General features: G+C 60.3%; 201 protein-coding genes, 3 tRNA genes, 5 pseudogenes, 1 riboswitch and 1 other annotated feature (2 of these 211 running past the window's edge). Of the genes and pseudogenes, 86 read left to right on the top strand and 123 right to left on the bottom strand.

Going from position 1 to position 230,686, the window contains the following annotated elements:
• The 4 genes in view from hflK to HPQ62_RS03455 are tightly spaced (at most 51 nt apart) and all read left to right on the top strand, a layout consistent with a single transcriptional unit that may run on beyond the window.
• Positions 1-371 carry the 3' end of an FtsH protease activity modulator HflK gene (hflK, locus tag HPQ62_RS03470; RefSeq protein WP_174801085.1) on the top strand. 784 nt of this gene lie to the left of the window's left edge, so the window shows 371 of its 1,155 coding nt (coding positions 785-1,155); its start codon lies off the left edge, out of view; the stop codon is at positions 369-371.
• Positions 371-1,321, top strand: a complete 951-nt coding sequence (hflC, locus tag HPQ62_RS03465) for a protease modulator HflC (RefSeq protein ID WP_174801084.1) — start codon at positions 371-373, stop codon at positions 1,319-1,321. Before hflK ends, hflC begins: the two co-directional genes overlap by 1 nt.
• Before the next feature lie 9 nt (positions 1,322-1,330).
• A complete protein-coding gene (locus tag HPQ62_RS03460) occupies positions 1,331-1,516 on the top strand; it encodes a DUF2065 domain-containing protein (RefSeq protein WP_174801083.1) in 186 nt (61 codons plus the stop codon).
• Positions 1,517-1,567: 51 nt separating this feature from the next.
• The gene (locus HPQ62_RS03455) at positions 1,568-3,061 is read left to right on the top strand and encodes a Do family serine endopeptidase (protein ID WP_174801082.1); all 1,494 of its coding nucleotides are present in this window, start codon (positions 1,568-1,570) and stop codon (positions 3,059-3,061) included.
• 3 nt (positions 3,062-3,064) lie between these two features.
• On the opposite strand, the gene HPQ62_RS03450 is transcribed toward HPQ62_RS03455, so the two are convergent.
• Together HPQ62_RS03450 and serB are read right to left on the bottom strand one after the other, a co-directional pair.
• The gene (locus HPQ62_RS03450; protein WP_174801081.1) at positions 3,065-3,619 is read right to left on the bottom strand and encodes a GNAT family N-acetyltransferase; all 555 of its coding nucleotides are present in this window, start codon (positions 3,617-3,619) and stop codon (positions 3,065-3,067) included.
• Positions 3,616-4,503: a phosphoserine phosphatase SerB gene (gene serB, locus HPQ62_RS03445; RefSeq protein WP_174801080.1), complete on the bottom strand. Its 888-nt coding sequence runs from the start codon at positions 4,501-4,503 to the stop codon at positions 3,616-3,618. The genes HPQ62_RS03450 and serB overlap by 4 nt, the downstream gene beginning before the upstream one ends.
• On the opposite strand from serB, the gene miaA reads away from it, so the two are divergent.
• From miaA to ilvN, 3 genes are all read left to right on the top strand, one after another.
• On the top strand, positions 4,502-5,407 hold the full coding sequence (miaA, locus tag HPQ62_RS03440; RefSeq protein WP_174801079.1) for a tRNA (adenosine(37)-N6)-dimethylallyltransferase MiaA: 906 nt from the start codon (positions 4,502-4,504) through the stop codon (positions 5,405-5,407). The genes serB and miaA overlap by 2 nt on opposite strands.
• A 269-nt stretch (positions 5,408-5,676) precedes the next feature.
• Positions 5,677-7,449, top strand: a complete 1,773-nt coding sequence (locus HPQ62_RS03435; RefSeq protein WP_174801078.1) for an acetolactate synthase 3 large subunit — start codon at positions 5,677-5,679, stop codon at positions 7,447-7,449.
• A 17-nt stretch (positions 7,450-7,466) separates the two neighbouring features.
• Positions 7,467-8,039: an acetolactate synthase small subunit gene (ilvN, locus tag HPQ62_RS03430; RefSeq protein ID WP_174801077.1), complete on the top strand. Its 573-nt coding sequence runs from the start codon at positions 7,467-7,469 to the stop codon at positions 8,037-8,039.
• Positions 8,040-8,128: 89 nt separating this feature from the next.
• Here ilvN and HPQ62_RS03425 read toward each other — a convergent pair whose 3' ends face one another.
• The 4 genes from HPQ62_RS03425 to HPQ62_RS03410 all read right to left on the bottom strand — a co-directional run bounded on the left by HPQ62_RS03425 (position 8,129) and on the right by HPQ62_RS03410 (position 11,559).
• Entirely contained in the window at positions 8,129-8,545 is a 417-nt protein-coding gene (locus HPQ62_RS03425) for a GNAT family N-acetyltransferase (RefSeq protein WP_174801076.1), read from the bottom strand.
• Positions 8,546-8,621: 76 nt separating this feature from the next.
• Positions 8,622-8,696 (bottom strand) — tRNA-Asn (locus HPQ62_RS03420).
• A gap of 161 nt (positions 8,697-8,857) precedes the next feature.
• Positions 8,858-9,526 (bottom strand): hypothetical protein, encoded by a 669-nt coding sequence (locus HPQ62_RS03415; protein ID WP_174801075.1) that lies wholly within the window; start codon positions 9,524-9,526, stop codon positions 8,858-8,860.
• A 74-nt stretch (positions 9,527-9,600) separates the two neighbouring features.
• A complete protein-coding gene (locus tag HPQ62_RS03410) occupies positions 9,601-11,559 on the bottom strand; it encodes a mechanosensitive ion channel family protein (RefSeq protein WP_244629534.1) in 1,959 nt (652 codons plus the stop codon).
• A 273-nt stretch (positions 11,560-11,832) separates the two neighbouring features.
• On the opposite strand from HPQ62_RS03410, the gene HPQ62_RS03405 reads away from it, so the two are divergent.
• From HPQ62_RS03405 to HPQ62_RS03385, 5 genes are all read left to right on the top strand, one after another.
• Positions 11,833-11,906, top strand: a tRNA-Cys gene (locus HPQ62_RS03405).
• A 368-nt stretch (positions 11,907-12,274) separates the two neighbouring features.
• Positions 12,275-13,087: a hypothetical protein gene (locus HPQ62_RS03400; protein WP_174801074.1), complete on the top strand. Its 813-nt coding sequence runs from the start codon at positions 12,275-12,277 to the stop codon at positions 13,085-13,087.
• Positions 13,088-13,264: 177 nt separating this feature from the next.
• Positions 13,265-13,933, top strand: coding sequence for a protein-L-isoaspartate O-methyltransferase family protein (locus HPQ62_RS03395; RefSeq protein ID WP_174801429.1), 669 nt, complete (start codon positions 13,265-13,267; stop codon positions 13,931-13,933).
• A 129-nt stretch (positions 13,934-14,062) separates the two neighbouring features.
• On the top strand, positions 14,063-14,764 hold the full coding sequence (locus HPQ62_RS03390; RefSeq protein ID WP_174801073.1) for a PopZ family protein: 702 nt from the start codon (positions 14,063-14,065) through the stop codon (positions 14,762-14,764).
• A gap of 215 nt (positions 14,765-14,979) precedes the next feature.
• Positions 14,980-17,892, top strand: coding sequence for a valine--tRNA ligase (locus HPQ62_RS03385; protein ID WP_174801072.1), 2,913 nt, complete (start codon positions 14,980-14,982; stop codon positions 17,890-17,892).
• A 93-nt stretch (positions 17,893-17,985) separates the two neighbouring features.
• Here the strand turns inward: HPQ62_RS03385 and HPQ62_RS03380 are convergent, their stop codons facing one another.
• The 4 genes from HPQ62_RS03380 to rplM form a co-directional block, all read right to left on the bottom strand.
• Complete coding sequence (locus tag HPQ62_RS03380) at positions 17,986-18,747, bottom strand: SDR family oxidoreductase (RefSeq protein WP_174801071.1); 762 nt, start codon at positions 18,745-18,747, stop codon at positions 17,986-17,988.
• A 97-nt stretch (positions 18,748-18,844) separates the two neighbouring features.
• Entirely contained in the window at positions 18,845-19,585 is a 741-nt protein-coding gene (locus HPQ62_RS03375) for a hypothetical protein (RefSeq protein ID WP_174801070.1), read from the bottom strand.
• Between the two features lie 138 nt (positions 19,586-19,723).
• Positions 19,724-20,203: a 30S ribosomal protein S9 gene (gene rpsI, locus HPQ62_RS03370; RefSeq protein ID WP_174801069.1), complete on the bottom strand. Its 480-nt coding sequence runs from the start codon at positions 20,201-20,203 to the stop codon at positions 19,724-19,726.
• Entirely contained in the window at positions 20,203-20,667 is a 465-nt protein-coding gene (gene rplM, locus HPQ62_RS03365) for a 50S ribosomal protein L13 (RefSeq protein WP_174801068.1), read from the bottom strand. Before rplM ends, rpsI begins: the two co-directional genes overlap by 1 nt.
• Positions 20,668-21,192: 525 nt before the next feature.
• Between rplM and HPQ62_RS03360 the strand changes: the two genes are divergently transcribed.
• Complete coding sequence (locus HPQ62_RS03360) at positions 21,193-21,633, top strand: VOC family protein (RefSeq protein ID WP_174801067.1); 441 nt, start codon at positions 21,193-21,195, stop codon at positions 21,631-21,633.
• A 9-nt stretch (positions 21,634-21,642) separates the two neighbouring features.
• On the opposite strand, the gene recQ is transcribed toward HPQ62_RS03360, so the two are convergent.
• A complete protein-coding gene (gene recQ, locus HPQ62_RS03355; protein WP_174801066.1) occupies positions 21,643-23,454 on the bottom strand; it encodes a DNA helicase RecQ in 1,812 nt (603 codons plus the stop codon).
• Positions 23,455-23,586: 132 nt separating this feature from the next.
• Between recQ and HPQ62_RS03350 the strand changes: the two genes are divergently transcribed.
• From HPQ62_RS03350 to HPQ62_RS03340, 3 genes are all read left to right on the top strand, one after another.
• Positions 23,587-24,384, top strand: coding sequence for an RNA methyltransferase (locus HPQ62_RS03350; RefSeq protein WP_174801065.1), 798 nt, complete (start codon positions 23,587-23,589; stop codon positions 24,382-24,384).
• Entirely contained in the window at positions 24,365-25,189 is an 825-nt protein-coding gene (gene murI / locus HPQ62_RS03345; protein WP_174801064.1) for a glutamate racemase, read from the top strand. The genes HPQ62_RS03350 and murI overlap by 20 nt, the downstream gene beginning before the upstream one ends.
• A gap of 292 nt (positions 25,190-25,481) precedes the next feature.
• Entirely contained in the window at positions 25,482-26,045 is a 564-nt protein-coding gene (locus HPQ62_RS03340) for a TetR/AcrR family transcriptional regulator (RefSeq protein WP_174801063.1), read from the top strand.
• A 71-nt stretch (positions 26,046-26,116) separates the two neighbouring features.
• Here HPQ62_RS03340 and HPQ62_RS03335 read toward each other — a convergent pair whose 3' ends face one another.
• Positions 26,117-27,430, bottom strand: coding sequence for an Nramp family divalent metal transporter (locus HPQ62_RS03335; protein WP_174801062.1), 1,314 nt, complete (start codon positions 27,428-27,430; stop codon positions 26,117-26,119).
• A 183-nt stretch (positions 27,431-27,613) separates the two neighbouring features.
• Here HPQ62_RS03335 and HPQ62_RS03330 point away from each other — a divergent pair, with 183 nt between their 5' ends.
• A complete protein-coding gene (locus HPQ62_RS03330) occupies positions 27,614-29,131 on the top strand; it encodes a helicase HerA domain-containing protein (protein WP_174801061.1) in 1,518 nt (505 codons plus the stop codon).
• Between the two features lie 384 nt (positions 29,132-29,515).
• Here the strand turns inward: HPQ62_RS03330 and recG are convergent, their stop codons facing one another.
• Positions 29,516-31,615: an ATP-dependent DNA helicase RecG gene (gene recG, locus HPQ62_RS03325; RefSeq protein ID WP_174801060.1), complete on the bottom strand. Its 2,100-nt coding sequence runs from the start codon at positions 31,613-31,615 to the stop codon at positions 29,516-29,518.
• A 92-nt stretch (positions 31,616-31,707) separates the two neighbouring features.
• Here recG and HPQ62_RS03320 point away from each other — a divergent pair, with 92 nt between their 5' ends.
• Both HPQ62_RS03320 and mfd read left to right on the top strand, forming a co-directional pair.
• Positions 31,708-32,010, top strand: coding sequence for an FAD assembly factor SdhE (locus HPQ62_RS03320; RefSeq protein ID WP_174801059.1), 303 nt, complete (start codon positions 31,708-31,710; stop codon positions 32,008-32,010).
• 8 nt (positions 32,011-32,018) lie between these two features.
• Entirely contained in the window at positions 32,019-35,510 is a 3,492-nt protein-coding gene (mfd, locus tag HPQ62_RS03315) for a transcription-repair coupling factor (RefSeq protein WP_174801058.1), read from the top strand.
• On the opposite strand, the gene HPQ62_RS03310 is transcribed toward mfd, so the two are convergent.
• From HPQ62_RS03310 to HPQ62_RS03300, 3 genes are all read right to left on the bottom strand, one after another.
• The gene (locus HPQ62_RS03310; RefSeq protein ID WP_174801057.1) at positions 35,476-36,369 is read right to left on the bottom strand and encodes a class I SAM-dependent methyltransferase; all 894 of its coding nucleotides are present in this window, start codon (positions 36,367-36,369) and stop codon (positions 35,476-35,478) included. The genes mfd and HPQ62_RS03310 overlap by 35 nt on opposite strands.
• 6 nt (positions 36,370-36,375) lie before the next feature.
• Positions 36,376-37,020 carry a DsbA family oxidoreductase gene (locus HPQ62_RS03305; protein WP_174801056.1) on the bottom strand — a complete coding sequence of 215 codons (645 nt, stop codon included), beginning with the start codon at positions 37,018-37,020 and terminating at the stop codon, positions 36,376-36,378.
• Positions 37,021-37,192: 172 nt separating this feature from the next.
• The gene (locus HPQ62_RS03300; protein WP_174801055.1) at positions 37,193-39,010 is read right to left on the bottom strand and encodes an extracellular solute-binding protein; all 1,818 of its coding nucleotides are present in this window, start codon (positions 39,008-39,010) and stop codon (positions 37,193-37,195) included.
• Positions 39,011-39,258: 248 nt separating this feature from the next.
• On the opposite strand from HPQ62_RS03300, the gene HPQ62_RS03295 reads away from it, so the two are divergent.
• The gene (locus HPQ62_RS03295; RefSeq protein WP_174801054.1) at positions 39,259-39,918 is read left to right on the top strand and encodes an invasion associated locus B family protein; all 660 of its coding nucleotides are present in this window, start codon (positions 39,259-39,261) and stop codon (positions 39,916-39,918) included.
• A 72-nt stretch (positions 39,919-39,990) separates the two neighbouring features.
• On the opposite strand, the gene hspQ is transcribed toward HPQ62_RS03295, so the two are convergent.
• The 3 genes from hspQ to HPQ62_RS03280 form a co-directional block, all read right to left on the bottom strand.
• Positions 39,991-40,320 carry a heat shock protein HspQ gene (hspQ, locus tag HPQ62_RS03290; RefSeq protein ID WP_174801053.1) on the bottom strand — a complete coding sequence of 110 codons (330 nt, stop codon included), beginning with the start codon at positions 40,318-40,320 and terminating at the stop codon, positions 39,991-39,993.
• Between the two features lie 130 nt (positions 40,321-40,450).
• Complete coding sequence (gene glnA / locus HPQ62_RS03285) at positions 40,451-41,860, bottom strand: type I glutamate--ammonia ligase (protein ID WP_174801052.1); 1,410 nt, start codon at positions 41,858-41,860, stop codon at positions 40,451-40,453.
• Positions 41,861-41,930: 70 nt separating this feature from the next.
• Positions 41,931-42,269: a P-II family nitrogen regulator gene (locus HPQ62_RS03280; protein WP_018063299.1), complete on the bottom strand. Its 339-nt coding sequence runs from the start codon at positions 42,267-42,269 to the stop codon at positions 41,931-41,933.
• Positions 42,270-42,623: 354 nt separating this feature from the next.
• Between HPQ62_RS03280 and HPQ62_RS03275 the strand changes: the two genes are divergently transcribed.
• Positions 42,624-44,093, top strand: coding sequence for an NAD(P)H-hydrate dehydratase (locus HPQ62_RS03275; protein WP_425312587.1), 1,470 nt, complete (start codon positions 42,624-42,626; stop codon positions 44,091-44,093).
• A 246-nt stretch (positions 44,094-44,339) separates the two neighbouring features.
• Here the strand turns inward: HPQ62_RS03275 and HPQ62_RS03270 are convergent, their stop codons facing one another.
• The 3 genes from HPQ62_RS03270 to uvrA are packed head-to-tail and all read right to left on the bottom strand — an operon-like array spanning position 44,340 to position 48,540.
• Positions 44,340-45,140, bottom strand: coding sequence for a DUF72 domain-containing protein (locus HPQ62_RS03270; RefSeq protein ID WP_174801428.1), 801 nt, complete (start codon positions 45,138-45,140; stop codon positions 44,340-44,342).
• Complete coding sequence (locus HPQ62_RS03265) at positions 45,140-45,619, bottom strand: GNAT family N-acetyltransferase (protein WP_174801427.1); 480 nt, start codon at positions 45,617-45,619, stop codon at positions 45,140-45,142. The genes HPQ62_RS03270 and HPQ62_RS03265 overlap by 1 nt, the downstream gene beginning before the upstream one ends.
• Entirely contained in the window at positions 45,619-48,540 is a 2,922-nt protein-coding gene (gene uvrA, locus HPQ62_RS03260; protein ID WP_174801050.1) for an excinuclease ABC subunit UvrA, read from the bottom strand. Before uvrA ends, HPQ62_RS03265 begins: the two co-directional genes overlap by 1 nt.
• A 252-nt stretch (positions 48,541-48,792) precedes the next feature.
• On the opposite strand from uvrA, the gene HPQ62_RS03255 reads away from it, so the two are divergent.
• Positions 48,793-49,311: a single-stranded DNA-binding protein gene (locus HPQ62_RS03255; RefSeq protein WP_174801049.1), complete on the top strand. Its 519-nt coding sequence runs from the start codon at positions 48,793-48,795 to the stop codon at positions 49,309-49,311.
• 619 nt (positions 49,312-49,930) lie between these two features.
• Here HPQ62_RS03255 and HPQ62_RS03250 read toward each other — a convergent pair.
• Positions 49,931-50,572, bottom strand: coding sequence for a MarC family protein (locus HPQ62_RS03250; RefSeq protein ID WP_174801048.1), 642 nt, complete (start codon positions 50,570-50,572; stop codon positions 49,931-49,933).
• A gap of 211 nt (positions 50,573-50,783) precedes the next feature.
• Here HPQ62_RS03250 and gyrA point away from each other — a divergent pair, with 211 nt between their 5' ends.
• The 7 genes from gyrA (at position 50,784) to HPQ62_RS03215 (ending at position 60,465) form a co-directional block, all read left to right on the top strand.
• Positions 50,784-53,606: a DNA gyrase subunit A gene (gyrA, locus tag HPQ62_RS03245; protein WP_174801047.1), complete on the top strand. Its 2,823-nt coding sequence runs from the start codon at positions 50,784-50,786 to the stop codon at positions 53,604-53,606.
• 191 nt (positions 53,607-53,797) lie between these two features.
• Positions 53,798-54,292: a pantetheine-phosphate adenylyltransferase gene (gene coaD, locus HPQ62_RS03240; RefSeq protein ID WP_174801046.1), complete on the top strand. Its 495-nt coding sequence runs from the start codon at positions 53,798-53,800 to the stop codon at positions 54,290-54,292.
• 27 nt (positions 54,293-54,319) lie between these two features.
• Positions 54,320-54,883, top strand: a complete 564-nt coding sequence (locus tag HPQ62_RS03235) for a peptidylprolyl isomerase (protein ID WP_174801045.1) — start codon at positions 54,320-54,322, stop codon at positions 54,881-54,883.
• 60 nt (positions 54,884-54,943) lie between these two features.
• On the top strand, positions 54,944-55,453 hold the full coding sequence (locus HPQ62_RS03230) for a peptidylprolyl isomerase (protein ID WP_174801044.1): 510 nt from the start codon (positions 54,944-54,946) through the stop codon (positions 55,451-55,453).
• A 344-nt stretch (positions 55,454-55,797) separates the two neighbouring features.
• Positions 55,798-56,868 (top strand): tRNA preQ1(34) S-adenosylmethionine ribosyltransferase-isomerase QueA, encoded by a 1,071-nt coding sequence (queA, locus tag HPQ62_RS03225; RefSeq protein WP_174801043.1) that lies wholly within the window; start codon positions 55,798-55,800, stop codon positions 56,866-56,868.
• Positions 56,865-57,998 carry a tRNA guanosine(34) transglycosylase Tgt gene (gene tgt, locus HPQ62_RS03220; protein WP_174801042.1) on the top strand — a complete coding sequence of 378 codons (1,134 nt, stop codon included), beginning with the start codon at positions 56,865-56,867 and terminating at the stop codon, positions 57,996-57,998. Before queA ends, tgt begins: the two co-directional genes overlap by 4 nt.
• Positions 57,999-58,158: 160 nt before the next feature.
• On the top strand, positions 58,159-60,465 hold the full coding sequence (locus HPQ62_RS03215) for an FdhF/YdeP family oxidoreductase (RefSeq protein WP_174801041.1): 2,307 nt from the start codon (positions 58,159-58,161) through the stop codon (positions 60,463-60,465).
• A gap of 37 nt (positions 60,466-60,502) precedes the next feature.
• On the opposite strand, the gene HPQ62_RS03210 is transcribed toward HPQ62_RS03215, so the two are convergent.
• Both HPQ62_RS03210 and HPQ62_RS03205 read right to left on the bottom strand, forming a co-directional pair.
• Positions 60,503-61,006: a P-loop NTPase family protein gene (locus tag HPQ62_RS03210; RefSeq protein WP_174801040.1), complete on the bottom strand. Its 504-nt coding sequence runs from the start codon at positions 61,004-61,006 to the stop codon at positions 60,503-60,505.
• Positions 61,007-61,198: 192 nt separating this feature from the next.
• A complete protein-coding gene (locus HPQ62_RS03205) occupies positions 61,199-61,723 on the bottom strand; it encodes an invasion associated locus B family protein (RefSeq protein WP_174801039.1) in 525 nt (174 codons plus the stop codon).
• Between the two features lie 226 nt (positions 61,724-61,949).
• Here HPQ62_RS03205 and HPQ62_RS03200 point away from each other — a divergent pair, with 226 nt between their 5' ends.
• Genes HPQ62_RS03200 through HPQ62_RS03190 form a run of 3 tightly spaced genes read left to right on the top strand, consistent with a single transcriptional unit; the run spans position 61,950 to position 65,122 of the window.
• Positions 61,950-63,197 (top strand): efflux RND transporter periplasmic adaptor subunit, encoded by a 1,248-nt coding sequence (locus tag HPQ62_RS03200; RefSeq protein ID WP_174801038.1) that lies wholly within the window; start codon positions 61,950-61,952, stop codon positions 63,195-63,197.
• A 1-nt stretch (position 63,198) separates the two neighbouring features.
• Entirely contained in the window at positions 63,199-63,927 is a 729-nt protein-coding gene (locus tag HPQ62_RS03195; RefSeq protein ID WP_174801037.1) for an ABC transporter ATP-binding protein, read from the top strand.
• The gene (locus tag HPQ62_RS03190; protein ID WP_174801036.1) at positions 63,917-65,122 is read left to right on the top strand and encodes an ABC transporter permease; all 1,206 of its coding nucleotides are present in this window, start codon (positions 63,917-63,919) and stop codon (positions 65,120-65,122) included. Before HPQ62_RS03195 ends, HPQ62_RS03190 begins: the two co-directional genes overlap by 11 nt.
• A gap of 158 nt (positions 65,123-65,280) precedes the next feature.
• Here the strand turns inward: HPQ62_RS03190 and HPQ62_RS03185 are convergent, their stop codons facing one another.
• The 5 genes from HPQ62_RS03185 to cysG form a co-directional block, all read right to left on the bottom strand.
• The gene (locus HPQ62_RS03185) at positions 65,281-66,093 is read right to left on the bottom strand and encodes a ferredoxin--NADP reductase (protein ID WP_174801426.1); all 813 of its coding nucleotides are present in this window, start codon (positions 66,091-66,093) and stop codon (positions 65,281-65,283) included.
• A 141-nt stretch (positions 66,094-66,234) separates the two neighbouring features.
• A complete protein-coding gene (locus HPQ62_RS03180) occupies positions 66,235-66,738 on the bottom strand; it encodes a DUF934 domain-containing protein (protein WP_174801035.1) in 504 nt (167 codons plus the stop codon).
• Between the two features lie 11 nt (positions 66,739-66,749).
• Positions 66,750-68,405, bottom strand: a complete 1,656-nt coding sequence (locus HPQ62_RS03175; RefSeq protein ID WP_174801034.1) for a nitrite/sulfite reductase — start codon at positions 68,403-68,405, stop codon at positions 66,750-66,752.
• Positions 68,406-68,411: 6 nt separating this feature from the next.
• Positions 68,412-68,729 carry a DUF2849 domain-containing protein gene (locus tag HPQ62_RS03170; protein ID WP_174801033.1) on the bottom strand — a complete coding sequence of 106 codons (318 nt, stop codon included), beginning with the start codon at positions 68,727-68,729 and terminating at the stop codon, positions 68,412-68,414.
• Positions 68,719-70,170 (bottom strand): siroheme synthase CysG, encoded by a 1,452-nt coding sequence (cysG, locus tag HPQ62_RS03165; protein ID WP_174801032.1) that lies wholly within the window; start codon positions 70,168-70,170, stop codon positions 68,719-68,721. The genes HPQ62_RS03170 and cysG overlap by 11 nt, the downstream gene beginning before the upstream one ends.
• 273 nt (positions 70,171-70,443) lie before the next feature.
• Here cysG and HPQ62_RS03160 point away from each other — a divergent pair, with 273 nt between their 5' ends.
• Positions 70,444-70,971: a nucleoside deaminase gene (locus tag HPQ62_RS03160; protein ID WP_194246278.1), complete on the top strand. Its 528-nt coding sequence runs from the start codon at positions 70,444-70,446 to the stop codon at positions 70,969-70,971.
• Between the two features lie 28 nt (positions 70,972-70,999).
• Complete coding sequence (gene mazG, locus HPQ62_RS03155) at positions 71,000-71,833, top strand: nucleoside triphosphate pyrophosphohydrolase (RefSeq protein WP_174801030.1); 834 nt, start codon at positions 71,000-71,002, stop codon at positions 71,831-71,833.
• 143 nt (positions 71,834-71,976) lie between these two features.
• Here the strand turns inward: mazG and hflX are convergent, their stop codons facing one another.
• The 8 genes from hflX to dusB form a co-directional block, all read right to left on the bottom strand.
• Entirely contained in the window at positions 71,977-73,221 is a 1,245-nt protein-coding gene (hflX, locus tag HPQ62_RS03150) for a GTPase HflX (protein WP_174801425.1), read from the bottom strand.
• A 113-nt stretch (positions 73,222-73,334) separates the two neighbouring features.
• On the bottom strand, positions 73,335-73,577 hold the full coding sequence (gene hfq / locus HPQ62_RS03145) for an RNA chaperone Hfq (RefSeq protein WP_045682886.1): 243 nt from the start codon (positions 73,575-73,577) through the stop codon (positions 73,335-73,337).
• Positions 73,578-73,761: 184 nt separating this feature from the next.
• Positions 73,762-75,138 (bottom strand): Trk system potassium transporter TrkA, encoded by a 1,377-nt coding sequence (gene trkA, locus HPQ62_RS03140; protein WP_174801029.1) that lies wholly within the window; start codon positions 75,136-75,138, stop codon positions 73,762-73,764.
• A gap of 56 nt (positions 75,139-75,194) precedes the next feature.
• Positions 75,195-76,559, bottom strand: coding sequence for a nitrogen assimilation response regulator NtrX (gene ntrX / locus HPQ62_RS03135; RefSeq protein ID WP_174801028.1), 1,365 nt, complete (start codon positions 76,557-76,559; stop codon positions 75,195-75,197).
• Positions 76,549-78,825, bottom strand: coding sequence for a sensor histidine kinase NtrY-like (locus HPQ62_RS03130; RefSeq protein WP_244629533.1), 2,277 nt, complete (start codon positions 78,823-78,825; stop codon positions 76,549-76,551). The genes ntrX and HPQ62_RS03130 overlap by 11 nt, the downstream gene beginning before the upstream one ends.
• Before the next feature lie 185 nt (positions 78,826-79,010).
• Complete coding sequence (ntrC, locus tag HPQ62_RS03125) at positions 79,011-80,462, bottom strand: nitrogen regulation protein NR(I) (protein WP_174801026.1); 1,452 nt, start codon at positions 80,460-80,462, stop codon at positions 79,011-79,013.
• Position 80,463: 1 nt separating this feature from the next.
• Positions 80,464-81,615, bottom strand: coding sequence for a two-component system sensor histidine kinase NtrB (locus tag HPQ62_RS03120; protein WP_174801025.1), 1,152 nt, complete (start codon positions 81,613-81,615; stop codon positions 80,464-80,466).
• Positions 81,612-82,628: a tRNA dihydrouridine synthase DusB gene (gene dusB / locus HPQ62_RS03115; protein WP_174801024.1), complete on the bottom strand. Its 1,017-nt coding sequence runs from the start codon at positions 82,626-82,628 to the stop codon at positions 81,612-81,614. Before dusB ends, HPQ62_RS03120 begins: the two co-directional genes overlap by 4 nt.
• A gap of 145 nt (positions 82,629-82,773) precedes the next feature.
• On the opposite strand from dusB, the gene HPQ62_RS03110 reads away from it, so the two are divergent.
• Together HPQ62_RS03110 and HPQ62_RS03105 are read left to right on the top strand one after the other, a co-directional pair.
• Positions 82,774-83,982, top strand: coding sequence for a bifunctional 2-C-methyl-D-erythritol 4-phosphate cytidylyltransferase/2-C-methyl-D-erythritol 2,4-cyclodiphosphate synthase (locus tag HPQ62_RS03110; protein WP_174801023.1), 1,209 nt, complete (start codon positions 82,774-82,776; stop codon positions 83,980-83,982).
• The gene (locus tag HPQ62_RS03105; protein WP_174801022.1) at positions 83,982-84,476 is read left to right on the top strand and encodes a CinA family protein; all 495 of its coding nucleotides are present in this window, start codon (positions 83,982-83,984) and stop codon (positions 84,474-84,476) included. The genes HPQ62_RS03110 and HPQ62_RS03105 overlap by 1 nt, the downstream gene beginning before the upstream one ends.
• On the opposite strand, the gene HPQ62_RS03100 is transcribed toward HPQ62_RS03105, so the two are convergent.
• On the bottom strand, positions 84,467-84,913 hold the full coding sequence (locus tag HPQ62_RS03100; RefSeq protein WP_174801021.1) for a type II toxin-antitoxin system RatA family toxin: 447 nt from the start codon (positions 84,911-84,913) through the stop codon (positions 84,467-84,469). The two genes, HPQ62_RS03105 and HPQ62_RS03100, sit on opposite strands and share 10 nt — an antisense overlap.
• 318 nt (positions 84,914-85,231) lie before the next feature.
• A riboswitch (glycine riboswitch) is annotated at positions 85,232-85,319 on the top strand.
• A 161-nt stretch (positions 85,320-85,480) separates the two neighbouring features.
• Here HPQ62_RS03100 and gcvT point away from each other — a divergent pair.
• From gcvT to HPQ62_RS03080, 4 genes are all read left to right on the top strand, one after another.
• Positions 85,481-86,623, top strand: coding sequence for a glycine cleavage system aminomethyltransferase GcvT (gcvT, locus tag HPQ62_RS03095; RefSeq protein ID WP_174801020.1), 1,143 nt, complete (start codon positions 85,481-85,483; stop codon positions 86,621-86,623).
• A 17-nt stretch (positions 86,624-86,640) separates the two neighbouring features.
• Complete coding sequence (gene gcvH / locus HPQ62_RS03090; RefSeq protein ID WP_174801019.1) at positions 86,641-87,006, top strand: glycine cleavage system protein GcvH; 366 nt, start codon at positions 86,641-86,643, stop codon at positions 87,004-87,006.
• Positions 87,006-89,870 carry an aminomethyl-transferring glycine dehydrogenase gene (gene gcvP, locus HPQ62_RS03085; RefSeq protein ID WP_174801018.1) on the top strand — a complete coding sequence of 955 codons (2,865 nt, stop codon included), beginning with the start codon at positions 87,006-87,008 and terminating at the stop codon, positions 89,868-89,870. The genes gcvH and gcvP overlap by 1 nt, the downstream gene beginning before the upstream one ends.
• A gap of 441 nt (positions 89,871-90,311) precedes the next feature.
• A complete protein-coding gene (locus HPQ62_RS03080; RefSeq protein ID WP_174801017.1) occupies positions 90,312-91,529 on the top strand; it encodes a PIN-like domain-containing protein in 1,218 nt (405 codons plus the stop codon).
• 232 nt (positions 91,530-91,761) lie between these two features.
• Here HPQ62_RS03080 and HPQ62_RS03075 read toward each other — a convergent pair whose 3' ends face one another.
• The 7 genes from HPQ62_RS03075 to HPQ62_RS03045 form a co-directional block, all read right to left on the bottom strand.
• The gene (locus HPQ62_RS03075) at positions 91,762-92,739 is read right to left on the bottom strand and encodes a linear amide C-N hydrolase (protein WP_174801016.1); all 978 of its coding nucleotides are present in this window, start codon (positions 92,737-92,739) and stop codon (positions 91,762-91,764) included.
• A 97-nt stretch (positions 92,740-92,836) separates the two neighbouring features.
• Entirely contained in the window at positions 92,837-93,925 is a 1,089-nt protein-coding gene (locus tag HPQ62_RS03070) for an AbrB family transcriptional regulator (protein WP_174801015.1), read from the bottom strand.
• A gap of 142 nt (positions 93,926-94,067) precedes the next feature.
• On the bottom strand, positions 94,068-94,403 hold the full coding sequence (locus tag HPQ62_RS03065; RefSeq protein WP_174801014.1) for a hypothetical protein: 336 nt from the start codon (positions 94,401-94,403) through the stop codon (positions 94,068-94,070).
• 42 nt (positions 94,404-94,445) lie between these two features.
• Entirely contained in the window at positions 94,446-95,087 is a 642-nt protein-coding gene (locus tag HPQ62_RS03060; RefSeq protein ID WP_174801013.1) for an IMPACT family protein, read from the bottom strand.
• Between the two features lie 44 nt (positions 95,088-95,131).
• Entirely contained in the window at positions 95,132-95,545 is a 414-nt protein-coding gene (locus tag HPQ62_RS03055; RefSeq protein WP_174801012.1) for a DUF2177 family protein, read from the bottom strand.
• 8 nt (positions 95,546-95,553) lie between these two features.
• Positions 95,554-96,234 carry a ChrR family anti-sigma-E factor gene (locus HPQ62_RS03050; RefSeq protein ID WP_174801011.1) on the bottom strand — a complete coding sequence of 227 codons (681 nt, stop codon included), beginning with the start codon at positions 96,232-96,234 and terminating at the stop codon, positions 95,554-95,556.
• Positions 96,231-96,788, bottom strand: a complete 558-nt coding sequence (locus HPQ62_RS03045; RefSeq protein ID WP_244629532.1) for a sigma-70 family RNA polymerase sigma factor — start codon at positions 96,786-96,788, stop codon at positions 96,231-96,233. Before HPQ62_RS03045 ends, HPQ62_RS03050 begins: the two co-directional genes overlap by 4 nt.
• 234 nt (positions 96,789-97,022) lie before the next feature.
• Between HPQ62_RS03045 and HPQ62_RS03040 the strand changes: the two genes are divergently transcribed.
• From HPQ62_RS03040 to HPQ62_RS03030, 3 genes are read left to right on the top strand one after another with little or no spacing between them, the layout of a single operon-like run.
• The gene (locus HPQ62_RS03040) at positions 97,023-98,378 is read left to right on the top strand and encodes an NAD(P)/FAD-dependent oxidoreductase (protein WP_174801010.1); all 1,356 of its coding nucleotides are present in this window, start codon (positions 97,023-97,025) and stop codon (positions 98,376-98,378) included.
• The gene (locus HPQ62_RS03035) at positions 98,375-99,172 is read left to right on the top strand and encodes a DUF1365 domain-containing protein (protein WP_174801009.1); all 798 of its coding nucleotides are present in this window, start codon (positions 98,375-98,377) and stop codon (positions 99,170-99,172) included. Before HPQ62_RS03040 ends, HPQ62_RS03035 begins: the two co-directional genes overlap by 4 nt.
• Positions 99,156-100,370, top strand: a complete 1,215-nt coding sequence (locus tag HPQ62_RS03030) for an SAM-dependent methyltransferase (protein WP_174801008.1) — start codon at positions 99,156-99,158, stop codon at positions 100,368-100,370. The genes HPQ62_RS03035 and HPQ62_RS03030 overlap by 17 nt, the downstream gene beginning before the upstream one ends.
• 4 nt (positions 100,371-100,374) lie before the next feature.
• Here HPQ62_RS03030 and HPQ62_RS03025 read toward each other — a convergent pair whose 3' ends face one another.
• From HPQ62_RS03025 to HPQ62_RS21165, 12 genes are all read right to left on the bottom strand, one after another.
• Positions 100,375-100,929, bottom strand: coding sequence for a hypothetical protein (locus HPQ62_RS03025; RefSeq protein ID WP_174801007.1), 555 nt, complete (start codon positions 100,927-100,929; stop codon positions 100,375-100,377).
• A complete protein-coding gene (locus HPQ62_RS03020; RefSeq protein WP_244629531.1) occupies positions 100,916-101,722 on the bottom strand; it encodes a DUF1295 domain-containing protein in 807 nt (268 codons plus the stop codon). Before HPQ62_RS03020 ends, HPQ62_RS03025 begins: the two co-directional genes overlap by 14 nt.
• Before the next feature lie 64 nt (positions 101,723-101,786).
• A complete protein-coding gene (locus HPQ62_RS03015; protein WP_174801006.1) occupies positions 101,787-102,638 on the bottom strand; it encodes an ABC transporter permease in 852 nt (283 codons plus the stop codon).
• Between the two features lie 10 nt (positions 102,639-102,648).
• Entirely contained in the window at positions 102,649-103,842 is a 1,194-nt protein-coding gene (locus tag HPQ62_RS03010; protein WP_206678048.1) for an ABC transporter permease, read from the bottom strand.
• Between the two features lie 226 nt (positions 103,843-104,068).
• Positions 104,069-105,169, bottom strand: a complete 1,101-nt coding sequence (locus HPQ62_RS03005; protein WP_174801005.1) for an extracellular solute-binding protein — start codon at positions 105,167-105,169, stop codon at positions 104,069-104,071.
• 78 nt (positions 105,170-105,247) lie between these two features.
• Positions 105,248-106,342: an ABC transporter ATP-binding protein gene (locus HPQ62_RS03000; RefSeq protein WP_174801004.1), complete on the bottom strand. Its 1,095-nt coding sequence runs from the start codon at positions 106,340-106,342 to the stop codon at positions 105,248-105,250.
• 294 nt (positions 106,343-106,636) lie between these two features.
• Entirely contained in the window at positions 106,637-107,452 is an 816-nt protein-coding gene (locus HPQ62_RS02995; protein WP_174801003.1) for an MBL fold metallo-hydrolase, read from the bottom strand.
• A 4-nt stretch (positions 107,453-107,456) separates the two neighbouring features.
• The gene (locus tag HPQ62_RS02990) at positions 107,457-108,236 is read right to left on the bottom strand and encodes a TatD family hydrolase (protein ID WP_174801002.1); all 780 of its coding nucleotides are present in this window, start codon (positions 108,234-108,236) and stop codon (positions 107,457-107,459) included.
• Positions 108,237-108,246: 10 nt separating this feature from the next.
• Positions 108,247-109,794, bottom strand: a complete 1,548-nt coding sequence (gene metG, locus HPQ62_RS02985) for a methionine--tRNA ligase (RefSeq protein WP_174801001.1) — start codon at positions 109,792-109,794, stop codon at positions 108,247-108,249.
• 106 nt (positions 109,795-109,900) lie between these two features.
• Positions 109,901-110,929 carry a DNA polymerase III subunit delta' gene (locus tag HPQ62_RS02980; RefSeq protein WP_174801000.1) on the bottom strand — a complete coding sequence of 343 codons (1,029 nt, stop codon included), beginning with the start codon at positions 110,927-110,929 and terminating at the stop codon, positions 109,901-109,903.
• Positions 110,922-111,581, bottom strand: a complete 660-nt coding sequence (gene tmk / locus HPQ62_RS02975) for a dTMP kinase (RefSeq protein ID WP_174800999.1) — start codon at positions 111,579-111,581, stop codon at positions 110,922-110,924. Before tmk ends, HPQ62_RS02980 begins: the two co-directional genes overlap by 8 nt.
• 74 nt (positions 111,582-111,655) lie before the next feature.
• Positions 111,656-112,573: a septal ring lytic transglycosylase RlpA family protein gene (locus tag HPQ62_RS21165; RefSeq protein WP_194246258.1), complete on the bottom strand. Its 918-nt coding sequence runs from the start codon at positions 112,571-112,573 to the stop codon at positions 111,656-111,658.
• Positions 112,574-113,073: 500 nt separating this feature from the next.
• Here HPQ62_RS21165 and HPQ62_RS02965 point away from each other — a divergent pair, with 500 nt between their 5' ends.
• Both HPQ62_RS02965 and HPQ62_RS02960 read left to right on the top strand, forming a co-directional pair.
• A complete protein-coding gene (locus tag HPQ62_RS02965) occupies positions 113,074-113,307 on the top strand; it encodes a hypothetical protein (protein WP_174800998.1) in 234 nt (77 codons plus the stop codon).
• A gap of 145 nt (positions 113,308-113,452) precedes the next feature.
• Positions 113,453-113,719 (top strand): hypothetical protein, encoded by a 267-nt coding sequence (locus tag HPQ62_RS02960; protein WP_174800997.1) that lies wholly within the window; start codon positions 113,453-113,455, stop codon positions 113,717-113,719.
• On the opposite strand, the gene HPQ62_RS02955 is transcribed toward HPQ62_RS02960, so the two are convergent.
• From HPQ62_RS02955 to HPQ62_RS02820, 28 genes are all read right to left on the bottom strand, one after another.
• Complete coding sequence (locus tag HPQ62_RS02955; protein WP_174800996.1) at positions 113,716-114,798, bottom strand: hypothetical protein; 1,083 nt, start codon at positions 114,796-114,798, stop codon at positions 113,716-113,718. The genes HPQ62_RS02960 and HPQ62_RS02955 overlap by 4 nt on opposite strands.
• 4 nt (positions 114,799-114,802) lie before the next feature.
• Complete coding sequence (locus HPQ62_RS02950; RefSeq protein ID WP_174800995.1) at positions 114,803-115,147, bottom strand: phage tail assembly chaperone; 345 nt, start codon at positions 115,145-115,147, stop codon at positions 114,803-114,805.
• Positions 115,147-115,815: a hypothetical protein gene (locus HPQ62_RS02945; RefSeq protein ID WP_174800994.1), complete on the bottom strand. Its 669-nt coding sequence runs from the start codon at positions 115,813-115,815 to the stop codon at positions 115,147-115,149. Before HPQ62_RS02945 ends, HPQ62_RS02950 begins: the two co-directional genes overlap by 1 nt.
• Positions 115,812-116,009, bottom strand: coding sequence for a hypothetical protein (locus HPQ62_RS02940; protein ID WP_174800993.1), 198 nt, complete (start codon positions 116,007-116,009; stop codon positions 115,812-115,814). Before HPQ62_RS02940 ends, HPQ62_RS02945 begins: the two co-directional genes overlap by 4 nt.
• Positions 116,010-116,026: 17 nt before the next feature.
• On the bottom strand, positions 116,027-117,937 hold the full coding sequence (locus tag HPQ62_RS02935) for a phage tail tape measure protein (RefSeq protein ID WP_174800992.1): 1,911 nt from the start codon (positions 117,935-117,937) through the stop codon (positions 116,027-116,029).
• Entirely contained in the window at positions 117,937-119,547 is a 1,611-nt protein-coding gene (locus tag HPQ62_RS02930) for a terminase large subunit (protein WP_174800991.1), read from the bottom strand. The genes HPQ62_RS02935 and HPQ62_RS02930 overlap by 1 nt, the downstream gene beginning before the upstream one ends.
• Positions 119,525-119,899, bottom strand: a complete 375-nt coding sequence (locus HPQ62_RS02925) for a phage terminase small subunit P27 family (RefSeq protein WP_174800990.1) — start codon at positions 119,897-119,899, stop codon at positions 119,525-119,527. Before HPQ62_RS02925 ends, HPQ62_RS02930 begins: the two co-directional genes overlap by 23 nt.
• A complete protein-coding gene (locus HPQ62_RS02920; RefSeq protein ID WP_174800989.1) occupies positions 119,896-120,213 on the bottom strand; it encodes a phage head closure protein in 318 nt (105 codons plus the stop codon). Before HPQ62_RS02920 ends, HPQ62_RS02925 begins: the two co-directional genes overlap by 4 nt.
• Positions 120,210-120,626, bottom strand: coding sequence for a DUF3168 domain-containing protein (locus tag HPQ62_RS02915; protein ID WP_174800988.1), 417 nt, complete (start codon positions 120,624-120,626; stop codon positions 120,210-120,212). Before HPQ62_RS02915 ends, HPQ62_RS02920 begins: the two co-directional genes overlap by 4 nt.
• The gene (locus tag HPQ62_RS02910; protein WP_174800987.1) at positions 120,626-121,042 is read right to left on the bottom strand and encodes an HK97-gp10 family putative phage morphogenesis protein; all 417 of its coding nucleotides are present in this window, start codon (positions 121,040-121,042) and stop codon (positions 120,626-120,628) included. Before HPQ62_RS02910 ends, HPQ62_RS02915 begins: the two co-directional genes overlap by 1 nt.
• A gap of 1 nt (position 121,043) precedes the next feature.
• The gene (locus tag HPQ62_RS02905) at positions 121,044-121,361 is read right to left on the bottom strand and encodes a head-tail connector protein (RefSeq protein ID WP_174800986.1); all 318 of its coding nucleotides are present in this window, start codon (positions 121,359-121,361) and stop codon (positions 121,044-121,046) included.
• A gap of 86 nt (positions 121,362-121,447) precedes the next feature.
• Positions 121,448-121,939 carry a hypothetical protein gene (locus tag HPQ62_RS02900; RefSeq protein WP_174800985.1) on the bottom strand — a complete coding sequence of 164 codons (492 nt, stop codon included), beginning with the start codon at positions 121,937-121,939 and terminating at the stop codon, positions 121,448-121,450.
• The gene (locus HPQ62_RS02895; protein ID WP_174800984.1) at positions 121,936-122,298 is read right to left on the bottom strand and encodes an HNH endonuclease signature motif containing protein; all 363 of its coding nucleotides are present in this window, start codon (positions 122,296-122,298) and stop codon (positions 121,936-121,938) included. The genes HPQ62_RS02900 and HPQ62_RS02895 overlap by 4 nt, the downstream gene beginning before the upstream one ends.
• A 2-nt stretch (positions 122,299-122,300) precedes the next feature.
• Positions 122,301-122,564: a spike base protein, RCAP_Rcc01079 family gene (locus tag HPQ62_RS02890; protein WP_244629530.1), complete on the bottom strand. Its 264-nt coding sequence runs from the start codon at positions 122,562-122,564 to the stop codon at positions 122,301-122,303.
• 1 nt (position 122,565) lies between these two features.
• Positions 122,566-122,952 (bottom strand): hypothetical protein, encoded by a 387-nt coding sequence (locus tag HPQ62_RS02885; RefSeq protein WP_174800983.1) that lies wholly within the window; start codon positions 122,950-122,952, stop codon positions 122,566-122,568.
• Positions 122,953-122,962: 10 nt separating this feature from the next.
• Positions 122,963-124,117 (bottom strand): phage major capsid protein, encoded by a 1,155-nt coding sequence (locus HPQ62_RS02880; protein WP_174800982.1) that lies wholly within the window; start codon positions 124,115-124,117, stop codon positions 122,963-122,965.
• A gap of 7 nt (positions 124,118-124,124) precedes the next feature.
• Entirely contained in the window at positions 124,125-124,625 is a 501-nt protein-coding gene (locus HPQ62_RS02875) for an HK97 family phage prohead protease (RefSeq protein ID WP_174800981.1), read from the bottom strand.
• A 2-nt stretch (positions 124,626-124,627) separates the two neighbouring features.
• The gene (locus tag HPQ62_RS02870) at positions 124,628-125,017 is read right to left on the bottom strand and encodes a hypothetical protein (protein WP_244629529.1); all 390 of its coding nucleotides are present in this window, start codon (positions 125,015-125,017) and stop codon (positions 124,628-124,630) included.
• Entirely contained in the window at positions 125,004-126,215 is a 1,212-nt protein-coding gene (locus HPQ62_RS02865) for a phage portal protein (protein WP_174800980.1), read from the bottom strand. The genes HPQ62_RS02870 and HPQ62_RS02865 overlap by 14 nt, the downstream gene beginning before the upstream one ends.
• Before the next feature lie 496 nt (positions 126,216-126,711).
• Positions 126,712-127,158, bottom strand: a complete 447-nt coding sequence (locus HPQ62_RS02860; protein WP_174800979.1) for a DUF6950 family protein — start codon at positions 127,156-127,158, stop codon at positions 126,712-126,714.
• Positions 127,125-127,385: a DNA-binding protein gene (locus HPQ62_RS02855; RefSeq protein ID WP_174800978.1), complete on the bottom strand. Its 261-nt coding sequence runs from the start codon at positions 127,383-127,385 to the stop codon at positions 127,125-127,127. The genes HPQ62_RS02860 and HPQ62_RS02855 overlap by 34 nt, the downstream gene beginning before the upstream one ends.
• Entirely contained in the window at positions 127,382-127,663 is a 282-nt protein-coding gene (locus HPQ62_RS02850; RefSeq protein WP_174800977.1) for a hypothetical protein, read from the bottom strand. Before HPQ62_RS02850 ends, HPQ62_RS02855 begins: the two co-directional genes overlap by 4 nt.
• Positions 127,660-127,971, bottom strand: coding sequence for a DUF6074 family protein (locus tag HPQ62_RS02845; RefSeq protein ID WP_174800976.1), 312 nt, complete (start codon positions 127,969-127,971; stop codon positions 127,660-127,662). Before HPQ62_RS02845 ends, HPQ62_RS02850 begins: the two co-directional genes overlap by 4 nt.
• 148 nt (positions 127,972-128,119) lie before the next feature.
• A complete protein-coding gene (locus tag HPQ62_RS02840) occupies positions 128,120-128,578 on the bottom strand; it encodes a helix-turn-helix domain-containing protein (RefSeq protein WP_174800975.1) in 459 nt (152 codons plus the stop codon).
• Positions 128,575-128,970, bottom strand: a complete 396-nt coding sequence (locus HPQ62_RS02835; RefSeq protein WP_174800974.1) for a hypothetical protein — start codon at positions 128,968-128,970, stop codon at positions 128,575-128,577. The genes HPQ62_RS02840 and HPQ62_RS02835 overlap by 4 nt, the downstream gene beginning before the upstream one ends.
• 145 nt (positions 128,971-129,115) lie before the next feature.
• Positions 129,116-129,439, bottom strand: coding sequence for a hypothetical protein (locus HPQ62_RS02830; RefSeq protein WP_174800973.1), 324 nt, complete (start codon positions 129,437-129,439; stop codon positions 129,116-129,118).
• A complete protein-coding gene (locus HPQ62_RS02825) occupies positions 129,436-129,843 on the bottom strand; it encodes a hypothetical protein (RefSeq protein WP_174800972.1) in 408 nt (135 codons plus the stop codon). The genes HPQ62_RS02830 and HPQ62_RS02825 overlap by 4 nt, the downstream gene beginning before the upstream one ends.
• The gene (locus HPQ62_RS02820) at positions 129,840-130,052 is read right to left on the bottom strand and encodes a DNA-binding protein (protein ID WP_174800971.1); all 213 of its coding nucleotides are present in this window, start codon (positions 130,050-130,052) and stop codon (positions 129,840-129,842) included. Before HPQ62_RS02820 ends, HPQ62_RS02825 begins: the two co-directional genes overlap by 4 nt.
• A gap of 112 nt (positions 130,053-130,164) precedes the next feature.
• Here HPQ62_RS02820 and HPQ62_RS02815 point away from each other — a divergent pair, with 112 nt between their 5' ends.
• The 4 genes from HPQ62_RS02815 to HPQ62_RS02800 all read left to right on the top strand — a co-directional run bounded on the left by HPQ62_RS02815 (position 130,165) and on the right by HPQ62_RS02800 (position 133,576).
• A complete protein-coding gene (locus tag HPQ62_RS02815) occupies positions 130,165-130,848 on the top strand; it encodes a hypothetical protein (protein WP_174800970.1) in 684 nt (227 codons plus the stop codon).
• A complete protein-coding gene (locus HPQ62_RS02810) occupies positions 130,845-132,002 on the top strand; it encodes a tyrosine-type recombinase/integrase (RefSeq protein WP_174800969.1) in 1,158 nt (385 codons plus the stop codon). Before HPQ62_RS02815 ends, HPQ62_RS02810 begins: the two co-directional genes overlap by 4 nt.
• A 77-nt stretch (positions 132,003-132,079) precedes the next feature.
• Positions 132,080-132,166, top strand: a tRNA-Ser gene (locus HPQ62_RS02805).
• A gap of 144 nt (positions 132,167-132,310) precedes the next feature.
• A complete protein-coding gene (locus tag HPQ62_RS02800) occupies positions 132,311-133,576 on the top strand; it encodes a DUF6538 domain-containing protein (RefSeq protein ID WP_174800968.1) in 1,266 nt (421 codons plus the stop codon).
• A 22-nt stretch (positions 133,577-133,598) separates the two neighbouring features.
• Here the strand turns inward: HPQ62_RS02800 and HPQ62_RS02795 are convergent, their stop codons facing one another.
• Positions 133,599-133,913 carry a hypothetical protein gene (locus tag HPQ62_RS02795; RefSeq protein ID WP_174800967.1) on the bottom strand — a complete coding sequence of 105 codons (315 nt, stop codon included), beginning with the start codon at positions 133,911-133,913 and terminating at the stop codon, positions 133,599-133,601.
• Positions 133,914-134,090: 177 nt separating this feature from the next.
• Between HPQ62_RS02795 and HPQ62_RS21010 the strand changes: the two are divergent.
• Positions 134,091-134,333 (top strand): annotated as a pseudogene (locus HPQ62_RS21010) (tyrosine-type recombinase/integrase); the annotation flags it as partial.
• Positions 134,334-134,962: 629 nt separating this feature from the next.
• Here the strand turns inward: HPQ62_RS21010 and HPQ62_RS21285 are convergent.
• Positions 134,963-135,388: a serine hydrolase gene (locus HPQ62_RS21285; RefSeq protein ID WP_425312585.1), complete on the bottom strand. Its 426-nt coding sequence runs from the start codon at positions 135,386-135,388 to the stop codon at positions 134,963-134,965.
• Between the two features lie 54 nt (positions 135,389-135,442).
• Positions 135,443-135,712, bottom strand: a complete 270-nt coding sequence (locus HPQ62_RS02785; protein ID WP_174800965.1) for a hypothetical protein — start codon at positions 135,710-135,712, stop codon at positions 135,443-135,445.
• 222 nt (positions 135,713-135,934) lie between these two features.
• On the opposite strand from HPQ62_RS02785, the gene HPQ62_RS02780 reads away from it, so the two are divergent.
• A complete protein-coding gene (locus tag HPQ62_RS02780; protein WP_174800964.1) occupies positions 135,935-137,140 on the top strand; it encodes a serine hydrolase domain-containing protein in 1,206 nt (401 codons plus the stop codon).
• 903 nt (positions 137,141-138,043) lie between these two features.
• Here HPQ62_RS02780 and HPQ62_RS02775 read toward each other — a convergent pair.
• Complete coding sequence (locus HPQ62_RS02775; protein ID WP_174800963.1) at positions 138,044-139,339, bottom strand: AraC family transcriptional regulator; 1,296 nt, start codon at positions 139,337-139,339, stop codon at positions 138,044-138,046.
• On the opposite strand from HPQ62_RS02775, the gene HPQ62_RS02770 reads away from it, so the two are divergent.
• Together HPQ62_RS02770 and HPQ62_RS02765 are read left to right on the top strand one after the other, a co-directional pair.
• Positions 139,307-146,125, top strand: coding sequence for an MBG domain-containing protein (locus HPQ62_RS02770; RefSeq protein ID WP_342343667.1), 6,819 nt, complete (start codon positions 139,307-139,309; stop codon positions 146,123-146,125). The genes HPQ62_RS02775 and HPQ62_RS02770 overlap by 33 nt on opposite strands.
• A 68-nt stretch (positions 146,126-146,193) precedes the next feature.
• Positions 146,194-147,927 (top strand): ShlB/FhaC/HecB family hemolysin secretion/activation protein, encoded by a 1,734-nt coding sequence (locus HPQ62_RS02765; RefSeq protein WP_174800961.1) that lies wholly within the window; start codon positions 146,194-146,196, stop codon positions 147,925-147,927.
• Positions 147,928-148,312: 385 nt separating this feature from the next.
• Here HPQ62_RS02765 and dinB read toward each other — a convergent pair whose 3' ends face one another.
• From dinB to HPQ62_RS02750, 3 genes are read right to left on the bottom strand one after another with little or no spacing between them, the layout of a single operon-like run.
• Positions 148,313-149,449 (bottom strand): DNA polymerase IV, encoded by a 1,137-nt coding sequence (gene dinB, locus HPQ62_RS02760; protein ID WP_174800960.1) that lies wholly within the window; start codon positions 149,447-149,449, stop codon positions 148,313-148,315.
• Positions 149,450-149,480: 31 nt separating this feature from the next.
• A complete protein-coding gene (locus HPQ62_RS02755) occupies positions 149,481-150,143 on the bottom strand; it encodes an SOS response-associated peptidase (RefSeq protein WP_174800959.1) in 663 nt (220 codons plus the stop codon).
• 14 nt (positions 150,144-150,157) lie between these two features.
• A complete protein-coding gene (locus HPQ62_RS02750) occupies positions 150,158-152,227 on the bottom strand; it encodes an ATP-dependent helicase (RefSeq protein ID WP_174800958.1) in 2,070 nt (689 codons plus the stop codon).
• A 182-nt stretch (positions 152,228-152,409) separates the two neighbouring features.
• On the opposite strand from HPQ62_RS02750, the gene HPQ62_RS02745 reads away from it, so the two are divergent.
• Genes HPQ62_RS02745 through HPQ62_RS02735 form a run of 3 tightly spaced genes read left to right on the top strand, consistent with a single transcriptional unit; the run spans position 152,410 to position 157,866 of the window.
• Positions 152,410-153,171, top strand: coding sequence for an ImuA family protein (locus HPQ62_RS02745; RefSeq protein ID WP_174800957.1), 762 nt, complete (start codon positions 152,410-152,412; stop codon positions 153,169-153,171).
• Positions 153,086-154,609: a Y-family DNA polymerase gene (locus HPQ62_RS02740; RefSeq protein ID WP_174800956.1), complete on the top strand. Its 1,524-nt coding sequence runs from the start codon at positions 153,086-153,088 to the stop codon at positions 154,607-154,609. Before HPQ62_RS02745 ends, HPQ62_RS02740 begins: the two co-directional genes overlap by 86 nt.
• A complete protein-coding gene (locus HPQ62_RS02735; RefSeq protein ID WP_174800955.1) occupies positions 154,606-157,866 on the top strand; it encodes an error-prone DNA polymerase in 3,261 nt (1,086 codons plus the stop codon). The genes HPQ62_RS02740 and HPQ62_RS02735 overlap by 4 nt, the downstream gene beginning before the upstream one ends.
• 922 nt (positions 157,867-158,788) lie before the next feature.
• On the opposite strand, the gene HPQ62_RS02730 is transcribed toward HPQ62_RS02735, so the two are convergent.
• The 3 genes from HPQ62_RS02730 to HPQ62_RS21275 form a co-directional block, all read right to left on the bottom strand.
• Positions 158,789-158,989: a helix-turn-helix domain-containing protein gene (locus tag HPQ62_RS02730; protein ID WP_174800954.1), complete on the bottom strand. Its 201-nt coding sequence runs from the start codon at positions 158,987-158,989 to the stop codon at positions 158,789-158,791.
• A 249-nt stretch (positions 158,990-159,238) separates the two neighbouring features.
• Positions 159,239-160,213 (bottom strand): hypothetical protein, encoded by a 975-nt coding sequence (locus tag HPQ62_RS21280; protein ID WP_174800953.1) that lies wholly within the window; start codon positions 160,211-160,213, stop codon positions 159,239-159,241.
• Between the two features lie 50 nt (positions 160,214-160,263).
• Complete coding sequence (locus HPQ62_RS21275; RefSeq protein WP_174800952.1) at positions 160,264-160,416, bottom strand: ribbon-helix-helix protein, CopG family; 153 nt, start codon at positions 160,414-160,416, stop codon at positions 160,264-160,266.
• Between the two features lie 121 nt (positions 160,417-160,537).
• On the opposite strand from HPQ62_RS21275, the gene HPQ62_RS02715 reads away from it, so the two are divergent.
• The 4 genes from HPQ62_RS02715 (at position 160,538) to HPQ62_RS02700 (ending at position 166,378) form a co-directional block, all read left to right on the top strand.
• Complete coding sequence (locus HPQ62_RS02715) at positions 160,538-161,044, top strand: hypothetical protein (RefSeq protein WP_174800951.1); 507 nt, start codon at positions 160,538-160,540, stop codon at positions 161,042-161,044.
• 206 nt (positions 161,045-161,250) lie between these two features.
• On the top strand, positions 161,251-162,234 hold the full coding sequence (locus HPQ62_RS02710) for a GIY-YIG nuclease family protein (protein ID WP_174800950.1): 984 nt from the start codon (positions 161,251-161,253) through the stop codon (positions 162,232-162,234).
• Positions 162,235-162,290: 56 nt separating this feature from the next.
• Positions 162,291-164,408: an AAA family ATPase gene (locus tag HPQ62_RS02705; protein ID WP_174800949.1), complete on the top strand. Its 2,118-nt coding sequence runs from the start codon at positions 162,291-162,293 to the stop codon at positions 164,406-164,408.
• A 593-nt stretch (positions 164,409-165,001) separates the two neighbouring features.
• Positions 165,002-166,378 carry a hypothetical protein gene (locus HPQ62_RS02700; protein ID WP_174800948.1) on the top strand — a complete coding sequence of 459 codons (1,377 nt, stop codon included), beginning with the start codon at positions 165,002-165,004 and terminating at the stop codon, positions 166,376-166,378.
• A gap of 1,108 nt (positions 166,379-167,486) precedes the next feature.
• On the opposite strand, the pseudogene HPQ62_RS02695 reads toward HPQ62_RS02700, so the two are convergent.
• A pseudogene (locus tag HPQ62_RS02695) lies at positions 167,487-168,596 on the bottom strand (IS256 family transposase); the annotation flags it as partial.
• 97 nt (positions 168,597-168,693) lie between these two features.
• Between HPQ62_RS02695 and HPQ62_RS21270 the strand changes: the two are divergent.
• The 3 genes from HPQ62_RS21270 (at position 168,694) to HPQ62_RS02680 (ending at position 169,790) form a co-directional block, all read left to right on the top strand.
• The gene (locus tag HPQ62_RS21270) at positions 168,694-168,876 is read left to right on the top strand and encodes a transposase (RefSeq protein WP_174800947.1); all 183 of its coding nucleotides are present in this window, start codon (positions 168,694-168,696) and stop codon (positions 168,874-168,876) included.
• A 185-nt stretch (positions 168,877-169,061) separates the two neighbouring features.
• Positions 169,062-169,415, top strand: coding sequence for an IS66 family insertion sequence element accessory protein TnpB (gene tnpB / locus HPQ62_RS02685; protein ID WP_174800946.1), 354 nt, complete (start codon positions 169,062-169,064; stop codon positions 169,413-169,415).
• A 198-nt stretch (positions 169,416-169,613) separates the two neighbouring features.
• The gene (locus HPQ62_RS02680; protein WP_174800945.1) at positions 169,614-169,790 is read left to right on the top strand and encodes a hypothetical protein; all 177 of its coding nucleotides are present in this window, start codon (positions 169,614-169,616) and stop codon (positions 169,788-169,790) included.
• 254 nt (positions 169,791-170,044) lie between these two features.
• On the opposite strand, the gene HPQ62_RS02675 is transcribed toward HPQ62_RS02680, so the two are convergent.
• Positions 170,045-170,389, bottom strand: a complete 345-nt coding sequence (locus HPQ62_RS02675) for an EthD domain-containing protein (protein ID WP_174800944.1) — start codon at positions 170,387-170,389, stop codon at positions 170,045-170,047.
• A 113-nt stretch (positions 170,390-170,502) separates the two neighbouring features.
• Between HPQ62_RS02675 and HPQ62_RS02670 the strand changes: the two genes are divergently transcribed.
• Positions 170,503-171,429 carry an AraC family transcriptional regulator gene (locus HPQ62_RS02670; RefSeq protein ID WP_174800943.1) on the top strand — a complete coding sequence of 309 codons (927 nt, stop codon included), beginning with the start codon at positions 170,503-170,505 and terminating at the stop codon, positions 171,427-171,429.
• 247 nt (positions 171,430-171,676) lie between these two features.
• Here HPQ62_RS02670 and HPQ62_RS02665 read toward each other — a convergent pair whose 3' ends face one another.
• The gene (locus HPQ62_RS02665) at positions 171,677-176,197 is read right to left on the bottom strand and encodes a PAS domain S-box protein (protein ID WP_174800942.1); all 4,521 of its coding nucleotides are present in this window, start codon (positions 176,195-176,197) and stop codon (positions 171,677-171,679) included.
• Between the two features lie 415 nt (positions 176,198-176,612).
• Here HPQ62_RS02665 and HPQ62_RS21265 point away from each other — a divergent pair, with 415 nt between their 5' ends.
• Positions 176,613-176,780, top strand: a complete 168-nt coding sequence (locus tag HPQ62_RS21265; protein ID WP_174800941.1) for an FAD-dependent monooxygenase — start codon at positions 176,613-176,615, stop codon at positions 176,778-176,780.
• A gap of 997 nt (positions 176,781-177,777) precedes the next feature.
• On the opposite strand, the gene HPQ62_RS02655 is transcribed toward HPQ62_RS21265, so the two are convergent.
• Positions 177,778-178,533: a hypothetical protein gene (locus HPQ62_RS02655; RefSeq protein ID WP_174800940.1), complete on the bottom strand. Its 756-nt coding sequence runs from the start codon at positions 178,531-178,533 to the stop codon at positions 177,778-177,780.
• Positions 178,534-178,696: 163 nt separating this feature from the next.
• On the opposite strand from HPQ62_RS02655, the gene HPQ62_RS02650 reads away from it, so the two are divergent.
• Both HPQ62_RS02650 and HPQ62_RS02645 read left to right on the top strand, forming a co-directional pair.
• The gene (locus HPQ62_RS02650; protein WP_174800939.1) at positions 178,697-179,980 is read left to right on the top strand and encodes a CBASS cGAMP synthase; all 1,284 of its coding nucleotides are present in this window, start codon (positions 178,697-178,699) and stop codon (positions 179,978-179,980) included.
• The gene (locus HPQ62_RS02645; protein ID WP_174800938.1) at positions 179,964-181,757 is read left to right on the top strand and encodes a ThiF family adenylyltransferase; all 1,794 of its coding nucleotides are present in this window, start codon (positions 179,964-179,966) and stop codon (positions 181,755-181,757) included. The genes HPQ62_RS02650 and HPQ62_RS02645 overlap by 17 nt, the downstream gene beginning before the upstream one ends.
• Before the next feature lie 876 nt (positions 181,758-182,633).
• On the opposite strand, the gene HPQ62_RS21260 is transcribed toward HPQ62_RS02645, so the two are convergent.
• The 3 genes from HPQ62_RS21260 to HPQ62_RS02625 form a co-directional block, all read right to left on the bottom strand.
• Entirely contained in the window at positions 182,634-183,248 is a 615-nt protein-coding gene (locus tag HPQ62_RS21260; protein ID WP_174800936.1) for a Cap15 family cyclic dinucleotide receptor domain-containing protein, read from the bottom strand.
• Positions 183,233-183,622 carry a mCpol domain-containing protein gene (locus tag HPQ62_RS02630; RefSeq protein ID WP_174800935.1) on the bottom strand — a complete coding sequence of 130 codons (390 nt, stop codon included), beginning with the start codon at positions 183,620-183,622 and terminating at the stop codon, positions 183,233-183,235. Before HPQ62_RS02630 ends, HPQ62_RS21260 begins: the two co-directional genes overlap by 16 nt.
• A 143-nt stretch (positions 183,623-183,765) precedes the next feature.
• On the bottom strand, positions 183,766-184,401 hold the full coding sequence (locus HPQ62_RS02625; RefSeq protein ID WP_174800934.1) for a HEPN domain-containing protein: 636 nt from the start codon (positions 184,399-184,401) through the stop codon (positions 183,766-183,768).
• Between the two features lie 225 nt (positions 184,402-184,626).
• On the opposite strand from HPQ62_RS02625, the gene HPQ62_RS02620 reads away from it, so the two are divergent.
• Positions 184,627-185,858, top strand: a protein-coding gene (locus HPQ62_RS02620) for an IS3 family transposase (protein WP_174800933.1) whose coding sequence is annotated in 2 segments (ribosomal slippage) — positions 184,627-184,918 and positions 184,918-185,858 — 1,233 coding nt in all. Because the reading frame shifts where the segments join, the coding sequence is not laid out codon by codon here.
• Positions 184,911-185,027: a sequence feature (AL1L pseudoknot), on the top strand. It overlaps the preceding gene by 117 nt.
• Before the next feature lie 50 nt (positions 185,859-185,908).
• Positions 185,909-185,999, top strand: a pseudogene (locus tag HPQ62_RS02615) (integrase core domain-containing protein); the annotation flags it as partial.
• Between the two features lie 154 nt (positions 186,000-186,153).
• Here the strand turns inward: HPQ62_RS02615 and HPQ62_RS21160 are convergent.
• Positions 186,154-192,924, bottom strand: a complete 6,771-nt coding sequence (locus tag HPQ62_RS21160; RefSeq protein WP_174800932.1) for an autotransporter outer membrane beta-barrel domain-containing protein — start codon at positions 192,922-192,924, stop codon at positions 186,154-186,156.
• Positions 192,925-193,148: 224 nt separating this feature from the next.
• Here HPQ62_RS21160 and HPQ62_RS02605 point away from each other — a divergent pair, with 224 nt between their 5' ends.
• The gene (locus tag HPQ62_RS02605; protein WP_174800931.1) at positions 193,149-194,258 is read left to right on the top strand and encodes a sensor histidine kinase; all 1,110 of its coding nucleotides are present in this window, start codon (positions 193,149-193,151) and stop codon (positions 194,256-194,258) included.
• Positions 194,246-194,998, top strand: a complete 753-nt coding sequence (locus HPQ62_RS02600; RefSeq protein WP_174800930.1) for a LytR/AlgR family response regulator transcription factor — start codon at positions 194,246-194,248, stop codon at positions 194,996-194,998. The genes HPQ62_RS02605 and HPQ62_RS02600 overlap by 13 nt, the downstream gene beginning before the upstream one ends.
• A gap of 396 nt (positions 194,999-195,394) precedes the next feature.
• Here HPQ62_RS02600 and HPQ62_RS02595 read toward each other — a convergent pair whose 3' ends face one another.
• Entirely contained in the window at positions 195,395-195,646 is a 252-nt protein-coding gene (locus HPQ62_RS02595; protein WP_174800929.1) for an Atu4866 domain-containing protein, read from the bottom strand.
• Between the two features lie 97 nt (positions 195,647-195,743).
• Entirely contained in the window at positions 195,744-196,199 is a 456-nt protein-coding gene (locus HPQ62_RS02590; protein WP_244629524.1) for a hypothetical protein, read from the bottom strand.
• 112 nt (positions 196,200-196,311) lie between these two features.
• On the opposite strand from HPQ62_RS02590, the pseudogene HPQ62_RS02585 reads away from it, so the two are divergent.
• Positions 196,312-197,189: pseudogene (locus HPQ62_RS02585) on the top strand (LysR substrate-binding domain-containing protein).
• 888 nt (positions 197,190-198,077) lie between these two features.
• On the opposite strand, the gene HPQ62_RS02580 reads toward HPQ62_RS02585, so the two are convergent.
• Entirely contained in the window at positions 198,078-198,782 is a 705-nt protein-coding gene (locus HPQ62_RS02580) for a creatininase family protein (protein WP_174800928.1), read from the bottom strand.
• A 113-nt stretch (positions 198,783-198,895) separates the two neighbouring features.
• Positions 198,896-199,295, bottom strand: a pseudogene (locus HPQ62_RS02575) (gamma-glutamyltransferase); the annotation flags it as partial.
• Between the two features lie 20 nt (positions 199,296-199,315).
• Between HPQ62_RS02575 and HPQ62_RS02570 the strand changes: the two are divergent.
• Positions 199,316-199,594, top strand: coding sequence for a type 2 periplasmic-binding domain-containing protein (locus HPQ62_RS02570; protein WP_342343666.1), 279 nt, complete (start codon positions 199,316-199,318; stop codon positions 199,592-199,594).
• A 32-nt stretch (positions 199,595-199,626) separates the two neighbouring features.
• Here HPQ62_RS02570 and HPQ62_RS02565 read toward each other — a convergent pair whose 3' ends face one another.
• From HPQ62_RS02565 to HPQ62_RS02520, 10 genes are all read right to left on the bottom strand, one after another.
• Positions 199,627-201,315, bottom strand: coding sequence for an ABC transporter permease subunit (locus tag HPQ62_RS02565; protein ID WP_174800927.1), 1,689 nt, complete (start codon positions 201,313-201,315; stop codon positions 199,627-199,629).
• Positions 201,312-202,364, bottom strand: coding sequence for an ABC transporter substrate-binding protein (locus HPQ62_RS02560; protein ID WP_174800926.1), 1,053 nt, complete (start codon positions 202,362-202,364; stop codon positions 201,312-201,314). Before HPQ62_RS02560 ends, HPQ62_RS02565 begins: the two co-directional genes overlap by 4 nt.
• A 28-nt stretch (positions 202,365-202,392) precedes the next feature.
• Complete coding sequence (locus tag HPQ62_RS02555; protein ID WP_174800925.1) at positions 202,393-203,418, bottom strand: ABC transporter ATP-binding protein; 1,026 nt, start codon at positions 203,416-203,418, stop codon at positions 202,393-202,395.
• Positions 203,408-204,970, bottom strand: coding sequence for a CocE/NonD family hydrolase (locus HPQ62_RS02550; protein ID WP_244629523.1), 1,563 nt, complete (start codon positions 204,968-204,970; stop codon positions 203,408-203,410). The genes HPQ62_RS02555 and HPQ62_RS02550 overlap by 11 nt, the downstream gene beginning before the upstream one ends.
• Positions 204,971-205,028: 58 nt before the next feature.
• Positions 205,029-205,844, bottom strand: a complete 816-nt coding sequence (locus HPQ62_RS02545) for a creatininase family protein (protein ID WP_174800923.1) — start codon at positions 205,842-205,844, stop codon at positions 205,029-205,031.
• A gap of 181 nt (positions 205,845-206,025) precedes the next feature.
• Positions 206,026-207,024 (bottom strand): LysR family transcriptional regulator, encoded by a 999-nt coding sequence (locus HPQ62_RS02540; protein ID WP_174800922.1) that lies wholly within the window; start codon positions 207,022-207,024, stop codon positions 206,026-206,028.
• A gap of 82 nt (positions 207,025-207,106) precedes the next feature.
• Complete coding sequence (locus HPQ62_RS02535) at positions 207,107-208,348, bottom strand: amidohydrolase family protein (RefSeq protein WP_174800921.1); 1,242 nt, start codon at positions 208,346-208,348, stop codon at positions 207,107-207,109.
• 4 nt (positions 208,349-208,352) lie between these two features.
• The gene (locus HPQ62_RS02530) at positions 208,353-209,543 is read right to left on the bottom strand and encodes an amidohydrolase (protein WP_174800920.1); all 1,191 of its coding nucleotides are present in this window, start codon (positions 209,541-209,543) and stop codon (positions 208,353-208,355) included.
• 24 nt (positions 209,544-209,567) lie between these two features.
• Complete coding sequence (locus HPQ62_RS02525) at positions 209,568-210,599, bottom strand: questin oxidase family protein (protein WP_174800919.1); 1,032 nt, start codon at positions 210,597-210,599, stop codon at positions 209,568-209,570.
• A gap of 18 nt (positions 210,600-210,617) precedes the next feature.
• A complete protein-coding gene (locus tag HPQ62_RS02520) occupies positions 210,618-212,072 on the bottom strand; it encodes an NAD(P)-binding domain-containing protein (RefSeq protein WP_174800918.1) in 1,455 nt (484 codons plus the stop codon).
• 263 nt (positions 212,073-212,335) lie between these two features.
• On the opposite strand from HPQ62_RS02520, the gene HPQ62_RS02515 reads away from it, so the two are divergent.
• The 3 genes from HPQ62_RS02515 to HPQ62_RS02505 all read left to right on the top strand — a co-directional run bounded on the left by HPQ62_RS02515 (position 212,336) and on the right by HPQ62_RS02505 (position 215,406).
• Positions 212,336-213,562, top strand: coding sequence for an ABC transporter substrate-binding protein (locus HPQ62_RS02515; RefSeq protein WP_425312595.1), 1,227 nt, complete (start codon positions 212,336-212,338; stop codon positions 213,560-213,562).
• A gap of 135 nt (positions 213,563-213,697) precedes the next feature.
• Positions 213,698-214,591, top strand: a complete 894-nt coding sequence (locus HPQ62_RS02510; RefSeq protein WP_174801419.1) for a carbohydrate ABC transporter permease — start codon at positions 213,698-213,700, stop codon at positions 214,589-214,591.
• Positions 214,588-215,406: a carbohydrate ABC transporter permease gene (locus HPQ62_RS02505; RefSeq protein ID WP_174800916.1), complete on the top strand. Its 819-nt coding sequence runs from the start codon at positions 214,588-214,590 to the stop codon at positions 215,404-215,406. The genes HPQ62_RS02510 and HPQ62_RS02505 overlap by 4 nt, the downstream gene beginning before the upstream one ends.
• A 39-nt stretch (positions 215,407-215,445) precedes the next feature.
• On the opposite strand, the gene HPQ62_RS02500 is transcribed toward HPQ62_RS02505, so the two are convergent.
• Together HPQ62_RS02500 and HPQ62_RS02495 are read right to left on the bottom strand one after the other, a co-directional pair.
• Entirely contained in the window at positions 215,446-216,609 is a 1,164-nt protein-coding gene (locus tag HPQ62_RS02500) for an ABC transporter ATP-binding protein (RefSeq protein WP_174800915.1), read from the bottom strand.
• Between the two features lie 50 nt (positions 216,610-216,659).
• Positions 216,660-217,439, bottom strand: coding sequence for an SDR family NAD(P)-dependent oxidoreductase (locus HPQ62_RS02495; protein ID WP_174800914.1), 780 nt, complete (start codon positions 217,437-217,439; stop codon positions 216,660-216,662).
• A gap of 165 nt (positions 217,440-217,604) precedes the next feature.
• Between HPQ62_RS02495 and HPQ62_RS02490 the strand changes: the two genes are divergently transcribed.
• The 3 genes from HPQ62_RS02490 (at position 217,605) to HPQ62_RS02480 (ending at position 220,843) form a co-directional block, all read left to right on the top strand.
• Positions 217,605-218,459, top strand: a complete 855-nt coding sequence (locus HPQ62_RS02490) for a DeoR/GlpR family DNA-binding transcription regulator (RefSeq protein ID WP_174801418.1) — start codon at positions 217,605-217,607, stop codon at positions 218,457-218,459.
• 71 nt (positions 218,460-218,530) lie between these two features.
• Positions 218,531-219,331 (top strand): BtpA/SgcQ family protein, encoded by an 801-nt coding sequence (locus HPQ62_RS02485; RefSeq protein ID WP_174800913.1) that lies wholly within the window; start codon positions 218,531-218,533, stop codon positions 219,329-219,331.
• Positions 219,332-219,349: 18 nt separating this feature from the next.
• Positions 219,350-220,843 carry an FGGY-family carbohydrate kinase gene (locus HPQ62_RS02480; protein ID WP_174800912.1) on the top strand — a complete coding sequence of 498 codons (1,494 nt, stop codon included), beginning with the start codon at positions 219,350-219,352 and terminating at the stop codon, positions 220,841-220,843.
• A 587-nt stretch (positions 220,844-221,430) separates the two neighbouring features.
• On the opposite strand, the gene HPQ62_RS02475 is transcribed toward HPQ62_RS02480, so the two are convergent.
• Positions 221,431-222,447 carry an AraC family transcriptional regulator gene (locus tag HPQ62_RS02475; protein WP_174800911.1) on the bottom strand — a complete coding sequence of 339 codons (1,017 nt, stop codon included), beginning with the start codon at positions 222,445-222,447 and terminating at the stop codon, positions 221,431-221,433.
• A gap of 141 nt (positions 222,448-222,588) precedes the next feature.
• Between HPQ62_RS02475 and HPQ62_RS02470 the strand changes: the two genes are divergently transcribed.
• Both HPQ62_RS02470 and HPQ62_RS02465 read left to right on the top strand, forming a co-directional pair.
• Entirely contained in the window at positions 222,589-224,031 is a 1,443-nt protein-coding gene (locus HPQ62_RS02470) for a DUF1254 domain-containing protein (protein WP_174800910.1), read from the top strand.
• A 71-nt stretch (positions 224,032-224,102) separates the two neighbouring features.
• Complete coding sequence (locus HPQ62_RS02465) at positions 224,103-224,864, top strand: DUF481 domain-containing protein (RefSeq protein WP_174800909.1); 762 nt, start codon at positions 224,103-224,105, stop codon at positions 224,862-224,864.
• Between the two features lie 40 nt (positions 224,865-224,904).
• Here the strand turns inward: HPQ62_RS02465 and HPQ62_RS02460 are convergent, their stop codons facing one another.
• Positions 224,905-225,345 (bottom strand): DUF2721 domain-containing protein, encoded by a 441-nt coding sequence (locus HPQ62_RS02460; protein ID WP_425312584.1) that lies wholly within the window; start codon positions 225,343-225,345, stop codon positions 224,905-224,907.
• A gap of 244 nt (positions 225,346-225,589) precedes the next feature.
• Positions 225,590-226,540, bottom strand: a complete 951-nt coding sequence (locus tag HPQ62_RS02455; protein ID WP_206678031.1) for a MurR/RpiR family transcriptional regulator — start codon at positions 226,538-226,540, stop codon at positions 225,590-225,592.
• Between the two features lie 200 nt (positions 226,541-226,740).
• Here HPQ62_RS02455 and HPQ62_RS02450 point away from each other — a divergent pair, with 200 nt between their 5' ends.
• The 5 genes in view from HPQ62_RS02450 to HPQ62_RS02430 are tightly spaced (at most 55 nt apart) and all read left to right on the top strand, a layout consistent with a single transcriptional unit that may run on beyond the window.
• Positions 226,741-227,619 (top strand): ABC transporter substrate-binding protein, encoded by an 879-nt coding sequence (locus HPQ62_RS02450; protein ID WP_342343665.1) that lies wholly within the window; start codon positions 226,741-226,743, stop codon positions 227,617-227,619.
• A gap of 55 nt (positions 227,620-227,674) precedes the next feature.
• On the top strand, positions 227,675-228,733 hold the full coding sequence (locus HPQ62_RS02445) for an ABC transporter ATP-binding protein (protein WP_174800907.1): 1,059 nt from the start codon (positions 227,675-227,677) through the stop codon (positions 228,731-228,733).
• Positions 228,730-229,617 (top strand): ABC transporter permease, encoded by an 888-nt coding sequence (locus HPQ62_RS02440; protein WP_174800906.1) that lies wholly within the window; start codon positions 228,730-228,732, stop codon positions 229,615-229,617. The genes HPQ62_RS02445 and HPQ62_RS02440 overlap by 4 nt, the downstream gene beginning before the upstream one ends.
• Positions 229,614-230,429: an ABC transporter permease gene (locus HPQ62_RS02435; protein WP_342343664.1), complete on the top strand. Its 816-nt coding sequence runs from the start codon at positions 229,614-229,616 to the stop codon at positions 230,427-230,429. The genes HPQ62_RS02440 and HPQ62_RS02435 overlap by 4 nt, the downstream gene beginning before the upstream one ends.
• Positions 230,426-230,686: the 5' end (the start) of a DmpA family aminopeptidase gene (locus HPQ62_RS02430; protein ID WP_174800905.1), read on the top strand. 897 nt of this gene lie beyond the right edge of the window; only the first 261 of its 1,158 coding nucleotides appear in the window; it begins with the start codon at positions 230,426-230,428; its stop codon lies beyond the right edge, outside the window. The genes HPQ62_RS02435 and HPQ62_RS02430 overlap by 4 nt, the downstream gene beginning before the upstream one ends.

The following is a 230,686-nucleotide window of genomic DNA, read 5'->3' as shown; positions in this document are numbered from 1 at the left end:
AAGAGGCCAACCAGTACGCCAACAAGGAACTGGGTGCGGCACGCGGCGAAGCGGCTCAGATCCGCGAAGCGGCAGCCGCCTACAAGGACCGCGTGGTCAAGGATGCCGAAGGTGAGGCCGGGCGCTTCAATTCGATTTATGAAACCTATGTCGCTGTTCCTGAGGTCACCCGCAAGCGGCTTTATCTCGAAACCATGCAGCAGGTCTTCGCCCGCTCCAAGAACGTGATCATCGATGACGAGGGGCAGGGCATCGTGCCCTATCTTCCGCTCGACCAGATCGACCGCAACGCCGCGCAGAACCGGCCGCAGCCGACGCTCACGCAGCCCAATTCGTCAACGCAGAATCTCACCCAGGGAGCGAGCCAGTAATGTCATCCAATCGTCTACTCGCCGCTCTGGCAGTCATCGCTGCCATTCTGCTGCTGATCTATGCGTCGATCTTCATCGTCAATCCGCGCGAACAGGCGCTGGTGATCCGGTTTGGCCAGATCAAGGAAGTCAAAAGCGAGCCGGGCCTCTACTTCAAGCTGCCCTTCTCGTTCATCGGCGCCGACAAGGTTCAGTATGTTTCCAACCAGGACATGCGCTTCGATCTGGACGATATCCGCGTTCAGGTATCGGGCGGCAAGTTCTATGAGGTGAACGCCTTCGTCATCTATCGCATCACCGATCCCGAACGCTTCCGTCAGGCTGTGTCCGGTGACCGCGATGTCGCCGTCGCTCGCCTGCGCACCCGCCTCGATTCATCGCTGCGTCGCGTATACGGCCTGCGTGATTTCCAGGCAGCCCTTTCGAGCGAACGTGGATCGATGATGCAGGAAGTGCGCGATCAGTTGCGCCCTGCTGCGGAATCGCTTGGCATCAGCGTGGTGGATGTGCGCATCCGTCGCACGGATCTGACCAAGGAAGTCTCCGACGAGACCTATGCCCGGATGAAATCCGAGCGTCTGGCCGAAGCCGAGGCGACACGCGCCAATGGCCGCGAACGGGCGGAAATCCGCCGCGCCGCAGCCGATCGCGAAGTGATCGAGATCCAGTCCGCCGCCAACCGCGATTCGTCGCTGCTGCGCGGTGAGGGCGATGCCGAACGGAACCGGATTTTGGGCGAAGCCTATGGCAAGGACCCGGAATTCTTCTACTTCTACAGATCCATGAACGCCTACAAGGATGTGCTGGGCGAAAATTCCACCATGGTTATGTCGCCCGATTCGGAGTTCTTCGAATACTTCCAGACCAGCGGTTCCGGCGAACTTCCGCCAAGCCCGGTTCTGAAACAGAACGCCGATCCGCAGGATGTCCCCGCAACGCAGGGCAACTGATCCATGCTGATGCAGGATATTCTGCTCGGCCTGGCGTTTTATCTGATTATCGAGGGGCTGGTGTACGCACTGGCCCCTTCGTTTCTGATCAGCATGGCAAGATTGCTGCCGAGCTTCTCCGAAGGTGCGCTCAGGATTACCGGACTGATCGCAGTAGCGCTCGGCGTCGGTCTGGTCTGGCTGATACGCGGATAGGCTTTCGCGCGCCCTTCCGTTATGATGACGATCATGCTCCACGGAGGCCTGATGCCCTTGACCCTTTCCAAAACCCGCCCGACCGCACTGATCGCAGCCGCAGCCCTCATGGCAGCGACCGCGCTGGTTGCGCCGCAAGCGCCATGGGCGGCCGACCGGCAGACGCTCAACGACGTCTCGGTTGCCGACATGGCCGAAACGCTGCTGCCTTCCGTCGTCAATATTTCGATCTCGCAGGAAGGCGACAGCGAAACGGGCAGGGGACCGATCCCGAAAGTCCCCGAGGGGCAACCCTTCCAGGAATTCTTCGAAGACTTCTTCGACGGCGAGGGCGGAAGCGGCAACCGTCCGGTTTCCTCGCTCGGCTCCGGCTTCATCATCGATCCGTCCGGTATCATCGTGACCAACAACCATGTGATCGAGAATGCCGATACGATCGAGGTGACGCTGTCCGACGGCAAGACCCTCGACGCCACCCTTCTGGGTGTCGACGACAAGACCGATCTCGCGGTTCTGAAGGTCGAGCCCGACGCACCGCTGCCCGCCGTCAGGTTCGGCGATTCGCGGAAGGTGAGGATCGGGGAATGGGTCGTTGCGATCGGCAATCCCTTCGGTCTCGGCGGATCGGTCACGCTCGGCATCGTGTCGGCGCGCGGACGCGAGCTCGACGGTCCCTACGACAATTTCATCCAGACCGATGCGGCGATCAACAAGGGCAATTCAGGCGGTCCGCTGTTCAACATGGATGGCGAGGTCATCGGCATCAATACGGCGATCCTGTCGCCTTCCGGCGGTTCGATCGGTATCGGCTTTTCGGTCCCCAGCGAACTTGCCGAAAACATCGTCGACCAGCTGGTCGAGTTCGGCCAGACCCGCCGTGGCTGGATCGGCGTAAGGGTGCTCGACGTCAGTGACGATGTCGCGGGTTCCCTCGGTGCGGATGATCCCGCAGGCGTCGTCGTCGGCTCGATCATCGAGGGCGGGCCAAGCGACGGCGGCCCCTTTGAGGAAGGCGATATCATCCTGTCCTTTGACGGCCACGCAATCGAGACGCCGCGCGATCTGCCGCGCTTCGTTGCCGAAAGCCGAATCGGCGAGGCAGCCGATGTCGAGATCATCCGCGATGGCGAGCGGATGACGGTTCAGGTCACCCCGCAACTCCTCGACGATCCGGAAGAGGTTGGCACCGATGCGACTGCCGGCGAAGACGAGGTTCCGACGGATGAGGGCGTGCAGCCCGGGCTTCCGGTCACCGTCTACGGCATGACGCTCGGCGAACTCGATGACAATGGCCGCGCGGTCTATGCGATCGAAGGCGATGTCGAGGGTGTGCTGATTACGGATGTGGAAACCGGGAGTGCGGCCGCCGATGAAGGGCTCGAGCCCGGCATGGTGATCGTCGAGGTCGAGCAGGAAGGCGTTTCGAGCCCGCAGGATGTGCGCTCGCGGATCGTGAAAATGATTTCCGAGGGACGGCGCAGCGTTTCGCTGATGGTCGCAGCCCCCGATGGCGCGCTGAGGATCGTCAGCCTCGTTCTGGAATAGCCCTCAGCCTTGCCAGTCGGCCCTGAAAAGCCGGTAGAGCACGTGGCGTTTCAGATGGGCGTGGCTTTCCGGAATCGAGGGATGGTCGAAATCGCCATCAAGGTCCCGCTTCATGCCAACCCGTTCCATCACCGCCGTCGAGCGGTGATTGTCCGCGACGGCGAATGAGACGAGCTGGTCGTGACCGCGCTCCTTGAAGGCGAGCCGGATCATTGCGCGGGCGGCCTCGGTAGCATAGCCCTTGCCCCAGTAGCGGGTTGCCATCCGCCAGCCAATTTCGGGTGTGCCCTCGGGTTTGATATCTGCGCTGTAGTGCGCGTTCAGCCCGGTGAAACCGATCGCTTCGCCGGACTGCTTCAGCTCGACTGCGGGAAATCCATAGCCGGTCTCGACGATCCTTGCGTGGAGAATGTCGAAGAGCGCATCGCTCTCTGCCCGGGTGCGGCGCATCGGAAAGAAGGTCATTACCGTGTCGTCGGAATTGATTTCATGAAACAGGGCGCGATCGCGCTCTTCCCAGTTTCGGATGATGAGGCGCTCTGTCTCCGCGAGTTTCATGCCACGAAGTCCTTCCGATGATAGCCCTGGATATAGAGCAGCGCCGTCAGATCGCCATGGTCGATGCGGATCCGGGCTTCGGCTGCCACCTTCGGCTTGGCATGAAGTGCAACGCCGCTTCCCGCGAGCTGAATCATGCCGAGATCATTGGCGCCGTCGCCGACGGCCATGATGTCTTCTGCCGAAATGCCGCGCTTTGCCGCAACGTCGTTCAGCGCCTCGACCTTGGCTTCGCGGCCGAGAATCGGATCGGCGACGTCGCCGGTGAGCTTGCCGCCATCTTCCATCAGGATATTGGCCCGGTTTTCGTCGAAGCCGAGCATGGCGCCGATGCGGCTGGTGAACACGGTAAAGCCGCCCGAGACCAGCGCGGCATAGCCGCCATTGGCCTGCATGGTGGCGATCAGCTCCCTGCCGCCCGGCGTGAGCGTGATCCGCTTTTCGATGATCTCGTCAACGATATCGATCGACAGGCCCTTCAGAAGCGCGACGCGCTCGCGCACCGCCGGCTCGAATTCGATCTCGCCGTTCATGGCGCGGGCGGTGATGGCTGCGACCTTGTCCTTCAGACCCACCTCGGCGGCAAGTTCATCGATACATTCTTGGCCGATCATGGTCGAATCCATGTCGGCGAGCAGAGCCTTCTTGCGCCGGGTCGCGGCGTTTTGGACCACGACATCGACCGGCGCATCGCCGATCGCTCCACGGAGCGCTTCTTCGACCGCGCCCGCATCCGTGTCTGCAGCAAGCAGGAGATCGCAGGCGATGCCCTCTGCCAGCCACACAGTGTTTTCCACCATGACGGCGCTGGAAGCACTGGAAACGAGCGCTTTGGTGACGACAGGGTTTGACGGATTGGCGATGAGCGTGGCAACGAGAGCCATGACGAATTCCTTGGGTGACACTATGCGTGCCGTTTTGATAACGGGGCCGACGGCGAGCGGCAAGTCCGCTTATGCGATCGCGCGGGCGCGTGAAGCGGGCGGCGTGGTAATCAATGCCGACAGTATGCAGGTCTATGACACGCTGCGCGTGCTGACGGCGAGGCCTTCTTTTTCAGACATGGAGCACGTGCCACACCATCTCTACGGATATGTCGCTGCCGGAAGCGACTATTCGACCGGCGCGTGGCTGCGCGATGTGGCCGTGCTTCTGAAGCGTCTTGAAGGCGAGGGACGTCTGCCCGTCATCGTTGGCGGCACGGGGCTCTATTTCAAGGCGCTCACCGAGGGACTTGCGGAAATGCCGCTGGTCAGCCCCGATATCCGCGGCAAGTGGCGCTCGGCATTGGTAGAGGATGGGGCAACCGCGCTGCATTCCCGATTGATGGCGATCGATCCGGCCATGGGCGAACGCCTTTCGCCTGCCGACGGGCAGCGGATCGTGCGGGCGCTGGAAGTGTTCGAGGCAAGCGGGCGTTCGATCGCTGACTTCCAGAAAGAAAACCCGCCGCCGCTGATCAAGCCGGATGAAGCGGAGAAAATCGTCGTGCTGCCGGAGCGGAGCGTCATTCACGACCGCATCAACCGGCGGTTCGAAACCATGCTGGCTTCCGGCGCGGTCGAGGAAGTGGAAACGCTCCTTGCGCTCGATATCGACCCTGCGGCCCCGCTGATGCGCGCCATCGGCGTCAAGGAAATCGCGGCCATGCTTGCAGGCAAGATGTCGCGGGCCGACGTCGTCGAAAAGGCGAGTGCTGCCACACGCCAATATGCCAAGCGCCAGATGACATGGTTTCGCAACCAGATGGACGAAACCTGGAAAAGAGTAGATCCATCAGAAATTTAACACGATTTCCGAACGTGTTTTCTGCATAATATTATTGCGCGCATAGAGCTTTCAGGGCATTTTTCTTGCAATGGCGCGTTGACTGTCTCCCGAAGTCGGGCTATCAGCCTAGGCATGAATATGAACGCACTTCTTATCGTGGTGGGATCGCGCATGGGCAGGATGGTGTAACCATCCGGCGACAGCCACCCATGCGCGACAAACAGGCTCCTCCAAGGGGCCTTTTTTTATGCCCGAGGAAACCCAGGACCTTCAAACGGAAAAATGAGATGACCGCAGCGGACAACATGATGACAGGCGCCGAAATCGTTTTGCAGGCGTTGAAAGAAAACGGGGTCGAACACGTTTTCGGATATCCCGGTGGCGCCGTGCTGCCGATCTATGACGAGATCTTCCAGCAGGACGAAATCGAGCACATCCTCGTGCGCCACGAGCAGGGCGCCGGCCACGCGGCCGAAGGCTATGCCCGCTCCACCGGCAAGGTTGGCGTCATGCTGGTCACCTCCGGTCCTGGCGCCACCAACGCGGTCACGCCGCTGCAGGATGCGCTGATGGATTCGATCCCGCTGGTCTGCATTACAGGACAGGTTCCGACCGCGCTGATCGGCTCGGACGCCTTCCAGGAGTGCGACACCGTTGGCATCACGCGCCCCTGCACAAAGTACAACTGGCTGGTGAAGGACGTAAACGAGCTGGCCGACGTCATCCATGAGGCGTTCCGCATTGCCAAGACCGGCCGTCCGGGTCCGGTCGTCGTCGATGTTCCGAAGGACATCCAGTTTGCCACCGGCCGCTACACCCCGCTTGCCGAACATATGATTCGCGAAAGCTACAAGCCGCGGGTTGAAGGCAATGCCGATGCAATCCGGGCGGCGGTCGAGCTGATGGCGAAGGCGCGGCGTCCGGTTCTCTATACCGGCGGCGGCGTCATCAATTCCGGCGATGAGGCGTCACGGTTGCTGCGCGAACTGGTCGGGCTGACGAATTTCCCGATCACCTCCACGCTGATGGGTCTCGGGTGCTATCCGGCATCCGGCAAGAACTGGCTGGGAATGCTCGGCATGCATGGATCCTACCAGGCCAATATGGCGATGCATGATTGCGACGTCATGGTCTGCATCGGCGCCCGCTTCGACGACCGCATCACCGGCCGGGTAGACGCGTTTTCGCCGAACTCGAAGAAGATCCACATCGACATCGATCCGTCCTCGATCAACAAGAACATCCGCGTCGATATCCCGATCCTCGGCGATGTCGCCCATGTTCTGGAAGAGATGGTTCGGCTGTGGCGGGCGCTGCCTGCCGAAAAGCCCGCGCTCGACGACTGGTGGAACAATATCGAGCGCTGGCGCAACCGCGACTGCTTCGCCTATGCGCCGAACAAGGACGTCATCATGCCGCAATATGCGCTGGAGCGGCTGAACGCGGCGGTGAAGGACAGGGATGCCTACATCACCACCGAGGTCGGTCAGCACCAGATGTGGGCGGCTCAGTTCATCGATTTCGAGGAGCCGAAGCGCTGGATGACGTCGGGCGGTCTCGGCACGATGGGCTACGGCCTGCCGGCAGCGCTCGGCGTCCAGATCGCGCATCCGGAAGCGCTCGTCATCGATGTTGCCGGTGACGCCTCGATCCAGATGTGCATTCAGGAAATGTCGGCGGCGATCCAGCACAACGCCCCGATCAAGATATTCATCCTGAACAACCAGTATATGGGCATGGTCCGCCAGTGGCAGCAGCTGCTGCACGGCAACCGCCTGTCGCATTCCTATACCGAGGCGATGCCGGACTTCGTGAAGCTTGCCGAAGCCTATGGCGCGGAAGGCATTTATTGCGACAAGCCGGACGAACTCGACGAGGCGATCCAGCGCATGATCGACAGCCCGAAGCCGGTGATCTTCGATTGCCGGGTCGCCAATCTCGCCAACTGCTTCCCGATGATCCCGTCGGGCAGGGCGCATAACGACATGCTGCTGCCGGACGAGGCCAATGACGACGCCGTCGCCAACGCCATCGACGCCAAGGGCCGTCAGCTCGTTTAAGGACAAGAGGTCAGACAATGAACGCGAAACTACAGCCCACCGGTTCGGCCTATTTCATCTCGAACGAGACCGCAGCCCCCGAACGCCACACGCTCTCCGTCGTGGTCGCAAACGAGCCGGGCGTCCTCGCCCGGGTGATCGGCCTGTTCTCCGGCCGTGGCTACAATATCGAAAGCCTCACTGTTTCGGAGACGGAGCACGAGGCCCATATTTCTCGAATCACGATCGTCACCAAGGGCACGCCCGACGTGCTCGAGCAGATCAAGGCGCAGCTTGACCGGATGGTGCCGGTGCACAAGGTCGTCGACCTTTCGGTCCGCGCCCGCGAACTCGGTCAGGCTTCGCCTGTCGAGCGCGAGGTTGCGCTCGTCAAGGTCGTCGGCGATGGCGACCAGCGCCAGGAAGCGCTTCGCCTTGCCGATGCCTTCGAAGCCAAGGTCGTCGACGCCAGCATCGAGCATTTCCTGTTCGAGATCACCGGCAAGGTATCGAAGGTGGACCAGTTCATCACGATCATGAAGCCGCTGGGCCTGGTCGAGATCTGCCGCACCGGCCCTGCCTCGATGAGCCGCGGCCCCGAGGGCATGTAACAAACCGAAACGCCCCGCCTATCTGGCGGGGCGTTTTGATTCTCTGACAGGGTGAGGGCGCTTGCCTCGCTCCAGCGTCGTCGTCGTTTCTAGGCCCAGCGTTTCTGCAGGAATATGCGGTCGCGCCCTGCGACGAACTGTTCCATGCGTCCATATTCGACATAACCCTGGCGCTGATAGGCAGAGAGTGCCGCAGGGTTGAACGTGTCGATATAGGCGCCGATACAGCCGCGGGACCGGGCCTCGTCCTCCGCAGCGCTCAGCATCTTGCCGGCCATCCCCTGACCGCGCAGGCTGTCACCGACCCAAAGCCGCTGCACGTAAAGCCAGCCCCATGCCGTCTGCCCGTTAACGCCCGCACAGATGACGCCGGCGTCGTCGCGTACGATCACGGAGAGGGCAAGACGGTCGGCCGCACCAACGGTCGATTCGTTGTAGTCGGCAAGCGCGGCATCAATAATGCTGGCGTCTGATTCATCCGGCGCGGCTGAGACGATGATGTTCATGAGGTTTCCGAAACCACACACGACAAAACGCGCAAAGTTGTGACGCGGTCGCTGCAGAATGTAGTGAAGAAGGAAATGGCTCCCCGGGTCGGATTCGAACCGACGACCTATCGATTAACAGTCGAGTGCTCTACCGCTGAGCTACCAGGGAACATGCGCGCCGCGTTGGGCGCTACGGTGTGAGCGGGTTAATACAAATGGTGAGGCGATTTGCCAAGCCCTTTTTGATAAAAAAAGCAAAGAAGTTTTCAACGCTAATCTCCGCCAACGGAGACGGGCAGGGCGAACACGCATCGGTCCCAGCGCAAGGCTCTATCCGCGCGCCTCGACTGCCCCATCCGTTTGATGGTCCGGGCTGCGCTCCGAACGGTGAAGGTTAAGCATGGTCCTCTCGATTCGACGACGGTCGCGCTTGCTGCGAAGTTGGTGGGCAGCATAGCTTCGCGGCGAAACCACCAGTTCGTCGCGCGCGCCGATAATGTCGAAGACCCGTTCTGCCGCCACAGGTCTGTCCTCGGATGAGTAGGTTGCGACGATGGTGATGCACAGGCTTTCGATCGTTTCGAAACTGTTGAACCCCGGCGGAGACATTTTTGAGATCAAGCCACGGAAGGTCCCAAGATCGAGATGTTCAGCAGCGTCCAATGGCCCTTGAAACAACTTGGTGCGCGGGTCGGGAGCACTTTGCTCATCAAATGTCAGGTTGCTCAAGGAGTAGCTGAAATCCTGCCGCCCGTTTTCCGTCTTGACGGTAAAATCCAGTAGCACCGCATCAATGAAAATCGCCTTGGCGCTCATATTGCCCACCAGGCAATGGCCATCGAGCGTCGGGCTAGCGCCGCGATTGATCAAAATTTTGGCCCGTCTTCCTTCACGATAGCTGTTGAACAGCATTTGAAGATAGATTGCCCAGATGAACAGGGTCGCGATGCTGGCGAGAGCGCTGATCGCGCCTGAATTGTCGTTGATCCAGCTCCACATAGCAGCCTTTCACGGGGCGAGGCGTCCTTTGCGGTTCGTCTTGCGCATCGCTACCGCCCCTGAACTTGATCCCGTCATTCATCTGTCTGAACGCGTGCCTGAGGCTGCGGTTCCGTCCTGCCGTGCTCAAGATAGATCGTAGAAGAGGGGTAGGCAAAGCTCGAACCGCTGCGTTCCACGATCTCACGGATGGACAGAAGAAGGCCTTCCTGCACCTCAAGGAACACATTCATGTCAGCCGCTGAAATGTTTGCGTAAATTTCGATGATCACCGCCGAATCGGCATATTCAATCAGCCGCACCCTTTGCGGGGTCTCAAGCACGTGTTCATTTGATGCGAGCAGATCGCGGATCTCCGTGAGGATACGGTTCAAGGCGGCGGCGTCGGTCTGGTAGGTGAGGCCGATCCTGTGGCGAAACATGAAGACATCGCGGCGGCTGAAATTGGTGATCTTGCGCTTCACCAGATCGGCATTGGCGACAATGATGAGCGTGCGATCGAGCGCCCGGATACGGGTCGATCGGATGCCGATCTCCTCGATCGTGCCAGAGGTGTCGTCGAACTGGAAGAAGTCGCCGACGCGCACGATCCTGTCGGCATAAAGCAGGAGACCGCTGATGAAATTCTCCAGCGTCGGCTGCGCTGCCAGCGCGATCGCCAGACCGCCAACCCCAAGGCCGGCGACAACGCCGTAGATCGGAATGCCGATTCGCGTGGCGCCGTAACCCAGAACCACGATCGCCACGATGAACGACATGACCTGAAAGCCGGTGCGCAGCAGGCTCGCATCGAGCGTGTTGTTATGGACGGAGGGATTGCGGACCGTCCAGACGTAGATGGTCTGGAGAAACTGATAGGTGAACCACGCCGCGGCAGACCAGATCACCGCACTGAAGGCGGTGGTTGAGGCCTGCAGCAGATCGCCGGAGATATTGATCTGCTCTTCCATCAGGAACTGGATGACGTTTGCCGCGATGATCAGCAGCAGCGGCGGAACGATCCGCCGGGCCTGACGCCGCGCCGGATCAAGCGGAACGGCTCTCCGGGCATTCCAGCGGCTGTAGGCTACGAAGGCCGAAAGGAAGATCACGCCAGTCATAAACAGGCTGATCCACTGCCAATACGCCTGATTGCCAAAACTGCGCTTCAGCCAGTGCGGGCCGTCGAGAATGATCTCGTACCACCGAGGCGCGACGAGATTGCCCGGCGTATAGATATAATATTGATAAAGATCCTCGCCCCGATCTGCGATCAGCGGCAGCGTCTTGATCTCTTCGTAGCTGTCCGCGATTTCGGCGACCGTCCCCTGTGTAAACAGATACTCGCCTTCGTGCGGGCCATCCTTTTGCACCTGAATGGTCATGCTGGTGCCCGGTATGATCCACTTGTTCGGCAACGGCGTTTGGGCATCGCTCGTCAGGCTGAATGACCCGGCAGCCTGACCTGGTATCTCATCCGGCAGGGGCAGGTAGATGCGGTCGAAGATTTCCTGCAGCTGCAGGACGGTCTCAATGCTGAATCGCTTGCGAGAGGCTGCGGGGATGGCTGAAAGATCGAAGGTCTGTGCGGCCTTCTCCAGCAGCGACTCGACCAGCACGAGCTCCTTGCGCTGGTCGGGAGTCATGAAGAACGTGTTGCCGTCGAAATAGGCGTCGCGCACCTTCAACCATTTTTCCGTCGCGGTCTGCATGATGACGAGAAAGCTTTCGAGCGTGGCACGCGGGCTTCGGGTGTCGGGCGGCGCGATCGGATTGTTCACCAGCCGCTCGTAACGCGCGCGCATGTCCTCATTGCCCTTGGCATTTTCGAACAGGTCCTCGACCAGTTCGGCCGAGGTCGTCTCTTCGTCGTCGGGTTCAGAGACGCCGGGGGTTTTACCGTCAGCGCCTGTTTGCGGGGCGGTCTCCGTCTTCGCAGCGGCGCCAGTTGATTCTTGCGCAAGCGCTGGCCCGACCTCAACCAGGCCGATGATCAGCGTGAACATCAGCAGGAAGGAACCCACCGACCTGACGCGCCTGTTCAAAATCTGCATGCCAACCTCCCTGCGAGCGCGTGCCTGAATGGCGAACAGAACACCCTAATCAGGGGAGAGAGTATCCGATTCTGTGTGCGTGTTAAGCCCGCTATGCACGGTTTTTGGGCATGCGGAGTTGGTGACGGAAAATCGGCGGAAGTCGGCGTTTGAGGGGAAGAAGCACCGTTTCCCCGTTTGCGCGACGAAATAAACGCGGCGGTTCGGGCGCGCGCTATTGCAAATAAAAATGAATCATTCTAAATCCCCGCCGACCCTTCGATTTTAAGAGTTGGCCTCGTGGCGGAGTGGTTACGCAGAGGACTGCAAATCCTTGCACGCCGGTTCGATTCCGGCCGAGGCCTCCACCTCTTTTCTCAACATCGCCTGACAAGGTCATGAAGTCGCCTGGCGACACCTTTGGCACGCAATGGTTGTCAAGGTGACTCACCGAACGCTGCGACTGTTTTAGTGGCTTCAAATTCTTCCGTTTGTTTTCTCCACTGAGTGCACATCGCGACCCTGCGTCCGCAACACAACCAGAGATCGCATTCCTCAGCTTTGCCGCCGCGCGGTTCCGGCGCATTTCTGGTTCATTCTGCCTCCCAAGTCACTGAAATATGGGAACCTTTTTGACCGTGCTGCCGTTGAGGCTGCAAGCGGATCACATTCTGGACCGCAGTCACAAGGTTGTTGGAGCGCTGCCCTTCAGGGAGGGTAGCCTGAGGAGGAAAGTATGTTTGCAGATCGCAGGAAATCCAAGCTTCTGGCCGGCGCCGTCTTTGCCGGATGCCTTTTTGTCAGCGCGCAGACCATTGAGCGCGCACAGGCGCAGGGGCTGAACATCGGCGGCGAGAATGGCGTCAGCGTCGATGTCGCACCCTCGGATGGCGGCATCGGGGCTGATGCAAATGTTGGCGGCGCGCAAGGCGTTGATGCCGGGGCCGCAGTCGGAGGCGGCAGTTCAGGCGGCACATCCGCCGATGTCAGTGCCGATGTCGGCGGTTCAAGCGGTGCGAATGCGGACGTCTCAGCCGATGTCGGCGGCAGCGGAGGCACCAGCGCCAGTGCGGATGCCTCGGTTGGCGGCGACAGTGGTGTCGATGCGGGCGCCGACGTCGGTATCGGCGGCAGTGATGGTACAAGTGCCGACGTCGATGCCTCGATTGGCGGGGACAGTGGCGCGAATGCGGGCGCCGACGTCAATATCGGCGGCAGCGACGCCACCAATGCCGATGTGGACGTCTCGATTGGCGGGACCGGCGGCGAAAGCGGAACAGGCGGCACAGGCACCGGCACAGGCGGCGCCGGCAATGGAACCGGCGGCATGACCGGAGGGACCGCCAATGACGGCGCGGCCGCTGGCGGCGCAAACGGCGGAGCGATGCCCGCAGATGCAGACGATCAGAAACTCGTCATCGCCTTCGACGCCATGGACAGTTCGGAGCAGAAGGTCGTGCGCAAGCAGTGTGACGACGTGATGCGCAGCCCGCAGAGTTTCGAGGCCGGGCTTCAGCGCCTTTGCCAGCTGGTCGATGAATATCGCTGAGCGATATCCATCCGACATGGAAGGAAGGCGCATTCCGGTGCGCCTTCTTTTTTGTCGCTTTTTGCGAAGGAAGCTTCTCACATCTTGCATGCGGGCGACGGCCCATCTATGAAAAACCGAGTGCGACGCAGCATGAGCGGCGCGCGACGGTCCATGTTTGCGAGGTTGATGGCCATGATGAATTTCGAAACGGCGCGCAGGAAGATGGTCGAAAACCAGATCCGCCCGACCGATGTGACAGCCCATCCGGTGATCTCCGCCTTTCTGTCCGTGCCGCGTGAGGCTTTCTTGCCGCAGCAATCGAGGCAGCTTGCCTATATCGACGAGGACATTCTGGTAAAGTCGGCCAATGATGCCGGTCCGTCGCGCTACATGATGGAGCCGTCGCCGCTTGCAAAGCTGGTTCAGCTGCTTGATGTGTCGAAGAAGGATGTCGTGCTCGTCGTTGGCGCGGGTGATGGCTATGCGGCTGCGATCCTGTCGCTTCTTGCGCAGTCCGTCGTCGGTATCGACAGCGACGAGGAGCTCGTGGAGAGCGTCAGCAGCAAGTTCCTCGAGCTCGGCTATGACAATGCGGCCGTGGTCAGCGGCGTGCTTCCGGAAGGCTATCCTTCCGAGGCGCCTTATGACGCCATCTTTTTGAATGGTGCGGTCGAGATTGTCCCGGAAGCGCTGCTGCGCCAGCTCCGTGACGGCGGCCGCCTTGTGTGCGTCGAGGGTTCCGGCCATGCCGCACGCGCGACCGTCTATCGTCGCGACGGCGAGCTGTTTTCCTCGCTTGCGTCATTCAATGCGGCCGTGAAACCGCTTCCCGGTTTTGCCGAAGCCAAGACCTTCGAATTCTGAATGTGCTGACGGGGCTCTGGCGGAAAATTCTGTGTATAGCACTGAAAATATGGATGTTTCGGTGAGCATGCGTCGAGAGCTGGCGTATCGTTGCTACGATTCGACCCTCGGGACGCAGGAAGGTTTTTAATGGCGCAGCCTAAAATGCAGCAGGAACCGACGATGGAAGAGATTCTCGCGTCGATCCGCCGGATTATCGACAGCGGCGAGGATATTTCCCGTTCACCACGCGGGCGTGACAATGCTGCCGGGCGTGACGACGGTCGCTATCGCCAGCCGGCGCAGCAGGACGAGGAAAGGCTGGATGAAGATCGCGCGTCAGCGCATCAGGATCCGGAACCGCTGAATGAAGCGGGATTCGTCTCGCGCCGTCCCGCCTTCATGTTCGAACAGCCCGAAGACAACGAAGGCGAACAGACTGCCGAACGCTTCGAGCAGCAGATCTATGACGCGCCTGCGGACATTCAGCCCGAAACTGCCGAGGTTCAGGTCGAGCGCCATGATGTGTATCCCGGCACGATCGGTGAAGTTGCCCGTCAGGTGCGCGAGGCCACGGGCGGAGAGCCTCCGGCTCAGCAGGCACCCGAATCCGTCGAGCCACCCCGTGCTGAAGGCGATCCGCTGCTTTCCTCCGGTTCCGAACAGCGGATCGGCGAGGCACTCGGTGTGCTGTCCGATGCGCTCGAGCGCGAAGGCGCCCGCCGGATCGAGGAAATCGTCGTCAGCGAACTTCGGCCGCTCCTCAGGGAGTGGATCGACGAAAACATGCCCTCGATCGTCGAGGAAATGGTCGCGAAGGAAATCGAGCGCATGCGCAACGCGCGGCGTTAACGGCGGCAAATGCGCTCGAGGCCTTCATGAAGCCGCTCCCACCGGGGCGGCTTTGTTATTGACAGGCCGGAAGCCGAAAGCTTAACAACGACAGGCCGAAAAGGGCCATCGTTCCATGTCAGGAACGTTCAGCCCCGGCAGCCGTTTAAGGCGGACGAGCAGGGCGCAAGGGGCGTTCGGCCCGGTTTTGTGATCAGTCAGGAATTGGCGAAGACATGCTTGAGAAGACGTATGACGCAAAGAGCGTCGAACCCAGGATTGCCACCCGGTGGGAAGAGGCCGATGCCTTCCGTGCCGGAGCGAACGCAAAGCCGGGCAAGAAAGCGTTCTCGATCGTGATCCCGCCGCCGAACGTGACCGGCTCTCTGCATATGGGGCATGCGCTCAACAACACGCTGCAGGACATCATGATCCGCTTCGAGCGGATGAGGGGCAAGGACACGCTGTGGCAGCCGGGCATGGACCATGCCGGCATCGCCACCCAGATGGTGGTCGAACGCCAGTTGATGGAACGCAAGCTTCCCGGCCGTCGCGAACTTGGCCGCGATGCCTTCATCGAGAAGGTATGGGAATGGAAGGAAGAATCGGGCGGCCAGATCCTCAACCAGTTGAAGCGCCTTGGCGCCTCCTGTGACTGGTCGCGCGAACGCTTCACCATGGATGAAGGCCTGTCGGAGGCCGTGCGCGAGGTATTCGTCTCGCTCTACAAGCATGGCCTGATCTACCGCGGCAAGCGCCTCGTCAACTGGGACCCGCAATTTGAAACCGCGATTTCCGATCTCGAGGTCGAGAACCGAGAAGCCGACGGCCATATGTGGCATTTCAAATATCCGCTGGCCGGCGGCGAAACCTATACCTATGTCGAGAAGGACGAGGACGGCAACGTCATCCTTCAGGAAGAGCGCGACTACATCTCGATTGCGACCACGCGTCCGGAAACCATGCTGGGCGATGGGGCCGTTGCTGTTCATCCCTCAGATGAGCGTTACGCGCCAATCATCGGAAAATTCTGCGAAATTCCGGTTGGACCGAAGGAACACCGCCGCCTGATCCCGATCATCACCGACGAATATCCGGACAAGGATTTCGGCTCGGGCGCGGTCAAGATCACCGGCGCCCACGACTTCAACGACTACCAGGTCGCACGCCGCAACCACATCCCGCTCTACCGGCTGATGGACACCAGGGCAGCGCTGCGTGACGACGGCGAGCCCTATGCCGTCTGCGCGGCACAGGCGATGAAAATTGCGAAATCCGGCGAGCTGCCGAGCGAGGCGGATGTCGACGACATCAATCTGGTGCCGGACGAATATCGCGGCCTTGACCGCTACGCCGCCCGCCAGCGCATCGTCGACGCGATCAACGCCGAAGGCCTTGCCGTCACGGTGAAGGATGAAGAGGGCAATGCCGTTCCCTTCGTCGAAAACAAGAAAATCATGCAGCCCTTCGGCGATCGTTCCGGCGTCGTCATCGAGCCGATGCTGACCGACCAGTGGTTTGCCGATGCCAAGACGCTGGCAGAGCCGGCCATTGCCTCGGTGAGGGAAGGCCGCACCAATTTCGTTCCGAAGAACTGGGAAAAGACCTATTTCGACTGGATGGAAAACATCGAGCCGTGGTGCATTTCGCGCCAGCTCTGGTGGGGTCACCAGATTCCGGCCTGGTACGGCCCTGACGGTCAGGTTTTCGTCGAAAAGACCGAGGAAGAGGCGCTTGAGGCCGCGATCCAGCATTACATCGCCCATGAGGGGCCTTGGAAGGCATGGGTCGAGGATCAGCTCGAGAATTTCGAGCCCGGCAATATCCTGACCCGCGACGAGGACGTGCTCGATACGTGGTTCTCCTCCGCGCTCTGGCCGTTCTCCACGCTTGGCTGGCCGGAAGAAACCGAAGAGCTTGCCCGCTACTACCCGACCAGCGTTCTGGTAACGGGTTTCGACATCATCTTCTTCTGGGTGGCGCGCATGATGATGGGCGCTCTCAACTTCATGAAGGATGAGGACGGCAACCCGATCGAGCCCTTCGAAACCGTCTATGTCCACGCGCTGGTGCGCGACAAGAACGGTCAGAAGATGTCGAAGTCCAAGGGCAACGTCATCGATCCCTTGAACCTCATCGAGGAGTATGGCGCGGACGCGCTTCGCTTCACGCTGGCGATCATGGCCGCACAGGGCCGCGACGTGAAGCTCGATGAGAGCCGCATTGCCGGCTACCGCAATTTCGGCACCAAGCTCTGGAATGCCACCCGCTTTGCCGAGATGAACGGCATGGTGCTCGATGGCACGTTCCGCCCGTCCGGCGCGACCCAGACCATCAACCGCTGGATCCTGACCGAACTGTCGAAGACAACCGAGGCTGTGACCACAGCGATCGAGAACTTCCGCTTCAACGAGGCAGCCGATGCGCTTTACCGCTTCGTCTGGCATGAGCTTTGCGACTGGTATCTGGAGCTCCTGAAGCCCGTATTCATGGGCGAGGATGAGGAGGCGAAGGCCGAAGCGCAGCATTGCGTGGCCTTTGTTCTGGCCGAAACCTACAAGCTGCTGCATCCGTTCATGCCGTTCATGACCGAAGAGCTCTGGGCGCATATTGGCGGCGAGGGGCTTTGCTGCCACGCCGACTGGCACGAGCCTGGCTTCCGTGATGACGAGGCCGCCGACGAGATCAACTGGCTGGTCGAGCTGATCTCCGGTATCCGTTCAGCACGCTCGGAAATGAATGTGCCGCCATCGGCCAAGGCGCCGCTGATCCTGGTCGGCGCCAACAGCGACAGCCGCGAACGTGCGGCACGGCACTACCCCGCGCTGGAGCGGCTTGCCCGTATCGAATCGCTGCATTTCGAGCATGAAGCGCCGAAGGGCTCGGCCCAGGTGATCATCGGTGAGGCGACCGCCTGCATTCCGCTTGGCGCCCTGATCGACGTCGCCGCCGAAACCGCCCGTCTGCAGAAGGCGATCGGCAAGGTCGACGCCGATATCGAGCGCAGCCAGAAGAAGCTTGGCAATGAGAAGTTCGTGGCCAATGCCGATCCGGAAGTGGTGGCGACCGAGCGTGAGCGTTTCGAGGAATTGAAGCAGCAGCGCGAACAGCTTTCGATCGCGCTTTCCCGCGTGGCCGAAGCCGGCTGATCATCGCCTCGATCGGAAACAGGAAAGGGCGGCGCCATTGAACCGGCGCCGCCCTTTTTTATGCGTCGCGCTTTCAGATGCTCTTCGACGCACTCACATCCGGATCGAATGACCGCCATCGACAGTCAGCGTATGCCCGTTGATGAAGGATCCTGCATCACTTGCCAGAAGCAGCGCGGCGCCAGCGATTTCTTCGGGATTGCCCCAGCGCTGCAGAGGCACGCGCATCGCGGTGAATTGTTGCATGTCCGGATCACGTGCGAGGTGCGCATTGGTCTCAGTCGCAAACATTCCAGGCGCGATGGCGTTGCTGGTGATGCCGAATGATCCGTATTCCACCGCCAGCGCCCGGGCGAGCCCCTCAAGTCCCTGTTTGGCGACGGGATAGAGGTTGTCGCCGGGAAGCGGCATTCTTCCCAGCACAGATGTGAGGAAAATCAGCCTGCCATGACCTTGAGCCTTCATGGCGCGCGCCACGTCGCGCGAGAGCGATACGGCCGCGAGAAGATCGGTATCGATGAAGGAGGCGATTTCATCGTCGGTGAAGACGTCGAGGCTGCGCCGGTCGCGCGCGCCGACATTGTTGACCAGGATGTCGAGCTTCCCGTGTTTCTCGTAGATGGCATCAAGGGCGGCCCTGCGCGCCGGGGCATCGGCAATATCGAACGCGGCATAGGAGGCGCGGTGCCCAAGCGCCTTGCAGGCTTCATCAAGCCTCGCCTCATTGCGGCCGGTAATGATCACCGTCGCCCCTGCATCCATGAAGCCCCGGGCAATCTCGTATCCGAGCCCCTGCCGACCGCCGGTGACGAGGGCGACGCGCCCTTCCAGGGAAAAACGATCGATCAGGGTCATGCAAGCTCCGTTTTCAGAGGGGATATTCAATCCGGTTTGAGGGCGAGGGTTATTCCGGCTTTACCGGGCAGGCGCCAAGGCCGCTTCATGGCACGCCCTATCGCCTTGGTGCCAACGAAACGACGCCTTCGCCACCCGAAAACGGCAGGGAAAACTCCCACCAGAGATAGCCGACAATTGGCGTGCGATACATCTTCATCGAAGCGCCGTGCTCCATATCTTCCATGCGCGGCATCTGCGATGACGCGGGCATGAAAGGCGTTGAGGAGGAGCGCCTGCCGGTGGAAAGCTCCAGCCAGTGAACCGCTCCGTTTCCCGCAGCAAGCGTCTTGTGCCTGTCGTAGAGCACATAAACCACTTCTCCATTCTGCCATGCGTTCCATGCAGACACGAAGATGGCCAGAGAAACGGCGATGTTTAAAGAAAACAAGCAGAACAGAAGCTGCTCCAAATCCAGGCCGAGCTTTTCCGCGTTTGGGCTGGGAATAGGATATTGAATCTGGAGGTTTTCGCCGGGCAGGGCGCGGATGAGAATGAGCTTACCTGGCAGGCCTGTTCGATATTCGTGGCGCGAAACCTCGATCTGCTGTGTTCGGCCCTCATAGGGCTTAGACAGTCTGATCTTGAGATAATAGAGCGTTGTTCCAGGTCTGCTGAAGTGGCGTGTTTCCTTTATACGCTCCAGCACTTGGGCGCTGACATATACGCCATCGGTTTCAAAGCGTTGAAGCTCGGCGGTTTGCGCCATGCCATCGACGTGCAGATACAAGAATGCGAGCGGAAGCGTGATGAGGCCAAAACCGAAGCATCGCGATACGAAAAAGACAGCCATCCTCATGCGGCACTCGCCCCGCTTGTGTCCGCGTTGAGTGTAAGCCTTAAACGCAAGGCGACGCAATTGAGACCGGCGTCCGGCAGCCATAAAAAAAGGGCCGCGATCTCGCGGCCCTTCCAAAATGCAAAGTTCCTGAAGCGCTTAGCGCTTGGAGAACTGGAACGAACGGCGGGCTTTCGCGCGGCCGTACTTCTTGCGCTCGACGACGCGGCTGTCGCGGGTCAGGAAGCCGCCCTTCTTCAGAACCGGGCGCAGGCCGGGTTCGAAATAGGTCAGCGCCTTCGAAATGCCGTGGCGAACAGCACCAGCCTGGCCGGAAAGGCCGCCGCCGGTGACGGTTGCAACGATGTCGAACTGGCCTTCACGGGCAGCAGCGACGATCGGCTGCTGCAGGACCATCTGCAGGACCGGACGGCCGAAATACTCGGAAAAGTCCTTGCCATTGACGGTGATCTTGCCGGAGCCGGCCTTGATCCATACGCGGGCAACCGCGTCCTTGCGCTTGCCGGTGGCATAGGCGCGGCCGAGGTCGTCGACCTTGCGCACGTGAACCGGTGCAGACGGGGTGGCTTCGGTGGATGCGGCTTCGCCAAGTGCCTTCAGATCGGACAGATCGGCCATTATGCGCTCCTCACGTTCTTCTTGTTGAGCTTGGCAACGTCGAGCACTTCGGGCTGCTGGGCTTCATGGGGGTGGTTGGTGCCGGCATAGACGCGCAGGTTCTTCATCTGGCGACGGCCAAGCGGGCCGCGCGGGATCATGCGCTCGACAGCCTTCTCGATGACGCGCTCCGGGAAGCGGCCTTCGATGATCTGGCGCGCAGTGCGCTCCTTGATGCCGCCGGGATAACCGGTGTGCCAGTAGTACATCTTGTCGGTGTACTTCTTGCCGGTCATGGCAACTTTTTCAGCATTGATGACGATGACATTGTCGCCGTCGTCAACATGCGGGGTAAAGGTGGCTTTGTGCTTGCCGCGCAGACGCATGGCAACGAGGGTGGCGAGACGGCCGAGGACGAGACCTTCGGCATCGATCACGATCCACTTCTTTTCCACCTCTGCAGGCTTCTGGGAGAAGGTAACCATTGTTGATACTCTCAATTTCATTCCGAATCCCGAGGGAACGGACGTTTCTTGTTGCTTTGCTTGGTGACCAAGCATGATGGCATGTCCACGCGCGTGGTCATGCTGGCGGTTGTATAGTGGCAGGGATGAAATTGGTCAAGAGAGGAAATCGGATGGCGCTTTATTTAATGAAGCAAAAACATATAGATAGAAAAGCGGTATAATATTACCACATGGATTTCTGGCTGAGTTAATCTGAACCGACGCTTCTGCCCCCGCTTCAGCGGTTGGCTTCCTCTCCTGGGTCATGCTCGGGCTCGACCCGAGCATCCAGGCGACACGGAGAGCGCTGCCTGGACCCTCGGGTCAAGCCCGAGGGTGACGCGTAAAGGGGGCGCACGGGTACGCGACGCCAGATCTTGGTTGCAATCTCGCGTCTGCGCGGCCGGTTCGCAATGTTTCCAATCCGGCCTCCTACTGCAAAAAGTTCTTTACTTTTGCTGTCAATAAGAGAACATAACAAGAACAATAATGGAAGCAAGCCGCATGACATTGGATCGAAGGATAAGTCTGATCACGCTGGGCGTGGACGATGTTGCGGAAGCGACTGCCTTTTACGAACGGCTGGGCTGGAAGAAATCCTCGGCCTCGCAGGAAAGCATCACCTTTATTGGTCTTGATGGTATCGTGCTCGGCCTTTTCGGCAGGTCAGCGCTGGCGGAAGATGCCGGGTTGGAAGGCGTCCCGGACCAAAGGCCCGCTTTCTCGGGCGTCACGCTTGCCTATAATGTCAACTCCGAAAGCGCCGTCGATGAGACGCTTGGCTTTGCCGAAAGCTGCGGAGCGCGGATCGTCAAGCCGGCCGAGAAGGTGTTCTGGGGCGGTTACAGTGGCTATTTCGCCGATCCGGACGGCCACCTCTGGGAGGTGGCGTTCAACCCGTTCTCACCGCTTGATGAAAACGGGCACATGACATTGCCGGATTGATCGCCCGCTTCACCCGTGGGCGCGAATGACGGCGAGGAAATCCTCGCCGTAGCGCTGCAGCTTGGTCTGGCCGACGCCCGAAACGGCAAGCATCGCGTCGGCCGTGGTCGGTCGCTCGGCGGCAAGCGCGATCAGCGTCGTGTCCGGGAAGATGACATAGGGCGGCACGCCGTTTTCCTTGGCGAGCGCGGTGCGGGTGGCGCGCAGTTCTTCGAACAGGGCGTGGTTTTCATCCGGGATCGCCGCGCGTTTTTCAGCGGATCCTCGTTTTGAGGACGACTTGCCGCGCCCCGGACGGTCGGTACGAAACCTGACCGCTCTTTCATGGCGGAACACGGCGCGCGCGTCCGGCGTGAGTTTCAGCGCACCGTAGGCCTCGTGGTCAACGGCGATCAGGCCCGCCGCGAGGAGCTGCCGATAGACCGACTGCCAGGTCTTTGCCGGAAGATCGCTGCCGGCACCGAAGACCGGCATGGCAGTGTGGCCGAATCGTTCGGTCCGCTCGGTCTCCTTTCCCGTCAGCACATCGATCAGATGGCCCGCGCCGAAGCGCTCTCCGGTCCGATAGATCGCGGCCATCGCCTTGATGGCGGCGTCGGTGCCATCCCAGGTATCGACCGGCTTCAGGCAGGTGTCGCAATTGCCGCAGCCGCCGGGGTGCGCTTCACCGAAATGGGCGAGGATCGCCTGGCGGCGGCAACCGGAGGTCTCGCAGATGCCGAGCAGGGCGTTGAGCTTGGCGCGCTCTACCCGCTTGATTTCGTCCACGGCATTGCCGTTGTCGATCATCCGCCCGCGCTGCACCACGTCGGCCATGCCGTAGACCATCCAGGCCTCCGACGGCAGGCCATCGCGGCCCGCGCGTCCGGTCTCCTGATAATAGGCCTCGACGGAGCCCGGCAGATCGAGATGGGCAACATAGCGGACATTCGGCTTGTCGATGCCCATGCCGAAGGCGACCGTCGCAACGAGACACAGATCCTCTTCCTTCAGGAAGGCGTCCTGATGGGCGTCGCGCCGTTCGCGATCCATGCCGGCATGATAGGGCAAGGCCCGGATGCCCTGGCCGTCGAGCCATTCGGCCGTTTCTTCCACCTTGGCCCGCGACAGGCAGTAGACGATGCCGCTGTCGCCCTTGTGGCGCGCGAGGAAATCCAGCAACTGACGGCGCGGCTGGTCGCGCTCGATGATCTCATAGGTAATGTTCGGCCGGTCGAAGGAGGTGGTGTAGACTTCCGCATCCTGCAGCGCTAGGCGCTCTATAATGTCCTCGCGGGTGTGCGGATCGGCGGTGGCCGTCAGCGCCATGCGCGGCACGCCCGGAAAGGTATCCTTGAGCTGATCGAGGGACCGGTATTCGGGCCGGAAATCGTGCCCCCATTGCGACACGCAATGCGCCTCGTCGATCGCGATCAGTGCGATCTCAACATTCGCCATCATCGCGCGGAATCCAGATGTCGCCATCCGCTCCGGCGTCACATAGAGAAGGTCGAGCGTGGCATCCTCCAGCCCGCGCCGGATCGCGCCATACTCCTCGCGTGACAGCGTTGAATTGAGCGCCGCTGCCTTCACGCCAAGCTGTTTCAGCGCCTCCACCTGGTCGCGCATCAGCGCAATCAGCGGCGAGACGACCAGCGCCACGCCCGGACGGCACAGCGCCGGCACCTGATAGCAGAGCGACTTGCCGGCGCCGGTCGGAAACAGCACCACGGCGTCGCCGCCGGCCACCACCTGATCGACGACGGCCTGCTGCTTGCCGCGAAAGGCGGAATAGCCGTAGACGGATTTGAGAACGGAGAGCGGATCTGCAAGCTTGGACATGGATGAGCCTTAACGCGACGGATGCTCCGCGCCAAGGTCCGAGGCGGAATGGCGATGCTGTTTGCCGCGTTTTTCTTGCATTCGCCGAGCGCCGGAGCGATAAGCCGGAACGACAGACAAAGGCAGGAAAACATGGCAGGCACCAACAGCGAGCGTCCGCTGATCGCGGAAGGCCCTGTAATCATTCTGGTCAATCCGCAGCTTGGCGAAAATATCGGCATGGTGGCCCGCGCCATGGCGAATTTCGGCCTTGCCGAACTGCGCCTCGTGGAGCCGCGCGACGGCTGGCCGAGCGACAGCGCGCGCTCCGCAGCCTCCAAGGCCGACCATGTGATCGATGGCGTCCAGGTCTTCGACAGGCTCGAGGACGCGATCGCAGATCTCAATTTCGTCTATGCGACCACCGCCCGCAGCCGCGACGGCTTCAAGCCGGTGCGCGGCCCGACGGTTGCCGCTGAGACGCTGCGCACCCGACACACGGCAGGGGAGCGCTGCGGCATCCTGTTCGGACGCGAGCGCTGGGGCCTGAAGAATGAGGAAGTGGCGCTGGCCGATGAAATTGTGACGTTTCCGGTCAACCCCGCCTTTGCCTCGCTCAACATCGCCCAGGCCGTCCTGCTGATGTCCTATGAATGGATGAAGTCGGGCATGGAGGACGAGAGCGCGACGCCGTTCCAGGCCGTCGAGCAGACGCCCGCCACCAAGGAAAACCTGTTCGGTCTGTTCGCTCATCTCGAGGAATCGCTCGATGCGCGCGGTTATTTCCGCCCTGCCGACAAAAAGCCCAAAATGATCGACAATCTGCGCGCAGTCTTTACCCGTAGGGCGATGAGCGCGCAGGAAATTCACGTGGTGCGGGGGGTGATTTCCGCGCTTGATCGCTATACCCGCAAGAACCCGCGCGGCCAGGATGGCGGCGATGCGCAATGACAGTCCGGTTCTGATCTTCGATTCCGGCATTGGCGGACTGACGGTGCTGCGCGAGGCGCGGATGCTGATGCCGGAGCGCCGGTTCGTCTATGTCGCCGACAATGCCGCCTTCCCCTATGGCGACTGGCAGGAAGAGGCGCTGCTCCAACACCTGCTTCAGCTTTTTCAGCAATTGCTGGAGGAAATTCGCCCGGCCTGCGTGATCATTGCCTGCAACACCGCCTTTACGCTCGCCGGTGCAGCGCTGAGGGCGCGTTTTCCTGAAACAGATTTCGTCGGAACAGTCCCCGCGATCAAACCAGCGGCCGAGCGCACGGCCTCCGGCCTGATCTCGGTGCTGGCAACGCCTGTCACGGTAAAGCGCGACTACACCATGGCGCTGATCGAGAGTTTCGCAAGCCATTGTCATGCGCGGCTCGTGGGCTCGCGTTATCTGGCAGCCCTTGCCGAGGATTATATCTGCGGCATCGCGGTCGCGGACGCTGCGCTCTGGAGCGAGATTGCGCCCTGTTTTGTCGAGGAAGGGGGGCGGCGCACGGACATCGTCGTGCTCGCCTGTACGCATTATCCGTTTCTCGCAAACCGGTTCCGCAAGCTGGCGCCCTGGCCGGTCGATTGGCTCAATCCCGCAGAAGCGATCGCTCTGCAGGCGAAGCGGGTGCTGGGCGAGCCCGCCACGGGCGCCGATGGCGGCCCCAATCATGACTTCGTGATCTTCACCGGAGAGACGCTGCGGCCGGAAACCGTCCGGCTGATGCAGGGCTTCGGCCTCAAGATCGCCGCACGGCGGTCGAGCAAAGCCTGATCACAGCCAAGCTCTCTTCCAAGAACACATTCGGGCCGCGCGCCCGGTCGTTCACGCTCGTCTGCCGGCCGGGCGCACGCCTTGATGCCTGATCCCGAAATCCAGTCCCGGCGCGCGCGTCCATGGCGCGCCAAGGTGCGCGCCATGGACATGTAAGTTGACTAACTCACATTAGTTAGCTAAACAACTGACTTTCGGTCGGCGCTTATGGTATAGGCCAAATGGGGCTGGGCAGGCTCGCCGGGAACCCGGCGACATCGTGTATCAGGCACCGAAACTGGAAAGGTTGAGAATGACAAAACGGGATTCAGGAAAACGTGAAAGGCTCGTGGCAGCGGCGGTGAACCTTGCCTACCGCAACGGTTTCACAAGCACGTCGCTTGCCGATATTGCAAAGGAATCCGGCGTCCCGCTCGGCAATGTCTATTATTACTTCAAGACCAGGGACGATATCGCCGCGGCCATCATCGATCACCACAGGCAGGCATTCGACGAATTCCGCGCCCGCATGGTCGAGGTTCCCTCAGCCAAGGCAAGGCTCGTCTCCTTCATCAATATGACTGTTGCCAATGCCGGTGAGGTCGCCCGCCACGGCTCTCCCTCGGGCTCTCTCTGCGCCGAACTGCTGAAATCGGAAACGACAGGACGCGACGCCGTCCGCCCGCTGCTCGCCGACCCGATGGGCTGGATGGCCGAACAGTTTGCCGAAATGGGACACGGGGATGATGCAGGCGCTCTGGCGCTGCAATTGCAGGCGTCGCTTCAGGGGGCGTCGCTTCTGGCACAGAATGCCGGCGATCCGGACGTTCTGACCCGTGAAGGCGCGCGGCTGAAGATGTGGGTCAACGGGCTTTAGAGCGTCTTCGCGAATGTCGGCTTTTTCTCCCCAATTGCGACGTGAATTGGGGACAATGCGTTCAAGAGCTCTCAGCCGGCGGCAAGCCCCGGAATGGGCACGTCGAATGTCTGGGCAAGCAGCACGCAGTTGAGGCCGAGGACAGCGATCGAGCCGAGAATGGCAAGCGTTCCGATCAGGCGGCCATTGGCGTATTCGCCCATGATCCGGCGGTTGCGGGTGAAGAGCACCAGCGAGATCATCGGCACGGGGAGCGCGATCGACAGGATGATCTGGCTGACGATCAGCGCCTGCGTCGCATTGATGCCGAGCGCGACCACCACGAAGGCGGGCGCCATCGTGATCAGCCGCCGCAGCCAGATCGGGATCCTGAAGCCGACGAAACCTTGCATGATCATCTGTCCCGCCATGGTGCCGACCACCGAGCTGGAAATGCCGGAAGCGATCAGCGACACCAGGAAGGCAGCCGCAGCAGCGCCGCCGAGCAGCGGCGTCAGGGTGTGATAGGCGGTCTCGATTTCGGCGACCTCGCTATGGCCGTTGTGAAAGGCGCTGGCCGCCATCATCACCATCGCCATGTTGACGACGCCGGCAACGGCAAGCGCTGCCACCACCTCGATGTTTGAAAACTTGAGCACGCGCCGCCGTTCGGCCTCGGTCTTCACCGCAACCCGGTGCTGGGTGAGGCCGGAATGCAGATAGACCGCATGCGGCATGACAGTAGCGCCAATAATGCCGACGGCGATGGCAAGCGCTGCGGCGTCGGGAAGCTCAGGCCGCACCATATGGGCCGCAGCCTCGCCCCAGGCGACGGGGGCTATGAACAGTTCGACGATATAGCAAAGCCCGATCACGCCGATCATCGCGCCGATGATCAGCTCCATCGGTCGGAAGCCGCGCCGCTCGAACAGAAGAATGCCGTAGGTGACGATCGCGGTCACGCCCATGCCTGCCATCAGCGGCATCTTGAACAGCAGCGCCAGCCCGATCGCGCCGCCGAGAAATTCCGCGAGATCCGTTGCCATCGCCGCGATTTCGCTGACGATCCAGAGGATGATCACCACCGGTTTGGAAAACTCGTCACGACAGACCTCGGCGAGGTTCCGGCCGGTGACGATGCCGAGCTTGGCCGATAACGCCTGAAACAGCATGGCAATCAGATTGGCAAACAGCACCACCCAAAGGAGCGTATAGCCATACCCGGCGCCCGCCTGGATATTGGTGGCGTAATTGCCGGGATCGACATAGGCGATGGCCGCAATCATCGCCGGCCCAACGAAAAGCAGCGCGGATTTGGGACGCAGGCGACCGGAGGCAAGCGCGCTTTCGATTGCCGTGTTGGTGCGCTCGGTCAGTGTCTGACGTTCTGGGGAAATTTCTGCCATGCAGATCGATGAATGCCTTACCTTGGAATGGTTTTAAACACATAGATCAGGCATGTCTGATGTCAATCGTTGCAGCGCCCGACCGAATCGCGGAAAGCTGTGGGTAACGCGCGTGCCGGCGCGACCATGCCCGGGCGGACCTGCTAGAACCGGGCTCAATCCACAAAGAAGGTGAAGACCAAAGTGCAAGTCGATATCGACATGGGAACGACATCAACCGGTGACGTCGCCAGTCTCGATATAGAGGAGCTGCTGGCGACAAGGCTTCTGGTGCAGGGCAATTCCGGCTCCGGCAAGTCGCATCTGTTGCGCCGACTGCTGGAACAATCCGCCAAATGGGTGCAGCAGGTGGTGATCGATCCGGAAGGCGATTTCGTCACGCTGTCCGATGCCTTCGGCCATATCGTGGTCGATGGCGAGCGTTCCGAGGGCGAGTTGATCGGGATTGCCAACCGCATCCGCCAGCACCGCGTTTCCTGCGTGCTGACGCTGGAGGGGCTCGAGCTCGAGGACCAGATGCGCACCGCCGCCGTGTTCCTGAATGCGCTGTTCGATGCCGATCGCGATTACTGGTATCCGGTGCTGACCGTGGTTGACGAAGCACAGATGTTCGCGCCGACCGGCGGCGGCGAGGTCAGCGAAGAGGTGCGCCGCCAGTCGCTCGGCGCCATGACCAACCTGATGTGCCGCGGCAGAAAACGCGGACTTGCCGGCGTGATTGCCACGCAGCGGCTGGCAAAGCTCGCCAAGAACGTCGCTGCGGAAGCATCCAACTTCCTGATGGGCCGCACCTTTCTCGATATCGACATGGCGCGCGCGGCCGACCTTCTCGGCATGGACCGCCGTCAGGCCGAGCAGTTCCGCGATCTCAAGCGCGGCAATTTCGTGGCGCTTGGTCCCGCGCTTTCGCGCCGCCCGCTGAAGGTCGTCATCGGCGAGGTGGAAACCTCGGCGCGCTCGTCGAGCCCCAAGCTGATGCCGCTTCCGGACAACCCGCAGGATGTCGAGGATCTGATCTTCACGCCCGATCCGGAGGATCTCGCGCGCCAGTCCACAGCGCCGCGCCGCGTGACCCCGCGCCCCCGCCCGACGCTCGATATCATCGACCAGCTCGCGCAATCGGCAGAAAGCGCGGCGCCGGAGCCGCGTGGCCCACGCGCGGCGGTGATGAGCGAGGAGGAGCGCGAGGACTGGATCGCGATGACGCTCACGGAAATTGCCGATGGACCGGAATCTGCTTTCCGTTCGGATTCAGAGCTTTATCAGGATTTCCTGATGCGCGGTCGCATGAAGCGGATTTCCGGCGCGCCGCTCTCCATGTCTGATTTCCGCCGGCGGCTTGCGATTGCGCGGTCCGGCGTGGATGACGCCATGGCCGAGAGCGAAGCCTGGCAGATGGCGCTCACGCTCACCCCGCATGTCACCGACGATCTGCAGGGCGTGTTCCTGATGCTTGCCAAAGCGGCGCTCTCCGGCGCGCCGTGCCCATCCGATGCCACGATCGCGCGCGCCTACGGCACGCATTCGGCCCGCCGCGCCCGCCGCTTCCTGGACTGGTTCGAGGAGCAGGGCCTGATCGTGCTCCACACCGAACCCGGCGGCAAACGCGTCGTGGCCTTCCCCGACCTCGACGCCAAGACCGAAGGCGGCAACCCGGACGCCCCGGCGGAAACGCCGGAACGGCGGGATGCGGCGGAATAGAGTTGCGCGGTGTGCTGTTTGTATGGTGTCGCTGCATGCCCGCAGGTTTCCACCGGAAATGCCCCGGCCGTGACTAACCTGGCGTAACAGTTGGTTCAGAGTTGGCCGCCTGGACCCTCGGGTCGAGCCCGAGGGTGACCCTAGAATGGGGAAAAGTGGGAGTGACCCGTACGCGCTGAGATGCACGGGGCTAGTTAAGTTGTGCAGAGACGATAGCCATCCGAAAACGCGGAACGGCGGCACATCCTCCTTTTCTGGGTCATGCTCGGGCTTGACCCGAGCATCCAGGCCACATTCAAAACGAGCGCCATAGCCTTTGCGACGACGTCCGTCATGCCCAGCGCGGCTCCCTCGCTCGCCACGCGGCAAACCCTCCGAAAACGCCTAGCCCGCACTCAGATAGCGGATCGCCTCGTCGCGGCGGAAGAGGTAGAGCAGGGTTCGAAGCGCCGTGCCGCGTTCGCTCACAAGCTCCGGGTCTTTGTTGACGATGTAGCCGGCATCCTTGCGGGCAAGCGCCAGAATGTCGCCATGGGCTTCGATGCTGCCGAACTGGAAGCCCGGCACGCCGGACTGGCGGGTGCCGAGCAGTTCGCCTTCGCCGCGCAGTTTCAGGTCTTCCTCGGCGATGCGAAACCCGTCATTGCTGTCGCGCAGCACGGAAAGCCGGGCGCGGCCCATTTCGGACAGCGGGCCCTTGTAGAGCAGGATGCAGGACGAGGCTTCCGCCCCGCGACCGACGCGCCCGCGCAACTGGTGCAGCTGGGCAAGGCCGAAGCGCTCGGCATGTTCGATCACGATGATGGTGGCATCCGGCACATCGACGCCGACCTCGACCACGGTGGTGGCGACCAGCAACCGGGTCTCGCCGGATTTGAACGCCTCCATCGCCGCATCCTTGTCGGCGGACGACATCCGCCCATGGATAAGCCCGACCTTGTCAGGCCCGAGCGCCTTGGCGAGCGTTTCATGCCGCTCCTCCGCCGACATCAGTTCGACCGCTTCCGATTCCTCCACCAGCGGGCAGATCCAGTAGCATTTCTTGCCCTCGGCGAGCGCATCCCGCAGCCGTCCGACGACATCCCCGATCCGCTCCAGCGGGATTGTCACGGTCTGGATCGGCTTGCGTCCCGCAGGCTTTTCGGTGAGGTTCGAGACATCCATGTCGCCGAAGGCGGCCAGCACCAGCGTACGCGGGATCGGCGTCGCCGACATCACCAGGAGGTGCGGCGAGAGCCCCTTCTGCGTGAGGCGCAGGCGCTGATGGACGCCAAAGCGGTGCTGCTCGTCGACGATCGCAAGCCTGAGATCGTGATAGGCGACATTTTCCTGAAACAGCGCATGGGTGCCGATCACGATGTGGGCGGTACCGTCGGCAAGGTCCGTCTCGATCTGCCGCCGGTCGCGTGCCTTGGTCTTGCCGGTCAGAAGCCGCACCCGCACGCCCGCACGTTCGGCAAGTGCTGCTATGCCGTCATAATGCTGACGGGCGAGGATTTCCGTCGGCGCCATCAGCACCGCCTGGCCACCATCCTCGACAACCGCGAGCATGGCGAGCAGTCCGACGATGGTCTTGCCCGAGCCGACATCGCCCTGCAGCATCCGCAGCATCCGGGTGTCGGTTGCCATGTCGCCGAGGATTGCGGAAACCGCCTGTTCCTGTCCGGCGGTCAGCGCGAAGGGCAGGGCGGCGCGCACCTTTTGGGACAGCGTTCCCGTCGGCCGCACGGGACGGCCTTTCGCTTTGCGCATCCGGCTTCTGACCAGCGATAGCGAGAGCTGGCCCGCCAGAAACTCGTCATAGGCAAGCCTGCGCCTTGCGGGCGACTGAAGCTCGATGTCGCTGTCGTCGCGCGGGTGGTGAATGGCCCTGAGCGCCTCTGTTGTCGTTGGAAATCCCTGTCGCGCCACGATTTCACGATCGACCCATTCCGGAAAATCGGGCACCCGCTCAAGCGCTGCTTCCAGCGAACGGCGCAATATCTTTGCTGAAAGCCCGGCGGTCATCGGATAGACCGGCTCCACCGCCGGCAGCGTATCCGCCTTTTCCGCAGGCACCATGTAGTCGGGATGCACCATCGAGGGACGGCCGTTGAACCATTCGGCCCGTCCGCTGACGACGATGGTTTCGCCGACCGGCAGCGATTTCTCCAGCCAGTCGGCCTTGGCATGGAAAAAGGTCAGCGTCAGTTCGCCTGTCTCGTCGTGCAGATAGACGCGGTAGGGCGCGTTGGAGCGGGCAGGCGCCGGCTGATGGCGGTCGACGCGGCCTTCGACGGTCACGATCGCGCCTTCCGGCAAATGTGCGATGCCCGGCTTCAGCCGCCGGTCTATGACGGAGCTTGGCGCGTGAAACACCAGATCGATCACGCGTGCCTCGTCCTCGCGGCCGACAAGCTTCGCAAATGTCTTGGCGAGTTTCGGCCCGATCCCCGGCAGAGAGGAGACGGGCGCAAACAGGGGATCAAGCAGGGCCGGGCGCATAAATTTGAAATGTACCCCCGGTGAGGCTTTGGCAAGGCTGACAAGCGCGAAACGAGCCGCTATAGAGGCCCATCAACAGGGAAGGTGGCAAAATGACCGGTTTGAAGCGTTCCAGTGCCGATCTCGACCCGCGCCGCCGGCGCATGCTGTTTCGCGCCTGGCATCGCGGCATCCGCGAGATGGACCTGATCCTCGGCCAGTATGCCGAAGACAACCTTGCGGACATGGATGATCCGGCGCTCGACGAGTTCGAGGCGATCATGGCCGAAGAGGACAATGATCTGATCAAGTGGATCAACGGGGCAGAGCCCGTGCCTGAGCGTTTGCGGATCGCGTTGTTCGAAGAGATCGCCGCCTACCGGCCCGATTTCGATCCGGTCGAGAAAGATAGCTGAAGCAGTCCATGATTTCCGGATTTAACCCGAAAAAGCTCGATAATCTCTCCGGCGCCGTCACCATCGCCAATGCGGTTCCGGGAACGGAGCCGCTGGTGCTGGCGGAAATGGCGCGCGCCGGGCAGTCCGTCGCCTATGTGCTCTCCGATGGCCAGCGGATCGCCGATTTCGAGCAGATGCTCGCCTTCGCCGCGCCGGATATTCCGGTCCTCACGCTGCCCGCTTGGGACTGCCTGCCCTATGACCGGGTTTCGCCCGGCGCCGATACCGAAGCGCGGCGGCTGTCGGCGCTTGCCGGGCTCGTGGCGCATGCAAAGAAGCCCCATCCGGCCATCATCCTCGTGACCGTCAACGCCATGCTGCAGAAGCTGCCGCCGCGTGACGTTGTCGCCTCGCTCGGCTTTTCCGCCCGCGCCGGCCAGGTGATCGACATGGACGGCATCGTCCATCGGCTCGCGGATGCCGGTTTCGAGCGCGTGCCGACGGTGCGCGCCGTGGGTGAATATGCGGTGCGCGGCGGCATTCTCGATGTCTTCGTGCCGGGCGCCGACAACGGCGTCCGCCTCGATTTCTTCGGCGATACGCTGGAGACGATCCGCGCCTTCGATGCCGCCACGCAGCGCACCACCGGCACGGTCAAGGCGCTGGAACTCAACGCCATGAGCGAGGTCACGCTCGGCGAGGAGAACATTGCGCGCTTCAGAAAGAACTACCTGTCGATGTTCGGCGCGGCCAATCGCGACGATGCGCTCTATCAGGCCGTATCCGAAGGCCGCCGCTACGCCGGCATGGAACACTGGTTGCCGCTGTTCTACGAGCGGCTGGAAACCATGTTCGACTATCTCGGCGGTTTTCGTATTGTCGTCGATCATACCGCGCGCGAAGCAGCGGTTGAGCGCGCAACGCTGATCGAGGACTATTACCAGGCCCGGCGCACCAATATGGGCGAGGCGCGCGGCGGCGCGCCCTACAAGCCCGTGCCGCCGGATATGCTCTATCTGAGCGACAAGAGCTTTGCGGCGGGCCTTGATGCGACCGGTGCCATCCGCGTGTCGCCGTTCAACGAAGCATCGAGCGTCGGAAAGCCGGTGATCGCACTCGAGGCCCATGCCGGCCCGCGCTGGGCGGCCGAAGCCAAGGCGCTGAATGACGACACGCGCGTCAACGTGTTCGAGCAGGCGGTGCGCCATATTGCAGATACTCGTGCCAGCGGCGGCAAGGTTCTGATCACGGGCTGGTCCGAAGGCTCGCTCGACCGGCTTCTGCAAGTGCTGAAGGAGCACGGACTTGAAAAGATCAAGCCCGTTGCAGCGCTTGCTGATGTCGAAAAGCTCGGCAAGGGCGAGGCCGCCAGCGCGGTTCTGAGCCTTGAGGGCGGTTTCGAGACCGGCAATCTGTACGTCATCGGCGAGCAGGACATTCTCGGCGACCGGCTGATCCGCAAGAACAAGCGGCGGCGCAAGGCGAGCGACTTCATTTCGGAAGTCTCCGGTCTCGATGCCGGCTCATATGTGGTTCATGCCGAACACGGCATTGGACGCTTCATCGGGCTTAGAACCATCGAGGCGGCAGGCGCGCCGCGCGATTGCCTGGAACTGCAATATGCCGATGATGCCAAGCTGTTCCTGCCGGTCGAAAACATCGAGCTTCTTTCGCGCTATGGCTCGGATGCCAGCGAAGCGCCGCTCGACCGCCTCGGCGGCGGTGCATGGCAGGCGAAGAAGGCGCGGCTGAAGAAGCGCCTGCTCGACATGGCAGACGAGCTGATTGCGATCGCGGCCAAGCGCGCCACCCGTTCCGCGCCGGTACTCGCCGCTGCCGAAGGGCTTTACGACGAGTTCGCCGCCCGCTTCCCCTATGAAGAAACAGAGGATCAGTTCAACGCAATCGAAGCGGTGCGCGGTGATCTGGGCCTCGGCCGCCCGATGGACCGGCTGATCTGTGGCGATGTCGGTTTCGGCAAGACGGAAGTGGCGCTGCGCGCGGCTTTCCTTGCGGCCATGAACGGCGTTCAGGTCGCCGTGGTGGTGCCGACCACGCTGCTGGCGCGCCAGCATTACAAGACCTTCGCAGAGCGGTTTCGTGGCCTGCCGATCAAGGTCGCTCAGGCCTCGCGCCTGGTGCCGGCGAAGGAACTGGCGCAGACCAAGAAGGATCTTGCGGACGGCAAGCTCGACGTGGTTGTCGGCACCCACGCCCTGCTTGGAACTTCGATCAATTTCGCCAATCTCGGACTGTTGATCATCGACGAGGAGCAGCATTTCGGGGTCAAGCACAAGGAGCGGCTCAAGGAACTGAAGAGCGACGTTCACGTGCTCACGCTCTCGGCGACGCCGATCCCGCGCACGCTGCAGCTCGCCATGACCGGTGTGCGCGAATTGTCGCTGATCACCACGCCGCCCGTCGATCGGATGGCGGTCAGAACCTTCATCTCGCCATTCGATCCGCTGGTGATCCGCGAAACGCTGATGCGCGAGCATTTCCGCGGCGGTCAGAGTTTCTACGTCTGCCCGCGGCTTTCCGATCTGGAGGAGGTTCAGGCCTTCCTGCAATCGGATGTGCCGGAGCTGAAGGTCGCGGTCGCCCACGGCCAGATGGCCGCGGGTCAGCTCGAAGACATCATGAACGCCTTCTACGACGGCAAGTATGACGTGCTGCTGTCGACGACGATCGTGGAATCCGGCCTCGACGTGCCGACTGCCAATACGCTCATCGTCCACCGCGCCGACATGTTTGGCCTTGCCCAGCTCTATCAGTTGCGCGGGCGCGTCGGTCGCTCAAAGACGCGCGCCTTCGCGGTCTTCACCCTGCCGGTCAACAAGCGGCTTACCGACACTGCCGACCGGCGGCTGAAGGTGCTGCAGTCGCTCGACACATTGGGCGCTGGCTTCCAGCTCGCGAGCCACGACCTCGATATTCGCGGCGCGGGCAATCTGCTCGGCGAGGAACAGTCAGGCCACATCAAGGAGGTCGGCTTCGAGCTCTACCAGCAGATGCTGGAGGAAGCGGTGGCCGAGGCCAAGGGCGACGAGGATGCCGGCGGCTCCGACTGGTCGCCGCAGATCGCGCTCGGCACATCGGTGATGATCCCGGAATATTACGTCCCGGACCTCAATCTTCGCATGGGGCTCTATCGCAGGCTTGGCGAACTCACCGATGCCGGCGATATCGATGCCTTCGGCGCAGAGCTGATCGACCGGTTCGGGCCGATGCCGGACGAGGTGCAGTCGCTGCTGAAGGTCGTCTTCATCAAGTCGCTCTGCCGCATCGCCAATGTCGAAAAGCTCGATGCCGGGCCGAAAGGCGTCGTCGTGCAGTTCCGCAACCGCGAATTCCCCAACCCTGCGGGCCTCGTGCAGTTCATCGCGGAAAACAGCGTCTCGGCCAAGATCCGCGCCGATCACAGCATCTATTTCAACCGCGACCTTCCGACGCCGGACAAGCGTCTCGGCCAGGCGGCAATCATCATGAACAAGCTCGCGAAGCTGGCCGCAGCCTGAAAACGCCGGCGGTGACCGGTTTGCCGCGTGAGGCAAAATCGGTCACCGCGTATCGCGCGATCGGGATCAGATGCTCCGTCGGCAGATGGGCGCGGAAGGGATCGCCGATGAGGATATCGGCCCCTGCATCCGCGAGAGCGTTCAGGTTTTCCAGCGTTCGCGCGGCGGTTCTGGCATCGTAAAACACGTCGCCGGCCATGACGACAAATGGCTCCGGATTGGCGGCAGGCGCGTTGCACTCTGCCTTGCAGCTTGCTCTCGATACTCTCTCCCGCCTGCGGGAGAGATGCCCCGACAGGGGCAGTGAGGGTGATGCAGCGTATCCAGTCGCAACGGCGTTCGCGGGGTGGGTCTCCCCCCTCACTGGCCCTTTCGGGCCATCTCTCCCCTCCGGGGCGAGAAGATTGGGGGGCTTTGCGGCAGTGTCATGGGCGATCGCTTCGAGGAGTTCCAGTCGAGCAGAACCATTCCGCCCGCGTTCTATGAGGAGCGTTTGGATCTCCACGCCATTGAGCGCGGCATTGATCGAACCGGCTTCCAGTGCGAGCGGATCGATATCGCAAGCGATGACCGTGCGTGCGCCAGCTTTTGCAGCCGCGATCGCGACCAGCCCCGAGCCGCTTCCGTAGTCGATCACCGTGCGGTCGCGGACAGCATCCGGCTCAGCCTCGATATGGCGCGCCAGAGCCAGCCCGCCAGCCCAGACATGCGCCCAATAGGGCGAAAGCGCCCCGCCGAGCTCGGCAAGCAGCCGCCCGAGCCCGCTTTGCTCGTTTGCGAGATGGAGCTTGAGCGAAGAAAGGCCCGGAACCGGGGTGACCGGCAGCCGGGAATCGACGATTTCGCGAAAGGCGTCCAAACGCGTTTACGCCGCGGCAAGCTGGCTCAGCGCCTGCTGCATCACTTCGACGGGCTGTGCGCCACTGACGGCATATTTGCCGTTGAAGACGAAGAACGGCACGCCGGTGACGCCCATCTGCTGGGCATTGGCGATTTCGCCGCGCACCATGTCGCGGTCGGCATCGCTCGCCAGCAGCTTTTCCACCATCGCGCGGTCCATGCCTGCTTCGGCCGCAATATCCGCCAGCACCTTGTGATCGCCGATATTGCGACCTTCCTCGAAATTGGCGCGATAAAGCCGGTCGATCACTTCGTTCTGCATCGCGATGCTCTCTGTATGGGCCCAGAGCAGCAGGCGGTGCGCATCAAGCGTATTGGGGCGGATCAGGATCCTGTCAAAATGGAAGGTGATGCCGAGCTCCCTGCCGAGCGCGGTGATCTGCGCGTGCATCTCGTCGCGGCGTTCGGCGCTGCCGAGCTTTTCGGCAAGCATCGCCTGATTGTCGACGCCTTCCGCAGGCACGCTCGAATCAAGCTCGAACGGCCGCCACTGCACCACGACCTCGGTGCCCTCGGGCATCGCCTTGATCGCCTTGTCGAGACGCGCCTTGCCGAGATAGCACCACGGGCAAACGACATCAATGATGGCATCGACTGTTACGGTGGACATGGGGTTCCTTTCCTAGAATAGGATACACGGTCTGGCCGCCTTGCCTGCTCATCCCCCTGCGGTGTCACCCTCGGGCTTGACCCGAGGGTCCAGGCGACGTTCTCCGTGCTGCCTGGATGCTCGGGTCAAGCCCGAGCATGACCCTAGAGGTAGGGAGACGTGCGCGGCGGGCCTACTGCGCCTTCTGATCCCACCATGTGGGAAGCTGATAGCCGTAGATAGGCGTTTCCGCCGGATGTTCAATCTCGCTCCAGCGCGCGACCCACTGACCTTCCAGATGATAGAGCGGCAGCATGTAGTGGCCGTTTACCAGAAGCCGGTCGAGCGCGCGGACCGAATCGGTGAAAAGTTCAATCTCGCGCGCTTCCATCATGTCGTTGATCATCCGGTCGACATCGGTGCTTGCAACCCCTGCGAAGTTGAACGTGCCCTCGACATCGCGCGAGCGGCTGTCCCAGCGCCAGATCTGCTCAGCCCCGGGCGACAGGGACGAGGTAAAGTAGAAGCCCGGCGCGACAAGCGCGATCATGTCGTAATCGAAGGTGTTGAGCCGCTTCTGATACTGCGCGTCATCGACGGTGCGGATCGTCGTCTGGACGCCGATCAGGTTCAGCGTGTGCTGATAGGCAAGCGCCAGTTTTTCCTGCGTGGCATTGGTGGTCATGATTTCGAAGGAAAGCGGCTGGCCGTCCGGGCCGATCATCTTGCCGCCATTGATCTTGTAGCCAGCCTCGCCAAGAAGCCTCACGGCTGCCCCCAGAACCTTGCGGTCCGCGCCCGAGCCATCCGTCACCGGCATGGCATAGTCACCCGCGAGAATTGCCGGGTCGATCACGTCGACTGCGTCACCGAGCAGTTCCTTTTCCGCGTCGGTGGCCGGATTGCCATAGGCCCCGAGATCGGAATTCTGCCAGTAGCTCTCGGTGCGCTGATAAGCGTTGTCAAATAGCGTCTTGTTCACCCACTGGAAATCGAACACGTTCGACAGCGCCTCGCGCACCCGGGCGTCCTCGAATTTCGGCCGGCGGGTGTTGAACACGAAGCCCTGCATGCCGGTCGGCGTCTTGGGATGGAATACGTCCTGGACCACCTTGCCTTCGCCGGCTGCCGGGAAACTGTAGGCGCGCGACCAGTGGCCCGGATCATCGTCGAGATAGATGTCGACCGCCCCCTTCTTGAAGGCCTCGAACAGTGTCGAATCCTGAAGGTAGTAGTCGATCGTCACCTTGTCGTAATTCGCAAAGCCGACCATGGAGGGCAGGTTCTTTGCCCAGTAATCATCGCGCCGCTCGTAGACGATGCGTTGACCGGGCTCGACCGAGGCGATCCGATAGGGGCCGGAGCCGACGGGTGTCGCCATTGTGTCGGTGTCGAAGGTCTCGGGATTGATCGCATGTTCCGGAAGCACCGGCATCAGCGCGAAGATCAGGGGCGTTTCGCGATTGGCATCCTTGTTGAAGGTGAAGCGCACGCTGTTGTCGCCGACCTTTTCCATGGTTTCGACGAGGTCCAGACGGCGGTTGAAGGGTGGGCGGCCCTTTTCCTTCAGAAGGTTGAAGGTGAAGATCACGTCGTCCGCCGTCACGGGTTCGCCGTCCGACCATTTCGCACGTGGCGACATGTTGAACTGCACGAAGGTCCGGTCGTCGTCCCATTCGACGCTTTCGGCAAGCAGGCCGTAAAGCGTGAAGGGCTCGTTGCGGGAGCGCTGCATCAGCGGTTCGAACACGAGGTTTCCAAACACCTCGTCCCACAGACCGCGGGCCGAGGAGCGCATGCCCTTCAGCACGAACGGGTTCATGGCATCGAACGATCCGACCACGCCATACGTGACTTCGCCGCCCTTCTTCACATCCGGGTTGACGTAGTTGAAATGCGCAAAATCCGCCGTGAGGGCCGGATGGCCATGCATGGCGATACCATGGACGGGGTCTGCTGCAGCGATGCCGGCGAAAGCCGTGGAGACGAGGAGAGTGGCAAGGAAACGCATTGATTCGCCCGTGTCATGTTCAGTTGCCGGCGGATGGTATCATGCAGCCTGACAAACCCGAAATAGTCCGCAAAATCGCGCGCAAGCTGAAATTTTGGGCGTATTGGGGCTAGATTGGCGCCCGATGTGACGATATCAGAGGAAACACTGGCGGTTGAGGCCCGAAACAGGGACGCTTTGCCGCATTTCGGTAACAATAGCGATGCAGGGTCCGCGGACCTTATGCAGATGAACCAGGAGAGATTTTGATGCTTTCACGCGCCAGTATTTTCAAGCGTGTCGCGGTTTGCGCCTTCACGATTGCGGGCCTTACGGCCGCCGGCGCCTCGGCTCAGGACCAACAGCCGGCTCAGCAGGCCCAGGCAGCCGCTGCTGCCGCTCAGGCTGCCCAAGGCTGGTTCAAGACCTGCAATGAAAACGCCACTGGCGGCGTTTGCATCGTGCAGAACTATGCCCGCGCAGAAAACGGCCAGGTCCTGACCGCCGTTGGTCTCATCCGTCCGCAGGGCGGCAATGGCCAGGCCATGGTGCAGGTCACGGTACCGACCTTCCGCCTGATTCCGGCCGGCGTGCAGATGCAGATCGATACGTCCGCGCCGCAGAAGCTCGACTACGCAATCTGCACCAACGAGCAGTGCATTGCCCAGGCGCCACTGACGGACACGCTCATCGCAGCCATGAAGCGCGGCGGCAAGGTGACCTTCACCTCGGTCAATATGCGCCAGCAGCCGAACCCGGTCGACCTGACGCTGTCGGGCTTTACCGCAGCCTTTGACGGCGATCCGATCAGCCAGCCTGATCTCGTCGAAAGCCAGCGCAACCTGGACGAGTCGATCAAGAAGATGGCCGTAGACCGCCGCAAGAAGATCGAAGAAGCCCAGCAGAGCGCCACGACCGGCGGCAACTGATCTTAGGTCTCGATCCTACAGAAAAGCCCGGCTGAGCGATCAGCCGGGCTTTTTTTATTTTCTGTCATGCGCTCAGTGGCAGCTTGCAAAGCGCGGCGCCAGATGGCCGCTGTCGGTCTCGGTAAAGATCTGTTCGACCTGCGGATTGCGCAGCGGCTCGCCGCTCAGATCATAATCCAGATTGCCTTCCGAGACGTAGGCCACATAGCCCTTTTCCTCGTTTTCGGCGACGAGGTGGTAGAAGGGCTGGTCCTTTTCCGGGCGCAACTCGGCGGGAATGGAATTGTACCATTCCTGGGTGCGGGAAAACTCGGCATCGACATCAAATACCACGCCCCGAAAGGGAAGCGTGCGGTGGCGGACGATATCGCCGATATTGTATTTCGCTTCACGTATTTTCATGAGCATTTCCTTTCGGATTCTATATGGAAATGCCTTTTCGCCTCTGCAAGGGGCTGATCTCTATCGAAAAACGGGCACAAAAAAACCGGCCGCCCGAAGGCAGCCGGTTCGTATCGAAACCCGTCTGAAATCAGACCGAATAGTACATGTCGAATTCGACCGGATGGGGGGTCATTTCGAAACGCATGACTTCTTCCATCTTCAGAGCGATGTAGGCATCGATCTGGTCGTCGTCGAACACGCCGCCAGCGGTCAGGAATTCGCGGTCCTTGTCGAGGCTTTCCAGCGCTTCGCGCAGCGAGCCGCAAACAGTCGGGATTTCCTTCAGCTCTTCCGGCGGCAGGTCGTACAGGTCCTTGTCCATGGCATCGCCAGGATGGATCTTGTTCTTGATGCCGTCGAGGCCAGCCATCATCAGGGCTGCAAAGGCGAGATAGGGGTTCGCGCCCGGATCGGGGAAGCGAACTTCAACGCGCTTCGACTTCGGCGAGGAGCCGAACGGAATGCGGCAGGAGGCCGAACGGTTGCGGGCCGAGTAGGCGAGCAGAACCGGAGCTTCGTAGCCGGGCACCAGACGCTTGTAGGAGTTGGTCAGCGGATTGGTGAAGGCGTTGACAGCCTTGGCATGCTTGATGACGCCGCCGATGTAGTAAAGGCAGGTTTCCGACAGGCCGGCATAGCCGTCGCCAGCAAAGGTCGGCTTGCCGTCCTTCCAGATCGACTGGTGGACGTGCATGCCCGAGCCGTTGTCGCCGAAGACCGGCTTCGGCATGAAGGTTGCGGTCTTGCCATAGGCATTGGCAACCTGATGGACGCCATACTTGTAGATCTGGGTCTTGTCGGCCATGCGGGTCAGCGTGTCGAACACCATGCACAGCTCGTGCTGTGCGGAAGCCACTTCGTGGTGGTGCTTTTCGACGGTGATGCCCATTTCGGCGAGAACGGTCAGCATTTCCGAACGCATGTCCTGGATGCTGTCGACCGGCGGGACCGGGAAGTAGCCGCCCTTCATGCGCGGACGGTGGCCCATGTTACCGACTTCGTATTCGGTGTCCTGGTTCGTCGGCAGTTCCGAGCAGTCCAGCTTGAAGCCGGTGTTGTACGGGTCGGCGGCAAAGCGCACGTCGTCGAACACGAAGAATTCCGGCTCCGGGCCGAAATAGGTGGTGTCGCCGATACCGGTGGACTTCAGATAGGCTTCTGCCTTCTTCGCGGTGGTGCGCGGGTCGCGGTTATAGGCTTCGCCGGTCAGCGGCTCGAGAATGTCGCAGAATACGACCAGGGTCGACTGGGCGAAGAAGGGGTCCATGTGGGCCGTTGCCGTATCGGGCATCAGCACCATGTCGGACTCGTTGATGGCCTTCCACCCAGCGATCGACGAACCGTCGAACATCACACCGTCGGCGAACATGTCTTCATCGACAGCCGAAACGTCCATCGTCACGTGCTGCAGCTTACCCTTGGGATCGGTAAAGCGCAGATCGACGAACTTGACGTCGTTGTCTTTGATTTGTTTCATAATTTCAGAAGCTGTCGTCATTTAACGATTTCCTTGCATAAGAATATGACGATAGGGATACCCCGTCTTTCACAGAAAGAGGAGGGATGGATCAGATGGCGTCAACGCCGGTTTCGCCGGTACGGATGCGCACGACGCCTTCGACGTTGGAAACGAAGATCTTTCCGTCGCCAATACGCCCCGTCTGAGCGGCGTTGCGGATGGCTTCGATGACGGCGTCCACATTTTCGTCTGCCAGAACGACTTCGACTTTGACCTTGGGAAGAAAGTCGACGACATATTCAGCGCCACGGTAAAGTTCCGTGTGACCCTTCTGGCGCCCGAAGCCTTTGGCTTCCGTGACAGTGATGCCCTGCAGGCCAACGTCCTGAAGGGCTTCCTTCACTTCGTCGAGCTTGAAAGGCTTGATGATCGCTTCGATCTTTTTCATGAGAAAATTGCTCTCCGCTTCTCCCGTTGAAGCAGGCGTCAGCCCGCTCGGAACTTCTTATGCACGTTGCATGCCAAGTTCGACTGTCCTTCGTGCAAATCCACCGAAATGAACCGGCGTCCTCGCGAACGCCGCAGCTTTGCGCATTTGCCACTGAGATGAAGTTCGCCAAAAGGCGGCTTCAGGTCAATAGCGGGGCATTTCGGCGACCTTTCGAATCTGGACGCATGAATTTTAAGCAGCACATTAAGGCTAAATATTAGGCAATTGAACATCTTTTAGCCAGCGCAAAGTCTCCCTTGCATCACCCTATCATTATCAGTTCTATTCGCCACGACATAAAGGAGAATGAGCGTGCTGCTGACACCTGCCGAAATGGGCACTGCCGACCGGCTTGCCGCCGAAAGCGGCATTGACAGCTTTTCCCTGATGCAGCGCGCAGGCGAGGCGGTTGCTGCAACCGTGCTCCGCCACTTTCCGACAGCGCTCCGGGCGCTCGTTCTGTGCGGCCCCGGCAATAATGGCGGCGACGGCTATATTGCCGCGCGGGCCCTCGATGCGGCTGGCGTGCTCGTCTTGCTGTTTCATGCGGGCGATCCCGCAAGACTGACGGGCGACGCCGCAAGGGCGCGGCGCGCATGCCCGATCGAGAGCCGCCCGATCGCCGACTGCCGTCCCGAGCGGGGCGACGTGATCGTCGATGCGCTGTTCGGCGCTGGATTGGCCCGGGAGCTTTCCGAGGACATCCAGGCTTTGATCGGACGGGCCGACAGGTGTCCGGTTGTCGCGGTCGATCTGCCTTCCGGCATCAACGGGCTCACCGGAAAGGCGGAGGGGAAGGCATTTTCAGCCGCTCGCACCGTCACATTCATGGCGGCCAAGCCGGGGCACTATCTTTTGCCGGGACGGGTGCATTGCGGCGCAATCGAGGTTTTTGACATCGGCATTCCGGCACGGATCTTGGCAGAGGTCGCCGGCGCTCACCGTCTGAACGAGCCAGCGCTCTGGGCCTCAAGCCTGCCTGTCCCGGGCGTTGATGCGCACAAGTTCAAGCGCGGCCATCTCGGCGTCTTTTCCGGCGGCGCCTCCGCTTCGGGTGCGGCAAGGCTTGCGGCCTTCGCCGGCCTCAAGACCGGTGCGGGGCTGGTAACGATCGCCGCACCGCCAAGCGCCATGCTGGTGAATGCCACCCACCTGACGGCGATCATGCTGAAACCGGTCAGCGATCTCGCCGACCTTGAAGACTGGGCGTCAGACCGGCGGCTGACCGCGTTCGTGCTCGGGCCGGGCTTCGGCGTCGGCGAGCGGGCCCGCGCATTTGCCGGGGCATTGGCCGGCCGGCCGCTGGTTCTCGATGCCGACGGCATTTCATCCTTTGCTGAAGCGCCAGATGCCCTTTTCACCCGGCTTGCCGATCACCCTGTCAGTTGGGTGCTCACGCCGCATGAGGGCGAATTTGCGCGCCTGTTCGCAGACATCGCCGGGGACGAGACGCTTGGCAAAACTGAAAAGGCCCTGAAAGCGGCGCGCCGCGCACATGCCGTGGTGCTCTACAAGGGCGCTGATACGGTGATCGCAGCGCCCGACGGCCGCATCGCCATCAACGTGAACGCGCCGCCATTCCTGGCCACCGCCGGTTCCGGGGATGTGCTGTCCGGAATCATCGGCGGGTTGCTGGCTGAGGGCGTGCCTGCATTCGAGGCCGCAGCCGCAGGGGCATGGCTCCATGGCGAGGCGGGAAACCAAGCAGGCGAGGGGCTGACGGCCGAGGATCTGCCACACCACCTGGCATCGCTTCGCGATATCGCCGAAAGAGGCCGATGACAGCCTGAGCAGCCCTCACGAGATCACGCGCGTCATTCGTCGGTTGGCATGACCCATACTCGAAGTCTTCAAGCAATAAGGTGAAGCATGGTGCCGGAAGCAAACGTGAAAATCGTTTCCGCCTTAACTACAACCGCTGCTCAAGCGCTTCCGCATATCAGGCGCAAGCGATTCGTCCCGCTGTTTTGACGCATTCCCGCAAACATCAGCCGTTTCCGTCTGTCACAGCCCGACCGGGCAAGCCCTCTAGTCCACCAGCGCCTGCATGAACTGCGCACCCGCTGGCGCGCGAACCTTGCCGTTGGTAATGAAGAATGCGTAGACATCGCGCGGCTTGCCTGCTCCTGCCTCGCCGCCGATCAAAGGAAGGTCTTGAGGCGCGCCGCCCGAGGCCCAGCTCGCAAGCTTTCCCGCCCAGTCCTTCACGTCCTTGTCCGGATAGCAATGGGCATTGGCATCATCGCCCTTCTGGAGCCTCGTATAGACGAAATGGCCCGTGACATCGGCGATCATCGGGTATTCCGGGTGATCGGCGCAGACGATGGTGGCGCCGTATTTGCGCGCCAGCGCCACGAATTCCGGGTCCAGAAACGAATCATGACGGACTTCGAGCGCGTGCTGAAGCTTCAACCCGTCGCGTTCGGCCGGCAAAAGCTTGAGAAAATCCTCGAAATCATCGGCCTCGAACCTCTTGGTCGGCATGAACTGCCACAGGATCGGCCCGAGCCGGTCGCCGAGTTCGGTGATGCCCTGTCCCAGAAACTTGTCGACCGAGCCTTCGGCTTCAGCAAGTTTCTTGCGGTTGGTGCAGAACCGGCTGGCCTTCAGCGAAAAGATGAAACCATCCGGCACGCTCGCCGCCCATTTGGCGAAGGTGGCCGGCTTCTGCGAGGAATAATAGGTGCCGTTGACCTCGATTACCTTCAGCTTCTCGCTGGCATATTCAAGCTGGCGCGTTTTCGGCAGTTTCTCGGGATAAAACGACTCGTTCCACGGGTCGAATGTCCATCCGCCGATGCCGATCCTGATCTTGCCCTTCGCGGCCATCATGTCTTTCCCTGTTCATCAGGCGCATCTACGCGGAGCGCCATGTCGATCACCGTGAATTCCGGCCGGATCGGGTTCGGCCTCCGGCCGGTCTCGACAAACCCGAAGCGCTGATAAAGCGCGTAGTTCCGCGTCATCACGATATTGGTGTAGAGCCGGACTTCGCCGACCTTTTCCTGCCTTGCCTTGTGCACCAGCCAATCCAGCATCTGCCGCCCGTAGCCCTTGCCCTGCTTCGAAGGGGCGACGGCAATCGAAAACAGCATCAGATGGTCCGGATGCCGCTCGACCACGCAAAGCCCGGCCAGCGCATCCTCATCGCGAAATAGCCACACCTCGCTACGCGCGATGCGGGGCACATAGTCTTCCGTCACCGGAACCGGCGGATTGCCAAGGACTGGCAGGTAGACGGCGAAGGCATTCCGCGTCAGCGTCACAACCGTTTCCAGATCGGCAGGGGACGCCGGATGCGCAGTGATCATTCCGCAGCTTCCGTCTTCTTCGGCGGCCGGCGCTCCAGAAGCTCCTGAAGATACTGGCCGGTGTAGGAGGCCTTCTCCTTGACGATGTCCTCCGGCGTGCCGGCTGCGACCACCTTGCCGCCACCATCGCCACCTTCGGGACCGATATCGATCACCCAGTCGGCGGTCTTGATGACTTCCAGATTGTGCTCGATGACCACAACCGAATTGCCCTGATCGACCAGTTGATGAAGCACATCGAGCAGCTTGGCGACGTCATGAAAATGCAGACCGGTGGTCGGCTCGTCCAGAATGTAAAGCGTCTTGCCGGTGGAACGGCGCGACAATTCCTTGGCGAGTTTGACGCGCTGGGCCTCGCCGCCCGAAAGCGTGTTCGCCTGCTGGCCAACCTTGATGTAGCCAAGCCCGACATCGGTCAGCGTCTGCAGCTTGTCACGCACAGAAGGCACCGCCGAGAAGAAGTCGACGCCTTCCTCGACGGTCAGTTCCAGAATGTCGGCGATCGACTTGCCCTTGAATTTCACATCGAGCGTTTCACGGTTGTAGCGCTGGCCATGGCAGACGTCGCAGGTGACATAGACATCGGGCAGGAAGTGCATCTCGATCTTGATCAGACCGTCGCCCTGACAGGCCTCGCACCGCCCGCCCTTGACGTTGAAGGAGAACCGGCCGGGCTGGTAGCCGCGCGCCTTCGCCTCCGGCAGGCCGGCAAACCACTCGCGGATCGGCGTGAAGGCGCCGATATAGGTTGCCGGGTTGGAGCGCGGCGTCCGCCCGATCGGCGACTGGTCGATATCGATCACCTTGTCGACGAATTCCAAGCCCTCGATCCGGTCGTGGGGCGCCGGGTTCTCACGCGCGCCCATGATCCGGCGCGCCGCCGCCTTGTAGAGCGTTTCAATCAGGAAGGTGGACTTGCCGCCGCCCGATACGCCCGAAACGGCGGTAAACAGGCCGAGCGGGATCGAGGCGGTCACATCCTTCAGATTGTTGCCGCGCGCGCCCACGACCTTCAGCGCCTTGCCCTTCTTCTGCTGGCGCCGCTCGGCAGGCACGGCGACGGCGCGGGCGCCGCTCAGATACTGGCCGGTGAGCGATTTCGGGTTGGCCATGATGGCGGCCGGCGTGCCTTCGGCCACCACCTCGCCGCCATGGACGCCGGCTGCGGGTCCGATATCGAGCACATAGTCGGCCGACAGGATGGCGTCCTCGTCATGTTCAACCACGATGACGGTATTGCCGATATCGCGCAGGTGTTTTAGCGTCTCAAGCAGCCGGGTATTGTCGCGCTGATGGAGGCCGATCGACGGCTCGTCGAGCACGTAAAGCACGCCCGTAAGCCCCGAACCGATCTGCGAGGCAAGACGGATACGCTGGCTTTCGCCGCCCGACAGCGTGCCGGAATTGCGCGACAGCGTCAGATATTCGAGCCCGACATCGTTCAGGAACCTCAGGCGCTCGCGGATTTCCTTCAGGATGCGCGCGGCGATATCGTTCTGCTTCTGCGAGAAATGCCTGGGCAGATCCTCGAACCAGTCGCGTGCGGCGCGGATGGAAAGCTGGCTGACCTCGCCGATATGGCGGCCGTCGATCTTGACGGCAAGCGCCTCCGGCTTCAGCCTGTAGCCGTCGCAGGCCGGGCAGGGGGCCGCCGACATATAGCGTTCCATTTCCTCGCGCGCCCAGGCGGAATCGGTTTCCTTCCAGCGGCGCTCCAGGTTCGGAATGATGCCTTCGAAGCTCTTGGTGGTCTTGTAGCTGCGCGCGCCATCGGCGTAATGGAACTCGACCTTGTCCTCGGTTCCCTGAAGAATGGCAGCCGTCGCCTTCTCGGGCAGCTTGTCCCAGCGATCCGTCATCTTGAAGCCAAAATGCCGTCCGAGCGCTTCCAGCGTCTGCTTGTAATAAGGAGATGAAGATTTCGCCCAGGGCGCAATGGCACCCTCGGAAAGCTTCTTGGTGCGGTCGGGCACGACCAGACCTTCATCGATCTTCTGCTGGAAGCCGAGACCGTCACAGGTCGGGCAGGCGCCGACGGGATTGTTGAAGGAAAACAGCCGCGGCTCGATCTCCGGAATGGTGAAACCGGAAACGGGGCACGCGAATTTTTCAGAGAAAACAACGCGCTCGTGGGTTTCGTTCAGAGACTTGTTCTTGGCGCCGCCTGCGGCCGTCTCGTTTTCGGGCAGCGGCTTGTCGGCAAATTCGGCCACCGCCAGCCCGTCCGCGATCTCGAGACAGGTCTCGAGGCTGTCGGCGAGGCGGGTTGCCAGATCGTCGCGCACGGCAACGCGGTCGACCACCACGTCGATATCATGCTTGTACTTCTTGTCGAGCTTGGGCGCCTCGGCGATCTCGTAGAATTCGCCGTCGATCTTCACGCGCTGGAAGCCCTTCTTCATCAGCTCCGCCAGCTCCTTGCGGAACTCGCCCTTCCGCCCGGTCACCAGCGGCGCGAGGATGTAGAGCCTTGTGCGTTCGGGAAGCGCCAGGATGCGGTCGACCATCTGGGTCACGGTCTGGCTTTCGATCGGCAAACCGGTCGCCGGCGAATAGGGGACGCCGGTGCGCGCAAAAAGAAGCCGCATGTAGTCGTAGATTTCGGTCACCGTGCCAACGGTCGAACGCGGGTTCTTCGATGTCGTCTTCTGCTCGATCGAGATCGCTGGCGACAGGCCCTCGATGCGGTCGACATCGGGCTTCTCCATCATCTCCAGGAACTGCCGCGCATAGGCGGACAGGCTCTCGACATAGCGCCTCTGCCCCTCGGCATAGATGGTGTCGAAGGCGAGCGACGACTTGCCGGAGCCGGAGAGGCCGGTCATCACGATAAGGCTGTTGCGCGGGAGATCCACGTCAATGCCCTTCAGATTGTGCTGGCGCGCACCGCGGATGGAGATATTCTTCAATTCGCTCATGAGGTCGGCTTCTTAAGAGGAAAATTTCGGTTCTTATGTAGTTCGCGCCCCGGCGCTGTCGAGGGGTGCTTGAAAATCGATCAACTCAAGGGCTCGCTGAATCGCTTGACTCGATCTTAACAGATGAATAGAACAAATAAAGAACATTTTATTTGTGGATTGTCCGGTATCGGTTGCTCGCTTGCGGCGAGATCGTCTATGCTGTCGGAAACGCGAAAAAAGCGCCGCAGCGCGGCCAATCAGGTGATAGTCATGGCAGGTAGTGTAAACAAGGTCATTCTTCTCGGCAATCTCGGAGCCGACCCGGAAATCCGGCGTACCCAGGATGGCAAGCCGATTGCAAATCTGCGGATCGCCACCTCCGAAAGCTGGCGCGACCGCAATTCGGGCGAACGCAAGGAGCGCACCGAATGGCACCGCGTCGTGATCTTCAGCGAGGGTCTCTGCAAGGTCGCCGAGCAGTATCTGCGCAAGGGCTCCAAGGTCTATATCGAGGGCCAGCTCCAGACCCGCAAGTGGACCGACCAGGGCGGCCAGGAACGCTACTCGACAGAAGTGGTGCTGCAGGGCTTCAATGCGACGCTGACCATGCTCGACGGCCGCGGTGAAGGCGGTGGCAGCGGTCAGGGCGGCGGCTTCGGCGGCGGCCAGGGCGGTGGCGGCTACGACGATTACGATTCCCGTCCGGCATCAGGCGGCGGCGCATCCGGCGGCGGCCGCAGCAGCGGCGGCGGTTTCTCCCAGGACCTCGACGACGACATTCCGTTCTGATCGGCGGTCTGACCGCGACTGATAGAGCGGACCACAGATTAAGAGGGAGCGGCCAGGATCTGGTACCGCTCCCTCAGGCTGTTCACAAAGCCATCGCCTCTGAGATTGTCAATCCCGCCAAGAGCACCCACAGAGGGTCTTGCTCGGACTGGATCCGAGCATCCAGGCGGCTCGAATGATTGAATTTCTTGAGCCTTACTGCGAACGCTTCCCCTGCTGCCCGGATCCTCGTGTCGAGGGCAGTATGACGCCGAGCTTCAGGTCATGTTCCTCAACAAACGAAGGGCGCGGCCGGGATCTGGTGCCGCTCCCTCAGGCTGCTCACAAAGCCATCGCCTCTGAGATTGTCAATCCCGCCAAGAGCACCCACAGGGGTCATGCTCGGACTTGATCCGAGCATCCAGGCGGCTCGAATGATTGAATCTCTTAAGCCTTATTGCGACGCTTACCCTGCTGCCAGGATCTTCGTGGCCAGCGCAGTATGACGCCGAGCTTCAGGACATGTTTCTCAACAAACTAAGGGCGCGGCCAGGAACTGGTATCGCGCCCTTTTTATTTGGGAAGCGCAGCCGCCTTGTATCGAAGCCGCGTGAAACTGTGTCTGCGAGCGGCCGGCCGCTCAGGCTCCGGCAACCGGCATCAGCGCCGACTTGACCCCGTCGATCACGAATTGTGCGGCAAGGGCGGTCAGCATCATACCGAGGATGCGGGTCAGGATGTTTCGGCCGGTCTCCCCCAGCATGCGGTCGATCAGGCCGGCCATCAGCATGGCGACGAGCACCACCAGGCAGGCGAATGCGATCATGGCGGCAAGGGCGATCTTGTCGATCAGCGTGGTCATTCTCGAGCCGAGCAGGATCGTGGCAGAGATCGTGCCGGGGCCGGCGATCAGCGGCATGGCAAGGGGAAAGGCCGCAAGATTTGCCATGCCATCCTTGGTGATCGCTGTTTCGGTGGTCTTTTCCTTCCGCTCGACGCGCTTTTCGAAAATCATCTCGACGCCGATCCAGAAGAGCAGGATGCCGCCTGCAATCCGAAACGCGCTCATGGAAATGCCAAGCGCGTTCAGAATATCATCGCCAAACAAAGCGAAGGCGAGAATCAGGAAGAAGGAAATCAGGCTGCCCCGGATGGCGACGTTGCGGCGCTGCGCCTGGGTCATGCCGACGGTGAGCGCCAGGAATATCGGCACCATGCCCGGCGGGTCCATGGTCACCATCAGCGTCGTGAAGCCATTTACCAGTGTCGCGATTTCGTTCATAAGGATATCCTGATGCTTGTTCCAGGCGGTAGGCCAAAACCAAAGGTGGCATCCGCCCTGTTTCGGCCACTCTGCCACAACATCGCCGCGCCGTCCGCGTAAATTCTCAAATCCACTTTTATCCACCGGCGCCAACGCGCTAAAATTGGCGTCAGCATCCGGTTTCCGCTATAAAAAACCAGATGATTCTAGCTTGAGATCGTGATTCACATTGACTGATCAAACGACACCATCGGGCGGCGGCCTGCCGCCGGGCATCGAGCCCATTTCCATCATGGAGGAAATGCAGCGGTCCTATCTCGATTACGCGATGAGCGTGATCGTGAGCCGGGCGCTGCCGGATGTGCGTGACGGGCTGAAGCCGGTTCACCGCCGTATCCTTTTCGGCATGTCCGAAATGGGCGTGGACTGGAACAAGAAATACGTCAAGTGCGCGCGCGTCACCGGCGACGTCATGGGTAAGTATCACCCACATGGCAATTCGGCGATCTATGATGCGCTGGCGCGCATGGCGCAGGACTGGTCGCTCAGGCTTCCGCTGATCGACGGGCAGGGCAATTTCGGCTCGGTCGACGGCGATCCGCCGGCGGCTGAACGCTATACCGAGTGCCGGCTTCAGAAGGTCGCGCACACCCTTCTCGACGACCTCGACAAGGAAACCGTCGATTTCCGCGAGAACTATGACGGCACGCTGTCGGAACCGGTGGTGCTGCCCGCGAAGTTCCCGAACCTCCTGGTCAATGGCGCCGGCGGTATCGCGGTCGGCATGGCGACCAACATCCCGACCCACAATCTGTCCGAAGTGATCGATGGCTGCATCGCCCTCATGGAAAATCCGGCAATCGAACTGCCGGAGCTGATGCAGATCATCCCTGGGCCCGATTTCCCGACCGGGGCGCAGATCCTTGGCCGTGCGGGCATCAAATCGGCTTACGAGACCGGCCGTGGTTCCGTGATCATGCGCGGACGGGCAACGATCGAGCCGATGCGCAACGATCGCGAACAGATCATCATCACCGAAATTCCCTATCAGGTGAACAAGGCGACGATGATCGAGAAGATGGCGGAACTGGTGCGCGACAAGCGCATCGAGGGCATTTCCGATCTGCGCGACGAGAGCGACCGCGAGGGCTATCGCGTCGTCGTGGAGCTGAAGCGCGATGCAAACGCCGAGGTCATCCTCAACCAGCTTTATCGCTACACGCCGCTGCAGAGCTCGTTTGGCTGCAACATGGTGGCGCTCAACGGCGGCAAGCCGGAGCAGCTCAGCCTGCTGGACATCCTGCGCGCCTTCGTATCCTTCCGTGAAAGCGTCGTCAGCCGGCGCACCAAGTACCTTCTGAAGAAGGCACGCGATCGCGCCCATGTGCTCGTCGGTCTCGCCATCGCCGTTGCCAATATCGACGAGATCATCAACCTGATCCGCCGCGCGCCCGATCCGGCGACCGCGCGCGAACAGCTGATGGAACGGCACTGGCCTGCCCAGGATGTCGAGGCGCTGGTCCGCCTGATCGACGATCCGCGCCACAAGATTTCCGAGGATGGCACGTACCAGCTTTCCGAGGAACAGGCCCGGGCCATTCTCGAACTGCGCCTGTCGCGCCTGACGGCGCTTGGCCGCGATGAAATCGGCGACGAGCTGAACAAGATCGGCGACGAGATCAAGTCCTACCTCGAAATCCTGTCTTCACGCGCCAGGATCCAGCAAATCATCAAGGATGAACTGATGGCGGTGCGCGAGGAATTCGGCACGCCGCGGCGCACCGAGATCCTCGAAGGCGGTCCGGACATGGACGACGAGGACCTGATCGCGCGCGAGGACATGGTCGTGACCGTGTCGCGCAACGGCTATATCAAGCGCGTGCCGCTGACCACCTACCGCGCCCAGCGGCGCGGCGGCAAGGGCCGCTCGGGCATGTCGATACGCGACGAGGATTTCGTCACGCGGCTGTTCGTGGCCAACACCCATACGCCGGTGCTGTTCTTCTCCTCGCGCGGCATCGTCTACAAGGAGAAGGTCTGGCGGCTCCCGATCGGCACCCCGCAATCGCGTGGCAAGGCACTGATCAACATGCTGCCATTGCAGCAGGGCGAGGCGATCACCTCCATTCTGGCGCTGCCGGAGGATGAGGAGAGCTGGGCCGAGCTCGACGTGATGTTCGCAACGACCAAGGGCACCGTCCGCCGCAACAAGCTGTCGGATTTCGTTCAGGTCAACCGCAACGGCAAGATCGCGATGAAGCTCGATGACGAGAACGATCGCATCCTGTCGGTCTGGACCTGTACGCCGGATGATGACGTGCTGCTGACCACGGCGATGGGCCAGGCAATCCGCTTCCCGGTCCCGGCGATCCGCGTGTTTGCGGGCCGCAATTCCGTCGGCGTGCGCGGTATCGGCCTTGCCGAGGGCGACGAGGTGATTTCGATGACCATCGTCAGCCATGTCGACGCCGAGCCATGGGAACGCTCTGCCTATCTCAAGCGTGCAGCGCTCGAGCGCCGCACCGAAACCGGGGAGGGCGAGGATATCGCGCTCGTCGGCGAGGAAGTGGCGGAAGAAGGCGTGTTGAGCGATGACCGCTACGAGGAACTGAAGTTCCGCGAGCAGTTCATCCTGACGGTCACGGAAAAGGGCTTCGGCAAGCGCTCGTCCTCCTATGACTTCCGGATCTCCGGACGTGGCGGCAAGGGCATCCGTGCCACCGACACCTCGAAGACCGACGAGATCGGCCGTCTGATCGCCGCCTTCCCGGTTCTCGATGGCGACCAGATCATGCTCGTCACCAATGGCGGCCAGCTGATCCGGGTGCCGGTCTACGACATCCGCATCGCCAGCCGCACCGCCAAGGGCGTGACGGTGTTCAAGACCGGTGCGGACGAAAAGGTCGTCTCGGTCGAGGGCATCAGCGAGCCCGAGGATGATGAGGCGATCGAAGAAGCTGTCGAAACCGCAGGCGACGAGGTCGCCGCCGAAGCAGCGGCGACCGCGCCGGAAGTCGGCGGCAATGCGGACGAGGGCAGCGAGGAGGGCTGAGCTTTTCCTGCTCTGAAACGAATGAGAGCCGGGCCCTTGGGACCGGCTCTTTTTATTGGAAGCCTTTGCCATGGTTGAATTCCAAGTCTGTCATTCAGGCCTGGAAGCGGGCGACCATCGTCACGGCGACGCCTTAGCGCCTTGCGGGCCGCAGCGTTCCGTGACAAAAGGCCGGAAACGGGACTGAGATCATGGCGAAGGCATTTTACACAGGCTCATTCGACCCGATGACCAACGGGCATCTCGACGTTGTGCTGCAGGCGCTCAACGTCGCGGAAAAGCTTGTCATCGGCGTCGGCGTCAATGCCAGCAAGAAGCCGCTGTTCTCCTTCGAGGAACGCGCCGAATTCCTGAAGCGCGGCGTGGCTGAAAACCTGCCGGAACGGGCAGGGGACATCGAGATCATCGCCTTCAGCGGGCTTGCCATCGACACCGCGCGCGAAAAGGGCGCATCGATCATCATCCGCGGTCTGAGGGATGCCACCGATTTCGACTACGAAATGCAGATGGCCGGCATGAACGGGGCGATGGCGCCGGACGTCCAGACGATATTTTTGCCCGCCAAACCGGCTTCGCGTCCGATATCGGCCACATTGGTGCGGCAGGTCGCTGCGATGGGCGGCGATGTGGACCATTTCGTGCCCGATTACGTGGCGGCGGCGCTGCAGCAAAAATTCCCGCGCTAGCCGGTGAGGACTAACAAGGAGAACGACATGCGCAAGATGATTACGGGACTGGCGGCGGCAACGCTGATTTCGACTTTTGCAGGTGCGGCCATGGCCGCCGACACCCTGACCTTCAACACCACCGAAGGCCCGTTCACCATCGAGCTTTTCGATGATCTGGCGCCGCAGAATGCTGCCCGCGTCAAGGAACTTGCCGAAAGCGGCGCCTATGACAACGTCGTGTTCCACCGCGTGATCGACGGCTTCATGGCCCAGACCGGCGACGTTCAGTTCGGCGACACCGAGGAAGGCTACAACCCGGACCGCGCCGGCATGGGCGGCTCCGACATGCCCGACCTGCCGGCAGAATTCACCGACACCCCGTTCAAGCGCGGCGTTGTCGGCATGGCCCGCGCGCAGGACCCGAACTCCGCCAATTCGCAGTTCTTCATCATGTTCGATGACGGCCCGTTCCTCAACGGCCAGTACACGGTGATCGGCGAAGTCGTCGACGGCATGGACAATGTCGACAAGATCAAGAAGGGCGATCAGGCCCAGAACGGCAAGGTCAGCGATCCGGACAAGATCCTGAGCGTTACCGTCGGACAGTAGAATTCATGAACCCGCCCTGTCGAACCCGGCAGGGCGGGCAACCCGCCACAGGAGAGAATGATGGCCGAAATCAAGGACCCGGAAAACACCTTCATCATGGAAACGACCAAGGGAAAGGTCGTGATCGAGGCGTTTCCGAATGTCGCCCCGAAGCATGTCGATCGCATCCGCGAACTGGTGCGCGAGGGCGCCTATGACGGCGTCGTGTTCCACCGCGTGATTGCCGACTTCATGGCGCAGGGCGGCGACGTCCAGCACGGCAAGAAGACCTCGGACAAGTTCAATCCGGGCCGTGCCGGCACGGGCGGTTCCGACAAGCCGGACCTTCCGGCCGAATTCTCCGCCACCCGTCACGTGCGCGGCACATGCTCGATGGCCCGTTCGCAGAACCCGAACTCCGCCAACTCCCAGTTCTTCATCTGCTTCACCGATGCCCCGTGGCTCGACAAGCAGTATTCGGTCTGGGGCCAGGTGATCGAGGGCATGGACGCCGTCGACAAGTTCCAGAAGGGCGAACCGGTGCGCGATCCCGACCACATCATCACGATGAAGGTTGCGGCTGACGCCTGAGGCCTGCCGGGTCGCTTCGACCTCGCATCATCGAGGTGACTGTTGTTGCATGAAGCCTCTCTGTTTGCTCCTCATACTCTCTCCCGCCTGCGGGAGAGATGCCCCGAAAGGGGCAGTGAGGGTGATGCAGCTTCCGAAAGCTGTGAGGGCGTTCTCGTTGATAGTCTCCCCCCTCACTGTCGCTGTCGCGACATCTCTCCCCTCCGGGGCGAGACGATTGGGTGGCTCTGCGGTAACGCAGGGAACGATCGCAACGGTTGAGAGCGGCAGACGCAATTGCAGCATAACCCAACCCGCCCGGCCACCGCCGGCGGGTTTTCGAATTTGAGAATTGACCTGATACAATGCGCGTAGACCTCTTCGACTTCGATCTGCCGGATGAAAACATCGCGTTGCGCCCGGCGAACCCGCGCGACAGCGCGCGGCTTCTGCTGGTGCGGCCGGGGGCCGCTCTCGAGGATCATGTGGTCTCCGACCTTCCGTCCTTCCTGCGCCCCGGCGATGCGCTGGTGTTCAACGATACCAAGGTGATCCCGGCGCAGCTCGAGGGCGTCAGGCTTCGGGACGGGGGCGAGGAGGTGCCGGTCTCGGCGACGCTGCATCTCAGGAAGGCCGACAATGTCTGGCATGCCTTCGCGCGCCCCGGAAAGCGGATCAAGCCCGGCGACATCCTGCGCTTTGCCACAGCCGACGGCGCCGCGGTTCTCACCGCAACCGTCGACGAAAAACGCGACGGCGGCGAGGTGGCGCTGACCTTCGATGCGCGCGGCGGCGCGCTCGACGAGGCGATGATGCGGGTCGGCCACGTGCCCCTGCCGCCCTATATCGCCTCGAAACGCGCCGAGGACGGCAAGGACCGAGACGACTACCAGACGATCTACGCCCGCGAGAACGGCGCAGTCGCCGCACCGACCGCCGGGCTGCATTTCACGCCGAACCTTATGAAAGCACTCGAAGCTGCTGGTGTTGAACGGCATTTTGTCACGCTTCATGTTGGCGCCGGCACCTTCCTGCCGGTGAAAGCCGATGACACCGACGACCACGTCATGCATTTCGAGCGCGGCATCGTGAGCCCTGAAACGGCCGAGGCGCTGAACGCGGTGAAGGCGCGGGGCGGGCGGATCGTCTCCGTCGGCACCACCTCGCTCCGCCTTCTCGAAAGTGCCGCCACCGAGGACGGCCGGATCGCGCCGTGGGAGGGCGAGACCGGCATCTTCATCACGCCCGGCTACCGCTTTCGCGCGGTCGACATGCTGATGACCAATTTCCACCTGCCGAAATCGACGCTGTTCATGCTGGTTTCGGCGTTTTCCGGCCTGGAGACGATGCGCGCGGCCTACGCCCATGCGATCGAAACCGGCTACCGGTTTTATTCCTACGGCGATTCCAGCCTGCTGTTCAGGAAAGACGCATGACCGACGCATTCCAGTTCACCCTGAAGAAGACCGACGGCAATGCCCGTCTCGGCGAAATCTCGATGCCGCGCGGAGAAATCCGCACGCCGGCCTTCATGCCGGTCGGGACCGCCGGCACGGTCAAGGCGATGTATCTCGATCAGGTGCGCGATCTCGGCGCCGATATCATCCTCGGGAACACCTATCACCTGATGCTGCGCCCCGGCGCCGAGCGCGTGGCGCGCCTTGGCGGGCTGCATTCGCTGATCCGCTGGCCCCACCCGATCCTGACCGATTCCGGCGGGTTTCAGGTGATGTCGCTCGCAGCGCTCCGCCAGATCGACGAGAAGAAGGGCGTCACCTTCAAGTCGCATATCGATGGCAGCGTGCATCACATGAGCCCGGAACGCTCGATCGAGATTCAGGGCCTGCTTGGCTCCGATATTCAGATGCAGCTCGATGAATGCGTCCGCCTGCCGGCCGACCGGGCCGCAATCGAAAAGTCGACCGAGATGTCGCTTGCCTGGGCCGAGCGCTGCCGTATCGCGTTCGGCGACCAGCCCGGAAAGGCGATGTTCGGCATCGTCCAGGGCGGCGATATTCCGGATCTGCGCATCCGCTCCGCCCGCGGCCTCGCCGATCTCGACCTCAAGGGCTATGCCGTCGGCGGCCTTGCCGTGGGCGAGCCGCAGGATGTGATGCTGGCCATGCTGGAGACCACGCTTCCGGAACTGCCGACCGCAAAGCCGCGCTACCTGATGGGCGTCGGCACGCCCGACGACATCCTGAAATCGGTGGCGCGCGGCATCGACATGTTCGACTGCGTGATGCCGACCAGGGCAGGGCGCCACGGCCTTGCCTTCACCCGGCGCGGGAAGGTCAACCTGCGCAACGCCCGCCATGCCGAGGATCTCCGTCCGCTCGACGAGGAGAGCACCTGCCCGGCGACCCGCGACTATTCGCGCGCCTATCTCCACCATCTGGTGCGCTCGGACGAGTCTCTCGGCGGTATGCTGCTGACCTGGAACAACCTCCACTACTACCAGACCCTGATGCAGGGCATCCGCGCCGCGATCGCCGAAGGCCGCTACGCCGATTTCATGGCGGAGACCCAGGAAGGCTGGGCGAGGGGGGATCTGGCGGCATTGTGACCCGGCACGGTCCATGGGGCGAGCGCTGGCAGGGGGCGTAACCTCCCGAACATTGCGGAACAAGGCGGTCGGGTCTACGTTTTACAGTAATCGTGCTTTGTCCGCGTGACGAGGGGCCGGGTGGTGCACGTGCCGTGAAACCTGCCAAGGAGGCGATCCTATGCGCCCGACCACACCCTCTCACACGCCCACCGACCAGGATCCCGATACGCCATACGACAAGGACGCCGCCGGCGGCTGGGGTTCGCTGACGGGCGTTGCCCATATCTTCGGCGAAGTCAGCACGCAGACACGGGCGCTGGAGATCCTTGCCCATCTGAACAAGCCGAAGGGCGTGATGTGTTCATCCTGCGCCTGGGCAAAACCCGCAAAACCCCACAAGGCGGAATTCTGCGAAAACGGTGCGAAGGCGACTCTGTGGGAGCTGGACGAGGGCAGGGCGGATGCCGAATTCTTCGCCGCCCATACGCTTTCCGAACTCAAGACATGGCATGATCACGATCTTGAGAAATCCGGCCGTCTGACGACGCCGATGCGCTACGATCCGGCTTATGACATTTACCGTCCGGTCGGCTGGGACGAGGCCTTCGCCGATATCGGCAACCGGCTGAAGGCGCTTGCGGACCCCAAGGAGGCGGTATTCTACGCCTCCGGCCATGCGGGGCTCGAAGCGTCCTATCTCTATGCGCTCTTTGCCCGCGCCATGGGCCACCAGAACCTGCCGCAATCCTCCAACATGTGCCACGAGACCACCTCGGTGAACCTCAAGACCTTCATCGGCACGCCGGTCGGCACCTGCACGCTGGAGGATTTCGAGGAATGCGACGCGATCTTCTTCTTCGGCCAGAACACCGGCTCCAACAGTCCGCGCTTTCTCCACGTGCTGAAGGACGCGGTGGAGCGCGGCTGTCGCATCGTCACCTTCAATCTGGTGCGCGAACGCGGCCTGTTGAAATTCGTCGATCCGCAGAATGTCGCGCAGATGACCATCGGTTCGGCGACCACGATCTCCGAAAAATACTATCAGGTACGCCCGGGCGGCGACATCGCGGTGATCGCCGGACTGATGAAATGCGTGCTCGACGCCGAGGCAAGCGCCCCGGGCAGGGTGCTCGACCACGCCTTCATCGAAAACGAGACATCCGGCTATGAGGAAACCATCGCCGCGCTCGAAACGATCACCTGGGACGACATCGAGACCCATTCGGGCCTGACGCGCGCAATGATCACCGAGGCGGCTGAGATCTATCTCGGCGCCGACAAGGCGATCGGCATCTACGGCATGGGCATGACCCAGCATGTCAATGGCTGGCTCAATCTCGGCATGCTCTGCAATTTGCTGCTGATGCGCGGCAATATCGGGCGGCCGGGAACCGGCATTTCGCCGGTGCGCGGGCACTCCAATGTCCAGGGCCAGCGCACCGTGGGCATCGGCGAGAAATCGTCGCACATGCCGGCCGACAAGCTCCGCGCGCTGTTCGGCATCGAGCCGCCGGAGGAGGAGGGGTTGAACGCCGTCCACGCCTGCGAGGGGCTGCTTGAGGGCCGCGTCAAGGCGCTCGTCTCGCTCGGCGGCAATCTGCTGCGGGCACTGCCGGACAGCGCGCGCATGGAGGCCGCATGGCCGGGGCTGGAGCTGACCGTCTCGATCGCGACCAAGCTCAACCGCTCCCATCTCGTGCCCGGCAAGGTCGGCTATCTGCTGCCATGCCTCGGCCGCACCGACGAGGACATCCAGGAGACCGGCCCGCAGGCTGTCTCGATGGAGGATTCACTCTCCCATATCTATGGCTCGATCGGCAGCGCCAAGCCGCCGGGGCCGGAGGTGAAATCCGAAACCGCGATCATCGCCGCGCTCGCCAAGGCGACACTGCCTGAAAATCCGAGATTGAAATGGGAGGAATGGACGGGCAATTACGATCTGATCCGCGATCTTATCTCCGAGACCTACCCCGACAAGTTCCCCCGCTTCAACGACAGGCTGTTCCAGCCGGGCGGCTTCTTCAAGGGCAATCCGGCGCGCGAGCGCGACTGGCAGACGGAAACCGGCAAGGCGCAGTTCACGCCGCCGACGTTGATCTCCGCGCTTGGAGAACCGCCGACCGGCAAGGATGTGATGACGCTTATCACGCTGCGCTCCAACGACCAGTTCAACACCACAATCTACGGCTTTTCCGACCGCATGCGGGGTCTCAAGGGCAGCCGCGAGATCGTGCTGATCAATCGCGACGAGATGGCGCGGCTGGGGCTGGAGGAGGGGCAGAAGGTCGATCTCGTGACCGCTATCGATGATGGCGTCACCCGCCGCGTGGAGGGCTTCAAGATCCGCGCCTACGACCTGCCGCCCGGCTGCATCGCAGGCTATTATCCGGAACTGAACCCGCTGGTGCCGCTCGGCTATCATGAAAAGAACTCGCAGACGCCCGCCTATAAGGGAACGCCGGTGCGGCTCGTTTCGACACCGTGATAGCGCGCTGCTTGGACCGGCGCGTCAACGAAACGGCCTAGGGCCGTGCGCCTGTCCGTTGAAGAAAGGCCTGTACATCCGCGCGGCGCTGCTTGGAGCCATCGAAATTGTCGAATATCTGCCGATGCCCGTCGTGGGAATTCCAGTTGTTCCTGCGGATACGATATGCAGAAATCCAGGCGAGCAAATCCTCGAAGGAGGCTTCGCTCGCACCGCCTTGAACACCGCGCTTGCGCACATTGGCAATGCAGTCTTCTTCGGGCAGATCGAGCCAGATCAGTGCGGTGAGGCGGGGAAGCGCCATGTTCGCAAGCGCACCGTAAACACCTTCCATGATCCATCGATCGCCAAGCATGACGGCACTGACCATTTCGTCGCCCTCGGACCTGTCGCGCGCCACGCCATACCTGCCAGTTTCCCAATGAAAATCATCCAGATGGTGTAGCGGCAGGGAAGCATGGCGGGAAAGCGCCGACGCCAGCCATGATTTTCCTGCGCCGCCATTGCCGATGACGAAGACACGGGTGAAATAGGCGTCCATGGCAGAATTCCCGGTTCGACCGCTCGAAATCCAAAGAACCGTGTCAAACAGATATGGTCCTGAGAAACACGGTCCGGCTCCCAACAAAAATCACATAATGTAGATTATGGAACTGAAGTGCATCTCAAAGGCTGGATTTCCGGATCAGTTCAGGACCGGCGCGCGACCTGAGAAGCACCATGCGGACAGTGATTACCGCAGTTCACTCAAGCGCTTGTAGGCTGCGGTGAACCCTTTGAGTGAAACCGGAAAGCGCACCATGTTCGTGCCGTCGATCGGCTGAACGGTGATGTTCATCACATTGCCACCCTTCAGGCTTTCCAGCATCGTTGCGTCGAATTCAAGCGGCACAAGGCAGCCTTGCGGCAAACAAGTCGAGAAGCCGAAGAGCTTTCCCTCGCTCTCTTCATCGACCGTTACCCGCGCGCCCTGTGCGAGTGCGAGGCCGAACGGCGCGATGATTGCGCCCTGGACCGTATCCACGCCGGGCGGCAGCGAAAGCTCGACCGTCAGCACGCGCTGGCCGGTGTCCTTGGCGACCTGATTGAAGACCATGGCGCAGCGCGCGCCGACATCATTGGTCACACAGGTTACGCGCCAGTCCTGATAGGTCTCGTTGATGGAGCTTGCGCCGTCCGGCATCGCGGACAACGCCTGAGCTGCCGGAAGCGAAATGATTGCCGAGACGATGACGGCTGCAAGATGACGCGATTTCACCAGAATTCTCCCCATAAACTCGAATTTCGGTCGCACGGTAGCATGATTCGAACGCCCTGACACCGTTCGGCTGTTGGGCGGAACCTGACGCGATTGCGGGGCGGCCGACCGCCATTCGGATGGAGCTTGCAAAGCCGGGGTTAATCCGCGCCCGTGCTTGCAAGGCCAGCCGTTCCTCGCCATAGTCGCCCGCAATTCGCAGCGCATATATCAAGGAGAATCCCCCATGGCCTCGCACGGCAGGCGCGATGAACAGGAAGGCCCGGCGCGGCCCCCGGTTCCCGATATCATGGCCATTCTCGGCGAGAACAAGCCGCGCCGCCGCTTTCCCTGGGGCTCGCTGGTTCTGGTCGTCATTCTCGCTGGCGCCGGCTATGCCGGATACCGGTTCTATGAACGCGGCGATCTCCAGCACCTGGTGGCCGCCAAGCCCGGTTATGTCACGCAGGAAGTCATTCGCGGCCCGATGAACGTTGCGGTGCGGGCAACCGGCGCGATCCAGCCCAAGGAACGGGTCGAGATATCGACCGAGCTGTCGGGCACCGTGAAGGATGTGCGCGTCGACTTCAACAGTCCGGTCAAGGCCGGCGACGTGCTGCTCGAACTCGATACAGACGAGCTGAAGGCCGATATCCTCAGCGCCAAGGCCGGCCTTGCCGCCGCCGAGGCGGATGTCGCCTCCAGCAACTCCGCGCTCGAGGCCGCAAAGGCCACCATGGACCGCACCGAAAGTCTTGCCAAACGCAACGTCGCGCCACGCCAGGAATTCGAAGATGCAAAGTTTGCCTATGCTTCGGCTCAGGCAGACAAGCAGAGCGCGGAGGCGCGCATCGATGTGGCGAAGGCCGCTCTTGCGCTTGCGGAACTGCGTCTGACCAAGGCGACCATTCGCTCGCCCATCGACGGCATCGTGCTTTATCGAAATGTTGAGGTCGGACAGACGGTCGCGGCCTCGCTGGAGGCCCCTACTCTCTTCGTGATCGCCGGCGATCTCGACCATATGGAGTTGCGCGTCGATATCGATGAAGCCGATGTAGGACGCGTTCAGGAAGGCCAGAAGGCGAATTTCACCGTCGAAGCCTTTCCCGACAAGGTGTTTCCGGCAGAAATCGCCTCGATCCGCTATGCGTCCGAACTCAACAGCGATGTCGTGACCTACAAGGCGGTGCTTGCGGTCGACAATTCCGAACACCTGCTGCGCCAGGGCATGACGGCGACGGCCGATATTCTCGTCAGCGAAAGCGAGGATGTGATCCTGGTGCCGTCCGCAGCCTTGCGCTTTGTGCCGACAGGCGTGGATGTCCCGACCTCCGAGGGCGACGAGCGCACCGCCTGGCTGCTGAGAAACGACGAGCCGCTGCCCGTGCCGATCACCGTCGGCGCCACCGATGGCCGCTACACTGTGGTTGCCGATGGCGATCTGCGCGTCGGCGACATGGTGGTCACGGGGACCGGCCGCGAGGGAGACCGCTGACATGGCCGCTGCACCTCTCATCGAATTCCGCAATGTTTCTCGGATATATGGCGCCGGTGAAGCCGAAATCGCTGCGTTGAACGGCGTCAATTTCGCGATCGAAGCCGGCGAGTTCGTATCGATCATGGGCCCGTCCGGCTCCGGAAAATCGACGGCCATGAACATTCTCGGCTGGCTCGACCGGCCGACCCACGGGCAGTTCTTCTTCCAGGGCGTGGATACGACGGAGCTCTCAAACCCGAAGCTGACACTGCTGCGCCGGCATCTGCTGGCCTTCGTGTTCCAGCGCTACAATCTTCTGCCGCGCTCATCCGCGATCGAAAATGTCGAACTCCCCCTGCTCTATCGCGGCATCAACCGGACGGAGCGGCGCGAGCGTGCTGAAAACGCACTGTCGCAGGTCGGCCTCGGCGACCGTCTGCATCAGCGTACGCAGGAGCTTTCCGGCGGCCAGCAGCAGCGCGTTGCCATTGCGCGCGCGCTGATCACGGAACCGGCCGTGCTTCTTGCCGACGAGCCGACCGGCAATCTCGATACCCGGTCCAGCAACGACATCATGGAGCTGGTGACCAGCCTCAACGAGGATATCGGCATCACCGTCGTCATGGTGACCCATGACGAGAATGTGGCGCGCTATGCGGGACGGCGCATGCAGTTCCTCGATGGCAGGGTCGATGGCGACAACGCGATCAATGCCGATGAATGGCAGGAGAACGACCATGTTTCTTGAGTTGCTCAAGCTCGCGCTGCGCGCTGTCCGGCGCAACCTGCTGCGTTCTTTCCTGACCGTTCTCGGCATCATCATCGGCGTGTCTGCGGTGATCGTCATGGTCACCGTCGCAAATGGCACGGCCGAGCGCGTGCGCAGCGAGATCGCGCGGCTCGGGACGGATATCCTGTTCGTGCGGCCCGGCCAGCGGGACCCGGGCGCCGCCTCGCAGGCGGCCAAGGGCTTCAGCGAGCGCGACATCGCAGCGCTGCGCAACCAGATCCCGGATCTGCGGGCGGTCGCGCCCCAGAACATCTCCGACGTCACCGTGGTTGCCGGAGGCAACAACCGCCACACCACGGTGATCGGCACCAATGACGCGTTTCTGGCGGCCCAGGACTGGGAGATCGAAAGCGGCACGGGCTTCGAAGCAGCGGAAGCTTCAGCGGGCACGACCACCTGCATCCTCGGCGCTACGGTCAAACAGGCACTGTTTGCGGAGGAGGACCCCGTTGGCGGCAATATCCGCGTCGGCAATATCTCCTGCGCCGTCATCGGCACGCTCGGCGCCAAGGGCGAGACGGGCATGGGGCGCGATCAGGACGATATCGTCCTGATGCCGATTTCGACCTTCCAGCGCCGCGTCGGCGGCGACAGCTACATCGAGAGCATCATGCTGGCCGCAAGAGACGGCGTATCCACACACGCGCTTGAAGAAGAGGTGCGCGACGTCCTGCGCGAACGCCGCAACATTCTGCCCGGACGGCCGGACGATTTCGAAGTGAACGACATGACCGAAATCACCAATGCCGTCGCCGGCACAAGAAACCACCTCACCGGCATGCTGGCAGCCGTGGCCGCGGTCAGCCTGCTGGTCGGCGGCATCGGCATCATGAACATCATGCTGGTTTCGGTGACAGAGCGCACCCGAGAGATCGGGCTCAGGCTGACTGTGGGCGCTCTGGAACGTCAGGTTCTGGCGCAGTTCATCGTCGAGGCGCTGGTTCTTTCAGTTTCGGGCGGCATTGCCGGCATCATCATCGGTCTCGGCGTTGCCTATGGCGCGGTCCAGTATCTCGGCCTGCCCTTCGTCGTGAGTCCGTGGATGATCGCCGGCGCCTTTGCGTTCTCGGCACTGATCGGCCTGATCTTCGGCTACTTCCCGGCCCGGCGCGCCGCAAGGCTCAGCCCGATCGATGCGTTGCGGTTCGAGTGAAACCAGCCAGGAAGGCTGATAGCGAAGAAGACGGCCGGCCGCAGACTGGAACGCTGATAAATGCAAAAGGGCGAGCCTCACGGCCCGCCCTTTCTTATGCCATCTTAAGCTAGAACAGAACGTCGCCTATCCCGACGGAGCGGGAGCGGCTGTTCTTCTCAGCCCACAAACGCCCGTTCGATCACGAACTGCGACGGCTTGTTGTTGGCGCCCTCTTCCATGCTGGCGGCTTCGAGAAGCGCCTTGGTGTCCTTCAGCATTTCGGTCGAGCCGCAGATCATGGCGCGGTCGGTCTCCGGGTTGAGCGCCGGCACGCCGAGGTCTTCAAAGAGCTTGCCACTGGCGATCAGGTCGGTGATGCGGCCCGTGCGCTCGAAGTCTTCGCGTGTCGCGGTCGCATAGTGGCGCAACTTGCCACCGACGACTTCGCTCAGCAATTCGTCGTTTTCGATCTCCGCCATCAGGTCGAAGCCATATTTCAGCTCGGCAACCTCGCGGCAGGTATGGGTCAGGATGACCTCATCGAACTTTTCAAACGTTTCCGGCTCCCGGATCAGGCTTGCGAACGGCGCAATGCCGGTTCCGGTCGAGAACATGTAGAGGCGCCTGGCCGGCGTCAGCGCGTCGAGAACCAGCGTGCCGGTCGGCTTCTTGCGCATCAGCACGGTGTCGCCGGGCTGGATCTTCTGCAGGTGCTGGGTCAGCGGCCCGCCAGGCACCTTGATCGAGAAGAATTCGAGTTCCTCCGCCCAGGCCGGGCTTGCGATCGAATAGGCGCGGTAGATCGGCTTGCCGTCGACCATCAGACCGATCATCGCGAATTCGCCCGAGCGGAACCGGAAGCCGTCCGGCCGCGTCATGGTGAAGCGAAACAGGTGATCGGTATAGTGCTCCACGCTCAGGACGGTTTCGCCGTATACGCCTGCCGGCAAGGCTTCTCTGAGATCTTCGGTCTTGGTCTGCACGTTCATGTTCGGTCCTGTCATTCTGTCTCTTCGGCGCCCCTGACCTGCCGACGGGCCCATACCGGGCCCGCAATTTTCAGCATGTTTGTGCGCTCAGATACTACCGCTGGCCGCCAATTGCAAAGCCTGCGGTTCAAAACTGCCTTGTCAGGCGCTCGCCTTGCGCCGCCAGCTGTAGCCCGGCACGGCGTCCGCCGGTCTTGCAGAGGGCTGGTAATAGCGGGTGACAGCCGGCAAGCGGCCTTCCGCCAGCCGGCGGAGCGCCGTTTCGTTGGTCACGGCGAAACTGTCGAAACCGCAGCGCAGCATGTGCACCAGCGGATCGATCAGCACATCGCCGATCGCGCGCAGCTCGCCGCCATATCCCAGGCGCTCCCGCAGGAGCGTTGCCTGCGAGAAGGCGCGGCCGTCATTGAATGCCGGAAAGGTGAGTGCCACGAGCACAATCCTGTCGAGATAGGGCGCAAGCCGGATCGGATCGTCAAAGGGATCGAGCACGACGCCAACCGCTTCATTGCCGTCTATGCCGTTTTCGATGATATCGGCAAAGGGGATCAACGCCCGCTCCCCCTCGCCGGCCTTGCGGTCCTCGGTTTCGACGACCCAGGGATCACCCTCGACGAAGCCGCTTTCTTTCCAAATTGCAGTCATGTTCGTGCTCCTCAGGCGGCCCTGGCTTTTTCCGGGTAGAGCGCATCCTTGAACGGCTGCGGGCCAACCCTGCGATAGGCGTCGATAAAGGTCTCGGTCTTGTCGCTGCGAAGGGCAAGGTAGGTGTCGACAATGGTCTCTACCGCATCGGTCACCTTCTCTGGCTCGAAGCCGCGGCCGATGATCTCGCCGATCGAAGTGTTCTCATCCGCCGATCCGCCCAGCGTGATCTGGTAAAGCTCCGCGCCCTTCTTCTCCACGCCGAGCAGGCCGATATGGCCGACATGGTGATGGCCGCAGGCATTGATGCAGCCGGAAATCTTGATCTTCAGATCGCCGATCTCCGCCTGCCGCTCGGCATTGCCGAAACGGGTGGAGAGTTCCTGCGCAAGCGGGATGGAGCGCGCATTGGCAAGCGCGCAGTAATCGAGCCCGGGACAGGCAATGATATCGGTGATCAGGCCTGCATTGCCCGTCGCAAGCCCTGCTTCATCGAGCGCGCGGTAGACCGCCGGAAGATCGGCGCGGGCGACATGCGGCAGAACCAGGTTCTGCTCATGGCTCACGCGGATCTCATCGAAGCCGTACTGTTCGGCGATGTCGGCCACCACGTCCATCTGCTGATCCGTCGCATCGCCCGGAATGCCGCCAATCGGCTTCAGCGAGATCGTGATGCTCGCATAGTCGTCGCGCTTGTGGGCAACGGTGTTGCGGGTCAGCCAGTTGATGTAGCCGGCGTCCGCCGTGTCGAAGCGGTCACGCTCGCGGGCGGGAAGTTCCGGCGGGGCGAAATAGGCGCGGATCGCCTCGACATCGGCTGCGGGAAGCCGCAGCGCGCCGTCCTTCAGCGCATCGAATTCCTGCTCGATCTGTGCCTTCAACTCTTCAAGTCCGGTCTCGTGGACGAGGATCTTGATCCGGGCCTTGTACTTGTTGTCGCGGCGGCCGTTGAGATTGTAGACGCGCAGGATCGCGGTCGCATAGGTCAGCAAGTCTTGCTCCGGCAGGAAGTCGCGCACCTTCCTGGCGATCATCGGTGTGCGCCCCTGCCCGCCGCCGACATAGACGGCAAAGCCGAGCGCGCCGTCTTCATTGCGCTTCAGATGCAGGCCGATGTCGTGAACCTGGATGGCCGCGCGGTCGCGTTCGGCGCCGGTGACGGCAATCTTGAACTTGCGCGGCAGGAACGAGAATTCCGGATGGATGGATGACCACTGCCGCAGGATTTCGGCATAAGGCCTGGGATCGGCAACCTCATCGGCGGCCGCGCCGGAAAAATGGTCGGCGGTCACGTTGCGGATGCAGTTGCCCGAAGTCTGGATCGCATGCATCTCGACGCTCGCGAGTTCCCGCAGGATCGCGGGAATGTCCGAAAGCTTCGGCCAGTTGAACTGGATGTTCTGGCGGGTGGTGAAGTGGCCGTAGCCGCGGTCATAGGTCCGCGCGACATGGGCGAGCATGCGCATCTGGCGGGCGTTCATCGTGCCATAGGGCACGGCGATACGCAGCATGTAGGCGTGAAGCTGAAGATAGACGCCATTCATCAGCCGGAGCGGCTTGAAGGCATCCTCGGTGATCTCGCCCGACAGGCGGCGCGCGACCTGATCTGCGAACTGGTCCACCCGCTGCGAGACGAAGTCCTTGTCGAATTCATCGTAACGATACATGAGGTCTTACGCCTCCACGCGTTCTGGATTGGCCGCCGCATAGCCAGCGGCGTAGGAAATGGTCGGGCCTTCGGCGCGGATGCGCTCGCGCAGCCTCAGCGGCCAGATGCGACCGTCCGGGCGCTCCTCGACATCTATGACAGCGAGATCGACAACCTTGTTTGCCGAGAAGTCGCGTTTGCCGATTTCGTCGAGGCTTTCGATGGCGGCATCGTGGCGGGCCACAAGCGCTGCCTGCAAATCCTCGCACCAGCGGCCGTTGGCATCGAGCCAGACGGCCAGGCCGTCGGTCAGGCGATTTGCTGTCAGAACCTTAGAGGACATGGGCAACTCCCTTGAATTTCGTTCGGGCAAGCTGGTTGTCTTGCGAAAGCGCGCTCGAATGCTTCAGATTGGCGCCGGCCACCGCATCGCCGATGATCACCATCACCGGGCCGGCGAGATCGTCGCGCGCCTCCAGCAGTGGCATTTCGGAGAGAATGCCGTGGAACAGGCGCTGGTTGCTGCGGCTGGCATTCTCGATCACCGCAATCGTCGTGTCGGCAGGAACGCCCGCCTCCTGAAGCCGGGCGCCGAGCTTGGCTGCAACGGAACGGCCCATATAGACGGCAATGGTCGCACCGCGGACCGCAAGCGCAGCCCAATCCGGCAGGGTGTCACCATTGAGGTCGTGGCCGGTCGTAAAAACCAGGGTCGAGGCAACGCCGCGCAGCGTCAGAGGCAGTTCGAAATCCGCGGCCGCTGCCGTTGCCGAGGTGATGCCGGGCACCACCTCATAGGAAACGCCTGCCGCGCGCAGCGCTGCCATCTCCTCGCCGGCGCGACCGAAGATCAGCGGATCGCCGGACTTCAGCCGCACGACGCGCTTGCCTTCCCTGGCAAGATCGACCAGCAGACCGTTGATTTCGTTCTGCGACTTCGAATGACAGTTCTTGCGCTTGCCAACCGCGATCCGCTCCGCGTCGCGCCTGCCCATATCGACGACGGCCTGCGGCACAAGCGCATCATAGGCAATCACGTCGGCTTCCATCATCAGGCGATGGGCGCGGATCGTGAGCAGGTCTTCAGCACCCGGGCCAGCGCCCACCAGCGCCACATGGCCGGCAACCTTCGCACCATCGGCAATGATCTCGTCGGCGATGCATTCAGCCTCAAGCGTACGGCCCTTCTCGATGGCGGTGGCGACGGCGCCGTTGAAGAAGCGCGACCAGAAGGCGCGACGCGGCGCGCCGCGCGGGATATTGGCATCGACCTTGTCGCGCAGCCGGTTGGCAAGCTGGGCGAGCGGTCCGAGCGAACGCGGCAGCATGGTGTCTATCTGGGCGCGGATCATCTGCGCCAGCACGGGCCCCGCCCCTTCCGTGCCGATGGCGACGGCGATCGGCGGGCGGGTGACAAGCGCCGGCGTATAGAAATCGCAGTCGTCCTTCTGGTCGACCGCATTCACAGGGATCGACGCTGCCCGCGCGGCATCGGCTATCGCATGATCCTCTTCGCTGATGCCGGTTGCGGCAAACACCAGGGTTGCACCCTCAAGCTGGGTGCGATCGAACGGCGCTTCCACGATCCGATAGCCGCGCTCCGAAAGAAACGCCCGATAATCCTCCGCAAAGCTCTCGGCATAAGCCACGATTGCGGCGCTGGTCTTCGCCATAAGCCGTGCCTTGGCATAGGCCTCGTCCTCGCCTCCGAAGATCGCGACCTTGCGGCCATCGACGCGGAAAAACGCCGGAAACGTCGTCAGTAAATCGTCATTCGTGCTCATGGCGCACCGTCCTTCTCAAGATCGCGATAACAATCGCTCTCGAAGCGCCCGGTTTGAAGAAACGAAAATGCGCGCCGGCCCGGGAACGCACATTTCATTCCTCAATTCGCAGCTTTGCAGGGCAAATTTGCCCGCGTCTGACCGTCAAGCCTTGCGCATCACCGGCAAAGGCCCTTTAAATCAGGCCAGACCAGCCACCGGAGTGGATTGACCGTGGACGACCAGACCCTGACCGAAAGACTGCTTGCCGTCATCGAAGATGATATATTGCCCATGACGATGAAGGGCGTCAGCGGCGGAAACAAGGTGTTCGGCGCCGCCATTCTCAGGAAGTCCGACCTGTCTCTGGTCATCGCCGGCACCAATGACGAGACCAGAAACCCGCTCTGGCACGGCGAGGTCAATACGCTGAAGCAGTTTTACGAACTGCCCTCCCCACCGGCGACGCGCGACCTCGTTTTCCTGTCGACCCACGAACCCTGCACCATGTGCATGTCAGCGATAACATGGGCAGGCTTTGACAATTATTTCTATTTCTTCAGCCATGAGGATTCCCGCGACAGTTTCGCAATTCCCCATGATCTGAAGATCATGAAGGAACTTTACGGGCTTGATGCCGGCGGCTATCGGCGCAGCAACGCCTTCTTTACCGCCCGCTCAATCATCGACATGGCGGAGGCTGCCGAGGAGCCCGCCCGGTCCGCATTCCTCACGAGAATCGGCGCAATCCGGAAGACCTACGCCCTTGCCTCGGACACCTACCAGTCTCATAAGGGCAGCAACACCATACCGCTCGGCTGAGCACCCTCATCATTACGGAGCCCGAACCGTGGAAGCTTCCCGCGATATCGCTCGCCTCATCGACATCATGGCCGCCCTCAGGACGCCCGTCACCGGCTGCCCCTGGGACCTGAAGCAGGACTTCGACAGCATCAAGCCCTATACGATCGAGGAGGCCTACGAGGTTGCAGACGCGATCGAGCGGAAGGATTTCGACGATCTCTGCGACGAGCTTGGCGATCTTCTCCTCCAGGTCGTGTTCCACGCAAGGATGGCCGAGGAAGAGGGGCTGTTCGCCTTTGGCGATGTGGTGCATGCGATCACCGCCAAGATGATCCGCCGCCATCCGCACGTCTTCGCCGTCAATGAGGCCGATACGCCCGAAGCGGTGAAGGTCCAGTGGGATGAAATCAAGCGGCAGGAAAAGGCGGAGCGGGCCGCGCGGCGCGCCAAAAGCGGGATCACCGAAGACATGAAGGCCGGCCATCTCGGCGGCGTCCAGCGGTCATTCCCGGCGCTGACCGAGGCGCTGAAGCTTCAGGAACACGCCGCGCGCGTCGGCTTCGACTGGTCGGAGCCGGAACCGATTCTTGCGAAGTTCGAGGAGGAGATCGGCGAACTGCGCGAGGCCTTGCAGAGCGACGACAAGCCGGCAATCGCCGATGAGCTCGGTGACCTGATCTTCGCCGCCGTCAACCTCGCCCGACACGCCAAGGTGGACCCGGAACAGGCGCTGCGCGGGACAAATACGAAATTCCGTCGCCGTTTCAACCACATCGAGACGTCTCTTGATAATGCAGGCGAAACGCTCGACGCCGCCACGCTGGAGCGCATGGAAGCGCTCTGGCAGGATGCAAAGGCGATCGAGCGAAAGCTGGGCTGAAAGAGCGTGGGACGAACGCGGCTGGCAACGTCACCCTGAGCCTCACCGCTCGCTCCCCACACCTCTCAGCCCTGCGGCAGCGATGTGGCGACCGTGATCCAGCATTTCAGCTTTTGGAAACGTCTGCGATGAAAGGCTCGCCGTCAACCGGCGAGCAAGCTCTCCAGCCGATCGGCTTCCGCGCTTGCGAGCCTGATGTCCAATTCGACTGCGCCATCTTCCAGGTCTCGCCGCTCGTCCACGATCGTGTGCTCATAGAACCATGGCAGCAAATGGAGCTGCTGCGGCTTGAGCGTGATCGTGGTTTCGCTCAGAACGCCGGACAATCGCGTCGCGATCTGATCCATCAGCGGATCGATCCCCTCGCCCGAAATGGCGGAAACAGCCATCACGCCTTCTGTCGAGGCCGCGCGCGCCATCAGAGCGTCATGCTCTTCGGGCTCCAGCAGATCGACCTTGTTCCACACTTCGAGAATGCGGGCGTTCTGCTCCGCCTCGTCGATTCCGAGGTCGGCAAGAATGCGCAGCACATCGGCCGATTGCGCATCGCGGGCAGGATCGGCCATGTCGCGGACATGGAGGATAAGATCGGCTTCCAGCACCTCTTCAAGTGTCGCGCGAAAGGCAGCAACGAGGTGGGTTGGAAGGTCGGAGATGAAGCCGACGGTATCGGAGAGGATGACGGTGCGTCCGAGCGGCAGCTTCATCCGGCGCAGGGTAGGATCGAGCGTTGCAAACAGCATGTCCTCGGCCAGCACCCCTGCCCCGGTGATCCGGTTGAACAGCGTCGACTTGCCGGCATTGGTATAGCCGACCAGCGCCACGATCGGATGCGGCACCTTCTTGCGCTTGGAACGGTGAAGCTGACGGGTGCGCACGACCTGCTCCAGCTCGCGCTCGAGCTTGGTGATGCGCTCGCGCAGCATCCGGCGGTCTGCCTCGATCTGGGTTTCGCCGGGACCGCCCATGAAACCGCCGCCGCCGCGCTGACGCTCAAGGTGGGTCCAGCTCCGGACCAGGCGGCCGCGTTGATAGTTCAGATGGGCAAGCTCGACCTGCAGCCGGCCTTCCTTGGTGGAGGCGCGCTCGCCGAAGATTTCGAGGATCAGGCCGGTGCGGTCGATGACCTTCGCAACCCAGGCCTTTTCCAGATTGCGCTGCTGAACCGGCGACAGCGGATGATCGACCACCACGAGGCCGATATTGTTTTCATCCAGGATCTGATCGAGTTCCTCGATCTTGCCGGTGCCGAGCAGCGTGGCCGGACGCGGATCATTGACGCTCACGATCTCGGAGGCAACGACCTCGAGACCAATGGCGCGCGCGAGGCCTTCAGCCTCCTGCTGACGGCTTTCGGGAGCGCGCGTGGGGAGCGCGGAACGCTCCATTTCGGCGCGCGATTGCTTGATCACCGGCACGATCACGAGAACGCGGGACGAATCCCTGTTCTCGTATTCGCTTTCGGGAAATTGGGAATTATCGGAAATTGCTGTTCACCGGATCAGGAGGCGCTGTCATCGCCTTCGAACATCTGGACCGGCTGACCCGGCATGATGGTCGAAATGGCGTGCTTGTAGACGAGCTGGGAGTGCCCATCGCGCCGCAACAGAACGCAGAAATTGTCGAACGACGTCACGACGCCGGTCAGCTTCACCCCATTGATCAGAAAGATCGTGAGTGAAATTTTCTGCTTACGAACTGTATTAAGGAAAAGGTCCTGCAAATTCTGAGAACGTTCCGCCATAGCGCCGCTTCTTTCTTTCTCTTGCCGGCCGTGGCCGGTTCCGCCTCTTCGTCGCCCTGCTGATGGCAGGTGCAACATACCATGAACTTTTGGTAGCAAATCGCCGCAGCTTCCGCAACGGCGAAAAACATGAGGAACCATGCCACCTTTTACCAAGTCAGTGCGGACTAACGAAAACAAGTGGTCAGAAATACTGGATCGACACCCTGAAGAGCTGTTCGACGTGCCGCACTGCAGAAGCCGCCGCAAACAGGATCACGCGGTCATGGGCCTTGATCTTGAGATCCCCGTGTGGGCGGATGACCTCCTGGCCGCGATAGATGGCACCGATGCGGATGCCATCGGGCAGATCCAGATCGCGGAATGGCGTGCCAACCAGCGGAGACGTTGCGAGCGCTTCCGCCTCGATCACTTCCGCAGCCCCCTTCTGCACCGCATAGACGGAGCGGATCCGGCCCTTGCGCACATGCTGAAGCACGCGCGAGATCGTCACCGCACGCGGATTGATATAGGCGTCGATGCCGAGCGACTTTGTGACGTCGTGGAATGACGGGTTGTTGAGCAGCGCGAGGTTCGACTTGCAGCCAAGCTGCTTTGCGATCACCGAGGCGAGGATATTGGTCTGGTCGTTGTTCGTCAGCGCGACCATCAGGTGCGCATCCGGTACATCGGCCTGCATCATGATGTTCTGGTCGAGCGCCGAACCCTGGATCACGATGCCGTGGTGGAGCGCATCGGAAACGGCGATCGCCTTGTCCCGGTCCTGCTCGATCATCTTGATCCGGGTCTTCGGCTGCAGATCTTCGATCGACTTGGCAACGAAGAAGCCGATATTGCCGCCGCCGGCGATCACGATCCGCCGCGCTTCCTGCTCCTCGTGGCCGAACAGTGCGAGCGTGCGCCGGATATGCTCGTGCTCGCAAACCACATAGACGAGATCACCCGCCAGGATCTGGTCGGTCGAATGGGGGATGATCACCTCTTCATCGCGGTAGATGCCGGTGACGGTTGCATTGAGATCGGGAAACAACTGGCTGAGCTGAACGAGCGGCGTGTTCAGCACCGGGCAATCATCATTGCACTCGACGGCGAGCATCGCGATCTTCTCGTCGGCAAAGCGGACGATGTCCGTGGCGCCGGGGAAGGAAATGCGCCTGAGCACCATCTTGCCGACTTCCACTTCCGGCGAGATCGTCACGTCGATCGGCATGTGATCGCGGGAGAACAGGTCGGAATAATGGGCATGCAGGTAGCTCTGGGAGCGGATGCGGGCGATCTTGGTCGGCACGTTGAACAGCGAATGCGCCACCTGGCACGCGACCATGTTGATCTCGTCGTGCAGCGTGACCGCGATGATCATGTCGGCCTGGTCGGCGCCGGCCTTGGCGAGCATGTCGGGATGGGCGCCGTGGCCGACATAGCCGCGCACATCCAGCATCTCGGTGATCGCGGTGATCAGCGAGGCCGAAGTGTCGATCACGGAGACGTCGTTATATTCCTGGGAAAGCCGTTCGGCGATGCCGAAGCCGACCTGGCCCGCCCCGCAGATGATGATTTTCATAAGAACCCCTCTGGGGCTTGGTATGTTCAGGTGAGCGCAATCTGCCCGGTTTCAGCTCAAATGCCAAGCGACTTCAGCTTGCGGTGGAGCGCGGAGCGTTCCATGCCGACAAATTCCGCGGTCCGCGAAATATTGCCCCCGAAGCGGTTGATCTGCGCCATCAGATAGTCCCGCTCGAAGCGCTCGCGCGCCTCACGCAGCGGCAGCGTCATGATATGGGCATCGCCCGATGTCTGGATTTGCGGCAGAACGTCGGAAAGGTCTGCCGGCAAGAGCTCGGCCGAAATCGGCATGGAGGAATCCTCCTCCCTGGACAGAATCAGCAAGCGCTCCAGATTGTTGCGAAGCTGACGGATATTGCCCGGCCAGTCATGCGCCTGCAGGATCGCCATCGCGTCATCGCCGATCGAGCGCTGGCGCAGGCCCGCCTGATCACACAGCTGGCGCATCACGAAATCGACCAGAAACGGAATATCCTCGCGCCGTTCCGAAAGCGAAGGAATGCGCACCGGCACCACGGCGAGACGATGGAACAGATCCTGCCGGAACTGGCCCTCATCGATCCTTTCCTTCAGATCAAGCGCCGTAGACGACAGAATGCGCACATCCACCGACACCCTGCGGCTGCCGCCGACACGTTCGAACTGCTGATCAACGAGCACGCGCAGGATTTTCTTCTGGGTCTCGAGCGGCATTTCGCCGATCTCGTCGAGATAGAGCGTGCCGCGATGGGCGCGTTCGAGAGCGCCGGTCTTGCGGCTGCGCCCGCCGCCCGCTTCGACGCCGAAGAGCTCTATTTCCATGTTTTCAGGCGTGATCGCTGCCGCATTGAGCGCCACGAACGGCCCCTCGGCGCGCTGGCTCTTCTTGTGCATCAGCCGGGCAACGACCTCCTTGCCGGTGCCCGACGCACCGAAGATCATCACCCGGGAATTGGTCGGACCGACCTTGTCGACCGTCTGCCGGAGCTGAGAGACCAGAAGCGAAGAACCGACCAGCTCCTCCGGGTCGCCGCTCTTGCGCTTGAGCTCCTGCACCTCGATCTTCAGCCGCGAGTTTTCCAGCGCGCGCTCGGCAATCAGAACCAGCCTGTCGGCCTTGAACGGCTTCTCGATGAAATCGAACGCGCCGCGCTTGATCGAGGAAACGGCGGTTTCGATATTTCCGTGACCGGAGATCATCACCACCGGAAGCTCGGGATAGCGCGATTTGATCTCTTCCAGCAGCGCCAGCCCGTCGAGGCGGCTTCCCTGCATCCAGATATCGAGAAAGATCAGCCGCGGAACGCGGTCGGAAATTGCTGCGAGCGCGCTGTCGCTGTCATGGGCAACGCGGGTTTCATGGCCCTCATCGGAAAGGATGCCCGAAACGATATCGCGGATGTCAGCCTCGTCGTCGACGACAAGAATATCAGATGCCATCTTGTTTTTCCTTGTCTGTTTCCTGGCGTGCGGCCTCGCCGTCGTGAACATGCGGCAGCTCGACGCGGATCATCGCCCCTCGCCCATCGGCGAAATCAGGGGGCGCGTCATGCAGTTCCAGTTTCCCGCCATGCTCCTCGATGATCTTGCGCACGATCGCGAGGCCGAGCCCCGTGCCCTTTTCGCGCATGGTGATATAGGGCTCGAGGATCATGTGGCGGTTTTCAACCGGCAGGCCCTTGCCGTTATCGATGAAGTCCACGACATAGCGGTCGCGGGCCTCGTCATGGACAGCGCGCACCAATATCTTGCGCTCGCCGTTAAATTCACTTTGTGGAACGGCCTCAATGGCTTCCACAGCATTCTTTATCAAGTTTCCGAAGGCCTGACCCAGCATGCGGTCATCGAAAAGTCCGACCAGGGGCTCGTCTCCGAAGTCTCGGAGGAAGGTCACATCTGTGCGGCCCATTTCCAGTAGGAAGACGGCGTCCGCGAGGACCGTGCGCAGGTCCCCTTGCGTCTTGGCGGGCTTCGGCATCCGCGCGAAAGAAGAGAACTCGTCGACCATCCGGCCGATGTCGCCAACCTGACGCACAATTGTATCAGTACACTGGTCGAAGACCCTGCGATCCTCCTCATCCTCGATCTTTCGACCGAAGCGGCGCTTGATCCGTTCGGCAGAAAGCTGGATCGGCGTGAGCGGATTCTTGATCTCATGCGCGATCCGGCGCGCCACATCCGCCCAGGCGGTGGAACGCTGGGCGATGATGAGATCGGTAATGTCATCGAGCGTGATGACATAGGCGTTCGATCCGTCGCGCGAATCCTCGCGCGTGACCTGCACCGAAAGCGTGCGCTCCTTGCCGAGCCGGACAAGATTGATCTGCTGGCGGAAGTTCTGGCGGCTGCGGCGCATCGCCGCCGTCATCACCAGATCGATCTCCGGCGAGATATCCTCAAGCTTGCGCCCAAGCAGCTCGTCGTCGCGCGCGGCCAGAAGCTCGCCCGCCGACACGTTGACGATCGTGACGGTCCTGTCTTCATCGACACCGATCACGGCTGCAGTGACGCCGGACAGCACCGCCTCGATGAAGCGGCGACGGTCATCGACCTCGTCCTTCGCAACCAGAATTTCGCGCTGCTGCTCGCGGATTTCCGCAACCATCTTGTTGAAGGTACTGGAAAGCCGGCCGACGTCGCCATCGATAGAGCGCACAGGCACGGCAACCTTCATATCGCCCGAAGCCACCTGGTCGGCGGCCCCGATCAGCATCCGGATCGGCAGGACGATCCGGTCGGCAACGGCGATGCCCGTCCAGATCGCAGCGAGCAGGACGATCAGCGCAAAGCCGAGATAGAGAACCGCGAAGGCAACCTGGATCGAAACCCGTCCCTCTTCCATCGAACTGTATTCGTTGACATTGTCCTCGATCATCCGCATCGCGCTCATCACGGTCGGGTCGACCGCGCGGACGGCGTAGAGGAAGCTGTCGGGCACCGCCTCAAGCGCGATGATCGCGCCGACGAGATTGGTGTCGCCCGGCGGAATCAGCGTCGGCGTTCCGGCGGCAGCCTTTTCAAGCGCATCCGTCGGGATTTTCGGAAGCGGGGCCTGCTCGCCAAGATCGGCCTCGACAATGGTGCTCCCATCGGCGCGCACAAGCGCGGCGCCCAGAAGCCCGCGACCGCGTGCCTGTCGGGTCATCAGGTCGGCAAAGCCGCGGCGGTCGAGCAGGAAGAGCGAGCGGTTTCGCTCCAGGTCATTGCCCATCGACAGGGTCTGGCCCTGCAGATAACTCGCGTTCTCCATCATGTAGGCCTGCGCGACATTCAGCGAGGACTGAACGATCGACTGGGTGCGCAGAGAGAACCATCGGTCAAGCCCGGCATTGAGCGTCAGCGTCGCAAAGATCGCCACCACGATCGCAGGCGTCACCGCGACGATGGAGAACAGCGCAACGATTCGGATGTGCAACTGGGCTGCGGCACGTCCACGCCGGCGCGCCTTCAGGAGCTGCATGAGTTCGCGAGTGATCAGCACGATCATCGTCAGAACGAACAGCGAATTGGCGGCGACGAGCGCGACAACCACGCGTCCGGTCGGCTTGATCGGGGTCAGACCCAGGAGGATGAAAAGCGAGAGAAAGGCCGTTATCAGCGCGCCGCTGACGAGAAACATGCCGGGCGACGTCAGGATCGCACGCGCACCGCCGCGCCCGTAAGGCGCGTCGCTTTCAACCCCCTCCTGGCGAGCGGTGCCCGCCATGCTGCCCTCTGCCGTCATCATCGCCCTTTTTCAACAGGCGGCGCATCATTCCATGCACCGCCCAGGAGCGGGTAAACGCGGACGTTGCAGACGACTCGCGTTTTTCCCTTGTGAGGAGGATATGCAACAGATTGTGGCACAATTGCAACGGAAAGCTCTTTTGACAGGCCTTTCAGCCCCGCAAATCAGGAGCTGCGGGAGCTGCGATAGACCGAAACGCCAAGCTCCCTGATCTTCTTGCGCAGCGTGTTGCGGTTGAGGCCAAGCAGGTCGGCGGCGCGGATCTGGTTGCCGCGGGTCGCCGTGAGGGCTGCGAGAATCAGCGGATACTCGACCTCGTTCAACACCCGTTCGTAAAGACCTGATGGCGGCAGGCTCTCTCCGAAACCGGCGAAATAGGTGCGCATGTTCTCCTCTACCGCCTGGGCAATCGTCGGCATGCCGTTTCGCACCGTCGCACCTTCGGCCGGCGCCTCGGGCTGGTCGGACTGCAATTCCTGCTCGACGATTTCACGGGTGATCACCTCCTGCGGATAAAGCGCCATCAGCCGGCGCACGAGGTTCTCGAGCTCGCGCACATTGCCCGGCCAACCATAGGCCTTCATGGCATCGAGCGCGGACTGCTCGAAGCGCTTGCCGCCGAGCCCCTCGACCTCGCCTTCATTGACGAAATGGCGCACCAGATCGCCGATATCCTCGGCACGCTCGCGCAACGGCGGAAGCCGCAGCGGCACCACGTTGAGGCGGTAGTAGAGGTCCTCGCGGAACAGACCCTGATTGATCGACTGCTTCAGATCCTTGTTGGTGGCGGCCACGATGCGGACATCGGTGCGGATCGGCGTGCGGCCGCCGACCGTGGTGTACTCGCCCTGCTGGAGAACGCGCAAAAGCCTGGTCTGGGCATCCATCGGCATGTCGCCGATTTCATCGAGAAACAGCGTTCCGCCCTCGGCCTGCTCGAAACGGCCGGAAGAACGGGTCTGCGCGCCGGTGAAGGCGCCCTTTTCATGGCCGAAAAGCTCGGATTCGATCAGGTCGCGCGGGATGGCAGCCATGTTGATGGCCACGAAGGGTCCGTTCCGGCGCTTGCCATAGTCGTGGAGTGCGCGGGCGACGAGCTCCTTGCCGGTGCCGGATTCGCCGGTGATCATCAGCGTCAGGTCGGTCTGCATCAACCGGGCGAGAACACGGTAGATTTCCTGCATCGCCGCCGAGCGGCCGACCAGCGGCATGCCGTCCTGCATGTCATCGCCGAGCTTGGCAGGCTTGCGCTTCGGCTCCGAAAGGGCCCGGCCGACAATTGCGATCAGTTCGGTCAGGTCGAACGGCTTGGGCAGATAATCGTAGGCGCCCTTTTCCGACGCGCGAACCGCCGTCATGAAGGTGTTCTGCGCGCTCATGACGATGACCGGCAGCTCGGGGCGCGATTTCTTGATGCGCGGCAGGAGATCGAAGGCGTTTTCATCCGGCATGACCACGTCAGTCAGCACCAGATCGCCCTCGCCGGCCGACACCCAGCGCCAGAGCGTTGCCGCATTGGAGGTGATGCGCACCTCATAGCCGGCCCTGCTCAGGGCCTGGTTCAGCACTGTACGGATCGCCGCGTCGTCGTCGGCAACAAGGATCGTAGCTGTCATGTCAGGTATCCATGTTCGGGCTGGCCATTTCTGGCGGCAAAGGCAAAACGTCTTTCGAAACCGGCATGAGAATGCGGAACGTGGTGCGGCCGTTCATGTTCTCGCATTCGATGATGCCGCCATGCGCGCCGATGATCTTGGCAACAAGTGCCAGACCGAGACCGGTTCCGTTGGTCTTGGTGGTGATGAAGGGATCGAACAGATGCGGCATCAGGTCCGGGGGCACGCCCGGCCCATTGTCCTGCACGCAGAATTCGAGCGGCAGCGATATCTTCTCCCGGGTCCCCGCTATCGACATCCGGATGCCCGGCCGATAGGCGGACGTCAGGATGATTTCGCCATCTGGCTTGTCTCCCACCGCCTCACAGGCATTCTTCACGAGATTGAGGAACACCTGAACCATCTGGTCGCGATTGGCAAAGACCTGAGGCAATGATGGATCATACTCTTCCATGATCTTGATGTTGCGCGCAAATCCCGCCTTGGCGATCGCCTTCACATGATCGAGCACAGAGTGGATGTTGAGCGGAACGCGGTCGATCGGCCTCTCGTCGGAGAACACTTCCATGCGGTCCACGAGCGAAACGATCCTGTCCGATTCATCGCAGATCAGCCGTGTCAGCGCCCGATCGTCGTCGCTGGCATTGGTTTCCAGCAGCTGGGCCGCCCCGCGAATGCCGGAAAGCGGGTTCTTGATCTCATGGGCAAGCATCGAGGCAAGGCCGGTGACCGAGCGGGCGGCGGCGCGGTGCACCAGCTGCCGATCGATCTTGTCGGCCATGGAGCGAACCTGGAAGACGAGCACGACGGCACCCTCTTCGCCCACCGGCGCCACATAGATATCGACAAGCTTGTCCTGGCCGAGACGCGGCGAGGACAGGTCCACGCGGTATTCGTTGACCGCCCCGCGACGGGTGCGCACCTGACCGATCAGTGCCAGCAGCGGGCTGTCGAAGGGGATGAAATCGGACAGCGTCTTGCGCGAGAGCTGAGCCGCGCTCGCGCCAAAAAACACTTCAGCTTCCCAGTTCGAATAGGAAATGCGGCCATCCTGCTCGATCAGCACGACCGGGTTCTGGATGGCGTTCAGAACCTGTAGCGCGACGGCTTCCGCGCCGAGGCGCTGGCTGCCGTTGCCGATGACGGAACTCATGCCGCTTTCCTTTCAGGCGGTGCGTGTTCGAAAATGGCGGCGAGGCGGGCGGAAACGATCTCCGGATCATCCGCCGTCATGACCGCCGTGCGCGCCTCGGCATCCAGCCAGGGCGCGAGCCGATCGAGATACCAGCCAAGGTGCTTGCGCGCGTGGCGCACGCCGACCTTAGGGCCATAAAAGCGCAGCATCTCGGTATAGTGTTCCAGCACGATTGCCGTCCGGGCGGCAAAATCGGGCTCGTCGTGGCCGGCGAGATAACCCGCATGCCAAGGCCTGCCCTGGCAGGACCGCCCGACCATGACCGCGGTAATCCCTGGGCGCGAGAGCAGTTGAAGCGCATCCTCACGGCTCTCGATATCACCATTGGCGATGAAGGGCACGCTGACGACCTCGGCGACCCGCTCGATGGCGTCCCAGTCCGCCCTGCCCTTGTAGAACTGCATGCGGGTCCGGCCGTGGACGGTGATGGCCTGCACGCCTGCTTCCTCGGCGGAACGGGCGAGATATGGAGCATTGATGCTGTCATGGTCCCAGCCGAGCCGCATCTTGACGGTCACCGGAACCGTGACCGCGCGGACCGTCGCCTCGATGATTTCGAGCGCGCGCTCGGGCTCGCGCATGAGCGCTGAGCCGGTGTAACCGCCGACCACCTTCTTTGCAGGACAACCCATGTTGATGTCGACGATATCGGCGCCGTTTGCTTCCGCGATGCGGGCTGCTTCTGCCATGTAATGAGGGTCGCGCCCGGCAAGCTGGACCATATGCGGCTTGAGGCCGGCACCCTTCAACCGAACCCAGCTTTCAGCGGTATTGAAAGTCAGTTCACGACTTGCAATCATCTCGGTCACGACGAGGCCGGCGCCATGCCGCCAGGCAAGCGCACGGAAAGGCAGATCCGTGACACCTGACATCGGCGCCAGAATCACCCGGTTGCGGATCTCTATCGGGCCGATCCGGAATGAATCGGAGAGGTTGCGGTGAGGCAAATGGCTATCTTTCATGCAGCGCATCACGTTGCCCTATTTTTAGACAAGACGCCATTCCTTGCCAAGCGTTTTCACCTGCGCTTTATAAAATTTAGGCAAATGCTGGAAAATTGGGTCAATCCGTTTAAGTTCCGGCGAACGGGAATCAACAGGCGGGTTCTAGCCGAACATGACAACAGGTGAAAGCTTCAATCCGGCCGTTGTCGTGGTGGCGGCAGGGCGCGGCGAAAGGGCCGGCAGCCCCACGGAAGGACCGAAACAATACCGCCTGATCGGCGGCCTTCCGGTGATTACCCACACGCTGCGCACCTTCGCCGCATGGGGCGGCGCGAAAGCCGGCATTGTGGTGGTCATCCACCCGGATGACGAGGCGCTTTTCGCAGACGCCATCGCGCATCTTCACGCGCCCGGGGCCATCCGTTTCGTCCATGGCGCAACGACGCGCCAGGGCTCGGTGCTGCGCGGGCTTTCAGCCCTTGAGAAAGAGCGGCCGAGCCACGTGATGATCCACGATGCTGTCCGCCCCTTCTTCGACGCAGCCCTGCTGGATCGCGTTTCCGCGGCACTTCGCTCCGGCGAGGACGCCGTACTGCCCGCCGTCGCCGTTGCGGATACGCTCAAGAAGGCGGGCGCCGACCGGACCGTCGGCGCCACGGTATCCCGCGAAGGCCTTTATGCCGCCCAGACGCCCCAGGCCTTTCGTTATCCTGTCATCCTCGCGGCGCACCTTAAGGCTGAAGGAGAGGGTCGGAGCGACTTTACCGACGACGCGGGCATCGCCGAATGGGCTGGCCTTTCCGTGAAACTGGTGGATGGCCTCGCCGAAAATGTGAAACTGACCTATCGGAGAGACATCGCCATGGCTGACGAGAAGCTGGCACGCAACCTGATCGCTGATATCCGCACCGGCAATGGCTATGACGTCCATCAGCTTGTGCCGGGCGACGGCGTGACGCTCTGCGGGGTCAAGATCCCGCATGATATGGCGCTCTCCGGCCATTCTGATGCCGACGTTGCCTTCCACGCGCTGACAGACGCGCTTCTGGCGACCTGTGGGGCGGGCGATATCGGCGACCACTTCCCTCCCTCCGATCCGCAGTGGAGGGGCGCGGCCTCCCACATCTTCCTTGCCCATGCGGCGAAGATCGTGCGCGAAAAAGGGGGCGTCATCCTCAATGCCGATGTGAGCCTGATTGCGGAAGCGCCCAAGGTCGGGCCGCACCGCCTCGCCATGCGCCAGAACATTGCCGAATGCCTCGGCATCGATCTCGACCGCTGCTCGGTCAAGGCCACCACCAATGAAACCATCGGCTTTGTCGGCCGCCGCGAGGGGATCGCGGCGATTGCCACGGCCAGCGTGCACTACGGAAATATATGATGATCGACGCCGATATCGCCGAACGCGCCCGCATTTTGATCGAGCACTGCAAGGAAGCGGGCATGATGATCGCAACCGCTGAATCCTGCACCGGCGGCATGGTGGTTGCGGCATTGACCGATATTGCCGGCTCCTCCGCCGTCGTCGACCGCGGCTACATCACCTATTCGAACCAGGCCAAGGTCGAGATGCTCGGGGTGACGGCGCAGACACTTGAGACCTATGGCGCGGTGTCGCGCGAGACGGCACTGCAGATGTCTGCGGGCGCGCTGCTGCGCTCCGGCGCCGATCTTGCCATTGCAGTCACCGGCATTGCCGGTCCCACGGGTGGCACGCCGGAAAAGCCGATCGGCCTTGTCCATCTCGCCGCGCGCGACCGGCGCGGACGGCTTCACCATATCGAAAGCCGCTACGGCGATATCGGCCGGCAAGGCATTCGCCTTGCCACCGTCCAGACCGCGCTCGGCATGCTCGAAGGTCTGATTCAGGCGTAGATTTCGTCGGCGCGGGCCTCGAAGGCTTCCGAGAACTTGCGGAAGGCCCGTTCGAACATCGAACCCATCATTGCGCCCAGAATCCGGTTCTTGAACTCGTAGTTGATGTAGAACTGGATGGCGCAGGCGCCCTCGCCTTCCGGCTCGAACCGCCAGCGGTTGTCGAGGAAACGGAAGGGCCCGTCGACATAGCTGACATCGATCTTGCGTTCCGCCCTGTTCAGCAGAACCTGGGTCGTGAAGCTCTCGCGGATGCCCTTGTAGCCGACCGTCATGTCGGCGATCAGCAGCGTCTTGCCGTCCTTGTCGCGCGAAGACCGGACTGTCAGCGCTTCGCACAGCGGCAGAAATTCGGGGTAGCGCTCGACATCGGCAACCAGATCGAACATGCGATCGGCCGAATGAGCGACATGGCGGGTTGTTTTGAACTCTGGCATGCTTTTCAGCTAATGCGACGGAAGGCGGATGGCAAGTCTTTCGTTTCTTGATGCCGCAAGATTGGCGTACGCGGCTCGATAGAAGCGGCAATGCTTCTGCGCTTGTCCAACGTGAAAGCGCGATCGTTGACCGACCTTCTCCACCCTCCAGGATCACCCTCGGGCTTGTCCCGGGGGTACAGGCGGCGCTCTCCTTGTGACCCGGATACTCGGATGACGTCCGAGCATCGCGCATCAAGGCAGATGTCCGCACGGTGGATTTCGCAAACGCGAAACGCCTTGCCACTTGCAAATCCCGCCACATCCGGGATAATCCAACTCGTCGCGTTGGGAGAAGCCACAGTCTTGTGGTGCCGAAGGAGCAACCGCCCCGGAAACTCTCAGGCAAAAGGACCAGCGCGAGGTTCTGAACTCTGGAGACAAGGCCGAAGCGCAAGCGGAGGCTGGCCGAAGGGATAATAATCTCAGGCGCACGGGACAGAGGGGGCTCATTCGCTTCGGCGTTCTTTTGAACGTCAACCCTTGAGCCGGCGTTTTCCATGAAAGACGCAATCCGGAGGCATTGTCTTGGTCTCGCAAGAACCGTTGAAACAAACCCCGCTTCACGCACTCCATCTGGAGCTTGGCGCCCGCATGGTGCCGTTCGCCGGTTACGATATGCCGGTGCAATATCCGATGGGCGTTCTGAAAGAGCATCTCCATACCCGCGAAAAGGCCGGCCTTTTCGACGTCTCTCATATGGGACAGGTCTGGCTGACCCCGATCTCCGGCAATGTCGCCGATGCAGCACTTGCGCTGGAACGGCTGGTGCCGGTCGATCTCGCGGGCCTCAAGCCCGGTCGCCAGCGCTATGCCTTCTTCACCAATGACGAGGGTGGCATTCTCGATGACCTGATGGTGGCGAACCGCGGCGACCATCTGCTGGTGATCGTCAACGCCGCCTGCAAGGACGCCGATCTCGCCCATATGAAGGCCGAGCTTTCCGATCTCTGCAAGGTCGAGGACTTCTTCGAGGAAAAGGCGCTGCTCGCGCTGCAGGGACCGAAGGCCGAGGCCGTGCTCGCCACGCTCTGCGAGGCCGTGACCGAGATGAAATTCATGGATGTGCGCGCCTGCGACATGCTGGGCGTGACCTGCGTGATTTCCCGCTCCGGCTATTCCGGCGAGGACGGTTTCGAGATCTCGGTGCCGGCGGAAAAGGCGGACGAACTTGCCCGCGCGCTTCTCGCCCATGAAGACTGCGAGGCGATCGGCCTTGGCGCGCGCGATTCGCTGAGGCTTGAAGCCGGTCTCTGCCTTTACGGCAACGATATCGATGAGACCACGACGCCGGTGGAAGCAGCGCTCGTCTGGGGCATGCAGAAGGCCCGCAGGCCCGGCGGCGACCGCGAAGGCGGGTTTCCCGGCGCGGAAACGATCTTCACCCAGCTTGCAGATGGCGTTTCCCGCACCCGCGTCGGCCTGAAGGCCGAAGGCCGTGCACCGATCCGCCCGCCGGCGAAGCTCTATGCCGATGACGCCGGAGAAACCGAGATCGGCCACGTCACCTCCGGAAGCTTCGGCCCCACAACCGGCGGCCCGGTCGCCATGGGCTATGTCGCCGCCGATCGCGCCGAGCCCGGCACCAAAGTCTTCGCCGAAGTGCGCGGCAAATATCTGCCGGTCACCATCGCGGCCATGCCTTTCATAACCCCTACCTACAAGCGCTAACGAGCGGGAACAGCAAGATGACCATCAAATTTACCGAAGAACACGAGTGGCTGAAGATCGAGGGCGATGTTGCGACCGTCGGCATCACCCAGCACGCCGCCGACCAGCTCGGCGATCTCGTTTTCGTCGAACTCCCCGAAGTCGGCGCGAGTTTCGCCAAGAATGACGACGCCGCGACGGTCGAATCGGTCAAGGCCGCATCGGATGTGTTCTGCCCGCTCGATGGCGAGATCACCGAGGTGAACCAGGCGATCGTCGACAATCCCGAGCTCGTCAACTCCGCGCCGATGGGCGATGGCTGGTTCTTCAAACTGAAGCTTTCCAACCCGGAAGATGCAGACGCCCTGATGGACGAAGCGGCCTACAAGGAGTTCATCGCCTGATGACGACGCCTTCGGAATTCCAGTTCACCGACTACCAGCCCTACGACTTCGCCAATCGCCGCCATATCGGCCCCTCGCCCGCCGAGATGGCCGAAATGCTGAAGGTGATCGGCTATGACAGTCTCGACGCGCTGATTGACGCGACGGTGCCCACCGGCATCCGCCAGAAGGAGCCGCTTGCCTGGGGCCCCGCCATGACCGAGCGCGAAGCGCTCGACACGCTGCGCGAGACCGCCAACAAGAACAAGCCGCTCGCCTCCATGATCGGCCAGGGCTACAACGCCACCATCACGCCGCCGGTGATCCAGCGCAACATTCTGGAAAACCCGGCCTGGTACACCGCCTACACGCCCTATCAGCCGGAAATCTCGCAAGGGAGGCTGGAAGCGCTTTTGAACTTCCAGACGATGATGGCCGACCTCACCGGCCTCGACATCGCCAATGCCTCGCTGCTGGACGAGGCGACCGCCGCGGCCGAAGCCATGGCGATGGCGAACCGTGTCGCGAAATCCAAGGCCACCGCCTTCTTCGTGGATGAAAACTGCCACCCGCAGACGATCGCGCTGATCAAAACCCGCGCCGAACCGCTCGGCTGGGAGATCGTCGTCGGCAATCCCTTCGAAGACCTTACGCCCGACGCCGTGTTCGGCGCGATCTTCCAGTATCCCGGCACCTGCGGCCATGTCAGCGACTTCACCGGCGTGATCGCCGATCTCCATGCGGCAAACGCCATTGCCACCATCGCCGCGGATCCGCTGGCGCTCACGCTCTTGAAATCGCCGGGCGAGATGGATGCCGATATTGCGATCGGCTCGTCCCAGCGCTTCGGCGTGCCGCTCGGCTATGGCGGCCCGCACGCCGCCTATATGGCCGTCAAGGACGCCTACAAGCGCAACATGCCGGGCCGGCTTGTCGGCGTGTCGGTGGATAGCCGCGGCAACCGCGCCTATCGTCTGGCGCTCCAGACCCGCGAACAGCATATCCGCCGCGAAAAGGCGACGTCGAACATCTGCACCGCCCAGGTGCTGCTCGCCGTCATGGCCTCCATGTATGGCGTGTTCCACGGCCCGGACGGGCTGAAGGCAATTGCCCAGCAGGTCCACCGCAAGGGCGTGCTGCTGGCGAAGGGCCTCGAGGCGCTGGGCTTCACGGTCGAGCCGGAAACCTTCTTCGATACCGTCACGGTCGAGGTCGGCGCGTTCCAGAGCCTGATCATGAAGAACGCCGTCGAAAACGGCGTCAACCTCCGCAAGGTCGGCGACACCAGGATCGGCATTTCCGTCAACGAGCGCACGCGGCCCGCCCATGTGGAAGCGGTCTGGGATGCGTTTGGCGGCAAATTCTCGATTTCCGAGTTCGAGGCAGATTACCGCCTGCCGCAAAATCTATTGCGGACAAGCGCTTACATGACGCACCCGATCTTCCACATGAACCGCGCCGAAAGCGAGATGACCCGCTATATGCGCCGCCTCGCAGACCGGGATCTGGCGCTCGACCGCTCGATGATCCCGCTCGGCTCGTGCACGATGAAGCTCAACGCCACGGCCGAGATGCTGCCGATCACCTGGCCGGAATTCGCCGACATCCACCCGTTTGCGCCGGAAAGCCAGACGGCCGGCTACCGCGAGATGATCGCCGATCTGTCCGAAAAGCTCTGCCAGATCACCGGCTATGACGCCTTCTCGATGCAGCCGAATTCGGGCGCGCAGGGGGAATATGCGGGGCTTTTGACGATCCGCCGCTATCACCGCGCCAATGGCGAGGGCCACCGCAACATCTGCCTCATCCCGACCTCGGCGCATGGCACCAACCCGGCCTCCGCCCAGCTTGCGGGCATGAAGGTGGTGCCGGTGAAATCCCGCGACAACGGCGATATCGACATCGACGATTTCCGCGCAAAGGCCGAGCAGCATGCCGAAAACCTCGCGGCCTGCATGATCACCTACCCCTCGACCCATGGCGTGTTCGAAGAGACGGTGTCGGAAGTCTGCGAGATCACCCATCAGCATGGCGGCCAGGTCTATCTCGACGGGGCCAACATGAACGCGATGGTGGGCCTGTCGCGGCCGGGCGACATCGGCTCGGATGTCAGCCATCTGAACCTGCACAAGACCTTCTGCATTCCGCATGGCGGCGGCGGGCCGGGCATGGGGCCGATCGGCGTCAAGGCGCATCTCGCGCCGCATCTGCCCGGCAACCCGGCAACGGATGTCGAAGGCGGCGCGGTCTCGGCCGCCCCGTTCGGCTCGCCGTCGATCCTGCCGATCTCCTGGAGCTACTGCCTGATGATGGGCGGCGAAGGGCTGACGCAGGCAACCAAGGTGGCGATCCTCAACGCCAACTACATCGCCGCACGGCTGAAGGGTTCCTACGAAGTGCTCTACAAGTCCGACAAGGGCCGCGTCGCGCATGAATGCATCATCGACACGCGCCCCTTGAAGGACACGGCCGACGTCTCCGTCGACGATATCGCCAAGCGCCTGATCGACTGCGGCTTCCACGCTCCGACCATGAGCTTCCCCGTCCCCGGCACGCTGATGATCGAGCCGACGGAATCGGAAACGCGGGCCGAGCTGGATCGTTTCTGCGATGCGCTGATCGCGATCCGCGCCGAGATCACGGAGATCGAGGAAGGCCGCGCCGACCGCGCCGACAACCCGCTGAAGAACGCCCCGCACACGGTGGAAGACCTCGTCGGCGAGTGGACCCACCCCTACTCCCGCGAACAAGCCTGCTTCCCCCCCGGCGCCTTCCGCGTCGACAAATACTGGCCCCCGGTGAACCGGGTGGACAATGTCTATGGGGATCGGAATCTGGTGTGTGCGTGCCCGCCGATGAGTGAGTATTCGGAGGCTGCGGAGTAGAGGGCGGCCTGTTGGTCCCGACGGGGACGGGAGAGCGCAGCCTACACCCATCGGCAGATAACATGATACCGTGGCCGCGAGGTCGGCGAACCCAAACCGCCGACCTTTCTTCGTTTCCGTAACCATTCTCAACTCTCGGCGTCATCCTCGGGCTTGACCCGAGGATCCAATCACGTTTGACGCGAGCGGAGCTTGCGGCTGAGACGATGCTGCGAAGCAAGAACTATACACGCTTCTCGCTGGCAGAGGCGCTTCAGTTGTCGGCTCGAATGCAGACTGAAGCCGCAGCATCCATCAAAATGTCCACCGGTGTTTGGTTATATTGCCGAACCGATAGCTATATGGGCGCGATTTTTACTTTTCTTAAATTGAAATATAGCATAGCATTGATGAATTAACCGGATTGATTGTTATTTTCATCGTGAGAATATCGGTAGCAATATGAGAAATCAGTTTTTTCAGCATTTTGAACGAAGTGAAGACAAGATTAGATCAATATGGCAGAGTGCAGACTTCGCGTTTGATGCAAATTGTCTCCTCAATCTCTACAGATATTCTGAAAGCTCGTCATCTGAGTTTCTGTCTGTGATACGAGGACGCCGGCCGAAATTGTTTTTGCCCGAACAGGCGGCTTCAGAGTTCTTTAAGAACCGTCTCAATGAGATTTCCAATCAAGGGAAATCCTATGATAATTCCATTTCAACCATTGACCGTCTCATTGAAGATCTTCGTGGGAAAATGGGGCATCCTTTTCTTCCAGAATCGATTCACGATAAACTGGTTAGTGTTTTAGAAGAAGGCAAAGTTAGCTTAAAAATCGAACGCGACAACCATTTGAAGCGTCTCTCAAAAGACAGTATTCTTCTGGCTTTGGATGAAATCTTTGAGGATCGACTGGGCGAACCGCTCCCAGATGAAATTCTACAGGAAATACTCAGCACTGGGCAAACGAGAATGGAAGCTAAAGTCCCTCCTGGCTATGAGGATTTCCCCAAAATAAAAGAGCCCAAAACAGATTATGAGAAGCGCTCAAATTTCGGCGACTACATTTTGTGGAAACAACTTATTCAGCATTCATCTGAAGTTAAGCGTCCTCTGGTTTTCGTCACTGATGACAACAAAGAAGATTGGTGGCTTCGCGTTCATGGTAGAACAATCGGTCCAAGACCTGAGCTCATTGAAGAATTCAAAAGAGAATCTCAACAGGAAATACTTATATATAAATCAGATCAGTTCCTAAGGTATGCATTCAATGAGCTAAATGAGAATATAAGCCAAAATACCATAAGCGAGCTTGAGAAGACGGCAAAATATAAGATCGAAGATATTCACGATTCAAAATTTGATCCGTTTATTAAAAATTATAGAAAATTTTTAAAAAGCAGTAATTTTATAAATAATGATATAAAATTGCACGAAAAAATTAGAGATCTAAATTCTATTATGTCCGATCTAGAAGAAATGAGGGACAATATTGAAACAAGGTTGGATAAATACATCATTGAATCTCGTAATTCTAACGACATGGTGGAAAAACAAAAGCTGGAAGAATTTATCGACCAGCTAGCCTCCGAGTACATCGTTGTAGATGAACGTATAAGAATAATCAGATCAGATATAGATAAATATAATGATATTCAGAAAAAGATGAAATTTTAGAAAATTCACTTCAAAGAACAGCCGGAATACAGCAATCGTCAACGCTGTATGAATGTGGCCTCTATGCCTCCTTTGTTACAAGATGGCTTTCTTTTTGCCATTACTTATCTCTCGCCCAGGGTGCAACGGAGAGTGCTCACTGATCAGGTTCTGAGGGTAGCTTGTCTACCGCCCACTTAACGTGCGCTATGAGGCCTTAGGCGCAGCTTTCGAGTAAATAGATCGATCTCAATCACGGCACCAGAAACTCAAACGCCTCCGCCTCCTCCATCAACCCCGAAACATCCCCGCCCGGAATATCCGGATCGCCGAGCCCCAGCCGCTTCGCCGGCGCGCCCTCGGACAAGTCGAAATCCGCGAGTTCGACCCAGAACACCGAGGGGTTGATAACGGAGTCGAAATAGTAGCGGCGGTGGTCGTGTTCGGCGACGGTGCGCCAGAGGGTGGAGGCGATATTGGGCTTTTCGGGGTCCGACATGCCGAGCGGCGAGGAGATGGCGCGCACCTGCGAGAACACCGAGGCGAGCGCTGCACGCCTGTCCTTCTGCGGGGTCGCGGATTTGAGGTTGTAGCTCGCGCGCGCAAACCGGTCGGCGGCCTTCACCGTGCCGGGGAGAAAGCTCCTGCCGCCGACCAGATCCCAATAGGCGTTGATCGCAAGCTGCTGGTCGAAGGTCGGCGAATTGGTCATCACCCGGTAGTCGCGGCTGTGGTGGATATGGAGCGCGCCATCGACGAATTCGAAGATCGCGCTGTCGCCGGAGGGGTCGGAGAGCGCCAGATGCACGTTGGCGGGCGCGCCGTTTGGCGCGTCACCCGTGACGATGGTGAGCGGGTCGCCCTCCATTGCGGCGACCGCCTCGGCGACGGTCGCGAAATTGTCGAGCATGTATTGGAGCCATGCGCCGACGGAAATCAGCGGCTTGTCGCGCGCCTGCGGGTCGCCATAGGTCGATTCCACCAGATAGAGCATGTTGCCGGCAAGGCCCGCCTCGTTCAGGCCGTCCGAGGTCGCGAGATTGTAGATCGCGACGATCACCGAGCCGTATTTCGACGTCCATTCGGCAGAGCCCGCGCCGACCCCGCCATTGCGGGAAAAGCCGCGCGGAAACACCCAGAGATCGGACTGCATGGTGAGATCCTGCCAGTCCATCGAGCGCCCTGTGAGATAGGTCCCGGTTCCGGTTTCATAGAAGATGCGCGTGCACATGGGATTTCCTCCGCCTGACCCTGTTATCGTTGGCTGAGGCTAGCGCCATCGGCGCTTTCCGACAACGGAAATTCGACGATGCAAAACCGACGGCGCTCTAGAACCGGCTCCTGCCCGCCACGAAGCGCGCCAGCATCGGCCCGAGCGCCATCACGAAGAAGAACCGCGCAATCTGCATCGCCATCACGAAGGCGACATCGACATTGGTGGAGGCGGAAATGATGGCGACTGCATCCGCGCCTCCGGGGCTGGTGGCGAGATAGGCGGTCAGCGGATCGATATCGGCAAGCCAGACCAGAAGGCCAGCAAAACAGGCGCAGACCGCAACAAGCGCGAAGATCGAGGCAAGGACGCGCGGCAGCGCGCGCCGCGCATGAAGAAGGACGTCGCGATCAAACCGCGACCCGATGCCCCAGCCGACCAGAGCATAGCTTGCGGCCAGAAGCGCGCGCGGCAGCTCGATCTCGATCAGGCCCGCGACATTGAGCGCCGAGCCCAGCACCACGGGTACGATCATCGGTCCTGCGGGCAGCTTCAGCCGGCGGCCGATCAGAACGCCGGAGACCACCATCAGCAGCGTCTGCCCAAGCGGCCACCAGCGCGGTTCCGTCAGCCAGAGCGCCGCTTCGGACTGGCCTCCGCCGCCGGTCCAGACCCGTGCGATGGTGGCGGCCACCAGCGTCACGATCACCACGCGGGTATATTGCATGAAGGCAACGAGCCGCATATCCGCGCCGTAGGCGCCGGACATCAGCGTCATCACCGTGGCGGCTCCCGGAAACGCGCCCCAGATCGCGGTGGTACCGGGCAGCACCTGATAGCGCGCCAGAAGCCAGCCTATGACGAGGCTGACGAACACCACAGAGAGCACGCCGCCTGCAAACAGCATCCAGTCATTGCCGACCTCTTCCAGCACCGGCGCCGTCATCGTGCTTGCCACCAGCGTGCCGATCACCCCTTGCGCGAGGTTGAAGGGAAGCTTCGGCATCACGATCTTGCGGCCGGCTCCGGAAAACAGGATCGCCGCCAGCATCGGCCCGAGCAGCAGCGAGGCCGGCAGTTCCAGAAGCTGGAGCAGCGCGCCGATGGCGATGGAGACGGCAAGAAGCGGCAGCCAGATGCGCAAAAGCCCCGCGCTTCTGGTGGCGGGGCCAGCCGGCCTTTCCGGTGCTTCGGGGGCAGTCATGCGGCGGTCAACTCCGGACGAGGGGCGCGGCAGGCCCGGGCGGAAATGCACTGGAGCCGCGGCGATGACGGGATGCAAGGGCCAGAGCGGCCCGATCCCCTCCTATACGCGCCGCGCGCCTTTCAATGCAATCGCCTGCGTGTCAGCGCGGGCAGTTCTGGCGGCGCATGGCGATGTCGATCGCGTTCAGCCGCCCCTTGGAATAGGCAATCGTCGTTTCCTGGTTCTTCAGATTGGCATCGGACATGCTGCCGAGGTTTGCGCCGAAAGCGCGGACATCGCCCACGATCTCGCTATCCTGCTGCTGGGACAGATCCTTGAGCTTGGCATTCTCGACCTCGTACTGGCCGAGAAGGTCGGCACAGCTTGAGCCTGCAAATTCTGCCGGCGACATCGGCATGGCGCCGATCTCTTCCGAGCGCTGGGTGCAGGAGGCAAGGGTTGCGGCGAAGACGGCAATGGCAATGGCGGAGCGCATGGGCGAAACCTTCAAAGGGATTTGGAAGAAAATAGCACTTCCTCAACGCCCCGTCGCGCCTCGGGTTCCCTCATCCCCGCGCGATTCATCCGCTTCTTCATCGGGAAAGCGGGCAAGCGAGCGGCCATGGGTGAGTTCGCGGACGAGATCGGCAAGCGCGCGGGCCTCGGCCTCTGGCACGCGGAGGCGGAAGTCGGCACCCTCGGCGGTAAAATCCCGTGCGTCGATCAGCAGACCGTCAAAGGCGGCGAGACGGGCTTCCACCAGCGCAAGATCGGAAAAGCCGACCGGCAGTTCAACGCTGGTCATGGCGACGACCGGCTGTTTTTCGGCCATACGCAGGCACTCGGCAGCACTTCCCCCATATGCGCGCGCAAGGCCGCCGGTGCCGAGTTTCACGCCGCCGAACCAGCGGGTCACGAGCACCGCCACGCGATCGATGTCCTGCCCCTCGATCGCCTGAAGGATCGGCTTGCCCGCCGTGCCGCCCGGCTCGCCGTCGTCGGAAAAGCGGTAATCGGCGCCGATCCGCCAGGCCCAGCAATTATGGGTGGCGTCGGCGAAGGAATTTTCGGCGATGAAGCGCCGCGCCTCCGCCTCGTCGTGCACCGGCGCGGCGATGGTGGCGAAGCGGCTTTTCCTGATTTCCCGCTCGGATGTCGCGGGGCCCGTCAGCGTGTACATGGCATTCCCTTCCGCGCCTTTCAAAGGACACGGGATCGGGAAAGTCAAGCAGCGCTGCGGCCAAGCCTGTTGGCGGCAAGGGTCGCCACAAAACCGGTGAGACCGGTTGCAAACGCCCCCCAAGCCATGTCCACGGCGACCACCGTCCACGACCAGCCGGAAAGGGTTGCCATGTTGGTGAGGTCATAGGTGCCGTAGGCCATCAGGCCGAACAGCGCGCCGTTGGCGAGCCCCTTGAGCGATGAACGCGCCTTCACCCCCGGCATGACGGCAAAATAGAAGATGCCGATCATGTACATGAGGTAGAAACTTAAACCGGCGTTCCAGTTCGGGCTCTCCAGCAGAAGCGGGCCGATTTCCGACTGGTAGAAGTCGAAGGCGACCGTGCCGAGCCAGATGAAATCCAGCGCGGAAAAGCAGAGAACCGTTGCGATGACGGCGACCAGAAAGCGGTTCATGACGTTCCTCATATGCCCAGCAGCGGCTGTACCATCCGCATCAGCCGGCTTTGAAATCTCAGCGGCGCATCGGTGACCACGAGACAGATGCACTCGCCATCGCCGGTCACGACCGGACTGTGGAGCGTCTCGTCGTCCTCCTCCTCCAGATCGCCTGCGGCAAAGAGCTGGCCCTCGGAGATGTAGCTGCCCTTCAGCACCAGCGTGAGCTCGCGCCCGCCATGGCTGTGTTCGGGCAGCGGCTGGCCGGGGCCGACCCGCAGCAGGCGGGCCTGCACGGCCCCGCCATCGGGCTGCAGGATCGCCTGGTGGGCATTCAGGCCAAGCCTGCGCCACTGGACGCTTTCAAGCGAGCCGCCGATATAGCTTCGTAGCGGCTCCGGCACGAGCAACGCGGTCTCGGCCACCGGCTCCGGCCTCGGCGGCTGCTGCGGCTCGGCGTGCGCATCGTTGAGTCGCGCGAGCAGGGCGTTCCATGAGTGATCTTCGGAGATCGCCGCAGGTTCGGGCGCGAGTTCTTCCAGCATGGTCGCGCCGGCGGCTTCCATCAGGCGAAGCTGCTGGCGGCAATGCGGGCAGAGCGCCAGATGGGTGGCGACGGCCAGCGACCAGCCCTCCTCCAGTGTTCCGGCGGCATATTCAAGCAGAAGCGGCTCGCTGATATGGTGATGGATTGTGCTTGTCTTCATTTTTCTTCTCCAAGCGCGGCTCTCAGCCTGGAAAACGCTGCTCTGATACGGGATTTGACGGTGCCAAGCGGAAGGCCGAGACGATCGGCGATCAGGCTGTGCGATACATCCTCGAAAAACGAAAGGCGCAGGAGCTCGGCCTGTTCTTCGGGAAGGGTGGACAGGGCGTCGCGCATGCGTTTGGCGGACTGTTCCTGCTCGAAGCTTTCATCGGGCGCCGCCGGTGCGTCCGGCACGAAGGCGGGGTCTTCCGCATCGAATTCCGGGCGCCGCGCCTTTCTGATGCTGTCGACCCGCACATTCCGGGCGACTGTAAAGATCCATGCCGAGGCATTGCCGCGCTGCGGGTCGAACAGTTCGGCCTTGCGCCAGACCATCATCATGGTCTCCTGCATCAACTCTTCTGCAAGCGCTGCATCGCTTGCGCGCTTCATCATGTAAGAGCGGATTCGCGGACCGAAATGGCGGAACAGGCGCTCGTAGGCAGCCCTGTCGCGCGTTCGGCCGACGCGGCTCAGACACAATGTCATTTCCTCTACCGAAAGATCGGTCAATCCCCTACCCTTCCTGGCGCGCATGCCGCCACGCAAATAAGCGCCTGCGGCGCTTGTTCGGGCGGCCGCGGCTAGCGGATCGGAGACCGGTATGGTGTGAATGCTATCAAACATACCGCACACTACGACGCGACACTCCGCCCGGATTGCAGGTTTGAATAAATTTCAGAGCTTTTCAATCCATCGAACGATTTGTCCCGTAATTCAGGCTAAACGAAACAGGCGGAAAACACGATGCACAAGCCCAGCGAAAACGCTTACAGAAAGATCCGAGCAGATCGAAAGGTTGCCGTGATCGGCTCGGGCATATCCGGTCTCTCCGCGGCCTGGCTTTTGAGCCGGACATGCCATGTGACCCTGTTCGAGGCTGACGGGCGCGCTGGCGGTCACTCCAACACGGCCGACGTGACGATCGGCGGCGAGACGATCCCGGTCGATACCGGGTTCATCGTCTACAATGAACGCAATTATCCGAACCTCACGGCACTGTTCTCCTATCTCGGGGTCGAGACCCAGGAATCGGAAATGTCGTTTTCGGCTTCGCTCGACAATGGCGCCTTCGAATATGGCGGCAGCAACATCGCAACCCTTCTGGCGCAGAAATCGAACATGCTGCGCTTCAGCTTCTGGCGCATGCTGTTCGACATTTTCCGCTTCTACAGGCATGCGCCTGCCCTTGCGAAATCCGAACACGCAGACTCTCTGACGCTTGGCGATTATCTTGATGCGCGCGGCTATTCGAGACGCTTCGTCGAGGATCATATCCTGCCCATGGGCGCCGCGATCTGGTCGACGACGCCGGAACAGATGCGCGGCTATCCGCTCGCCGCCTTCACCCGGTTTTTCGAAAGCCACGGCCTGCTGACGCTGGTGGACCGGCCGCAGTGGCGCACGGTAACCGGTGGCAGCCGGTCCTATGTAACCCGCATGCTGGAACAGATCAGCGGTCCCGTTCGGCTCAATGCGCCGGTCGACCGTATCCTGCGCGACGCCGATGGCGTGCGTCTGATGATAAACGGCGCCGAAGAACATTTCGATTCCGTCGTTGTTGCGACCCATGGCGACCAGGCGCTGAAACTTCTCGGCGATGCCGGCTCTCAGGAACAGGAAATCCTCTCCGCCTTCCGCTACACCATCAACGAGGCCTATCTGCACAGCGATGAGCGCATGATGCCTGCGCACCGCAAGGTCTGGTCGAGCTGGAATTATCTGGAACGGCGCGCCGGTGGCAATACCAGCCTCTGCGTCACCTACTGGATGAACCGGCTGCAGGCGATAGACGAGCGGTTCCCGATGTTCGTGACGCTCAACCCGGCCGAAGAGCCGCAGAACGTGCACGCCCGCTATACCTATGCACATCCGCTGTTTGATCGCGCCGCGATCGAGGCTCAGCGCAATCTCTGGCGTATCCAGGGTGAAGGCAATGTCTGGTATGCCGGCGCGCATTTTGGCAGCGGCTTCCACGAGGATGGCCTGCAGTCGGGACTTGCCGCTGCGGAGGCGATATCCGGCATCCGCCGCCCATGGCAGGTGGAAAACGAATCCGGCCGCATCTTCCTGGCGCCTGCAGAACCTCTGGCGGCCGAATGACGCTGCGTTCGTCGATCTACACCGGCGCAGTCTTCCACCAGCGCCACCGGCCGAAGAAACATGCACTGAACTACCGCGTGTTCTGCCTGCTGGTTGATCTGGACGAGCTTCAGGATATCAAGCTGAAACTCTTTGCGCACAACGGCTTTGCACTCTTCAGCGTTCATGATCGCGACCACGGGCACCTTGAAGGCGGCAATCTGAAGACATGGGCGCTCGAAGAGCTCAAAAAGGCAGGAAGGTCCGCGACGCGGATCCAGATGCTGTGCTATCCGCGCATTCTCGGTTACGTCTTCAACCCGCTGACCGTCTATTTCTGCTATGATGAGGATGACGCACTCACCGCCATCCTCTACGAGGTCTGCAACACCTTCAAGGAGCGCTTCACCTACATTATCCCGGTGAACGACGACAAGCGGCCGGTGCGTCAGACGGCTGAAAAGCAGCTCTATGTATCGCCTTTCATGCCGATGGATTGCCGCTATCACTTCACCATCGCACCACCCGGCGAAAGCGTGAAGATCGCGATCAACGAGACAGATGCCGAGGGCCCGCTGCTTTATGCCGCCTTTGAAGGCGAGCGCAGTGCGCTCAGCGACCGCGCCTTGTGGCGGATGTTCTTGCGCTACCCCTTGATGACGGTAAAAATCATTGCCGGGATCCACTACGAAGCATTGAAACTGGTCTTGAAACGGGTACCGGTTTTCAGACATCATTCCTCACCGGCGCGCGTTCAAAGCGCTGTGGCGGGCGGTGCGATTACAGATGAGGAATTTCATGAGCGGAAAGCCTGAGCGACAAAATCACGGACGGCTCAATTTCTGGCAGCGGATGATTGCCAGGATGGCCGGACGGATTACCGCGGGATCGTTGAGGCTGACCTTTGCCGATGGACGCAGCTACCACGTACGCGGAGAGCGGCCCGGCCCTGATGCAGCCATAACCCTCAACAATGCGCGTCCGCTCATTGAACTGATGAAAGATGGCGACCTCGGATTTGCACGCGCCTATATCGCCGGCGACTGGGATACGCCCGATCTTGCCGCCGTGCTCGACCTTGCCGCCGCCAACGAGGCGGAGCTTTCGCGCGCGATGGCATCGTCCTTCCTGTTCCGACGCTTGAGCCTCATCCGCCACTCCCTGCGCCGCAACAGCCGCAGCGGCAGCCGGCGCAACATTGCCTTTCACTATGATCTCGGAAATGCCTTCTACAAACTCTGGCTCGACGAGACGATGACCTATTCCAGCGCGCTCTACGAGGGGCGCGACCGGTCTCTTTCCGAAGCCCAGACGGCGAAGTATGACCGTATCATCGCGCGACTACAGATCGGCCCGGAAGATCGCGTGCTCGAGATCGGATGCGGCTGGGGCGGGTTTGCAGAACATGCAGCAGCGCGTACCGGATGCCACGTCACCGGTCTCACGCTCTCAAAGGAACAGGCGAAGTACGCCCGAGAACGTCTTGCTTCTGCAGGACTTTCAGACCGAGCGGATATCCGCCTGGAAGATTACCGCGACTGCACCGGGACATTCGACAAGATTGTCTCGATCGAGATGTTCGAAGCCGTGGGCGAAGAAAACTGGCCCGTGTTCTTCAAGACCGTCAACGAAAGGCTGGCGCCCGGCGGAACAGCCGTGATCCAGTCGATCGCGATCGAGGACCACCGCCTTGACGATTATCGCCGCAACCCCGATTTCATCCAGGCTTTCATCTTTCCCGGCGGCATGCTGCCGTCGATCGAGAGTTTCAGAAAGGGGGCAAGCGGCGCGGGACTGAAAGTGAAGGACCTGTTTTCCTTCGGCAAGGACTATGCCCGCACGCTTCTGGAGTGGGAGGCCCGTTTTCTCGCCGAATGGGACGCGATCGCGCCGCTCGGCTTCGATGAGCGTTTCCGCCGGATGTGGCGCTATTATCTGAACTATTGCGCGACCGGCTTCGATGCCGGGCGGATCGACGTCGCCCAGTTCCACCTGCAGAAGCCTGCCGTTTGACCGGTCAGGCCTCTCTGCGCGGAAAGCGAAGGGCAATGAAGGCCGCAAGGCCCGCGGCGCCCGTGATGTTGAGGTAGCGAAGCCCTTCCATGTCCTCTTGCTGGATGGACACGAATGGCGCGCCGATCCTGCCATAAAGCAGCGCCAGCGCTACGAACGGAAGCGCGATCAGTGTGCGGGAAAGCCAGCGCTCCGAGGCATAGAATGCCTGTCCGCCGAGCATGATACAGGCAAACAGAAAGGCGAGCGTGCCGCTGTCCTGGCCCATCAGAAACGCAATCATCACGGTATCAGCCGTGCCGACGAGCACGACGCCCATGCGCGCTGTAAGGCTCCAGCCCTTTCTTGCGAGAAACCAGACCGCGAGATAAAGCGGCATCGTGAGGGCTGCGAGCAGCGAGGCATGAAGCGCGCTTTCGGCCACGAACCAGACATAGAGCGGATAGACTGGCTTGTTGAGGGCGATGACCAGCCCGACGGCACCAGCCGCGCTGGCAAGCGCGTCCGGAGCCGGATGCGCGCCGTCACCGGCGCGCGGGCTCTGGTTACGATTCGCCATGGCCGGACTTCGGCGGGCCGGGAAAGAAGGCATTTACCCGCGCCTTGTAGGCGCGAAACGCATCGCCGCGGCTTTCTTCCATGTGTTTCTCGAGGAACGGAATGCCGGAGACATGGTTCAGCAGCCAGTACATCATGATCGGCGCGAGCAGCGAGACGAGGACAGGAAGGATGGCCTCAAACCCGGCAAGCGCCATGCAGGGCCAGGCGCACCACCAGAGCCACTCGAAGAAGTAGTTGGGATGGCGGGAATAGCCCCAGAGGCCGATATCGCAGACCTTCTTGCCTTCCGGTTTTTCACGCTTGAACCTGGTGAGCTGCCAGTCCGCCGTGCCCTCACCGGCAATTGCGATGATGGCGATGGCGAGCGCCACCCAATCCAGCACGCCGGCAAAGGGCGCAGGGTTGAGAATGGCGGCGTAGATCGACAGGGTCAGCACGAAGGTGGCAAAGGCCTGGATCATCAGGAACCACCAGAGCCGGAAGCTTGCGTTTTCGCCCCATTCCTCCATCAGCTTCGCATAGCGGGGATCATCCTTGATCTTGGTGCTGCGGCTGAAGATGTGACCGGCAAGACGGGCAGCCCAGAGGCCCACCAGAACGCCTGCGAGCCATTTGCGCGCCGGATCCCCTCCTTCGGAGAACACGATCACGGCAAGACCCGCAAGCCCGGTAAGCGCAGACCAGATCGCATCGATCCAGCCGCTGTTGCCGGTCATGCGCTGAACGGCCCATGCGCCGGTCATCCCTGCGCAGATGAAGATGAAAACCAGAACCAGAAGTGTGATGGACAATGCCCTCTCCGATCATGCGTGTGCTTATGCACAGCACTACGTCCCGCACGCCCTTCTGGATCGATCAGCCCGGCGAAAGACCGCGCTGCCGTTCCGACCGCCGGCGCATCACTTCCAGGAATGTCAGCAGGATGACCGACAAAGTGACCAGGATCGAGGCGACGGCCAGGATGGTCGGCGATATCTGTTCGCGCAGGCCCGTGAACATCTGCCAGGGCAGCGTCTTCTGCGAGGCCGAGCCCAGGAACAGAACGACCACCACTTCGTCGAATGATGTGATGAAGGCAAACAGCGCGCCGGAAATCACGCCCGGCAGGATCAGCGGCATCTGGACCTTGAAAAAGGTCGTGACCGGATTAGCGCCGAGGCTTGCTGCCGCCCGCTCCAGCGAACGGTCGAAGCCGACCATGGTTGCGGTCACGGTGATGATCACGAACGGGGTGCCAAGCACGGCATGGGCGAGCACCACGCCCCAATAGGTGCCCTGAAGGCCAACGCGGGAATAGAAGAAATACATGCCCGCCGCGGAAATGATCAGCGGAACGATCATCGGGGAAATCAGGATCGCCATGATCGCGCCGCGGAACGGCACGTGGCTGCGCGCAAGGCCGATCGCCGCCAGCGTTCCGAAGCCGGTCGCAAGCAGCGTCGCCATGGGCGCGATGATCACCGAGTTCCAAAGCGCCTGCTGCCAGTCGGGATTGGTGAAGAAATCCTGATAGTGCTTGAACGAGTAACCCGACGGATCGAGCGCCAGCATCTTCGGCGTGAAGGTGAAGAAATCCTCCGCGTTGAAGCTGAGCGGAATGATCACGATGATCGGGAAGATCAGGAAAAAGAAGATCAGGCCGCAAATGACCAGGAACACATAGTGCCAGATCTTCTCGAGCGGCGAATCATAGGGGTGAATGGCCATGGTCCCTCTCCTATCCGAGCTTCACATTGTCGATGCCGACGATCTTGTCGTAGAGCACGAACATGAACATCACGACGACGAGGAGGAGCGTGCCGAGCGCGGCTGCAAGCCCCCAGTTGAGCGAACTCGAAATGTGATAGGCGATCCGGTTCGAGATGAAGATGCCGGACGTGCCGCCGACCAGTTCCGGCGTGATGTAGTAGCCGATCGACAGGATGAAGACGAGCACCGCGCCGGCGCCGATGCCGGGCACGGACTGCGGGAAGTAGACCCGCCAGAACGCCGTCCAGCTTGTTGCGCCAAGGCTGCGGGCGGCCCGCACGTAAGTCGGCGAAATCGTCTTCATCACCGAATAGAGCGGCAGGATCATGAAGGGCAGCAGGATATGGGTCATGGCAATGATCGTGCCGGTGGCATTGTTGATCATCACCAGCCGGTTGGCATTGTCGACAATTCCCGCCCATACCAGCAGATCATTGATCACGCCCTGCGTCTGCAGAAGCACCTTCCAAGCGGATGTGCGCACCAGGAGCGAGGTCCAGAACGGCAGCAGCACCAGCACCATCAACAGGTTGGCGCGCGCCAGCGGCAGATGCGACAGAAGGTAGGAGATCGGATAGCCGAGCACCAGGCACGAACAGGTGATGATCATCGACAGCATCAGCGTGCGGCCGAACAGGAACAGATAGATCCGCTCGTTCTCCGGCTTCATGCCGATGCCGTCAGGGCCCATTTCGGCGTCGACGGCGTTGAGGAAATAACCCGGCGTATAAGCCGGTGAATACATCTTCAGAACCGTCCAGGTATCGTGATTGCCCCAATCCCTGTCGGATTCGATCAGCTGCCCCTTGATGTCGGGCGAGCCCGGCTCGATCTTCTTCACCGTGCGCCCGGCCTTGCGGAACAGGCTCGACATGCCGGCCTGCTCGTAGTTGAGCCGCGAGCCGAGGCGGGTATGGGTCTTTTCTTCGACAGCCACGGTCAGATCGTCATAGAGCGCCACAAAGGTCGCCTCGTCCGGCAGATCGCCGGTGGAGGCATCCCAGTCCCGAAGCGCAAGCGTGGTCTTCGGCAGGGTATCGGCGACGATGTTGTTTTCGACCGAGCGGAACAGCATGTCGGCAATCGGTGCGATGAAGGCGACGAGGACGAAAGCCAGGAGAGGCGCGATCAGCAAAAGCGAGCGCATCTTCTCGCGCCGCAACGCCTTCCTCAACGCCTGTTTGAGCGGCTTTCCCTCGCCGGTCAGGATTTGTTGCTCAGCCACGCCGTTCTGTTCCCCTGTTTTTTTATTTGGTCTGGAGCGGATTGCGGAAAACGGCCGCGCCGCCGCCTTCCCCAATCGGCTCCCTGCCCCGACACATCGGGGCAGGAATATTCAGGACCGCAGTCCCGAGATGCGCCCGGCTCTTGCGGGCGCGCTCTCGGCGTTACTGGGCGAGCCAGGCCTGGAACTTCTGCTCCACGTCGTCCTGGTTGTCGGCCCACCACAGGATGTTGTTGACCAGATAGTTGCCCATGTTGTCCGGGTTGGTCGGCATATGCTCGGCCATCGGAATGCCGAGATCGGCGTGGTCGCCGACGAGCGGCTGCGAGGAAGCGCGGGCCGGGCCGTACGAGATGTACTTGGCCTGATCGGCGAGGCGCTGGGTATCGGTGGCGAACATGATGTAGTCCTTCACCAGCGCAAGCTTCTCGTCCGAGAGGCCGGCGGGGATCACCCAGCCGTCATAATCGAACACCTGCCAGTCCCACAGCATCTTCACCGGCTGATCCTGCTCGGCAATCACGCTGAACAGACGGCCGTTATAGGTCGAGCCCATCACGATTTCGCCATCGGCGAGAAGCTGCGGCGTTTCGGCGCCGGCGGACCACCAGATGATGTCGTCCTTGATGGTGTCGAGCTTGGCGAGCGCGCGGTCGACGCCTTCGGGCGTGGACAGGACGTCATAGAGATCCGCCTTGGCAACGCCGTCGCAGATCAGCGCCCATTCGAGGTTCTTCTTCGGGCGCTTTTCGAGCGCGCGCTTGCCCGGGAAGGTATCGGTGTCGAAGATTGCGCAGAGATCTTCCGGCTCCTTGCCGTTCCAGGCGGCGACATCGGTGCGGTAGCCGAAGGTGGTCGAGAACACGATCTGCGGGATGAAGCAGTCGTTGATCACGGCATCGCCGAAGTCGGCCACGGCGGTTCCGCCGTCAGGTGCGGGAGCGGTCCATTCGTTGAGGTCGATTTCCATGGCAAGGCCCTCGTCGCAAAGACGCTGGCTGTCCGGGCCCTCGACGTCGACGATGTCCCAGGTGATGTTGCCGGTCTCGTTCATCGCGCGCAGCTTGGCGACGGCCTCGTTGGAGGATTCGTCGTTGATGATCGTCACGTCCGGATTTTCAGCCATATAGGGCTGGTGATAGGCCTTGTCCTGCGAGGCCGAATAGGCGCCGCCCCAGGAGACGATCGTCAGGTCCTCGGCGAGTGCCGCATTGCCCATGGCCACCGTCGCGGCGGAGGCCAGAATCACGGTACGAAGTTTCATAGAAGTTCCCCTTCTTACGTTTTGACTGGTTGCGTTTATCCGGCCGGCCACAGCAGCGGCCGGCCTGCTCATCGAAAGTCAGGCGGCGTAATCGAGCGCCTTGCAGTCGCGTGCGGCAAAACCGACCGTCCGCGTCTGACCGACCTCGAGATCCCAACGTTCGCCGCGGTTCCTGACCTTCACGATGAATTCGTCATTGCCGCACACGCTCATCCTCACGCGGATGTGGTCGCCGAGATAGATGAGCTCCTCGATACGGCCGGTCACCTTGTTCTCGACATTTTCGGGCGCGATCAGCTCCACCCTCTCGGGTCGCAGCGACAGCGTGGTGCGGTCGCCTTCGCTGGCGACATTTACCTTTTCGGCCACCAGCGTAGTGCCATCCTCGACCTTGACGGTACATTCATTGCCATCGATCGATGTCACCGTGCCATGGAGCGTGTTGTTTTCGCCGATGAACTGGGCGACGAACGAATTGCCCGGATGCTCATAGAGCGCGTCAGGCGGAGAAAGCTGCTGGACAATGCCGTCATTGAACACAGCGACCCTGTCCGACATCGTCAGCGCCTCGGTCTGGTCGTGGGTGACGTAGACGAAGGTGACGCCGAGATTGTCGTGAATGTGCTTGATCTCGTACTGCATCTGCTCGCGAAGCTGCTTGTCGAGCGCGCCGAGCGGCTCATCCATCAGCACCAGTTCCGGATCGAACACGAGTGCTCGGGCGACCGCCACGCGCTGCTGCTGGCCGCCGGAAAGCTGGGCCGGGCGGCGATTGCCGAAACGGCCAAGCTGAACCATGTCGAGCGCGCGCTTGACCTTCTCCTCCTGCTCCGACTTGCTCATCTTCCTGAGCTGCAGCGGAAAGGCGAGGTTCTCGGCGACCGTCATGTGCGGGAACAGAGCGTAGTTCTGGAACACCATGCCGATGCCGCGCTTGTGCGGGGGCACGTTGTTGATCGGTCGCTCGTTGAGGTAAATTTCGCCGCCGGTCGCAGGCTCGAACCCTGCGAGCATCATGAGACAGGTTGTCTTTCCCGACCCCGAAGGGCCCAGCATCGTCAGAAATTCGCCTGGCGGGATATCCAGGTTCAGGCGTTTGACGACAAGGCTTTCGCCATCATAGCTTTTTTGAACATTCTCGTACTTAACCGATGCGCCACGGTTACTCGCCATATTGTCCCCATCTGTTTTGCCTATCGCTTTCTCTTGCGCGATTTTTAGGCAGTCCGTACCCAATACTGCAATTCACGCTCCTCAAATCAACCTCAAAATTCATGTTCTTGATGCATGAAGGCCGATTTCGCCTGAAAACGCGGGGTCCGGAGCGCTGGTTTACGACTTTCGTCTAACGCCACCGAGCGGCGAGAAGAGCCGAGCCATGCCGCGTTTGCAGGTCAGGAGAGTGTACTGCACCCAAGGATGCCTCATGCGCCGATTTGCGACATGGGTGTTACAGAGGGGCGGCAGTCAGATCGATTCGACTTCGATCGTGAGCCCGTCATAGCCGGGTTCGACGTGGTCGGGGGTTTCCGCCATCACGGTGTCGTAGTCGAGCGGCACATGCATGTGCGTCAACACCGCGCGTCTGGCGCCGAAGCGCTCGATCCATTCAAGCGCCTGCGTGAGCGAAAGGTGGCTTGGATGGCGCTCATACTGGAGCGCATCGATGATGATGAGATCGAGGTCGCCAAGCTTCTTGATTGCCTTTGCAGGAAAATCACTGACATCGGTGCAATAGGCGACATTGCCGATGCGGAAGCCGAGGGAAACGATGTCGCCATGCTGCTGCGCGAAAGGTGAAAGACGAATAACACCGCCCGGCCCCTCGATCACCACCGGCGTTTCGAGATCGTCGATGACATGCGGCTCGGCGATCGGCGGATAGGCGCTTCCCTCCGGCGTGGTCAGGCAGTAGGCGAAACCGTCAAGAATGCGGCCCATCGTCACCGGCTCCGCATAGATCGGGATGCGCTTGCGCTGGGTGTGAAAATAGCCGCGAATGTCGTCGATGCCATGCAGGTGATCGGCATGGGCGTGCGTATAGATCACCGCATCGATGCGCTTGACGCCAGTGCGCACCATCTGCTCGCGAAAGTCGGGCCCGGTGTCGATCACCACCGTCGTCACGCCGCCATCGGGCGCAATCTGTTCGACCAGTAGCGCCGTGCGCGTACGTCGGTTCTTCGGATTGTCAGGATCGCAAGCGCCCCAGTCTCCCCCGATCCGCGGAACGCCGGGCGAAGACGCGCAGCCGAGAATGGTGAAGCGCTGGCGGTATCCCACGGTTTCAGACCCGCTTCATCTTGGAAAAGCAGCGGAAGGCATTTTCCGTGGTGATGCGCGCAATCTCTGCCTCGCTCACACCTTTCACCTCAGCAAGCACCCGTGCGGTGTTGACCACATAGGAAGGCTCGTTGCGCTTTCCGCGGAACGGCGTCGGCGCAAGATAGGGGGCATCGGTTTCCACCAGAAGCCGGTCCATCGGAACGTCGGCGGCGATATCGCGGATCTCCTGCGAATTCTTGAAGGTGAGGATGCCGGAGAACGAGACATAACCGCCAAGGGCCACCCCGGTTTCGGCCAAAGCCCTGCCGGATGAGAAACAATGCAGGATGAAGGGAAAGGCGCCCGCCTCGGTCTCCTCGGTCAGGATCGCCTTCATGTCGTCATCGGCGTCGCGGCTGTGGATCACCAGCGGCAGCCCGGTCCGGCGGGCGGCATCGATGTGGCGCCTCAGGCCGATCTTCTGGGCTTCGGCCTTCTCAGGCTCGTAATGATAGTCGAGCCCGGCCTCGCCGATCGCGACCACCTTTTCATGGGCGGTCAGGCCGACCAGATCCTCGACCGAAATGTCGAGTTCCTCATCGGCATTGGCGGGATGGGTGCCGACCGAGCAGAACACATTTTCGTATTTCTCCGCAATCACAAGGACTTGCGGAAACTTCTTAACGCGCGTCGAGATCGTCACCATCTGCGCCACGCCAGCCTCTCTGGCGCGGGCGACGAGATCATCCCGCTCGCTGTCGAAATCCGGGAAGTCGAGATGGCAATGGGTATCGATCAGCATGAAAGTCTTTCTATTCCTCGGGCGCGACATAGCGCGGGAAGACCGGAGCCGGCTTTTCCAGCGGCGTGCCAGCCTTCAGACGGCCCGCCTCTCCCAGATGCGCAAAGGAACGCTCGGTTTCCGGGATCACCAGCAGATCGAGCAGTTTTGCAGCCGATTCCGGCATGGCGGGCTGCAGCAGGATCGCGATCTGGCGCACCACTTCGGCCGTCACGTAAAGAACCGTCGCCATCCGTTCCGGATCCGTCTTCTTCAGCGCCCAGGGCTCCTGGCCGGCGAAATAGCGGTCGGCCTCGGAGACCACGGCGATGATCGCGGCAAGCGCGCGGTGGATGGCAAGCTTGTCCATCTCGCCCCGGACCGTTTCAACCACGCCGTCGGCGGTGGCAAGCATGGCCTTGTCTTCGTCGGACAGAGCGCCGCAAACCGGCACCTGACCGTCGCAATTCTTGACGATCATCGACAGCGAGCGGCTGGCAAGGTTTCCGATGCCATTGGCAAGATCGGAGTTGATGCGCGTGCCGATCCCCTCGTCGCTATAGCTGCCGTCCTGCCCGAAGGAGACCTCGCGCAGGAAGAAATAGCGGATCGGGTCGAGGCCGAAATGCTCGACCAGGTTGAACGGATCGACGACATTGCCGACCGACTTCGACATCTTCTCGCCCTTGTTGAGCAGGAAGCCGTGGGCATAGACGCGCTTCGGCAGCGCCACGCCTGCCGACATCAGAAAGGCCGGCCAGTAGACAGCATGGAAGCGGATGATGTCCTTGCCGATGATGTGAATGCCGGGCCAGAAATCCCAGAGAGCCGCATTTTCATCCGGGAAGCCGAGCGCCGTGATGTAGTTCGTCAGCGCATCGACCCACACATACATGACGTGATCGGGATTGCCGGGTACGGGGATGCCCCAGTCGAAGGTCGTGCGGGAGATCGACAGGTCCTTCAGGCCGGACTTGACGAAGGAGACAACCTCGTTGCGGCGCTCGTTCGGGCCGATGAAATCGGGATGGGCGTCGTAATATTCGAGCAGCCTGTCGCCATAGGCCGACAGCTTGAAGAAATAGCTCTCTTCCTCGACCCATTCCACCGGCGAACCGAGCGGTTCGCGGCGCACGCCGTCTTCGCCGACGGTGGTTTCGCCCTCGTCGAAATAGGCTTCCTGACGCACCGAATACCAGCCGCCATACTTGCCGAGATAAATGTCGCCGTTGTCTTCCATCCGCTTCCAGAGCGCCTGAACCGCGATGCGGTGACGCTCCTCGGTGGTGCGGATATAGTCGTCATTTGAGCAGTTCAGCTTTTCGAGCAGGGTCCGGAACACGGCCGAGTTCTGGTTGGCCAGCTCGATCGGGGCGATGCCCTGTTTTTCGGCTGTCTGCTGCATCTTCTGGCCATGTTCGTCCGTCCCGGACAGAAAACGCACATTCTTGCCGTCGAGGCGTGCGAAACGCGCCAGCACATCGGTCGCAATCATCGTGTAGGCATGACCGATATGCGGGGAGCCGTTCGGGTAGAAGATCGGCGTCGTGATGTAGAAATTATTGCCCTGGTCGGTCATGTCCGGTGTCCGTCTGCGCTGTTCTTGCCGGCTGCCGCGCCGGTTGTTTGCCCGGTCTTAACCCCACTGTCGCCGAGCATCAAGTCAAACCGGAGGAAGGCTGCTCTCAATTGACGGCGGCGCGTATCCGGGCGAGCAGATCGAGCACCAGCTGCTTGCGGTCAAGATTGAACGCCTCGGCCTCGGCGACCTCCCCCGTCACCGCAGAGGAGAATGCGGCAAGCCGTTCGGCCTTTTCAAGATCGCCGGCAAGCGCTGCGGCCCGTGCCCGCGCCTTGATATCCTCATCGATGTGGCTCATCAGGAAATCGAGCACGACCTCGTTTTCACGCTTGGCCATGGCGTCAGCAAGCTTGTGCATCGTCAGCCGCGCCTCGCCATCGCCGCCCTCGAGCGTGGCGCGGTAGCTGTCGATGATCTCGCCGCCGCCATAATTGACGAGCTTCAACGCTTCCGAGACGCTGCCATTGGCAAGCTCCGCCAGACGCGCCTGCTCCTCGCCCGCGGCATGGACGCCAAGCGCGCCAAGGGCGCGCACCAGGTCATCCTCGTGAAGCGGCCGCAACCGAAGCGGCAGGCAGCGCGAGCGGATCGTGGGCAACAGCCTTCCCGGCGTATGCGAAATCAGCAGGAACATCGCATGTCTGGGCGGCTCTTCCAGGATCTTGAGAATCGCGTTCGCCGCCGATCGGTTCAGGTCGTCGGCGGCATCGACGATCACGATCCGCCAGTTGCCGGTGCCAGACGTCTGCGACAGGAAATGCCCTGCCCGGCGGACCTCATCCACCGTGATAGCGCTTCGCCGCTTGCCGGTCTTCACATCCACAGGGCGCTCAAGATGCAGAAGATCGTGCGACGCACCGGCGATGATCTGGCGCGTGAGCGGCGCAGAATGGTCGGGGGCGATGATATGATCTGGGGCGCTCTTCGGATCGGGATAGTGAAGCACATGGTTGGCGAAACGAAAGGCAAGCGTCGCCTTGCCGATGCCCTCACCGCCTTCGAGCAGGATTGCGTGATGGCCCTTTCCGCTTCTGTAGGATGCGGCAAGATAGGCCTCGGCCTCTTCATGCCCGTAGAGATGAGGATTGGCAGCGGGGTGAATGGCGCCTTCCAGAACGAGATCGTCAGCCATGGACTTTCTCCCCGAGCAGGGGGGAAACGGCCTGCCAGACGGCTTCCGCGACCGTTTCCGGCGCGCCATCGGCTGCAATGATGCGGCAGCGCACCGGCTCAGCCTCGGCGATCTTCAGGAAAGCCTTTCTGCGCGCTTCATGAACGGCGATATCATCCTTTTCAAACCGGTCCGGCGTGCCGGCAAGCGCCTTTTCCGGCGAACGCGCCGCCACGCGTTCGAGCCCTTCCAGGGCATCAAGATCGAAGATCAGCGTGAGGTCAGGAATGGTGCCGTCGACGGCAACGCGCTCCACGGTTGCGACAAAGGCCGGATCCAGGCCGCCGGCCGCGCCCTGGTAGACGCGCGAGGAATCCATGAACCGGTCGCAGAGCACGATCTTGCCTTCAGCAAGCGCGGGGCGGATGATCTCCTCGACATGATCATTGCGGGCTGCGGCAAAGAGAATCACTTCCATGCCAACGCCGAATGGCTCGGCAGCGCCCGACAGCAGCACATGGCGCACGGCCTCTGCGCCTGGCGAACCACCCGGTTCGCGGGTGACGACCACCTTGCGGCCAGCCTTTGTGAGCCGCGCAGCGAGCAGGCGGATCTGGGTCGACTTGCCGGCCCCCTCGCCACCTTCAAAGCTGATAAATAGCCCGGTTTTCACGCTGTCTTTTCCCCTGACGGATCGGTCCGTCAGGGTTTAGAGGAATTCGTCTTCCGGCAAAAGCCCCGAAGACGCTATCTCTTGAACGGAATCGGAACGACTGTCGCCGTGTTTTCAGCAACGATGGTCTCAGCCGCGGCGCTTGCTTCATTCGCTGCGACGGGCTTTTCTTCCTCGACCATGGCAAGCTTGGCGCTTGCGGCCTCTGGCGCGACCGTATCGGCCTCCGCTGCAACTGCGACAGCAACCTCGGTTGCTTCCTCGGCTGCGGGCGCGGCGGCGGCAACCAATGTGGCAGGTTCTGCTGCGGCATCGACAACAATAGGGGCCGACATATCAACAGCCGCCGCCGGCGCAGGCTCAGCCGCTGCCAGCTGAACATCTCCGAATCGGCCAGGATCGACGCCTTCCGGCACATCCTTCTTCTGATAGGAGGCCATCAGGTAGTCCATGTCGTCGGCATCCTTCGATGCGGGACCGACGTAATCGACGCGGACATTGGCAACGCCGTGGCCGGTGACCTTCAGCATCTCCGCCGCCTTCTTCGAAAGATCGATGATCCGGCCAGATACGAAAGGACCACGGTCATTGACGCGAACGACAACGGAGGTGTTGTTGTCCAGATTGGTGACACGCACATAGCTCGGAAGCGGCAGCGTCTTGTGCGCGGCCGAGAGGTGGTTCATGTCGTAGATTTCGCCGCTTGCTGTGCGGCCACCGTTGAATTTCGGGCCATACCAGGAGGCAAGGCCGGTCTTGGAATACTTGGTATCCTGCTTGGGCGTGTACCACGTTCCGCGTACCTGATAGGGCTTGCCGATCTTCTGGTAAGCGAGCGCCTCGGCCTCCGAAATCTTGTTTGCTTCAGCTTCGGCGAGTTTCGCGGCCTCTTCATTGCTGTCGACTGCTGTAGAAGCAACGGTCGTGCACGAAGCCATCAATGCCGTCAAAGCGAGCATCGCAAGCGAAGTGGAAAACCGGAATTCTGTCATGCCAATCTTTCTTACGTCTATGTCGATGTTCCGGCGGATATGCTTGCCGGAACCCCTGGACCTTGAAATTTTGTCAAGCTGTCCTATGAGGATGCTTGATGGCGTCATTGTGGCGCGTTAACAAAATTGGCGAAAATGCGCAACCCGCAATTGCCCGAACAAGGCCCGGACCGCTCCTGCTTGTCCGCAAATCCGGGCGAAAACAACCGCAAACGATCATCGGCATTGACCATGCTTCGCACACGATGATAAAGGCCAAGCTCTAAATCGCAAACACAAATAATTCGTGAATTGCCCGCTCAGGAGGAGTGGCCGAGCGGTTTAAGGCACCGGTCTTGAAATTCGGTTAAGACCGTTCTTCACTGTCACGCGCTATTCCGCAACGTCCCGTATTGCTGGGTGTTTCACGCGCCTCACTCATCTTCCGTCATCAATAGAATCCTTTTGTGCTACCGTGTTAGGTAGCAAAATGGTAGCAACCTGTTCTCGGGGTGTTCTCAATGACCAAAGCGAATTTCAGGCAGGCAGATATTGAGCGGTTGATTAAGGCCGCAAAAAAGTGCGGTGCAACAATCCAGGTCAATCTTAGGACTCTCGTGGTTACGATCTACCCCAATGGAAAAGAAGGCATAGAACCCTCAGTCGAAGCTCCCGACGGCAAAGAAAACTGGGACGACATGCTTACGCTGGAGAAATGGCGCAACCGACATAAGCGAGGGCGTGGCTCCCTCTGAGCGGTTCGCACATTAGAATCCGTGAAAACCGATTTGCGAAGCGCTATAATAAGGGGGGACAGGCCCGATACCCTTGTTTTCGCGCTTTCTCGTAAAGATTAAGCCTACTCTAACAGTTCAGAGATGTACCCCACAGGAGATGAAATTGTCAGATACCGATACGCCTCTACAATTTTTGGGAATCGAGCAGAGCGGAGAGAATTGGATAGTCGAATTTGCATGGCAAACCACCGGTCCTTTCCATGAATGGTTAAAGGCAAGCATCAAAGTGCCCGTCGAAACCGCCGATGAAGATATCCTTCGTGTCGGAAGGGCGTTCTTCCACGACATTTGCGAACGCGCTCTTGCGGAAACTAAAGATTGGAAGATCAGCGAGGACGAGCTTGCCAAGCTGATATCATCGGATAGCTAAGCCGCCTGAAGCAGCCTGTCGAACAATTCCGGCGTCAGCGGTCGAGAGTCCGGGACGGGCAGGCGTGGAAGTTTCGCGACCTTCCGCTGGAACGTCTCGGATGACCGTTTGCACTGCCTACAGCAGAATTTTGCCCACGGCATTTTCGAAACAAACTCGTTGGAGCACCATTCACATTTGAGGTGGTGCTCGGCATAGCCCTGCCTCTCGCGATAAGCACGGTTCGATACTAGCTTGGCACAGCGTTTTGAGCAGTATTTTGCATAGGGCGTTGTCGGGCGGAATCTCGTATCGCAGAATGCACACGCACGGGTCTCTTCAGCAAATTTGACCTTCCACTCTTTATGCTGATGCAGTCCTCGGCACTTAAGCGAACAACACATTTGGTTTCGGTTTGTCGGCTGATATGTAGTTCCGCATTCCACACATTGACGCTCAAGGAGGAGGCTTTCCCCTTTCTGGTGTCGAGAGACACAGCGGGGCGAACAGAAATCGGCGCTCTTTCGATCGCTGTAAAACGTTTTACCGCAATAGATGCACTCTTTCGGCGGGTTTTCCAATTTCTCCACGAGACGATAGGCCGAACGCATCGTGGCGTCTCTGATATTACTGTCTTTGGTAGCACGAGCCTCAAGCGCGGCTTTCGCGCACTCCTTGGAGCAGAAGCGCTGTGATCGTGTTCGCTCTACGTCTTCCATTGGCGCTTGGCACCATGCACAGAAGTCCGGCGACTGGGTGTAATATTTCTGGCCCTGATACCAGGTCGGACGCTTTGCTCCTATCCGCTGCAAGGCCTCTTCGACAACTCGTGTGGCCTCATAATCTGATTGGTTCCAGGCAAAACCTTGGAGGCAGAGCGCCGCGCGGAGACCGTGGCGGCAATCGGCCTCGTGTTCGAATTGGGTCAGGCGGAAGTCATCCAAGATATCCATCACGGACTCGACTGTGCGTTCCCTCTTCTGCCCTTTCAGGATGCGAGGCAGTGGCTTCGGACGTTTTTTCGGGCCGTGCCGGTATTCGTCCCAGCCCGCCCAGTATCCGTCTTTCCAGTTCCCGTGCTTTGCTCCACCGGCTTTCATCACATCACCCGAAAATCGCGTCAAAGAGGCCGGCTGTTAGCTGCCGGGTCGAATGCTGATCATCGCGCCGCCCTTGCTGCTGCTGGATGCGCGTATTTTCAATGAACGCCTCATCCATCGCCATCAGCGTAGCGATGTGATCCGGTCGCATCTCCCAGCGCATCAGGCGGCAATAAGCCTCGACCTCCAGATAGGAAATCGGGTTCGGCCCGAACGAATGCCACGTCCGCGTTCGACTGAGGTCGAGAAACCAATTCCAAAGCAGACCGCCGCCGGCGGGTATGGCGACACCCCTGCCCTCGGAAAGATTCCGCTTCACTGCCTCGACAAGCCTCTGGTCGTTCCGCATCAATCGCCCACCCGGAGCTTATCGCCCCGCTGCATTTTCCAGTCTTTCAGCAAACGCGCTGTGATGCCGTCCCTTCTGATCGTATAGACAACCGCCGCGCCTCCGACCATGCCGGAATAGCGCTGAGCCTCGAAGACCCGAAGCAAAGCAGCATCCAGATTTTCAGTTGTCCCTTTCAGGCCGGGGAAGCCCATCGCAAAGGCGTTATCTCGGTCAAAGCCGGCGACCAGTTTCCACAGATCACCTTTTGGTTCAGGCGACGCGAACACATCATCAATTGTCGTGACCCCGTAAGGCCCAGCACCGCCCTCGCTCCCCTGAGTTGAAAGGTGGATGCAAAAGGGATCGCTATGTCGACCGATGCCCACACCTGCGACCGCAACATCAAAATGATGAATCCGGGGGAAGATGCGCCGCCAAGAGTAGCGGAAGTAATCGAGTTTCTTGGGGAACACCCTGATAAGCTCGTCTTGCGAGCTGCATTGTCCGGCCATTAGAAAAATCTCTCTGGACCGAGAGATACTGCCCCTCACCATCACGACGGCATTTAGGTGCGGTATCGGCAAAGCCTTCACCGCGTGGTATCTGAAGTGGCTTTTGAAGAAGGCCGCTGTATCGCAGGCGAGGTGTATGCAATCCTGCTGCGGCAAGATGATCACGGAGCTCATTTCTTTCTCCTCCGGAATACGGCCTTGCAGGGACCTGTGACGATCGCAATCCCCAAAGCCTGCGCCACGCTGACACTGACGCCGCCGATAGTGAATAGCGTACTACTGAGAAACGCGCTGATGCTGGCAGGCTCGGCCAACGCGGCAGTCGAAGAACCCAAAAAAATCATGAAAACGAGTGCGAATACTCTCATTGAAGCTTCCTTTCGAATTACCGAGTGACCGGCCTGTTCAACTGGCGCTGACTGTCATAATGGGCAGCACGGGCGGCCTCGCCGCGAAGATTCTTGGAGATGGCAGCGTTTGTTCGTTTTTCGGATTTGGCCACGACGCTCTCGACGTAAGGCGCGATAGAGCCTTGGCTGTTGGCGGCAACGCCCACGGTCACATGCACATTCTGAGAGCTGCGACCCGGTGCGACTAAGGGGAGTTGATGATTGGGGATCACCTTTGATCCGCGCGGCAGGTCTACCAACTCGGGGCCGCGCTCACCCACGAGAGACATTCCCCCGGGCGCAAACTGCGTTCCGGATGCATGGGCGGGAAGACCGAACAGCCCACCGAGAAGACCAGCACCTCCTCCGAAGAGTCCTGCCAGCGGTCCGCTGCCGAACAAAGCGGCCTGCGCTGCGGCCTCGATAAGTTTGTTGATCATGTTGTCCAGCGCGGCGTTTCCGGTCTGAATGGCCGGTATCATCGCCAAGAAGCTGTCAGAAGCGATATCGCCGAAGAATTTCGCGGTTTCGGCCGCTCTCTCTTGTGCCGCACTCTGGTCGTAAAGAGATTCTGTGAGGCTCGTAATGGTTGCCTGTTCAGCCTGCGTCGCAGCGGCTCCGGCGCGCCTGAGGTTGGTGTAAACCTCTTTCTCACGGTCGGTCATTTGGAGCATGGCAAGCTCATCCTGCAACGCCTGTACCATGCGCTCGACCGAACGATGATCCCTGTCCGAAGAACGGCCCCTCCCTCTACCGCCTCTTCCACTGCCGCCCGCCGTTGAAACCGTGATCGGAGGCAGCATTGTGGTTCCGCCGCCATCGTCCGGATAAAGACGTTGGTTCAATATACCGGTGATCTCGGCGTCTTTTTCATCCGCCACGACCTTTTGCCGGTTAAGGTTGTTCAGAACACGCCGGCGCTGTTGATCGGTCATGTTCGGGTTGCTTTGGGTCTCCAGTATCTGATTTTCCAGAGAAATGCGTTCACGCGCTAACTGGGCCTGCTTGACCTGAAGGCTTTGCGTGCTCCGGTTTTCGAACTCACGAAACAGATCGATGAACGACGCAAGCGCGGAAGCAGCCTCAACAATCGCCGTCTTCAGAGCAGTACCAACCGTGTCGGCGACGATGCCAAACTGCCTATCCAGTTCTACAGCTTTATCGATCAGGTCTTCGTCCATGACGATGCCGAGATCATGAGCGGCATCTATCGCATCGCGTATGCCGGCCTCCCCGTCCTCGATCAGCTTGACGAATTCTTCGCCACCCGTTCCGCCGAAGATTTCGTCAGCGATCCGGATTTGTGCCGCTTTGTCCAGCTGCTGAAGGCGACCGATAATCTCCGCGAAGAGCGCCGACGGATTTTTCAATTTCTCAGCCAGGGTCTCGGCGTCATACCCAAGACGTTTGAATGCCTCGGCAGCGGACCCACTTTTGCCCTTTGAGAAAATAAACTCGTCCGCCCGAAGGTTCATTTCCTTCAAGCCATCGGTCAGTGCATCGACGCCAATTCTGTTCTGATCGGCAACATATTTTAGTTCCTGGAATGCCTCGACATTAACCCCGGCAATCTTGGCCTGATAACCTACCTCCGCGACGCCCGCCGCGACGTCCTGGACCTTGGAAACGACGGCGGTTAATCCGGCGATCGTGAGACCACCAACAAGCCCGCCGGCAAAGGCCTTCCCGAAGGTGCCAATCTGGGCCGTGGTGGAGGCCAGCGCCTTGTTGATCGTTGCCGTAGAGCGAACCATATCGGCTTCCATGCGCTTGGTCGCAGTGGTGGAAGACCTCCGCATCCGATCATAGTTGCGGTCCGCTGTGCTCCCTGCCTTTCTCATGTTCTTCTCGAAGTCGCGTATTCGCGCCTCAAGCATTACCACAAGCCGTTCTTCGTCGGTGGCCATCAGAAATACCCCATGTCTTCGGTAAATTCGGCACTGTCGTAAACCGAAAGGTTGCTGTTGCCTGCGGCGGCTCTTCCTACGGCCATCGCACATGCCACCGCGCCGTCGATACGGTCTCGGCTTTTGCCCTTGTGGAAAGACTTGTTCCCGGCCTTGTCGGTTTCCACTGCGATATTGTCGAAATGCCACCGCAAGATCGGATGACCACCATGCAGGAAGCGACGGCCAAGAATGGCGCGCTCAAGCTCTTTGACGGCGGGTGCCATGGTCACCCATCCCTGTCGCATCTCCACAGCCGGGAAACCATCATCCAGAAGGTTGTTCAGCATGTTGCGCGCAAGGTGCGGGTCGAATGCGATCTCGCGCACATTGAAGCGGGCGCACAGTTCCCGGATCTCGTCTTCCACCATGCGGAAATCGACAACGTTGCCGGGGGTGGGCAGAATGTGCCCGTCTTCCGCCCATTGGGGATAAGGCACTCCATCCTTGTCGGCGCGCCGGCGAAGATTGTCTTCCGGGCAGAAGAACCACGGCCAGACATCATAGCCGGCCTCAGGGTCGCCCCATGCCGCGACAACGGCGGTCAGGTCGTTGTTGGAGGATAGGTCCACACCCAGCCAGCACGGCGCTTGTGTGGCTTCCTTGTCGGCAAGATCAACATCGCCCCGGCCTTCGTCATAGACCGACATTTCCACGAACGGCGACGACGAATGATCGAGCCAGCGATTGAGGTTGTACTGCAGAAAGCTGTCGCGATCCGCAGGTGAATTGATCGCCTTGCGGGCCTTGTCCCGATAGCTCTCAAGATCGGGGTAGCCGTGCTTCATGCCGGGATTGACGGCGAACCACGTGGCTTCATCCTGCCAATCGTCACCCTCTTCCGACATGAAGATCACCGGCAACGTGGCGGGATCTTCTATCTCGCCCTTCTGGACTTTGATGGCGTACTCAACCGTCTTCCACGCAAGGTTTTCCTGCCCTCGCCCGCTGGTCGTGGCGACGATCAACAGCGTTCCCGGCACCTTCACAAGCGCACTATCCAGTGCTTCCCACTGGCGTTGTCCGGCGCGGCCCTCCCATGCGTGAAGCTCATCGGCGATAACGACATTCGGGGTCTTGCCGTGCTGCACCTTTCCGTCAGAAGCAACGGCGATATAGCGCGACCGCTCTTTTCGAAAGCTGATCGATGAGGTGTATTCACGCACGGACAGGTGCTTTTCCATGCGCCGATCGCCCTGCACGATCATGGCCGCTTCGTTGAAAAGCTCCATCGCCTGCTCATGGGCAGATGCCGCCGAGACGGTCAGACCGCCGGGAAGGCGCTCCGGCCCCATCAGATGCAACAGCGTGATACCGGCGCAAAGGCTGGTCTTCCTACCACCACGGGGCAACAGAAGCACAAGACGGCGCACGATGCGCGAACCATCTTCATGGCGCGGACCATAGAGCTTTCGGATTATGCGCTCTTGCCACGGGTCAAGCTGGAACGGATGACCGGAGGCCGGGTTTTTCGGATGCTTCAGACGGCGTAGCCATTGCACCGCGCGCTCGCCATACCCGAACGGATCGGGGATTTCGGAACCGTCATCAATCCAGGAGGGAATCATCATCGTCATCATCCCTTATCGCTGGACGTGAACGGGAAACTGGGGTCAGCCCCAGTTCGGCGGCAAGCAGGCGGGCAGACTGCATGGCCTTGTCCTGAACCCTGAATAGCTTCACAGTTATCTCAGGATCGTCCGTTGCCTGCATCTGGCCTTCCACCTCTCGGATACGACCGACGCACACACAGTAGTTTTCAAGGCTGGCAAGATCGGCTGTCGTCAGTATCCGGCGCTCAACCAGAGTCGGGATGACACGACGCCATTCCTTCTTGGCGTCGGCGGACAGCCATGAGGGGGCCGGCGGAACCTTCCGCATGGCCCCGTTATCGACAACGAGGTGGGGCTTCGTTCCCTTCATGACAGCCTCACACATCTGATTTCGAGACCATTGCGCCGGCCGATCTCCTTCAACCCTTTGATGTTGAAGTACGTCCCCGAGCCGTATTCGACACGGTCAGCATTGGTAATGCCGTCGATATACCGTGTACGAAACACGATCACGGCCTCATCGCTGGCACCGAAATCACGGATGAACTCCTCGGTGCTTGACTCGACTTTCTGGCCGCGAAGTGTTGCAATGTCTTGCCAGATGAAGACGGGTGCGCCGAATTCATCAACGGTGCTCGTGTAGCGCTGAATGGTGATTGTACGGTCGAGGTTTCCCGCTCTCATTGGGACACCTCGACTACAATCGCTTCGACGCTGACAACAGCGTGGCTCGTCTCGCCATCAGGGTCGCGCAGGAACCGCATGGATGCAACGCGGCAGTCAACACAGTGATAACCTGAGCCGAGCACGAGTTTTGACGAATGCAGGGCTGATCGCAGCGCCCCGGCTATGGCCCTTACGCCAGTGAGGCTGGGTTCCTTTTTCCAGATATGCAAGTCCATGTAGATGTGATGACGATCACGGGCGATGCTGTTGCCATCGTCAACGGTCTGGCCCGTTCCGATAATGATTGACGGGTCAGGGGCTGGTCGCTCATTGCGGTCCAAGATATGCCCAGCAGGCACGTTTGAAACCACGTCTTCTGTCGTCACCAGACGATCGCGTACGGCTTTCTGGAGTGCAAGTTCAGCATCCATCATGTGCCCCAATGCTGCCTGACGGCCTTTGAAATGGCTCGTTTAGTACGATTGGCGATGCGCTTTTTCAGGAGCCGAACAGACGGCCAGAAGAACGGCTGCGCCGGCATCTTCGTGCTTCCATATTCGAGCAAGTGTGGATACCGCACGTCTTCATTTCCGACCGTCACCGCAACGGTGTTCTCGGCCACGATCTGAGAGCCGCCGGGCTGAGAATAGGCCGGCGTCTGTTGCTTCGGGCCCGTGACAGCAACGCTGTTTTTCAGATCGCCACTATCTTCTGGCGCAAGTTGCTTGACCGTTCTTGCCAGCTCGTTTCCTGATTTCAACAATGAAGGATCGACCGCCGCGCGAACCTCTTTCGGTATGGCATTCAAGCGCCGCTTCAGCCGGGAGATTCCGCCATCATCTGCCATTTCAGAAACTCCATTCCCGATATTCGCGGACGATTTCCTGCACACCCAGCGGCATCGGCATTGCCGTGACACCGATAATCACGGTTTCGCGATTTTCGTACCAGTGCGCGGCCAGCATCAGGACGGCCTGCGACAAGGAGGCCGGTACCGGATCGTCGGGCGCGCCGGGGTAGACCTCTTCGATCTTGTACCCCAGCAACCGCTCGATATGGTCTTGTGCTGCGGCAATCTTGACCGCCATCAAGGCGTCATCAGCAGTTCCAAGGTCATCCGTGAAATTCAGCTGTGCCTTAAATTCTTCAAGCGTCACGATCGCCATGGCCAAAACTCCATTTCGGTCAAATCTTGCGTTTGCCTCCCCGCGCCGGTCCCGAGCAGGCGCGGAAAGTTCAAGACCACCCCCGGTCAGTCACCCATCGCTGCGGCGATGCGCACCACATTCGAATTGACCGCAAGGGAGATGTTCAGCTTCATGACGCTGTTTGCTTCGTCAAAGGCTTCGGATGCGCTCATCACCTTGGCGATGAACATGCGCTCTGATGGCGTCGGGTCGCTTCCGGATGGCGGGGCGTCATTGAGCACCAGCCTGAAACCATAGTCATAGGGCGTCTTCTCAGCTGCGATCGCTGCGAGCTGGCCGGCATCGTCATTGCTGATGCCACACACCACTTCCATTGTTCCGGCCGAACGCGGGCCCTTAAGGGTCTTCGTCCTGCTTTCACCAATGGCGTTAAAACTTACGGTTTCAGATGTGTCGCCAAGAGAACCCAGGTTCTCAAGGTTGGCGATCTCGACCCACGTCTCACCGGTGAAATCAGCGCTCGTGAAGTCGTTGTTCTTCTGGCTTTTGGTGCCGCCGATATAGAGCTTGGCACCAGCCGTTGCATAAAGGCTCATGGTCTCACCTCATTGGATGTGCGCCGCTCTTCCGATTGCTTGGCGCTGTTGTGACAGTGATGGCATAGGGGTTGCCAGTTGGTGCGGTCCCAGAAGAGCCGCTGATCGCCCTTGTGAGGGGTCTTGTGGTCAACCAGTTGGGCATGAGCGCCGCAGCGGATGCAGAAGGGATAGTCCAGCAGGAAAGCCTTGCTCTCCTTTTCCCATTGTGCGGTGTAACCACGCTGGCGGGCGTTCGGGCGCTTCCGGTCGAAGCGGGTCTTCCGGGCCTTGTCCCGCGCGGCCACGAGACTGCATTGCTCACCCGTCATATGGGTGAGGCCGCAGTATCCACAGACGCGAGGGGCTTTCATCGGCATGGTTACCACCACCCGTAGAAGGTGCCGGTCGTGCCAGTCGCTAGAACACGAACACCGCGAAACGGAAGGTAGGTTCCTGCCGTCATCTGATAGGGCAGATCAGTGCCACCCTCATCACGAATGACCGCCGTGCCGTCTTCGGCACAGAAGATCGTTCTTGGCCGGATGGCCATGTCTTCCGTATCGCTCGGCACGATCTCGAAATGACGCTCACCCATTGCGGTGGACGCCATTGCGTAGCCGGAAAGCGGATCAGCCTGTGCCATATCAAACCACCGGACGTTCGGCAGCATGGCCCTTGATCAGCACCGCGCCGGCAGCGATCGAGGTTCCACCGTTCTTGGTGACCACGAGCCGGATATAGCGCTTGAAGCCTTTGTACCCGACTTTCACCACCGCATTAGCTTCCAGACTGGCAGGGAATACCCCTTCCAGATGATCGGCATCGACATCGGTGAAATCGCCGCTGGTCGTGGTGTCCGATTCCTGAAGCTTGGCAGTGAAGTCACCAGCCGATGCGATCGCCCCGGTGTTGATCACGAGAGCGGCACTGCCAAAGGCGATCAGGTCGAGCGCCGGGCCGGTTGCCGTGGCGGAAAGAACGGCAGGGACAAGCGCCTGTACCGCTCCGATGTTGTTCACAAGATCACGCATGACAGCCTCCTTAGCTGGTCGCCATTTTGAGCTTCTTGAAGCGCGCTGCCTGGAGCACACGGCCACCGACACGGCGCGTGGCGTGGATGCGGGTCAGGCCGGACGTGGCAAGAAGATACGGGTTTACGAGGATCGACAGGCTCACCCGGTCAAGGATCCTGTAGGCCGAGAAATCGCCGTAGATGATCGGGAAGGCATTGGCCGCGATATCCGGCATATCCACCATTTCGACCACCGGACGGCCGAGAATGGTTTCCGGCTGACCGGCCTGATAGGACGGTTGCCACAAGTAATTGCCCTGTCCGTCTTTCAGGGTGCGGATGACGCCGAGCGTGGTGCCGTTCATGGCCCAGGAACCGCGACCGCGATAGGTCGCCGGCATCGAATACATGAGCTTGATCAGCGCATCGGCGGAAAGGTTGGTGGCGTGGCCATTGGCGAAGTAAGCGATATCCGGGTTGGTCATGAACCCTTCCGGCTGCTTCGCGCCCGTGCCGTTGACGAAGGCCGAACCTTCCTTCTGGCCGAAGTCTTCGGACAGCGCCAGGCGCACTTCGGTCTCGGCCTGCCCGCCGCTGTCGGCAAGAAGCTGGTTCGAGATATCGACATATGTGCTAATCTCATGAACAGGGATTTCCGCCTGTCCGAAGCTGGCCGTCGATTCTTCCTGCGCTTCCGTCTCACCCTTCCACTTGGCATTGGTGATGCCGGTGCGCTTGGGATAGACCACGGACGGCGCGCCGGTCGAACGAACCGAAGCAACAGAACGAACCGGAGAGAATTCGACAAGCTCCTTGATGAACTCAGACGACATTTCCGCCGGGGCGAAATAGCCGCCGCTCGGATCGCTCGAAACCGTCAGCGCCTTGCGCTCTTCAGCCGGAAGCGCATCGCCACGGGCGAGATAGATCGAGAACGCCTTGCGCTCTTCGGTCTGCTCATCCTCTTTCTTATCGCCGCCGGGCCGGTTGGCCTTGGTCTCCAGCGCCTTCAAACGCTCTTCGACCTTCGGATCGGCGCCCTTTTCTTCGACCTTCTTCAACCGTTCATCGACGGTCTTCGTCAGGTCCTCGATCGCCTTGGTGACGAGGTTTTCGGGGTCGTCTTCCTCACCCTTCAGGATCAGCGCCGAACTCGCCAGCGCCTGTTTGGTGAAATGCTGCATAGGTTGTTCACCCTTTCAGTTGCGCCGTGGCGCGGTTAAGAGCTTCTGCCAGTGTCAGAGCCCTGATTGCGGATTTCGCGCTGGTAACCCGTGCGCCGGGATGCATGCCGAAGGTGACAAGCGACACCTCCCATAGATCGAGCTTGGTGATTGTTCGGCCCCCGCCTTTGCGGGGGCTTGCCTTCCGGGTCTGGAACCCGACCGAAAGCCCCTTGACCGCGCCGGCCTTGACCAGAGCGTGAACCTCACGGGCGCGGGCAACGTCATCGATCAGAAGCGAGCCCTTGACCTTCAGACCTTCCTCATCCTCATCAGCAGCCGTCCAAGTGCCGACCGGGTCATTCGGATCGTGGCCGAACAGCATTGGCAAAGGCAGGGAAGCGCCGACGAACGCCCCCTTCTCGATCACGTCCCCGACGCGATCAGGTGAACCGAACGGCCATGCTGTTCCTTCGATCAATCCGCCTTCGAGCGCGGCCAGCTTGGTTTCGATGAAGAGCTTTTCCATCGTCAAACCTCCGGCCTGAAATTGGCGCGGTCACCGGCAAAGGCATCGACCTGAGCCTGTATCCATGCACCCGCCGTCAGCACCCGGAAGATCGCCTTGTGCGTCATGGCGACCGCCTTGCCGTCTTCCTCGATCTCCCAGTGCAACACGCAACGGGCCAGACATTTCAGGCGGGCTTTCTCACGGGCCTCTGCCGACACCCTGCCCTGATCGTCTGCGGCTTCCGCAAGCTCGTCCATCATCGCAATGCGGGCGCGGCGTTGGACGTCACTGTCCGGGCCAGCGAGCCACATGCGCATACCCGTAGGCTTGCCCTTCCATGGGTCGACAATTTCGAGCATGCGGCCCTTGTCCTGATCGGCCACGTTGGAGAGAACGTCACTCAGGTCCATTTTCACGGTCCTCTGTTTCGTCATTGTGGGAATCGCCCACATCGCCGGGCTGACTGCTTCCCGTGTTCGGGTTCGCATATTCCTCGCCACCTTCACGCGGCGGCAAGTCAAGCCATGCCCGGCCCTCATTGGGGTTGAGAACGCGACTGGCGATAAGGCTGCTGATAGAAGCGGCTCGCACCTTCAGATCCGCGCGGGTCAGATCGTCACGGTCAAAGCGGATGCGGAAATCGCGGCGCTCTTCTGGAAGGAACAAGGCCACACGCATCGCGCCTTCCAATGCCCTCAGCCACGGCTCAAGCGAATAGGACAGGAACTCTTTGCCCATCTGTTCGGAGTTGGACCAGGTGGCGCGGTCGAGGTCGTAAATCATCGACGGGGGGACGCGGAAGGCGCGGGCGATTTCGATAATCTGAAACTTGCGGTTTTCGAGAAACTGCGCATCGGTCGAGGTCAGCGTGATCGGACGGAAGGTCGCGCCATCCCAAAGGATCGCAGTCCGGCCGGCATTGTCCGGCCCTTCGTGGGCCTTGCGCCATGCAGCGCCCATTTTCTTGAAGCCCTCATCACCAAGCGGCTTGGGTGACTCGATCACACCACCGGGGCGAGCGCCATTCCTGAACAGCTTCCCGGCGTGCTTCTCCATGTCCTTCGCCGCGCCGATGGCATCAGCGGCAAGCGCCAGACAGGAGCGCCCGAACGGCCCGCGGAGGTGCACGATGTTCTGGGCATCTTCCGGGCGGTTGTTAATCTTGAAGCTGGGTTCCTGCCGACCGTCGGCACTGAAATCAATGGTCACATGAGCCGGTTCATACCGGATGATTTCCCGAACCTCTCCATCGACACGGTTTACCCAGGCAGCGCCGCCCCGGTCACTGGTCAGCGCCGTCGCGACAAGATCGCGGATCAGCTCGAAAGTTGACGTCCAGTCATTCGGGCGGTCACCGAGAAGGCGGGCAACGTGATGCTCGGCATCGGAATGCCAGTTTGTCCCGTCACGCTTTTCCACGACGATATCGAGCGTGGCACAGGCTTCAGAGACAAGACGGATTGCAGACTGGACGGCGGGAACCGTCAGCGCTGTGGCGACCGACACTGACGAACCGGCAACGCTGCCGCCCGTGAACAGCGCATATTCTTCCTCAGTCGGATTGCTGAGGGACTTCTGCTCAGTTCGGGAAAAGGGCCAAATCTTCATGACCTGAATATAGCCGACCAGGATGCAGAAAGCGCCTCCCGGAAATGCAGTTAATCACGCTAAAACAGGTAGTTAGTTGGCTTTCGCCACCGTGGCGCTCGTCCCAGCCGTACGAATTTCGTTCGGTTGCCGACTGCGACGAGAACCTTTGCGCTCCGCCGCTGACGCCTGCGGAACGGGCGACATTCACAGCAAAGCGCAAGGCGGCTTACGAGGCGCTGCATCCAGAGACGGCCCACGGTGCAATTGGCGGAGGGCATGACCAGAGTCGCCAACTTGGCGACTCTGCCAAAGCCGACCGCTTCACCGCCGACACTGCCGCGAGAACAGGCCAGTCAGAACGCGTTGTTCAGCGTAACGCAGAGCGCGGCGAGAAGATCGCGCCGGAGGCTATCGAGGCCGTTCGCGGGACGAAGCTGGATCCGGAAAGCGCGAAAACAAGGGTATAATATCCTTCACCCCTTATTATAACGCTTTGCAAACACGAAAAGCCCGCTCAATCCGGATTGTAACCAACGGACCAAATGGCAATCAGATTGGCGGGTCTGATGGAAAGCAGCCTGATACCGTCTTCTGCCCGCCAGTTGAAGCCAGCGGCCCAAGGGGAAAAGATGCCGCCAACCGGCCCCGCAACCGTGGTGTTCATGATACCGACATCGCCCCATCGGGCTTCTGACGTTTGATAGATACCGACCTTGGCGAGATGTTCGTCCCAGAGAGCTTCCAGCGATCCTGCTTCAGCAATCAGCCTCTGCGCATCGCGCCGAGAATTCCATTTCGGAAGGTCAAGCTTCTTGCCCGTCGCGAATTCAACCCAGCGCGCAGCCCAGGCAGTGCAATCGCTCTCGCCCCATACGACAGGGACACCATCCCATTGCTGCTTCCAATCGACATACTCCGTCGTTCTCATCATGGCCGGCGCTCCTCTTTCGGCCTCAGCCATTCCGCGATCTCTGTCCGGGTCGCGTAGTACCGCCCGCCTCGTATCCGGATCGGGCATTCATCATCCGTCGTGGACAGCTTTCTCACATAGTCCGCAGACGTGCCCATGAAGTCGGCGATAGCCTGCGCACCCCATAGGCTCTCCGTGGCAAGAGAGGGTAGCCGCCGGCGCGATGCCCCCTCAAGAATGCGGTCAATGTCTGCCGTGGTCAGAGCGGTGTCTGTCATTCGTCACCGCCTTCGTCGCGAACCACGCGATCGTAAACCTCGCACCCCCATTCTCGCGCCAGATCGCCGGCCGCAATGATAGCCTCGTCGTAGCTTTCGCAATCGTGCATACCCAGCCGGATCCCATCAGAGTCGATCAGGTCAACGAAAAATCGTCGTTCACCGACATGATAGAAAACGCGGTGGGTTCCGTTCGCGTCAGTGACAGTCGCTCCCGTTACCAAGCAAAAATGGATTTCAATCCGGTCACGCGCCGGGAATTTGATCACGTCACTCATACCGCATCTCCCGGATTGTTTGTCCATTCGTAAGACTGACGATGCATCTCCTGCTCCACGGCCTGCCAGAACAGGTCCAGCTGCTGCCCGATCTCACCGTCACCGAAGCCAAACCGCTCAAGCTGAGCCGTCAGCCCTTCGTCAACTTGCCGTCGATAATGCCGAGCACTCTTTTCCGTCGGTTTGTCCAGCATCTTGGTTGCCACGTCCCGGATTTTTCCAATCCGGTACACGAGCGGAAACACCATCAACTTCTTCGGAGGCGTCCAAGCGAATAGCGGGAGCTCGGTTTCTTTCTGGTGTTCCATCGGCTATCGCTCCACCCTGTCTCGGATCTGTGTCAGAACATACTCCCGGCCACCCTCCCCTGGTAACACTATATGTGTACCTCTCATGAAACCGTGAGAAGCGATGACGGTACCTCTCATGAAACTGTGAGGTCGTTTTTCAGGTCTTTCAGCCATGATTTGCCACCTTCATTCTGCCGAACTGTCCCCCTGATGAAACTGTGTGTCCCTCTGATGAAACTGTTGTTTTTTCATCAGCGCGCCAGCGGATGAATGATTTCGAAGCTATTTCACCGGTGACATCACAAGGGTATTCTGCAATTCTCCATTCGGTAGATGTGCGGTCTTTGCGGCTGAAACCGCTTGGTTTGACAACCTCGATGAAGCCGCGCTCCTGCAGAACTTTAAAGACGCGGCTTGCCGTCGCCTTGCTGCATTTTAACTCGTCTGCCATTTCCCGGCAGGAGCAACCTATGCGACCATTGTTTTTGCCGTCGTACCGCCATTTAATCCGAAGATATCCCATTTGCTCAACGGGGCTGAGACTATCCCAAGCCTCCGAGCGCCAAAAATAGCGCTCGATCATGATGAACTTGGCCTTGCCCTTGCGCTTGTACTTGCTGCTCATGTGCGCTCCCGATACAGGCCCAAGCGATCAATGTTCCGCATGCGCTCACTCACAGGTTTTTCGGTTTTGTCATGAAATCCGATCCGAGTTTCTCGGACGGTATAACCAGCCGCCCGGAGCTTGTTCACGGTGCTGCGGCATTCGTCTTCTGAAAGGCGGCTGGCATGTTGCTCTTGCTGACCGTTCTGGAAGCGAGAGATCACCCAAAGGCCATCATGCAAGAAATATTCGAAGTGAACTCGCACGGGCGTTGGCCGAAACCGCTGCTGGCCGCTTACCCGATTGAAACGTTCCGCGTTCTCATTTCCCAGAAGATTTCGGATCCAACGATCCTGAGTTGCCTGATCGGCTTCTTCGAAGCCTGAAGGCTGAGAGGATTTGGGCATGCTCATTAAACGGCGTCCTCCGTTCCTGATTCACCATCCCTCCCCTGATCCGCCAGTATACCAATTGTCCGGCAAAATTGAACTATGTACCCGACATATCCCGTTTTTGTTCTGGTTTGTTCACAGCCGCCGTCACGCGCGCGTCCTTTAATCATGACCGGCCTCGCGCGGTTGGTACGAGCGTTTTCAGGAAGTCTCGCAGATAGAACCGCTCATCTTCGAAATTGCTGTCAGCGGATTCTATCAACCAGTCATGACCGAGAACGATTTCCGTCTTGCGGACTGCTTCTTCCTTCGATCTGCACTGATGCCGCAGCACGTCCTTGCATGCCTCCCACGCGGCTTCGTATTCCGGGCCAACCGCCTCGATATCGCCGTTTTCATCCGCCGTCGCCAGCCATGCGGCATTGGCGACATGGAAGCGCTGAGCAAGAAGGTCGATATCAACGACAGCAACTGATGGTGATAGGGTCATTGGTAATCCACCTCCAGGTCAGTATCGGCCAGTTGACCGTCATGCCCGTCTTCCGGCCTTCCAAGCCATGGCTCGCTGTCCGCCTTGTCGTCCTCCCGTTCGTCGTCTTCCTCGCGGTCATCGTCACACGTCATGTCGTTGGTGATCGGGTGAGCTTGCAGCGGCCATCCGAGAACAGGTTCGCCGGTCCCGTCGTCTTCTCGATCGGCCTCGCCGTCGATCTCATCGAGAAGTGCAACAAGGTATTCCAGCCCGGCCTCAAGCTTTTGCCGGACGGCTAGCAATTCGTCGCGGTTGGTGGTAGTGGATGCAAAGTTCTTCATGCCGTCGTCCAATTGGTTTGTTGAGCTTTGGCCCGGCAGTGTTACCGCACTGATCGGGCCTTTTGCGTTCTGGGGTCTCATGCCGTAGCTCCCGCTCCGAACTTGGTTGTCAGGCCGAGCCGAGCCGCCAACGGTGCCACCGGCACCACAATGCGCCCCCCTACCCTGATCGTTTCAATGTCACCGCGCTTGGCTGCCTCATAGGCGGCGTTTCGGGCTAGGCCGAAAAACAACGCCCCGGCGTCCGGCACGGAGATGGTGGGTTTGGATAGTGCCTCTTCAATCGTCATTGTCAGTCCTCCTTTCGTGCGTTTCGTGTGCACGAAACGATATTTAACTCGAAATTAACTTGATTGCAACAGTTTCGTGTGTATCGTGCACATCTAATAAGGAGAGACTTTCATGGCCCGGCCGAAACTCGGCGACAGCGAGACGACCCGTCTACACATTAAAATTACTGAGGATGAGGTTGAGGCAATCGATACTTGGCGGTTCGATAATCGCATCCCCTCAAGGTCGGAAGCGGTTAGAAGGCTCTGCCAAATAGGTATTCTTGCAGACAACGAGTTAGATGGCATCGTCGACTATGCCGACGAAATCCATCATGGAATTGAGCGGGTTTATTTCGACACTGTGCGTTCAGTGGACGAAGTGCGAGAGAAAATCGTCAACCTCACAGGCGACGAGCTTAAAGCTCTCGATTCTCTTTTCAGAGAAATACTGCGTGACTTGACTGATGCTTCCGACGCAAGCGAGGAGCTTTATACAATGATCTTGGGAGTATTTAATGGTATAGCCCCTTTTGCAGAGTCGAAGACGATACAAGAAGGAACAACTAAGTCGAAAGAAGCAATATCAAACACAAATTCTCGCTTGAATGAGATTCAAAAATCGCGTGAACAAGCGGAAGAGAACAGAAGGCTTGTTACTGTTTGGTCAAGAATGACGCCGGAAGAGGTTGCTGAATATCACGCAATGAACGACGCCGACCAAGATAAGTTTCTCGAGCAACGGATTGAGGCTCTTAAGCAGAGCGAGGAAGAGCTTGAAAGGCTTCATTTAAGCAAAGAGGAAAAAGAAAAATGAAAGGCCATATCCGCGAACGCTCCCCCGGCAAGTGGGCGATTGTATTGGACGTTCCTGATCCGGAAACCGGAAAGCGGCGTCGGAAATGGCACACCTTCCACGGTACAAAAAGGCAGGCAGAGACGGAGTGCGCCCGGCTCGTCGCGGAACTGAACGGCGGCAGCTACATCGAGCCCGCCAAAACGACGGTCAGGGAATATTTCATCCGCTGGCTTCAGCATGAAAAGGCCAACGTCTCGCCGAAGACACACCAGCGCTATGAAGACCTGTTGCTGAAGAATATCGCGCCATCGCTGGGATCGATCACACTGAACAAGCTGACACCGGCCCGCATCGATGCGACATGGAGCCATCTACTCGAAAACGGACGCAGGGACGGGAAAGGCGGGCTTTCGCCCCGCACGGTTCATCACTGCCGCCGCGTGATGCTGACAGCGATGGAGCAGGCAGTGAAGTGGGATCTGTTAAAGCGCAACCCCGTAGCCCTCACCCGACCGCCGAAAATCGAACGGCCAACTGTAGAGGCATACAGCGCCTCTCAGACGGCCGAGCTACTTGAAGCGCTGAAAGATACCAGAATGTTCATCCCCGCGCTGCTCGCGGCTCTTTGCGGCCTCAGGCGCGGCGAAGTGCTCGCCCTACGCTGGCGTAATGTCGATCTGGAAAGCGGCGTCATCGCGATTGTGGAAAGCGCTGAACAGGTCGGTCAGGTAGTCCGGTACAAAGAGCCGAAATCAGGCAGGGCGAGAACCGTAGCAGTATCATCGACGGTGTTGGCCGAATTGAAGCGCCACCGAGCCGCCCAGGCTGAAGAGCAACTGAAGCTTGGCCTTCGCCCGGAGCACAGTTCTTTCGTGGTCGCACAGATCGATGGCAACCCGCTTAAGCCCACGTCACTGACGCATGAATGGGTTCGGCTGCTGGCAAAGAAAACCACCCTGCCCCGTATCCGTTTCCATGATCTCCGCCACAGCCATGCTACCCAACTTCTGGCCGCCGGCGTTCATCCTAAGATCGCGAGTGAGCGGCTCGGACACTCCACGATCGGCATTACGCTCGACCTGTATTCGCACGTGATGCCCGGCATGCAGGCGAACGCGGCAGAACAAGTTGACGCGGCAATCAAAGCTGCTACAAAGCGCTCCGGTGAATGATTGGGTAGCAAAGCGGTAGCAAATGCCGCTTTCCAGTTTTCAGGGAAAACCCTAAAACGCAAACTTATCAATCACTTGGAGGAGTGGCCGAGCGGTTTAAGGCACCGGTCTTGAAAACCGGCGTGCGTGAAAGCGTACCGTGGGTTCGAATCCCACCTCCTCCGCCGATCGACTCCTCGCCTCAGTTTATTTTCCGATTTTATATCAGTAGCTTAGTGATTAATGCCCTCAGTCACCGCTGGCCGGCCTCGTGATTTGCTACACGATGTGCTACACATTCTGCTCCACTTTTCGGACGGGAGCATGCGATGCCGCTTATGCGAAGAGGATCGGTATTCTATATCCGGCGGCGTGTCCCGAAGCGCTTTGCGCCTGTCGAAAGCCGTAGCGAAATCTGGCTGAGCCTCCATACTGATTCCGAGACACAGGCCAAGGCCAAGGCACCTCTGATATGGGCCGAGCAGATCGAAGCGTGGGAGGCTCGACTTGCCGGCGATACCGATGATGCCGAGGTGCGGTTTCAGGCAGCTGCAGAACTAGCCCAGCGGCGCGGCTATCGCTATCTCACGTCAGAGAAGGTCGCCCAACTTCCCAGAGCTGAACTGCTGGAGCGCATCGAAACCGTATCAGATCAACGGCACGTGCCACAGGAAGCGGCCGCTTTGCTGGGCGGCGTTGGCGAACCGCTCATTTCGGTCGAGCGCGCGCTCGAACTCTACTGGCCGCTGGCGAAAGATCGAATAGTTGGCAAGAGTGAAGATCAATTGCGCCGATGGCGCAACCCTCGGATCAAGGCCGTCAGGAATTTCATCTCGGTTTGCGGAAACCTTCCACTGAACGAAATTTCCGGCGACGTCATGCTGGATTTTCGTGCGTGGTGGGTGGAGCGAGTCGATATCGAGGACATATCGCCCGACACAGCCAACAAGGACTTCATGCATCTTGGCGACGTGCTCAAGACTGTGAACCGCATGAAGAGACTGGGTCTCGTTCTGCCCTTCACGGATATTGCCCTGAAATCCGGCGAGGCCAAGACCCGGCCACCTTTCTCACATGAGTGGATCCGGGATCAGTTATTGCGGCCTGGCGCGCTTGACGGGTTGAATGAGCAGGCGCGGGCAATTCTTCTCGCTATGGTCAATACCGGAGCAAGACCGAGTGAACTCGCAGGCCTCACGCCAGACGAGATCCATTTGGATGCCAATATTCCTCACATTTCGATCAAGCCGATCGGTCGGAAGCTGAAGAGCGGCAATGCAAGACGTGCCATACCCCTGATCGGCGTTTCTCTTGAGGCCATGAGGCCGTTCCCGGAGGGCTTTTCAAGGTACCAGACGCGTTCGGCGGGCCTGAGTGGTACGGTGAACAAGTTTCTCAGGGAAAACGGTTTGTGTGAAACAGCAGAGCACACGCTTTATTGCCTGCGGCATTCCTTCGAGGATCGCATGCTGGCCGCTGGCCTTGACGAGCGCATCCGCCGCGATCTGATGGGGCATGCCCTCAATAGAGAACGCTATGGCGCCGGAGCGAGCCTGGAGCAATTGAGTGATCTGTTGCAGCCATTGGCATTTTGAGCGATCAAGTGTTCCAGGTAGCTCAAGGTTTTGCAGGTACCATTTCTTTCTGACGCAGGATTGCGCGGGCGCGGGCCATTGTGTCGGCACGGTTTCTCTCCAGCTCGATCTCACGCTCCAGGCGTTCGAAGATCGGTAGGTAGACGGGATCATCTATGATCAGCGCGGCGATGGTCTCGAGGGCGGTTTGCAGCCGCTCGAGTTCCGATGCCGTTGCTGCCGGGCGACGCGCGAAGCGAGGACGAGCAACTGATCGCTCCCGCACCGCCTCACTTTCGGCATGGCTTTCCCGTTCTCGCGCCATAGGCTGCAAGTCGCTTCTATCGATGGAGGACATGCCCCCGCTGTTGCTGATGGAGGCATAGTACCCGATCAGAACATGAGATTTCCAACGGAAATCAGCTCGGAAATGTGGACAAGTGTATGATTTTATACGGATAAGTCCTAACGCATTAGGAGTCCGCAATTTTGGGCTTACGTCTCGCAAGATGAGTGTGTACAAAATGGTGCCGGTAACTTGAGCACCCGGCAGTATGCACGATTGGTCGATTAATGGGTGGTAGCAATCGGCTTACGGCGGGAAGACTACGGTACTCATTCACTCCGCCGGACCAAGGCAGCGATGACCTACAAGGCAACCGGTAACCTCCGTGCAATTGAGATTCTGCTCGGTCATAGCAAGATCGAAAACACTGTCCGATACCTCGGCGTGGACACCGAAGATGCCCTCGAGTTGGCAGAGCGCACCGAGATCTAGAAGTGTGCGGTTCCGTTTCGGCGGGGCCGTACCCCAAAAGAGCTTCTCCCGTGTTCAGATTGCTGACACACGGCTTTGCGTCCCCATTTCGGACGTTCGCGGTTTTGGACCCAGCTCCGATAAGCAGCCATTCGCCGCGCTCCGCATCAAGGTCTTGATGGGGCGGAATCCGGCCATTCGGTGCTCGGCCTGTTCAACGAGGATCGGGCGACTTTCTTCGTACCGGCTTAGAAAGTTGAGCGCTGTTCCAAGGCAATAGCCATAGTGTCCCCCCTCCAGCTCATAGGCCTTCCGGTAGCAGCGCTGGGCCTCTTCCCAGTTTCCTTCGTCCTGAGCCCAGTGACCGAGCCGATCCCAGGGCAAAGCGGCATCTTCGGCATCCACGTGCGCAATGTGCTGTTCGAACCCTTATCGAAACTTGGCGTAAGTGCTGATATCATCACCTTGCTGACGTAGATAGAAATTCGTCAAAGGCCATTCGGCTCGCGCGCGACCAAATTCTGGGTGCTCCGCTATATATCGATTCCAGAAGGATTGAGCGAAGCGCGCATTCTCAATGGTGGCGCGTCCGAAAGCGGCAATCTGCCGCGCACACCAAGGCCATATCCAAGGCGTGGCAACTGCCTCGCTCAGCAACCCGTTGATCTCACGAAAGGCCGCCCGGCCATCGACAAGACTGAACACGACGTTCGCGCGCCAGCCAGAAATCGTGCAGGCTCGGCCGATTTTCCGTTCAGTGAAGACGACCTGGTCGAAACATTCGAGCGCCTCTTCGTATCGGTCATTGCGATGATGGTAGTGCGCAAGGGCATTGTGAGCTTCAGGCAGGTTAGGTGTAAGAGTCTGTTCAAGAATTCGCCGCAGGCACCGATTTGTGTCCTCAGGACGCCGCTGGTCATGTTCGCAAGCTGGCGCATGGTCGCACGATCGCCGTTGGGCACGCCGTCGACATATTGGTCGATCGTGTCGTCGAGCGACACTTTCCCCTCTTCCACTAGCTGCAAGAGCGCGGTGACGGTGAACGTCTTGGTAACGGGACCGATGCGGGTATGCATGCCCACGTCCATCGGCGCGCCGGTATCCGGACCGGCCACACCCAAGGCCCCCGTCTAGTATCCGTCAGGTTTCAGGACGCCCGCGATGATGCCCGGCGCGGCGGCCTTGTCCAGCGACGCGCGGACGGCGGCGTCCAGCTTTGTGGCCATGGCGTCGGGCATTGGTGTGGTGGTCATCGCCTCGGTCACCGCGTAGGCCGTGACCGCGGCGGGATCAGCCACGCAGGCATGTGCCACCGCGGCGGTCGAGACCGACAGTACCGACGCTACCAGCGCCGCGCGGGTCAGCTGCACTGTTTTCGAACCTGATCCGATACGCGTCATCGCCGTGCTCCCGTTCATCGCTGATCTCGCGTGACAGCCATGCATTTTCCACTGGGGCAAACAATCTGGCACACGGTTGAATACTGGTATAAACTCAATCCGAACAAGTGATTTACCTGTCAGGCAGCGTCAATGCATGGTCAATCGACCTGCCGGAAGACAGGCGCAAAAACACCAAGGGCTCGAGAGAACCCGGCCGTGAACAGGAGAGGGAAAATACGGATGGGGCACACAATCAGCCTGAAACTGCGGCACGCAACGCGGGTTGCAACCTGCGGCATCGTACTGGCATCAACCGTCGGGGGCACGGCGACAGCCCAGGCCAACACGGCAGAAGACATTCGCGCCATCGCCCAGAGCCAGTTCGAGCAGCACAGCCTGAACTCGCTCCTGCTGGAAGTGCGCATCGACGGCGAGGTGGTCCTGACCGAGGTGATGGGCAACGCCATGACAGGCGTTCCCGCAACCACCGAAGGCCGGTTCCGGAATGGCGCCGTCGCACTGACCTACATTGGCGCCATAGCCCTGCGCCTTGCGGAAGAGGGTATCATCGATCTGGACGAACCCATTTCGAAATGGATGCCAGCCCTGCCGGGCAGCGACACGGCGACGATCCGGATGTTACTCAACATGACGGCGGGCTATCCGGATCACGTGGCCAACGAGGAAGCGTTCGTCGATCCGTTTCTGGAAGACCCGTTCAGGACATGGACACCCGGCGACCTGATCGCCGTCAGCCTGTCGACACCGAGAATGTTCGCACCCGGCACCAACTGGGATTACTCGCACAGCGACTACGTTATCCTTGGCCAGGTGCTGGAGGCGGCGACCGGCCAGTCGATGTTCGAACTGATGGACGACTACGTCCTTGGCCCGCTGGGTATGAGCGGTACCTTCGGCTTCGACACGGCCCAGATCCCGGCCCCCGCGATCCATGCCTTCACCGCCGAACGGGGTATCTGGGAGGACTCGACCTACTGGAACCCGTCCTGGACCCTGTCCTCGGGCGCAATCCAGGTCACCACGATCTCTGACATGGCGCAGAGCTTCGATGCGATTGTCGGCGCCGATGGGTTTCTGACGCCCGACTCCCGCGCCCAGATGATCGACCCGGTGCTGATCGGCTTCGGCGCCCCCTTGGCCGGATGCCGAGGCTGCCACGAACTGACCGAGGCTTTCAGTTACGGTCTGGGCGTTATGCTGCGGGGGGACTGGATCTTCCAGACGCCGCGGTTCGGTGGCTACGCTTCGACCGTGGGCACTTTGCCTGACGAACGCTCGGACGCCGGCCGGATCACTATCGCCGTGGCGGTCACCTACACCCGAGGATCTATCGACAACTGGGAAGAAACCCCTACGAACCTTGCCTCCCGAACGGTCCAGTTGATCGCGGAAGAAATCCATCCACAAAACCCGCCGCCGAAGTAGCGGGGCACGGATTTTCCAATATGCAAGCAAAATCTCAGCAGCGCGGTTATGCATTCCGAAGTCGAAACGTTGAAATCGGCCAACGACACGCTCTGCGGAACGCTTGGGTCATGGTCTTCAGCTGGGCCTCAGAGTCTGTTCAAGAAAGCGGATATCGAGCGAGCCGCCTTGTCATCAGCTTGATCATAGCGGTCTGAATGAAGGCGAGGCTTGTTGCTGAGAACCGCTCGAAGTCCCTTGCCAAACGGCGGTTTATCCCGAGCTACGCCAACGTTCGTTCGACAATCCAGCGCTTCGGCAGAACCTGAAAGCCTGCTTGATTGCGCTTGACGATCTCCCTCGGTCTCGGGCTTGCACTTTCGACCTTTTGGCCTTGATAGCCGCCGTCACCGCAGATTTTTTTCGTTGAAGGGAAAACGATTGGCGATTTTGTTGAACACGAGCGCTGCTCCATCGCGATCCTGAATGCCTGCCGAGTGAACCTCGGCCTTGAGAGGCATGCCGAGTGTGTCGACCAGAATGTGCCGAAAATGACGCCGCGCCTGTCAACGTGGAACGTCTGCTTTCCCGAGTTCGTTCCAACAAGCTGCCTGACAGGTTACGGCCCCTTTTCTGCCGGTCCGGAAAGTGCCTCCATTTCGGACGGTGGAGGCTTTAGCGATGAGCACCGAAAGCGGACATGCCTCCATCGTGTCCGCCCCATCTCCTGGCCGTGATCCTCGCGTGTAAAACTCCAATTTAAGACGATCCAATTGCCGCGGGCAAAGCACCAACCCTATGTCTCTCAAGTTTAACGCTGGTCAAAAAGGGGGCCGGTCAGCACTGACAGTTGTATCAGCGTGAAACCTGGGACCAGACGCGGGGGAATGCTGCGATTCAGGCTTGTCCGTCTCGTCGAAAGTCTCAGACTGTAAACTGCTGATTTGTCACACGATATGAACTCGGCGTGGAACCGTGCCGTTGGCTGAAGGCGCGCGTGAGGTGCGTTGAATCGCTGTAACCGAGACGATGCGCGATTTCTGTCACCGTTAAATCGGTGTTGAGGAGCAGCGCTCTGGCGCGCTCCATCCTTACCTCTGAAACAAGCTGACGGTAGGAACGGGATTCGGCCTGCAACATACGTTGCATGGTTCTTGGTCCTAGCCCCAGACGACTGGCCACGGCGTTGATCTGCGCGGAACCCGCCAGGAGATCGAGATGGATGGTTTCGCGCACCAGATCGGAAAAGGCCCTGGGTGGGCCCTGTTGCACCATATCTTTCAGATGGTTATGCCGCACCTGGTATGAGAGAGCGGGTTTGCACTGCCGCGGTTGCTCGAGCAGCGCGGAGGGGAAGGCGAAAGCCATGGCCGCGCTTCCATAACGAATCGGAACGGAAAGCATTTTCGCCATTTCCTCGATACGCTGATCATAGTCGACATCCAGCTCGATCCAGTCCGGTCGCCAGTCTTTGCCGGTATAAACCTGAAACGTCTTGAGCAGGGCCGGTATAGTGTGTTGCAAATGTTGAAGGCGATTTTCAGGGCGCTGCCCAAAGATACGATAGGCATAAAGCGCCCGCGTTCCGTTGACCGAAAGCGCCAGTTCAGTGCCGCTCTGATGATATTCTATCGATCTTGTTGCCCGCTTCAGGCAGGTCCGCAGCGTGGTGGCAGTACGCGAATAATCGACCCAGATGCCATAGCCGTCGACCATTTCCTGTCCCACCCTCAAGCCGAATAGAGGATCATCGGTCATAGCGGCTGCGGCCTCGTATAGCGCGACCAGATTATTGAGCGGCAACATGCGCTCGGATTCTGCCGCCACATCGAGCGGCAGGCCCACATCGGAAAACAGAGCGGCCGCAGCAAAAGGTCCTTCGCGCTTGTCGATGAGCGCGGGGAGCGGACCGATGCCACGCACCGAAGTCATGGCGATTGTGGTTTGCAATCGAGGCAAAATGGATCTCTGTCGTGAAATGGCAGGTAAACTTGATGCTTTTCTAATAGATAGGGAAACGGGTTCGGTAGTCAAGTATCTGGTATTCTTGCAGAAATGCTTGATGCCGGATTGCTTTCCGTGGGCGGAAATATGCTTTGACTTGATTAGCGCTGGTTTTGCGGCCGCACTCTCGATGCCAATCGGCCCTTGCGGCTGTCGATATAATGGGTTCGGGGAACTTGCGATATGCCAATGACATCTGTTGTCGCTGATGACCAAAATAGCTCCACATTCGCAAAATCGCGTGGGCGGCAGGCTTTGCGGCACAGGGGGTGGCGCGCTGCCCTTCTTGCGACAGCCGCGTTTTCGGCGTTTGGTACATGTCCTGCCTTCGCGGAAAACGCGCTGCCGTCCGGTGGGAGCGTGGTCACCGGTGCGGCCACTATCGCATCGAACGGTTCGGCCATGACCGTCACGCAGGGCTCTGACCGCGCCATCGTCAACTGGCAGAGCTTCAATGTCGGCCAGGCCAACAGCGTCAATTTCGTGCAGCCGGGCGACAACGCCGCGATCCTCAACCGCGTCACCGGCAATACGCGGTCCTCGATTGCCGGGGCGCTTTCCGGCAATGGTCAGGTCTTTCTCGTAAACCCTAATGGGATCGCGATCACGCCGACCGGGACGGTCAAGGCCGGCGGTGGCTTTGTAGCCTCGACGCTTGATATCACCAATGACGATTTCATGTCCGGCAATATGGTGTTCCGCGGCAATGGCGCGTCAGGCACGGTTTCTAACGAGGGCGTGGTGACGATCGGGCGCGGCGGCTATGCCGCGCTGATGGGCGGCAAGGTGAAGAATATCGGTTTGATCGCCGTACCCTATGGCAAGGCCGGGCTTGGCGCCGGCGAGGAGATCACGCTTGATCTCTCCGGCGACGGCTTCATGCAGGTGGCGGTCCCCTCATCGCTGATGGATGACGGCGAGGCGCTGGTTGAAAATTCCGGCACGGTGACGGCGGAAGGTGGCGTCATCCTGATGAAGGCGGCAACGGCGCGGGCCGCGGCGCGCCATGCCGTCAATCTTTCCGGCGTCGCCGAGGCGCGCTCGGTTTCGGGCCGCAATGGCAAGATCACGCTCGGCGGCGGCGCTGGCGGCAAGGTGACGGTCACGGGCAAGGTCTCGACCCGAGCCAAGGCCGCCCAGCCGAAGACCACCCAGGGCGGCGCGATCGAAATTACCGGGCTTGAGATCCGGCTTGACGACGCCGTGATCGATGCCTCCGGCTATGGCGCGGGCGGCAAGGTGCGCATCGGCGGCGACTGGCAGGGCGCCGGCGATGTTCCGCATGCCGACATCCTGACGGTGAGCGCCGGCACGGTGATCAGCGCGGATGCTGTGAGCGAGGGCAATGGCGGCTCGGTAGTGCTGTGGTCGGATCACCGCACCGCGTTCGCCGGCCGGATCAGCGCCACCGGCGCGACTGGAACCGGCGGCGATGCCGAGGTCTCCGGCAAGGCGCTGCTTTCCTATACCGGTTTTGCCGATCTGACGAGTGCTGCAGGCTTCGGCTCGCTGTTGCTCGATCCCTATAATGTGACCATCTCGAACGCCGCGGACCAGACGTCTTCCGGCTTCACCGCTTCGGGCAATGACAGTGTCATCAATGTCGCCACGCTGCAGAATGCGCTTGCCGGCGCCAATGTCACGGTTTCGACCGGCGCGGGCGGCAGCCAGGATGGCGATATCACTGTTGCCGACGCCGTCACCTGGGCCTCGGGCTCCACGCTGACGCTGTCGGCCTATCGCAACATCGCCGTCAACGCCAATCTTGCAGGCGGCACGGGTTCCCAGATACTGCTGCGCGCCGATAGCAGCGCCACCGGCAGCGGCACGGTCAGTTTTGGTTCCGGCATCACGGCAACCGCCGACGGCGGGGTTTCCCTCTACTACAATCCGTCGTCTTACAGCGCGCCGGTCGATTATTCGGGCAAGGCGGGCGGCGGCACGACGCTGACGGCTTACATGCTGGTCAACACGCTCGACAATCTCCAAGCCATCAACACCAATCTTTCGGGCACATATGCGCTCGGAAAGGATATCGACGCCAGCGCGACCGCAGGCTGGAATGGCGGCACGGGTTTCGAGCCGATCGAGCCTTTCAAAGGGATGTTTGATGGCGACGGCCATGTGATTTCCGGCCTGACGATCAATAGACCTTCTGTCAGTGGTGTTGGCCTGTTTGGGGGGACCGATATTAACGCAAGCATACGTAACATCGGTCTTGTAGATGCCAGCGTTACTGGCGACTCGCTGGTTGGAGGGCTGGTTGGCAACGGCTACGGGGCGATCAACAACGCCTATATTCATGGCAGCGTTTCAGGAAACGGCGCTGTTGGCGGCTTGGTGGGTAGACAGCTCTATTCCAGCATCAGAAATTCTCATGCGAGTGGGTATGTCACTTCCAGCGGAGATATGGTCGGGGGGCTGGTTGGAAACCTTACTTCGGCTTCCATCTCAGGTTCCTATGCAACTGCAGCCGTGAGCGGAGGAGATCAAGTCGGTGGCCTTGTTGGACAGAGCTTGGGGTCGATACGCAACTCCTATGCCACCGGAAGCGTCACAGGCGCCAGCCAGGTTGGAGGGCTTGCCGGGCGATACTCATATAGCAGTTCTATCCTCAATTCTTATGCCACTGGCAATGTATCGGGCACCCGCCGAGAGATCGGCGGATTGGTCGGTTCTTTGACGAACGGTGGGATCGAGCAATCCTACGCAATGGGCAGCGTTGCAGGGAGGGTAATGGTCGGCGGGCTTTTAGGACTGTTGGACGGTGGCACGGTCGAGCAATCCTACGCGACCGGCGTCATTTCAGCAGCGGGCTATGCTGGTGGGCTGGTTGGGGCTGTTGAACGCGGCTCGGTCGCCCACTCCCACGCAACGGGCAGAGTGACGACAACAGGCAACTTTACCGGTGGTTTGGTTGGCTATGCCACCGGCAATATCTCGCAATCCTATGCGACCGGCAACGTAACGGGTGATGGTGATGTCGGTGGACTGGTGGGTTATGCATCCAGCGGCACGATCACGAAGTCCTATGCGACAGGCGGGGTCTCGGGCAACGGCTCTGTCGGCGGGCTGGTTGGCTATGCCTCAGGCAATATTTCGCAATCCTATGCGACGGGCAGTGTCTCGGGTGTCCATAATGTCGGAGGGCTTGTGGGGTCGGAGTCCAAGCCCTATCTCTTCGCCGATTCCTATTTCGATACTGATACGACTGGCGTGTCACTGGGCGTTGGCAACAATGCCTCTGCTTCGGGCGTGATCGGGTTGAGCACTGTCGGCGCGCGCTCTGCCAGCGCCTACGGCGGTTGGGATTTTACCAACGCCTGGTATCAGGCGGGCGACATGCGCCCGATCCTTCGCTCCGAAGCGGCAGCGCCCGTGGATGGAGTGATCACGGTTTCCAACCTGCACCAGCTTCAACTCGTCGGCGCCGATCTTTCCGCAAGCTACCGGCTTTCCGGCGATATTGATGCAAATGCAACGAATGAGGTTTCCGCCGGCTATAATGCAAGCGGCATCTGGGGTGCTGGCGGCTTCGTGCCAATCGGCACTTCCGGTTCCGCGTTCACAGGCACATTTGATGGCGATGGGCATGTGATCAGTGGACTGACAATCAATCGTCCCGGCACGGATTACGTCGGCCTGTTCGGACTTACCAATTTCGGTTCAATCCTGCGTAATGTCGGCCTTGAGGGCGGTAGCGTTTCGGGCAACGGCGCAGTAGGCGGGCTGGTCGGTCGCAATTATAGCGCGATCAGCAATGCCTATGTGACCGGCAGCGTATCGGGCAACGTCGGAGTCGGCGGGCTGGCCGGGTGGAATGGCGGCACGATCGAGAATATCAATACGACCGGCAGCGTTTCAGGCGACACCTATGTCGGTGGCCTGGTCGGATTGAATAATAGCACTATCAGCAATGCCTATGCGACGGGCAGCGTTACGGGCGCCGGCGGCAACTCTGTCGGCGGGCTGGTCGGGCTCCATAATCGCGGCACTATCAGCAATGCCTATGCGACGGGCAGCGTCACGGGCACCGGCGGCAGCTCTGTCGGCGGGCTGGTCGGGTTCAATGATAGCGGCACGATCAGCAATGCCCATGCGACGGGCAGCGTTACGGGCGCCGGCGGCAACTCTGTCGGCGGGCTGGTCGGGTTCAATGATAGCGGCATGATCAGCAATGCCTATGCGACGGGCAGCGTTACGGGCACCGACGGCAACTCTGTCGGCGGGCTGGTCGGGTTCAATGATAGCGGCACGATCAGCAATGCCTATGCGACGGGTAGCGTTACGGGCAGCGGCGCGGATATCAGAGGGTTGATCGGGTTTAACAATGGCACGATCGAGAATTCCTATTTCGATAAGGAGACGACGGGCCAGTCGAACGGCGCTGACAATTCTTCCGGCGTCATCGGGCTGACCACCGCGCAGTTCCAGGATACCGCCTATTTCTATGCGCTGGCCACGGATGCCGGCTGGAATTTCGAGACGGTCTGGGCGCCGCCGAGCGAAGGCTATTATCCGGAGCTCTACGCACTTTCCGATGTGGTCTTCGTCAAGACCGACGGCAAGACGATCACCTATGGCGATGCGTCGGGCGCGCTCACCTATTCCGGCGTTTACGGTGGTCACAGCGGCGCGGGCGTTTTCGCGCCGACGCTGACAACGGATGCCACGGCGACATCCAATGTCGGCAGCTACGCCATCACCGGCCAATCGAGCTTTGTCGGCGATGACGGGATTACATACCGCACCGTCTACGGGCCCGGCGCGGTGACGATAAACAAGGCGACACTGAGGGTCACTGCCAATAATGGCTCGATGATCTATGGCGACGATGTTCCTGGCGATATCGGCTACACCGCAACCGGGTGGAAGAACGGTCAGACGGGCGCACTTCTAACCGGCGTCAGCGTCGGCACTAATGCTACCAAGACCTCGAATGCCGGAAGCGGCTACGCCACGGCAGCCTTTGGCGGCACGCTGTCGGGCGCCGCGGCTGGCAATTACGCGATCAGCTATGTCGGTGCCGATTTCGTGGTCAACAAGGCGCCGCTGGCGGTCACTGCCGATAGTGGCTCAATGATCTATGGCTCAACGCCGCCGACCGATCTCGGCTACTCGGTTTCCGGCTGGAAGAATTCCGACACCGGCAGCGTGACCGGCGCAAGCGTCGTTACCGATGCGACTTCAAGCTCGGGTGTGGGTAGCGGCTACGTCACCACCGCTTCCGGCGGCTCGATCACGAGCACGGCCGCGGGCAATTACGATCTTTCCTACGCGTCCGGCAGCTTCTCGGTTACCCCGCGTGCCTTGAAGATCACGGCCAAGGGCGCATCGAAGACCTACGGCGAAGTCGCCAGCCTGACCGCCTATTCGGTCAACGGCCTTGTCAACGGCGACACGGTAAGCACGGTCACTTTGACAAGCATGGGCAGCGCCGCGTCCGCGAATGCCGCCACTTATGACATCATTGCTTCCAACGCGACGGGCTCGGGCCTTTACAACTACGCGATCGACTATGTCGATGGCGCGCTGACGGTCGCAAAGGCCAAGCTGACGGTGACGGCCGGTAATGGCGAGATGAACTACGGCGATACCGTGCCGATGATCGGCTACGCTGTCAGTGGCTGGAAGAACGGACAGAGCGATGCGTTTCTGGTTGGGGTGATCGTCACCACGAACGCGAACCCGACCTCCAATGTCGGTACCTACTACTCAACGATGGCGGCCGGCGGGAAATTGGGCGGCGCGGCCTCCGGCAATTACACTCTCGACCATGTCGATGGTAAGTTCGCGGTAACCCCGCGGGCCCTGACAGTGACGGCATCGGATGCGGTCAAGACCTATGGCGATAAGGCCAGCCTGACCGGTTTCACCACCGCCGGGCTCGTTAATGGCGACAGCGTCTCCGCCGTTTCCGAAAAGAGCCTTGGCGCGGACGCAGAGGCTGATGCCGGCGTCTACGACATCATTGCCAGCGCCGCAAAGGGCTCGGGTCTTTCGAACTACGACATCAATTACGAGAAAGGCACGCTGACGGTCGACAAGGCGGCGCTGACGGTCACGGCTGACAGCGGCTCGATGATATATGGCGATGCCGTGCCCATGATCGGCTACGCGGTTTCGGGCTGGAAGAGCGGCCAGAATGGATCGTTGCTTTCCGGGGTTGTCGTGACGACGGATGCAACATCGTCTTCCGATGCCGGGAGCGGCTATAGCACCGCCGCTTCGGGGGGCGCGCTTTCCGGTGCCGCCGCAGGCAATTACGACATCAGCTATAGGGACGGATCGATGGCGATCCGGCGCCGTGCGATCACGGTTGCGGCCAATGCGGGTGCCAAGACCTATGGCGATCTCGGGCTGTTGAGCTACACGGTCGGCGGGATGGGACTTGCCAATGGCGACAGGCTTTCAGGCAGGCTGGAGAGCGACGGCCAAGCCATTCTGGCGAATGTCGGTTCTTATGCCGTCACCCAGGGTTCGGTGACTGACGCCTTCAACCGTAATTATGCAATCAGCTATCGTGCGAATACACTTGCCGTTTCGCCGCGGCCGATCACGCTGACTGCCGACGATGCCGTCAAGCAGCTCGGCACGCCGGCAGGCGTCCTTGGCTGGCAGATCACCGCAGGCAATCTCGTCGATGGCCACGCTTCGCTGAACGGCAGTCCCGCAAGTCGCGGCGCACCGTCCTCTGCGGCGGTCGGCACCTACGCTATTACCGCAGGCAGTCTCACGGACGCTGAAAATCCCAACTATGCCATCACATTTCTGCCGGGCAAGTTGGAGGTGCTGCCGGTTCTGGCGCCATCGGCTCCTGCTGGCGGCGTTCCGCTTCCCGGCCAGCAATTCGATCCGTTCACGGTCGCCGGCGGGTCGCTGCAAGAGACGCTCTTTGCAGACAGCAACAACCCGCGTGGAACGCTGATCGTCACCGAACAAAGCCCCGTTTCCAATGCCGCCTGCGATGCAGGGCCGCAAGTCCTGTTCATATGCCCATAGACCTCGCGGAGCTTGAATATCAACGGCCCTGATCTGCGGGCAAGCCAAGAATGCTGGAGTGATTTCCAATGCTAATTTCCAGGACCGCCGCAGCACTGGCAGGCGCGTTTGTGCTCGGCACGCTCCAGACGGGGGCCGCTTATGCGCAGACCGCCGGCCAGGTGGTCGAGCCCTCCTATGCCCCGCCTGTGATCCGTCAGCAGAGCGGCGGGCTTGTCCTGCCGCAATCGACGGGGCAGGAAGCGCCGGAAGGGGCGGACCAGCTGTTCGTCACGCCCTCGGGTCTCGATATCGAAGGCGGGCTGCCGGCGCTTGCCGGCGAGACGGCGCGCATCGCGGGGGAGTTCACCGACAAGCGGGTCAGTGCCGCAGACCTGTTCAGGGCGGCCAACGAGCTCGAGCTTGCCTATATCCACGCCGGCTATCCGCTGGCGCGCGTGTCGCTACCGCCGCAGACCATCGAGGACGGGCAGAAACTGAAGCTGGTGGTTAGTTCCGGCTATGTCGAGGGCGTCGACACCGCGGCTCTGCCCGAGACCGTAAGGCGCCGGGTGGACGCAGTGATGGCGCCGCTGGTCGATGCCGAGAACCCGAGCGAGGCGGCAATTGAACGCCGTCTGCTTCTGGCCGGAGACACGCCCGGCTATGACATGACGTCGACCCTGAAGCGCGGGGATACGCCAGGCGGCACGCTGCTGGAGCTTTCCGGCCGCTACGATCCGGTTACCGGCTTTATCGGCGTTGCCAATGACCTGACGGAAGAGCTTGGTGACTATTCGATCAGCGCCGGCGTCAATTTCAACAATCTCCTGGGCCTCGGCGAGGTCGGCTATCTGCAGGTCGGCGGCTGGCCGGGCTTCTCGGAGGGCAATTTTTTCTCCGACGATCCGCGCAACCGACAGATCGTTGCGGGCTTTTCGCTGCCAATGGGCACGGACGGCGTCTGGCTCAACGTCGAGGGCGTCGACAGCCGGACGCGGTCGGATACCGGTCTCGGCTATGACTTGCCCGATCATTACCAGCGGCTTTCGACCAATATCGGCTATGACTGGCTGAGAAGCCGCGCCGCCAATGCGTCGACCACCATCAGCTTCGATATCATCGAAGAGGAGCAGACATTCAGGTCGCCTGGGCTGACGACGCCGTTCACGCTGGACCGGCTGCGGGTGATCCGCCTGACCCAGTCCGGCGACTATTTCTTTACCTCCGGCGCAAGGGTTGCGGGCTCGGCGACGCTGTCGCTCGGTCTCGATGGGCTTGGGGCCTATCAGCCGACGGCGGCACTGCCGATGTCGCGCGATGGCGCTAAGCCGGACTTCCAGAAGCTGAAGGCCGAAGGCAGCTATCTTCAGACGCTCGGCGATCTCTTCAATCTGTCGCTGACGGCCAAGGCCCAGACGTCGTTCGGGCAGCCGATGGCTTCGTCGGAACAGATGGGCCTTGGCGGACTCAACTGGGTCTCGGCCTATATGGTGAGCGAGATCGAGGCCGATACCGGCGCGGCCATTCGCGCTGAACTTGCCTATCCGACCACGTTCAAGCCTTTCAAAAGCCATACCGGCTTCGCGGTCTCGGCCGCCCCTTACGTATTCGCCGCCGGCGGTATCGCCAAGCTCGAACAGCCGACTGCGCTGGAAGACGAGATCACCCGTGCGGGCGCCGTCGGCCTCGGCATCCGCTTCGCCGCCGCCGAAATCGACAGCCCCCATAACGGCAGCCTGACGCTTGAATACGCCCACGGCGCCAGCAACGCCGACGGCGAGGCCAACCGTTTCAACCTGTCGTTCACCACTCGGTTTTAGAACGCAGGACGTTTTATCGGTATCGCCGACGTTCCGTCTACACCTTTTTTGGTGGGGTGCACGAAAACCGGAATCTGCTCTTCTGCCTACGCCTGTTCAAAATCCCTGAAGAGCGCGAGTGACGACTGAGAGCAGGCAAGACCGAACTCAGAGGCGCAGCGCATATCGGTGTTGCTGGAGCGGTCATCCGCTGCGTTTTGCCCGAATGACCGATAAAGGATGAAGACCGCAGAAATTCTCAAAAGAAATGACAGCTTATGTGTGCGAATTTTCCAGGAGCCGACAGTCCGCTTTCGGCCCCTTTGCTGCCGATTCGCAGTGTGCCAGAGATTTTCTCGCTCTTGCCTACATACGTTGCGGAAGTACTTTTCTGTGAACTGCTGGATTACAGCAGTCTCATCTGCTTAACCCCTGCCCTATCTGAGCTTTCGAACAACGAGGAAAGGGTTACACCGAGCAGCCGAATTCCTTTCTGCACCGGAAAAAGCCCAGTAAGCATCGCCCCTGTAATCTCTCCGATTTCATCTGCGCTTCGCATGTCGTGTCCCAGCGTCCGGCTTCGCGTGATCTGCTGGAAATCTGCGTATTTCACTTTCAGCGTCACGGTCCGCCCACTGATCTGCCTGTTCTCAGCGTGGCGCCAGACCTTCTCGGCGAGCAGGATCAACTCCGCCGTCGCTGCCTCCAGCTCAAATATATTGGCAGCAAACGTGTCTTCCGCACCAATCGATTTGCGCGGCCGGTCGGGTTGAACCGGCCGCTCGTCGATCCCCCGCGAGATCCGATAATACCAGCTCCCCGACTTGCCGAAATTATCACGCAGGAAGGTGAGCGATTTCTCGCGCAAGTCAGCCCCGGTCACGATCCCGAGCCGTTGCATCTTCTCGGCCGTCGCCGGTCCGACGCCGTGGAATTTCTTGACGGCGAGGTCGGCAACAAATGCCGGCCCCATCTTCGGCGTGATCACGGCCTGACCGTTCGGCTTGTTCAGATCGCTCGCCATTTTTGCGAGGAACTTGCAGTAGGAGATCCCGGCAGACGCATTCAGGCCGGTCACTTCCTTGATACGGGCGCGGATGATCGTCGCGATTTCGGTAGCGAACGCGATCCCCTGCTTATTCTCGGTCACATCAAGATAGGCCTCATCGAGCGAGAGGGGTTCGATCAGGTCTGTATGCTCGGCAAATATCTGGTGTATCTGCGCCGATACCGACCGGTAGACATCAAACCGCGGCTTCACGAACACCAGGTCGGGACACCGCCGTCTCGCGGTCACTGATGGGAGCGCGGACCTTACGCCAAACGCCCGCGCCTCATAGCTGGCCGCGGCGACAACACCTCTGGCCGCAGAGCCTCCAACCGCGACCGGCTTCCCGCGCAGTTCGGGATTGTCGCGCTGCTCGACGGAGGCGTAAAAGGCATCCATATCGACATGGATGATCTTGCGGATGGCCGGGGCGGCATCATCCGTTTCCACCTCATGGTCTCTTTCCAAAGCTGTCAGTTCATCCAATGTGGCCATGACCATCTCAAGAGCGTAATCCGGAACGATGCTAATCGTCTCCGGGGTTTTCAGGAGGGTTGACGAGGACCAGCATGTTGCCGGGCAGCGGCCGCTGAAGGTGTTTCACATCGGCCCATTCCCCGGTGAGCCAGAGATCGACCTCTTCCGGCGTCGTCAGGATCGCCGGCATCGCCTTTTCATGAATGGGTTTGACGATCTCGTTCGGCGTTGTCGTCAAAAACCCGAAAAGTTCATATTTCTGTTCACCATCCCGGACCTTCCGCACGCCCTTCCACGGCGTCCAGAAACCGGCGAAGAACATCAGGGGTCGGTCCGGGTCCTGAGCAAACCAGGCATTCGGCACGCGTCCACCTTCCACCTTGCTCGCAGGGTCAGGTTCCGCAAATGATGTGAACGGCACGACGCAGCGGCTTGTCGGCCCAAGCCAGCGCCGCCAATGCGGAGATCCGACATTGCGGATGTTGGTGACCCCGCGATCGGCCTTGCCCTTTACGAAGGCCGGCGGCGTCGGCATGCCCCAGGTGGCACTGACGATCTCCCGATTTCCATCGCCGTCGACGCGAACGATCGGCGCCAGCGTGTTGGGATAGACATTGAGCGACGGCTCGTTCCATCCGGCCTTGTCGCTCATCGCCTTCGTAAACTCGACGACGGAATCCCGTGTCGTCGTCAGATTATAGAGATTGCACAAGTCCTTGCCCTCCCTCAGCGCCACATCCCACGCATCCGCGCGCCGACGTCGAGACGCACCTGCCGCGGGCCGGTGTTGTTCTGTTGGCCAGGTTTAACCACCGGCCATGACCTGTTCTCAAAATGCTGCAACAACATAGCGGGAATGAACCGGGTTCGCGAGGCATAGACATGCCTGTCGCCGGTCGAGGACTGCCCGTGCGTGAAAAAGCGCTGTGGCACGACAAGGTTCAGACTATCCCGCGCCCGCGTCATTGCAACATAGAGCAGGCGCCGCTCTTCCTCGATATCGTCGGTCGTGCCGACGCCAAGATCGGAGGGAATGCAGCCGTCCACGGCATTGAGAACAAAGACCGAGCGCCATTCCTGCCCCTTGGCCGAATGGATGGTTGAAAGGATCAGATAGTCCTCATCGAGCAGCGGCACCCCGGCCTGGCCGGAGGTGGCGTCCGGAGGGTCGAGCGTCAACTCGGTCAGGAACCGTTCCCGTGACGGATAGCCAGCAGCAATGTCTTCAAGCTGCAGAAGATCGGCACGGCGCATCTCGAAGTCCTCGTGGATGCGCTCCAGATACGGCTCATACCATGCCCGGATCCGGCCGAGCTCGGCGGGCCAGCCCATGTTTGATTGGCGGAGGTCCGTGACCAAAGACACGAGGCCCGGCCAGTCGGCCACCGCTCGTGAGGGCGCTGGCAGGACCGCCAGTGTCTCGACCGGATCGGCGGCTTCCGCAATCGCATCCAGCGCAGTTTGCGCCGAGGCCGGGCCGACACCGGGTAAGAGCTGCATCAGCCGGAACCCTGCCACACGATCGCGCATGTTCTGAGCAAACCGGAGGGCTGCCAGCATGTCCTTCACATGCGCGGAATCGAGGAATTTCAGGCCACCGAACTTCACGAAGGGAATGTTGCGCCGCGTGAGTTCCACCTCCAGCGGGCCGCTATGGTGGCTTGCCCGAAACAGCACGGCCTGATCCTTCAGCCGCATGCCACCCTCGCGATTGTCGAGCACCTCGTCGGCAATGAACCGCGCCTGATCGCCCTCATCGCGAACCGTGACCAGCCGCGGCTTTTCAGTTGAGGCGCGGTCGGTCCAGAGATCCTTGGTATAGCGCTCCTGGGCGAGACCGATGACGCCATTGGCGGCCGCGAGGATCGGCTGCGTCGATCGGTAACTGCGATCGAGCGTGATCACGTCGGCCTTCGGCGAGAATTCATTCGGAAAGTCAAGGATGTTGCGAACCGTGGCTGCCCGGAACGAATAGATCGACTGGGCATCGTCACCGACAACCGTCAGCCCCCGTCCGCCAAGCTTGAGCGCCATCAGGATCGAGGACTGCAGGCGGTTGGTATCCTGATATTCGTCGACAAGCACATGATCCCAGCGTCCGCCGATCTCGGCAGCAAGCACCGGGTCGCCCATGGTCTGCGCCCAATAGAGCAGCAGATCATCGTAATCGAGGACGTTCTGGATCTGCTTGGCCTCGACATAGGCCTCAAACAGCTCCCTCAGCTCCTTTTCCCAGGCGCTACACCATGGAAAATTGGCCCTCAGGATTTCCGAGAGTGGCGCCTCGGCATTGACGGTGCGCGAATAGATCGAAAGACAAGTGCCCTTGGCCGGAAACCGGTTTTCTGTCTTGGAGAACCCAAGGTCATGCCGGGCGAGGTTCATCAGATCGGCCGAATCCTCGCGGTCATGGATGGTGAACTGCGGATCGAGACCGAGCTCGATCGCATATTCCCTCAACAGACGGGCGCCGATCCCGTGGAACGTGCCGGACCAGGCAAGCCCGTCGGCCATGATCCCCGCCTTGTCGCCAAGCGCCTTCGCGCAGATCCGCTCGACCCGCTTTCCCATTTCGGCGGCAGCGCGACGGGAAAAGGTCATGAGCAGGATCCGGCGCGGATCGGCGCCGGAAATGACGAGTTGGGCCACGCGATGGGCAAGCGTGTTGGTCTTTCCGGAGCCCGCCCCCGCAATGATCAGCAGCGGTCCGCCGATCGCACCCTCGGGCAAATCCGTGCCATGCAGAACCGCGGCCCGCTGCTTGTCGTTCAATTTTTCGAGATGCGCCGCGCCCATACCGTTCTGCCTCAAGCCCTTGTGATTCAACGATGCACGCCTTGCGCATCGGTGTTCTTCCCCGGTCGCCGTCCACAGGGCCCGCCAATGAGGCCGATTGACTCAAAACCGGAAAAGAACAAATAAAGAACATATCGTAGAACTCCGCCGTTGCAAAGTCCTGAAGGAGACAGTCCGACATCATGCCGAACCACGCCGCCAGTCCCGCCATTGCAGAGCTTCGGGAGCGCATCGCGCATCTCGAAGGTCCTGGCGGACGTGCGCGATCGGTTCTGCCCTTCGGCCTGAAGGACATCGATCGCAGGCTACCGGGCGGTGGTCTGGCGCTTGGCTGTCTCCATGAGGTGGCAGGCGGCGGCAATGGCGCGGTCGACGGAGCGGCGGCTGCACTGTTCGTGGCAGGCATCGCCGCGCGCACCCGAGGTAAGGTGCTCTGGGTGGTCACGCGTCCCGATCTCTTTGCGCCGGCAATCGCCCAGGCCGGGCTTGCCCCCGACCGCGTGATCCATGTCGAGGCCGGCGACGAGAAGGCATTGCTTGCCTGTTTCGAGGAAGGGCTTCGCCATGGCGGGCTTGGCGCGGTTGTCGCGGAGACGGCGCGCCTCTCCATGACCGCCTCCCGCCGTCTGCAACTGGCGGCCGAGACTTCCAAAACGATCGGGCTGGCGCTCCGCCGCTGGCGACGGCAGAGCGAGGCCGGCGACTTCGGACAGCCGACGGCGAGCGTCACCCGCTGGCGTGTCTCGGTCCTGCCCTCGCGACCCCTGCCAGTTCCCGGCCTTGGCCGTGCGCGCTGGCTGGTCGAACTCATCCGATGCCGTGCCGGAGAAAGTGCTGATTTTGAACTGGAGGCGTGTGATGACACGGGTCGTCTCGCTCTTCCTTCCGAGGTGGCCGACGGATCGTCTCAGAAGGAAGTCGGGCGACGCATCGCCACCCGCTGATGCGCCGCTCGTCATGGCCGGCCGCACCGGTCGCCGCCGGCTGATCACGGCCCTCGATGCCAATGCCGAACGGCTTGGCGTGCCTATCGGCATGGCCGTCACCAAGGCGCAAGCCCTTGTGCCGGGGCTTGTGATTGCCGATTCCGATCCCACGGCCGAAACCGACGGATTGAACAAGCTGGCGCTCTGGGCGCTTCAGCGGGTTTCGCCGGTGGTGATGGCCGATCCGCCGGATGGCCTGGTCATCGATACGACCGGCGCCGACCACCTGCATGGCGGAGAAGACGCCATGCTTGCCGACATGATCAGGCGCTTTGCCGCGGCCGCTGTCGAGGCACGTGCTGCGGTCGCTGATACATGGGGCGCGGCGCATGCTGCTGCCCGGTTTCTGGCACGACCCGCGATCGTCATCCCACCGCGCGAAACCGAGGCGATGCTTCGAACCTTGCCGCTATCAGCCCTCCGGCTCGATCCCGGCACGGTGTCTGACTTGCACACACTCGGTTTCGAGACCATTGGAGAGCTGCTGGATCAGCCGCGCGCACCGCTGACCCTGCGCTTCGGCCCGGAAGTCGTCCGGCGGCTCGACCAGGCGCTTGGCCGGATTGCCGAACCGGTCGATCCGATCCGTTCACCGGAACTTGTCGAGGTGCGCAAGGCCTTTGCCGAGCCCATCGGGGCCCCGGAGACGATCTCCCGCTATATCGCCAAGCTCGCAGACGCCCTCTGTCATGAACTCGAAAGGCGCGGTCTTGGCGCCCGGCGGCTGGATCTCCTGTTCCACCGCGTCGACAACACCATGCAGTTCATCCGCGTCGGCACAGCGCAGCCGGTACGTGATCCGAGACGCCTTGTGCGACTGTTCCGCGACAGGCTGGAGACCGTCGATCCGGGCTTCGGGATCGAGATCATGGTGCTGGTCGCCATCCATGCCGAACCTTTACGCGAGAAGCAGACGATCTCCTCCCTGATCGAGGAGCCGGAATCTGACGTCTCCGATCTGGTCGATGTCCTTGCCAACCGCGTCGGTGAACATAGGCTCTGTCGTTTCGTGCCGGTCCAAAGCGATGTGCCCGAACGCTCGGTTGCCCGCATTGCCCCGCTTGCGCCGGAGACCGGCCTCACATGGGACGGCGACTGGCCGCGACCGCCGCGTCTGCTGCCACGACCGGAACCGGTCGAGACCATGGCGCTTCTCCCGGATCATCCGCCGGTTTGGTTCACCTGGCGCGGCGTGCGTCGACGCATCCGTCGTGCCGATGGGCCGGAACGGGTCCGTGGCGAATGGTGGAAGCGGGATGCCGAACTCACCGCTGTCCGGGATTATTTCCGGGTCGAGGACGATACCGGCGAGCGCTACTGGCTGTTCCGCTCAGGCGACGGCGAGCATGAGGATAGCGGCTCGCACCGCTGGTTCATTCATGGGATCTTCGGATGACTGGCCCGCGCTACGCCGAACTGCAGGTCACCACCCATTTCTCGTTTCTGCGCGGGGCGAGCAGTTGCGACGAACTGTTCGCCCGCGCCGCAGACCTCGGCATCGAGGCCATCGGTGTCGTTGATCGGAATTCGCTGGCTGGTGTCGTGCGGGCGTTCGAAGCATCACGGCAGACCGGCGTCCGACTGGTGATCGGCTGCCGCCTTGACCTTGCCTACAGCCTACCGGTCCTCGTCTATCCAACCGACCGGGCGGCCTATGCCCGGCTTTGCCGCTTGCTGTCGCTCGGCAAGATGCGGGCCGGCAAAGGCAAGTGCCACCTCGAATGGGCTGACCTCGCGGCCTATGGCGAGGGGCTGATTGCCGTCCTGGTGCCGGATCGGGCCGATGATGACTGCGCCATGCATCTGCGCCGCCTGCGGGAGGCTTTCGGGGATCGTGCGTATCTGGCGCTGACGCTTCGACGGCGGCCGAACGATCAGCTTCGCCTCTGGCAGCTGTCGAACCTCGCTGCCGCAACCCAAGTTCCAACCGTCGTCACAAATGACGTTCTGTTCCACGCGGTGGACCGGCAGATGATGCAGGATCTCGTCACCGCCATCCGGCACAATGTCACCATCGATGAACTCGGTCATCGCCGTGAGCGGTTTGCCGATCGCTACCTGAAGCCGCCGGAAGAGATGCAGAGGCTGTTCGACCGCTATCCGGAAGCGCTCGCCCGCACGATCGAGATCACGGACCGGTGCAGGTTCTCGCTCTCGGAACTCGCCTATCAGTATCCGGAGGAAAAGCTCTTTCCGGATCTGACACCGCAGCAGGCGCTGGAAAAACTCACCTGGGAAGGTGCTGCCGAGCGCTATCCCGAAGGCCTGCCCGACAAGGTGAGGTCCAATCTCGATCATGAGCTGGCGCTGATCGAGAAGCTGGACTATGCGCCCTACTTCCTGACAGTGAATGCGATTGTCCGCTTTGCCCGTTCGAGGGATATTCTCTGTCAAGGTCGCGGGTCGGCCGCCAACTCTGCGGTTTGCTATGTTCTCGGCGTGACGTCGGTTGATCCCGATCGCAATGATCTCTTGTTCGAACGCTTTGTCTCGGAAGAACGGCGCGAGCCGCCGGACATCGATGTCGATTTCGAGCACGAACGGCGAGAAGAAGTCATCCAGTGGGTTTATCGGACCTACGGTCGCGATCGATCCGCGCTCTGTTCCACCGTCATCCGTTACCGCGCCAAAGGGGCGCTCCGCGACGTCGGTAAGGCGCTCGGCCTGACCGAAGACCTGACCAAAACGCTGTCGTCGCAGGTCTGGGGCTGGTCCGAGGGTGTCGAGGAGAAGCACGCCCAGGAACTGAACCTCAATACGGGTGACAGACGGCTTCGGCTTGCTCTGGAGCTTTCACGGCAACTCGTCGGCACGCCACGCCATCTCTCCCAGCACCCGGGCGGCTTTGTCCTGACCCGCGACCGGCTCGATGAACTGGTGCCGATCGAGCCGGCGGCCATGGAAGACCGGCAGGTCATCGAATGGGACAAGGACGATATCGACGTTCTCAAATTCATGAAGGTCGATGTGCTGGCGCTCGGCATGCTCTCCTGCATGCGCCGCGCCTTTGATCTTCTCGCCAAGCACAAGGATATCCGGCTGGATCTCGCCACCATACCCGCCGAGGATCCGCGCACCTATGCGATGATCCGCAAGGGCGACACGCTCGGCACGTTCCAGATCGAGAGCCGCGCGCAAATGGCGATGCTGCCGCGCATCAAGCCGCGCACCTTCTATGATCTTGTCATCGAGGTCGCGATCGTCCGGCCCGGGCCGATCCAGGGCGACATGGTTCATCCCTATCTGCGCCGGCGCGAGGGCAAGGAAGATGTGACCTATCCGAAGCCCGAGCTTGAAGCGGTCCTGGGCAAGACGCTGGGCGTGCCGCTGTTTCAGGAGCAGGCCATGCGGGTTGCCATCGACTGTGCGGGTTTCACCGCCGGGGAGGCCGATCAGCTGCGTCGCGCCATGGCAACCTTCAAGCACACCGGCGGGGTATCAAAGTTCGGCGCCAAGCTTATCGATGGCATGGTTGCCAATGGCTATGAGCGTGAATTCGCGGAGCGCACCTTCCGGCAGCTTGAAGGCTTCGGCTCCTATGGTTTTCCGGAGAGCCATGCGGCGAGCTTTGCACTGATCGCTTATGCCTCTTCCTGGATGAAGTGCTGGCACCCTGATGCCTTTTGCTGCGCGCTGCTCAATGCTCAGCCCATGGGCTTTTACGCGCCGGCTCAGATCGTGCGCGATGCCCGCGACCACGGCGTTGAGGTCCGTCCGGTCTGCGTCAATGCAAGCCGATGGGATTGCACGCTTGAACCCATCGATCGCGACGACGGGCGTTTCGCCGTCCGCCTTGGGCTCCGGCTGGTGAAGGGACTTGCAAACGCCGAGGCAGCACGCCTGGTCTCCTGTCGGGAAGATAGGCCCTTTGCTTCGGTCGACGATCTCTGGCGTCGCGCCGGTATTCCGGCTGCCGCTCTGGTGGAACTCGCCGAAGCCGATGCGTTCAGGCCGTCACTCGGGCTTGCTCGCCGTGAGGCGCTCTGGGCGATCAAGGCCCTGCGAGACGAACCGCTGCCGCTCTTTGCCGCAGCCGCAAGGCGCGAGGCCGGCATTGCGTCAGAACAGGCCGAGCCAGAACCCCTTCTGAAACCCATGGAAGCCGGCCGGGAGGTAGTAGAGGATTACGGCCATATGGGCCTGACCCTCAGGAAGCATCCGGTTTCGTTTCTGCGATCGGAACTCACCCGGCAGGGTTTCAGGTCCTGCGCCGAAGCAGTCTCCCTGCGCGACGGACGCTGGGTCAACCTCGCGGGCCTCGTTCTCGTGCGCCAGCGACCCGGCTCCGCCAAGGGCGTGATGTTCATCACGCTTGAGGACGAAACCGCCGTGGCCAATCTCGTGGTCTGGGCAAAGGTATTCGAGAAATACCGCCGCGTCGTTCTTGGATCCGGTATGCTTGGCGTCAAAGGCCGGGTGCAGCGGGAGGGAGAAGTGGTCCATATCGTGGCGCGTGAGCTTGTCGATCTTTCGGCGGAGCTCGCAAGCGTCGGCAGCCGGGATACGGCCTTTCCGCTTCCGCACGGGCGGGGTGATGAGCTTCATCATGGGTCACCGGCGCCTGATCCGCGCGGAATGCCGAAGCCACGCGATATGTTCGACCCTTATGGGCATATCGATGAGATCAAGGTGAAGCCGCGGGACTTTCGATGATCGCTGATAGCTCGACATGGAAAGAATACTGAAGCCTAAGGTCGTGATTTCTTTCCGCACGCACCCGGCTCTGCAGCTCACGTAGCCGCTCAATCCACTTCAAGGCTCGCCGGAATTTGGCATATCCGTTTCAATTCTGAAATCAGAAAAGCTGAGGCTCGAGCGTCCGGCAACGTCCTCAGACTAGTTGTCAATCTCTCCGCTCTAGAAATTTTGGAACTGACTGTCACGGCCGGGCAAATCACACGCCGATCATGGCGGCCCTGTTTTTGCCCTGCCTATCCGGCGGTACAAAGTTCTCACACCAGCCCACACCCAGGTTGCGAGCTGACAGTGACGACCGAGTGAAGATGCACACATCTGAATGAATCAGTAAGACATACCGGTCAAATTTCATCTTTTGAAATCGTTTGATGGAATTTTCAATTCTCGAAAGATGGTACAGAAATGCAAGTTGCCGTACCACTCCTGTACCACCTATTTCTCCATTATTTTCAATGATTTATCTTTTTTTTAAAGGTGCCGGTACAGTGGTACGCGGGGTGAATGTCCTTACATGCGCACGCGCATGCGCGTGCGTGCACGCGCGCGTATAAGGATTAAGTTCTGTTTATTCTGTACCACATATATAAGAATGCATTTATTTTCACATTTTCAATTACTTAGAAAGGGTACAGGTACCGGTACAGGAAGGTACAGTGTAACAACGTTGATTTTTTGCCACTAATCAAGCGCGCTCATGAAAACCAGATGCTCTTCTGTACCGGCTGGCCCAGAAAGACCCAGCACCTTTGTCTCCAGTATCACCGTCAACCATTTAGCGATGTCGACGCTCATGCGTATCGAAATCGCTTAGACGCCCGGCTATTTCAGCGAATGCGGTGACGTAAAATGCACTTGGACCAGCCACCACACGAATGGTTCATTGACCGTCGGCGTCCTTAATCTTCGTAAAGGCTAAGCCTGGATCGAATTTCAGTATCTCAGCCAGCTCGATAAACTCGACAACATCCACACGTCGCTGCCCGCTTTCCAGGCGCGCAACAAACGATTGGTACTCTCCAAGTCGCTGCGCCAATTCCGTCTGTGTCATCCCTGCGCGCTCTCTGGCCTTGATCAACATGTCGACCAAGGCTCTGTGTCGTACTGTCCCAAGTGTCTTTGCCACCGCTTGCCCCACCTGCTTGAAGATGGGTTCTTCACTTATATCTGAAAATCAGGTATCTTAAATTCAGATATTTCTTGCACCTGGTGTCCGATGAAACCTTCCCAGAACTTCGAAACTGTATCCCTTGATGCCCAACTACTGCGAACCTCGACGCCGAAAGAACAGCCCCGTAAGGCTGTTCGGGCAAGGCAGCTTCGTCCGCGCTCAGCTGTCTACCACAGAGTGTTGCGGCTCACTCTTGCGGCGGGTTTGTCGTTGCTGGCGACTTCCGCCTCTGCCGAGACAATCGAATTCCCAGACGACAGCTTCTGGCGCGCCTTGACGCAGTCGCTTACCGGCAAGGGCCCGGACCTCGAGGCGCTGGCGAAGCAGTCGCCGGAGTATCGGGCGGCGGATGAGTTTTCGCGGGAGGCAGTGCTCGCCGAGCAGGTGGCACTGCTTGAAGCGGGGCAGATGCGGGTCGGGCCGGAGACGGAGGTGATGATGCGCGTCTCCGTCCGGCTCGGCGATTATGATGCAGAGCGTGGCGGGTTTCCGGTGAGCCTGTTTGCACCGGGGGTCTATCTGCAGGTCGGTGGCGGCCTGCGGTTTTTCAATGGAAGCGAATACGCGATCCTGCCCGCCACGCCGGATGAAGGCCATGAGATCCGGGCGCGGGAGCCTTCGTCGCTGGGCGGCACTGCAATTCTGCGCGCCGGGGATTTCCGACGCGATCCGGGACATGCGAACGGCTTGCTCGCAACGCTTTACCAGTTCGATTATGTCGACCGGGATGGCGGGATCATTGCCAGCATGGCCCATGAGCCTGACACGCTTTGGCTGGATGAAGATGCAATCGAGGCACTCGTCCAGAAGACGCAGGCCGATGTTCTGGAAGCTGCCCTCCTGCCGCCGATCGGCTCGGACTGGAACACCGTACGGGATGCGCTGACTGCAAATTATGGTTTCGCGGTCAGTGACAGTCACGCATATGACGATGGCCGCTTCCGAATGGTGGGCGGCCGCGTCGAAGAGGAGCGACTGGATGAGGCCATACGTTACCGGGTTGGCTTCGGCAATGACGGCGACATGGTCGGGAAGATCTTTGCCAATCAGAGCGTAATAGCCAAAGCCCGGCTTCCCTTGGGCGAGATCGATACCAATCCGACCGGACGTGCGCTTGATTGCGGCACGCCGCATATCGCCGATGCCTGTGGCGTCCTGATCTTCGACAAGCTGGATGACGGATCTCAGTGTTCAAAATGCTGCTCGAGGATCCGGCGGATCATTTCCGGGCGGGTTGGAATGTCTTCCTCGGTGCGTCGAAGCGCATCGATCTTCTTCAAAAGCTCCTGCGAGACGCGCAGTGTGAGCGGGATATTGTCTTTCTTTGGGGGCGCCATCTGATTTTCCGCATTTCAATGTTGACATCGGAAATTCGTAATGGCATAAATAGCGAACGCTGGCAAGGGTTGCCGCCCTCAACCAGCGCTCTGACCACTCAAACCTGGATAAGAGGTTCAAATGGCTACCCAAGCCCCTATCACGCCGGAACCGGCGAATGAAGATGCGTGCGCGCATCAATCCTCCCCCATCGCTCAACTTTTCTCCGTCATGCTCGACCGAATGGCGCTTGCCATTGCGGCAGAGCATGAGATCGAGGATGCGGATATCTTTGCGCCGGCCTTCGATCACTGGCTGCGCGATGCCGAGATCGCGCTTTCCAATCTGAGCGACACCGTCTGTGCACTGATCGCGATGCCCGTTTCCGGGGCGGCCGACCAGCCGCTGAGGGATCTCGCTTTCATGGCATACGCCGTCATGGGCGCGGAAACCGCTGCGGAAGCAGATGAAGCCCGTGCCCGGTGCACCGGTCAGCTGCTGCGCTCCATGATCTCGAACGGCGGCGAACATCGGCTGATGCTTGCGCGCGGCAGTGCGCTTCTGTCGGAACTCATCACGCTCGATATCTATCGGCATGAGCCGGAGGCAGAGGTGCTGATCGAAGGCGGAGTTTCGCCGACGCTCTGAGCGCGTTCGTTCCCATTCTGGAACAGTGCGAACACGGGTCTGCCGTGATCGCATGCGGCTGACCGTGCCCTGCCGAGCCTTTGCGCCCTAGCCGGCACTCCTGATCCATCGCCTCCGGTCCACCCGGACGCCCCGCCGCCATTGCTGCCGCCGAAGATGGTCTTCGGCGCTGACGCTCCCTCTTTGCCTTTTGAAGGATGGTTTCCATGACCGCACCGAAGAAACCCCGCAAGCCGCTCCATATCCCGCATCGCTCCCGCCATGTGCCGATGAGCAAATGGAAGACCCGTTACAACGGCCCCGTTCCCGAACAATGGCATGCCATTGCCGAGGAAAAGGGGTTCCGCATCCATGACCGGGTCGGCGATCGCTATCACCTGATCCTCGAATGCCATCGCTGCGGTGGTCATACCCTGCAGAAGGCCTTCGTGCTGCGCACCGCAAACCCGATCTGCGGCGCCTGCCAGTCCGCACGCGAAGAAAAGGCTGCAGAGGATTGCGGCTTCGAACTGCTCGGCCGCAACGAGGACAAATATCTCTATCGCCAGTACCGCATGCCCTGTGGCCATATCCTGACCCGGCAGGCCGGCAGCATTGAAAGGCTCCGCAGGAAGGGCAAGGCCGAGGGCCTCTCCGGCTTCCGCTGCCCCACCTGCCATTCCCAGCAGCTGGCAGCGATGGCAAGGGAACGCGGCTGGGCGCTGATCGGTCCCGATCCGGAAGGCAACAGCAATTACCGGCTCTATCGCCATGGCTGCGGAAATCTCCAGCGCATCGCCATCGCCAACATGATGACAGGCCGGTTCGGGTGCTCCGGCTGCGGCGAATGCTGGTCGGCAGCGCCCAGCGCCATCTATGTCATGGCTTTCGACGTGGAGGATGAGGGCAACTTCATCAAGATCGGCTATTCCCGCGATCCGGTCTCCAGGCTGCGTCATCAGCTGGATCTCGCACCTTATGTGAAAGCCCGCCTTCTGCACCGCATCCCGATCGCAACCGGCCACCTGGCACAGAAGACCGAGAAGGCCCTGCATGCGGCAATCGCGAAGGCGCACCCCGACCATGTCGTCGCACCCGCCGACTTCCGTCACTGGATCAATGTCCGCTCCGAGATCTATCGACCCGCGATCCTCGACTGCCTCGCGATCACGAAGACAGAGATCACCCTGAAGGCAGCGGGCCGCGCATGATCGCGGCCTGCCGAACAAGCTGATCACGCGCCCAAACAGAAAAGAACGGGTTCCCCATGAACACCACTATCCAACGTCCGGCCTGGGCCGGCTATGCCGATGAACTGATCTGGCGTCTGCGCCACAACCCCAATCTCGTCGCCATGACGGATCAGGCCAGAGAGAGCAAGTTCGACCGCGACCTGAAACAACCGAGCTACCGCTCGCGCAAACACCCCTCCCTGTCGATCATCGATCTTCTGGACGGGAGCGATGATGAGCCTGATAAAATCATCTCGACCGGCCTGCGCACCCGCTACCCGGTCTCGGCGCTGTCTGCGCGAATGATCTCGCTTGCGATCCGCCTTGCGGCGAGTTTCGGCTCCGGAAGGGCCTTTGCGGAAACCTGCCTGAAGCCCTCGGGCGTCACCCTCATATCCGGGATCGACACGGATGTCTCGGATCTCGTCTATCGGCTGATCCTCTATATCATGCTTCCGCCCGGCATCAGCGTCGACAGCCGGGCCGATATTCTGGCGGGAGAGGACAGCGGGCTGATGGTCGCCACCAGCGATTCCGGCTCGGCCAAAGCCAGACGCGACTTCTTCAACGACATCATGGCGAGCCTCGATCATGGCTTTCCCCTGCTGATCCTGCAGTCCGACGACATCGAGCTGCCATCCCGGCTTGCAAGAATCCTGCCGGAACCGCTCCGGCTTCACCCGCTCTCCAGCGAGATCATGCTCCATCATCTGCGCCTCACCCATGGCGCCGGCATGGATGAGGATGCCGTGCGCAAGGCTTTGCCGGACGACAAGGCGCTGCAGTCTCTTCCCTTTGAGGCAATCAGCGCGGCGCTCCGCGCATCAACGGCAGAAAAGGTCGCCGCCTGTCTCGCCCTGCAGCTGACGATCGACGAACGCCCGGCCGGACCGGGGCTTGATGCGATCGCCGGCAACAATGAGGCGGTTCAGACCGCCCGGCTGATGATGGCCGATCTCAAGGCATGGCAGAAGGGCGAGGCAGAATGGTCGGAGATCACAAGATCATTGCTGCTCTACGGCCCGCCCGGAACCGGCAAGAGCTATCTTGCCCGTGCCATGGGTCATACGCCGGATGTCGGTTTCGTTCAGGCAAGCTTTGCCACCTGGCAGGGGCGCGGCCATCTCGGCGACATGCTTGCGGCGATGCAGGCAAGCTTTGCCGAGGCAAAGGGCAAGAAGCCCGCAATCCTGTTCATCGACGAGATCGATGCTGCAGGCTCGCGTACGGCCCGCGACGATCACGCCGTAACCTACCGCACCCAGGTCATCAACGGCTTCATTGAACAGGTCGACCTGCTGATGCAGGCGGAAGGCGTGCTGCTGGTCGGCGCCTGCAATGATCCGAGCCGGCTTGATCCGGCGATCCTGCGCGAAGGCCGCTTCGACCTCAAATGCGAGGTGCCGCGACCCGACCACGCAACGATCCTCTCGATCATGCGCCTGCATCTTGCAAGTCACTTCCCGGAGGAAACGCTGGAAACCCTTGCCCGCCGCGCCATCGGCCTGACCGCAGCCGAGGTCGATGCCGCAATCCGCAGGGCCCACTCCCTGGCGCGCATGGAAGGCCGTGCCCTCCAGGAAAAGGATCTTTCCCTCAATCTCGCCGAGACGCTTGATCCAACGCTCGACTTCCGCTCCGCAGTTCATGAATGCGGCCATGCCATTGTCATCCATGCCCTCAACCTCGGCACGGTCGAGCGCCTCTCCATTGCCGCCGATGGCAATGGCAGCACCCGTCACCGGGTGCGGCGCGACGAGCAGCTGCTCTTCGATATCGAGGCAGAGCTTGCCGGCAGCATGGCCGGCCGCGCGGCAGAACGCCTTATCTTCGCCGACATTTCCGCAGGCGGCGGCGGCGGCATCACCTCGGACATTGCCATCGCCACCGATCGCGCCGCCCGGATCGAAACCCATTTCGGCCTTGGCCAGTTCGGCCCGGTCTGGCTCGGCTCCCCTCAGGCATATCAAGAGATCGCCGAAACCTTGAGGCTCCGCATCCGCGAACGCCTGATCAAGGCCGAGTCCCGCGCGGAAAAGCTTCTCACGCATAACCAGGACCTGCTGGTGTGGATGGCCGAGCAGCTGGTCGAACGGCGCGAGCTGCAGGGTGCAGTGCTTACAGACCTGCTGAAGGAGGTGGTGAAAAGGTAAGCCCCACGTCAGCATCACCAGACGCAGAGCCACCCAAAGGCGATGCACCACGACCGGGGCAAAGGATGGAAGGTGTCGCCTAACGCGACAAAAACCTCCCCCCGACTTCCCGTCTTCAAAGAAGAACGCGGGGTCTCAACCTGGCACCCATTGCCGACGCCGGCGTCGGCAATGGGTTCAACCAACCCCCGCAAGAGCATGCGGCCAAGCCGCATGCCGCTTCCAGCCACGATCCCGCTCCGCGGGCAATCGCCAACGCTGGAAGGTTTCCGCCTAAGGCGGAAACAACCTCCGAAAGAAGAGAGAGTGCGCCTGCATCGGCAGTGCCGATCCCGCGAAGGTTGGAAGCTGAGCGATGCCGCATGATGGACGTGCGATTGCTGAGCCGGGTGCGCTCTCAGGGCCGCCCGGGACGGTTTGGGGACACTTTCATAAACTTGCGCGGAAATCGTAGGCTTAGTCTGTCGATAAGCAGAGCTTTTCTCGACAAGAAATGGGCCGTCGGATCCGCAAACCGGCCACCCGATTGGTTTGCTGCACATCGTTTCGGTTTTTCGCTCTTTTCTCATACCCTGATCGAAAGGAGCCCCGTCATGACCTATCAGTTCGTCCACATCGAAACCTACGCCCGAAAGCCAAAGGCAGTCAAAGGAAGTGCCGACCACTACAACAACACCGTGCAGGTGTTCGGTGAAGCGCGACGCGTTCCAAAATACAGTACCCACGTCAAAGATCCGGCAAGCCCCCATGAGTTCGGCGGTAACCTCACCCTCGCGGAGCTGGAGCGGAAGCATGACAAACTTGCAGCGTCTGCGGTCGAAACAGTACGGAAACGGACCGGTGCGACTTACTCCCGCAGATTGAGTGAGAATGCTCCCACCCTATACACGGAGATTCACTCCCACCCGGCAACCATCATCGAGTTGCGAGAAAACCAAGACAATTGCGAACAGAAGGTCAAAAACTGGTTTTCTTTGGCGTTAAGCCATTTCCGGAAGCGAATGCCCAAGGGGATCGACTGGTGCGCCGTCACCCATGTCGATGAGTCACACGTCCATTTCCATATCCTGGCGATCAATACGCCCGACCCGAAACTCAGGGCCAATCTGCTTCACGTCGGAAAGCGGGCATCGACTGAACACATCGCTGACAAGGATGAGACGGCGCCCTTCACAATCCCACGTCCGAAACGCTCTCCCAAACCGGCCAAGCCTCGCAAGCCACACGCTGCAAAAAAGGCCACGACCCGTCAGCGTAACGAGGCGCAATACCAGCAGGATCTGAAGATCTGGCGCCAGGCCCGAAGACGGATCGAGGAGGAGGATGCGGCACGACTGGCAGAGTGGCGTGCGGATAAGGCGCAATATCTGGAGGCGGCCCGAAAGGCATACAAAAGACGGCACAACAAGAAGACAGCCTACCGTGTGGCAATGGAGAAGTTTCAAGATGACTATTTTGAACACGTCGGAAAGCCATGCGGCCTGCTACGTGACGGCCCGCGCGGGCAACGTCTGTCAACCAAGGAAGCCGCGGCACGAAAAGCCACTGCGGAAAGCCAGCAGAAGCGAGAAAGGCAGCTGAAACAGAGACAGCAACATATTGCCGAACAGCAGCAAGCTCTGAGCAGTGCCCAGAATCGGATCAACTATGTGCTTTCGCTCATGAACGAGATCACTCGCCGGTGGGAAAAGGTTGATAGGCCGCTCTCGCGCAATGAAATCCTGAGCATTGCCCAATCTCCAGTCGTTAAGCAGTTGCGGCATCAGCTCGGCGATAAAAGCGCAGAAGTGAAGCTCTTGAAGAGCTTCCTTGAAGTGATGGCGAGGGGGGTCGCAGCGGTGGAAGGATCCAAGGCCGGTTTAGCGCGCGAAGCAGAGCTTGCTAAACCGGTACAACAGCCAATTCGCTCTGACCAAAGCCATGATGACGAAATCGAATATAATGAGCCAGACTTTCCCTCTCCGTTCTGAGGTTGGAATCTGAGATCGCGCCCCACTGCAGTTTGGCGCGGGTGCAGCATGTTATCCGAATTGCCCAGTTCATGTCTTCTCGGGCCGGCGCCGGCGTATGAAGCCAGCCAGTACCATGATCATACTTCAGGAGGAGAGGCATATGATGGCAGCCGACACCCTGGTGATCGAGCTTGAGAAGCAGAGCAATGAGCTCCGTGCAACAATCCGATTTCCGATCACGACCGTGTGCGACGGGTTTGCGCGCTGCTGATCCTGACTTTCATTTCGACGTTCGTGTTTCAGCATGAGGATCTTCCGATTTGCAATATGTCTGTCCGATGGCGCACGTTGCGCTTACGATGATGCATAACCGGCGCCATTGAAAACGAAAGGTGCATGCAGAACATCTAGACGACTGATAAAGCGCGCGCGCCCGATCGAGAGATCCTCATTGCGCTTAATTCAAATTCGACTGCGCGGGTCTTACAAAAAGTTGTTCGGCTCTTACAAAAAGGCGTGCGGGTCTTACAAAAACTCGTTCGACTCTTACAAAAAACTGTTCGGGTCTTACAAAAACTCGTTCGGGTCTTACACTCGTCGCTGTGACACGGAAACGCAAATGCATCAAAAAAGCCGATTTTTGCATTTTTAATTTATCTAATGAAATCAATGTGCTCCGAGGAGTTACGTGTTGCTTAATTTTCGCTACGATTTTTTAAAAATCGGAACCACTTTTTATTTTTCGTTACGCAAAATTACATTCGGGTCTTACACTTTTTGCCTGACACGACGTGCGGGTCTTACAACTTTGCACGAAAGTGACAATCGGGTCTTACACGTTTTAGCGAATGCGCAATGCGGGTCTTACAGTTTCTGTCTAATGCGACATGCGGGTCTTACACATTCTGCCTAAAGTGACACTAGGGTCTTACAGCTTCGCATGAAAGTGACATACGGGTCTTACAGTTAACTTCCTGCGCACAAGGCAAGTCTTACATGCAATAGCGCTTCGGGCAGGTATTCCACAGGTACTCCGATAATGTCCCATGACGCGGTGTAGTTTAGACGACCACGGCTGATCCCAGAGGGCCGGATGAGTGTCAGCTTGCGGCCGGCAGACTGATGAGGGATCATTGCTCATCGTTGCGATTGTCTCAAGTGCCATGTAGCGGGACCGCTGGACAGCCCATTCATCGTTCTGTTCGAGCAGCAGCGCGCCGACCAGGCGCACGATGGCTTCATCGTTGGGAAAGATGCCGACGACCTCTGTCCGCCGCTTGATCTCGCCGTTCAATCGCTCGATCGGGTTGGTCGAGTGCAGCTTGGTCCAGTGGGGCTTGGGAAGGGTCATATAGGCGAGTACGTCCTGCTCGGCGCTGTCCATGAGGGGTGCAAGCTTCGGCACCTTCGGCCTGATCTGGTCGGCGCCATTGAGCGGTTGACGCTTCGGGCGTGTCCTGGGGCAAACGCCGTGACAATGAAGGCGGACACGACGCGGCGGCCGTTCTTTCCGGCATGGGCAAGCGCATTGCGCATGAAATGGATGCGGCATCTCTGCCAGGTGGCGGAAAGCACCTTCGACACTGCAGCCTTGATGCCCTCATGCGCATCGGAGACGGCGAGCGTGACGCAGCGCAGGCCTCTTCTTGTCAGCTTGCGCAGGAATTCCGTCCAGATCGCTTCTGCCTCGGCTGTCTCGATTTCCATGCCGAGCACTTCGCGTCGGTCGTCGGTGTTGACGCCAACCGCGATGATGACGGCAACAGAGACGATGCCCCGCCGCGACGAACCTTCAGATAGGTGGCATCGTTCCACAAATAGGGCCATTCGCCCTCGATGGGGCGGTCGAGGAAGGCTTTGACTTTGTCGTCGATCTTCTCGCAGAGCCGGGACACCTGGCTCTTGGAGATGCCGCTCATGCCCATCGCCTTGACGAGGTCATCGACGGATCGGGTCGAAACGCCCTCGATATAAGCCTCTTGTATCACAGCAGTGAGCGTTCGGCGTGCAAATGATTCACTGGATCATTTGCTTACCCGCCTCACTCTCGGCCATGCGGCGCGGCTCCAGGAAGCTCGGGAATGCGAAGCTCGACTGTGCCAGCACACGTCTCCCAGTCCCGGTCGCGATAGCCGTTGCGCTGAGCAAGTCGAAAGCCATTCTTCTCGCCGCAACCCGCGCCGGTCTTCGTCCCCACCTCCAGCGCCATCAGCTTCTCGACAGCCAAGCCGATCATCTCGCGGAGCAAAGTAACCGCTGTTCCACCCCCACATTGCCCGCTTTCGCCTGATCTGTGATCGACATTCCATGAATGAGCGACAAGGAGTTTCTCCATGGAGTCTACGTCAGAGTTTCTCACAACTAGGAAGCTTGGACGTGAGGGTCACCGACATTGGCCTGATGAGATCAAGGCAAAGATCGTGTCGGAGAGCTTGAGGCCCGGCACGACAGTCAATGAAGTTGCACAGCACTATGGATTGCGAGCTGGCGGACAATGGCACGGCAGGGCAAGCTGATCCTGCCAGCACCGGAGGATGCGGTAGAGTTACGGCCATGGTAATCGAGACGCCAGCGCCGGAGCCGCCGACGGTAAAGGCTGCCACGCGCCCCGAGATAGTCATCGGTCCCGTCACGATCCGCTTGAGGAAGGGGCATCGACTGCCCGAATCGCTGCCATCGCTCGCGCCCTGGCAGCAGCGACATGATCTTTCCGTCGAACCGCGTACGGATCATGGTGGCGACAAAACCCGTTGACTTCCGGAAGGGTCATCACGGCTTTGCCGCGTTGGTGAAGAACGAGTTGCACAAGGACCCGTTTACGGGAACGGTCTTTGTCTTCCGGTGGCGCAAGGCGGAGCGGTTGAAGCTGCTCTACTGGGATGGCTCCGGAATCGTCATGGCCTACAAAGGGGTTGAAGAGCACACATTCACTTGGCCTGGCATCAAGGATGGATTGATGACACTAACCCACGCCCAGTTCGAAGCCTTGTTCGCAGGTCTCGACTGGCGACGGGTTCATTCCGTCCAGACGAGGACGCCGGAGGCCATCGAATAGCTGCGGCACGATGACTCAACACCGCAAGTTCAAGAGGCAAATCAGCTCAGGATCTGGTAGTTTCCGGACATGCTTGATGCCGCCGACCTTCCCGATGATGTTGGTGCCCTGAAGGCGATGCTCTTTTACATTAATAGTTTAGGTTTTTGTGTAGCTGCTACCCTGGTCTAGCTCGATTTTGAGGAAGAACACGAAGTCATGAAACTGGTCGAGATGTTTGAAGAGAAAGAGCTTCTGGGCGCGGCCCGCGAGGAACCCGCGAGTTCGTCTGGCGAAACAACCAGCGGCGAATCCACTGGATCGAGCTGGGAGAGTTTGGGCACCTCAGGGAACTGCTTCAACCACAGCTCCAAGCCCTCGATGCCGCACAAATAGATTGAACCCTCTGGAAGGCCGCACTCATTGGCAACGCGAGACGTTATAACCTGGTTGGCGTTGCCCGCTAGCCTGCGGTTTGCGAACGGCATATAATGGTCCATCTGTCCTGGACCGCGCAGCTTGCGAATGCGCGGAACCTCCTCGCCGATCACCGTATGAACCGAGTTGGCACTATAGAAATCAGATTCGCTGAAATGCTTGTTGTAGCCATTGGTATGCTTGGCATCGATAAGCTTGCTCTCCGTCGCGCATCACTCTTGCTGCTGGACGCAAACGACTTCCTCCGTAACGAGCCTGACCACGGTGGAAAAGTCGATGAAGTTCTGATGATCGGGGTCAACGCGATCACGGAAATTTTCGGACCCCATCATCGTATCCATCGCATTGCGATCATCGAAACGCGCTTCAACGATTGCATCGTAGACCGGCTCGGCTTCCGTCGCCTCGGGGAGTGGAAACGACACAACGAATCGCTGGATTTTCTCGGCCTCGGGGATCGACAAAAGAAGAGGCGTGTGGACGTCCCGACAATGGGTTCGAAAAGCTTCGACACTCATTCCCTGCCTGCGTTTGAATGCGATGATGAGTTTGATCATGATTGATGCCTTTATGGTTTGCGCGCATTTGGCGCGCCTATCGGCACCACAATAGACAGGGGAACTGGGACGAACTATATGTGATCGTCCGTAAAACTTTCGAGTTCGTCCCAATGTCCGTCGACTCACTGTCAGACGTATTATCGGTGCTGAAACCGCGCAGCTATATCGCAGGGGGTTTCGACCTCGGAGGCGACTGGGCGATCCAGTATGCCCCTCACACAGGGGTCAAGTATTACGCGATCGAGTCTGGCGCTGCGTGGCTGGCTGTCGAAGGACAAGCAAAGCCTGTTCGCCTCGTAGCCGGAGACTGCGTGCTGCTGCCAAACGGAAGACGATTCTTGATCGCCAGGGATATGGCATTCAAGGTCATCGAATCTGTGGAAATTCCTGAAAGTGACTGGAACGGCGGGATCGCCACCCTGAATGGCGGGGGTGATACCATGATGCTCGGCGGCTATTTCGAGTTTTCCGGCGCTCATACCGAAATGCTGTTGGGTTCCATGCCGACCGTCGTTCGCTTGCGCGATGAGGACGATAAGATCGGTTTGCGCTGGGCGCTGAGCCGGATGCGTCAGGAACTATACCGGCAGCAGCCAGGCCGCAGCCTGATCCTACAGCATCTCGCACATATGATGCTCGTGCAGTCGCTCCGGCTGTATCTGGCTCAGGGCGCGTCGCAGGGTGCGGGATGGCTCTTCGCCTTGAGCGATCCGAAAATATCGGCTGCTCTTGCGCAAATGCATGCAAACCCGGGAGAGCGGTGGACACTGAAGGGACTTGCCAATGTTGCGGGCATGTCACGCTCAAAGTTCGCGTTGCGCTTCAAGGCCGTTTGCGGGGCTTCGCCAATCGACTACCTGACGCGCTGGCGCATGATCATTGCTGGCGAACGCCTCCAGCATGGAACAGAACCCATTGTCGCAATCGCGTTGTCACTGGGCTATCAGTCCGAGGCGGCGTTCAGCACGGCCTTCAAACGGACCATGGGCTTCACGCCCCGCAGCTATGGCAGGGCAGTCGCCTCTCCACTCCCTTAGTTTCAATTTACGAAGTGCGCTCGTTTGTTGCCCACCAAGAATGCATTGCAGGTGAGAAATCTAATCACCACTTCGCCCGAAGCCGCCTGACCGGTTTCTACCCAAATTCGACGCAGGCCTGGCCTGACGGGAATGGCAGCTTTTTGAGCATCCCTAAACAAGTATCGGTAACCGAATTGAAGGCGCGAAGCCGAGCGACGTTGGTCCCTGAAGCTTCAGAGAACAGCACCTCCAGCAACACTCGGACCTAGATTTGCGTTGCGGCGTGTCCAGTGCAGGACAGCTTAAGATCCGCCGCTGGTTCCGGAACGTGATAGAAATACCCTTGCGCGAGGTCGACACCCATAGCTTGCAGACGTTCGGCAATCTTCTCATCGGAGACAAATTCCGCAACCGTCTGAATACCGAGTATTCGTGCCATGTCGACGAAACAACGGATCGATGCCTCGTCAATAGGATGCTTCATGAGACCTTGCGTGAACTGGCCGTCAATCTTCAGGAAATCGACCGAGAAGCTCTTCAGATAGCTGAAGGAAGACGAACCGGCCCCAAAATCATCAAGCGCGATCATCACTCCAAGTTGGCGAACGGCGCCGATGAACTCGATTGCTTCCGCCATGTTTGAAATCACAGCTGTTTCTGTGATCTCCAGACAGAGACTGTGCCTGAGCTCCTCGCTCGTTGAATTCAGCAGCTCGAGAGCAAAACGGTGGAATGACCGGTCTCCCACGGATTGGCCCGAGACGTTGACGGACACAATGCTGTGCCGGCCGGCCCCGGTAGATGCCATGCATTCAAGCGCATGCGAAAGCACCCACCGATCAATACGAGTTGCGAGGTTAAATCGCTCGGATGCCGGCAGAAACGCGCTTGGCAGTATTATTCCGCCATGCTCATCGAGCATTCTCAACAAAAGCTCGACGTGCACCTTGTCGCTTTCTTGGCCAAAAGGAAGAATTCTCTGCGCATAGAGGACAAAACCATCTTCTTCCAAAGCTTGCTCAATGCGCGCGACCCAACTGGTCTGACCAAGTCTTGCCTTGATCGCCTTGTCATTATGCTGCCATACGTGAACACGGTTGCGACCGGCCTCTTTGGCCGCATAACAAGCGGCGTCGGCCTCCTGCAGTATCGTCGATACGCTCGCTGAAGACTGCTTGATCGTTGACACCCCGATGCTTGCACCCACGCGGTACTGCTTTGCGTCGTGCACCAGCAGGAAGCCAGACACAGCCGCGCAGATTTTCTCGGCAATCGTCATCGCCGTTTCGGCGGAGCAGTTCTCAATGACCGCCGCAAACTCGTCGCCGCCCAGTCGCGCGAGGGTGTCATTGGCGCGAATGACACCCTGCATCAGCTCACTAATATTAACCAGCAACTGGTCACCAACAGCGTGACCACAGCTGTCGTTGATGATCTTGAAACGATCGAGGTCAATGAACAGCAATGCCGCCTCGGGATCTCCGTCCTGGATCTTGTCGTAGATTGATCCGATGCGCCTTTCAAACTCTGACCGATTGATAAGGCCGGTAAGTTGATCGTGACTTGCTCGATAGGACATCTCGCGCGAGAGCCGCCTCTGCTCGCTCACGTCATGGAAAACAAGAACGGCACCCAGTACATCGCCGTCTTGATTTCGGATCGGCGCACAAGAGTCCTCGATACCAAACTCAGTGCCATCACGAGAAATCAGCAGCGTATCCTCCGGCAGGCCGACAACCTCGTGCAAGTCCAGACAGGTACGAATTGGGTCGAGCGCCGGCATCCTCGTTTCCTCATGAAAGATGCGGAAAACACAATAGGATGGTTGGCCGATGGCTTGTTCGGCTGACCACCCTGTCATTTTCTCGGCAACGGGGTTAAGCCAGCGTATATTGCCGTCGGCATCCGTCGTGATGACCGCATCGCCGATCGACTTGAGAGTGACCCGCATGAGTTCATGCTGTTCGGCAATATGGAGAGCAAGCTGTCTCTCCTCAGTGACATCCCATGTCGCTCCGATGAACCGGTCGGCTTCACCGTCAACACCAGCTACAAGGCGCGCTGACGCATGCAAATGATGCGTGGAACCGTCCGGCCAGATGACACGATATTCCTCATCCATCAGATCATCGTGCTCGATCGCGCGCCTGACGGCAGCCTGAACGCGCTCGGCATCTTCCGGTTCAGTGTAACGATACCATAGATCGACCAGCGAATCGGGAGTGTCAACGGGAAGCCCGTAAAGCCTGTACATCCATTCGTCCCAGCTTGCCTCCTGCGTTTCGAGATTGATCTCCCATATGCCGATCCCGCCATTGTCGGTGGCAATGGCCATCCGCTCTCCCATCAGAAGCCTTTCTGTCTCCCTTTCCTTCTGAACTGTGATGTCGATATGGGTTCCGATCATGCGAACTGGATTGCCTGCTTCGTCGCGCTCTGTGACTTGGCCGCGATCGAGAATCCAGATCCAGCGTCCATCCTTGTGCCTGAGACGGAACTGCTCCTCGAAATAGGCCTCATCGCCCCGCAAATGTGCTTCATTGGCAGCTCGTACGCGCTCGACGTCGTCGGGATGGATCAAGGACTGCCACAGGGCGCCGTCATCGGAGACTTCGCTGCGGTCATAGCCAAGTTGGGCAAGCCAGATGTCGGAATAAAGAGTTTTTCCGGTTACCAGATCGGCATCCCATATGCCCACGCGTCCATTCTCTGAGGCTATGGAAAACCGCTGATTTATATCCTCAACGGCTTTTCGCTGCCTGATCGCCTCGGTTAAATCCTGAAAAGAACCTGTAAGCCGGACCGCTTTTCCATCTTCGAACTCAGCAGCGCCTACGGCCCGAACCCAGATCGGCCGCCCCTTGGCGGTCACGAGTTCCAGTTCCAGATCATATCCCTCGCCGGTCGCAATGGCTTTCTCAACGGCTGCCTGGATAATAGGGCGTGACTGCGGTGCATAAAACTCTATGGCGCCGTCCAGAACGGGTTCAAAACCCTCTTCGACTTCGTGAATTTGACGGGTCTTTTCGGACCAGTGGATTACGCCGCTGATGAGATCTAGCTCCCAACCTCCAACACCCGACACCTGTCCGGTTCGGTCGAGGAACTCCTTGTTCAAACGCAGCTCTTCCTCTTCCTGCCTGCGTGTTGTGACATCTTGGTGGGTACCGTACATCCACTCCGGCTGTCCCTGCTCGGTCCTCGAAAGCAGTCGACCGCGAGTTGCGACCCAGACCCAATGCCCGTCCTTGTGTCGCAATCGGATTTCCGCATTCAAATGCTGCGTCTTGCCACTCAGGTGCGCCTCGATACGGCTTAGCAAAAGATCCCTGTCAGCGGGGTGCACGAAACCTTTGAACGTGTCGATCGTAACCGGCTCGAGCTCCTCCGGTAAATAACCGAGCATCTCGGCCCACATCCGGTTCACGCGGTTCTCACCGGTCGCGACGTTCCACTCCCAGGTGCCCGCATGCGTGGTGTCAATAAGCTGCTCCAGCCTTCTACTTTCAATACGCAGATCTTTTTCGATCTGACGGCGATAGCTGATGTTCTCCATAATGCCCATCGATCGGGCGAACGCACCCGTTTCTCCGCGCTCGGCTGTCGCCGCGAGCATCACATCGATGACCGTACCATCACCCGTTATCAACTGCCATTCGACATCCTCGTAATGTCCCTCGCGCTCGATGAGCGGAAGAAGGTGCTCACGAAAGCGGCGCGGGAACGGCTCCGGCATGAACTCCGTGAACAAGCGGCCTATGACATCTTTTCGGCGATAGCCCATTACACAAAGCCAGCGATCGCTGGCGCTGAGAATGACGCCATTCGGATCAAGAGAGTAGAGCATCCCCGGCGTCGCCTGGTAAAGTCGGCGAACACGCTCCTCTGCCTCTGCAAGTTCGCTTTCCTTTGCAAGATCATCCGATATGTCCCGAATGATCTCGGTCGCACCGATGACTTCGCCTTCGTCTGAAACAACAGGGCCGATCGAAATCGACACAGGAATTTTCGTTCCATCCTTATGCACACGAATTGTACGTAATATTGGCGTAGCGTCCCTGGTAGAAAGCCGTGCGTAGGAATCGATCTGCCGGGAACGCTCAGTCGAGATAATTCCAACAGAAGCACCGATCGCCTCCTCTGATCTATAGCCGAACATCCGCTCAGCGGTCAGATTCCACTGTGTGATCCGGCCCTTCAGATCGATCGTTAAAATCGCATCCTGACTGTGTTTCAGAATCGATTGCGTCTGTGCGGCAATCTCCAGCAGCCGGCTCTCCATCACAGTGGCACGGTGTGCCTCGAGCGCTTTGGATGTAGCCTCCGCCAATCCGCGCATTATCTCTTTCTGGTCTTGCGAGAGGGTTCGCGGCTTCGTATCGAAAACACATAGCGAGCCGACCTTCTGACCGCCGCCGAGCACCAAAGGCGCGCCAGCGTAGAAGCGAATGTGCGGCTCTCCGGTAACCATCGGATTGCTTGCAAAGCGACGATCCAAAGTCGCATCGCCGATCTCGAGCAGATCGCTTCCCTCGATCGTATATGTGCAGAACGATTGGCTACGTTCCGTCTCGCTCATACCGGAGAGCCCGACCGTTGCTTTCAGCCACTGCCTGTTCTCATCGACGAGTGTGACGGACGACATCGGTGTGCCACACAACATTGCCGCAATCCTGGCAATTGCATCGAACTGCGCTTCTGGTGGTGTATCCAAGACGTTAAGCTTGCGGAGAGCTTCCAACCGCGCTTTTTCAGCTTCCAAGCTAAGGACATCTTTCACGCTCATTTCATAGCCCCGTTAAACGGATTACATGATTTGGTAATAACACATGAATACTCCAGCAAATACCTTCTCACCACACATTCACACTGCCCTACCAGCGTTGAGGTGGACGGCGTACCTGGCGTTCCTGCTCTTCGGAAAGAGTCTTTTTCCTTATCTGATCCAAACATATCTTTCTGCAAAAGCGTTTGATCGCACCGGCCAGCCGAGCGAGTAGCCCGTGACTTCCCGGCAACCAAACACAACGAACATCTCGGCGGTCTCATTTCCCGCAGCAGAAACTGCTGACGGTCGATGAGCTTCGTGCATTCATCGTTCGAGGTGTTGGCGAGGAATTGAACCTAAGGGACGCTCTTTGGCTCACACGCTTTTACCGGCGAGACCCGGCTGGCCGGCGCCATTCCTCTAACCGATTGTTTTGTATAGAGACGATGCCTACATCCATCCGCCGATGGGAGGGCAAGTCCTGAATGGAGACTTGCAGTTTGCGATGAACCTCGGTTGGAGATTGGCCGCTGTATTCAAGAGTCAGGCGCCCTCCTCTTTCCTTGTTAGCTACGAAGCGGAGCGACGCCCTATTGGATAGCAATTGTTACAAAATACACTAGCTCAAGTCGCTCTTATGTCGCACTTTGATGTGGCAAGCCTCGCTCTGTAATTGGTCATCTAGGAATTCCTGACTCCACCCTCGCTGAACCACCAATTGACGGGTCAGCTCTCCGGCTTCGACTTGACGTATCCCGACCCGCCGCCCGAACTGGCGACAGAGCAAAAATGCGCCGGAGGGCGTGTGTCGGACGCCTAAGTCGCCGGCTCCAATGGCGACAGGACGAAATCCTGGAGCAGAGACAAAGCATCAAGCAAAAGACCATTAGGAACCGCCGCTTGCAACATCACGCAAACGCAGTTTAAATCAACAAATCAGACCAGCCATGTCCTCCTGATAGCCGGACCCCACTCTGTCCATAATCATTCGACGACGAACAGAAACGAACACGACGAGCCTGACGCCCGAGCGGCAGATCGAATTGTTGTTCGACCGTGGCGAACGCTTCGTCGTAAGCGTCCCTAACTCCCCTAGTTAACGACGTTAATCGTTAAAAAACATATACTTGTGAACTTTATAGAATCAGGAAATTAACTTTTTTTTCATGCCGATCAGTGACGACAGAATCCCAGCCAAATGCTTCTCACCATAAGGAGAAGCAGTCAGACTCGGGCTTCGCGCTGCGGTACTGTTTGGAAAAACGGCTTTGCGTGTAAGACAGTGGTGCTCTCCCATCACTGTCCGCATCCAGAACCATTGTCAGATATGCCAAGCGTTTTTGATTTGATCTACGATTCAGACCTGCGGCCCAGATCACCAAGCATGATCGTGAAACCTGGCTATTCAAGCATACGCATCGGTGGCCGCCGACTTCGTTTTTTGGCCCAAACCTACCGGACTGCCGCTTCGCACCGGACGGCAGCTATTGGGAAAGTAGATAACGACACAGACATCTAACGTAGACATCTGAGAACGATCCGAAAACACGAAGGCTCGCCGCAGCAAATCCAGTAAGAACGCTAGCAGAAGATGGACGTCATGCGTCGAGCCGCGCCTTTTCCTCCAGAGCGTAATCGCGAAGGGTCTTCGAGGGATCTTTCGAGGGCGCCACTCGACGTAATCTGAGACGGCCAGCTGTATTCAGCCCTTCGATCCAGCTACGCCTTGTCCAATAGACACCTTCGAGGTCATCGGGAGAATGCGGGTCATACATGAGATCGGCTGCCCCCATGTGACGTTCTTCGTCCGTGGCCGAGGGATCTTTGGTTTCTTGTTCATACACATAGGCGAGGTGAATGCGTGGTGTATGCTGACACTTCCAGGGTCGTGCAGTGATGGAGTAAGAGGTGGCGTCCATAGAGCTCAGCCCCGTCTTAAGCCCGAATGAGTAAAGCGAAGCGGTAATCTCAACTGCGATGGCATCAAGGCGCTCCGCCGTTTCGCAGAGCTCAGCAAGGTCGATTGCGCTCTCTGTACTTGCCGCCTTTCGCATCTTTTCAATGGTCGGCCAGTTCGATGCAGTTGTCCCGACCCACACACCATTAAGGTCCGGGAACACAGTCCGGTTGAGCACTGGCATCGTTCGCCAAAGGTACCGCCATGGCGCCCAGTAAGCCGTGACGCCGAAGGCGATCCCAAGTACTGCAAGAACAGCCGCCGGCAGGTAGCGGATGATCTGCGAATCGGAAACGGTCAGACCGACCCAAGCGCCGAAATTGTCTGCATAGACAGCAAGTCCAACGACGATCATCAGCGCCGTACCCAGGGTTTTCCACGGCAAAAGTGTATACATGCTTTATTCTCCTGCACCTCGCGGCATCAATGTCTTGGACTCAGATTGAAATGCCATATATATAGCGGGCATACGACTATTTAGTCACTACATGCTGTTATCCTATCCTGCAGGCTGAAAGTCCAGTTGATGATTTTGGTCGCTAGAGCGAGAGGGGCACATTATGCCGGTTAACGCGCACAAAGCGCTCAACAGTGCCAATGAAAGTAGTTACATAAAGAAGCTTAAGCTTCCCAAGGATCGTGAAGACGAGCTGCGCGCGGTTCGTGACGAGTTGCGAGACGCGATACGTTCTGGACTAACGGACTGGACTGACCGCTTTCCAATCACTGAGATGATCACGCGTGATGCAATCTATGCACTCGACTCTGAGCAGACGGATATCTCTGAGGCTTTTGGTCGGCCGAAGTTTCGGATGCAAGGAAGCTTTTCATACTCGACAGTGAACGATCCGGCCAAGGGCAAGGCGCCGCCGCTTCAGATCGATCTGGACGACGGCATGTTCCTTCCGACACGCTACATCAATCGTGATGGCGCTCTCGCACCTTCTGTTGCGGCAGATGGCTACTTCAGAGCCGTTGAGCAGCTTGTATCAGATGTTTGCAAAAAGAACGGGTGGACACTCAAGAAGAAGACATCCTGCGTTCGGGTCGAGATTGACCGGGAGGCGCACGTGGACATCGCTCTCTACGCTGTGCCGGAGAAGGAATTCGCAACCTTGGTCGAGACGGCGATGGCTCAAGACCGTGTTATCAGGGACGGATTCATGGATTTGCGCGATGATGACTTCGCCAATGAAATCTATGGACGGCTTTCTGCTGACCAGATGCGTTTGGCCTGCCGCGGCGAAGACGGACGCGGCAAGTGGATTCCGTCCGACCCGCGCAAACTTGAAGATTGGTTCCGGGATGCCGTGCGGTCTCACGGAGACCAAGTTCGCTTCGTCTCTCGCTACCTGAAGGCTTGGCGGGATGAGCAGGATCTGATTGGCCTTGCTTCGATCGCCCTCATGTGGGCGGTCGTTGAAGTATTCAAAAACCATCAGGGCTTTAAATCATTCAACGGTCGCGATGATCTGGCCCTTCTTGCCGTGGCGCGCGCGCTCCCCGACATCTTGCGAAAACAGATACCGAATCCGGTTGTGCCGGGTGAGCGCCTTGATCAAGGATGGAGCGAGACAGACCGCCAGAAATTTGCTTCTGCTGCAATGGACTTGGAGGCCCAGTTGGAGGCGGCGCTGATCAGATCGAGTACGCCTCAGGTCACAGTGCGGCATATGCTAGAAGCCCTCGGTTCGAGGTTTCCGACTGATGTGAGCCTTTTTCTTGACGACGCGGCCCAAGCGGAGGATGCCGTTGCTGCTCCGGGGATTCTGACCAACAACTTGCTTGAAACCAAGGACGAGCGGCCCGCGGTGAAGCTGGGCGGAGATGAACGCTACGCTTGATCTTGACGGAATGAGTGAGGTGCTTGGCAGTGTCGGTCGGGCTGCTGAAACCCAATGGCGTGGACAGAGACTTACTGCCTACGATTTGCGGCGCCTGCCGAAAGGGCCTTGGGTCGCAGGATGGCGCTTCAGGGTGGCGGTCGAGCCAGACATCAAGGAGGTCGACTTGGTGTTCGACGCTGTCTTCCCCTGGTCGGCACCTCGGCTCTACATGCTGCGCCCGCCGACGCTCGGAACGCTCCCACATCTTGAAGCAGATGGGTTCATCTGTGCCTTTCCCAGCCGAACCCCTGTAGATCCTGCCAATCCGGTCGGGATTGCAAATGCCTACCTGAAGAGGCTGTTGGAGCTTGCAGCGGATTGGTCGAACCCAGAATTCGTCGAGCGCGAAATCTCCGACGAGTACCTATCCTATCTTGGACGGAAGAGCGCGCCGCGACCGATCCGATCGCTTTTGGCGCCGAGCGAGTACGATGGACCTATGGCTTACTTATGGAGAGGCCGAACGGGACTTGTTCTATCAGATAACGCAGAACACCTGGCCGAATGGCTCAATCGTCGGCACGGACGCCCGACGCGGCCTTGGGCGTTCGAGCAAGCGGTGGTCCTGAAGCCGGATGCCCTACCCAACCCGCAAGAATTACCCGGCAATGCCAGACAGCTATTGGATATGGCAGCACAAGGAGAAGAGCGGAGTGCTTTGATTGAACCGCTTGTGTGCGGCCTGGGTGCCTTGCTGGTGACGGTCGCGCTTCCGACGAGGCCATATGCAACAATGATCGCGTATGAGATCCCACGTGCGCGGAAGGAGACCGAGCGCGGGCGCAGGCATGTAACGGCTGGGTTCAGAGCCAAGAAGATGTCGCGCGAGGTTTTGATCCAACGGCGAGCCAGCGCATCTTTGAAAATTTCACCCATGGAGGTGGAGCGCCTTGATGCGGCATGGGTGCATGGGCGAGACCAACTGCCTGAAGTGCGAGCGCTTCAAGGCAAGTCTGTCACGGTGTTGGGATGCGGTTCCCTCGGCTCTGGGGTCGCCACACTTCTAGCGAAAGCGGGTGTGGGTGGGCTAAACCTAATCGATCACGAAGTCCTTGCGAGTGAAAACACATCCAGACACGACCTGGGTATGTCGGACGTGGGCCGATGGAAGGCGTCCGTGTTGGCTGAGAGGTTGCGCAATGAGTTCCCACATCTACCAAATGTGCGTGGATATAATGTTCGTTGGCAGACGATCGCGGAAACCAAACCGAAGGTCTTGTGCGACTCGGATATCATTCTCGTTGCGATCGGGTCCTGGATGGATGAAGGCGCGTTCGAGGCATGGCGTCTTGCCCAAGATCGTCCGCCTATGGCGATCTACGGCTGGTTGGAGCCGCATGCAGTCGCAGCGCATGCGGTATCGATTACGGCAGGAGGACCATGTTTCGGGTGCGGCTTGAGCGCGTTCGGCGAAAGCCTGCTCCGTGTCGCTGAATGGCCAGGAAGCACGACAACGCGGACGCATCCCGCGTGCGGCGGTGCTTTTCAGCCCTACGGAGCATCGCAACTCGCGCGCGGCCACGGCCTGATAGCTGATCTATGTCTTGAGCAGTTGTTAGGCGAGTCCACCCATGTTCACCGGATTTGGTCCGGTCCCGCTCGTGTACTCGGTGCCTTCGGCGGAAACTGGTCCGAAGAGTGGAAGAAGTTCGTAGGTCGGCCGTGCGATGCTGGAGGAGAGTTCGAGCGTATCTGGACCCGCCGCGATCATTGCCGTATTTGCGGAAGCACATGATGATTGCCTGGGTAAGTGATCGCTTAGGACTTCGATATAGCCTTGCGCCCAATGCTTTCGGGGTGTTTTTTAAGCACCGCCAATTGAAGTGGAGAGACCGTGAAGCCGGAGGCCCGCTTTTTTCCAGTTCACCTGGGCGGCACTGCACTATCGATGTAGCGTCCGGTCCCTTCCCCCAAGATCGCAGAACTCGGCATGGTTACATTCCCCACCGGCCGAGTGTGCAAGCCGATGTTCTCCAAAAGCATGGGTCGGGTCTACACTTCATCGGAACTTGGCACACGCATCCATCGCCGCGCCCAACAGCGTCGCCCTCAGATGCTAGGTCCATCCTCAATCTCTATAGGGAGTCAGACCACGATCTCGAAGCGTTCATAATGTTGATTGTGGGAACTAACCCCGATCCAAGGACATGGGAGCTATCTGCGCAAGGCCCCTTCGGCAAGGTCGTTCTCACCGCGACAACATTGACCGAGAGCAAGGCTTTTGGTGCGAGAAGCCGCGAGATCGACGGCAAATGTCCAGATCAGTATAGCGAACGAGACAACTAACCTTTTTTATTGTTCGGTTTGCTGACAAAGCCATCGTTCGATTCAGGGCTTTGAACGACCGATCTGTCGCCATAGTGGACTTTGGCGGACGCAGTAGCCAACGGCAGCTTTCGGGGTGCCTAAATTTGACCGGGAACAGCCGAACCTAGGGGCACGCTGCCGACCGGCAGAAACGGGGCCGAAAGGGGATGGCGGGGCGAAGCTCAGGAATAGACAAAGCAGATGTTAGCCATGCAACAGAACTCTGCGTTGGCTGTTTGGTGCCGCCTAAGGGCGTGACCTATGGAGTAGGTGGCCGAATCTCTAATCAGACTTTTCCTAATGATCAATAATATGACACGTCTGTGTCATATTCCTTGCTGATCTGTTGTAAACGCACACGTCCCGTCGTCTTTCGATCCGTGAAATAGTAACCTGATAACTCAAGAGCACGCTCGGGCTCTTCCGTTGCCGCCCTGACGTCAAAAACCGTCGATCCAGTATAGGTACTCCATTCAATATTCTTAGGTGTAGACCTATAACTATAATATAGTTTCAATTGTCCGCTCTCTTCGGCTGGTGTGGTCTCCAGTGTTAGAGATTTCGTTGTAGCAGTATGAAGATCGATTTGGGTCTGCATCAACGTTTGCCTTATGATGGCCCTAGCTTCTATTGTCTTGCCCCCTTCGATTATAATTTCTCCGCGCCATGTTCCGTTGAGATCAGGGTAGAGAGACCTGTTGAATCTTCTAAAGATAGCCCAGACAAATCTAGAAATCTTTTTATTTGTAATTAAAAATATTACTAATATCACGGCCCACGGAGTTATGCTAAGTATTCTTATTATTGGTAGATCTGAAATTAAATAATTTCTGAGTAACTCATAGAGTCCGACGCTAATTACGGACGCAGAAACAGCAACGTATCGTATTAATGTTATAAAATTTAATACTCTGAACATATTTTATCGAGCTCGCTATATGCTGTTAATTGCGCCTTTCCGTTACTCTTTGATGTTAGAAGTGCTATGTATGCCTCTCTTAAAGTCGCCCCGACGCCAGCTGAGAAAGTTAACTGCTTCCCTCCGATCTTGCTGATTTCACCGTAAAGCTCTGCGTTCGAGAGGATAGGAGAAGTAGAAAATGCTGTTACGCCGTCAGCTGCGGAAAAAATCACCACGTAGCCTTGGTCCTCTAGGAGCGTGGCAATGTGGGCTACAATGTTTTCGATTGATCTGTTGAGGTCGAGAAGTGCCTCACTGTCATTACGAAAGTAACACGCTGAGATTTTTTGACCGATGTCGTCACCATCGATTGTAATGTAAGTCGTATTCACTTCAGTTTCTCCGCTCAGCTGCATGGCTGAGAAGTGCTAGTATGATGGGTTCCGCATGCCAAGTTGGCCCAACCGTCTCGGAAGGGAGGAAGCCCGTGCTTTGAATCGACGTTAAGGGTAGTGCTCTTCGCTTGATGTGCAGGTCAGTTTAGGTGTTGAACTACAAAATCGCGAAGGCTTTGAACTGATTCCAGGTAGGCTTTCACTGCTCCTATTCCTAGCGACTTGGTTCGATGGTTACCTTGCCCACCAGCGACCGAGTTCCTATCCGCTTTATGTACAATGTTATGCCGCCTCGCGATAAGCTCCGGCAACCCGAAAAAATTTTCAGCTTCAACTGAATCCGCTGGGATTCCACATTGCTTCAGCGCTTTCTTAACCTCACCCAAATCATTGAAGCTTTGGTATTCATCTAGATGCGCTCGCACCGATTCGACGATTAGCTCATCGACTGTTTTTCCTTTGTGAGAGGCCAAGTCACCCAAAGAGATTTTAGCCGGCGGTCTTCTAGTGCCGTTTGGAATCGCATAACTGTCTAGGGTCGCTGAGCTGTATGTATCGATTTTCCATATCATAAGCCCACGCAAAAAATCCTCGAGACCCGCATGTAGAAGCACCACAGCCGCACGTAAAACATCGGTGTCCTTTACTTTGCGGCGACCAGGAGTTGCGGGACCGTATAGGGAGATGAGATTGTCGACGCGCGATAGATTCTCATTCAAAACATATGTCAAAATTTGTAACACTTGCCTTATGCCCCCCCCAATCATACGCAGCATTACCACATTGACATGGTGTGTCCCAAAGCAATAACGAAAAATTCCCGAGAGACAGATGTCTGCTTTTAGCTATTGCAACCATTTGTCTTTATAATTGGAATGGCCCACACTGCGCAGATGCTGAAAAGTCGCCGAAAACGGAATGGTTGGTTTCGGAAGCGATGTGTCGTGAAGCTGAACCGCACCGGGTTTGCCGGAGACCCCAACTCATGAGAAGTAGGGTCTATGACAAGCAAGACGACCAATAAGTATTCGCCAGAGGTCCGCACCCGGGCTGTTCGGATGGTGATGGAACACGAGGCCGAACATCCCTCGCGGTGGGCAACCATTTCCTCGATAGCTGCAAAGATCGGTTGCTCGGCACATACGCTCAATGAGTGGGTGAAGCGGGCTGAGGTGGATAGCGGCAAGCGGGCCGGTTTACCGAGCGATGTCGCGGAGAAGATGAAGGCTTTGGAACGCGAGAACCGGGAGCTTCGTCAGGCGAACGAGATCTTGCGCAAGGCGTCTGCGTATTTTGCCCAGGCGGAGCTCGACCGCTCACTGAAGCGATGATCACCTTCATCGATGAACATCGTTCCGTACTTGGGGTCGAGCCGATCTGCAGGCTTCTGCCGATTGCCCCATCCACCTACTACGATGCCGTTGCCAAGCGCACTGACGTGGATCGCCTGTCGGTCCGCGCTCGACGCGACATGGCCATGAAGATCGAGATACGCCGCGTGTTCCACGAGAATTTCCGGGTTTATGGCGTGCGCAAGGTCTGGCGGCAGTTAAAGCGCGAGGGCTTCGATATTGCCCGATGCACTGTCGCCCGGCTCATGAGGACGATGGAGCTGCAAGGCGTGATCCGAGGCAGGCCCCCCAGAACAACGACGCCGGACACAACCGCGCCATGTCCGCTCGATCGGGTCAATCGTCACTTCAAAGCACCAGCTCCGAATATGCTCTGGCTTTCCGATTTCACATATGTCGCAACATGGCAGGGCTTTGTTTATGTGGCTTTCGTGATCGATGCTTTTGCACGACGCATTGTCGGCTGGAGAGCAAGCCGCACTGCCCATACGAGCTTCGTCCTCGACGCTCTGGATCAGGCGCTTCATAATCGAGAGCCCGTTCATCGTAGCGGCCTTATCCATCACTCGGATCGCGGCGTGCAATACGTATCTATTCGCTATTCCGAACGGCTGGCAGAGGCAGGCATTGAACCGTCTGTCGGAAGTGTTGGCGACAGTTACGACAACGCTCTCGCAGAAACGATCAACGGGCTCTACAAGGCGGAGGTTATCCATCGGCGAGGTCCATGGCGCAACTTCGAAGCCGTAGAGTTCGCAACGCTCGAATGGGTCGACTGGTTCAATAACCGACGCCTTCTGGAGCCGATCGGAAACATTCCGCCCGCAGAGGCCGAAGAACGATACTATGCCAAGCTGGACGCACCAGCGTTGGCCGCATGACTTAAACCAAACGGTCTCCGGCAAAACCGGCGCGGTTCACATTTGAGGGAGCGCGCCGAAAACTGGCCCTGTGGCGATATGATTACAAAAATGTCAGGCCGCACTCATCGCTGGGCAATAAAACGCCGAACGAAGCGCGGCAAGAAATAGAAGAGCTTGATGCAGGCGCCACACAGCTACTTGCTCAGAAAAGACAACCATACTACCACAATCACGAACCAGCAGCCTCTCGATTTGAACGAGGGACGGAGGGGTGCAGGTCAGATGCCCCCCTCGATTAGGTAGAGGACACGGCTTAGAACGGCATGCTCAAGCGCAGCTTGCCGGCGCTCGAAGTTAGTTCCTCGGAGAAATGCCCCTCATATTCCAGTCGCAGGTCGACATTCCTGAGCGTCGTGAGCTGGAAACCCGCGGCCACCGTGGCAAATGTATTGTCGTAATCGAGCGAGGTCTGGAAGCTCTGACCCTGCCACCCGGTGAACGAGGCCGACGTCGTCCAGTCGTCTCCCGAAACCACGGTCATGCCGAGGCGTCCGTAGAGACGCAGCGTTTCGCCGCTGTCGAAATTGTAGCGCGTGCCGATCTCGATGTTCGGCGAGGCCGCGAAATTCCACTGGCCGTTGCCGTCTATCCTCAGACCATAGACGCCGCTCTCGGTGTAGCCGTTCTGATGGGTGTAGACAGCGTCGAGATCGACGTAGGGCTTCAGATAGAAGGTGTCGGCATCGATCATCCGCGAGATGCGCCCGGTAAACGACCCGGCAGCAACATCGGGAGAGCTTGAGACGACCTCGTTCACATAGGGAATGTTGATCGCGCGGTCGATATCATAGCTGCCATAGCTTGCGGCGAGCGCGCCGGCGAAGGTCCAGCCGCCAACCTCGTGCTTCAGGCTGACGCCGGCATAACCCGCATCGCCATCGCCGCTGACGGAGCCGCTGTCCTGCGACAGCCAGCTCTGCTGATAGGCGATCGAACCGCCGAGGAACCAGCCAGGCGTGAACTCCTTCTGCCCCCCGAACTGGAAGGTGAAGGTGTCGAGATCGTAGCTTGCCGCATTGGCGACGGAGGCGCGTCGGTCATTGCTGCCGGAGACAGATGCCCAGGCGCAACTTCCCTCCTCCACCGTCACGCTATCGCCCTCGAATTCCGGGCAGCTCATCAGGCTGGAGCCGAATTCCAGCATTTCGAAACTCTGCTCCACCGCCGTGGCGAAGGCGGCGCGGGGGCGCAACTCGTCGAGCGTGCCGGCATATTTTTCCGGCGCGCCGTCGGTCTCGCTTGCAAAGGCGCCGAACAGGCTGCCGAAGGCGTCGTTACCGCCGGCATCCCAGATATTCTGAAGCGTTCCGGCCAGCGCGTGCTGATCGCGATTGAGATCATTCGTAAGGTTCGGAGTGAAATCGGCGCCGGCCACGCGGAAATAGCGGTCGTTGCCAATCGCGTCGATCCGGTAGTCGAAAAGGGTCGAGTCCCGCGGCGTCAATTCGCCGCTTTCCGCGCCCGCAACGCTCAGGAACCGCGCCGAACGGCTCGGAAGCAGACTGATAGGATTGAGGCCGAGCGTGCCGTCAAGCGCGGCATCGCCCTCGATCCGAAACAGGTCGGCATTCGCGTTGTTCAGGTCGATGTCGGGGATCAGCCAGCCTGTGGCGGTCTGCTCGAAATTGCCAGACACGACCGTCGTTCCGGGCTGGCGGAACCGGCCGATCTCGAACGTGCCGGCATTGACGATATCAGCATCGTAGATATAGCCGTCCGAAAGCGTGCCGCCGATGCCGTTGTTCACGAACATGGCTATGTCATCGGTGTTTTGCACATCGCCGCCGATGCTGCCGCTGACCGTTCCGGTGCCGGTATTGTTGACGGTCAACGAACTGCCCGACGCGCCATTCTGGGAAAACAGGACGGCATAGTTGTTGCTGTACTGGTTTCCGGTCGCCGCCGCGCCGGATTGAATGCTCGCGGTATCCGTCAGCGTGATCGCATTGTCGGTTCCGCCGACGACCCAGATCGCTGACGCGTTATTGCTCTGACCACCGGACACCATGCCGTCACTGCTGAGCGTGATACCGACCCTGCCATTACCGGAAGCGCCTTCACTCTGGGCGAAAATGCCCATGGAGCGCGCGCCCGTGGCCGAGATCGACGCGGCGGAATTGATCGTGATAGGCCCGCCGGTGCCGGAGGCTGCCGTCGATGAAAGCCCGGCAGCGCCGCTGCCCGCGCCCTCGCCGCCGAAACCGCCGCCGCCGCCGAGCGACTGAGCGAGAATGCCGAAGGAATCCGCGCCGGTGGTCACGAGCGCCCCGTCGAGCGCCAGATTGATGACATCGCCATCACCGCTCGCACCGGTCGATCCCGAAGGATAGGATGGTAGAAGCGTCAGAATTCCGCCCGTGGCGTCGCCGCCAATACCGCCGCCGCCGCCGATCGACTGGGCAACAAGCGCATGCGCGCCAGCACCGCTGGTGCTGATCCCCTGCCCGTCATCGGCCGCCATGTTGAACGTGATCGCCTTGCCGCTGCCGGCAGCGCCGCCTGAGCCGCCAATGGTGATATCAAGGCCGCCGCTCGCCGTTCCGGTGACGCCGATCCCGCCGCCGCCGCCGATCGACTGCATCAACAGGCCGAAGGAGCGGTCGCCATCGGTGGCGATATCGGTTCCGGAACCGAATTCGAGATCGATGGTGCCGCCATCGCCGGCAACCCCGCCCTTGCCGCCGATCGTCACGCTCATCACGTCGCTGTCGATACGGGTTCCGGACGCGCTGCTGCCAACGCCGCCCTGGCCGCCGCCGCCGCCAACCGACTGCGCGACGATGCCGATCGCGTCCGAACCATGGGTGACGACATGGGGCGTGATGCTTTCCAGCGTGGAGATCGCTCCGCCCGCGCCGCCGCTGCCGCCGGTACCGCCGCCATCGCCACCGATTGCAAGCGTTCCGGTCTGGCTGTCCGAGCCATCGCCGCCCTGCCCGCCGCCGCCGCCGATCGACTGCGCCAGAAGGCCGTAGGCGCCATAGCCATAGGTGTGGATATAGTTGTCACCCCAGAGATCGAACTGGACCGGGCCGCCAATACCACCCTTGCCGCCCTTGCCGCCGACGCCGACCTCGACATTGGCCGTGATCGCGCTGCCGGTTGCAACAGAAGAGCCGCCCTGGCCGCCGCCGCCGCCGATCGACTGCAGGACCACGCCATCGGACCAGTCGCCCACGGTGGTGACCTTGCCGCCGAGACTGAGATCGACGGCGTTGCCGGCGCCGCCCTCGCCGCCCTTGCCGCCGACGGAAACCGTAAGCTGATAGGTGCTGCCGGAATCGGTCAGTCGCCCGAGCTGGTCCTCGATATTGCCGATAAGATCGAGGATCTTGTGCGAGGAGGCATCGCTGCCGAGCGAGCCGCCAATACCGCCGCCGCCGCCAATCGACTGGAGAACAACCGCGTCGGCGTCGCCGCCGAACGTCTCGACGCCGCCGTTGATGGCGCCGGAAATCGTGCCGCCCGCGCCGCCGGAGCCGCCCGTGAGGCCAATACCGACATCAAGCCGGCCGTCATAATCTCCCGCCTCACCGGCCAGATAGAGGGTGCCGCCCTGCGATGTGCCGCCACCGCCGCCGATCGACTGGCCGACGATGCCGCGCGAGCCGGACCCTTGCGTCTGGATGTTGAAATCGCCGCCTTCGGTGATGACCACGCTGCCGCCGGTGCCGCCACTGCCGCCCTTGCCGCCAAGACCGATATCTGCCTTCAGCGAGGCGGTGCCACCCTGGGAATAGGCATTGCTGTTGCCGATGCCGCCATTGCCGCCGCCGCCGCCGATCGATTGCGCGAGCATGCCGTAGGATGCATCGCTGTAGGTCAGGATCGTGGCCTCAGGCGTCGCGCCCCTTATCGGCGTGGTCGCGTCTCCCGTCGAATTCGCGGCCTCGGTATTCCCCAGGACAACGTCCAGCGCGCCGCCATTGCCGCCGCCGGACGTTTTGAAAACATAGCCGACATTTGTCGCGCCGAGGCTAGTATCGCCGAGGATATTGCCCGCACCGCCGCCGAAGGCGACGCTGGCCGTCAGTTCGACCGTATCCTTGTCACCAAGCGTGGTCGACAGGACGGAGGAATCCCCGCCATTGCCGCCGCCGCCGCCGACCGACTGGATCAGCATGCCGTGCGACCCATCGCCGATGGTCGTTACCCGCGTCGCGGAATCGAGGCTGATGTCGACATCGCCGCCATCGCCGGCATTGCCGCCATTGCCGCCATGCGCCGACTGGTAATTGAATGCGACCGGCACGCCGGTTCCGGTCGGGGCCGCGATCAGGAAATCCTTGGCCGAGGTCGAGCCGCCATTGCCGCCGCCGCCGCCGATCGACTGGGCGATGATGCCGGGCGAATCCGCGGGAATGCTGGCCTGGCCATCCTGAAGGATCGCGCCGGTCAAGATCGTTGCATTGTTGAGGTCAACGGTGACGGTCTTGCCTGAACCGCCGGTGCCGCCGCTGCCGCCGAGGATGAATGCCGCGTTGAAACCCACCGACGCATCGAAATAGCTGGCGTTGCCGCCGGTGCCGCCGCCGCCGCCGACAGACTGGGCGATGATGCCGGCAGCCTGTGCGCCGGACGTCGTGATATCGAGATTGTTCTGCCGAACGGAGACCACCCCGCCCGCTCCACCCGCGCCGCCAAAGCCGCCGGTCTGGAGCGCGTAGAACGAGAGGACGCTGTCGTTCTTGGCGCTGCCGCCATTGCCGCCGCCGCCGCCAACCGACTGGGCGATGATGCCCGGCGAAAAGTCGCCGAGCGTACTGATGGCCGCATTCCCGGACGCGCTCGCTGCGGCAAGCGCCGGGTCATAGGCGGTGAATTGGGAGGTCGAGGTATCAAGCTCACCGCACTGCGCGGTATTGTCTATGCAGATCGTGCCGCCATCGCCCCCCTGCGACGCCATGCCGCCAAGCCCGATCGAAGCTATAGTCGACAGCGTCAGCACCGAGCCGCCATTGCCGCCGCCGCCGCCGACCGATTGCAGGACCGCGCCGGGAGAATAGTCGCCTGCCGTGCTGATGGCGCCGAGATTGGAAACCGCAACCGTGCCGCCGCTGCCGCCAGCCTCGCCCTGGCCGCCAACGCCGGCCATGCCGAGCGAATCCCCGCCCGATCCGCCGCCGCCGCCGACCGACTGGGCCAGAATGCCGATCGAGGAATCCCCGCCCGTCGAAATCTTCGCGGTACTGGAAACCCCGACCGTGCCGCCGTTCGCGATTGTGGTGCCCGCCGCATTGCCGCCGACGCTGACCAGCCCCGACGAGGAGCCGGCAGCGCCGCCGCCGCCGCCAACCGATTGGGCGATGATGCCGAGCGCGTTATACCCGGCGGTCGTGATGTCGGCGAGGTAGTTCACGGTGACGTTGCCGGGCGTGCCGCCGCCCGCGCCATCGCCGCCCAGGCTGACGAGGGTGGAGACGTCGATGCCCCCCGTGCCGCCGCTTCCGGCGATCGACTGCGCCACCACGCCGAAGGCATTGTCGCCGCCCGTCGTGATCGCCATGTCGCTGCTCACCAGCACATTGCCGCCATCGCCGCCGTTGCCGCCATTGCCCGCCTGGCCGCCAAGCACGCTGACGAAATCGCCGCCCGTGCCGCCGCCGCCGCCGATCGAGTGCGCAACGATGCCCGCAGCCAGTTCGCCGGTTGTGGTGAGCGTGCCGGCATTGCTGAAGTTGACGGTAACGCTGCCACCATTGCCGCCAAAACCGCCGCCGCCGCCCTGGCCAGCAAGCGCCGCCCCGTCGCCGCCATCGCCGCCCTGGCCGCCGATGCTCTGGCCGATCACGCCGTAGACATAATCGCCGGCGGTCCTGATCGACATCGCTCCGCCGCTATTGCCAATCGCAACGGCGCCGCCGGCGCCGCCATTGCCGCCGGGCTTGTCCTTGGTCGGGCCGGTTCCGCCCATTCCGCCAATGCTCTGCGCCGACATCGCCGCACTGACGCCGGGGGTGGCGCCGGCAACATCCAGAACGATGTCGTTGTTGCTCTCAACCGTGACGCTGCCGCCTGCGCCACCCGCGCCGCCCGGATCCGAGGCATCATTCTTGCTGTTGTTGAAGCCGCCGCCGCCGACGCTCAAGCCGCCCAGACCGAACAGCCCGCTGCTTCCCGCACCGGTCGCGTTCCAGTAGATCGAGACCGATGGCATGCCGGATATCGAGATCGTGCCGCCCGCGCCGGCATTGCCATTGCTGTAACCGCCGCCGCCCGCGACAGATTCGGCCAGGAACCCGCCGCCATCGGCAATGCCGGAAAAGCGCGACGATGACGAACCGACATTGGCCGATCCCGCCCCATCACCGCTGAAGGTGATGGCACCGCCCGCGCCGCCGACCCCGCCATACTGGTCTTCGGTCAAGCCGCTGTTCTGATTGCCACCCGCGCCGCCGATGGTGAGCGCGTAAAGGATCGCCGAGCCGGCATTTGCGGAACCGTTGAGCGTATAGGTCGTGCCGGAATTGCTCGTGAAGGTCAGCGCACCGCCGGCACCGCCGGCGCCGCCGCTGGACTTGTAATTGTTGTTGTTCTGGTTGCCCGAACCACCAATGCTTTCCATACGGATCAGGGGCGCAAAATTGTATCCCCCCGTGACGTTGGCGGTTGCGTTGAACGAGCCGCCGATATTGTCGAACTCGATCCAGCCCCCGGCGCCGGCAGCACCGCCGTTTTCATCGCCGCCCGCACCTGCAGAGCCCATCGTCCATCCGGAATAATGCGTGCCGGAGGTGATGCTCAGCGCTTGCGTCGCGCCGTCCTGCGTGACCTTGATCGCAGCCCCGTCGTCACCGTAACTTCCCGAAGCGGCCGTCAAGAAAAGGTTGCCGGATACTGTGCCGGAGCCGAACGTACAGGTAATGGGATCGGAACTCTCATCGCAGCCATTCGCATGGGCCATTGGCGACGACAGTAGACAGACGGCGGATACCGAGGCAAACATCATCGCCCGCATGTTGCGCGGTGCAGCGCCCCTGTGCGAGCATGCTGCTTCAATAGCCGGAAGAATGTGATTGCCCATTTGGAAAAACTCCGAAGTCTGTGACTGCCTGCGCGTGGTTCCGATATGAAAAGAATCAGATGCGCGCGAAATTCAATACGCCGCTTACCAAGCACCGGCCCGGACGGCATTTCAGCAGCAATTCGATGAAAGCCTCGTTTTTATCGATGAATTGACATTCGGGCCCGCCGCCAATGCGCGTAAAAGAAACCAGACGCTTGACGCAAACGGGGACACGCGCGGACATGGCAGGCGCAACGCCGAATGACAGATCAATCGAAGGCCTGACCGGCGCTCCTGGGGAACAGGTATCCCCTCAGCCAGCGCCGCTCCTGCGCACCTTCTGGATTTCACAAGTCGCAATCTGGGGATTTCTCGCGCTGGTCAGCTGGATATCGCGGCTGATCGCCTTCAACGATATTCTGCTTGCAACCGCAATGACCCTGGCCGTTGAGCCGGTCGCCTTTGCGGCGACGACGGCGCTTCACGTCCTGTTCCTGTCTCGCTGTCAGCGCATTGCATCCCTGCCCGTGATTCTCTTTCTGCTTTGCTTTTCGGTGGCAGGCGGCGTGCTGCTGGCATCACTCGCAGACATCGTGCGCCGGAGCGTTCTCGGCGGCATCGACCTTTCCATCAGCCTGCCGATGAATGCGCTGTTCTACGCCTTCCTGTTGATCGGTTGGTGCCTGTTTTATTTCTGGCTCTCCGCCCTTATCGACGCACGAAATGCAAGGTTGCGCGCCGCAGAGGCGCGCGCGGAAACAATGCGGCTGGAACTTGAGCGCCTTCACCTGCAGCTTGCACCGCACTTTCTCTTCAACGCGCTGAATTCGATCGCTTCCGAAATACACGATCGTCCCGATGATGCCCTGGAAATGGTGCGCCGTATTTCCTCCTATCTCAGATATTGCCTCGACCAACCGACAAATGCCTGCTGCCCGCTCACCGACGAACTGGAAGCCATGCGCGCCTATCTGCGCATTCAGGAACTGCGGTTTGAGGAACGTCTGAACTGCGAGGTCAGGGTTGATGACTCTGCCGTGCATGTTCTGGTGCCACACATGATCCTTCAGGGGCTGGTCGAAAACGCAGTCAAGCACGGCCTTCGCCATCCCGACGATACCATCGAGATCCGCATTGAAGTGAGTAGGCTCGATGAGGAGACGATCCTGATCGAAGTCAGAAATTCCGGGGCGCTCCCGCCGCAGCCGCCCGCCCGGCCGACAATCGGCCTCAACAATACCCGCAAGCGCCTTTCGCTGCACTATTCTGATAGATACCGCCTGACCTTGAAGCAGGCCGGCGCCACCGTTGTGGCGCGCCTCGAACTGAGGGGATCCGCATGCCCCGTGTGATACTGATTGATGACGAGCCACCGGCCCGTCGCGGGATGAAGCGCATGCTTGCCGAATTCGAGGACATCGAGATTGTCGGCGAAGCAGGAACGCTGGATCGCGCCCGCGAACTTGTTGCCTCAGTCCGTCCGGACGCCATATTTCTCGATATCGAACTTACCTCCGGAACAGGCTTTGACCTGGTCGCCGATCTTCCCCCCGAGACATCCGTAATCGTCGTGTCGGCCTATAGTCTTTATGCCATCGACGCTTTCGACGCCGCAGCCCTCGACTTCCTCGTAAAGCCTGTCGACCCCGAACGCCTCCAAACCGCCATCGTCAGACTGAGAGAGCGGTTGCGCCAGACCTCACAGACAAGCGACGCCGCGATCAGGCCCGCAGCGGCATCCCGCCTACTTCTGAAATCGATGATGTCTTCCGTTGTGGTATCGATAGATGCGATCACCATGCTTCAGGCGGAAGCCGATTTCACCAGAGTGCACCTCGACACCGATCAGAGCTATCTTGCGGGAGGACTTCTTGGCAAGTTCGAATCCGACCTGAAATCGCCACCCTTCTTTCGCCTCAGCCGATCGCTGATCGTCAACCTGGAAAAGATTCGCACGATCAAATGGGAACCGGGCGGGCGTAGCCTGATATATTTCGCTGCGGACAAGCAACCCACCCCACTCGGTCGCGCCGCATCGAAACGCCTGCGTCAGATTACTGACGACTACTCCCAGCATTTTCACGGTCTCTAGCCAAGCTTGCCTTGCACCGCCCGGTCATATCGCCGATGGCATCGTGAACGTAATGTGTCTCACCACCGCGCACAACCTTCCGTATCACTCTACGCGAAATGCCCAACTCCCGGCAGATCGCTTTGATCGGCATGCCTTGCGTCAGGGCAAGCCGGCGCATCTTCGCAATTGTTTCCACAACAAGCATCCAAATAAAAAGCCTCCGAGATAAACCGGAGGCTGTTGTAGCCCCTGTGCTAGACGGGGTCCACTTTGGAAGCCGATCACCCCTCTAGCGGGGTCCTTATTCCACGCCTAATCACAGACGCTTCGCTATCGTCCTTCTTCCGAGGGTTCCACCACCAACCCAAGGTCTCCGTCAGGACGCTTGATGGGTGGGTTGGTGGTAGGGAAGGCTTACTGACGGATCAATACCATGCCGGCATGGTGCAAGACATTCGGCGCGACGAACTCGCCATCGGCGGTAAAATCGGTATCATCCCGGTAATCAATATGCGATTCGGCCACTTCGTAGCGACCTTCATAGGCCTTTTCGCGATTTCCACGTGCCTCGACATAGCGCCCGTTGGGCAGAAGTTCGTGCCGGATGTCATGGTCTTTGGTGACCCACAGGCCAACATAAGGGTGGGGCACTCTATGATTTGTCATTTTCGAGCGCGTCGTAATAGTGCTGTATGTCCGCTGCTTCGACCACCCAGGCATAGTTCAGTTCCTGGCGAACCTTCCATTTGCCGTCGTCGCAAGCTCAGCCCAGCTGGGACCGGCCATTGAACGGGAGCACAGTGCCGTCAAGGCGGGTTAGCGTGCCAACGAACCCGATCGTCATCGACGACACGCGTTCGCCAAGCAATTCGCTGTGTCCCTCGGTCAAAGCGTGACGAACGGACTTGGCATCTGCCTGCAATCCTTCCCAATTCGCACCATAGACTGCGCTGTTCTCGAAGAGCTGTATCGCACCCGGTGCGAAGTTGTCGTAGAAGACGCCTACCGGATCCTCGAGATCGTAGTAGCGGGTCATCTTCTCCGCAAAAACGAAGTCGGGGTCGCTTTCACGCTTTTCCCAGCCTTCCGTGATCCAGTGTTTGTGCAGCGCCAGCGGCGCATCTTCCCCGCTCGCCGGGCAGCCAATGGATACCGCCATGGCGGGCGTGGAAGCCGACACGATAATGGTGACGGCAATAAGGTGTTTAAGACTTTTCATTTCTCTCTTTCGGGTTTTCACATTGCTGCTTTTCAGCGAGAGCAAGATGGACGAAGCCGATTGCCTTTGGAATTCCCTTTGCAATAGACGAATTGGTTAGTGATACTGGACAATGGATCTGAACCTTCTTCCGCTGCTGCTGGTTGTTGCCGAAGAGCACAACTTTCGCGCCGCCGCAGACCGGTTGGGTGTGACGCGCTCCGCCGTCAGCCAGGGAGTCAAGCGGCTGGAGGGTGAATTGGGGCAGCATCTAGTCATGCGAACAACCCGCTCAGTGCGATTGACCGAGGCAGGTGAACGGCTGGTGGATCAGCTGCGCGAGCCCATGGATGTGGTTCGCATTGCGCTCGAAGCACGCGACGCATTGCCGCGCGGGAGGCTTCGCCTGGCGGTAACCTCCATCGCCGAACCGTTTCTGTATGGGCCTTTGCTAGCGCGTTTCACCGAGAAATACCCCTCAGTTACCGTGGATGTGACGGTGACGGATGAGGAGTTCGATATAGTTGCCCATGGCTATGATGCAGGCGTGCGGCTGGGTGAAGTGATCGAACAGGACATGATTGCCGTGCCCGTCGGCGGACCACAGCGGGAGATCGCAACGGCAGCGCCTGCTTATCTAGCCCGAAACGGCGTGCCGACGCATCCGCGCGACCTGCTCACACACCGCTGTATAGGCTGGCGCCTTGCGCCCGAGATCGCACCGTGGCGATGGGAATTTTCGAAGACGGCCATCCCTTTGAAGTCGCCGTCAATCCGCAAGTGACCACGAATGATCTGCGTCTCATGCTGCGGCTCGCCCTCGCCGATGGCGGTATCACATTCGGCCCCTGGGAGTGTTTCGATGAGCACTTCCACAGTGGCGCGCTGATGCCATTGCTGGAGACATATCTGCCGCCATTTGCGGGCTTCTCGCTTTATTTCCCTCAGCGAAAGCACATGGCGCCAAAGCTGAGGGCGCTCGTCGACCATGTACGGCAATGGCGGCACTGACAGGTCTAGACGCGGTCCTTGCGCGACACCGCGATGGGACTACGCAACGGGGCGGTGTCACGTTAACCGGTCCCCGATTGCCGACGTTTCGGGTTGGTCGTAGATTTCGACAATGCTTACATTCAATTTCAGTTCCAAGCACCGCCCGAAAAGCCAGGAACATCTGGCACCTCTCGGCGCGGCAACGTTAACGTGACAACACCATCGTGATGACGACTGAGACCCGGTGCAGAGCAGGTCGGAGATCGCTGGCCTGCTTTGAGCAATGGCTTTGCATCGACGGCGAACGCAACATTGAGCGTAGACACGCGGATCAGCGCGCCGTTTAAACGGAGCCGTTAGCAAATCGGCTTCGGGCCATGATGTTTGCGACAGTGCGCAACGGACCGCGATCATCGACACGCTGATCGCGGTAGCCGCGGAGCACGATGTCACCCCTAGGAGAGACCGCCTTCGCCTGCGTCGCCTCGAAAGGTATCTTTGCGATCATGTTTTGTTTTGCTACACATAATGCTACACAAATCTCAACACTTTAAAACATATGGTACTGTAATCATTAATTTTTTAACCTCTCCGATATCAGATCGACGGACACCTCCTCCGCCATGCGATCTACTCTGATAATTAATTTACTTTAACATCATCAATGCATTAGACATGAAGAGCTTCGAAATCTAATCGACCTTCGTCGTTTTTGCATCACATTGACCGCCTGCTCGTGTCCAGCACGCCTGGAAACACCTGAAAGCGAGCAAAATCAATGACATGAACTTGTCTATGAATTTAAACCGTAAAGCGGTGGGGCAAGCCGGAGGGCAACGCTCGCGGAGGGGTGTTGTCGGCATCGAGGCGGAGGCTGCTGCAATGGTGCCCATCGGCACCCAGTCCTCAAGCGCGATATTTTCCAGGCGGCCGGTTGTCCGAGGGCATCGGGGCGTTTGACAGGTCCGTGATCAACGTCGCGAGGCGCTGCGCCGTATATTCCAGCAGCGCCCTGCCCTTGTCGGCCGTTGCCCGGCCCGCATCGCCGGTCACGCCGTCAGAGTTGAGGTCCTGCGCCTTCCGGCCCAGGCCGCCGACGCGCCCGCCGCCAGGATAGGCGGAAAGCTGCCCGGCGCCTGCTTCGATTTCATCGACCGATGACGGAAAGTCACAAAGGTTTTTCGTCACGACAAGTTCCGGGTGCAGCGCCAGCATCAGCGACGTTTCGATATCGCCGCCGTGAAAGCCGGTGCGGATCTCGGCCTCGGTAAAAAGCCCTTCGGGATAGCCGGCATCGAACCAGGTGGCATAGGCACCCAGAATGTTGTGGCGCACGCGCTGGTCGAGCGCGACGGCGGCAAGCAACCCCGCCTGTCCGCCATGGCTGTTGAAGATCAGGATGCGTTTCAGCCCTGTGGAGCGCACCGCGCAGTCGAGCACCCGCGTCCAGGACTGCATCAGATCGGGCGCGGGATGGGCGAGCGAACCGGCATAATCGGCCTTGTAGCGGAGGCCGATATCGACGGCGATCTCGATACGGCGCAAAACGCCCGCGCCGCCAACGATACGGCCGCTGCGGCGCGCTTCGACCTCGCCCTGCCGCGCCTTCAATAGCCGCCTCGGAAAACATCATTGATCGGTCGCCAAAAGGCCAACAGAAATGTCATCGACGGTCTTCTCAGCACGCGCCATGAGGCCTGAACGGTATCAATCCACCAGCGCAGGCCATCCGCGCGCGGATCGGTTGCCGCTTCCATCAGCCCGTTTTCGTGCAACACCACGGCACCTGCGTGACCGTCAGCATCTCTGTAAGCAGACAGAATTTCGACATCGTGGCCGGCCTCCTTCAGCGCCGCGACGAGTGCCGGATCAAACCGATCCTCAAGCTTCAACGTCGTGGCCTCCTCCCCCAGGTGCGACCAAGCAACCAGCGCGGCGCGAGAACACGGCGGCCTGGGTCTGCGGCTGGCCCTCCCCGCCCATCATGCCATAGGTGATCACGCGGCCATCTTTCAGATGCGCAAGCGCGGGGTTGAGCGTGTGGAACGGGTGTTTTCCAGGCGCCAGTTGGTTGGGGCCGGGCAAAAGTGAGAAGCCAGCGCCGCGGTTCTGGAAGAAAACCCCGTCGCCCCCATATCGAACAGGTGTTTGCACGATCCAATCTGCAGATATCGTTTTCGGTCGAGGCCAATTCGATCGAGATGATGCGCCATCTGGCGATGAGCGAAGGTTACCTCACCTTCCTGACACCCTTCGATATTGCATTCGAAAGCCGCATGGGCCGCCTCGTCTATGTGCTGGTCAGGGAGTTCCAGTCCGACACCCAGCAATTGATGCTGATCGGCGGTCGCCGGAACATCTCGGACTTTGCCAGCGTCTTCGTCGAAAACACCAGGGCCGTGATGCGGGACATGACGGACTGACCGGCCGACCGAAGCCGACCGGTCATTTCGGGTTACCGTGCGTAGAGCCTGTCGAGGCGGACAAAGCGGCCGACAATGGCAAGCAGTACGACGGTCAGCAGGATAAGCACCGAGGAGAGCGCGTGTGCCGTCGGTCTCAACTCGAACGACGCCTCTGCATAGAGCCGAACCGGCAGTGTCGTCAGCCGCGCCGTGGTCAGAAAGCTCGTCACGGTAACTTCGTCGAAACTCAGCAGGAAACCGACGATCGAGGTGGCGAACAGGCCCGGCATCAGCCCCGGCATGATCACCAGCAGGAAACGCTTCCAACCATTGGCGCCGAGGCTTGCAGCCGCCTCTTCCTGGGCCTCGTCAAGTCCGATCACCGAAGCGGTCAGAAGCGTGATCGCAAAGGGCAGGATCACGACCACATGAATGGCGACAAGGCCAATGAAAGCGGGCACCGCCACATAGATCTGCAGCAGTTTCAGCATGCCAACGCCAAGCGCCACATGCGGCAACGTCAACGGCAGCAGCCAGAAGGCGAGCAGCGCCGAACGGCCACGGAAGGGAAACCGCGCCAGCGCAAAGGCCGCCGGCACCGCGATGATCAGCGAGACGACAAGGGCCGCAAGCGCCACCTTGACCGAGACGACAAAGGAATCGGTGTAGTAGCCCGAAACGAAAACCTCGTGATACCAACGCAACGTGAAGCCCCTGAAGCCGGCAGCGGTTGCCAGTTCGACATCGTTGAAGCTCTGGACGAAGACGAGACCGAGCGGCAGAAGCAGCAGCACAATGGCGGCGGCAAAAAACAGCCGGGAAACAACGGGACCGGCAAGATTGACCACCGGCTCGACAAAGCGCGGAAGCGAAACCGGACGGCTCTTGCCGCCATAGCGCCAGGTCATCAGCCGGTTGAGCGCGATGGTGGCCAGCACGGCAAACAGCAGTCCCGTCAGCGTCATCACCAGCGCAAGGGCTGCGGCAAGCGAGGTATTGAGGTTATGCATGGCCTCCTGCAGCACCAGCATGCCGGTGGTCCAGACCTTCTTGCCACCGAGCATGGTGGCCGAGACATAGGAAGTCGACGACAGCAGGAACACCACGATCGTGCCGGTCTTGAGCCCGGGCAAGGAAAGCGGAAGATCGACAGTCATAAATCGGATTGCAGGCGACGCGCCAAGGCTCTGCGCCGCCTCATGCACACGCGGCGATGTATTCTGCAGATTATCATAGAGCGCCAGCACCATGAAGGGCATGTACACCTGTGTCAGCGCCACGATCACCGCGCCATGATTGAACAGCATGGTCTTGACCGGCGGAATGCCGAACCAGCCTGTGACGATGTTCATCAGCCCTTCGGGCGACAGCAGAAGAATGATGCCGAGGGAACGCACGACCACATTGGTCAAAAGCGGGATGAGAACGATGGCAAAGGCGAAGGCGCGGTATTTGCCGGGCATGCGCGCCAGCCAATGGGCCACGGGATAGCCGAGCAGCGCAGAGACAATGGTCACGGCGAGCGAAAGCCAGATCGTCTCGAACACCACCCGATAGTAGAAACTGTCGGATGCGATATCGATGAACTGCTGCAGCGAGGGCGACTGGATCAGCGGACCGAACGGATCGGAATATTCATGCAGCGACAGGAATACCACCGCGACAAGCGGCGCGGCAAAAGCGATCATGAGCCAGATGGTGACCGGCGCTGAAAGCGCCGGCCCAAGCCATTTCCTCATCCGGCGATCTCCCGGTCGTAGATGGACTGCCATTTGTTGCGGTTGGCATTGATGTAATCCCAGTCGAAGTCCACCAGCGTGTCGATCTGGTCAGGCATGATAAGCTTGCTCTTGAGATCAGCCGGGATATCGACATTGTCGACGGTCGGCGAGTAGTAGATTTCCTTGGCATAGGCGAGCATGACCTCCGGCGACAGATGCAGGTTGATCCACTCTTCCGCCAGCTTCTGGTTCTTCGTGCCTTCGGTAATGCAAGCGACGTTCATGGCGAGCGCCTTGCCTTCTTCCGGATCGGCGAGCGCGAAGTCAGGATTGCGCTCCTCGATGTATTTTTCGCAGAAGCTGCCGAACTCAACAGAAAGATCGGCGATATCCTGATCGAACATGTCGAAAAGCTGCGCCTGGCTGCCCTGGATAGCGGCAAAGGGCTTGAGTTCCTTGACCTTGTCAAAACCTTCCGGCGCCATCTTGGTCTGGTCTCCGAACCAGGAAAGCGTCGACATCATCAGCGCGGAAATGCCTTCGGCGCCGAGGCCGTCCGGCCAGGCAATCCGGCCCTGCCATTCCGGCTTCCACATGTCCTTCCATGAGGTAATCGGGGCCGAAGCCTTGGTCTTGTTGTAGACGATGGTGCAAGGGTTGATGGCAACGCCGTACCCACCCTTTTTGGCGATCGGGTAGAGATACTGGGCGTTTTCGACGGCATCGGTCGCCGGCTGGGTGACGCCGTCCTTCACCGCCTGACGGCTTTCGAAGATGTTGAGGTAGAGCACGTCGAAGCTCGGACGGCCGCGCTCGGCATAGGCGCGGGCGCGACGCTCGACGGTGCCGCCCAGCACGTAGGATATCTTGCAGCCGTATTTGTCGACCAGAACCGGCTCGATATACTGCTTGACGATCTTTTCCTGGGTGCCGCCCCAGATGCCGACGACGAGTTCATCGCCGGGCTTCGGGTCCGGCGTCTGGGCGCGAACGAAGGAATAGGGAGCAGCAAGCGAGGCAGCGCCGCCCAAAATCATTGTATTGAAGGAACGTCTCTTGATGTTCATGACTGCTGTTCTCCTGGTTTTATGTTTTTCAGATAAAGGTGGTCCCGCCCGGTTCGGCGGTGACCCGGCAGGCAGTGCCGACCGGCGGCGGCGGCGTGTCGGAGGGAACGACAAGCCGGATCATGCCGCAGGCAGCCTGGATATCGGCCTCATAGGTCTCGCCAAGATAGGCTGCATTGACGAGCGTGCCCGAAACCGAAAGCGGAGAATGGTTCTCGCCGATGCGCAGGCGCGAGGCGCGCAGCACCAGTTTGGTGGCCTTTTCCGGCGCGCCTTCACAGGTGATGCCGGGGGCCGAAAACACGCCGTTTTCCACCTTGCCGTCGATTACAGTGCGGTGGCCGAGGAACGTCGCGGTAAAGGGGCTCTTCGGTGCATCGCAAAGGGCAAGCGGCGTACCGATCTCGCTCATCACGCCCTTGCTCATCACCGCAACGCGATCCGACATCGAAAGCGCTTCGGATTGGTCATGGGTGACGAAAATGGTGGTGATGCCGAGTCGCTGCTGCAGCGAACGGATTTCGTTGCGCATATCGGCCCTGAGATTGGCGTCGAGGTTCGACAGCGGCTCATCCAGAAGCAGTACGTCCGGCTCGATCACCAGTGCACGGGCAAGGGCGACGCGCTGCTGCTGACCGCCGGAAAGCTGGCTGGGATAGCGATCGGCATAGGGGCTGAGGCCGACGGTTTCCAGCGTCTTCGCCGCCCTCTCCCGCCATTCGGCCCGCGAGGCATTGCGCATGCGAAGACCGAAACCGACATTGTCGATCACGGTCAGATGCGGAAACAGCGCATAGGACTGGAACACCACGCCGATATTGCGCTTGTGCACCGGCTTGTGGCTGATGTCCTTGTCATTGAGGATGATGCGACCGCCTGAGGGCTCCACAAAACCGGCGATCATCCTGAGCGTCGTCGTCTTGCCACAGCCGGACGGGCCGAGAAGCGACAGAAGCTCGCCCTTCGGCACCTCGATCGTCAGGCCCGAGACAGCCGTGGTATCGCCATAGGTCGCCGAAACATTGTCGAGGGAGAGATAAGGCTTAGGCGCCATGGACGGTATCCTCATTCAAAACGGAAATCACAAGACGGCTGGCGTCGTGGCGGATCGCAAGCGTCAACGGCTTTGCGTCCATCTCGCCGGCATCGGCCGGGTCCTGTGCATGGAGAGAAAAGGCGGGCCAGGCTGCGGCCTGCAGCGACAGGCGGAGGCTGAAGCCCGCCGGCACTGTGACAAATCCAGCCCTGAGACCGACGCTCACCGGCGAACCCGTATTTTTTGTCCGGGTTATACCGGTCTGGATCACGTTTGCGCTTCCCGAGGGGGTGACCAGAGAGAGCGTTGCAACGAGATCGAAGGCCGGTGCTTCAGTGGAGATGGTGATGTCGGCCCTGACGGGCCCGCAAAGGGTGAATTCCTGCGCGAAGGGCGCTGTGGTATAGACGGCAACGTCGGACCGATCGTCGCTCGTCGCCCGATCGGCAAAGCCTGATGGGTCGCCCATATGACCGCCGACAAGCGGCGCCGGGCGGAAGGGGTCGCTGACGAGAACATCCTCGCCCTCGGTGCTCTCCGCCATATCGGCAAGCCTGCCGTCATTGACAAGCGTCGCGGCAAGCCCGCCGGAGGCAAGCGCGAGTGTCTTTTGTGAGGTCGCGGGCCACCGATCGAAGGTTCTCCAGCGACGGTCTCCGATATCGAAAAGGGTGAAGGCGGGCGGTGGATTGCCCTTGTTCTTCAGATAGAAATCGAAGAAGGCGACATTGGCGCGGTCGACGGACCAGGTCTCGGCTTCAGGCATGCGCGCTCCCCCGATCGTCCCGTTCCACGGCATATGCGTCCATGGGCCGATGGCAAGATGCGCAGTCGCGGGCGACGCCGTGCGAAAGGCCCGGTCGGCGGCAAGCGTACCTTCCAGCATGAAATCATACCAGCCGCCGGTGTGCAGCACCGGAATATCGAGCGCGCGGCCCTTCAGCAGGCGTTGCGGAGAAACCTGATCCCAGTCGTTTTCGGCATTGTCCAGCCAGCGCTTGAGGTGGGAAAGCTTCGGGCGGCCACTGAGGTAACGGGCCGTTTCTTCCAGACCGCCAAGCGCGGACAAGGCCGAGTGGGTCTCGCGGTCGCCGTCATGCGCGGCCTTCAACAGCGCCATCTGCTGCGCCCAGCCGACCATGCCGGCATAGCGCAGCGCACCGCCCTCATAGGCCCAATCCTTTGCCGGCGCGAAGGAGCCCATGGCCGGCGCCATGGCATCCACCTTTGCGCCGCCGGCAAGCGCCAGATATTGGGTGATCGCCTGATAGGAGAAGCCGTAAAGTCCGATCTTGCCGTTAGCGTCATCAAGGACCTTCGCCCAAGCCACCGTTTCCGCGCCATCGCTCAATTCCTGACGCAGGCAATCAAAATCACCTTCCGACGCGCCCATGCCGCGCACATCCTGCACCACCACGACATAGCCGTGGCGGGCATACCAGGAGGGGTGGGCAAGCACGACGGTGGAGGCGATTTCCTTGCCATAGGGCTGGCGCATCAAAAGGACGGGCCACGGCCCCTCACCCGCCGGGCGGTAGACATCCGCCGCCAGCGCCACACCGTCTTTCAAGGTGAGGTGCTCGACGCTTCTTGAGATCGCGGATGTCGGATTTCGTGCCAGCAAGCGATCAGCCCTTGAACATGGTTTTCTGGGTGAGCCGTTCCATCGGGAAGGCGAGAACCTCCTCGGCCAGCGCCACAAGACTTTGAGCCGAGCGCTCGACATGGATCTTGCCGCGCTCTGCGTCAGCGGCGGCGGCATTGCCGCAGGCTCCGGAGGGGTGCAGGTCCTGGGTCTGCCAGCCAAAGCCGATCCGCCCTTCCGCCGTCAGCACCTGCTTGCCGCGCTCCATTTCCACCGACATCGGCTGGAAATCGTCGGCATATTGCATGTCAACCAGTTCGGGATGGAGGTGGAGCATGGTCGAGGTTTCGGATTCGCCGCCGTGAATGCCGTGTCTCAACTCGTGCTCGCTGTAAAGATCGGCCTGGCTGGCGCCAGCGGACACCCATGAGGAGACGGCAAACATGCCGCATTTGATGCGAAGCTCGCGGCAGACGATCTCCATCACCTGCGGCTGGCCGCCATGGGAATTGGCGAAGATGATCTTCTTGCATCCGGCGCGCGCCACGCTCTCGCCGATCTCGAACCAGAGCCGCGCAAGCGTCTCGTAGGACAGCGTCAGCGTGCCCGGATATTCCAGATGTTCCACCGACTTTCCGACCGCCTGCATCGGCAGAACCAGAACCTTCATATCGTCCGGCATGATCTCGACGGCACGGTTGATGATGCCGGCATTGATGGCGGAATCGACCCGGACCGGCAGATGCGGGCCATGCTGCTCGACGGCTGCCACCGGCAGGATCGCGACGAATTCCGACATGTCCATGTCGGTGAAGTCTTTGGTCGTGTGGTCCCACCACCAATGCGATTTCAGCGGCATTTCCGAATTCCTTCCATCCGTGGTCCGGGAAAAGCTCCGCCGGCGGCGCGAGTGGCATGGCTCGGGCACGGCTGAACAACCAGACTAAGTTTTATGCAATCACAATTTATGCCTACGATATGATCATGTCGGTTGATATTCGGCAATTATGCCCAGTCTTATATGCGGTATAGGCGTGCGCTTATACTCCGGCGAATGCGGCAAGACCGGTCATGGCGGCAGGCGTCGGATGTGATTCCAGATCCGCTCCGTACCGCTTTGAAACATCACGAATAAGATTGCGCACCCACCTGTTCGCCACGCTCTTGTGCGCCCGCTCGTGCCAAAGGAGATAAAGCCGCATATTGCCGAACTCGCGCGGCGCGCCGACAACGCGCAGATCGTAATCCGGATAGCGTTCCATTACGAAATCGGCATAGGGCCGCGCCGTGGTGAAGACCAGATCCGTGCGGGCAATGACGGGCGGCACCAATGCATATTCGGGCACGGAAAGCGCCACCTGGCGATTGACGCCAAGCTGCTTGAGACGCCCGCCGATCGGACTGAAGGCCGGACGGACGACGGATCCGATGGACAGGTGCGGCAGGGAGAGATACGCTTCCATCGACATTTCACCGGCGTTTGCAAAAGGATGATCCGCATTGACGATGCAGGCCGTCTCGCAATCGAAGATCGTGCTGGAGCGCAGGCTTTCATGCGGCGACGGCCAGTTGGCGACAAGCAGGTCGGTAGCGCCGGAACTGAGCTGCTCGGTCAGGTCATCGCTCTCGGCTGGCGCAAAGAAATCGATCGAGGCCAGCGGCGCTTCTCTGCGCAGCCGCTCGGCAATCGGCGGTATAAGGAAGCCGTTTAAACAACTCATCGCCGAAACGCGCATGGCGAAGGCCGTGGTGGCGGCGTCGAACGCCTCTTCCGGACTGATGGTTTCGCTGAGTTCGGCAAGGATTCGACACAGCGAGGCGCGCACGGCCTCGCCGCGTTCCGTGACAGCCATGCCCTGCCCGCTCCGGACCAGCAGAGGGTCATCGAAAACATGGCGCGCGCGCTTGAGAACCGCGCTCACCGAGGGCTGGCTCTGGCCGAGCTTTCCGGCAACGCGTGAGACATTCTGTTCGCTCAACAGAAGGAAGGTCGTGCGTAAAAATCGAACATCAATCGTGCCGTCCTGATCCGTGATCATGCAAGACGCCTTTCACAAGCGCAAAACGGTCTCCCAAACGAGAACCATGCAATTCGCGTGCCGTGCGGCGTCTCTCGAAAATTCAAGGTCCGTCGGGTGCACAGAACAGCCGTGGTCGTGGCCGCTCGAATGTCTTTCGACCGTTGCGCCAGCCGCAAATCGTCGGCGCGATCGTTGCCACGGCTTGCGCCGGCGTTTCGGCATCGAGCAGCACCAGAGTGCCGGGCGCCCCCGCCGCAATCTGCGAGGGTTCGCGTCCGAGCAGGCGCTCCGCCTGGCCGCTGATCATGTCATAGACGGTTTGAAGCTCCCCGGCCGTGCCGATTTGGGCGATGTTCGCGTAGAGATTGGCGATCCGCATCAGGGAGGCATCGCCGAAGGGGGTGAACGGGTTGAGGACATTATTGGTCGAGAGCGTCGCAACGCCGCCTGCCGCAATCAGCCTGTGGCCCGGCGTCACGCCGCGCGGCACCAGATGGTTGAATTCCCGACCGTTCAGATAGAGATCCGTCGCCGGAAGCACCGTCAGGGCGATGCCATTTTCGGCAAGCTCGGTGAGCGCTGCCGCGCATGCCTCGGGGGCAAGCGCTGAAAGCTTGGTCACATGCCCGACAGAGACACGGCCCTGATAGCCGCGCTTCTTCGTCTCGGCGATTATCACGCCGAGATTGGAACCCTCCGGCTTCAGGTCGAAATCCACGTGGAAATCGACATTGACGCCGAAGCGCTCGGCAAGGTCGAAAATCTTTCTCACATGGGCTGCCGGATCGTGATCGGTATAGGGGCAGCCGCCGACCTGATCGGCGCCCTTTGCCAGCGCCTCGGCCAGCATCTCCTCCGTGCCCGGATCATTCGTCAGCCCCTCCTGGGCAAAGGCGCAGATGATGATCTCGATCGCATCGGCATAGTCGCGGCGGATCGCCTTGATCGCCTCGAAGGAGCGAAAGCCCGCGCGTGGGTCGATCTCCACGAATGTGCGCATTACCGTTGTGCCGTGGGCTATGGCCTGTTCGACCACCTTTGCCGCGCGGGCATAGACATCCTCTTCGGTAAAGGCCGCCTTGGCCTTCGCGGTTTCGCGCACCGCCTCAGACAGCGTGCCCTCGCACAGGGCGCAACGACCGATGATGCCCGCCTTGTCGAGGTGGATATGAGTTTCGGTCAGTCCCGGGGTCGCGAGCCTGCCGCCGGCATCGAACGAAGGCGCATCGCAGGCGATGCCGGTTGCAACGGAGGCAATGCGGCTGCCGGCAAAGGCAATATCCACCGGCGTCTCGCCTCCGGAGAGGCGGGCATTGCGGATGAGGAAGTCGATACCGGCCATCGGCTCACACCAGCCGCCCGGCTTCGGCGACCTTACGGCCTGCCTTGAATACCGTGCGGGCTACGGGGCGATCGGCCAGCGTCTCGGCGATACTGCCGCACGCGACCAGCATGAAATCGGCAGGCGCGCCAGGGACAAGCGGTTCCGCGCGGCCAAGCACGGCACCGGAGGCATGGGTCACGAGCGCGAAGGCCCGCTCAAGATCATCGTCGGCGCGAAAATCCTGTCGGTCGCAGATAATGCCTGCACGCTCGATCAGATCGCCATTGCCAAAGGGCGACCAGGCGTCGCGGATATTGTCGGAGCCACAGAAGACGCGCACGCCCGCTGCATGAAGCCGCTTGACCGGCGGCATCGGAACCGGACCGGGCCCATTGGTCATGATCGAGACTTCGGCGCGTGCCAGAAGCTCTGCGGTCCTGCCCAAATCCGCATCATCCAGCTCGCCAAGACAGAAGGCATGGCTGACGGCCACCCGGCCCTGAAGCGAAGCGGCAATCGTGCGTTCGGCAATCTGGCGCAGTTCGAACGCGCCAAGCCCCCCGCCATCATGGAGGTGCAGGTCAACCCCGACATTGTGTTTTTCGGCAACGGCAAAGACCGCATCGAGATGTCCCTTGATGTCATTGTCGATGCCCGCCGGATCCAGTCCGCCGACGAGATCCGCACCGTGCGCCACCGCCTCGTGTAAAAGGTCTGCCGTGCCCGGATCGCGCATGATGCCCGATTGCGGAAAGGCGACGATCTCGATGTCGATCAGATGGCCGTGGCTTTCTCTCAGCGACAGCACCTGCTCAAGGCCCTTTAGGCCGATCTCGGTGTCGATATCCACATGGCTTCTGACGGCAACCGTGCCGAGCGCCGCGATCTTCTCTATCAGCGCCCCGCCGCGCGCCGTCACCGGAAGCGCCACTGTGCGGCGCAGTTCACGCTCGGCGGCAATCCGCTTGGCAACGGTTTCGCCGGGAATATGCGGAATGAAGGGAAGGCCGATCAGAGTCTTGTCGAGATGGATATGGCCGTCGACAAGACCGGGAAGGATCATCTTCCCGCCACCGTCGACGCGCTCCGCAGTCTGCGCAATATCCAGGGTTTCCGGAGGGCCGAGAGCGGCAACGCGCCCGGCTTCGATCAGGAGCGTGACGCGCTCGCCCTTAGCATTGCGGATATTTTCAACGGCGATCTGTCCAGGCAAGGGCTTTCCTCAGTCGATCTGGCCTCAGTCAATCAGGCGAAGGCGGCGGGCGGCGGCGACGCGGTAGAGTCTGTCCCCGCCCCAGGCTTTCTGCTCCTCGGACGCGGAAAAGGTCAGGCTGACGTCGTGCTCGTCATAGGAGGCGATGGCAGCCGCCTTGATCTCCGGCCATTCGGGGGCGTCGCGCTCGCGCATCGCCTGAACTTCGTCGGCAGTCGGGAACACCGGAAAGCCGATCTTGGGGACGAGTGCGGCAATCACCTGCCAGAAGGCGCGGTAGAGCGGCTCGACCTTGTCCTCATCCACATGCGGCGTGACAAGACGCATCCAGTGCATGCCGGTCACCGCGTGAAGGGCGGAAAAATCGAGCGTGAAGGCAAAGGCGATGAGCGACACTTCAGTCATGCGTCGCACCGTATTGTCGTGAAAACGCAGCCGGTCGATCACCGGAGCAAAGCCCGGCAGCGCGCCGACGGCGCGGATATTGTGCCAGAGCAGATCGGTCTCCGTCTCGTAATCGCGGATGCCCTCGATATCGGCGATTCCGGCCAGTACCTCCGCCGGATCATCGGTATCGGCCTCGAAACGGCCCGGCCCCGGCAACGGCAGATAGGTTGCCGCCCAATAGCCAAGCGCGTGCCCGACTTCGCGGGCGTCATTCTTCAACACGCCATAGGCAAGCCGCATCAGGGGATGGGTGGCGCTTGCGGCAATGCCTTGCGTCATCGCCGGCAGATAGGTGCGGATCGCCTTGTCGATGCCGAGCCGCTGAACTTCGCCCACGAAAAAGCCGCGATAATCCGCCTCGCGCCCGCGGTCGCCGAGCGCTTCCTGCCAGTTGCCGGGATTGATCGGGCCAACGGGCGCGGCGATCGGCGGCACGGCATGGGCGTCGCGATAGGTCTCGTACCACTCGTCTAGGCGTTTCGGAGAAGCGCCGAGACGATCGAGCGCGATCAACACCATCGGCACATGATTGGCCAGAAGATAGGGAAACTCGACGCTGCGTGTCTGGGCTTTTGCCAGAACGGTATCGAGCGTCAGCGGTGTCGTCATATTGCCCTCCCCGGCCGGTCAGGCCGAGATCCTGTCGCGCGGATTGAAATGCTGCTCGCGATAATGCGCAAGCTCTTCCTGAAAATGCGCGGCATCCTCCAGGAAGAAAGCCCGCGTCATGCCGTCGGCGATGCGGGCAATACCGTATTTGACGCCGGTAATGCCGTTACTGATCGGACCGAGGCTCGGCACCGCGCCGCCATTGAACATATGGATGCGCGACACCCACCTGTCCCTCTCCGCGTCCATCGGCGTCAACTCAAATGTGCACCCAAGATAGGGCGCCTGCAAGACCGGCGGACACATCTCGCCTTGAGGCGGGGTAAAACGATCGCGCCAATGGGCAAAGCGCCCTTCCAGCGCTGAAAGTTCCGGCCGCATGGAAAAGTCGACGCCGTAGCCGGTTCCAAGCAGAATATGATCGGCCTCGATCATTCCGTTCTTTGTCTCCGCGCGGATTCGGCCGTTCACGACGGCGAGCGATATGACGCCACTGCCGAGTTCCATCACAAAATTCGCATAGGATGTGGCGCGATCATACTGATCCTGCGTCGGCGGCACTTTGAGGTCATAGTAGTGCTGCGAGAAGCGCCATTTTTCATCATCCGGCAGCTCGGCAAAACTGCCGAGATAGCCAGGAAAATTGGTCCAGGCCAGCACTTCGGTGCAGGCCAGCGCTCCGGCGCGCGCCACCATGGTGACGCGCCGCGCCCCGGCTTCCAGCGCCGTCACCGCCCAATCGAAACTGGAAGTGGCCGAGCCGAGCACGATGACATCCTTGCCTTTCAGGTGGCTGTCATCGGTCTCTTCGGCGCTGTGGGTCCAGAACTCTTTGGCAAGCGCGCGGATGTTGTCCGGCACATAGGGGCCGCCGCAGCCATCCATGCCGTTCGCCAGGATCAGCCGGCGGCAGGTAATGTCGCGCGGCAAAGGCGCGTGGCCGGAGATCGTCAGTCGCACGCCGCTTCCTGCCTCGGCGACGGCTTCCAGCCGCGTCTCATTGTAGACCGTGACACCGCTCGCCTTGCGGAACCAGAGCATGTAGCGCATCCAGTCCTCACGACCGATCTTCTCCAGCCCCGCAAAGCTCTCGGCGCCATAGACCGTTTCATACCAGGCGCGCGGGCTGAGACTCGGGATGCCGAAATCGGGACCGGCCAGCGTTTTAGGCGAACGCAGCGTTTTCATGCGCGCGGAAGTGATCCACGGGCCCTCGCGCCCGGCCTCGGCCTGATCGATAACGAGGACGCCCTCGATCCCCCGGCGTCTGAGAGCGAAGGCGGCGGAGAGCCCGTTCAGCCCGCCGCCAACGATGACGACATTATAGTGCGCATCTTTCTCCGGCTTCTTCAGCCAGACCGGCGCTTCGGCCTCGATACACGCCATCTCCCAGGCCGCACGCGCGGCGAGTTGTTCGAGTCGATGCTCGATCCCGCCGGAAAACGAAGGCTGGTTGTCGGTGAAGCGCTGCATTTTTGGTTCCCGATGAAGCGTTTGCTTAAATTCCAGGCAAATCTGGCCGCTTTTGTCTGAAATTTGGGCGATTATGTTCTTTTTTGTGATTTTTTACTTGAATTGTTTTTTTGTCAAGTGCGCTTGAGTGCGTTTTTGTTTGATGTATAGTGCTGATCGATCATGACATTTATGAAAACAACAGATGCATGATATAAAAGGGGAACAGAATGAAAAACGCAAACGCCGCAAGATATGCGACAGTCGGGCTGCTTGCCTGCCTGATGGGCTCGACGGCCCTTGCGCAGGACAAGCCTTTTTCCGGCATCACACTTACCATCGCCTCGCAGAACGACCAGTTCGCGCCTGTGATCGCCGCGTTGGCGCCGAAATTCGAGGCGGAGACAGGCGCAACCGTCAAGGTCGACATTCTCGACTACGGCTCTCTTCTGACCAAGACGACCGCCGATTATATCGGCGACACTGAGGGCTACGACCTCGTCACCATGGACATCGTCTGGGCCGGCGAATACGCCGAAAACGGCTATTCGGTCGAGCTTTCCGAACTGATCGAACGTGATGCCGACGAGATCGACGTCGACGACATCTATCCCAACCTGATGATGGGCCTCGGCAATTATGAAGGCCAGCAGGTCGCCTTCCCGTTTGCCGGCTACGCCAACGTTCTGGCCTATAACAAGACCCGCCTTGACGCGGCCGGCCTTGAAGCGCCGACGACGATGGAAGAATTCGTCGCCGCCGCCGAAAAGCTGACCGATCCTGCCGCCGGCCTCTACGGCTTCGTCGCCAACGGCCAGAAGGGCCCGGCAAGCGCCCAGGACTGGATGCAGTATAACAGCGAAATGGGCGGTTCGATCATGGGCGAGGACGGCATGCCGACGCTCAATTCGGATGCCAATGTGGAAAGCCTGAAGGTCTATCGCGACCTGTTCCGCAATGCAGCTCCTCCCGGTGCTGCCGGCTATGACTGGGGCGGCCGCGAGGAAAGCTTTCGCCAGGGCGTTGCGGGCATGATGCAGACCTGGTCGGTTGGCGCGCCGGGCTATTACAATCCCGAAATTTCCAAGGTCGTCGATGACGTTGCCATCACCACCGCCCCGCATTCAGGCGACGCGGCGCCGAGCTATGGCATTGGCGGCTGGGGCATGGCGATCAACGCCGATGTCTCGCCGGAAGAACAGGAAGCCGCCTGGGCCTTCATCAAATGGCTGACCAGCCCTGAAATCCATAAGGAATTCAACCTTATGGGCGCCGGCAGCTTCCTGCGCAAGAGCGAGATGACCGATCCGGACCTGATGGCGAAATTCCCGTTCCTGCCGGTGCTTGCCGAAACCTTCGAGAATGGCAATTATGATTACCGTCCGCGCATTCCGGAATATCCGCAGATCCAGGATTTCCTCGGAACGGCGGTCAATTCCGTTCTGGTCGGCGATGCCGATCCGAAGGAAGCACTGGATGCCGCACAGGCACAGGCCGAAGACCTGTTCTGAGCCCTGCGACGAATTCCGCGGACCGCGCGTTTTCATGCCGCGCGGTCCGGCCTTCGCATGTTTCTTGAAATCGAGGTTACGCGCGTGCGTGCGATCGCAGACCCCCTGCCCTCCGGGCTGATCGAGCCCAAGGGAATGGCCTTTGCCACGAGACGAAAGGTCTTTCTCGCCATCATGGCCGTGCCGGTCGTAGCTTATGTGCTGGTTGTCGGCATCTGGCCGTTGGCGCAGGGCATCTGGTACAGTCTCTACGACTACAATCTGATCCGTCCGCAGCGAACCAAATTCGCCGGCCTCGACAATTACGTCGAAATCATCACCGATCCGGTGAGCCGTCAGGCCCTGATCAACACCGCGATCTTCACCCTCGGCGCGGTCTTCTTCGAATTGCTGCTCGGCTTTGCGCTGGCGCTGGCGCTGTGGCGCGATGACCGGTTCAACCGGCTGGCACTGGCGCTGATCCTGATCCCCGTGACCATCACGCCGCTGGTCGTCGGCCTGATCTTCAAGGGGCTTCTCGCCGCCGATTACGGCATGATCGGCTATTTCCTCGCCCAATGGGGACTGACCGATCCGCGTGGCCTGCTGGCAGACCAGCACGCCGCCCTGGCCACGCTGATTTTCATAGATGTCTGGGAGTGGACGCCGCTGGTGGCGCTGATCCTGCTTGCGGGCCTGAAGGCGCTTCCCGCAGATATCCTCGAAGCCGCCTCCGTCGATGGCGCAACGGGGCTTCAGAAACTCAGGATCGTCGTGATCCCGCTGATGCTGCCGGCCATTCTCCTGGCGCTGATCCTGCGCACCGTCGACGCTTTCCGTGTCTTCGACACGGTCTATGTGGCAACAGGCGGCGGACCGGGCAACGCCACCAACACGCTGATGCTGCACGCGGTCAAGCAGGGGCTCGAATTCTTCAATATCGGCAAGGCCTCGGCGATCGCCAACCTCACCCTGCTGATCATCGCCCTGATTGCCGCGGGCTTCGTGATCATGATCCGCCATGCAGACAGGAGGGCCAACGGGAAATGACCGCACGCTATTGGCTTCAGACCGGCCGCCGCGCCTTTCTTCTCGTCATGCTGGCGTTCTTTCTGGCGCCCTTCCTGTGGCTGGCGACCACCGCCTACAAGCCTTCAAGCGCGATCTTCTCGATACCGCCGACATTCGCCTTCTCGCCCACGCTCGACCAGTTCCGCACGATCTTTCGGCTGTTCGATGTCTGGAGCCTGCTACGCTCCAGCGTGCTCATTGCCACGGGCTCGGTCGTCTTGTCGCTGGCGCTTGGCGTCCCGGCGGGCTATGCGCTGGCCCGTTCGAAAAGCCGCTATGCCATGGGCATTGCCTATTTCCTGATGGCGATCCGGATGATCCCGTCGGTGGCAGCGCTCATACCGTTTTACCTGATGATGCGCGATATCGGCCTTCTGGGAAGCTGGATGTCGGTCGTGCTGATCAACTCCATGCTGAACGCGGCCTTCGTCACCTGGCTGATGTTTTCCTATTTCCGCGGGCTTCCCCCGGAACTCGAGGAGGCCGCGCTGACGGATGGCTGCACCCAGTTCGGCGCCTTCTTCAAGGTGGCGCTGCCCGCCGTGATGGCCGGCATCATCGCCTGCGTGCTGTTTTGCCTGATGTTTTCCTGGAACGACTTCCTATACCCGATGTTCCTGACCCGGCTGGAATCAAAACCACTCTCCGTGGCGCTTCTCTCGGCCTATGGCACCAAGGACATCACCTGGGGCACGCTCGGTGCGCTGGCGCACTTCTCCACCATCCCGATCGTGATCGTGATCCTGTTTCTCAACCGCTATTTCGTGCAGGGGCTGACCAAGGGCATTCACTGACAAGCGCGGCTGAGGGCCCTGAAGACCTTCGGCCTCCGCTCAATCCCGGATCGCGCGCTCCGTCTGCGCATTGAAGACATGGATATTCCCGGCTTTCACGGCGAGCGTGATGGTCTCGCCGGCCCGGATGTGCATCTGGCCATCCAGAACAACGCGCAGGCGCGGGGCGGAGAGCGCACCCTCGCCGTCATGGCCGATCTCACGCAGACTGCCATCGGCGGAGCCGATGTCGATGTGGGCGAGAAGCGTGGCGCCCAGATCCTCGACGAAAACGACCTCGCCGGTCACGGTATTGGCGGCACTTCCGGAATGTTCCACCGGCGTAAACATCTCCGGACGGATGCCGAAGATCACACGGTCACCAATCGAGCGGCTGAGGCCCGGTCGCAGAGCGAGATCGTCCCTATCGAACAGAAAACAGAAGGAACCGAGACGGGCCTCGATACCGCCATCGACTGCGACAAGGTCGGCAGCCATGAAATTCATCGACGGCGCGCCGATAAAGCCCGCGACGAAGAGGTTTGCGGGCGTATCGTAAAGCTTACGCGGCGTATCGAGCTGTTGGAGAACGCCATGACGCATGACGGCGACGCGGTCACCCATGGTCATCGCCTCCACCTGATCATGGGTGACATAGACGGTGGTGACGCCCGTGAGCTTCTGCAGCCGCGCGATCTCTGTCCGCATCTGCCCGCGCAGGCGGGCATCGAGGTTGGAAAGCGGCTCGTCCATCAAAAAGGCCTTGGGATCGCGCACCAGCGCCCGCCCCATGGCGACGCGCTGGCGCTGACCGCCCGAGAGCTGGCCGGGCTTGCGCTTCAGGTGCTCGGAAAGCTCCAGCAATTCGGCCGTCTCGCGCACCTTCTTCGCCAGCACCTGCTTGTCAGCGCCGCGAACCCTGAGGCCGAAGCCGATATTCTCCTCGACATTGAGATGCGGATAGAGCGCGTAGGACTGGAACACCATGGCGATGTCGCGGTCGCGCGGGGCAAGATTGTTGGCGACGACGCCGTCGATGATGAGCCGCCCGTCGGTAATGTCCTCAAGGCCCGCGATCATCCTCAGCGCGGTCGACTTGCCGCAGCCGGACGGCCCGACAAGCACCAGGAACTCGCCGTCCCTGATGTGGAGATCGAGATTGGCGATTGCCGCATACCCGTCCGGATAGCGCTTGCCGATGCCGTCGAAAATGATGTCTGCCATTGGCTTACCCGGTTATCCCTGTCAGTTCATTGCCCGCTGCAAGGCGGGCTTCACGTCATGTAGACGCCGCCGGTCACGTTCACGCCCTGGCCTGTCATGAAGCGGGCGGAGTTGCTGGCGAGGAAGATGGCCACATCGGCGACGTCCTCGGGTGTCTCGATGCGGCCAAGCGGGGTCTGCGAGACGTAGTCCGCGATCACCTCTTGCGGCGTCATTCCCCGCAGGCTGGCTTCCCACTCAACCTCGCGCTCCTGCATCGAGGTTCTGACGAAACCGGGGCAGATGGCGTTGACGCGGATGCCGTCGCCGGCGAGCTCGCGCGCCAGCGCCTGTGTCCAGCCGAGTACCGCGAACTTGCTCGCCGAATAATGCGCAAGCAACGGCGCGCCGACCTTGGCAGCAAGCGAGGCGGTGTTGACGATTACGCCCTTGCCATTCGCCTTGAAGCGGCGGCCGGCGATCTGGTTGGTGAGAAAGATGCCGCGCGTGTTGACGTCGAAATTGAAATCCCACTCCTCATCCGTCAGCTCCAGCGCGTGCTGCATGGAAGAGACGCCGGCATTGGCAAACAGCATGTCGAAGCCGCCGAGCTTTTCTTCCGCCTCGGCGAATGCCGCCTCTACCGAAGCCCGCTTGCGCACATCTATCGCGATTGCGTGCGAACCCGTCTCGGAGGCCGTTTTCGCCGCCGTCTCGGGATTGATATCGCACAGCGCGACATCGACCTTCTGGCGTCTGAGCGCCTCGACGAGGGCGCGCCCTATACCGGTGGCGCCGCCCGTAACAACGGCCTTGCGACCCTCAAGCTCAGGAAAGACCGGGTGTGTCATTTTTCGTTCCCCTTGTTGATTAGTTCGATCATATATCAACAAAAACATACACAACAAGAGAAAATAATGTTTGAATTTGTTCGAACGTGCTGGTAGTCATGAGGTTCAATATCGAACTAATCGCGGCGGATCGCGACGGCATGTTCGAACACGCCGAAAGGAGACATCTTGCAGGGTGGCCAGGGAGAAAAGACCGGAGAAAAGACCAAGGTTCTGGCCCAGGTGCGCCATGCGCGCATCCTTGACGTTCTGGCCGAGATCGGGGCACTTTCCGTTTCCGATGTTGCGGGACAGCTCGGTGTTTCCGAGATGACGGTCCGGCGCGATCTCGCCGAACTGGAAAAGGAAGGCAAGCTTGCCCGCACCCATGGCGGCGCCGTGCGCTCCGAACAGAGCTCAGAGCCCGCTTCCGCCCCGGCAGCCCTTCCCGGCGAACCGTCGTTCCAGCTCAGAACCGTCAAGAACGCGCTCGCCAAGCAGGCCATTGCCGCTGAAGCCGATGCGCTGTGCGCCGGCGCGCGCACCATAGCGCTCGATGTCGGCACCACGACGCTGCTTCTGGCCAGACGGCTGCAGGATCGCCAGCACACCAAGATCTTTACCAGTTCGGTGCGCAACGCCTTCTTCCTCGGCGAGGGCCTTGCCGAGGTCTATCTTCCGGGCGGTCGCATGCGCGGCGACGAAATGTCGATCTCCGGCCCGGCGGCGATCGCCGAATTCGGCGCGCTCTGGTTCGACATCGCCTTCATCGGCATCTCCGGGCTGACCCCCCAGGGGATATACGACTATTCCTTCGACGATGCCGAGATGAAACGCGTGTTCCTGAGCCGCTCAACGCGGAAGGTGGTTTTGTGCGACGCTTCCAAGTTTTCCTGCATGTCGCTGGTCCATGTCGCCGAACTTCAACAGTTCGATGCGCTGATCACCGATACCGAGCCGCCGGCTGACCTTGCGAAGGCGCTTGCCGACGCCGAGGTCGAGGTCCGCATCGCAAGGCCCGCGCGCAAAATGGCATCCTGACCCGCACTATACGGGCGCTGCCCGCCAGACTGCTTTCTCAGCCAGACTGCTTTCTCAGATGGAGTACTTCAATGATTTTCGAGTTCTTCGGCGCCAGGAAGAAGGCGGTGATCGCCATGGCCCATATCGGCGCCCTGCCCGGCTCTCCGCAATATGACAAGGATGGCGGTCTCGACAAGCTGATCGCGGATGTCCTTGCCGATATCGAGAAGCTGCAGGCCGGCGGCGTCGACGCAATCATGTTCGGCAATGAGAACGACCGCCCCTATGTGCGCAAGGCTCCCGTTGAGGGCATTGCCGCTATGACCGCGGTGGTCCAGGCGCTGAAACCGGAAATCAAGGTGCCCTTCGGCGTCAACTATCTCTGGGATCCGGAAGCGAGCGTGGCGATCGGCGCGGTTACCGGCGCAAGCTTCGTGCGCGAGATCTTCACCGGCGTCTTTGCCTCCGACATGGGTGTCTGGGCGCCCGATTGCGCCACACCCGCGCGGCTTCGCGCCAATCTCGGCGCCGGGGACATGAAGCTCCTGTTCAACATCAACGCCGAATTCGCCCACCCGCTAGACCAGCGCCCGATCGCCCTGCGCGCAAAGAGCGCGGTCTTTTCGTCGATGGCCGATGCCATTCTGGTCTCCGGCCCGATCACCGGCCAACCCGCCGACCAGTCGGAGCTGAAAACCGTATGTGAGACGATTGAAGAAGTGCCGGTTTTTGCCAATACCGGCGTCAATATCGACAATGTGACCGACGTCATGTCGGTTGCCGATGGCTGCATCATCGGCACGCATTTCAAGGTCGATGGCGACACCTGGAATCCGGTCGACAAGGACCGCGTCACGCGCTTCATGGACAAGGTCGCGACGCTGCGCTGACCGCGCCGGGAGGCTTGCATGGCTTATGTGATCGGTCTCGATATCGGGACGACATCCACGATCGGCATCCTGATCGAACTGCCTGACCGGGTCGTGGGGATCGCCTCGAGACCCGTCACGCTCTCCTCGCCGCATCATGGCTGGGCGGAGGAAAACCCGGCTGAATGGTGGGACAACGTCCAGGCGATCACCCGCGAACTGCTGGCGCTGGAAGGCACCGACCCGGCCGATATCGGTGCGGTCGGGGTCACCGGCATGCTGCCCGCAGTGGTGCTCCTGGATGAAGCCGGGACGGTGCTGCGGCCGAGCATTCAGCAAAGCGACGGGCGCTCGGGGCGCGAGGTCGAGGCCATGCGGCAGGAGCGCGACGAGGCCGCCTTCATTGAAAAGGCCGGCAACGGCATCAACCAGCAGCTGGTGACCGCCAAGCTGCGCTGGATCGAAAAGCACGAGCCGGACGTCTTCGCCCGCATCGCCACGGTGTTCGGCTCTTATGATTTCATCAATTTCAAGCTCACCGGCAAACGCGCGGTGGAGCAGAACTGGGCGTTGGAAGCAGGTTTCGTCGATGTCGCGCGCGGCGAACTCGATGACGATCTGATCGGTTGGGCCCATCTTCGGCCCGGTGCCATTCCGCCGAAAATCGCCTCGCATGAAGTGCTGGGCGGATTGAGCGAGGAGGCTGCCGCGCTGACCGGCCTTCGCGCGGGTACGCCGGTTGTCGGCGGCGCGGCCGATATGGTCGCTTCGGCCTTCGGCGCGGGCGTGCAGGAAGCCGGCGATGTTCTTCTGAAATTCGGCGGCGCTGTCGATATCCTGACGGCGACGGACAAGGTGCGCCCCGATCCGCGCCTGTTTCTCGACTACCACCTGATCCCCGGCCTTTATATGCCGAATGGCTGCATGTCGACGGGAGGCTCGGCGCTCAACTGGTTCATTGCCACCTTTGCGGGCAAGGAGCAGCAAGCTGCCGAGGCCGAAGGCATATCGACCTATCGCTATCTCGACCGGCTGGCGGAAAACCGTCCGGCGGGCGCGGAGGGTGTGATCATCCTGCCCTATCTTCTGGGGGAGAAGACGCCGATCCACGATCCCGATGCGCGCGGCCTGATTTCGGGCCTCACCCTTTCCCATGATATCGGCCATCTGTGGCGCGCGCTCCTGGAATCCTATGCCTATGCACTGAGACACCACGTCGATGTGCTCAACGACATCGGTCTTGCGACCACGCGTTTTCTGGTGTCCGATGGCGGTGCGCAGAGTGCAATCTGGATGCAAATCGTCGCTGATGTGCTGCAACAGCCCGTGCAATGCCTGACCGGACACCCCGGTTCGTGCCTGGGCGTTGCCTGGACGGCGGCCATGGGCGCCGGGCTAGTCGATGACTGGGCGGGCGTTACGGCCTTTGTCGGGCAAGGCGTCACGATCAAGCCCGATGTGTCGAACCGGGCGATCTATGATGACGGCTATGCCCGCTTCCGCGCCCTCTACCGACCTCATGCCTCCCGCTGAGGCAGGCCGCGTCCCATGCTCCGGCAGAGGCTCTTGCTGAAAAAAAGCGATCAGGCCCAGCATGCCCAGCCGAACTTGTGGCGGTTTAGAATGGCTCGGTGGCCCTCGATGATACCGCATTTCTCGATCCGTTTCAAGCAACGCCAGTACGCGTTTCGCGTTTGAAATCGTCACTGAAATTCGATTTGCTCATGATCGCCTTCTTACCTCACTGTTAGGCAGGAAGCTGTCTACGATTTCCGGGGCTATTCAGACACGCATCACGAGCTCTTTATCCGCATTGGTGCTGCGCGTTATTTCAGACATGTTGATCCTGATTGAAAGCGCCATGATCGGAATGAGAGCGACAACGGACGAGATCCCTGCCACCGAGGCGCACGAGAGCACGCGGCAGGTCGCGTGTGCCGGCCAGATAAGTACGCGATCGGCTTGACCGTCCAGGGTCAGAATCAGCGGTGAAAGTCATTCGCTCGTCCGCTCCGGAAACGGGCGCGGCAGCCGGCGCGACCAGCTTGGCCGTCAATCCGCCATCCTGCGGGCTTCAACGACGAGGATTGCCGCCTCAGGGCTGAAACGGCTGCCGCGTTTCAAGTGACCTGCTGCCGGGATAGCTTTCGCCACTGCGATGGCGACGAACCGCTCCAGCGACGGAAACTCTCCGACAAGACGCCGGGTGAAGCAAAGGCGAGGAATGCCGAGATCTCGCCGACGGACAGGTCCGTCATCTCCAGCAATTCGCAGGTCACGGTGAAGTGCATCTCGTCGCGCAGGGCTTCAAATGATGTGTTTTCATCGGCAAGCCGTCTCCTGAGCGTGCGCGGATGAACACCGAGTTCGGCTGCGACCAGCGCCATCTTCGGCTTGTCATGATGAAGAACATGCCTCAGCGAATGGTTGACCCTCTGCGTCATCGTCGGGGGCCTCGCCCAAATGGCGCTCTCGATCTGCTCCAGTAGACGCGCGCGCGCCCGCTCGTCTGCGTCCTTCAGGGGCGCAGTCATCTTTTCGGTTTCCAGGAAAATGCAGGTTCGGCTCTGATTGAACTGCTTCGGATAGGGCAACAGCGTCCGGTATTCGGCAAGGTTGTCCGGCTCGCGGCAGGTGAAGTGGATCTCGATCGGCTTCACCCGCCCATGGGACAGAATCTGGATCATGCGTATTCCGACGCCGACGACAAGGTCATGCAACATGCGGTTTCCGGGCGACGCGGCAGCGAATGTGGCGTATCCGAACGCGATCTCATCTCCAAAGCTCTCGAGGTAGACAATGGCGCCACTCGAGTAGCCCGGCTGCCATGTGACGAAATCGAGCAGCGCCTGCTTCAATGTGGTCGCGGTCATCATCAGCTGCGCGATCGGGCCATGATGCTTCAGCAGATCGAAACTGAGGCCCACCAGAAGGCCGATATGCGGAATGCCCGTCATCGCCCCGGCGCGATCGAGCACCTGCAACACGCCCTCAAAGGGGATGCGCGACTGGACGTCCAGGGTGTCGGGATCGATCCCGCTGCCGGCGAAAACGCGTGCGGGATCGGCGCCTTTCTCGCGAAGAAGTTTTGGCAGTTCGGAAAAAACGCCAGCCCTTTGCGTGATGGATACAGGCAATATCTCGCGCCTTTATTTGTCCCCGAAACCGAATTCCGAATGAGATTTTTATAATAACAATCCTCGGAAGAATACATCAAAACGCATTGTTTGAAATTCTCAATGAATCCGGGAGGATTCATTGAACGAGAGGGTGTCGCCATGAATATTACACGCAGGACATTTGGCACGGGCGCCTTGGGCGTTTCCTTCGCAGCAGCCATCCCGAAGGCGGTCTTTGCCGAGGAGGGTGCGCTGGCGGACGGCGTGCTGGAGCGAGGGGATTTCTGGACCGCCCTCGACGCCTATATTTACGCCTACCCGCTCGTCACCATGGAATATACGCGCCGGGTGCTGACCAATGTGCCGAGACCCCTCGGCACCAAGGCGCCGATGGGCCAGATCGGCCGCCTGCGCGAATACCCCAACGCCGCATTTCGGGATGTCACCGCGCCGAACGCCGATACGCTCTACACATACGGTTTCTTTGACGTCGGAAAGGAGCCTTATGTCTTCTCCCTCCCCGATATGGACGGCCGATACGCGCTGTTTCCCATGCTCGACGGCTGGACCAATGTTTTCGACGTGCCCGGCAAGCGAACAACCGGTACCGGCGCCCAGACCTATGCCGTGACGGGACCGGGCTGGACCGGAACGCTTCCCCCCGGCATGACCGAATACAAGAGCCCGACAGATCTTTTCTGGCTGCTTGGCCGCATCTATTGCACGGGCACGCCGGAAGACTACGCCGAGGTTCACCGGATACAGGATGAGATCTCGGCCGTGCCGCTCAGCGCCTACGGCAAGAGCTACACGCCGCCGGAAGGCAAGGTCGATCCTTCGATCGACATGAAGACGGCGGTGCGCGATCAGGTCAACGCGCTGGATGCCGTCGCTTACTTCACGCTTTTCTGCGAACTGATGAAGACCAATCCTCCAGCGGCAGCGGATGCCCCGATCCTCGAGCGGCTTGCGACGATTGGCATCGTGCCGGGCCAGGATTTCGATGCATCCAAGCTGGATGTCGCCCTGCAGGCTCATGTGCCGAAAATCGCCTTCGGCAAGATCATGCTGCATTTCAAGAAGAGCGACGGCGACATTACCGATATCAATGGCTGGGCCTACACCACCAAGACCGGCCTTTACGGCACCAACTATATCCAGCGCGCCCTGATCACCGCCATCGGTCTCGGCGCGAACCGCCCACAGGATGCGGTCTATCCGACCAGCACAAATCCGGGATCGGGTCTGCTCTCGCGCGACTATATGGGTAGCGAAAAATATATCATGTCGTTCCCAAAAGGTCAGTTGCCGCCCGTCAACGGCTTCTGGTCCCTGACCATGTACGACGACAAGTACTTTTTCGTTGCCAATCCGCTGAACCGATATTCGATCAGCCCCCGGCAGGATCTGAAGGCCAACGCCGATGGCTCGGTGGATATCTATATCCAGAACGAAAGTCCGGGGGCGGACAAGGAGAACAACTGGCTCCCCTCGCCCAAGGGCAAGTTCATCCTGATGCTTCGCCTTTACTGGCCAAAGGAATCCAATCCCTCGATCATCGATGGCTCCTGGGTCATTCCGCCGGCGAAAAAGGCAAGCTGATCATTCGTCCGGAACGCTCGGGCCTCCTGTTGCGACGGGTGGCCCGAAAGGCAGGAACATGGGAAATGAAAATGAAACCGGCCCTTCATATCACCGCACTGCCGGTCGCCGTCTGCGCGATCATGCCTTTCGCGGGAAATGCCGCCGCACAATCCGACTGGGAGTTCCAGATCACGCCCTATGTTTGGATGTCGGGGCTGGACGGTAAGGTAGGCACGATACCTGGCCTGCCCGCAGCCTCCGTCGATCTTTCATTCGGCGATATTCTGGACAATCTCGATTTCGCGGGAATGGTGTTCGCGACGGCAAGACATGACCCGTGGGTTCTTCATCTCGATGCCAACTACGTAAAGACAACCACAAGCAAGGCTGTCGGCGGCATCCTCATCGACAACGTCAAGCTCACCAGCCAGACGACCACGCTCTCGATGGGCGTCGGATATGCGCTCGCCACGTCGGACAAGGGCTCATTCGAGGCCTATCTCGGTGCGCGGGCCTGGTGGCTGGACAACCAGTTCACGCTCACAACCGCACGAGCCGGAAATACATTCAACCGCACCGAAACGGAAAGCTGGGTGGATCCTCTTATCGGCGTCAGCGGCTATTTCGATCTCTCGGAAAAATGGCGTCTGTTCGGTCTTGCAGAGATCGGGGGCTTTGGCGCCGGTGCAGAGATCGAATGGGGCGCGTTTGCCGGCGTCACTTACGCAATCAACAAGAATGTCGGGCTGAACCTTGCCTGGCGCCACCAATATGTCGACTATGACAGCAACGGCATCGTTTTCAACGCCACCCAGTCCGGCCCCGCAATCGGCGTCACATTCGGTTTCTAGGCCAAGATAGATCAGGCCAGCGCCTGCCGGGATTGCCCGATCATTCATGTCCTTCTGGCGTTTGGCCCATTTTCGACTGGCGCAGCATCGTTCGTCCGCAAATCAGGAGCTCGAACAGAAATGCGATGAGCGAGGCGATGAGAGAAACGATTGCGCCGCCGAAAAGCCATAACAGGTTTTCCTCGCGCCATCCGATCGCAAGGGCGCCGGCAAGCAGGTTCAGGATCGCGCTGCCCGTGCAGATTGCGGCAACCGCACCAAGGATCATCGCGACAACAAGTGTCAATGCACGCCGTCTCAGCTCCGGGTCCTGTTCACGCAGCGCCCGCCCGCTGTCAGCGATTTCGTTCAGGCGGTCCGAAACCCTCCCCAGGCGGACGGTATAGATACTGAGGAAGCCTGCCGTTCCCGCCAGCAGGAAAACGGGCGCAAGCGACGTCTGCACGATAGCGACAAGATCGCTGACAATGGGTTGATCCACCAGAACCACTCGCAATTCACTGTGACCGTCAAGCCGGCCGGCGCATGATCCGGAGACCGCCACCCGATGATTGGGGCGTCGGCCTCGCGATCAACGCAGCAGGAAAACACCCCTGAGCCAAGCACGCCTTAACAGATCAATTGACCCCTTCTATTTCAACTTGCATCCATGACTTGTCAAACCAAGATTGCAACGGACCCAGCACGCCATTTCAACCTTGCCGAGAGAGTGCGGCGCAAAACGGTCAAAAGAGCTTCAACTGACGCGTCAAACCTTTCCATTCCCGCAGCCGCGCCTGCGCGTCGTCAGGTGAAGCACGCGCAACGCCGTCAATCAAAAGCGCGAGCGCCACATTCAGCCCCAGCGTCGATTCAAGAAACAGCCCCGTCGATGACGGCGCAAACAGCGTCGCATGCGCAACCTCGTTCGCCCAGTGACAATATTCGTCCGTGACCAGAACGACACTGCGGTTCTGCTGGCGCGCCAATTGCGCCAGCGATTGCGCCTCGCCCGCATAGGGCACGACATCGACCATCAAGAGGCAGCTGTTTTCCGGCGCCGGCGATGACAGCCATTCCGCCAGCATGCCATCATGGGGCGAAAGATAGCGAACATGGGAGCGTGCAAGGGAGAGCCGTCGCGCCGCGTCTTCCGCCAGGCCACGGACTGTCTGGAAGCCCGTGACGAACACCTCCTCTGCGCTCGAAAGACGCCGCGTCGCCTCCTCGAAAAGCTGCCCGTCCAACTGGGCGAACACTGTCCGGATCGCATCGAGCTCGGCATTCAACGTCGAGCGCCAACGCGCTGAAATATCGTCCTTCTTATTCGCAACCGTACCGGAGACGGAGTAGCGCTGCCGCAGCAGCTCCTTCAGTTCCTTCATGCCGTCGCAACCGAAGCGGCGCAATACGCGCCCCACCGTCACTTCGGAGACCCTTGCCTTCTGGGCGATAGACTTGCCGGTCTCGAAGGACAGGGAGCCGAGATTGAGAAGCAGGAATTGGGCAACCTTGGCCTCCTGCTTCGGAAGATTGGGGATCTCGCTGCGGATCGTTGCGGTCAATCTCTCGAAAGTTGCATCCGGATATGAAGCAAAACCGCTTGCCATCTCCGCCTCCATTTCTGACAGAAAAATAACATTTGACTTAAATGTCATAATCGATGCAGATTTTTTGCGCAATAGTTCATCACGCACAGAAAATGTGCATGCAATCGGTTCTGAGCACAGAAACAGAAATCAGGGGAAGCCGAAATGAGAATAGCACGAACGGCAGTAGCGGCGCTCGCCGCACTCGCGCCCGCAATGGCCGGCGCAGAGGAATTGCACCTCTACAATTGGGGTGACTATATCAACCCGCCGTCCTGGAGAAATTCACGGAGGAGACAGGCATAGACGTGACGCTGGACACCTATGGCTCCAACGAGGAAATGCTTGCGAAGATCCAGGCCGGCGCGACCGGTTACGACGTCGTCTTCCCATCGGTCCACATGCACGACATCATGTTCAAGCTCGGCCTTCTCGCCAAGACCGACATCGGCACCGACCCTGCTTTCGAGAACATCGATCCTCAATTCGTCCGGGCAAAGACCGACCCGGATGCAGCCTACTGCCTCCCTTACGCATTCGGCAATGTGGGCATCGTCTACAACAAGGCCGAAGCCGGCGACATCAAGGGCTGGGCGGACCTTTTCGCGCTTGCCGACAAGGACAAGAAGATCATCCTGCTCGATGACCTGCGCGAAACCATCGGCATCGGCCACATCATGAACGGCACCTCCGTCAATTCCACCGACGAAGACGAAGTCGATGCCGCAGCACAGTACATCATCGATCATATCGGACCGGTCTCGGCCTTTTCCTACGATTCCATTCCCCTTGTGATTTCGGGCGACGTTGCTGCCGCGCATTGGTATGTCGGCGCCAACATCTTCGTCGCCGAGCATCCGGACGTGCTGGGCTATATCATCCCGGAGGAAGGCGCGACGATGTACCAGGAGGACATGTGCGTTCTGGAATCCGCGCCCAACAAGGAAAACGCCATCCGTTTCCTGCAGTTCTACCTCCAGCCCGAGATTGCGGCGCTGAACGTCGAGCAGCAGATGAACGGGACGCCGAACGTTCCGGCACGGTCGCTGATCCCGGAAGCGATTGCCTCCAATCCGACGATCTATCCGCCACAGGACGTTCTGGACAAGCTTCAGATCTTCGAGGATCTCGGTCGCGACCTGCAGCTCTACGACCGCGAATGGACCCGCATCAAGACCACCCAGTAAGCATAAATGGCGGCCGGACGAACCTCGCCCGGCCCACCCATGACGGAAGGCCGACATGCAACCGCTTCTCGAAATCTTCAAGGCAAGCAAGTCCTATCGCACGCCCGAGGGCGGCACCATCACCGCGCTGGATGACGTCTCCCTGAAGGTTTCGTCATCCGAGTTTTTGACGCTGCTTGGACCATCCGGTTGCGGCAAGACCACGATGCTGCGCACCGTTTCCGGCTTTGAAAGCCTCGACAAGGGCGATGTGGCGGTTGACGGCATGGTCGTCACCGACATGCCGGCCTATCGAAGACCGGTCAACACCGTGTTCCAGAAATACGCGCTGTTTCCGCATCTCAGCGTCGGAAAGAACGTGGCCTATGCGCTCGAGGTTGCAGGAACGGATCGCAGGGAAACCGCAAGCCGGGTCGGCGCAATCCTGGAACTTGTCGGCCTTGGCGGTCTTGAAAGGCGCAGTATCGGGCAGTTGTCCGGGGGGCAGCAGCAGCGTGTCGCGCTGGCGCGCGCGCTCATTGCGAAACCGAAACTTCTGCTCCTCGACGAGCCGCTTTCCGCGCTCGATAAAAACCTGCGGCAGAAGATGCAGAAGGAATTGAAGAACCTCCAGTCGGAACTCGGCATCGGCTTCATCTTCGTGACCCATGACCAGGAAGAAGCGCTTACGATGTCGGACCGGATTGCTGTTCTTGCAAACGGGAAGATCCAGCAGCTTGGAAAGCCGGAGGAACTCTACCGGCGTCCGGTCAACCTGTTTGCCGCAAAATTCCTGGGCGAGAGCAATCTCTTCCCGGTTGATGTGGCCTCAGGGACGGCAAGGCTCTCTGACGGTCAGACCGTTTCCTGCGATCTTGGCTGCGACAAGGCCACACTGATGATCCGGCCCGAAGCGCTCTCGCTTGACGGACATGGCGACAACACGCTCGCATTCTCAGGCGTCGTCAGGGAAAGCTATTACAGCGGCAAGGACTATACGCTCGAGATCGAAAACGCCGCCCTCGGGACGATCCAGGCACTGGTGCGCGCCAGCGAAAGGACCATCGAACCCGGCGTCAGTATCACGCTGCATGCCGAGCCCGGCCAGTTCCATTTTGTGCCGGAGCAAGCATGAAACTCTCGACCCGTTCCTCGCTTTCACTGTTCGGTTTGCTGAGCGTGCCGACCGTCTTCCTTCTGGTGTTCTTTTTCACGCCGCTCGCGATCATGCTGGTCTACTCGTTTCTCACGCCGGGCCTGTACGGCGGCGTCGAATGGAAATTCTTCCATCTCAATTACGGCCGCATTCTCGGCTGGGCAGATACCAAGTACGAGAAGTTCGATCCGGTCTATCTCTGGATATTCCTACGGTCATTGCGATTGGCGGCCCTCACCGTGCTGACCACGCTGCTCGTGAGCTACCCTGCCGCCTTCTGGGTCAGCCGGATGCGGCCTGCGCTGAAGGAAGTCAGCATTTTCCTGGTCACGCTGCCGTTCTTCGTCAGCCTGATCGTTCGTCTGTTTGCCTGGGTGCTGATCCTGCGGCCGACGGGTTTCCTGAACCAGGCGCTGATGGGGCTCGGTCTCACCAGCGAGCCCATCGAGTTCCTCTACACCGATTTCGCGGTCATCATCGGCATGACATATGTCTTCATTCCATTCATGTTCCTGCCGGTTTACGCCTCGGTCGAGAAACTGGACGGCAGCCTGATCGAGGCTTCCGCCGATCTTGGTGCAAACCGCTTTCAGACATTCCGGCGGATCATCCTGCCCGCCACGCTGCCAGGCATCGCCGGCGGGTCGGTGATCACCTTCATCCCTGCTTTCGGCAACTTCATCGTGCCTTCGGTACTCGGCGGGGCGAAGGTGGTGATGATCGGCAATCTGATCGAGCAGCAATTCCTGTCGGCGCGGAACTGGCCGTTCGGAGCGGCCCTGGCCATGCTCGTCATGGCGGCCATCCTCATTCTGCTGGTCGTCCAGCTGAAGCTCTCGAGACGCGGGGAGGCATCACGGTGAAACAATCTCGTCTGCTCACCCTCTATGGCCTGACATTCATGGCCTTTGTCTACCTGCCGATCCTGTTCGTGGTCATTTTCTCGTTCAATGCCAACCCGGTCAACATGATGATCTGGGATGGCTTCACCTTCGACTGGTACCGACTCATCTTCGGTTTCGAGACCCATATCGCCGACAGTTCGACATATATCGACAGCCGTGCGCAGCTCTATGCCTCGATCTACACCAGCCTGACCGTTGCATCGTCCACCGCGCTCATCTCGACGATCGCCGGAACGGCACTCGCAATTGCCGTCGCCCGCTACAGGTTCCGCCTCGCCTGGATGTACAACACGCTGCTTGTCGTCCCGATGGTCATGCCCGATATCGTTCTCGGCATCGCGCTTCTGATCTTCTTCGTCACCATCGGCATGAACCTGTCGACCGTGACGATCATCATCGGCCACTGCACCTTTCTCATTTCCTATGTCTTCGTCACTGTTTCCGCGCGGCTCGCCCATACCGACATGGCGCTGGAGGAAGCCTCCGCCGATCTTGGCGCCACGCCGCGTCAGACGTTCCTGCGCGTTACGCTTCCCTCGATTGCCCCGGGTGTGATGGGGGCTGCCCTGCTCGCCTTCATCATTTCGATGGACGATCTCGTCATCACCTATTTTATCGCCGGGCCGGGCGACACGACCCTGCCAATTCACATCTGGGGCATGCTTCGACGGGGCATCAAACCCGAGATCAATGCCATCGCGACGTCGATGCTGGTCTTCACCATCATGATTGCCGCAATCGGCCTCTATTTCAGATCGAGAAAACAATGACGACCTCCAAGCTCCGCGCGCGCGCGCTCGGCATCCCGCTGCAGGGCCAGCCGGGACCGCTCAACGCGATCACAGACATCCCGGGCATCGAGGTCGGCACGGTGGAACTTCTGTCGTCCGAGGACCCGGCGCTCGCCTCGCGCGGCATTCCCGTCCAGACCGGCGTGACAGCGATCCTGCCGCGCGGCCGCGATCCGGTTCCGCGGCCTGTCTTCGCGGGCCAGTTCAGCCTCAATGGCAATGGCGAAATGACCGGC

Origin of the sequence: Martelella limonii (assembly GCF_013344475.1) — a bacterium.
GTDB lineage: Bacteria > Pseudomonadota > Alphaproteobacteria > Rhizobiales > Rhizobiaceae > Martelella > Martelella limonii.
Note: the sequence above shows the minus strand (reverse complement) of the source record. Positions and strands in the feature narration are given on the sequence as shown.

Coding starts and splice junctions, on each gene's coding strand:
- hflC (WP_174801084.1), top strand. CDS start 371: ATGTCATCCAATCGTCTACTCGCCGCTCTGGCAGTCATCGCTGCCATT.
- HPQ62_RS03460 (WP_174801083.1), top strand. CDS start 1,331: ATGCAGGATATTCTGCTCGGCCTGGCGTTTTATCTGATTATCGAGGGG.
- HPQ62_RS03455 (WP_174801082.1), top strand. CDS start 1,568: ATGCCCTTGACCCTTTCCAAAACCCGCCCGACCGCACTGATCGCAGCC.
- HPQ62_RS03450 (WP_174801081.1), bottom strand. CDS start 3,619: ATGAAACTCGCGGAGACAGAGCGCCTCATCATCCGAAACTGGGAAGAG.
- miaA (WP_174801079.1), top strand. CDS start 4,502: ATGACGAATTCCTTGGGTGACACTATGCGTGCCGTTTTGATAACGGGG.
- serB (WP_174801080.1), bottom strand. CDS start 4,503: ATGGCTCTCGTTGCCACGCTCATCGCCAATCCGTCAAACCCTGTCGTC.
- HPQ62_RS03435 (WP_174801078.1), top strand. CDS start 5,677: ATGACCGCAGCGGACAACATGATGACAGGCGCCGAAATCGTTTTGCAG.
- ilvN (WP_174801077.1), top strand. CDS start 7,467: ATGAACGCGAAACTACAGCCCACCGGTTCGGCCTATTTCATCTCGAAC.
- HPQ62_RS03425 (WP_174801076.1), bottom strand. CDS start 8,545: ATGAACATCATCGTCTCAGCCGCGCCGGATGAATCAGACGCCAGCATT.
- HPQ62_RS03415 (WP_174801075.1), bottom strand. CDS start 9,526: ATGTGGAGCTGGATCAACGACAATTCAGGCGCGATCAGCGCTCTCGCC.
- HPQ62_RS03410 (WP_244629534.1), bottom strand. CDS start 11,559: ATGCAGATTTTGAACAGGCGCGTCAGGTCGGTGGGTTCCTTCCTGCTG.
- HPQ62_RS03400 (WP_174801074.1), top strand. CDS start 12,275: ATGTTTGCAGATCGCAGGAAATCCAAGCTTCTGGCCGGCGCCGTCTTT.
- HPQ62_RS03395 (WP_174801429.1), top strand. CDS start 13,265: ATGAATTTCGAAACGGCGCGCAGGAAGATGGTCGAAAACCAGATCCGC.
- HPQ62_RS03390 (WP_174801073.1), top strand. CDS start 14,063: ATGGCGCAGCCTAAAATGCAGCAGGAACCGACGATGGAAGAGATTCTC.
- HPQ62_RS03385 (WP_174801072.1), top strand. CDS start 14,980: ATGCTTGAGAAGACGTATGACGCAAAGAGCGTCGAACCCAGGATTGCC.
- HPQ62_RS03380 (WP_174801071.1), bottom strand. CDS start 18,747: ATGACCCTGATCGATCGTTTTTCCCTGGAAGGGCGCGTCGCCCTCGTC.
- HPQ62_RS03375 (WP_174801070.1), bottom strand. CDS start 19,585: ATGAGGATGGCTGTCTTTTTCGTATCGCGATGCTTCGGTTTTGGCCTC.
- rpsI (WP_174801069.1), bottom strand. CDS start 20,203: ATGGCCGATCTGTCCGATCTGAAGGCACTTGGCGAAGCCGCATCCACC.
- rplM (WP_174801068.1), bottom strand. CDS start 20,667: ATGGTTACCTTCTCCCAGAAGCCTGCAGAGGTGGAAAAGAAGTGGATC.
- HPQ62_RS03360 (WP_174801067.1), top strand. CDS start 21,193: ATGACATTGGATCGAAGGATAAGTCTGATCACGCTGGGCGTGGACGAT.
- recQ (WP_174801066.1), bottom strand. CDS start 23,454: ATGTCCAAGCTTGCAGATCCGCTCTCCGTTCTCAAATCCGTCTACGGC.
- HPQ62_RS03350 (WP_174801065.1), top strand. CDS start 23,587: ATGGCAGGCACCAACAGCGAGCGTCCGCTGATCGCGGAAGGCCCTGTA.
- murI (WP_174801064.1), top strand. CDS start 24,365: ATGGCGGCGATGCGCAATGACAGTCCGGTTCTGATCTTCGATTCCGGC.
- HPQ62_RS03340 (WP_174801063.1), top strand. CDS start 25,482: ATGACAAAACGGGATTCAGGAAAACGTGAAAGGCTCGTGGCAGCGGCG.
- HPQ62_RS03335 (WP_174801062.1), bottom strand. CDS start 27,430: ATGGCAGAAATTTCCCCAGAACGTCAGACACTGACCGAGCGCACCAAC.
- recG (WP_174801060.1), bottom strand. CDS start 31,615: ATGCGCCCGGCCCTGCTTGATCCCCTGTTTGCGCCCGTCTCCTCTCTG.
- HPQ62_RS03320 (WP_174801059.1), top strand. CDS start 31,708: ATGACCGGTTTGAAGCGTTCCAGTGCCGATCTCGACCCGCGCCGCCGG.
- mfd (WP_174801058.1), top strand. CDS start 32,019: ATGATTTCCGGATTTAACCCGAAAAAGCTCGATAATCTCTCCGGCGCC.
- HPQ62_RS03305 (WP_174801056.1), bottom strand. CDS start 37,020: ATGTCCACCGTAACAGTCGATGCCATCATTGATGTCGTTTGCCCGTGG.
- HPQ62_RS03300 (WP_174801055.1), bottom strand. CDS start 39,010: ATGCGTTTCCTTGCCACTCTCCTCGTCTCCACGGCTTTCGCCGGCATC.
- HPQ62_RS03295 (WP_174801054.1), top strand. CDS start 39,259: ATGCTTTCACGCGCCAGTATTTTCAAGCGTGTCGCGGTTTGCGCCTTC.
- hspQ (WP_174801053.1), bottom strand. CDS start 40,320: ATGAAAATACGTGAAGCGAAATACAATATCGGCGATATCGTCCGCCAC.
- glnA (WP_174801052.1), bottom strand. CDS start 41,860: ATGACGACAGCTTCTGAAATTATGAAACAAATCAAAGACAACGACGTC.
- HPQ62_RS03280 (WP_018063299.1), bottom strand. CDS start 42,269: ATGAAAAAGATCGAAGCGATCATCAAGCCTTTCAAGCTCGACGAAGTG.
- HPQ62_RS03270 (WP_174801428.1), bottom strand. CDS start 45,140: ATGGCCGCGAAGGGCAAGATCAGGATCGGCATCGGCGGATGGACATTC.
- uvrA (WP_174801050.1), bottom strand. CDS start 48,540: ATGAGCGAATTGAAGAATATCTCCATCCGCGGTGCGCGCCAGCACAAT.
- HPQ62_RS03255 (WP_174801049.1), top strand. CDS start 48,793: ATGGCAGGTAGTGTAAACAAGGTCATTCTTCTCGGCAATCTCGGAGCC.
- HPQ62_RS03250 (WP_174801048.1), bottom strand. CDS start 50,572: ATGAACGAAATCGCGACACTGGTAAATGGCTTCACGACGCTGATGGTG.
- coaD (WP_174801046.1), top strand. CDS start 53,798: ATGGCGAAGGCATTTTACACAGGCTCATTCGACCCGATGACCAACGGG.
- HPQ62_RS03235 (WP_174801045.1), top strand. CDS start 54,320: ATGCGCAAGATGATTACGGGACTGGCGGCGGCAACGCTGATTTCGACT.
- HPQ62_RS03230 (WP_174801044.1), top strand. CDS start 54,944: ATGGCCGAAATCAAGGACCCGGAAAACACCTTCATCATGGAAACGACC.
- queA (WP_174801043.1), top strand. CDS start 55,798: ATGCGCGTAGACCTCTTCGACTTCGATCTGCCGGATGAAAACATCGCG.
- tgt (WP_174801042.1), top strand. CDS start 56,865: ATGACCGACGCATTCCAGTTCACCCTGAAGAAGACCGACGGCAATGCC.
- HPQ62_RS03215 (WP_174801041.1), top strand. CDS start 58,159: ATGCGCCCGACCACACCCTCTCACACGCCCACCGACCAGGATCCCGAT.
- HPQ62_RS03210 (WP_174801040.1), bottom strand. CDS start 61,006: ATGGACGCCTATTTCACCCGTGTCTTCGTCATCGGCAATGGCGGCGCA.
- HPQ62_RS03200 (WP_174801038.1), top strand. CDS start 61,950: ATGGCCTCGCACGGCAGGCGCGATGAACAGGAAGGCCCGGCGCGGCCC.
- HPQ62_RS03195 (WP_174801037.1), top strand. CDS start 63,199: ATGGCCGCTGCACCTCTCATCGAATTCCGCAATGTTTCTCGGATATAT.
- HPQ62_RS03190 (WP_174801036.1), top strand. CDS start 63,917: ATGTTTCTTGAGTTGCTCAAGCTCGCGCTGCGCGCTGTCCGGCGCAAC.
- HPQ62_RS03185 (WP_174801426.1), bottom strand. CDS start 66,093: ATGAACGTGCAGACCAAGACCGAAGATCTCAGAGAAGCCTTGCCGGCA.
- HPQ62_RS03180 (WP_174801035.1), bottom strand. CDS start 66,738: ATGACTGCAATTTGGAAAGAAAGCGGCTTCGTCGAGGGTGATCCCTGG.
- HPQ62_RS03175 (WP_174801034.1), bottom strand. CDS start 68,405: ATGTATCGTTACGATGAATTCGACAAGGACTTCGTCTCGCAGCGGGTG.
- HPQ62_RS03170 (WP_174801033.1), bottom strand. CDS start 68,729: ATGTCCTCTAAGGTTCTGACAGCAAATCGCCTGACCGACGGCCTGGCC.
- cysG (WP_174801032.1), bottom strand. CDS start 70,170: ATGAGCACGAATGACGATTTACTGACGACGTTTCCGGCGTTTTTCCGC.
- HPQ62_RS03160 (WP_194246278.1), top strand. CDS start 70,444: ATGACGATGAAGGGCGTCAGCGGCGGAAACAAGGTGTTCGGCGCCGCC.
- hflX (WP_174801425.1), bottom strand. CDS start 73,221: ATGGAGCGTTCCGCGCTCCCCACGCGCGCTCCCGAAAGCCGTCAGCAG.
- hfq (WP_045682886.1), bottom strand. CDS start 73,577: ATGGCGGAACGTTCTCAGAATTTGCAGGACCTTTTCCTTAATACAGTT.
- trkA (WP_174801029.1), bottom strand. CDS start 75,138: ATGAAAATCATCATCTGCGGGGCGGGCCAGGTCGGCTTCGGCATCGCC.
- ntrX (WP_174801028.1), bottom strand. CDS start 76,559: ATGGCATCTGATATTCTTGTCGTCGACGACGAGGCTGACATCCGCGAT.
- HPQ62_RS03130 (WP_244629533.1), bottom strand. CDS start 78,825: ATGGCGGGCACCGCTCGCCAGGAGGGGGTTGAAAGCGACGCGCCTTAC.
- ntrC (WP_174801026.1), bottom strand. CDS start 80,462: ATGACAGCTACGATCCTTGTTGCCGACGACGACGCGGCGATCCGTACA.
- HPQ62_RS03120 (WP_174801025.1), bottom strand. CDS start 81,615: ATGAGTTCCGTCATCGGCAACGGCAGCCAGCGCCTCGGCGCGGAAGCC.
- dusB (WP_174801024.1), bottom strand. CDS start 82,628: ATGCGCTGCATGAAAGATAGCCATTTGCCTCACCGCAACCTCTCCGAT.
- HPQ62_RS03110 (WP_174801023.1), top strand. CDS start 82,774: ATGACAACAGGTGAAAGCTTCAATCCGGCCGTTGTCGTGGTGGCGGCA.
- HPQ62_RS03105 (WP_174801022.1), top strand. CDS start 83,982: ATGATCGACGCCGATATCGCCGAACGCGCCCGCATTTTGATCGAGCAC.
- HPQ62_RS03100 (WP_174801021.1), bottom strand. CDS start 84,913: ATGCCAGAGTTCAAAACAACCCGCCATGTCGCTCATTCGGCCGATCGC.
- gcvH (WP_174801019.1), top strand. CDS start 86,641: ATGACCATCAAATTTACCGAAGAACACGAGTGGCTGAAGATCGAGGGC.
- gcvP (WP_174801018.1), top strand. CDS start 87,006: ATGACGACGCCTTCGGAATTCCAGTTCACCGACTACCAGCCCTACGAC.
- HPQ62_RS03080 (WP_174801017.1), top strand. CDS start 90,312: ATGAGAAATCAGTTTTTTCAGCATTTTGAACGAAGTGAAGACAAGATT.
- HPQ62_RS03075 (WP_174801016.1), bottom strand. CDS start 92,739: ATGTGCACGCGCATCTTCTATGAAACCGGAACCGGGACCTATCTCACA.
- HPQ62_RS03070 (WP_174801015.1), bottom strand. CDS start 93,925: ATGACTGCCCCCGAAGCACCGGAAAGGCCGGCTGGCCCCGCCACCAGA.
- HPQ62_RS03065 (WP_174801014.1), bottom strand. CDS start 94,403: ATGCGCTCCGCCATTGCCATTGCCGTCTTCGCCGCAACCCTTGCCTCC.
- HPQ62_RS03060 (WP_174801013.1), bottom strand. CDS start 95,087: ATGTACACGCTGACGGGCCCCGCGACATCCGAGCGGGAAATCAGGAAA.
- HPQ62_RS03055 (WP_174801012.1), bottom strand. CDS start 95,545: ATGAACCGCTTTCTGGTCGCCGTCATCGCAACGGTTCTCTGCTTTTCC.
- HPQ62_RS03050 (WP_174801011.1), bottom strand. CDS start 96,234: ATGAAGACAAGCACAATCCATCACCATATCAGCGAGCCGCTTCTGCTT.
- HPQ62_RS03040 (WP_174801010.1), top strand. CDS start 97,023: ATGCACAAGCCCAGCGAAAACGCTTACAGAAAGATCCGAGCAGATCGA.
- HPQ62_RS03035 (WP_174801009.1), top strand. CDS start 98,375: ATGACGCTGCGTTCGTCGATCTACACCGGCGCAGTCTTCCACCAGCGC.
- HPQ62_RS03030 (WP_174801008.1), top strand. CDS start 99,156: ATGAGCGGAAAGCCTGAGCGACAAAATCACGGACGGCTCAATTTCTGG.
- HPQ62_RS03025 (WP_174801007.1), bottom strand. CDS start 100,929: ATGGCGAATCGTAACCAGAGCCCGCGCGCCGGTGACGGCGCGCATCCG.
- HPQ62_RS03015 (WP_174801006.1), bottom strand. CDS start 102,638: ATGGCCATTCACCCCTATGATTCGCCGCTCGAGAAGATCTGGCACTAT.
- HPQ62_RS03005 (WP_174801005.1), bottom strand. CDS start 105,169: ATGAAACTTCGTACCGTGATTCTGGCCTCCGCCGCGACGGTGGCCATG.
- HPQ62_RS03000 (WP_174801004.1), bottom strand. CDS start 106,342: ATGGCGAGTAACCGTGGCGCATCGGTTAAGTACGAGAATGTTCAAAAA.
- HPQ62_RS02990 (WP_174801002.1), bottom strand. CDS start 108,236: ATGCTGATCGATACCCATTGCCATCTCGACTTCCCGGATTTCGACAGC.
- metG (WP_174801001.1), bottom strand. CDS start 109,794: ATGACCGACCAGGGCAATAATTTCTACATCACGACGCCGATCTTCTAC.
- HPQ62_RS02980 (WP_174801000.1), bottom strand. CDS start 110,929: ATGGCTGACGATCTCGTTCTGGAAGGCGCCATTCACCCCGCTGCCAAT.
- HPQ62_RS21165 (WP_194246258.1), bottom strand. CDS start 112,573: ATGACAGAATTCCGGTTTTCCACTTCGCTTGCGATGCTCGCTTTGACG.
- HPQ62_RS02965 (WP_174800998.1), top strand. CDS start 113,074: ATGACCAAAGCGAATTTCAGGCAGGCAGATATTGAGCGGTTGATTAAG.
- HPQ62_RS02955 (WP_174800996.1), bottom strand. CDS start 114,798: ATGAAAGCCGGTGGAGCAAAGCACGGGAACTGGAAAGACGGATACTGG.
- HPQ62_RS02950 (WP_174800995.1), bottom strand. CDS start 115,147: ATGCGGAACGACCAGAGGCTTGTCGAGGCAGTGAAGCGGAATCTTTCC.
- HPQ62_RS02945 (WP_174800994.1), bottom strand. CDS start 115,815: ATGAGCTCCGTGATCATCTTGCCGCAGCAGGATTGCATACACCTCGCC.
- HPQ62_RS02940 (WP_174800993.1), bottom strand. CDS start 116,009: ATGAGAGTATTCGCACTCGTTTTCATGATTTTTTTGGGTTCTTCGACT.
- HPQ62_RS02935 (WP_174800992.1), bottom strand. CDS start 117,937: ATGGCCACCGACGAAGAACGGCTTGTGGTAATGCTTGAGGCGCGAATA.
- HPQ62_RS02930 (WP_174800991.1), bottom strand. CDS start 119,547: ATGATGATTCCCTCCTGGATTGATGACGGTTCCGAAATCCCCGATCCG.
- HPQ62_RS02925 (WP_174800990.1), bottom strand. CDS start 119,899: ATGAAGGGAACGAAGCCCCACCTCGTTGTCGATAACGGGGCCATGCGG.
- HPQ62_RS02920 (WP_174800989.1), bottom strand. CDS start 120,213: ATGAGAGCGGGAAACCTCGACCGTACAATCACCATTCAGCGCTACACG.
- HPQ62_RS02915 (WP_174800988.1), bottom strand. CDS start 120,626: ATGGATGCTGAACTTGCACTCCAGAAAGCCGTACGCGATCGTCTGGTG.
- HPQ62_RS02910 (WP_174800987.1), bottom strand. CDS start 121,042: ATGGCAGATGATGGCGGAATCTCCCGGCTGAAGCGGCGCTTGAATGCC.
- HPQ62_RS02905 (WP_174800986.1), bottom strand. CDS start 121,361: ATGGCGATCGTGACGCTTGAAGAATTTAAGGCACAGCTGAATTTCACG.
- HPQ62_RS02900 (WP_174800985.1), bottom strand. CDS start 121,939: ATGAGCCTTTATGCAACGGCTGGTGCCAAGCTCTATATCGGCGGCACC.
- HPQ62_RS02895 (WP_174800984.1), bottom strand. CDS start 122,298: ATGCCGATGAAAGCCCCTCGCGTCTGTGGATACTGCGGCCTCACCCAT.
- HPQ62_RS02890 (WP_244629530.1), bottom strand. CDS start 122,564: ATGGCACAGGCTGATCCGCTTTCCGGCTACGCAATGGCGTCCACCGCA.
- HPQ62_RS02885 (WP_174800983.1), bottom strand. CDS start 122,952: ATGCGTGATCTTGTGAACAACATCGGAGCGGTACAGGCGCTTGTCCCT.
- HPQ62_RS02880 (WP_174800982.1), bottom strand. CDS start 124,117: ATGCAGCATTTCACCAAACAGGCGCTGGCGAGTTCGGCGCTGATCCTG.
- HPQ62_RS02875 (WP_174800981.1), bottom strand. CDS start 124,625: ATGGAAAAGCTCTTCATCGAAACCAAGCTGGCCGCGCTCGAAGGCGGA.
- HPQ62_RS02870 (WP_244629529.1), bottom strand. CDS start 125,017: ATGGACCTGAGTGACGTTCTCTCCAACGTGGCCGATCAGGACAAGGGC.
- HPQ62_RS02865 (WP_174800980.1), bottom strand. CDS start 126,215: ATGAAGATTTGGCCCTTTTCCCGAACTGAGCAGAAGTCCCTCAGCAAT.
- HPQ62_RS02860 (WP_174800979.1), bottom strand. CDS start 127,158: ATGGCTGAGGCCGAAAGAGGAGCGCCGGCCATGATGAGAACGACGGAG.
- HPQ62_RS02855 (WP_174800978.1), bottom strand. CDS start 127,385: ATGACAGACACCGCTCTGACCACGGCAGACATTGACCGCATTCTTGAG.
- HPQ62_RS02850 (WP_174800977.1), bottom strand. CDS start 127,663: ATGAGTGACGTGATCAAATTCCCGGCGCGTGACCGGATTGAAATCCAT.
- HPQ62_RS02845 (WP_174800976.1), bottom strand. CDS start 127,971: ATGGAACACCAGAAAGAAACCGAGCTCCCGCTATTCGCTTGGACGCCT.
- HPQ62_RS02840 (WP_174800975.1), bottom strand. CDS start 128,578: ATGAGCAGCAAGTACAAGCGCAAGGGCAAGGCCAAGTTCATCATGATC.
- HPQ62_RS02835 (WP_174800974.1), bottom strand. CDS start 128,970: ATGAGCATGCCCAAATCCTCTCAGCCTTCAGGCTTCGAAGAAGCCGAT.
- HPQ62_RS02830 (WP_174800973.1), bottom strand. CDS start 129,439: ATGACCCTATCACCATCAGTTGCTGTCGTTGATATCGACCTTCTTGCT.
- HPQ62_RS02825 (WP_174800972.1), bottom strand. CDS start 129,843: ATGAGACCCCAGAACGCAAAAGGCCCGATCAGTGCGGTAACACTGCCG.
- HPQ62_RS02820 (WP_174800971.1), bottom strand. CDS start 130,052: ATGACGATTGAAGAGGCACTATCCAAACCCACCATCTCCGTGCCGGAC.
- HPQ62_RS02815 (WP_174800970.1), top strand. CDS start 130,165: ATGGCCCGGCCGAAACTCGGCGACAGCGAGACGACCCGTCTACACATT.
- HPQ62_RS02810 (WP_174800969.1), top strand. CDS start 130,845: ATGAAAGGCCATATCCGCGAACGCTCCCCCGGCAAGTGGGCGATTGTA.
- HPQ62_RS02800 (WP_174800968.1), top strand. CDS start 132,311: ATGCCGCTTATGCGAAGAGGATCGGTATTCTATATCCGGCGGCGTGTC.
- HPQ62_RS02795 (WP_174800967.1), bottom strand. CDS start 133,913: ATGTCCTCCATCGATAGAAGCGACTTGCAGCCTATGGCGCGAGAACGG.
- HPQ62_RS21285 (WP_425312585.1), bottom strand. CDS start 135,388: ATGCATACCCGCATCGGTCCCGTTACCAAGACGTTCACCGTCACCGCG.
- HPQ62_RS02785 (WP_174800965.1), bottom strand. CDS start 135,712: ATGACGCGTATCGGATCAGGTTCGAAAACAGTGCAGCTGACCCGCGCG.
- HPQ62_RS02780 (WP_174800964.1), top strand. CDS start 135,935: ATGGGGCACACAATCAGCCTGAAACTGCGGCACGCAACGCGGGTTGCA.
- HPQ62_RS02770 (WP_342343667.1), top strand. CDS start 139,307: ATGCCAATGACATCTGTTGTCGCTGATGACCAAAATAGCTCCACATTC.
- HPQ62_RS02765 (WP_174800961.1), top strand. CDS start 146,194: ATGCTAATTTCCAGGACCGCCGCAGCACTGGCAGGCGCGTTTGTGCTC.
- dinB (WP_174800960.1), bottom strand. CDS start 149,449: ATGGCCACATTGGATGAACTGACAGCTTTGGAAAGAGACCATGAGGTG.
- HPQ62_RS02750 (WP_174800958.1), bottom strand. CDS start 152,227: ATGGGCGCGGCGCATCTCGAAAAATTGAACGACAAGCAGCGGGCCGCG.
- HPQ62_RS02745 (WP_174800957.1), top strand. CDS start 152,410: ATGCCGAACCACGCCGCCAGTCCCGCCATTGCAGAGCTTCGGGAGCGC.
- HPQ62_RS02740 (WP_174800956.1), top strand. CDS start 153,086: ATGACACGGGTCGTCTCGCTCTTCCTTCCGAGGTGGCCGACGGATCGT.
- HPQ62_RS02735 (WP_174800955.1), top strand. CDS start 154,606: ATGACTGGCCCGCGCTACGCCGAACTGCAGGTCACCACCCATTTCTCG.
- HPQ62_RS02730 (WP_174800954.1), bottom strand. CDS start 158,989: ATGTTGATCAAGGCCAGAGAGCGCGCAGGGATGACACAGACGGAATTG.
- HPQ62_RS21280 (WP_174800953.1), bottom strand. CDS start 160,213: ATGCGGCGTGCCGCAATCAAGCGCACGTCCGGTCGGATTGGTATCGAT.
- HPQ62_RS21275 (WP_174800952.1), bottom strand. CDS start 160,416: ATGGCGCCCCCAAAGAAAGACAATATCCCGCTCACACTGCGCGTCTCG.
- HPQ62_RS02715 (WP_174800951.1), top strand. CDS start 160,538: ATGGCTACCCAAGCCCCTATCACGCCGGAACCGGCGAATGAAGATGCG.
- HPQ62_RS02710 (WP_174800950.1), top strand. CDS start 161,251: ATGACCGCACCGAAGAAACCCCGCAAGCCGCTCCATATCCCGCATCGC.
- HPQ62_RS02705 (WP_174800949.1), top strand. CDS start 162,291: ATGAACACCACTATCCAACGTCCGGCCTGGGCCGGCTATGCCGATGAA.
- HPQ62_RS02700 (WP_174800948.1), top strand. CDS start 165,002: ATGACCTATCAGTTCGTCCACATCGAAACCTACGCCCGAAAGCCAAAG.
- HPQ62_RS21270 (WP_174800947.1), top strand. CDS start 168,694: ATGGAGTCTACGTCAGAGTTTCTCACAACTAGGAAGCTTGGACGTGAG.
- tnpB (WP_174800946.1), top strand. CDS start 169,062: ATGATCTTTCCGTCGAACCGCGTACGGATCATGGTGGCGACAAAACCC.
- HPQ62_RS02680 (WP_174800945.1), top strand. CDS start 169,614: ATGAAACTGGTCGAGATGTTTGAAGAGAAAGAGCTTCTGGGCGCGGCC.
- HPQ62_RS02675 (WP_174800944.1), bottom strand. CDS start 170,389: ATGATCAAACTCATCATCGCATTCAAACGCAGGCAGGGAATGAGTGTC.
- HPQ62_RS02670 (WP_174800943.1), top strand. CDS start 170,503: ATGTCCGTCGACTCACTGTCAGACGTATTATCGGTGCTGAAACCGCGC.
- HPQ62_RS02665 (WP_174800942.1), bottom strand. CDS start 176,197: ATGAGCGTGAAAGATGTCCTTAGCTTGGAAGCTGAAAAAGCGCGGTTG.
- HPQ62_RS02655 (WP_174800940.1), bottom strand. CDS start 178,533: ATGTATACACTTTTGCCGTGGAAAACCCTGGGTACGGCGCTGATGATC.
- HPQ62_RS02650 (WP_174800939.1), top strand. CDS start 178,697: ATGCCGGTTAACGCGCACAAAGCGCTCAACAGTGCCAATGAAAGTAGT.
- HPQ62_RS02645 (WP_174800938.1), top strand. CDS start 179,964: ATGAACGCTACGCTTGATCTTGACGGAATGAGTGAGGTGCTTGGCAGT.
- HPQ62_RS21260 (WP_174800936.1), bottom strand. CDS start 183,248: ATGTTCAGAGTATTAAATTTTATAACATTAATACGATACGTTGCTGTT.
- HPQ62_RS02625 (WP_174800934.1), bottom strand. CDS start 184,401: ATGCTGCGTATGATTGGGGGGGGCATAAGGCAAGTGTTACAAATTTTG.
- HPQ62_RS21160 (WP_174800932.1), bottom strand. CDS start 192,924: ATGGGCAATCACATTCTTCCGGCTATTGAAGCAGCATGCTCGCACAGG.
- HPQ62_RS02605 (WP_174800931.1), top strand. CDS start 193,149: ATGGCAGGCGCAACGCCGAATGACAGATCAATCGAAGGCCTGACCGGC.
- HPQ62_RS02600 (WP_174800930.1), top strand. CDS start 194,246: ATGCCCCGTGTGATACTGATTGATGACGAGCCACCGGCCCGTCGCGGG.
- HPQ62_RS02595 (WP_174800929.1), bottom strand. CDS start 195,646: ATGACAAATCATAGAGTGCCCCACCCTTATGTTGGCCTGTGGGTCACC.
- HPQ62_RS02590 (WP_244629524.1), bottom strand. CDS start 196,199: ATGAAAAGTCTTAAACACCTTATTGCCGTCACCATTATCGTGTCGGCT.
- HPQ62_RS02565 (WP_174800927.1), bottom strand. CDS start 201,315: ATGAGGAAATGGCTTGGGCCGGCGCTTTCAGCGCCGGTCACCATCTGG.
- HPQ62_RS02560 (WP_174800926.1), bottom strand. CDS start 202,364: ATGAACATCAAGAGACGTTCCTTCAATACAATGATTTTGGGCGGCGCT.
- HPQ62_RS02555 (WP_174800925.1), bottom strand. CDS start 203,418: ATGGCGCCTAAGCCTTATCTCTCCCTCGACAATGTTTCGGCGACCTAT.
- HPQ62_RS02545 (WP_174800923.1), bottom strand. CDS start 205,844: ATGCCGCTGAAATCGCATTGGTGGTGGGACCACACGACCAAAGACTTC.
- HPQ62_RS02540 (WP_174800922.1), bottom strand. CDS start 207,024: ATGATCACGGATCAGGACGGCACGATTGATGTTCGATTTTTACGCACG.
- HPQ62_RS02535 (WP_174800921.1), bottom strand. CDS start 208,348: ATGGCCGGTATCGACTTCCTCATCCGCAATGCCCGCCTCTCCGGAGGC.
- HPQ62_RS02525 (WP_174800919.1), bottom strand. CDS start 210,599: ATGACGACACCGCTGACGCTCGATACCGTTCTGGCAAAAGCCCAGACA.
- HPQ62_RS02520 (WP_174800918.1), bottom strand. CDS start 212,072: ATGCAGCGCTTCACCGACAACCAGCCTTCGTTTTCCGGCGGGATCGAG.
- HPQ62_RS02515 (WP_425312595.1), top strand. CDS start 212,336: ATGGGCTCGACGGCCCTTGCGCAGGACAAGCCTTTTTCCGGCATCACA.
- HPQ62_RS02510 (WP_174801419.1), top strand. CDS start 213,698: ATGGCCTTTGCCACGAGACGAAAGGTCTTTCTCGCCATCATGGCCGTG.
- HPQ62_RS02505 (WP_174800916.1), top strand. CDS start 214,588: ATGACCGCACGCTATTGGCTTCAGACCGGCCGCCGCGCCTTTCTTCTC.
- HPQ62_RS02500 (WP_174800915.1), bottom strand. CDS start 216,609: ATGGCAGACATCATTTTCGACGGCATCGGCAAGCGCTATCCGGACGGG.
- HPQ62_RS02495 (WP_174800914.1), bottom strand. CDS start 217,439: ATGACACACCCGGTCTTTCCTGAGCTTGAGGGTCGCAAGGCCGTTGTT.
- HPQ62_RS02485 (WP_174800913.1), top strand. CDS start 218,531: ATGATTTTCGAGTTCTTCGGCGCCAGGAAGAAGGCGGTGATCGCCATG.
- HPQ62_RS02480 (WP_174800912.1), top strand. CDS start 219,350: ATGGCTTATGTGATCGGTCTCGATATCGGGACGACATCCACGATCGGC.
- HPQ62_RS02470 (WP_174800910.1), top strand. CDS start 222,589: ATGAATATTACACGCAGGACATTTGGCACGGGCGCCTTGGGCGTTTCC.
- HPQ62_RS02465 (WP_174800909.1), top strand. CDS start 224,103: ATGAAACCGGCCCTTCATATCACCGCACTGCCGGTCGCCGTCTGCGCG.
- HPQ62_RS02445 (WP_174800907.1), top strand. CDS start 227,675: ATGCAACCGCTTCTCGAAATCTTCAAGGCAAGCAAGTCCTATCGCACG.
- HPQ62_RS02440 (WP_174800906.1), top strand. CDS start 228,730: ATGAAACTCTCGACCCGTTCCTCGCTTTCACTGTTCGGTTTGCTGAGC.